Here is a 223,365-nt window from a genome sequence, read left to right as displayed (position 1 = left end):
TTCTCGCGTGGCTCGTCTGGATCACGGTCGACACCGCGATCCTCGAAGCGCTCAATCCGAGCGGTCCGCGCGCCAAGGGCCGCGCGCCCAGCACGCGCGCGCGCACCATGCTGCCGCTCGTGCGCAATGCGGTGCTCGTCACGATCCTGACCATCACCGGCATCGTCACCGCGGCGAACCTCGGCATCAACGTCACGCCGCTGCTCGCCGGCGCGGGCGTGATCGGTCTTGCCATCGGCTTTGGCGCCCAGTCGCTCGTGGCCGACCTCATCACGGGTCTTTTCATCATCATCGAGGAGACGATTTCGGTGGGCGACTGGATCGACATCGACAACGGCCATGCGGGCACGGTCGAGCATCTGTCGATCCGCACCGTGCGTCTGCGCGACGGGCAGGGCGCGATCCACGCCATTCCGTTCTCGCAAATCAAGATCGTGAAGAACCTCTCGCGCGACTTCGCGTTTGCGGTGTTCGAAGTGCGCGTGCCGTTCTCGGTCGATCTCGATACGGTTACGCGCATGATTCGCGAGACCGGCGCGGAACTCGTGGCCGACTTCCGCTATCGCCGCGAGATACTCGGGCCCGTGGAAGTGTGGGGGCTCGACCGGTTCGACCCGAACTGGATGGTCGTGAAAGGGCAGATCAAGACGCGGCCGCTGCAGCAGTGGAGCGTGGCGCGTGCGTTCAATGCGCGCCTGAAGCGCCACATGGACGAGGCCGGCATCGAGATGCCGGTGCCGCAGATGCAGGTGCACATGTCCTCGCGCGGCGGCGATGCCGAAGAGCCGCATGGCGCGGCGGACGGCCATCCGCATCCGTCTGGCGTGCACGCGGGCAGCGGCGTTGCGCGCGATGCCTCACACGAACCGCGGCCCGCGCCGCCGCCGACGGCGGGCCCCGAGGGCGCGCCGCCGCAGATTCCCACGGCGGGCAGCCGCGGCTGAAGGTCTGCGCCGGCGCAGATCCTTCCGGATCCGCTTTCAATTCACCCTGCTGGAGATCGTCCTCTGGCGCCCCGGTTGCGCGAAAGCTCTTTCCTGCACCAGCGGCAACACGTCGTTCACCCGCGTGGCGATGTGCCCGGCAGCGACGCCGTAGACATGCAGCGAGACTGCCCGCGCGTCGCTGCCGTTCGAAAGCCTGTGAATGCTGGCGCGCCCAGGCCCGCCGAACGACACCGCGCCGCTCGCGCGCGGATGCGAGCGGACCACTTCGGCGCCCTGTTGGGCGTCGTCCCACGCGTAGAGCGTTTCGGTCAGGGCGCCTTCGAGCACGGCGTAGCCGCACCAGGTGTGATGCGCATGGATCGGACTCGCGTGGCCCGGCTGCCAGACGAGCGCCGCGACCGTGTAGCGGCCGCGGCTGTCGGCCGCGATGACATGACGCCGGTACGTCTGGCCGCAGCCCTCGCGCTGCGCGCGCGTAACGAGCGCCGGGTCGGCGAGCGCGCGCGTGAGCGCCGCGCGCATGCCGCGCGCATGCCGCGCGCGAAGCGTGCGCAGCGCGACGGGTCGCCGGGCGTCGAGCAGACATCGAAGGCGGCGTCGAGCGCGGCGGTGAGGCGCGCGACGGCGGCAGCGTGCTGCTGCGCAGTGTGGAAGGCGCTCAGCAGGGCGAGTTCGGCAGGGGCATTCATGGCGTGTTCTTCTTCCGGTTTCTACAAGAAGATTTATAGCCGTCAACGCCTGGAAAAGGTTTTCCTATTTTTTCTCCGTTTGCCCGTCGTGTAGAATAAATTTCTACGCTTCGGGGAGTACGGAAATGGATCTCATCGACAGAAAGCTGGTTGAGCTGCTGCAGCAAGACGCGACCATGCCGGTGGCGGAATTGGCGCAGCGCGTCAATCTTTCGCAAACGCCATGCTGGAAGCGCGTCCAGCGCCTGAAGGAAACGGGCGTGATCCGCGCGCAGGTCGCGCTGTGCGACCCGCGCAAGCTCGGCGTGGGGACAACGGTGTTCGTCGCCGTGCGCACGAACCAGCACACCGAGGCATGGGCGCAGACCTTCACGCGCGCCGTGCAGGAGATTCCCGAGATCGTCGAGGCGTATCGCATGAGCGGCGAGACCGACTACCTGCTGCGCATCGTGGTCTCCGATATCGACGATTTCGACCGCGTCTACAAGCAGCTCATTCGCGCCGTGCCGCTGTTCGACGTCAGTTCGAGCTTCGCGATGGAGCAGCTCAAGTATTCGACGGCGCTGCCCGTGCGCAGCGGGACGTAGTGGCCCTCGTGACGCAAGCCGTCTGCAAGGCATGGCGGCGTAGAATGCCCGTTCCTGTCATCCAATTCCGATTCGAGGCTGGGCACGACCGATGAACGAACCGCGCAAGAAGGACCCCACGGTTGGCGTTGCCGTGCTCATCGTGGCGGTGGTGGTGTTCGTGATCGGCACCGTGCTGTTCAACGCGCTGAAAAGCAAGCGCGAGTACGACGAGACCGTGGGCGCCGGCGTGGCGCATGCATCCGCGAGCACGGCGGCCTCGCAGGCCAGCGGCTCGACGCAGTGACGCGCCGGGTCTTCGCCTTCCTATTCCTCCGGTAGCCGGATGATGCTCGCGTCCCGGCGAATCAGCCAGGAGGCCGTGATCATCTGCTTGCACTGGTGTGCGAGCAGCTTGAGTTCCTGGGGCAGTTCCGCGGCGGGGCCGAGCGCGCGCTCGGCTTGCACCACCATCGCATCGAGTTCGCGCGTGAGCTGCTTCGTGATGTCGGTCTGATCGGCGGGCGCAGGCGTGCCCGCTTCGGCGGCGACGAGGTTCTCGCGCACGCACGAAAGCGCGCGCTGGAGCGCATCGAGCTTGACTTCCGGCTGGTCGGGCCGCGCCGTGCTGCGCAGGAGCGGGGCCGTGGCCGTGATCTGCGAGGCGAGCACGTGGCTGCGCACGAGCAGGTCGTTGAGCTCGGGTACGAACTTCTGGGCAGCCTTCGGTTCGAGCATCATGCGCTGGAACGCCTGGCCGAGATTGGCAAACGCCACGTGCACGTTCTTGCGCGCGAGCCGGTAGCGGAAGTCGCGCGCGAGCGAGGGCGCTGCCGCGGCTGCGCCCGCCGCGGCCTGCGCGGTTTGCGCAGCGGCTTTCGTGCCCACGGCCGCCACGGGCGAGCCGGGAGCGCCGGCTGTGGGCGAGTCGTCGAGGGTCGCCGCCGCGGCGACTGGTTCGTCGATGATGCTCGCCGCGTTCGCCGAAGCACTCGCCATGGCGCTCACGCTGCCGGGCACCGGATTCGCCACGCCGCCCGCATCGGCTGCGAGCGTCGCCGCCGGCGCTGCATGGGCGGCCACGCGTGCGCCGGCCTCGCTCGCCGCGGCCCCCGCGAACGCCGGCTGCGGCGCGCTCGCGCGCCCGCTCCACCACCAGCTCGCCTCGAGATAGCTGCGCGTCGCGGCGATCATGTCGTGCACGAGCTTGCCCATCAGGCGGTATTCCCAGTACGGGAACAGATGGCTCGCGCCGATGGCGATCATGCAGCCCACCACCGTGTCGATCGCGCGCTCGCCGATGATGCGCATGCTGCCCGGCGCGAGCAGATGAAACATCAGGAGTACATAGGCCGACGTGAACACCACGCTTGCCGTGTAGTTGAAGAGCAGGAGGCTGTAGCTCATTACCATCGCCGCGAACATCGAGACGAGCAGCACGAGCGGCTGTTTCACGAGCAGGATCAACGCAATGCTCGCAAGACAGCCGATCAGCGTGCCGACGATACGCTGCGCGTTGCGCTGGCGCGTGAGCGAGTAGCCCGGCTTCAGGATGATGATGCTCGTCATCACGATCCAGTAGGCGTTGGTGAGCGGCAGAAGCCGCCCGAGCCAGAAGCCCACGGCCACGGCGATCGTCACGCGCAGCGCGTGACGAAAGCTCGGCGAGGCCATCGTGAGATTCGAGAAGATCTGCAGCCAGGACACGCGGCGGTTCGTGACGAACCGTGTGAGCGCCTCGTCGATGCGCAGCTCGGTTTCGGTGGTCGGCACTTCGCTCGCGAGGCTGCGGCGCATGCGGTCGATCAGGCGTGTCGCGCTCCAGATACGCCGGAACGACGCCGAGATCGCCGCGTAGGCCTCCGGGTCGGTCGAGGCCAGGTCGCGCTTTTTCAGCTGTTCGAGCTCGTATTCGATGGCGCGCAACTCGGCCTTCACGTTCACGCTCGCGCGCGGCGCCTCGTTTTGCAGCACCGCGAGGCCGATGTCTTCGAGATCGGCGGCGGCCTTGCGGATCAGGTCGCGGTAGAACACGAGCAGGTCGGAGCCGCCGAAGGTGTTGCGCACGAGCGGATAGTCGGTGTGTGCGCCCACGAACAGCTCATGCAGATCGACCGTGTTGATGAACAGGTTGAAGTGCATCGCGCGCCGCGCATCGATCTTGCCGGCCCTGAGCCTGGGCAGGTTGCGCAGCACGATGTCGCGCGCCGCGTCCTGGCGCTCGACGGCGGCGATCTGCTTCGCGACGAGGTTGCGATAGCACTCGTCGAGATCGTTGTCGAGATCGAAGAACTGGGCGCGCGCGAGCAGATAGTCGGCGCAGGCGAACACACTCTCGGCGAGCGCCTGCTGCTCGATGCGATCGAGCATGAGCTGGCTGATCGAGGTCGACCACGCCGTGTACCAGAGGCCGCCTAGCAGGATCCACAGCGCATTGACGAGGGCGAGGTGCGGCGTGAAATGCTCCTCGAGCGTCATCACCATCATGAAGAGGGTGGCGAAGCTGATCTGCGGCCAGCGGTTGCCGTAGACCACGATCAGCGAGAGCACGAAGGTGAGCGGCACCACGGTGGCCCATAGCGCGATGGGACTGAAGGTGGCGAGGCCCGTGGCGTAAGCGGAGAGAAAGCCGATCACGCTGCACGCGAGCATTTCGTTGCGCTTGTACTTGAGCGGCCCTGGCATGTCGACCACGCAGGCGCCGAGCGCGCCTGTCGAGATGGTGAAGCCCAGGTCGCTCTTGTCGAAGACGAACAGGCACAGGACAGCCGGAAGCGAGATGCCGATCGCGATGCGCAGGCCGCCGTAAAAGTACTGGCTATAGAGGAATTTCCTGATTTCTACTGAGTAGCGCATCGACTGCCGGGAAGTTCGAGAGCGGACGGAACGCCGCGGACTGTGGCGCTGAGTCTAACGTATTTCGGGCGCGATCTGACCGCCGATGCGTGCCGTAGCGTGCCGAATCGGGCCGAAGGCGGCGCCGGCGTCTCAGTCCACGCTGAGCGTGCTCGCATTCGTTGCGGCGGCCGCGTCGCCGAGCAGGCCGTGCGTGCCGTGAATGCGCCGCATGCGCGTGCGATACCAGAAGGTCCAGGCCATCAGGCCGCCGAACACGCCGTATCCGATGATCGGCGAGACGACGAGAAAGCGCTCGATCGGCCAGGTGGCGGCCAGATACGTGCGCAGCGCGGAATCGAGACACAGCCCGAAGCCCCAGATGAACGTGAGCAGCCGCATGGCCGCCGCGAAGCTCGCGTTTTCCTGCCAGAGCTGTTCGAGCCGCGTGACACCCTCGCGAGTCTCGCGCGCGACCGTCGCTCGCGTGAGATAGAACACGAGCGGGCGCTTCGCGAGAAGCGAGATCAGGAACGCGGCGCCGATCGCGCCGGAGGCAAGGCTTTCGCGCATCAACAGCACGCGCGGGCTGCCGCCGAACGCCACGGCGACGAGCGAGAGCACGATGCCGAGCAGAATGACGGCGGAGAGCGCATCCACGCGCCGAAAGCGCACCAGCTCGACGATGCTCCAGGCAAGCGGCGGCGCGGCCGAGGCAACGAGGCCGCCGACTTCGCCCCAGTGCGGCTCGGCGAGACGGTAGGCGACCCAGGGAAGCAGCAGGTTGACCGCCAGTTCGGCTACGAATGCAGGACGCAACTTCATGGGATGCGTGCTCCTGAGGGTTCGCCCAAGGGAATGTCGCCAGTATGGTTCATGCCCCGCGCGCCGGCAAACTGGCTGCGCAGCCGGCCGACGGCGTGGCGGCTTATTGCATGTCCGCGGCGGACCGGCTCATCGGTTGCGCCAGCCCTGTAGTGCGTGGCGCGCCTGTGTCAAGCGGGCTGCGCTGTGCGACACTGCCGCGTCCTCTCCTTCCATTTGCCCATGACCGCACGCGCGCCCATTCCGTTGCAGGAAATCGAACTCGTCGCCGTTCGCGCGCAGGGCGCGGGCGGCCAGAACGTGAACAAGGTGTCGAGCGCGATTCATCTGCGTTTCGACATCCGCGCCTCGTCGTTGCCCGAGGTGCTCAAGATGCGTCTGCTCGCGCTCGCCGACCGTCGGATTACGAACGAGGGCGTCGTGGTGATCAAGTCGCAGGAATACCGCACCCAGGAGCAGAACCGGGTGGCCGCGCTTGCGCGCCTCGAGGAACTGGTCGACAGCGTGAGCGTAACGCGCAAGGCGCGCGTGGCGACGCGGCCCACGCGCGCCTCGAAGCTGCGCCGGCTCGACAGCAAGGCGCGCACCGGTGCGCTGAAGGCGGGGCGGCGGCGCGTGTCCGAATAGCGAAAAGGACCGCGCGGCGCATTGCCAGTCTGCCGCGCGCATCAACCCGGTCCGCGCCGCGGGCGCTCGCGCGGCCCGTGCTCGGGCGGAAAGTCCGCGCAGAGCACGTGCGTCGCGCCGCCGTAGTCGAGCGCGATGGCCGCTGTGTAGCAGAGCTCGCCGTCGTTAAGCGAGTAGTGCGGGCCCATCACCGCGACCCGGCCGGGCGCGGCGAGCGCACGCCGGAAGTACTCGCGGCGCGACCAGTTGCTGTCGGTGTCGGGATAGAAAGGCGCGAGGCGCGCGGGCGGCCCGGCGCCGGGCATGGCAATCGAAGGCTCGTGCTGCGCGCCGTGCTCATCCGCGGTGAAGACGCGCTGCGCGTGGCTGGCGCCGTCGCGGAAAATCGCTTCGGCGGCTGCTTCGAGCGTTCCGCCGCCCGTGAGCACGCGCGCGCCGCACAGCATGGCGTGCGAGAGCGCGCCGAAATTGACCTGCTCGATGATCTCGGCGCTGCGCTGAAAGTCGGCGAAACGCCGCCACATCGACTGCGCGAGCGCGTTTGCGGCGGCACCGGCCTCACGTACCGAAGCTTGCGGCTCGCCGAACCAGAAGCCCTGCACGAGATCGACATCGGCATGCATCAGCACCATGAGCTGCGGCTCGGTCTCGACGCCTTCAGCGAGCACCATCGTGCCGGCGTGATGAAGGATCGAGACGAGTTCCGAGATGAAGCCCACATGACTTTCGCCGTTGGCCGCGCGCGTGACGAGCGAGCGGTCGAGCTTGACGATGTCGGGCCGGTAGCGCCAGACGCGATCGAAATTGGAGAAACCCGCGCCGAAGTCGTCGAGCGCGACAAGGAAGTCGCGCTCGCCGGCGGGCGGCCTTTCGTCGACGAACGAACTGTACTCGTCGCCGCCGCGCTGCTCGAGGACCTCGATCACCACGCGTTCGTGCGGGAAGTCGAAGTGGCCGCACAGACCGTCGATGGCGGCCTGCGCGAGGTCGGCGGCGCGCGCGCTGCGCGGCAGCGTGTTCAGGAAAATCCAGCCGGTCTCCACGCCTTGCTCGACGAAATTTGCGAGGTGCAGGCAGCGGGCCAGTTCATCGAGCTGCTGGGCCTCGGCGCCTTCCGCCGTTGCGAACAGATCCGCCGGGCCGATGGCGTGGCCCGACCCGTCGGTGACGCGCAGCAACGCCTCATAGCCGACCACGCGCTGATGCGTGATCGAGAGCACGGGCTGGAATGCGCTGTCGAGCGCGCAACCATGCCATTGCGCGCTCCAGCCGGCGGCGCGCGGCTGGAGTTGGGCGAGCGGGCTGGCGGCGGCAGTCGCCTTTGCGTTCGGCGGATCGTTCGGCATGGCTCGGGACGCGCGGCGGCGCACGGTTCATGGGCGTTTGAGTCCGCAGGCCCGCGCCCGACGGCGGTAGCCGGCGGCCTGTCACCCGGTGTAAGGACTGTCGGGAAATACCGCGCGCACGAGCCGTGCCTGGCGCGGCGACGCGCGATCCGGGCCGATGGGGGATGGCGCGAGTCGAAGCAGGGGGAGTGCGGGGGCGAGTGCGCCCGCGTGGGGTGCGAGCGCCTCGGGTGCCGCCTGCTGGCGGCCGGGTATGCCGCTCAGTGCGCGGTGTTGGGCACGTCGAGAATCAGGATGATGGTCCAGTCCGCGTCGCCTTCGTGATGATATTGACGCTCCGCCACGATGAACGGCTGCTGCTTGCCGGCCGGCCCGAGGAACAGTACGTCGCCCTCCATCGGCAGGCATTCGATGGGGGGCAGCGCGAGATACGCGTCCTGGTTGCCGCCGCGCGGCATCAGCTTTTCGATCTTGCGTGAGGCCGCTTCGGTCCATTCGATGTCGAGCTGGATGTTGCTCATTGTGTTTCTCCGCGCGTGGCGCGCACAAAAGGTTGGGTCTACGCCGACCGGGGCGTTTTCGAGGTGCGCGACTTTAGCATACCGCGCCCGCCTGCCCTCGCGCAGGCAGTGCGCACGAGGCCACGCGCGCGGCAGGGCGACGCGGCGAACAAAAAAGCCGATGACGGCAAGACCGGCATCGGCTTCATTCCCGGGAAGGCGCTGCCCGCGTGCGCTGGGCTGCGCGCAGCCAGGCCATCGCCCGCTCTTACTGGGCAGGGGCCTTCTTGTGATGGGGATGCCCCGCCTTGTGATGCATCATGGGCGCCGGCGCGGGCGCGGCTTCCTGTTGCTGCTGCAGGGCCTGCGCGCGTTGCAGGACGTCGTCGGCCTTGGCCGGGTCGGTGCTCATCGTGATGCCGTTATCCGACTGCGCATGCGCAGCGCCCGCCAATGCGGAAAGTGAAATCAGGACTGCGAGGGACACTTTTTTCATCTCTACCTCCGAAGGAGCGGTTTATGGACCCAGCCGGTACCTGTCCAAGCAGGATGGACACACCATTCTAACGATCAAATACTCGCGCCAGATGACATCATGTAAGCCGTTCGCACGGGAGTTACATCTCGTTACATCTGACGTCGCCTAACGGTCATCCTAGAACCAGCCGATCATCCGATACACATAAAACTGCGCAATCCCGATCGATTCGTGGAGCGCCGTTTCGGCTGACTTGAGATTTGCGATGCGCGGGAGCAGGCCGCGCTCGGCGCGGCGCACGCTGGAAACCGCAGGCAGCGGGTTCATGTCGAAGCGCCGGAAATCGAGCATCGCGCGGCGCATCTGGTACGAGGATGTCACGAGCAGGAGTGTTTCATCGTTTCCGGCCCGCACGATGGGCGCGACGTTGCGCGCGTTCTGATACGTCGTAAGGCTCTGGTTTTCCAGCACGAGGTCGGCGCTCGGCACACCGGCGCGCAGCAGGTAGGGCGCGTAGTTGTCTGCCTCGGCGCTCGCGTGGTGCTGCGGGTTGCCGCCGCTCACGATCACGCGGCACGTGCCGCCCGCGCGCGCGCATTGCGCGTACAGTTTGGCGGCAAGGGCAATGCGTGCGTAGACGTCGTGCTTGGGAACCAGTCGGCCATCGCGCATTTGCGTGCCGCCGCCGAGCATGATGATGGCGGTGCACGCACCGAAGCGCGCCGGGCCGATTTTCGCCTGATCGTAGGGAGTGCGATACAACTCCGGCTGGGCGATATCGAGCAGCACCCCGGTGAGCCAGCCGGTCGCGAGCAGCCAGAAGACCGCGGCCGCGCAGGCCGCGACACGCCAGCGCGCGTTGCGCCACATCAGGCCGAGCGCAACAAATAGCACAAACAAAACGAATAGAATCAATTTGGATGAGGTAACGTATTGTTTTCGGGAAAATGCGCGTCCAACCGACCTTTGCGCCGCGAGCGTGGCGCGGCGTTGGCCGTGCGGGAAGCGGTGAAGCCGCTTTCTTTCACGGGGGCCCGGATAACCTGCAGTCCCTGCCGCTGCACAGCGCACGGATAGGGCGCGTGGGCCCGCCAGGGCACCGTCTGCGCCGTTCTCAGGCCCGCATTGCGCCGGTAGCTGGCTCGCGCGAGGCTCAATGATCGCAGGACTGCATTTTAAGAAAGAAGTGAGATGACCACGTATTCCAACGAAGCAGTACTCGAAGCGCTGAGGCGGGTGCAGTATCGGCAGGTCCCGTGGGCGCGTCGTCCTGAAGTGTTCCAGTATTTGCGCGATCTCGGCATGATGGACATCGTCCGGCAGCGCACGGTTGCGCCGGCGCCGGGTTTCCATGCGCCGGTCGATATTGCGGTGCTGACCGATCGCGGCCGCGCCGAATTCGCCCGGCTCGCGCGCGACGAGCGCACGGTCCAGTGGAGCGCGCATCGCGTGGCCGACTACGTCGCCGAGCGCGTGCCCCAATCCGGCCTCGAAGCCAGCCAGTAGCACTCCACCTTCTTCGTCCCACCCCAAAAAAAAGCCCGCATCGAAAGATACGGGCTTACCGGAATTACTGCTGCCACGCTGTGCTTGATGGCGTAAGGGTAGACCGCATGCGACGCGCGGTGGTTCCCCGGGGCAGGGTATATGCTGAGCCGCGAGGTTTCGAAGGCGGTTTCGCAGCCCTGCGTCATCGCTGTTCATTCATCGGTTCCGGCAGTCCCTTCGCTCGCGTCTGGCTGGCAGGCTCACCGCCGCTGCGTCGGTTCCTGCCTCTGCGGCGCGCTGCGGCGGGCATTGTCCGTAATGTCGCCGCGCAAATCGCCGCGCGGCACCGGTGGGTGGCCCGCGTTCGGGCCGGGCGCTGCGGGCGGCAGCGCATGCGCGCCGGAGTGCGACATCGACCACGTCGGTGCGGAGGCATGCGGAGGCTGGGCTGTGGCGCTGAACGATACGAACGACGCCGTCGGCGCGAAGAGGGCGAGGGTGGACAGCGAAACCATGATGCCCCGGATGGGCAGGTTCATGGATTTCATGGTGGTTCCCCCGTCAATCCTGTTTCTTGACGTTAATCGACATGGTCCTAAGCTAACGTCGGACGCGAAAGCGCGCTGTAAATATTGGTAAAGAGTTGTATCGCGCGGTGCCGATCGCTTTGTTGCGGATGCAGCGATGGCAAAGGCAGTCTGGATGAGCCGGAGAAAGCGGCCGTATGGACGCAGGGCCGCAGCGCGGTCTGCAGCGCAACGACATGTGCAAGGAGTGGGAGGAAAACACGCCGGGTGCGCGGAACACCCGGCGGGAAAGCAAATGAAGCGCCCAATAAAGTGTGGTTCAGGCCATCTTGACCGGCGCGCGCCACGATTCCGGGTTGGTCCAGAATGCGCCGCGCAGGCGGTCACGGCTGGGCGGCGCGGGCGGCTTGGTCGCCGTGGCGCCGATACGGCCGCGCAGCGAAATTTCACGCCCGTTCGTGCTCAGCCGCTTGACGATCTCGGCAAGCGTGCCGTCTGCCTGCCACTCGTCGAAACGACGGCGGCAAGTCGGCGGCGAGGGGTAGCGCCCCGGCAGCTTGGACCAGCCTTCACCCGTCGAAAGCACCCAGAGCACCGCATTGACCACAGCACGCGCTTCGACGCGAGGCCGTCCGCGCCGTTCGCTCCGTGCCGGTTCAGCACAGAACAACGCCTCGACCAGCGCCCATTCGTTGTCTCTCAAATCGTCGAACAGCATCATGTTTCACCTCAGCGAAGCTATCTCCGGTGCGCTGCCCCGCGCTGCGCACTCTTCATGGACTCCCGGCCGGATGCCGGAGTACCAGGCGGGCCCGGCTGAATCGCCCCGGACTGCATGTTTCCGGTACGTCCATCGAACCTGTGCGTGCCTTAATGCGAAAACTGTGCCAGCACGTACGTTCCCGTCTTGAAGCCGCGTGGCGTCAAGCCCGCGCGGGAGATTGCCAGGGGCGTATAAGACTCGAAAACACTTGTCGAGAAAATCGGGAGAATCACCAATCTTGTGCAGACAAGCCCGTCCGACGTGCGCTTGCGCCGTATTGCTGCATTGCGGCGAATAATGGGCCGCGCGGTTCCTCTACCCGTAACGATGGGTGTCCGGCATAAAATTGCATGAAAACGGACAATTCATGAGGCGAGCGGATGAATGTGACGCTGCGGCAGTTGCGGGTCTTCATCGAGGTCGCCCGGCTGCAGAGCTTTAGCCGGGCAGGGGACGAAATCGGGCTTACGCAGTCTGCGGTGAGCCGCTGTGTGCGCGAGCTCGAAGCCGAGATTGGCGTGAAGCTCGTCGACCGGACCACGCGCGAGGTCCAGCTCACCGATGTCGGCGCAAACCTGATCGCGAGCATTCCACGCCTGCTGGGCGATCTCGATGACGCCTTGCGCGAAATTCGCGAGATCGGCGAGCAGCGGCGCGGCCGCGTCGTCGTGGCGGCCAGTCCGACGGTTGCGTGCCGTTTGATGCCCCAGGTCGTGGCCGCGTGCGGGCGGCAGTTTCCCTACATTACGCTTGGCTTGCGCGACGACGTGCAGAGCGATGTCGTACGCAAGATCCGCTCGGGCGAAGTGGACTTCGGCGTCATCATCGGGCCCTTTGCCGGTGAGGATCTCGAAACGCAATGCCTGACCACGGACTCGTTCTGCGTGGTCGTGCGCGGCGATCATGCGCTCGCGCTGAGCCAGGAAGTCTCGTGGAAGGAGCTGGACGGCGAGCGTCTCGTGATGCTCGACTATGCCTCTGGCAGCCGTCCGCTCATCGACGCTGTGATGAGCGAGCAGGGCGTGCGCGCACGGGTGGTGCAGGAGCTGGGTCATCCGGCCACGGTCTTCGGGCTCGTCGAGGCGGGCGTGGGCATCAGCGTGCTGCCCTGGCTCGCGCTGCCCGTGCCGGCGGGCGCGCCGTTGCTTGCGCGGCCACTTGTGCCGCGCGCGGAGCGCACCGTCGAACTCGTGCGGCGGCGCGACCGCTCGCTTTCCCCGGCCGCCGAAGCGGTCTGGTCGCTGATCCGTCAACTTGCCGGTCAGCCCGAAGCGCAGCACTGAAGCCGCCGCGCCGAAGCTTGCAGGCGTGGACCTCATTGCGCTGGGCCGCGCGCTACACTCCATGTTTTCCCACATTCTGTGCCACCCGAAACCCCGATGAGCGATTTCGAACCGTCGTCCTCCCTCTGCCTGCCGCGCGAAGCGGTGCGTGCGTTGCGCTCGTCGCAGATCCGCGAAGTGGCGAACGCCGGGTTCGGCGTTCCCGACGTGCTGCCGTTCTGGTTCGGCGAGTCCGACCGCGTGACGCCGCCCTTCATCCGCGAGGCGGCCGCTGAAGCGCTCGGCCGCGGCGACACGTTCTATACGCACAACCTCGGCATCGCGCCGCTGCGCGAATCGCTCGCGCGCTATGTGAGCGAACTGCACGGCGCGACGTCGGTGGACAATCTGGCGGTCACGAGCGCCGGCGTCAACGCGCTGATGCTGGCGGCGCAACTCGTCGTCGGCGCGGGCGACCGGGTGGTGGCGGTGACCCCGCTGTGGCCGAACCTCGTCGAAATCCCGAAGATCCTCGGCGCCACAGTCGAAACGGTCTCGCTCGGCTACGGAGAACACGGCTGGACGCTCGATCTCGACCGGCTGCTGGCGGCGCTCACGCCCGATACGCGTCTGCTCATGATCAACTCGCCGAACAATCCGACCGGCTGGGTGATGACGCGCGACCAGCAGCGCGCGGTGCTCGAGCATTGCCGGCGCCTCGGCATCTGGATCGTCGCCGACGAGGTCTACGAGCGCCTTTACTACGGCGACGCGGGTGAGCGCACCGCGCCCTCGTTCCTCGATCTTGCGTCGCGCGAAGAGCGCCTGATCTGCGTCAACTCGTTCTCGAAGGCCTGGCTCATGACCGGCTGGCGGCTCGGCTGGATGGTCGTGCCGCGCAGCTTGACCGACGATCTGGGCAAGCTGGTCGAGTACAACACCTCGTGCGCGCCCTCGTTCGTGCAGCAGGCCGGCATTGCCGCAGTCGAGCACGGCGAGTCGTTCACGCGCGCGCTGGTGGCCGATCTGCGCGCCTCGCGCGACCATCTCGCCGCGGCGCTGGCGAAGCTGCCCGGTGTCGACCTGAAAGTGCCGCGCGGCGCGATGTACCTCTTTTTCCGGCTGGCGGGCGCGCAGAACAGCCTCGAACTGTGCAAGGCGCTGGTGCGCGAGGCGGGCCTCGGCCTCGCGCCGGGCAGTGCGTTCGGCCCGCAAGGGGAAGGCTTCGTGCGCTGGTGCTATGCGTGCGATCCGGCGCGGCTCGACGCGGGTGTCGAGCGGCTCGCGCGCTACCTGGAGACGGTGGGAGCGCACTGAGCGCGCGTCGGCCGGCACGCACTCGCGCCATGCGCCGGCATGGCGCGAGCGGGCACAAAGCGTTGGCGGGGCCGGGGTTAAGATGAGGCCGCTCATGCGCAATAGCGTCTTTACGCACCCAGCGTTTTTGCGTAATATGACGCTCAGTCAAGCGATTCCCTGCGGGAACTTCGCGGCTCCCTCCGGCTGGGTCTGGCTCTTTGCCTGAATTTCGGCCCCCCGGTGCGTGCTCCCATCAATATGACCGATCAGAATCGGGCGAGCGCGTCTCCAGTTCCATATCGTCTTTCGTCTGTCTGATCCGGTTCCTTGAACCTGATTTACCTTACTTAGGGTCTGACCTGGCTGCATGAATACCCAAGAGGCGAAAATCGTCCTCGAGACTGCATTGATCTGCACGCAGGAGCCGTTGAAGATCGGCGAACTGCGCAAACTGTTTGCCGACGACATTTCGGCCGACACGGTTCGCAACCTGCTCGAAGACCTGCGGCATGAATGGTCCGGGCGCGGGGTCGAGCTGGTGGGGCTCGCGTCGGGCTGGCGCTTTCAGAGCAAGCCGGCCATGCGGACGTACCTTGACCGGTTGCACCCCGAAAAGCCGCCGCGCTATTCGCGCGCGGTCCTCGAAACGCTTGCGATCATCGCGTACCGGCAGCCGGTCACGCGCGGCGACATCGAGGAAATTCGCGGCGTCACGGTCAACACGCAGGTCGTCAAACAGCTCGAGGACCGTAACTGGATCGAAGTCATCGGTCATCGCGACGTGCCGGGCCGTCCGGCGCTCTATGCAACGACACGGGAGTTTCTGGACGATCTCGGCCTGAAGTCGCTCGACGAATTGCCGCCGCTCGACGACCCGTCGAGCCAGTTCGGCGAGCAACTGCTTGCCCAGCATGCGATCGAGTTTCCCGATAGCGCCGCGGCGCAGTTCGTCGGGGAAGGCCAGCCCGGAGTTGGCACCGATGCCGCGGGCGCGGAAGATGCGCTGACTCCGGTAGCCCACGGCGCAGCGTCGGGCGTCGAAACATCGGGCGATGAAACGCCTGCCCAGCCCGAGACGCACGCGACGGAAACAACGCACGAGGCGGCAGGGGCAAACGTTGCATATGCAGCCGATGCCCCGGGCGAAGCGGTACATGACGAAACACGTCTCGCGCAGCACGGGCCAGCCCCGGACGCTCATGCGCAGGATGCCGCGCACGCAGCCGATGCGGCTGGCGAAGAAGAACACGAAGACCGCCGCGACGCGGCGCAGGACGACCCCGTCTCGACGACGGACGACGAAGCCGCACGACGCGGCATCTGAAGCAACAAGCATTTTTGACGCGCCCCGCAAGCGGGCGCGCAACCTGACATTTTGAGGTTGTTTTGACTGATATCCACGACACCGATTCGACCGACGCGTCCGAATCCGCGCGCCGCGCGTCCTCCGCGCGCGACGACGACACGCGTGCTTCGCAGGTCGAAGGCGAAGCACAGGGCGGCGAGGGCGAAGAGCGTCCGCGCCGCGGCCTGCGCCGCGGGCCGCGCAGCCTGATCGCGCGCCGCCGCGCCGGCGCGAAGGCCAAGGCGGCTGAAGGCGCGGAGGGCGCCGACGTGTCCGCAGCGCCCGCTGCCGCATCGGAAGCGACGCCTGAGCGCGCTCCCGCCGGGCGCGCACCGCGCAAGGACGCAGGCGCAAAGAAGCCGGGCCGCCGCCAGAACGCGGGCGCCGCCGCTCAGGGCGAGCGTCAGGGCGAACGTCAGCAGGGCACGGGCAAGCGCCAGAAGGGCCAGGGCCGGGGCGAAGGCCAGCCGGCAGCCGCCGCGGGCGAGTCCACGCAGGATGACCTGTTCCTCTACGTGACGTCGCCGGCGTTCGACGCCGACAACGGCACCGGTCCGGGCGTGCGCGCACCGATGCTGCGCCGCGGCCGTGCCCAGCAGCCCAAGCGCGTGCTGAGCCCGGACGACGACGCGCCCAAGCTGCACAAGGTCCTGGCGGATGCCGGCATGGGCTCGCGCCGCGACATGGAAGAGCTGATCATCGCCGGGCGCGTCTCGGTGAACGGCGAGCCCGCGCACATCGGCCAGCGCATTCTGCCGACCGACCAGGTCCGCATCAATGGCAAGCCCATCAAGCGCAAGCTGCAGAACAAGCCGCCGCGCGTGCTGATCTATCACAAGCCGACCGGCGAAATCGTGAGCCACGCCGATCCGGAAGGCCGTCCCTCCGTGTTCGACCGTCTGCCGCCGATGAAGACGGCGAAGTGGCTGGCCGTCGGCCGTCTGGACTTCAACACCGAAGGTCTGCTGATGCTGACCACCTCGGGGGATCTGGCCAACCGTTTCATGCATCCGCGCTACAGCGTGGAGCGCGAATATGCCGTGCGCGTGGTGGGCGAGCTGACCGAAGGCAATCGCCAGAAGCTGCTCAAGGGCGTCGAGCTCGAGGACGGCCCCGCGAGTTTCCTGCGCATCCGCGACGGCGGCGGCGAAGGCACGAATCACTGGTATCACGTCGCGCTGGCCGAAGGCCGTAACCGCGAAGTGCGCCGCATGTTCGAGGCGGCGGGCCTGATGGTGAGCCGCCTGATCCGCACGCGCCACGGCCCGATCGCGCTGCCCAAGGGCCTCAAGCGCGGCCGCTGGGAAGAGCTCGAGGACAACCAGGTGCGCGCACTGATGGCAGCGGTCGGCCTGAAGGCGCCGAGCGAGGAGAAGGGCGGCCGCGGCGGCAAGGAACAGGAGCGCCGCCAGCCCGATCCGATGCAGACGTCGATGGGCTTCATCAACCGCGAGCCGGTGCTCAGCTCGCACGGCGCGATGGCTCAGCCTCGCCAGGGCCAGGGACGGCGCGGCGCTGCGGGCGGCTTCGGCGGAGCGGGCGCCGGACACGGCAACTTCGGCGCGGGCGGGTTCGGCGGCCGTGGCGGCAACCGTGCAGGCGGCCGCGATGTCGACGGCAACCGCGCGCCGGGCGCACAGGGCAAGCGTGCGGGCGGCAATGCCAACGGCAATCGCCGCAGCGGTCCCGGCAACGGCGGCAATGCCAATCCCAATGGCAACCGCGCGGGCGGGAACAGCCGTGGCGGCCAGCGTGGCACGCCGCGCAACCGCACGCGCGGGCATTGATCCCGCGAGGTGCGCGCCGCCCGGCTGCAGCATGCGGCGCGCAGCGCGGCCATGCAACGGCGGCGATGCGCGCGGTTAGCGCGCAAAACACCGGAAAAGCCCGCTTGCGAGCCTGTAAATAACGGCAAAAGGCGGCTCGGGCTTGACCGGTGATTTGCGTTAATGTGCAAAAAAGGCTAGAATCACAAAGTCGCTGGGCGTGCGGCTTTTTTCTGCGCTGTAATACGCGCCCCAGGTGCGACCACCTGGCTAAGTGAGAAGATGGGCGTTTCGCCCATTTTTTTTTGGTTCGCCCCAAATTGGATATCAACAGATGCCGACGTTCGCGTTCGGCATTGTCAATTTGGGAGTCGTCCAGACATTCCGGGTCGTTCGTCATCGTGGGGCAGGTAGGTGAGAAGCGCGCGCTCACCTGGCGCGCGGCCCGCGAATTCCTGGCGAAGCAAGAATCAAGGCGAAGGAAGTTGCTGGCCCGCTGCGCAGAACATCTGGAGTGGGCATTGTGCAACTGACGGAACTGATTGAAACCACGGTCACCGGGCTCGGTTACGAGCTGGTCGACCTCGAGCGCACCGGGCGCGGCATGCTGACCATCTTCATCGATCAGCCCGCGGGGATCGCGATCGAGGACTGCGAGAAGGTCACGCGTCAGCTGCAGCACGTTCTGACGGTCGAGAACATCGACTACGAGCGGCTCGAAGTTTCGTCGCCCGGTCTCGACCGTCCGCTGAAGAAACTGGCGGACTTCGAACGCTTCGCAGGCTGCGAAGCGGTAATCACGTTGAAAAAGCCATTGGACGGACGGAAATCGTACCGGGGCATCGTGCATGCTCCCGAAGGCGAGTCCATCGGTCTGGAATTCGAAGGGAAGGCGGGTCCCGCGATGCTCGATTTCACGCTCGCGGACATCGACAAGGCACGCCTTATCCCCAAAGTTGACTTTAGGAGCCGCAAACAATGAGTCGCGAAGTGTTGATGCTGGTGGATGCGCTGGCACGCGAGAAGAATGTCGACAAGGACGTGGTGTTCGCCGCCCTTGAAGCGGCGCTTGCGTCGGCCTCCAAGAAACTCTTCGACGAGGATGCGGATATCCGCGTGCATATCGACCGCGAAAGCGGCGAGCACGAAACGTTCCGCCGCTGGCGCGTCGTCCCGGACGAGGCAGGCTTGCAGGAGCCGGACCAGGAAATCCTGCTGTTCGAAGCCCGCGAGCAAGACCCGGAAGCGCAGATCGACGGCTTCGTCGAGCAGCCGGTGCCTTCGGTCGAGTTCGGCCGTATCGGCGCGCAGGCCGCCAAGCAGGTCATCCTGCAGAAGGTGCGCGACGCCGAGCGCGAGCAGATCCTGAACGACTTCCTCGAGCGCGGCGAAAGCATCATGACCGGTACGGTCAAGCGCATGGACAAGGGCAACTTCATCGTCGAATCCGGCCGTGTGGAAGCGCTGCTGCGCCGCGACCAGCTGATTCCGAAGGAAAACCTGCGCGTGGGCGACCGCGTGCGCGCCTGGATCGGCAAGGTCGACCGCACCGCGCGCGGCCCGCAGATCGAACTCTCGCGCACGGCGCCCGAGTTCCTGATGAAGCTGTTCGAAATGGAAGTGCCCGAAATCGAACAAGGCCTACTCGAGATCAAGGCGGCGGCGCGCGATCCAGGCGTGCGCGCCAAGATCGGCGTGGTGGCCTACGACAAGCGCATCGACCCGATCGGCACCTGCGTCGGCATCCGCGGCTCGCGCGTGCAGGCCGTGCGCAACGAGCTCGGTGGCGAAAACGTCGACATCGTGCTATGGTCGGAAGATCCTGCCCAGTTCGTGATCGGCGCGCTCGCGCCGGCTGCCGTGCAGTCGATCGTCGTCGACGAGGAAAAACACTCGATGGACGTCGTGGTCGACGAGAGCGAACTCGCGGTCGCGATCGGCCGTAGTGGCCAGAACGTGCGTCTCGCCAGCGAACTGACCGGCTGGCAAATCAATATCATGACGCCGGATGAATCCGCGCAAAAGCAGAATCAGGAGCGCACGGTGCTGCGCGACCTGTTCATGGCGCGTCTCGACGTGGATGAAGAAGTCGCCGACATCCTGATCGACGAAGGCTTCACGAGCCTCGAAGAGATCGCCTACGTGCCGCTCAACGAAATGCTGGAAATCGAGGCGTTCGACGAGGACACCGTGCACGAGCTGCGCAACCGCGCTCGCGACGCGCTGCTCACGCAGGCCATCGCGAACGAAGAGAAGGTGGAAAGCGCCGCGCTGGACCTGAAGAGTCTGGACGGAATCGACCCGGACCTGCTCGCGAAACTGGCGCAGCATGAAGTTCACACCCGCGACGAGCTCGCCGAGCTGGCCGTGGACGAGCTGGTCGAAATGACGGGAATGGAAGAGGACGCCGCCAAGGCGTTGATCATGAAGGCGCGTGAGCACTGGTTCCAGTGACCCGGCAACGGGAAACTGCAACAGGGCGCGACGAGCAGGAAGCGACCATGACCCACTGAACTGAACGCGGCGGAGCCTTGCAGGACGCGAGGCACCGAAGGCCGCATGACCCGATGTCAACCGCAAGGAATCGGTCCTTGCATTAAGAGGAATGAATGGCGAGTAACAACGTAGCCCAATTTGCCGCGGAACTGAAAATGCCTGCCGGCGTGCTGCTCGAGCAGCTGCAGGCGGCGGGTGTCACGAAAGCGAGCGAGAGCGATGCTTTGTCGGAGACCGACAAGGCACGTCTGCTCGATCACTTGCGCAAGTCTCACGGCTCGACTGATGCAGACAAGCGCAAGATCACGCTGACGAAACGGCATACGTCGGAGATCAAGCAGTCCGATTCGACGGGTAAGGCTCGCACCATTCAGGTCGAGGTGCGCAAGAAGCGCACGTTCGTCCGCCGCGACGAGTCCGCCGGTGAGGCGGAGGCATCGAATCATGCAGCCGAGGCAGCCGCTGCCGCCGAAGAGGCGGAGCTGCAGCGCCGCGAGGAAGAAGCGCGCCGCGAGGCAGAACTGCTCGAGCGTCAGGCTCAGGAGCTCAAGGAGCGCCAGGAACTGCTCGCGCGCGAAGAGTCGGAGCGCCGTGCGCGCGAAGAGGCCGCCGAGGCCGAGCGCCGCCGTGCCGAAGAAGAAGCGGCAAAGAAGAAGGCAGCGGCCGAAGCCGCCGCTCGCGAGCTGGCCGCTCAGGCCGTGGCCGCGCAGCGCAACGCCGAAGCGGAAGCGAAAGAAGTGAAGCAGCAGCAGGACCAGCAGGAAGAACAGCGCGCCGCCGCCGAGCGCGCCGCGCAGCGCGAAGCGGCCCAGAAGGCCGAAGCCGCCGCACGCGAAGCCGTCGAAAAGGCGCAGAAGGAACAGGACGAGATCGCCCGCCGCCGCGCGGCTGCCGAAGCCGAAGCGCGCGCGATCCGCGAAATGATGAACACGCCGCGCAAGGCGCAGGTGAAGGCGCCCGAGCCGCCCAAGCCCGTCGAGCCGGCGAAGCCCGCTGAAGCGAAGGGCACGCTGCACAAGCCGGCCCGTCCGGAAGGTGCGCCGGCGCGTCCGGCCGCCGGTGCAGGCGCCGCGGCGAAGAAGCCGGCCACGACGGCCGCGCCTTCGACGAGCGCGCCGGGTGCCGGCGCGGGCGACCGCAACAAGAAGCCGGGTGCGGGCAAGGGCGGCTGGCAGGACGACGCGGCCAAGCGCCGTGGCATCAAGACGCGCGGCGACTCGTCGGGCGGCGTGGACCGCGGCTGGCGCGGCGGCCCGAAGGGCCGTGGCCGTCACCAGGACGCTTCGACGTTCCAGGCGCCGACCGAGCCGATCGTGCGTGAAGTGCACGTGCCGGAAACCATCACGGTGGCCGACCTCGCGCACAAGATGTCCGTGAAGGCGTCGGAAGTCATCAAGGCGATGATGAAGATGGGCCAGATGGTCACCATCAACCAGATGCTCGACCAGGAAACGGCGATGATCATCGTCGAGGAACTCGGCCACCGTGCGGTTGCCGCCAAGCTCGACGATCCGGAAGCGCTGCTGGTCGAAGGGCAGGCGACGTCCACGGACGCCGAGCAACTGCCGCGTCCGCCGGTCGTCACGGTCATGGGTCACGTCGACCACGGCAAGACCTCGCTGCTCGACTACATCCGCCGCGCCAAGGTTGCGGCGGGCGAAGCGGGCGGCATTACGCAGCACATCGGCGCTTACCACGTCGAAACGCCGCGTGGCGTCATCACGTTCCTCGATACGCCGGGTCACGAGGCCTTTACGGCCATGCGTGCCCGCGGTGCGAAGGCGACCGACATCGTCATTCTGGTGGTCGCAGCCGACGACGGCGTGATGCCGCAAACGAAGGAGGCGATCTCGCACGCCAAGGCCGCGGGTGTGCCGCTCGTCGTGGCGATCAACAAGATCGACAAGCCCGATGCGAACCCCGAGCGCGTCAAGCAGGAGCTCGTGGCCGAAGGCGTCGTGCCGGAAGAGTACGGCGGCGACTCGCCGTTCGTGCCGGTGTCGGCGAAGACGGGCGCGGGCATCGACGACCTGCTCGAAAACGTGCTGCTGCAAGCCGAAGTGCTGGAACTGAAGGCGCCTGTGGAAGCACCGGCGAAGGGTCTCGTGATCGAAGCGAAGCTCGACAAGGGTAAGGGTCCGGTTGCAACGATCCTCGTCCAGTCGGGTACGCTCAATCGCGGCGACGTCGTGCTGGCGGGCAGCGCCTATGGCCGCGTTCGCGCGATGCTCGACGAGACGGGCAAGCCCACGAAGGAAGCGGGCCCGTCGATTCCGGTCGAGATCCAGGGTCTTTCGGAAGTGCCGGGCGCGGGCGAAGAAGTCATCGTCCTGCCGGACGAGCGCAAGGCGCGCGAAATCGCGATGTTCCGTCAAGGCAAGTTCCGCGACGTCAAGCTCGCGAAGCAGCAGGCCGCGAAGCTCGAAAACATGCTCGAGCAAATGGGCGAAGGCGAAGTGCAGAACCTCCCGCTCATCGTCAAGGCCGACGTGCAGGGCTCGCAGGAAGCGCTGGTTCACGCGCTCCTCAAGCTCTCGACGAGCGAAGTGCGTGTGCAGATCGTGCACGCCGCGGTGGGTGGCATCAGCGAAAGCGACGTCAATCTGGCAACGGCTTCGAAGGCGGTCATCATCGGCTTCAACACACGCGCCGACGCACTGGCGCGCAAGCTTGCCGAAACGAACGGCGTGGATATCCGCTACTACAACATCATCTATGACGCAGTGGATGAGGTGAAGGCGGCGATGTCGGGCATGCTGGCGCCGGAGAAGCGCGAAGTCATTACCGGCATGGTCGAAGTGCGCCAGGTCTTCAAGGTGCCGAAGGTCGGCACGGTGGCGGGCTGTATGGTCACGGACGGTATCGTCAAGCGTTCGTCGTCGGTGCGCGTGCTGCGCAACAACGTGGTCATCCACACCGGCGAACTCGACTCGCTCAAGCGCTTCAAGGACGACGTCAAGGAAGTCAAGCAAGGCTTCGAGTGCGGTATGTCGATCAAGAACTTCAACGACATCGTCGAAGGCGACCAGTTCGAAGTGTTCGAGATCACCGAAGTCGCGCGCACGCTGTAATGCAGCGGCGCCCGCGGGCTGGCCTCCGGGCCGCCCGCCTGGCCGCGAGTTTGACGCGGCTTTGCCGCGGGTTGCCGATAACGGGCGGGGGCAGGCGCTGGCCAGCCCCGCCCGTTTTGTTTTTTGCGCGGTGCGTATGCGCCTTCATGGACGCAACGCCGCCTGAATGCCTCGCAGATCAAGAGGTGGAACCATCATGCCGAAAAAACGTACTTCCCCGAATCGCAACGTGCAGATCGCGGATCAGATCCAGCGCGACCTGTCTGAGTTGATGCGCGAAGTGAAGGACCCGCGAATCGGGCTCGTGACGATCCAGAGCGTCGAACTGACTCCCGACTACGCGCACGCCAAGGTCTACTTCACGACCCTCACGGGCGACCCGAAGACCACGCAGGAAGCGCTCAATCACGCCGCAGGCCATCTGCACAACCAGCTCTTCAAGCGCCTGCACATTCACACGGTGCCGACGCTGCATTTCCACTATGACCAGTCGGTCGAGAAGGGTGTCGAGATGTCGCGCCTGATCGACGAGGCGAACGCGACGCGCGCGAAGGACGACTGACGCGGGCAATGACTGCATCATCGAAACAGAATCAGGGCGCGGGGCGACCCAGGGTCCCGCGCCGTCTGCTCGACGGCGTGCTGCTGCTCGACAAGCCCGTTGGCCTTTCCAGCAACGACGCGCTGATTCGTGCGAAGCGCCTGTACCGGGTGAAGAAGGCCGGCCACACTGGCACGCTCGATCCGCTCGCGTCGGGTCTGCTGCCGCTGTGCTTTGGCGAGGCGACCAAGTTTTCGCAGGATCTGCTCGAAGCCGACAAGACCTATGAGGCGACCATGCGCCTCGGCATTCGCACGGCCACCGGCGACGCCGAAGGCGAGGCGATCGAAACGCGCGAGGTCGCCTGCGACGAAGCCACTGTGCGCGAGGCGATGACGCGCTTTCTCGGCGACATTGTGCAGGTCCCGCCGATGTATTCGGCGCTCAAGCGCGACGGCAAGCCGCTTTATGAATATGCGCGTGCGGGCCAGACGGTCGAGCGCGAAGGGCGCGAGGTGAAGATCCTTGCGCTGGAGATGATCGCCTGCGCGCTTCCCGAGCTTCCTGAGGTGACGTTTCGCGTGACGTGCAGCAAGGGCACGTACGTCCGCACGCTTGCTGAAGATATCGGCGAGGCGCTGGGTTGCGGCGCGCATCTCGTGATGCTGCGGCGCACGGGGGTGGGTGCGCTCACGCTCGAGCATGCGGTGACGCTCGACGCGCTCACCGCCGCCGACGAGCCCGAGCGCGACGCCTGGCTGCGCCCCGTCGATGCGCTGCTCTCCACGTTCCCCGCCGTGACGCTCGACGCTGAAGCGGCGCGCCGCTTCGCGCATGGCCAGCGCTTGCCGCTCAACGAGCTGCTGCTCGATCGCGCGGTTTGCGAAGCGGCTGAACGCGTGCGCGTATACGCGCAAGACGGGCGCCTGCTCGGCGTCGCGAAGGCCGCCAATGGCGTACTGGCGCCTGAGCGGCTGGTCGTGAGCGGCGCAGCCTGAGCGGACGCAATTCGCGCTGCGGGCGCACAAACAAAAACGGCACGCCGGTGAACAACCGGACGTGCCGTTCTGCTATGGACAGCCGCAAGGGCTGGCGCATCGACCTCAATGCGCCGCCGAGGCTGCCGCACCCGCGTCCGCTCCACCGGCGCGCTCGGGGCGCGTGATCCAGATCAGCGCGATCAGCACGATGAAGATCACCGAGGAAATCCAGAACAGGTCGTTCACGCCGAGCTGCGCGGCCTGCTGCGAGAGCATCCGGTCGAACAGCCCATGCGCCTGCGAAGGATCGAGACCCACGCCCTGGAACTGCTGCATCGACTGGTTGAAGACCGGGTTGGTCGGCGTCGCCACTTCGGTCAGGCGCGCGTGGTGAAACGTCGTGCGGTGATCCCATGCTGTCTCGAAGATCGAGGTGCCGATGCCGCCGCACATGATCCGCACGAAGTTCGACAGGCCCGAAGCAGCGGGAATGCGGTGGCCCGGCAGACCCGAAAGCGTGATCGACACGAGCGGAATGAAGAGGCCCGCCATGCCAATGCCCTGAATGAGCGTCGGCAGCGTGAGCGCCCAGGTGTCCACCCCCGTGGTATAGCGCGAACGCATCCAGAAGCACAGCGCGAACACGATGAACGCCGTGGTCGCGATATAGCGCGGGTCGGTGCGCGGCAGGATCTTGCCCGTGATCGGCGAGAGCAGGACGGCGAAGAAGCCCACGGGCGCCATCACGAGGCCCGCGTCGGTGGCCGTGTAGCCGATCGAGGTCTGCAGCCAGAGCGGCAGCAGCACGAGGTTGCCGAAGTACAGTCCGTAGCCCACCGAAAGCGCGATCGTGCCGCCCGTGAAATTGCGCCGCGCGAACAGCGACAGGTCCACCACGGGGTGATCGGCGGTCAGTTCCCACACCACGAAGAACGCGAATGCGATCACGGCGGTGAGCGCGAGCACGACGATCGTGGTCGACGAGAACCAGTCGAGGTCCTTGCCTTTGTCGAGCATCACCTGCAGCGAGCCCACCCAGACGATGAGCAGCGCGAGGCCCACGCCGTCGATCGGCGCCTTCTTCACGACCGAATCGCGGTTGCGGAAGATGGCCCACGTGGCGAGCGCCGCGACGATGCCGACGGGGATGTTCACGTAGAAGATCCACGGCCACGAAATGTTGTCGGAGATCCAGCCGCCGAGAATCGGGCCGGCCACCGGCGCGATCAGTGTGGTCATCGACCACATCGAGAGCGCCATGGGCGCCTTCGCGCGCGGGTAGCTCGCGAGCAGCAGCGTTTGCGAAAGCGGGATCATCGGGCCGGCCACGGCGCCTTGCAGCACGCGCGAGGCGAGCAGGAAGGGCAGCGTGGGCGCGAGGCCGCACATCCACGACGAGATCACGAACAGGATGATCGACGCCATAAAAAGGCGCACCTGGCCGATACGGTCGGTGAGCCAGCCCGTGAGCGGCACCGAAATCGCGTTGGCCACCGCGAACGAGGTGATGACCCACGTGCCCTGGTCCGACGACACGCCGAGGTCGCCCGAGATCGATGGGATCGACACGTTCGCGATCGAGGTGTCGAGCACGTTCATGAACACCGCGAGCGACACCGCGATGGTGCCGATCACGAGTTGCGCGCCCTGTAGCGGCGGATGCGCGACGGGTTGTTGTGCTGCTGCCATTGCGTCCTTTCTTGTTGACCTGTTGGAGGCCGCGCGAAACAAAGCGGCGCGGGCTGAGGATCAGCCCGCGCCGGCGTTTGCGAGTGCTTTTATCAGGGCTTCGATCAGCCTCTTCAGCCTTTTGCGCCGGGCTTCGCTGCGTGAGCGGACGTCACCTGCGCCTTGGCGGCTGCACTGCCGGCCGCGCTGCCGCCAGCGTTTCCGGCTGCGCTACTGACCGCCTTGTGCGCATTCGGGCCGGCGTTTTCGGCGATGATGCGCGCGATCTCCGCGTCGGCTTCTGCGCCGTACTTGGCGAACACATCGGTCTCGTAGACGGTGTTCTGCGCATTGCCGAGCTGGGTGCCCGAATCGTTGCGGATGTTCACGTCCACCTGCATCGAGAGGCCGATACGCAGCGGGTGCTTCTGCAGGTCTTCCGGATCGAGCGAGATACGCACCGGCAGGCGCTGCACCACCTTGATCCAGTTACCCGTCGCGTTCTGCGCGGGCAGCAGCGAGAAGGCCGAGCCCGTGCCTGCCGAGAAGCCCACCACCTTGCCGTGATAGACGACCGACGAACCGTACACGTCGGCCGTCATTTCGACCGGCTGGCCGATGCGCATGTGCTTGAGCTGCACTTCCTTGAAGTTGGCGTCGACCCACAGCGAGTTCAGCGGCACCACCGACATGAGCGGATTGCCCGGCGAGACGCGCTGGCCGACCTGCACCGAGCGCTTGGCCACGTAGCCGGTCACCGGCGCGGGCAGCGTGTTGCGCGCGTTCGCCAGATAGGCGTCGCGCACCTTGGCGGCGGCGGCCTCCACGTTCGGGTGATTGGCGATGGTCGTGTTCGCGGTCAACGCGCGGTTCGCGGCGAGCTGCTGCTGGGCGGCTTCGAGCGCGGCTTCGGCGCTGCGCACGGCGTCGCGTGCGTGCGAGATCTCTTCCTGCGAGACGGCACCCGTCTGCGCGACCTGCATGCGGCGGCGCAGGTCGTCTTGCGCACGCGAGAGGTCGGACTGACGCTGGGCGACTTGCGCTTCGTACTGGCTGTCGTCGGCGAAGAGGCCGCGCACCTGGCGCACCGTCTGCGCGAGCTGCGCTTCAGTCTGCTCGAGCGTGACGCGCGCGTCGGCCGGGTCGAGCAGCACGAGCGGGTCGCCGACGTTCACCGTTTGCGTGTCGTCCGCTTTCAGTGCGATCACCGTGCCGGTGACCTGCGGCGTGATCTGCACGACGTTGCCGTTCACGTAGGCGTCGTCTGTGCTTTCGGTGAAGCGCGCGACAAGGAAGTAGTAGAGGCCGTAGGCAACGGCTGCAATCACGATCACGAGGACAAGCAGCGTCATCATGCGCTTGCGCTTGCCGCTGTTCGCGTTCGGCTGCGGATTGGCCGCCGGCTGCTGGGGGGTGCTCATGGAAGGATCTCCGGATGCTTGCGTGCTGTTCGTTCAGTTTTGATGTTCGCGTGGTGCTCGGCGCTCAGTTCGACACTCAGTTCGACGCAGGCGCAGCGTTGGCCGCGTTCGCCGCCGCCGCCGCGTTCTGCGGCGAGCGCGTACCGCGCCACGGCGCGCCGTTCACGTCGCTTTGGCCACGCGCTTCGCTGCCGACTTCGGCCGGCGGCGTGATACCGGCGCCTTGCGCTTCGAAGCCGCCGCCGAGCGACTTGATGAGCGCCATCTGCTGGTCGCGGCGCTGCGCCTTCAGGTTCGACACCGTCTGCTCGGCGGCGAGGCGGTTCTGGTCGGCCGTGAGCACCTGAAGCTGCTCGGAGAGCCCCGCCTTGTAGCGGATCACCGCGAGCTGCCAGGCCTTGGTCGAAGCGTCGAGCGCGCGCTCGGCGTCCACCAGCTGCCGGTCGGCCGAGCGGATCGTCGACACGTCGGTCGCCACGTCCTGGAACGCGCCGATGAGCGTCTGGTTGTAGTTCGCCACATCGAGCTCGAAGTCGGCGTAGCGGCCTTTCAGTTGCGCGCGCAACGCGCCCGCGTCGAAGAGCGGCAAATGCACGGCCGGGCCGATGTTCGCCTGGCGGCTCGTGAAGTTCAGGAATTTGCCCCATCCGAACGCGTCGAAGCCGAAGCCCGCCGCAAGGTTCACGTCGGGATAGAACTCGGCCTTGGCTTCCTTCACGTCGTGCATCGCGGCTTCCACCTGCCAGCGCGCGGCGACGATGTCGGGGCGGCGCGCGAGCAGGTCGGCGGGCAGATTGTCGGGCAGAGCGACGTTGGCGACCGGATTGAGCACCGGTTTTGCGATCTGCAGGCCACGGTCGGGGCCCTTGCCGAGCAGCGCGCCGAGCTGGTAGCGCACGGTTTCGATCTGGCCGTCGATCTGCGAGAGGTTCGCCTGGCTCGTCGCGATGTTGCCGTTCGCGGTCTGCTTCTCGACGTTGGTGTCGAGGCCCGCCGCGACGCGCCCGTTCGTGATCGTGCCGATCGTCTTGCGGTTGTCGATCTCGTGCACGGCGATGTCGCGCAGTTCGTAGAGCTGGGCGAGCTGGTTGTACGTGCGCGCAACCGAGGAGGCGAGCGTGATGCGCGCCTGCTGCATGTCGGCTTGCGCGGCACGCTGCGCGGAAACGGCTTGCGCGAGGCGCTGACGGTTCTTGCCCCAGAGGTCCAGATCCCACGAGGCGCTGGCGAGCACGTTGTTCTCGCTATACCAGGTGCCGCCGTACGGAGGCGGGAAGAGGGCGTTGGCCGAGTACAGCTCGCGGGTCCACGAATAGCTCAGGTCGGCCTTCGGGAAGAGCGCCGAGCGCGAGGTTTCGATATACGACGACGCCTTGGCGAGGCGCGCCTGCGCCTGGGCGATGGTGGGGCTGCCTTCGAGCGCCTCGTCGATCAGCCTCGGCAGCTGCGGGTCGCCGAACTGGTTCGCCCAGTCGAGCGTGGGCCACTGGCCGCCTTGCGCCGGAATGCTCTGCGAGCTTTCGAACTGCTGCGGCTGATCGATGGTCTTGTCGCTCTTGATGCCGATGTAGTTCGCGCAACCCGAAAGGGCGAGCGCCGCGACCGCGGCGGCGACCGCCGCCCGGCAGGACAGCGCCCGCACGGCCGGAACTGGCGCAAACTCGGATTGGGATTTCATTGCTCGTCTCGATGCATGAGAGTGTGTAGTGATACTGGACGATGCAGCTATTTTCTTGTTCTGCGATTTCAAATTTGCTTGCCCCGTCATCAATTTGCGGGCGGATTCGGATTCGAACTCTGGCTAGCGTCGCAGCTATTCGAAAGAATCCGCCGCAACATGCTCTTCAGGAAGCCGACTTCCTCAGGCGTGAATCCGGCGGAGAGATGCTCCGTGACGCTGCGGAAAATCGCCGGCATGCGCGCTGCGATGGCAAGCCCCTCGGGCGTGAGCGCGAGACGTACCGCGCGGCGGTCTTCGGAACTGCGCACGCGCTGCAGGAGCCCGCGCTTCTCCAGCCGGTCGACGAGCCGCGTGACGGCGCTCGCGTCGATGCCGTAGTCGCGCGCGAGTTCGGCCGCGAGCGTGCATTTGCCGCTCGCCACCATGAAGAGGATGCTGGCCTGCTGGCTCGTGACGCCGAGTTCGGCAACGGCGCGCTGGGTGACCATGTTCGACATGGTCGATTTCACCCGCGAGATCAGGTAGCCGACGCTCTCGCCGAGGTCGTAGTCGCGGACTTCGGGCGGGGGCGTGGGAGTCGGATCCGTCATGATTCTGCTGCGACTGCAATGGTTGACCAGGCAGGGATTATAGGGGCGGTTACTTGACGCGGCAAGGTTTATTCTGCCTTTGCCGAGAAACCTTTGCAGAGTAGGGGCTTAATCCGGCCCCGTGGGCATGGGAGAATGCGCCGTGAGCGCCGCGCCGCGGTGCTCGCCGCATTCGTTGCCCGCGTTGCCCGCGTTGCGCGGTTGCGACGCCGGCCAGCCCGATCCAGGGTGCTCCCTGATATGCGCAAGATCAATTCATCCGCGCATGCTATAATTTCAGGTTCCCAAAGTGCGTCATTGCAGCGATGCTGAATTGACCCGCCGGCAGTCGTTGCGGGGCGGATCGAAGCGGCGGCCGCGCGCCCTCGCCGGGCCTGCCAGCAGGGCATGCGCGGCGCACTCAACTGTACCCAGGTTCCTATGTCCCGCGCTCTTCGCAACATCGCCATCATTGCCCACGTCGACCACGGCAAGACCACGCTCGTCGACCAACTGCTGCGCCAGTCCGGCACCTTCCGCGACAACCAGCAGGTCGCCGAACGCGTCATGGACTCGAACGACATCGAAAAAGAGCGCGGGATCACGATTCTCGCGAAGAATTGCGCGGTCGAGTACGAAGGCACCCACATCAACATCGTCGACACCCCGGGCCACGCCGACTTCGGCGGCGAAGTGGAGCGCGTGCTCTCGATGGTCGACTCGGTGCTGCTGCTCGTCGACGCCGTGGAAGGCCCGATGCCGCAAACGCGCTTCGTCACGAAGAAGGCGCTCGCGCTCGGCCTGAAGCCGATCGTCGTCGTCAACAAGATCGACCGTCCGGGCGCTCGTATCGACTGGGTGATCAACCAGACCTTCGACCTGTTCGACAAGCTCGGCGCGACCGAAGAGCAGCTCGACTTCCCGGTGGTGTATGCCTCGGGCCTGAACGGCTATGCGTCGCTCTCCGCCGACGCGCGCGAAGGCGACATGCGTCCCCTGTTCGAGGCGATCCTCGAGCACGTGCCGGTGCGCGACGCCGATCCGGAAGGCCCGCTGCAGCTGCAGATCACCTCGCTCGACTACTCGACCTATGTCGGCCGTATCGGCGTGGGCCGCATCAAGCGCGGCCGCATCAAGCCGGGTCAGCAAGTGGCGCTGCGCTTCGGTCCGGAAGGCGAGGTGATGAGCCGCAAGATCAATCAGGTGCTGTCGTTCAGCGGTCTCGAGCGCGTGCAGGTCGAATCGGCCGAAGCCGGCGACATCGTGCTGATCAACGGCATCGAAGACATCGGCATCGGCGCGACGATCTGCGCAGTCGACACCCCCGAAGCCCTGCCGATGATCACGGTGGACGAGCCCACCCTGACGATGAACTTCCTCGTGAACTCGTCGCCGCTCGCAGGCCGCGAAGGCAAGTTCGTGACGAGCCGCCAGATCCGCGACCGTCTCACGAAGGAGCTGAACCACAACGTCGCGCTGCGCGTGAAGGACACCGGCGACGAAACGACCTTCGAAGTGTCGGGCCGTGGCGAACTGCACCTCACGATCCTGATCGAAAACATGCGCCGCGAAGGCTACGAGCTGGCCGTGTCGCGTCCGCGCGTGGTGCTGCACGAAGTCGACGGCGTGAAGCAGGAGCCGTACGAACTGCTGACCGTGGACGTCGAAGACGGCCACCAGGGCGGGGTCATGGAAGAGCTGGGCCGCCGCAAGGGCGAAATGCTCGACATGGCTTCGGACGGCCGCGGCCGCACGCGTCTCGAGTACCGCATTCCGGCCCGTGGCCTGATCGGCTTCCAGGGCGAGTTCATGACGCTTACGCGCGGCACGGGCCTCATGAGCCACGTGTTCGACGCCTACGGCCCGGTCAAGGAAGGCACGCTCGGCGAGCGCCGCAACGGCGTGCTGATCTCGCAGGACGACGGCGCCGCTGTCGCCTACGCACTGTGGAAGCTGCAGGACCGTGGCCGCATGTTCGTGAAGCCGGGCGACGCGCTGTACGAAGGCATGATCATCGGCATTCACAGCCGCGACAACGACCTCGTCGTGAATCCGATCAAGGGCAAGCAGCTCACCAACGTGCGCGCCTCGGGCACCGACGAAGCCGTGCGCCTCGTGCCGCCGATCCAGATGTCGCTCGAATACGCCGTGGAATTCATCGACGACGACGAACTCGTGGAAGTCACGCCGCAGTCGATCCGTTTGCGCAAGCGTCACCTCAAAGAGCACGAGCGTCGCCGCGCGAGCCGCGAAGGCGCTACCGAGTAATTTGCATTATTAGCGCTTTTTTCCGCACTGCAATGCACAAAGACTCACAGAAAAGCCGCCGCTTTACGGGCGGCTTTTTTGCGTCTGGCGGGGATTGCATTGCGGTGCGGGAAGAGTGCTTTGCGAATGCCGCAAGGGCCCATGTAAAAAGGCTTCCCGCGTGGTGTTCGGTCGCATTGCATCCTGTGGTGAGATGCGCATATGCGCTATACTCCGCGGATGCATGATTTAGGTCCTTCCAAGCAGACTTGATTCGCAATCCGCTAAACGGTCAGGCCGTGGCGCGGAAGGTTGAGTAACCCGCTATTTCTCGAGAAACTCGAAGAAAGGTGAGCGTAAATGTCGGAAACGATGAAGCAATTCCAGCTGAACTCCTATTTGTTCGGCGGCAATGCTCCGTATGTCGAAGAGCTATACGAAGCATATCTTGACAACCCTGCGTCCGTTCCGGACACCTGGCGCGAATACTTCGACGCACTGCAAAACGTGCCGTCGTCGAGTGGCACGGCCGACAACGACATCGCCCACGGGCCGATCGTCGAATCCTTCGCTCAACGCGCGAAGGCCAACGCATTTATTCCGCGCGGCGGCGGCGAAGACCTCGCCACGGCCCGCAAGCAAGTCTACGTTCAGTCCCTGATTGGCGCTTATCGATTCCTCGGCTCGCAATGGGCCAATCTCGATCCGCTCAAGCGCCGCGAACGTCCGAACATTCCCGAACTCGAGCCTGCGTTCTACGACTTCACCGAAGCCGACATGGACCAGACGTTCAGCGCCACGAACCTGTACTTCGGTTTCGAGCGCGCGTCGCTGCGCGAGATCGTCAAGGCGCTGCGCGATACGTACTGCGGCACGCTCGGCGCCGAGTACATGTACATCAGCGATCCTGAACAAAAGCGCTGGTGGAAGGAGCGTCTCGAGTCGATCCGCTCGACGCCCAACTTCACGGCTGATAAAAAGAAGCACATCCTGCAGCGCCTGACGGCCGCCGAAGGCCTCGAGCGCTTCCTGCACACCAAGTACGTCGGCCAGAAGCGCTTCTCGCTCGAAGGCGGCGAGTCCTTCATCGCCGCGATGGACGAAGTCGTTCGTCACGCCGGCGCGAAGGGCGTGCAGGAAATCGTCATCGGCATGGCTCACCGCGGCCGTCTGAACGTGCTCGTCAATACGCTCGGCAAGATGCCGGCTGACCTCTTCGCCGAATTCGAAGGCAAGCATGTCGACGACCTGCCGGCAGGCGACGTGAAGTACCACAAGGGCTTCTCGTCGGACGTCGCGACCGAAGGCGGCCCGGTCCATCTGTCGCTCGCGTTCAACCCGTCGCACCTCGAAATCGTCAACCCGGTGGTCGAAGGTTCGGCGAAGGCCCGGATGGATCGCCGCGGCGATGCAGACGGCCTGCAGGTGCTGCCGGTGCAGATCCACGGCGACGCGGCCTTCGCAGGCCAGGGCGTCGTGATGGAAACGCTGAACCTCGCGCAAACGCGCGGTTACGGCACGCACGGCACGCTGCACATCGTCATCAACAACCAGATCGGCTTCACGACCTCGGACCCGCGCGACGCGCGTTCGACGCTCTACTGTACCGACGTGGTCAAGATGATCGAAGCGCCGGTGCTGCACGTGAACGGCGACGATCCGGAAGCGGTCGTGCTGGCTATCCAGCTCGCGGTCGAATTCCGCATGCAGTACCACAAGGATGTCGTGGTCGACATCATCTGCTTCCGCAAGCTCGGCCACAACGAGCAGGACACGCCGGCGGTCACGCAGCCGCTGATGTACAAGACGATCGCGAAGCACCCGGGCACCCGCGCGCTGTACGCCGAGAAGCTCGTGCAGCAAGGCGTGATCACGGCTGAAGACGCGGACAACTACGTCAAGGCCTACCGCGCCGCGATGGACGAAGGCCACCACACGATCGACCCCGTGCTCTCGAACTACAAGAGCAAGTACGCGGTGGACTGGGTTCCGTTCCTGAACCGCAAGTGGACCGACGCCGCCGATACGGCAGTGCCGCTCGCCGAACTCAAGCGTCTGGCTGAGCGCATCACCACGATCCCCGAGAACTTCAAGGTTCACCCGCTGGTCGAGCGCGTCATCAACGACCGCCGCGCGATGGGCAAGGGCGAAGCGAAGCTCGACTGGGGCATGGGCGAGCACCTCGCGTTCGCATCGCTGGTCGCTTCGGGCTACGCCGTCCGCCTGACGGGCCAGGACTCGGGCCGCGGCACGTTCACGCACCGCCACGCCGTTCTCCACGACCAGAACCGCGAGCGCTGGGACGACGGCACGTACGTGCCGCTGCAGAATATCGGCGAGAACCAGGCGCAGTTCACAGTGATCGACTCGGTGCTCTCGGAAGAGGCCGTGCTGGGCTTCGAATACGGCTACTCGACCGCCGAGCCGAACACGCTCGTCGCGTGGGAAGGCCAGTTCGGCGACTTCGTCAACGGTGCGCAGGTCGTGATCGACCAGTTCATCTCGTCGGGCGAAGTGAAGTGGGGCCGCGTCTCGGGTCTCACGATGCTGCTGCCGCACGGCTACGAAGGCCAGGGCCCGGAGCACTCGTCGGCGCGTATCGAGCGTTTCCTGCAGCTGTGCGCCGAGCACAACATGCAGGTCGTTCAGCCGACCACGCCGGCCCAGATCTTCCACGTGCTGCGCCGTCAGATGATCCGCCTGTTCCGCAAGCCGCTCATCATCTTCACGCCGAAGTCGCTGCTGCGTCACAAGGAAGCCGTGTCGGATCTGTCCGAACTGGCGAAGGGCACGTTCCAGCCGGTCATCGGCGAAGTGGACGAAGCCATCGACGCGAAGAAGGTCAAGCGCGTGGTCGCCTGCTCGGGCCGCGTGTACTTCGACCTCGTGGCACACCGCCGCGAAGCGAAGGCGAACGACGTCGCGATCATCCGTATCGAACAGCTCTATCCGTTCGCGCACAAGCAGTTCGAAGCCGAGCTGAAGAAGTACGACAACGCGACCGAAGTGGTCTGGGTGCAGGACGAGCCGCAGAATCAGGGCCCGTGGTTCTACATCGAGCACCACCTGAAGGAAGGCATGAAGGAAGGCATGAAGCTCGCGTACAGCGGCCGTCCTGCTTCCGCATCGCCGGCTGTCGGCTACTACGCGAAGCACTACGAGCAGCAGAAGTCGCTGATCGAAGGCGCATTCGGCCGCCTGAAGGGCGCGCAGGTCGCGAAGTAAGCACTAGAGCAATCGAACCGGGAAAGCGTGCGGATTCAACGCGCGCTTTCCCGCGCTCACGTGCGCGACCCGGTTCGTCATACGGGGATGTCCCCGAAAAAGTATTCAGGAAAATCACATGGCTATCGTAGAAGTGAAGGTCCCGCAGTTTTCGGAGTCGGTGTCGGAAGGCACGATGCTGCAGTGGAAGAAGAAGCCGGGCGAAGCGATCGCCCAGGACGAAGTCGTCATCGAGATCGAAACCGATAAGGTCGTGCTCGAAGTGCCCGCGCCGGCTGCCGGCGTGCTGGCCGAGATCATCGTGGGCGACGGCGCAACCGTCACGAGCGAACAAGTGATCGCGAAGATCGACACGGAAGCCAAGGCCGGCGCCGTTGCGGCCCCCGCAGCCGCTGCGGCTGCCGCGCCCGCCGCAGCACCGGCTGCCGCTCCGGTCGCGGCCGCTGCCGCGTCGACGGCAAGCAGCACGATCGCCTCGCCTGCAGCGAACAAGCTGATGGCCGAGAAGGGCCTGTCGGGCGGCGACGTCGCCGGCACGGGCCGTGACGGCCGCATCACGAAGCAGGACGTGCTGGGCGCAGGCGCGCCGAAGGCCGCTCCCGCGGCCGCACCGGCTGCGAAGCCCGCTGCCGCCAAGCCGTCGCTGCCGCAAGTCAACGCACCGGCGTCGGCTGCGAGCTGGCTCAACGACCGTCCGGAACAGCGCGTGCCGATGTCGCGTCTGCGTGCGCGTATCGCCGAGCGTCTGCTCGAGTCGCAGCAAACCAACGCCATCCTCACGACGTTCAACGAAGTGAACATGGCGCCGGTCATGGAACTGCGCAACAAGTACAAGGACAAGTTCGAGAAGGAACACGGCGTGAAGCTCGGCTTCATGTCGTTCTTCGTGAAGGCTGCGGTTCACGCCCTCAAGAAGTTCCCGCTCGTCAACGCGTCGATCGACGGCAACGACATCGTCTACCACGGCTACTTCGACATCGGTATCGCGGTCGGTTCGCCGCGCGGCCTGGTGGTGCCCATCCTGCGTAATGCAGACCAGATGAGCCTCGCCGACATCGAGAAGAAGATCGCCGAATTCGGCCAGAAGGCCAAGGACGGCAAGCTTTCGATCGAAGAAATGACGGGTGGCACGTTCTCGATCTCGAACGGCGGCGTGTTCGGCTCGATGCTCTCGACCCCGATCATCAACCCGCCGCAGTCGGCGATCCTCGGCGTGCACGCCACGAAGGAACGCGCCGTGGTGGAGAACGGCCAGATCGTGATCCGCCCGATGAACTACCTCGCGATGTCGTACGACCACCGCATCATCGACGGCCGCGAAGCCGTCCTGTCGCTGGTCGCGATGAAGGACGCGCTGGAAGATCCGGCTCGCCTGCTGCTCGACCTGTAAAGATCGGCCTCATCAAGCATCAAGTCTCATACTGAGCGCCGTGCGCGCGGACTCCGGAAACCGGGCTCCGCGTGCCGCGCTCACGTCTCGAAAGGATGACCATGTCCAAAGAATTTGACGTCGTCGTGATCGGCGCCGGCCCCGGCGGCTATATCGCGGCGATCCGCGCCGCGCAGCTCGGCAAGTCGGTTGCGTGTATCGAAAAGTGGAAGAACCCGGCCGGCGCGCTGAAGCTCGGCGGCACCTGCCTGAACGTCGGCTGCATTCCGTCGAAGGCGCTGCTCGCCTCGTCGGAAGAGTTCGAGAACGCCCAGCATCACCTGGCCGATCACGGCATCAACGTCTCCGACGTGAAGATCGACGTCGCGAAGATGCTCGCCCGCAAGGAAGGCATCGTCGAGAAGATGACGAAGGGTATCGAGTTCCTGTTCCGCAAGAACAAGATCACGTGGCTCAAGGGCCATGGCAAGTTCACCGGCAAGAACGAAGCCGGCGTGCAGATCGAAGTGAGCGGCGAAGGCGAAACCGAAGTCGTCACGGCGAAGAACGTGATCATCGCGACGGGCTCGAAGGCCCGTCATCTGCCGGGCATTCCGGTCGACAACAAGATCGTCTCCGACAACGAAGGCGCGCTCACGTTCGACAGCGTGCCGAAGAAGCTGGCTGTGATCGGCGCAGGCGTGATCGGTCTGGAGCTGGGCTCGGTGTGGCGCCGTCTCGGTGCCGACGTCACGATCCTCGAAGCGCTGCCGGAATTCCTCGGCGCGACTGACCAGGCGCTCGCGAAGGAAGCGGCGAAGCTCTTCAAGAAGCAGGGTCTCGACATTCACGTCGGCGTGAAGGTGGGCGAAGTGAAGGCGACGGACAAGAACGTCACGATCCACTACACCGACAAGGACGGCAACGCGCAAGTGCTCGAAGCCGACCGCCTGATCGTGTCGGTTGGCCGCGTGCCGAACACCGACAACCTCGGTCTCGAAGCGATCGGCCTGAAGGCCAACGAGCGTGGCTTCATCGACGTGGACGACCACTGCGCAACGTCGGTGCCGAACGTGTACGCGATCGGCGACGTGGTGCGCGGCCCGATGCTCGCGCACAAGGCCGAAGACGAAGGCGTGCTGGTGGCCGAGATCATCGACGGCCAGAAGCCGCACATCGACTACAACTGCATTCCGTGGGTGATCTACACCGAGCCGGAAATCGCATGGGTCGGCAAGACGGAGCAGCAGCTCAAGGCAGAAGGCCGTGAAATCAGGACGGGCCAGTTCCCGTTCATGGCGAACGGCCGCGCACTGGGCATCAACAAGTCGGACGGCTTCGTGAAGATGATCGCCGATGCCAAAACCGACGAACTGCTCGGCGTGCACATCATCTCGGCCAACGCGTCGGACCTGATCGCGGAAGCCGTGGTGGCGATGGAATTCAAGGCTGCCGCCGAAGACATCGGCCGCATCTGCCATCCGCACCCGTCGCTGTCCGAAGTCATGCGCGAAGCTGCACTCGCCACTGACAAGCGCGCGCTCAACATGTAAGCGCCAGGGGCGGCCGGCTTTTTTGGCCGCTCCGCCTTGATGTACCAGCATCACGTACGGAGGCGGGTGGGCTTTTGCTCTCCCGCCTTTGCTCATTTGCGGCCCAGAAAATGAACGTCACCGAATACTACGAAAACGAACTGCAGAAGCGGGGATACAAGCCCGATACGGCGCAGCGCGCCGCGATCGACCGGCTGCAGCGGTGCTACGACGAGTGGGTCGCGTACAAGTCGCGGCGTTCGAACGCCTTCAAGAAGTTCCTCATTCACCCCGACCTGCCGCGCGGCGTGTACATGTGGGGCGGCGTGGGGCGCGGCAAGAGCTTCCTGATGGACAGCTTCTATGCGGTCGTGCCGCTGCAGCGCAAGACGCGTCTGCACTTTCACGAATTCATGCGCGAAGTGCACCGCGAGCTCGAAGAACTCAAGGGCCAGGCCGATCCGCTCGACGAACTTGCGCGCCGCATTGCGAAGCGTTATCGACTGATCTGCTTCGACGAATTCCACGTCTCGGATATCGCCGACGCAATGATCCTCTACCGTCTGCTCGACCGTCTCTTCGAGAACGGCGTGCAGTTCGTGATGACGTCCAACTACGATCCCGATCTGCTCTATCCCGATGGCCTGCATCGCGACCGCATGCTGCCTGCGATCGAGTTGATCAAGAGTAAGCTCGATGTCCTCAACGTCGATGCGGGCGTCGACTATCGACAGCGCACGCTTGCGCAGGTCGAGGTCTATCACACGCCGCTCGGCGCCGCCGCCGACAAGGCGTTGCGCCACTCGTTCGCGCAGCTCGCTGCTGTCCCCGACGAAAGCCCGCTGCTGCGCATCGAAAAGCGCGAACTGAAGGCGCTGCGCAAGGCGGATGGCGTGGTGTGGTTCGATTTCGCGACGCTGTGCGGCGGTCCGCGCTCGCAGAACGACTATCTGGAACTGGCGAGCCGCTTCCACGCCGTGATCCTCTCCGACGTGCCGCAGATGACGCCTCGTATGCAGTCCGAAGCACGCCGCTTCACCTGGCTCATCGACGTGTTCTACGACCACAAGGTCAAGCTGCTGATGTCGGCCGCGGTGCCGCCCGAAGAACTCTACGTGGAAGGCCCGATGGCCAACGAGTTCACGCGCACGGTGTCGCGTATCGTCGAAATGCAGTCGAAGGAATATCTCGAAACGCCGCGCCGCATCGTCGATACGGCCTTGACCTGACCGCCCGGCGCCCGCGCCGCAAGTGCGGTCCGTGGGCGCACCCGCGGCACGTTTTTCAAGATTCGGACTCGTCTGATATGGGCGGCGGGGGCGGGTGGATATCGTTTGTCGGCACACCCTCTGACAAAGGACCCGCCATGACTCCGCATCGCGATATTACCGACGAAGAATGGCAGCGCGTGATGCTGCTCCTGCCCGAACTGCGCCCGCGCACCGAGTTGCGCGGGCGGCCGCTCACCAATACGCGCGCGGTGCTCAACGGCGTGCTGTGGGTCATGTATAGCGGTGCGAACTGGTCGGCCATGCCGCGCCGCTACCCTTCGTATCAAACCTGCCATCGCCGCTTCAAGACCTGGCACTACAACGGCGCGCTCAAGCGCGTGATGGGCGAGTTGTTCGGCGAAGACGGCGTGAGGTTGTGCGACACCATCGAAGCGCGCATGCGCAAGCGTGCGAGCCGCGCGGAAAAGGCAGCGCGCAGGCACAAGGCGGTGCGCAATCCGGCGCGCAATTCGGCGCGCAATCCGGCGTTCGTATCGGTGGCGTCCGCGGCCGCGTCATCGGCGCCTTTCAGCTACCGCTGCGTGTATCGTCGCAGGGTGTAACACCGACGCTTGGGAAGTCCGGCCGAAGCGGCTCACGTGTGCGCCTCGGCCGGTTTCGTCTCTCAGGTCCCCTGCCGGTTTAGGCACCGGTCGTCAGGTCGATCCGCACACTCATGCACTCACTGCTGACGTACCCACGTCTGCGAGCGTCCAAGCAGCGAAATACCCATATAGCCGCGCACGACGAGTTTCTGGCCGCCGTCTTCCATATGCATCTTGCACCGGTACACCTTGCCGTTCTCGGGGTCGAGAATGTGTCCGCCGTCATAGCCCTCAGCGGTCTTCTTCATGCTGTCGATGATCGTCATGCCGAGGATCAACTGATCCTTGCGCGAGTCGGTGCAGGCCGTGCAGCGCCGGTCGGGCTGGTCATTCGCGCCGAGTCCCTTGATGACCTTGCCGCTCAGGTCGCCGTTGGCGTCGGCGCTGATCTGCACGAGCGCTTTCGGCTGGCCGGTGTGATCGTCGATGGTCTGCCAGACGCCGACTGGCGTGTCGGTTTGAGCGTGCGCGGCGAGGGCGCCGCACAGTAGTGCACTCGCAAGCGCAACATGGCGCGCCGCGCGTCCCATGACCCGGTTCATGTCTTCCTCCACTGATGTTGTTTGTCGTGTCGATGCTGACCGTGCTTCGCGCCTGGCACGCCGCAAGGTCAGGGCAGGATACTGGAAAGCGCCGCGTGCGTCTGAGAGAAGGAACTCTAGTCTGGTCGGCCTCCTCGTCGCGCTGGACCAAAACGGCTGGCGATGCAAGAACACCGCACGATTCCCCGAAAAAACGTGCCGGGTGTTGTGGGAAAAGAGACGCAATCGGCAAATTTTCTACGAGGGGCCCGAAACACGCGAAAGTGAGTAATAATTGTGCCGATTTGTAAAAATTAGAACTGTTCAAAACAGGTACTACATGGACTACAAGTGGAGAGTTCGTCGCACCGCCTTGGCGGCGCTGGTATTAATCGGGGGAATGGGTACGGGCTGCGCACAGACGCCGCCTGACAATTCAGCAGCAGCGAATGCAGCAGCAGCGGCGCCCGTAGCACAGACCAACGCCGCACCCGCAATGAAGGACGAGCAGGCCGCGACCCCTGCGCTGCCTTTGGCAGCGAGCCAGCCGGGCGTGCTCACGCCGGATGAAGCGAAGCAGAACGCTGCAGGCAACGTCGCCGAGCTGCAGCAGATGCTGCGGGGCCAGGAGCTCGCCGAGCTGCGTACGACCTACAACGGCTCGTACGGGGCAAGCTTGCTGTTTTACGGCAAGGAAATGACGTACTACGTCACGCTATTCCAGAACAAGACGTTCTGGCGCGTGATCAAGACGAGCGACGAGACGCGCGCTGAAGCCATCTATCACGACTTCGCGGTGAAGTCGGGACAGCTCGCCGAGGTGGAAATCCGCCGCACGCGCCTCGAAGCGCAGAAAGCGTTCACGGACCGCATGATCGCACTCACACAGGACCACGCGAACCGGCTCCAGGCGGATCTTGCCATCGCGCGCGAGCAGCAGGCGCTTGTCGCGGACCAGCAGAAGCAGGGCCGCGATCAGGCGAACGCATTGCAGGCGCAGAAGACGGCTGCCCAGGCGCAACTGCGCACGGTTCAGCGTCAGGTGCGCGAACTGCAGCAACAAGTGGAAGGCGGTTTGCCGATCCGCTGATCGCCGGTACGTGGCGCGGCCAGAGCGCTCGCCATGCGCCCCTCCGTGCGACGCGGTGGGCGACGGGTCGAGCGACGAGGTGAGCGAAACACGCGGATGCGGCACGCAAAAAGGCGGAACGTCATGGACGTTCCGCCTTTCTTCATGGTGCGATCGTTCAGGCCCGTGCTCAATGCTTGCCGTGGCGATGCGTGTCGCGGCCCTTGTGGGTTTCGTCTGCGGAATGGGGCTTCGGCTGAGCGCCGGTAGGCGAGGGGTCGACGGCGATCGGATCGCTCGCCGGGAAGGTTTCGTCGAGCGCTTCGTCGAGCTGGTCTTCCTGTGAGGGTTGCGGGGCTTTCGGCTTGGATGCGCTCATGGCGGTCTCCGTGGCGATATGCATGATGACCAGAATAACGCAAAGCCAGAATCGTGACCGCGAGCCACGGCTGTCAGATTGCTTCGGAAGACGGGGGAACGAAACTGAACGCGACGGCACCGCAGCTGCACAAGAATCGGCGCGCGCAAACAAGCGGCCGCGCCAAGGCGCGCCCATACTGTACAGAAGATCGACGTGACTGGCGCACCGTGCAGCGGGTGCGCCAGTCCGCAGCGGCTTAGCTGTTGCCCGAGCCTTCGCCGCCGTTGCCGCCGTTGCCGCCGTTGTTCACCGCGCCGTAGAGGCGGCGGCGGCGCGTGACGACGACTGGGCCGTCCTGGGCGCCACGGTCGTTGCCGGGGGCGCTCGATGCGCCAGATGGCGCGCCGGACGGCGCCGACCAGTTCTCACGCGGCTCGCGCGATTCGCGCGGTTCTCGTGGTTCGCGCGGGCCATGGCCGCCGTGACTGCCGTGCGGGCCGCGGCTCGTATGCTCGCCGTGCGAGCTGCGAGCGCCGCCCGGGCGCGGACCCGGACGGGTGCCGGTGTCGAGCTGGATGGTCGAAATGGCGCGCTTGTAGATGCCTTGCAAGCCGACGGGCGTGCGCAGCATCACCAGGTACTGATCGAACGACTCGATGCATCCGGTCAGGCGAATGCCGTTGACCAGATAGATTTCGACGCGCTTTCTTTCCTTACGCGCGGCATTCATGAAGTCGTTTTGCGGGTGCGATTCTGCGGAAGGCATGGACTAGGTTTGGCCAGGCGGCGCAATGCCGCAATCAGTTGGAAACGTTTGCTCGCCGCGATTCTACCTTGCGGTGAAGCGCGCGTGCGGGGAACTAAGCTTACTGCAGAACTATACCGGCTCGCGGCCGCGGCCGCAGATTGACGAAAAATGCATCGCTGCGTCCCTCGTCGTCGGCTGCCGGGAAGCGGCACGTCCGGATGACAGGTTGCGATGGCAGCGACAGCGGTTTTCGGAAAAGAAGCCTGCCGACGATGCGTCCGCGGATTGTCAGACCCCCGCGACCATTCGACGCGCATGCGCTCACTCACACAGCGTAGTCCATGACGGCGGGCCATGCTCGGCCGATTCGAGGCCGGATCACACGCTGACACGATGTATTTCGATCCGCTTGCGACGATTCTCGCGGTGCCCGAGGGCTTCGTTCCGTGCGGCGGCACACGAAAGGCGAAATCGCCGCTTGCGCGGAATAAGCGCACCGGCTGCAACGTTTAACGCGATATCGGCGATGAACTGTCAAAGGAGGTGATCATGGCGCGGTTTCGCAAAGCTCTCGCGTGTCTCGTTTGTGCGGCGCTGGCAGGCGTCGCGGGTGCAGGCCTCACGGCTTGCAGCGACATGAATTCAGGCGGGGGCTCGTCGAGCAGTTCGGGCGGCTCGTCGGGTGGCGGCTACTGAGCGGCGTGCGGCGTGTTGCGTCATCCGTCGCCGGAGTTCGAAGCACAGGTCGTGGCGCAGCTCGGGCCTATGCGCCGCTATGCGCGCGCCCTGACCGGCGACCCCGCCTGGGCTGACGACCTCGTGCAGGACGCCGCGGAGCGTGCGCTCTCGCGCTGGACTTCGTTTCGCCCGCAGACCAATCTGCGCGCGTGGCTGCTCACGATCCTGCGACATCTGTACATCGATCAGTTGCGCGGCCGGCGCGAGATTGCCGTCGACGATGAAGCCGCGCCGTGGCGCACGCTCGAGGCGCCGCACGGCGAGGTGGACGGTCTCGTGCTGCGCGATCTGCAGCGTGCGCTCTATGCGTTGCCGGCGGCGCAGCGCGAGGTGCTGCTGCTCGTGTGCGTGGAGGAGTTGAGCTACAGCGAGGCGTCGGCGGTGCTCGGGGTGCCGGCGGGCACGGTGATGTCGCGCCTGTCGCGGGCGCGCGAGCATCTGCGGGCGTTGCTCGACATGGGGCCGGTGCAGGATACGGGGCGCGATCCGGCGCAGCGCACCGTGCCGCTCAGGGTGGTGGGGACGCTACGATGAACGACAACGATCTCGGCCACGAACGCGATGGCGAAGGCGTGCCGCCTGTTTCGCCTGAAGAGGACCTGATGATGTTGGGCGCTTTCGTCGATGGCGAGCTGCCGGCGGGCGAGCGTGAGGCGCTGCAGGCGCGTCTCGCCGACGACCCGCGCGCGGCGGCGCGCGTCGCGGCCTGGCGCGCGCAGAAGGCCGCGCTGCAGGCGTTGTGCGAAGGCGCGCGCGTGTCCGGCGAGGACACACTGCCAGGCGCCGTCGAGGCAGCAGGCAACGCGCCCGCCGTGCTCGTCCTGCGTCCGGGCGTGCCGTGGTGGTGGCGCGCCGGCATCGCGGCGGCGTGGGTGGCGGTGGGTGCGGGGCTCGCGGTGGCGGCGACGGCGCTCGTGCCGCGGCTCGCGCCGGGCCTGGCTCCAGAACTGGCGGCCGTCCCGGCGCAGGCGGCCGCGCTCGGCGATACGCCCGAAGCGTTCGCGCGCCGCGCCGACATCGCCTACGCGGTGTATTCGCCGGAGCAGCGGCATCCCGTGGAAGTGGGCGCGGCCGACGAGGCGCATCTCGTCGCGTGGCTCTCCAGGCGGCTCGGCAAGCCGCTCTCGGTGCCGTCGCTGGACGAGTACGGTTATACGCTCGTGGGCGGGCGTCTCTTGCCCGGCAACACGGGGCCGGCCGCGCAATTCATGTATGAAAACGACGCGGGCGAGCGCCTCACGCTCTACGTCGGCAGTTCGGCTGCGCAGCGCGACCCCGTGCGCCTCTTGCGCGACGGCAGCCGCCGCACGTTCTACTGGAGCACCGAGCGCACGGGCTATGCGCTCTCCGGGCCACAGACAGAAGCCAAGCTGCGCGAGATCGCACTCGACGTATGCGGCGCGCTGGGCGGCAAGCCCGGGCAGTGGTGATGCGCGGCGCCGGCAGAGTGGGCCGATGAGCGATACCGCGCGCCATGCCGCGCCGACCTTGCCTCCCGGCATCGACGAGGCCCGTTTCGCGCGGGCGCTCGCTGCGTTCGAAGGCATCGTGGGCGCGCCGAACGTCTGCCGCGGCGGCGCGGCGCTCGATCCGTATTTCGATCCGTTCATGCCGCTCGCCGATGCGCATGCCTTCGCGCCTTCGGCGGCGATCCTCCCGGCGAGTGTCGAGGAGATCCGCGCGATCCTGCGCGTCGCGAACGAAACACGCGTGCCGCTGTGGACCGTGTCCACGGGGCGCAACTTCGCCTACGGCGGCGCGGCGCGGCGTCTGCCGGGCTCGGTCGTGCTCGACCTGCAGCGCCTGAACCGCATCCTCGAGGTGGACGAGCGCCTCGCATGGGCGCGCGTCGAGCCTGGCGTGAGCTACTTCGATTTGCACGCGCATCTGCGCGAGCAGCATCTGCGCCTGTGGGTCGATCCGCCTGCGGCGGGCTGGGGCAGCGTCGTCGGCAATACGCTCGAGCGCGGCTTCGGTACGACCGCGTATGGCGACCACGCCGCGTCGCAGTGCGGCATGGAGGTCGTGCTCGCCAACGGCGATGTGGTGCGCACGGGCATGGGCGCGATCGAAAACGGCACGGCGTGGCAACTCTACCGGCCGGGCTACGGGCCTTCGTTCGATGCGCTCTTTACGCAGTCGAACTACGGCGTCGTCACGAAGATGGGGCTCTGGCTCATGCCGGCGCCGCAGGCATTCGTGATCGGCGAAATCCAGTTCGCGCGCGAGGACGATCTCGGCGTGCTCGTCGATACGCTGCGCGCGCTGCAGCTTGGCGGCACGATACGCCAGCACGCGGTGATCGAAGGCGCGATCCGCCGCGCCGCGAGCCTCGCGCCGCGCAAGCGCTGGTACGAAGGCGAAGGCGCGATGCCCGAGGCCGCCGTCGCCGCGATGCAGCGCGATCTGGGCGTGGGCCGCTGGAATCTGCATTACGCGCTCTACGGCGCGCCCGAAGTGATCGACGTGGAGCGGCGCATCGTCGAGCGTGCGTTTGCCGGCGTGCCTGGCGTGCGTTTCTCGGCGCGGCGCTATGCGGAAGGCGACGAACCGCAGGGCGGCGCCGACCGCAACCTCGCCGGCATTCCCGCGATGAGCGCGTTTCGCATGCTCGACTGGCGCGGCGGCGAGGGTGCGCACGTGGACTTTTCGCCGCTCTGTCCCGCCGATGGCCGCGACGCGCTGCGCCAGTACGCGCTCGTCAAGGCGCGCGCGGCCGAGTACGGTTTCGATTACTACGGCGGCTTCACGGCGGCGGGACGCTATCTGCATCATGTATTCGCGGCGATCTTCGCGCGTGGTCGCCGTGATGATGCGGCACGCGCGGGAGACCTGCTGCGCGCGCTGATGAGCGACGCGGGCGCGGCCGGCTACGGCGTCTACCGCTCGCATCTGCTCTACATGGACTACGCCGCGGCGCAGTATGCCTTCAACGACGGCGCGCTGTTGCGTCTCGCGCAAACGGTGAAAGACGCACTCGATCCGCAGGGCTTGCTCTCGCCGGGCAAGCAGGGTATCTGGCCCGAGGCGTGGCGTGCGCAGCGCGGCTATACGTGATCGATTTAATCAAGACTGCGTAGTGATTGGCAGGCGATCGGCAGGCGATCGGCAGACGATTGATAGGCGCACGGAGGACTCGATGGACAGGCGGGCTTTTCTCTGCGATGCCGGTGCCGTGGCACTAGGCGCGGCATGGCAGGCGCATGCGCCCGGCGTTGCGTTTGGCGAACGCGTGTCTCGTGCGAACGCAGCACTTGCGCCTCGCGCGGCGGTGTACGACCCGGCGCTCGCCGAGGGCCGCGTGCTCGCACGCGCCGCGGCGAGCGCGGGATGGGTTGCGTGGGGCGTGGGCGACGGCCGCGACGACATGCCCGATAACGACATCGGCACGCTGTGGCACGCGCGCATCGCGCGCAGTCTCGAGTCAGGCGCGGCCTTGATTGGCGCGTTGCGTCCCTCGGACCGTTTCGTGCTCGCGCGGCTCGCATATGGGCGCGGGGTGACGCTTCGCGATTTCGCTTAGGTGCGCTTAGCGAAGCGCGCATCGACAGCTCACGTCTGAGATTGGTTCGCCGCTTTCGCGATTTCTTCGTCGCGCAGCTGGCGGCGCAGGATCTTGCCGATGGTCGACTGAGGTAGGGACGCACGGAACTCCACGATGCGCGGCACCTTGTAGCCCGTGAGCTGCTGGCGGCAGAACTGGATCAGCGCGGCTTCCGTGAGCGCGGGATCGCGTTTCACGATGAATACCTTCACGCGCTCGCCCAGCACCGGATCGGGCACGCCGATCGCCGCCACCTCGCGCACGCCGGGGTGCATCGCCACCACGTCTTCGATCTCGTTCGGATACACGTTGAATCCCGACATGAGAATCATGTCCTTCTTGCGGTCGACAAGGCGGATATAGCCGCGTGCATCCATCACGCCGATGTCGCCGGTCATGAGCCATCCATCGGCAAACACCTTTGCTGTTTCGTCCGGGCGATTCCAGTAGCCCTTCATCACCTGCGGGCCCTTGACGCAGAGTTCGCCGGCTTCGCCGATGCCGGCCCACGTGCCGTCGTCCTTGCGAAAGCGCACTTGTGTGGAAGGCGCGGGCAGCCCGATCGAGCCTTCCGGATGCGGCTGACCCGCGTCTGCACCCGCGATATCCACGGGATTCATCGAAACGATCGGCGAGCATTCGGTGAGACCGTAGCCTTCCACGACGGGCTTGCCCGTTACGGCCCGGAACCGGTCCGCGACGGCCTTCTGCATGGCCATGCCGCCCGCCATCGCGAGCTTGAGGCCCGAAAAGTCGCGCTGGCGGAATGCCGCGTGATCGAGCAGCGCGCTATAGAGCGTATTGACCGCGCTGATGCAACTGAACGTCTCGTGCTGCAGCACCTTCATCACGCGCTTCATGTCGCGCGGATTGGCGATCAGGATGTTGCGCCCGCCGAGTGCGAGGAAGATCAGCGCGTTGATGGTGAGCGAATAGATGTGATAGAGCGGCAACGGCGTGAGCACCGTCTCGGCGTTGGCGTCGAGCTGGTTGCCAACCCAGACCTTTGCCTGCTGCACGTTCGCGAGCACGTTGCCGTGCGTGAGCATCGCGCCCTTCGCGACACCCGTCGTGCCGCCCGTGTACTGGAGGAACGCGAGATCGTCGGCGCGGGGCGCCACCGGCGCGCGTGGCGCGCGCGCGCCTTGTGCGAGTGCATCGAGCAGGCGCACCGCACGCGGCAGACGGTAGGGCGGCACCCTCTTCTTCACGTGGCGCAGCATGAGGTTGACGAAGCGGCCCTTGAGGTTCAGTCCTTCGCCCAGTAAATCGCCGAGCGCCGTCACGAGGATGCGTTGCACCTGCGTGCCGTGCAGTCGTCGAAGAAATGGGTGAGCGAGGCGTACTGGCTAGCGGAGATTTCGCGCGGCACGCCGCGAGGGTACGAGGCGTACCAGATGCCGTCGGTATCGGGAGGGGCCGCCTGAGGTGCGGCCGGCTGAGGTGGGGCAGCCTGAGGTGCGGAAGCCGCCACGGGGCTCGCCGGACCGGGCTGGGGCGCTTCGCTCATGGTAGATCTCCGGACGATAGGGCAACCGAGTGCCTTTCATCATGCAACGCCGCGCGCCCCGCAGCCAGGAGGTCTTACCCGATGTGTGGGCGCTCGACCCTCGTCAAAACCAGCAAAAAAGGCCGTGCGGGCGAACCCGGCACGGCCTTTCATTGTGCGGTTGCGGTGCGGCGGCGTTTCGTTGCGGGGGCCGCCGCGTGCGGCATGTCAGACGCCCGACACCTCTTTCGCGGTCTGCGTCATGTCGATGCCTCGACGTTCCCGGCTGAACGGGATCAGCACCGCGATCACGATGGCGACCGTGCCGGCGACGATCGCCATGGCCATCGAGTAGTCCTGGTTGTGCGTTTCGGCGAGCGACGCCTGCAGCGTGGCGTTCACCGACGCGAACAGGTTGCCGAGCTGATAGACGAGGCCCGGGAAGGTCGCACGCACTTCGTCAGGCGAGATTTCGTTGAGGTGCACCGGGATCACGCCCCAGGCGCCCTGAACCGAAATCTGCATGAGGAACGCGCCGAGCGCGAGCAGCACCGGCCCTTGCGAGAATGCCCACAGCGGCAGCACCGGCAGCGCGATCAGTGCGGCGATGAAGATTGCCTTGCGGCGGCCGATACTTTCGGACACTCGACCGAAGAAGAGGCCACCCACGATCGCGCCGATATTGAGCACGATGGTGATGATCGAAACCGTGTGCGGATCGAAGTGATGCTGTTCGCGCAGAAAGGTCGGGTACAGGTCCTGCGTGCCATGCGAGAAGAAGTTGAACGCCGTCATCAGCACGATGGCGTACAGGGAAAGCTTCCAGTTGTGTTTGAGCGTGGTGATGAGGCTCGGACGCGCGCGCTTTTCCATTTCCTTGAAGGCCGGCGATTCGGGCACGTGCATACGCACATAGACCACGAGCAGCGCGGGCAGCACGCCGACGAAGAACATGCCACGCCAGCCGATGTATTGATACAGCACGCCGAACACGACCGAGGCGAGCAGATAGCCGCTCGGATAGCCCGCCTGCAGCAGCCCGGAAACGATGCCGCGCGACTTGGGCGGAATGGTTTCCATGGTGAGCGCCGAGCCCACGCCCCATTCGCCGCCCATCGCGACGCCGAAGAGCCCGCGCAGGACGATGAAGGTCGCGAGGTTGGGCGAGAAGCCGGTGAGCAGTTCGAGTAGCGAGTAACACGCGATGTTGATCATCAGCGTGGGACGGCGGCCGTATTTGTCGGCGAGGCGGCCGAATATCAGCGCACCGAGCGGGCGCATCGCCAGTGTCAGCGTAATGGCAAAAGCCACTGCCGGGATTTTGGTGTTGAATTCGGTGGCGATGTCTTTCAGAACGAAAACCATCAGAAAGAAATCGAATGCATCGAGCGTCCATCCCAGGTACGCCGCGATCGTGACGTTCTTCTGTTCACGCGTCCAGCTCATATTGATTGTTCTCCTGTGATACTGCAGGCAATGCCAGGTCTCCTGTTGGCCGCAGCTAGCGCTTCGGCGCTTGCTGCGCCCCCGCAACGGGTCACGCGCCAGCAGTGTACGCCCGGCATTAAACATTTGCATGCATCCCGGCTGGAACCCATAGTAATCCCTGGGGAATTCGAATCAACACGAAAGCTTTTTGTTTTATTGGTAAGTTAAATGTAATTAACGAGAAAGCAATTCAATGCCGAGTGATTCGATCAATACAGACGAACGAATGCAAACGAGCGGGCAAATGCCCGCTCGTTTGCATTGAAAAGTCGCGCGATGTCGATCGAGTGATCTAGTCGCGAAGCAACCTCCGATGGAATCAGACCTGGCGATGCAATCCGCGATTAGAAGATGTTGCGAAAGCCGACTGCGGCGCCGGTCTGGTTGTTGCGACCGGGGAAGTCGGCGGTTGCCGAGCCGGTGCCGCGCATGAAGTCGACCGTGCCATACACTTCGGTACGCTTGGACAGCGAGTACTCGGCCAGCAGCACAGCCGAGTAGCGTACGCCGGTGCTGAGCGTCACGCCGTCTGCGTTCAGGCCGTTCTTTGCGTGGTCGTAGTAGTACGCTGCGGTCAGCTGCAGCGGCGAGGTGACCTGCCACGTGGCGCCGGCATAGAGGCCGTTGTCGATGCGGTTGGTTTTCGTCACGGGCGTCACGAAGTTGATCGCCGCAGGCGAGTTCGCGGCCGCCATGTACTGGTCCACCACACCGGTATTGTCCTGGCCCCACAGCCAGCCGCCGTACAGATGGACCGGACCGAGCGCATAGACCGCGCCGAGGTTGGCCACCCGGTACTTGTTGTTGTGCGCGTCGCTGTTCTGCTGGTAGCCCGCGAGCAGCTGGACCGGGCCGGCGGCGTAAGTTGCCGTGAAGCCGTACATGTTGCTCGCGCCGACGCTGCCCGGCACCCCGCCGAAGCTGTACATGCCTTCGACTTCGAGGCCGCCGAACTTGCCGTCGTACTTGACCGAGTTGTTCTCACGCAGACCATAGCCGAGTGCGCCGGGCAGCCAGCCGTCCTGGTCGAAGTTGCCGACGGTCAGCGGGTCGAAGGTGTTGCCCAACTGGTCGAATAGCGGGGTGTTCTGACGGCCCATCGTGACCGTGCCGTACTTGTCGCTCGATACGCCAACGTATGCCATCCGGCTGAACAGCGTATTCGAGCTCGCCAGTTGGCCGTTCCAGAGGTTGAACCCGTTCTCGAGTCGGAACACGGCGGAGAGGCCGCCGCCCAGATCCTCGCTGCCCTTCAGGCCCCAGCGGCTGCCGGTGATCGGGCCTTGCGTCATCTGCAGCTCGTTGTCGTTGTGCGAATTGGCGTTCGTGAGATAGCGGATGCTGGTGTCGACGATGCCGTAGAGGGTGACCGAGCTTTGCGCGAAGCTGTGCTGGCAAGCCAGGGCGAGGGCGAGGCCGCCCACGGCCGATGCGATCTGGGTGTATCTCACGTTGAGTCCTTTTTCTTCTGCTGTGTGTTGTCAGTTCGTCGGACCGCTGGGGTACCAGGGTCCGCGTTTCTTGTATCAGCCAGTGGGTGCTGGCTCGGCGCCGATGATAGACGCTCGGTGAAGGGGTGAAAACGGGGTGAAAACGCTGGCTGTTGCGCGACTGCAACGGTTGCGCGCGCAATTAACTGCTCGCGTGGTTCTTCTTTTGGGGGATCCAGCACGCATACACCCAGCGGTAAAAGCACAAATGCCGTTTAATGAACGGTCGTGCTTTTCCCTATTTTTCTGACTGGCGGGCCTCGCTAGAATGGCTGGCATCCGTCGCGTTCCGCAACGCGGAACTTCGGCCGGTCGAAAGATATCAAGGAGACGAAAGCATGCGGGTCAGGGAAATGTTCGAGCTGGGTGGTCAGGTCGCACTCATCACCGGCGGCTCGCGCGGGCTGGGTCTGCAAATGGCGCAGGCGCTCGGCGAGATGGGCTGCCACGTGGTGATCACGGCGCGCAAGGCCGACGAGCTGGCCGAGGCCGCGGGCCAGCTGCGGGCGCTCGGCATCAAGGCGACCACGATCGTGAGCGACCTGCAGCGCGCCGAGGCCGTGAAGCCGCTCGTGGACGAGACGCTGGCGGCCTGCGGACAGATCGACATTCTCGTGAACAATGCGGGCGCCACGTGGGGCGCCCCCGCCGAGGATTATCCCGACGAGGCGTGGCACAAGGTCATGAACCTGAACGTGAACGCGCCGTTCTTCCTCGCGCGTGAAGTGGGCAAGCGCGGCATGATCCCGCGCCGGCGCGGCAAGATCATCAACGTGGCTTCGATTGCCGGCCTGAAGGGATCGCTCGGGCCCATGCAGACCATCGCGTACAACACCTCGAAGGCGGCGGCCATCCATTTCACGCGTGCGCTGGCTGCCGAATGGGGCAAGTACGACATCAACGTGAATGCGATCTGCCCGGGCTTTTTTCCCTCGAAGATGTCGGCGGGGCTGCTCGACAAGCTGGGCCAGGTCGTGATCGACTATACGCCGCTGCGCCGTCTCGGCGACGACGACGATCTCAAGGGCGCTGTGGTGTTTCTCGCGAGCCAGGCGTCGCGGCACATGACGGGCCAGTATCTCGCCGTGGATGGCGGCGCGAGCATCGTCTGATTACGCATGGTACGCGGCGCCGGCCGTCAGCGAGCGGCTGGCGCCCGCGTTGTTCACAAGTCTTGCCTGACGGAGCCCGCCATGTCCACGTCCGCCCCGACGCTTTCCGCACGTTCGCCGTCATCCCCGCAGCCGGCCTCGCCGCATTGGCCCGCGCATCTTTCGCCGCATCTGAGCATTCCGCAAACGAATCTCTTCTATAACGCGGAGGTCTCGGCGGCGCGTTATCCCGACAAGCCGTTCATCGTGTTCTACGACACGCCCGTTACGTTCGCGCAGTTCAAGGATGAGGCCGAGCGCGTAGCCGGCTATCTGCAGCAGGAATGCGGCGTGAAGGCCGGCGATCGCGTGCTGCTCTACATGCAGAACAGTCCGCAGTGGGTCATTGCCTACTACGGCATCCTGCGCGCCAACGCCGTGGTCGTGCCAGTCAACCCGATGAACCTCACCGAGGAACTCGCGCATTACGTGGAAGACAGCGGCGCGACGACGGCTTTCGTCGCGCAGGATCTCTACCCGCGGATTGCGCCGCTCGTGCAGGAAGGCGAGGGCCTGAAGCATCTGCTCGTCGCGACGTACAGCGATTACCTGAAGTGCGAGCCGTTCTCGCCGCCGCCCGAATTCGTGAGCGCGCCGCGCGCCGTGAGCGGCCCGGGCGTTGCGCACTGGGCCGACGTGCTCGAGGCGCGCTGCGTACCCGGCGCGCTCACCGCCGGCCCCGACGACCTCTGCGTGATGCCGTACACCTCGGGCACGACGGGCAAGCCCAAAGGCTGCATGCACACGCATCGCAGTGTGATGGCGACGGCCGTGGGCGGCTGCAACTGGTTCGGGAGTCATCAGGATGCCGTACAGCTTTCGGTGCTGCCGCTCTTTCACGTGACCGGCATGCAGGGCGGCATGAACAGCCCGATCTACAACGGCTCGACCGTGGTCTTGCTGCCGCGCTGGGATCGCGACGCCGCGGCGCGTGCGATCGAGCATTACCGCATCAACGGCTGGCAGGCGATCTCGACGATGGTGGTGGACTTCATCTCGAACCCGCGCATTCACGAGTACGATCTGTCCAGCCTCGCCTGGATGCGCGGCGGCGGCGCGACGATGCCCGACGCGGTGGTGAAGAAGCTCAAGGATCTCACCGGGCTCGACTTCGTCGAGGGCTACGGCATGTCGGAAACCATGGCGGGCACCCATATCAATCCGCCGCAGCGTCCCAAGCCGCAGTGTCTCGGCATTCCGGTATTCGACGTCGACTCGCGCGTGATCGATCCGATCACGCTGGAGGAGGTGCCGCCAGGCGATTCGGGCGAGCTGATCATGCATGCGCCGCAGGTGATGCTGGGCTACTGGCGCAACCCCAAGGCGACGAGCGAAGCGTTCATCGAACGCGACGGCAAGCGTTTCCTGCGTACGGGCGACCTCGTGCGGCGCGACGAAGAAGGCTATTACTTCATGACCGACCGCCTCAAACGCATGATCAACGCGTCGGGCTACAAGGTCTGGCCGGCCGAGGTCGAGGCGCTGATGTACCGGCATCCGGCGATCAACGAGGTGTGCATCATCGGTACCCAGGATGCGCGCCGCGGCGAGACCGTCAAGGCCGTCGTCGTACTCGATCCGAAGCAGGCCGGCAGCGTGAACGAAGACGACATCATCGCCTGGGCGCACGACAACATGGCCGCATACAAGGCGCCGCGCATCGTGCAGTTCGTGGACGCGCTGCCGAAGTCGGGCAGCGGCAAAATTCTGTGGCGCAGGCTGCAGGAAGAAGAAGCCGAGGCGCGCGGCAACGCCTGAGCGCGCTGGCTTGCGCAACACTCCTGCGTTCTCCTTCGAAATCTAACCCGTCTGGATGGTGCGCTAGATCGCGCCAATCCAGACGGGTTTTGTCTTTTCGGGGCCAGACGTCGCGCGCACGCATCAGGCGCCAGCAAGCGCGGGCAGTCCGCCTTCGCGCCAATCCGGCTCCGTGGCGGCTGCCATGCCCCATTCCTGTGAGCCGCGTTGCGCGGACGTGGTCAGCGGCCATTCACCGGGCGCCTGCGCGTTCTTGCGAGCCAGGATCGCCTCGCACAGGAATTCCATGCTGTACGCCTTCAGCAGATGCGGGTGATTCGTCTCGATATAGGCGGCGACGCGCGCATGTTCACCGGCGATCGATGCGAGGGAGCAGAGGGTGCGCGCATCCCAGCGAAAACGCAGGCCCAGTTCGGCAAATGCCGTATTGAATGCGCACAGCTGCGCGTCGAGTTGACGATCGTGGCGGGTGTCCAGGTGGCTCATGGCTGTCTCCTCATGTCGAGTGGCGTGAAACAAGAGTAGAAGCGCCAATGAATAAACGATAGTTAAAGTTTTTTTCGAAAAATATAAGTAAAGATGTATGGATTGCGGGTAAGCCCGCGAATCGAGCGAAACACGCGTCCGGTACGCGTAAACCCCGCTTAGCTATAAGCGTCCTACTGATATATTGTATTGTAAATATGAAATTCCCCAGCAGCGCCGGCTAAACAGAACGTTGGAGACAAACGACCGATGTCCGCCGAAAGAGAACTCGTTACCGGGATGCCCCCGGTCACCTTGACGCTGGAGCCGATCAACGCAACGGCTTCGCTGCGCGATCAGGCTTACGCGAAGCTCAAGCAGGCCATTGCCGAAACCGACATCTACCGCTCGCGAGACGAGATCCGGCTAGACGAGAAGGAATTGACCGAGAAGCTCGGCGTGAGCCGGACACCGGTTCGCGAAGCGATGACGCTGCTGGAACAGGAGGGCTTTCTGCGCACGGTGCCGCGACGCGGTGTTTACATCCTGCGCAAGACGCGCAAGGAGATCGTGGAGATGATCTATATGTGGGCCGCGCTCGAAAGCATTGCCGCGCGCCTCGCCACGCAGCGCGCCTCGGACGACGACATCGCGGACCTGCGGCGCATGTTTGCGACCTTCGGCGATTCGACGCCCTCGGACCATATAGAGGAATACTCGGAAGCGAACATCATGTTTCACCAGTCACTGGTGGAGCTTTCGAAGTCGCCCATCATCGTCGACACCATCAAGAACATCTTCATGCATGTGCGTGCGATCCGGCGCATGACGATCGCGCAGAGCGATCGCGCGTCGCGCTCGATCGTCGAGCACATGCGCATTATCGAGGCGCTCGAGGCCCGCGACACCGAGCGCGTCGAGCAACTCGTGCGGCAGCACTCGATCGAACTCGCGCTGTTCGTGGAAGCCAACTGCGATTTTCTGGACTGAAGCGTAGGGCGCGCCGCGTCGAGCCGCCGGTTCAGTTCGGCTTGACGCATGAGTAAGCGGCATCGATGCGCAGATCGTCTGAATGGGCGTCGCGATGCTGAAAGAAAAGTATGGACTCCGTAACAAGCTCGTCAGGACGTTTGGGCCGATCGATAGGGCTCGCCCATGATGTGCCGCGTCAAAGATTGCCGCTTTGTGAGCATTCGCACGAGGCGACAACAGTGCAGAGCGGCGCGACGCAGTGCAGCAAACGCAGCATGGGTAAAAAAACGTCTTGACTAATATTGTGTGTGGAATATTGTATATCACGAATCACACAACGCCCCGCCAAAGAGGAGACGTCATGGCAGAAGCAGGCATCAATGAGGCACAGCAGAACCCTGTGCCAGAAGCGCAGCAAACGACCGATGGTTTTCATCTCGTCATCGACGCGCTGAAACTCAACGATATCGACACGATCTTTGGTCTCGTCGGTATTCCGATTACCGATCTCGCGCGTCTCGCGCAGGCGGAGGGCATGCGCTTCATCGGCTTCCGGCATGAGCAGAACGCCGGCAATGCCGCGGCCGTGGCGGGCTACATGACGAAGAAGCCGGGCGTCTGTCTGACCGTCTCCGCGCCGGGTTTCCTGAACGGCCTCACGGCACTGGCCAACGCCACCACGAACTGCTTCCCGATGATCCTCATCAGCGGCTCGAGCGAGCGCGAGATCGTCGACCTGCAGCAGGGCGACTACGAAGAGATGGACCAGCTCAACGCGGCGAAGCCTTATGCCAAGGCGGCGTATCGCGTGCTGCATGCCGAGGACATCGGCGTCGGCGTGGCGCGCGCGATTCGCGCGGCCGTCTCGGGCCGCCCCGGCGGCGTGTATCTCGACCTGCCGGCCAAGCTGCTTGCGCAGACCATCGACGCGGTGAAGGGTCAGCAGTCGCTCATCAAGGTCGTCGACGCGGCGCCGCGCCAGCTTCCTGCGCCGGACGCGGTGCAACGCGCCATCGATGTGATCAGGAGCGCGAAGCGTCCGCTGATCCTGCTCGGCAAGGGCGCCGCCTATGCCCAGGCCGACGCGCAAATCCGCGAACTAGTCGAGAAAAGCGGCATTCCGTATCTGCCGATGTCGATGGCCAAGGGGCTTCTGCCCGACACGCACGAGCAGTCGGCGTCCGCCGCGCGCTCGTTCGTGCTGGCCGAGTCGGACGCCGTGGTGCTGATCGGCGCGCGCCTGAACTGGCTGCTCTCGCACGGCAAGGGCAAGACCTGGGGCGCGGCCGCCGGACCGAAGAAGTTCGTGCAGATCGACATTGCGCCGACGGAAATCGATAGCAACGTCGCCATCGAAGCGCCTGTGATCGGCGACATCGGTTCATGCGTGGAAGCGCTCGTGGCAGGGCTCGGCAACGATTTTCCGAAGCCGCCGGCAGAGTGGCTCGAAGCCGTGGCCGAACGCAAGAACAAGAACCTCGAGAAGATGGCCGCGACGCTCGCGAAGAACCCGTCGCCGATGAACTTCCACAGCGCGCTGCGCGCCATCCGCGACGTACTCAAGACGCGCCCCGACATCAACGTGGTCAACGAAGGCGCGAACACGCTCGATTACGCGCGCAGCATCATCGACATGTACCAGCCGCGCAAGCGCTTCGACTCGGGCACGTGGGGGATCATGGGCATCGGCATGGGCTTCGCGATCGGCGCAGCCGTCACGAGCGGCACGCAGGTCGTGGCGATCGAGGGTGACAGCGCGTTCGGCTTCTCGGGCATGGAACTCGAAACGATCTGCCGCTACAACCTGCCGGTCTGCACCATCGTGTTCAACAACAACGGCGTGTATCGCGGCACGGACGTCAACCCGAGCGGCGGCTGCGACGTCGCGCCGACGGTGTTCGTCAAGAACGCGCGCTACGACAAGATGATCGAGGCTTTCGGCGGCATCGGCCATCAGGCGACGACGCCCGAAGAACTCACGAGCGCGCTGCTCGAAGCGATAGCGTCGGGCAAGCCCACGTTGATCAACGCAGTCATCGACGAATCGGCCGGGACCGAAAGCGGCCGTCTCACGAATCTGAATCCGCAAAGCGCGGCGATGAAGAAATAAGCCCCCCATAGATCAGATAGATCAGATAGATCAGGTAGACCAGGAGATACGAGAAATGAGCAAACCCCTCGACGGTATCAAGATCATCGACTTCACGCACGTACAGGCCGGTCCCGCCTGCACGCAGTTGCTCGCGTGGTTCGGCGCGGACGTGATCAAGGTGGAGCGCCCGGGCGCCGGCGACGTGACGCGCTCGCAACTGCGCGACATCCCCGAAGCCGATGCGCTGTACTTCACCATGCTCAACAGCAACAAGCGCTCGCTCACGCTCGACACGAAGAAGCCCGAAGGCAAGGAAGTGCTGGAGAAGCTGATTCGCGAATCGGACGTGATGGTCGAAAACTTCGGCCCCGGTGCGCTGGACCGCATGGGCTTCACGTGGGAGCGCATCAAGGAACTGAACCCGAAGATGATCGTCGCTTCGGTGAAGGGCTTCAGCGAAGGCCACCACTACGACGACCTCAAGGTCTATGAGAACGTCGCGCAGTGCGCGGGCGGCGCGGCCTCGACCACGGGCTTCTGGGACGGTCCGCCCACGGTCAGCGCCGCGGCGCTCGGCGACAGCAATACGGGCATGCATCTCGCCATCGGCATTCTCACGGCGCTGATCGGCCGCGACAAAACCGGTAAGGGCCAGAAGGTGGCCGTGTCGATGCAGGACAGCGTGATCAACCTGTGCCGCGTGAAGCTGCGAGACCAGCAGCGTCTCGATCGCGTGGGCTACCTTGAGGAATATCCGCAGTACCCGCACGGCTCGTTCAGCGATGTCGTGCCGCGCGGCGGCAATGCAGGCGGCGGCGGCCAGCCGGGCTGGGTGCTCAAGTGCAAGGGCTGGGAGACGGACCCGAACGCGTACATCTACTTCACGGTGCAGGGCCACGCGTGGGAGCCGATCTGCCGCGCCCTGGGCAAACCCGAATGGATCGACGATCCGAACTACAACACGGCACAGGCGCGTCAGCCGCATATCTTCGATATCTTCGCGACAATCGAAGCGTGGCTCGCCGACAAGACCAAGTACGAAGCCGTCGACATCCTGCGCAAGTTCGACATTCCGTGCGCACCAGTGCTCAGCATGAAGGAAATTGCCAATGACCCGTCGCTGCGCGCTAGCGGTACTATCGTCGAAGTGCCGCACAAGGAGCGCGGCTCGTACCTCACGGTGGGCAGCCCGATCAAGTTCTCGGACCTGAAGCCGGAGATCACGGGTTCGCCGCTGCTCGGCGAACACACCGACGAGGTGCTGGCCGACCTCGGCTATACGCCGCAGCAGATCGCGGCGCTGCACGAGGTGCGCGCGGTTTGAGTTTCGCGTCGAGTTCCACAAGCTGAACGGAGCACGCAGCACGCTGCAAGCAGGAGGCGGGCGCGGCCAAAGCCGCGCCCGCGCAGCACCGTAACGACAGCCTGGCAGGCAGCGCGCCGCGCGGCATGTGCGTGCTGCGCGACGACGATAACCGACTCATCCCACATAGTCATCACCATGCAATCCGCCATCGATTTCGAGCAGCTCGCAAACGCCATCGGGGACGCCATCGTCATCTCGGACGCAGCCGGCGACATCACGTTCTGGAATCCCGCGGCGACGCGCATGTTCGGCTATACCCAGGAAGAAGCGCTCGGCAAGACGCTCGACCTGATCATTCCCGAGCGGCTGCGCGGCCGTCACTGGGAGGGCTATCACAAGACGATGGCGACAGGCCAGACGCGCTACGGCAACGATGTGCTGCGCGTGCCGGCCGTGGACAAGGCGGGCAAGGCGCTTTCCATCGCCTTCACCGTGGCGTTGCTGCATTCGCCGCAGGGTGAACTCAACGGCATCGTTGCCGTGATCCGCGATGAAACGGTGCGCTTCCAGGAGGAGCGCGCGCTCAAGAAACGCGTCACCGAACTCGAAGCACAGGCCCAGCAATCCTGAAACCTCGGGAGCTCTTCGATGCACACCGAAAGACTCGGACATTTCGAGGTCGAACTCTCGGCCCGGCAAATGATTCACAACGGCGGGTGGGCGGCGTTCGCCGCGATCCACGCGGTCGAGCCCGCTGACGACGCCTCGGCGGCCGAGGTCTTGCCCCGCCAATGGGTGGTCGACGAAACCGTATTCGAAAGCGAGGCGGCTGCCATAGCCGGTGCGCGCGAGGCGGCGCTTGCATTTCTGAAGCGCGGCAATTCGCCGACCTTGGGCGCGTCATAGGGCAAAGCCCTCATCGAGCCGCGGCATATAAAGTATTCCAACATGGGACCGGAGTCAGTGCTAAAGCACCAGATCCGGCCGACACAGGAGACGTTTCATGAAGTCGTGGCTACGCTCTCGGCGCGCCAGGTGCATTGGCGCGCCGCCGATTCCGTTTGTTCCCGCCGCAGCGCGCTCCCTTGTGAAGCACGGAGGCGCGGCATGGCGTTGACGATTGCGGTCCCCCGTGAGACATACGAAGGCGAACGTCGCGTCGCGGCGACGCCGGAAAGCGTGGCACAACTAATCAAGCTGGGCTATGTCGTCGAAGTCGAAACGACGGCAGGCGTCAGCGCTTCTTACCCGGACGACGCCTACCGTGCGGCGGGCGCGCGCGTCGTGAACGACGCGCATGCGCTCTTGAGCGGCGCGGATATCGTCATCAAGGTGCGTCCGCCTTCGAGCGAAGAAGTGCAGCGCCTCAAGCCTGGCGCAACGCTGATCGGCTTCATCTGGCCGGCACAAAACGCCGCGCTGCTCGAACAACTCGCGGCGCGCGAGGCAACGGTGCTCGCGATGGACTGCGTGCCGCGCATTTCGCGCGCGCAGAAGCTCGACGCGTTGAGTTCGATGGCGAACATGGCCGGTTATCGCGCGGTCGTCGAAGCGGCCCAGCACTTTGGCCGCGTTTTCACGGGGCAGATCACGGCGGCCGGCAAGATGCCGCCCGCCAAGGTGCTCGTGATCGGCGCGGGTGTGGCCGGGCTCGCGGCGATCGGCGCCGCGCGCGGTCTCGGCGCCATCGTGCGAGCGTTCGATACGCGCCCCGAAGTCGGCCAGCAGGTCGAAAGCATGGGCGCGGAGTTCCTGAGCATCGATATCGAGGAGGAGGGCGGCGGCACGGGCGGGTACGCCAAACAGATGAGCGCGAAGTTCATCGAAGCGGAGATGGCGCTTTTCGAGGCCCAGGCGCGCGAGGTCGACATCATCATCACGACGGCGCTGATTCCCGGCAAGCCTGCGCCGCGCCTCATCGACGCGAAGACGGTGGCGTGCATGCGCTCGGGCAGCGTGATCGTCGACATGGCGGCCGAGCAGGGTGGCAACTGCGAACTCACTCGCCCGGGTGAAGTCGTCAATGCCAACGGTGTGACCGTGATCGGTTACACGGATTTGCCAAGCCGCATGGCGAACCAGTCGAGCCAGCTGTACGCGACCAACATCCGCCATCTGCTGACCGATCTCACGCCCGCAAAAGACGGCGAACTCTCGCTCGACATGGACGACGTCGTGCAGCGCGGCACCACCGTCATGCAGCGTGGCCAGGTGTGCTGGCCGCCGCCGGTGCAGGTTTCGGCGACGCCGCAGGCGGCTGCACAGCCCAAGCCCGTTGCTGTCGCGATGGGCAACGCGAAAGAAGCCGCCGCACAGGCCACGCGCCGCAACGGCGTCGGGTCGCTCGCGGTACTCGTCGTCGCCGCGTTGCTGCTGCTCGCGCTCGGCGCTGTCGCGCCGGGCGCGTTCGTCGCGCACTTCACCGTGTTCGTGCTGGCCGTCTTCGTCGGCTATCAGGTGGTATGGAACGTCACGCCCTCGTTGCATACGCCGCTCATGAGCGTGACGAATGCGATCAGCGGGATCATCGTGATCGGCGCGTTGCTGCATCCGGGCAATGCCGGCACGATCGTGACCGTGCTGGCGGGCATTGCGCTCGTCGTCGCGACCATCAACATCGCGGGCGGCTTTCTCGTCACCCAGCGCATGCTGAAGATGTTCCAACGGACCTGAGGAGACGTCATGCTCAACGGAATCGGCAACATGGCGTGGCTCGGCGCGGCGACGCTCTTCATCCTCAGCCTGCGCGGGCTGAGTCATCCTGCGAGTGCGCGGCGCGGCAACCTGTATGGCGTGACGGGCATGGTGATCGCCGTGCTCGCCACGCTGCTCGTCACGGGCGGCGCGGGCCTGCAAGTCGCGCTCATCGCCGCGCTGGTGGGCGGCGGGCTCGGCGCGATGCTCGCGCGCCGCGTGGAGATGACGCAGATGCCGCAGCTCGTCGCGGTGCTGCACAGCTTCGTCGGCCTGGCGGCCACGCTCATCGCCTTTGCGAATTTTCTCTCGCCCAGGGCCGCGACGAGCGGTATCGAGCAAGCGATTCACGACACCGAGATCTATGTCGGCGCCTTCATCGGCACGGTCACGTTCAGCGGTTCGATTGTCGCGTTCCTGAAGCTGCAGGGCACGGTGAGCGGCAAGCCGCTCGTGCTGCCCGCGCGGCATCTGCTCAACGCGGTCGTGCTGGGTGCGTGCATCGCGCTCGGCTATCGCTTCGTCAGTGCTCCTGACGGCGGCGACGCACTCTACGCACTGATCGTGATGTGCGTGCTGGCGGCGGCGCTCGGGGTGCACCTCGTGATGGCGATCGGCGGCGCGGACATGCCCGTGGTGGTTTCGATGCTCAACAGCTATTCGGGCTGGGCGGCTGCGGCAACGGGCTTCATGCTCGATAACGATCTGCTCGTCACGACAGGGGCGCTGGTTGGATCGAGCGGCGCGATTCTCAGCTACATCATGTGCCGCGCGATGAATCGCAGCTTCGTGTCGGTGATCCTCGGCGGCTTCGGCGCGGTGAGCGCCACGGCAAGCGAGGCCCCGCAAGGCGAAGTCGTGGCGACGAGCGTGGACGAAGTCGGGTCGCTCTTGCGCGACGCGCAGGAAGTCGTGATCGTGCCGGGCTATGGCATGGCCGTCGCGCAGGCGCAGGGCACCATCAGCGAGATTACGCGGCGGCTGCGCGCGTTGGGCATTCGCGTGCGTTTCGGCATCCACCCCGTTGCGGGGCGCTTGCCTGGCCACATGAACGTGCTGCTCGCGGAAGCGAAGGTGCCCTACGACATCGTGCTCGAAATGGACGAAATCAACGAAGACTTCACGAGCACCGACGTCGTGCTCGTGATCGGCGCGAACGATATCGTCAATCCGGGCGCGCAGGAGGATGCGGGCAGCCCGATCGCCGGCATGCCGGTGCTGGAGGTGTGGAAGGCGCGCACCGTAGTCGTCTCCAAGCGCAGCATGGCGACGGGTTATGCCGGCGTGGACAATCCGCTCTTCTATAAGGAGAACACACGAATGCTGTTTGGCGATGCGAAGGGCAGCGTCGATGCGCTGCTGCGGCAACTCGAAGCGGTTTGACGTTTGAAGCAAGGCTGTAACGCGGGAAACGGCGCACGCACGGCGTCGAGGCGATGCGAAACGAGCCCGCGCGCAATGACAACGGACGGAGACAGACAACGTGGCATATATCGATCGTATCGAAGGCGGCTACACGGCCCGGCGGCACAACCGCTGGGTGCAGCTCGTCGCCGGCATTCTCTGCATGGGGCTCGTCGCGAACCTGCAGTACGCATGGACGCTCTTCGTCGTGCCGATGGACGCACGGCATCACTGGGGGCAGGCTGCGATCCAGCTCGCCTTTTCCCTTTTCATCGTCACGGAAACCTGGCTCGTGCCCGTTGAGGGCTGGCTGGTCGACCGTTTCGGCCCGCGCCCGGTGGTCATGGGCGGAGCGTGCTGCGTGGCGCTCGGCTGGGTGCTCGACGCGTGGGCGCCCGCGCTGCCGGTGCTCTACGTCGCGGCAGTGATCTCGGGCATCGGCGCGGGATGCGTGTACGGCACGTGTGTCGGCACCGCGCTCAAATGGTTTCCCGACCGGCGCGGTCTCGCCGCCGGCATGACTGCGGCAGGCTTCGGCGCAGGCGCGGCGCTCACGGTCATTCCGATCTCGAACATGATCCGGCAGTCTGGCTATGAGCGCGCGTTTGTGTTCTTCGGACTCCTTCAGGGTGCCTGCATCATGGCGCTCGCGCTGGTGATGGTTCGGCCGAAGCCTCCCGCACACGCGGCGGGCATGAAGCGTATCGTGGCGACAAAGACCGACTATACGACGAGGCAAATGGTTCGCGCGCCCGTATTCTGGGTGATGTATGCAATGTTCGTCTGCGTGGCGGCGGGCGGCATCATCGCAACGGCGCAGATCGGCCCGATCGCGAAGAGCTACGGTTTCGCGTCGAAGCCGGTCACCCTCGTCGCGGCGACGCTGCCGCTGCTCACGATGACGCTCTCGATCAACAATCTCTGCAACGGCTTTACGCGGCCGTTGTGCGGGTTGATTTCGGATCGCATCGGCCGCGAAAATACGATGTTCATCACGTTTCTCGGCGAGGGACTCGCGCTGCTGGGCTTGCGCGCGTTTGGCCACGACCCGTATCTCTTCATGCTGTTCTCGGGGCTCGTGTTCCTGTTCTACGGCGATATCTTTTCGAACTTTCCGGCGACCTGCGCCGATACGTTCGGAGCGAAATACGCGGCCGGCAACGCGGGCACGCTCTACACCGCGAAGGGGACCGCGGCGATGCTCGTGCCTGTCGCCACGCTGCTGGCGATTCACAGCGGCTGGAACATGGTCTTCGACATGGTTGCCTGCGTGGCAATGATGGCTGGCGTGAGCGCAAAGGTGATCTTGCAGCCGATGCGCCGGCGCTGGATCTTTCAGTCGGGTGAGGAGGCGAAGATTGCCGATTCGGCGTTCGTCCCTTCGCCGCTAGGGTCGCATGAGTGAGCGCGGTTGACGCAAAACGCGCAAAACGAAAAAGCCCGCAAATTTGCGGGCTTTTTCGATGAATCCTGTGTACTGCTAGTTCTGCTTGATAAGACGTGGTGCCCAGGAGAGGACTCGAACCTCCACAGTGTTGCCACCGCCAGGACCTGAACCTGGTGCGTCTACCAATTCCGCCACCTGGGCACGTCTTCAAGCTAGAAGGAAATTATGACGCGATTTCGTGTGTCTGTCAATCGATCTTTTCAAAAAAACTTCACCCCGGGAACGGGGCCGCTGCGTTTTGAGCGATAGCAGGGCAGTTGTACTCGCCGCTAACTGTCCGAAATGGACCGAAATGAAAAAGGCCGGCGTGAAGCCGGCCTTTTGAATCTGGTGCCCAAGAGAGGACTCGAACCTCCACAGTGTTGCCACCGCCAGGACCTGAACCTGGTGCGTCTACCAATTCCGCCACCTGGGCAAGGTGTCGTTTGCTGTTCAATGTGTTAGCAGCAAAGACCGAAATTATATCGGCCACAGAACGCCTGTCAAGCGTTTTGTGCGAGGCGCCGAGACGCGGCGGCCGAAGCGTTGCCGAGCGCGTCGGGTGGCCGTCTCATGGCGCCGCGAGGCCGTTCCCGCGGCTCGTAGGGTGCGATGCGGGTGTTAGAATGCCTCGCAGAAGTTCCGCCGGCAAAAGTCCGTGATTCGGGTGCTGCGTGCAGCGTGGCGCACGCAGTGCGAGCGGTCAGGCAATCCACGTACGGGCCGGCAGTGCAGTACTCGAAGACCGGGGCGCCGCCCGTATGGACTGCAAGTTCGGGCCGCGCACAATCCGACGTCCACGCAACGAGAACAACCATCGACAAGCCCTTGAGCAAATATCCGTATCCGATTCCCAGCCGCGAAGAGATTCTCGGCGTGCTGCGGACCAGCGACTCGCCTTGCACCGCGAACGATATCGCCGAGGCGCTCGCCATCAAGCGCCAGGAGCGCGAAGGGTTCTTCAGGCGGCTCGCCGCCATGGAGCGCGACGGCCAGATCCGGCTCGACCCGCGCGGCCACTACCAGCTCGCCCATCCTTCGAATTTCGTCGCGGGCCGCGTGCAGGGGCATCGCGACGGCTACGGCTTCCTCGTGCGCGACGACGGCCAGGACGACCTGTTCCTGCCGCAAGGCGAAATGCAGAAGGTCATGCACAACGACCGCGTGCTCGCGCGCATCGTCGGCTACGACCGGCGCGGGCGGCCGGAAGGGCATATCGTCGAAGTCACCGACCGTGCGAACCGCAGTGTCATCGGGCGCCTGCTCAACGAGAACGGCGCGCTGATCGTCGCGCCGGAAGACAAGCGCATCGGCCACGATATTCTCGTCACGCAGAATCCCAAGAAGGCCAAGGTCGGCCAGGTCGTGGTCGTCGAACTCACCGACTTCCCCAGCCGCCATTCGCAGCCGCTTGGCCGGGTGATGGAGGTGCTTGGCGACATCGACGATCCGGGCATGGAGATCGAGATCGCCGTGCGCAAGTACGGCGTGCCGCACGAGTTCAGCAAGCCCGCGCTCGACGAAGCCGCGAAGCTGCCCGACGCCGTGCGTCCCACCGACATTCGTTATCGCGTGGACCTGCGCGACGTGCCGCTCGTCACCATCGACGGCGAAGATGCGCGCGATTTCGACGACGCCGTGTATTGCGAGCCGATGCAGGTCGGCCGTGGCGAGGGCTTCCGCCTGATCGTCGCCATTGCCGACGTTTCGCATTACGTGCTGCCGGGCAGCGGACTCGATGTGGACGCGATCGAGCGCAGCACGTCGGTGTACTTCCCGCGCCGCGTGATTCCGATGCTGCCCGAGAAGCTCTCGAACGGGCTCTGTTCGCTCAATCCGCACGTCGACCGCTGTGTGCTCGTGTGCGACATGGTGATCACCGCACGCGGCGAGATCAAGGCGTACCAGTTCTATCCGGGTGTCATGCATTCGGCGGCGCGCCTCACGTATACCGAAGTCGCGGCCGTGCTGACCAACACCAAGGGCCCGGAGGCCACGCGCCGCGCGGCGCTGCTGCCGCAACTGCAGAATCTCTATGGCGTGTACAAGTCGCTCTTCGCCGCGCGCCAGAAGCGCGGCGCGATCGATTTCGACACGACCGAGACGTATATCGTCTGCAATGCGCAGGGCAAGATCGAGCAGATCGTGCCGCGCCAGCGCAACGACGCGCACAAGCTGATCGAAGAGTGCATGCTCGCGGCCAACGTGTGCGCCGCCGACTTCATGAAGCGCCACAAGCACCCGGGCCTGTATCGCGTGCATGCGGGGCCGACCGCAGAAAAGCTCGAAAACCTGCGCACCTTCCTGCGCGGCATGGGTCTTTCGCTCGGCGGCGGCGACACGCCGCACGCGAGCGATTACGCCGCGCTGATGGCGCACATCCGCGACCGGCCCGACGCGCAGATGCTGCAGACCATGCTGCTGCGCTCGATGCAGCAGGCGGTGTATAGCCCGGACAATATCGGTCACTTCGGTCTTGCCTACGAGGCTTACGCGCACTTCACGAGCCCGATTCGCCGCTATCCCGACCTGCTCACGCACCGCGCGATCTACGCAATCCTGCAGGGCAAGAAGTACCAGCCGCAGGCGCCCGAGGGCGTCGAGCTCAATACCGCGCTCTCGCCGCGCGCCCGCGCGCTGCAGGCCGAGGACGAGGAGAAGCGCGGCAAGCGCGCCCGGGGCGCCAACACGGCGATCTGGGAAGAACTGGGCCTGCACTGCTCGGCGAACGAGCGCCGCGCCGACGAAGCCTCGCGCGATGTCGAGGCCTGGCTCAAGTGCTACTTCATGCGCGACAAGCTCGGCGAAGAGTACGGCGGGATGGTGAGCGGCGTGACGTCGTTCGGCATTTTCGTGCAGCTCGACGCGCTCTTCATCGAAGGCCTCGTGCACGTGACGGAACTGGGTTCGGATTACTTCCAGTACGACGAGATCAAGAACGAACTGCGCGGCGAGCGCACGGGCATTCGCTATCGCCTGTCGGACCGCGTGCGCGTGCAGGTGAGCCGCGTCGATCTCGACGCGCGCAAGATCGACTTCCGGCTCGTGCGCGATACGCCCGTGAAGCCGGGCGGCAACCGGCCGATGCCGGTCGACAAGGGCGGCATGGAGGGTGGTCCGCGCGTGCGTGCGCTGCCGGGCGGCGACATGGCGCGCCAGAAGAAGGCGGCGCCGGCGCCGGGTGTCGCGGTGAAGGAGGCGCGCGCGGCACGCGGCGCTGCCAAGACCGCGAAGAAGCGCTCGGCCGTGAAGCCGACGCCCAAGAAGCAGGCGCCGCGCAAGAAGCGCTGAGCGCCGTGCATGCGCAGCGCCAGACACGCTGCGCAGCCGTTGCATATCCGGGCCGCGCCGCCGTGCGCGCGCCCGGTTTTTTCACTTGCATGCCGCGCCGGGTTTGGCCATATGAAGGCGCGGCTTGCCTACGCCGGACCGCACGACGCGGCCGGCTGACTATCGTTGCCGGCGGCGCTGTGTCTGCGCCGCAAAACGTTCATCAGGGGTTGTCTCAGTCATGTCACGTCTCAAGGTTCTTTACGGGTTTCATGCGGTGACCGCACGCTTGCGGCACGACGCGTCCACGGTCGAGGATGTCTACTACGATCCGACGCGCCGCGACCGCCGCATGCAGGACTTCCTGCACACCGCGAAGGAAGCCGGCGCGCGCGTGATCGCAGCCGACGAAACGCGCCTCTGGGGTCTCGCGCACACGGAGCGCCACCAGGGCGTGGTGGCCCGCGTGCACGATCTGCCGCTCGCGCAGAACCTCGCGGAGCTGCTCGACGGCATCCAGGGCTCGCCGCTCTTGCTCGTGCTCGACGGCGTGACCGATCCGCACAATCTCGGCGCGTGCCTGCGCGTGGCCGACGCGGCCGGCGCGCACGCGGTGATCGCCCCGCGCGACCGTGCCGTGGGTCTGAACGCCACGGCCGCGAAGGTGGCGAGCGGCGCGGCGGATACCGTGCCCTACATCACCGTGACGAATCTCGCGCGTGCGCTGCGCGAGCTCAAGGACGCGGGCGTCTGGGTCGTCGGCACAGCCGGCGACGCGAGCGCGAGCCTCTACGAGACGAAGCTCGACGGCCCGGTCGCGCTCGTGCTGGGCGCCGAAGGCGAGGGCATGCGCCGCCTCACGCGCGAAACCTGCGACGAAGTCATGCAGATTCCGATGGCGGGCACGGTCGAAAGCCTGAACGTCTCGGTGGCTTCGGGCGTGTGCCTGTTCGAAGCGGTGCGCCAGCGCTCGGCGGCGCGCTGATCGCTCAATCGTCCACCGATCGCCTGTTGCGCGATCCGGCGAGATGCGGGCAGCCCGTGCCCGCATCTCCGGTAAACTATGCGGATTCCGCGTTTTTCTCCTCCTCGGGCTGTACTCCCATGACTCAAGACGAACTCAAGCAACTGGTCGGTCGGGCCGCCGCCGACTATGTCAACGCGAACGTGCCGGAAGGCGCCGTGATCGGCGTCGGCACGGGCTCTACCGCGAACTGTTTCATCGACGCGCTCGCGGCGAGCAAGGGCCGCTACCGCGGCGCCGTGTCGAGCTCGGTGGCGACCACCGCGCGCCTCGAAGCGCACGGCTTCAAGATTTTCGACCTCAACGAGATCGAATCGCTGCCGGTGTACGTGGACGGCGCCGATGAAATCGACGGCGCCGGCGCCATGATCAAGGGCGGCGGCGGCGCGCTCACGCGCGAGAAGATCGTCGCGTCGGTGTCGGACGTATTCGTCTGCATCGCCGATGCGAGCAAACGCGTCGAGGTGCTCGGCCAGTTCCCTCTGCCCATCGAAGTCGTGCCGATGGCGCGCACGGCCATTGGCCGCCGCGTGACGGCGCTCGGCGGCGTGCCGGTGCTGCGCGTGCAAAAAGACGGCTCGCCCTTTATCACCGACAACGGCAACGAGATCCTCGACGTCAAGGGCCTGCGCATCAGCGATCCTCGCACGCTCGAGGCGCATGTCAACGCCTGGCCGGGCGTGGTGACTGTGGGTCTGTTCGCCGCACGCGGCGCGGACTTCTGCCTGCTCGGCGGTGAAACCGGCGTCGAGCGCATCGAATACCGCAAGGCCTGAGCGGCCTCGCGCGAGCGGCGCGTGCAACAGGCTTGCATCCGGATTTGCCTGTGCGCTGCCGCTCTCCATTCCGGCAGGCCTGCGTGGCCTGCCGAACCGAACGTCGCGATTAATCATTAAAAGAAAGCGATTTTTCCGCATCTGGTTGTGCGTGCATCCATCTGAAACTTCAATTCGCCTTTCGATTATTTTCGAAAGGAAATTCCCGAATTCAAGACCTTCACCATTCGCTACGTTGAGAACCGCACACAAAGCGCGTGAATGACGTAGCAATAGTCTGACTGTCTGGGATATAAATTCAACCGTCCGGCGACGGTATGCAAACGGTTCGCTAAAAGAGACGTCGAAGCGACCGGACAGGGTAGGGCGGCGCGCCAAAATGCGCAGCGGCTCGAGGGTTTCTGTCAGGCAGTGCGTGGAGTAGTTGGGCGTACGCCGTGCGGTATACGGGGAAACAATGACAACAGCAGGTGCTGGATGATTTGCATCGGACTACTATTCAATGGAGTCCGCGAAACGTACGGGGCTTTACGAAGCGTTCCTTTCTGTTATCCGGATTTAAATCCTGCGTGACCGCCTGATTTGCGCGAATGCGTAAAGCCTGATGGCGTTCTGTGCGCGAGTTCTATCTGGCAACTCCGTTAAACGGTCTCGCCGATATCGGGCTGGTCCGCGGGGATACTCGCGCGTTTTAAATGCAGTGATTTTATCGGCATTGCAATTGAAGTCGTGTTAAATGCGCCCGCGCTATCAGGGGGAGTGCGCGCGCATTCATCCAACGTTCCCCTGCTTTATCAGGAAGACCACAATCATGAAGAAGATTCAGGCCATTTCGCTCGCCGCCATGCTCTCTCTCGGTTCGGCTGCCGCATTTGCTGGCGGTGCGGGCGGTATGGGCGCGCCGTCGTCCTCCACCACGTCGGCGGTGGGCGCGGCTGGCGTCGGCTTTGGCGCAACGGCACTCACGTCGAACTCGACCTCGTCGGTCAACGGCAGCTTCACGTCGGCGCTTACGGTGCCGGGTCATATCGACGCCACCGTGTCGCAAGGCAACCAGTCGTTCTCGAACGCGAGCCTCACGTTCGGTTCGAGCTACACGACGCAAAGCGGCAACGCGCAGACCTACGGCCAGACGGCTAACGGCTACGTCGGCCAGACCGGCACGACGACCACGAACCAGAATACGTCGACGCTCGGCTTCACGAGCGCCACGCAGTCGGGTTCGCAGAACTTCAACTCGTCGGTGATCGACACGTCGTTCGCAGGTTCCGGCGGCAGCTATGGCGGCTCGGGCTTCACGTCGAACGCGGCCGCGAACGGCACCGGCACGGCCAATGCAGACGGCGGCGTCGGCATCGTTGCAGCGGGCGGTTCGGGTTCGCTCACGGGCGGCATGCACTGGTAATCGGAACGGGTCAGCCGTTCGCTAGCGCGTCGGATGGGGGGCGCAGCCCCCTTTCCGTTCACGGAGAGAAGAATGAGCAAGCTGAAACAAAAAATGGCCGTTGCCGGGGTGTTGCTGTATGCAGGCGCCGCGTGGGCGCAAACCACGCCGACGATGACATCGGGGACCACGTCCACGTCGAGCCAGACGAGCACCGTCTCCAATACCGTCGTGTTGCCGGGCGGCGGCACGTCGGACGTCACGTATCACGGCGGCTACGATGTGCGCACGACGCCCACGGTCTACGCGCCGGCCCTGACGGCCTCGGTGACCGAGACCTGCTGGGGCAGCATTTCCGCCGCGGTGTCGGTGGTGGGCGTGGGCGCGACGGCCGCGGGCACCATCAAGGATATGGATTGCAACAAGCGCCTGAATGCGGCCGTGGCATGGCGCATGGACCGCAAGGACATTGCGTTCAACATCATGTGTCAGGAAGACGACTTCCGCGAGGCCGCCGCGCTGACCGATCATCCTTGCGGCGACAATCGCAAGGTCGCGAAGAGCGACGGCGCGCCCGAGCAATTGCGCAATGCCGACACGAGCCCGGACCCGAAGCTGCAGGAGCCGACCGATCCGTTCGTGCGCGAACGCGAGAATTTGCCCGCTTTGCCGCTTGCGCAGGCGCTCGTGCCTGCGACCCATTGACATTGAGAGCCGCAAGGCCGAAGAGATAAAGGGTGTGCTCCCGTTCTCTCCAGCCGGCACGGCAAGACAGGATCGATTCGATCACGCGCTCACGCGAGCGTTTCCGCCTGATGCAGGCGCGGCAGCAGCCGGTCGAATTCGCGGCGCACGAGCCCGTAGCACTCGCAGGCGCGAGCTTCGAGACCCTCGCGATCGAGCACGCGGATATGGCCGCGGCTGTGATGGATCAGGCCTTCGTCGTGCAGCTTGCCGGCTGCTTCGGTAATACCTTCGCGGCGCACGCCGAGCATGTCGGCGATCAGCTGCTGTGTCACGCTGAGATCGTTGGAAGCCACGCGGTCCACTTCGATCAGAAGCCAGCGGCACAGCTGCTTGCTGAGCGAGTGGTGACGATTGCACGCAGCGGTCTGTGCGACCTGTGTGAGCAGCGCGTGCATGTAAAGCAGCATGAGGCGGCGCAGGAAGTCCGAGCGCGCGAATTGCTGCTTGAGGGCTTGCGCGCTCATGCGATAGGCGAAGCCCGCGCATTGTACCTGCACGCGATTCGGCATGGTTTCGCCGCCCGTGAGCACGGGCACGCCCGTCATGCCTTCGCGGCCGACCGCCGCGATCTCGACCGAGCTGCCGTCTTCCATCGTCGAGAGCAGCGAGACGATCGCGGTGGTCGGAAAGTAGACGTGGTGAATGCGCTGGCCGGAATCGCAAATCAACTGTTCCGTGCGCAGATGAACGAGTTCGAGGTGCGGGGCGAGAGCCTGCCATTCATGCGACGGAAGGGCGCCCAGCAAATGGTTGCCGTGAAGATCGGATTGAAGGGTTAACATGACTGGTCCTCGTGCGAAGCGGCGCGAGCCGCCTCCTGTTTTTTGATTCCGTTCGCCGAACTCGTTGTTGTCTGCCGTTTCCCGTGCGGCTTATGTGTTCGTCGTGCCGGCCCCATAGTCCCGCTTGTTTGTGCTCTTTCCTGCTTTCCCGCTCTGTCCTGCCTGGTCCCACTCGCTTGCGTTTGTGTGTGCGGTTTCGGTTGTCCGCGTCTGCGCTCGCGTGGCGATCCCTCTTTAGCAGGGTGTGTGCCAGTCGGTGCGAAAGCACGCATTCACGCGGCTGAGCGAGAGTCGGTCATGCGGCAGCGCGGCGTAACGCCGCATTTTTGTTTCACTTTTGTACGGCGACCTTGCGGGCCGCCGCGCTGCACATCACCTTTTTGAAAGCGGCAAGCCAATGATTCAATTGAATTATTTCTCCTGGCGACCGGGGGATTCAGAAATGGCTCCTCGTTGAAACATGCATCGGGGGTGACTCGTGCCGCGGCCCAAAAAACAAGCGGTTTTGATTCAGTTCTGTTGCAACGCGGACGAAGCCGGCGAAAAAACGTTCGGCGCTGAAACATCGCGCGCGAGTGACTTTGCGGCACGCCCGCCGGTGCGCATGCGGTCAGTGTGGGTATGCGTACAGATTGGCATGCCGAGGTTTGCTCCAATGAGGTCCGTAAAAAGCCTCGAGGCTTCGCCTGGCTCGAGAAGTCGGGGAAGCGCGTGACACATCGGGCGAGCCCGCCGGCAGGCTCGGCGTTCGTCGACGTGACCCGACGTATTTCAACGGGGAGTTCACTGCATGAATCAGCTCGTGACGCCTGGCGGCTTGATCGCGGCAGCCAATGAAGCCGACGTTGCGCTCATCGTTCAGCCCGTGGTGTTGGCCGGGGGCTCGGGCACGCGGCTTTGGCCGCTCTCGCGCGAGCATTGCCCGAAACAGCTGATCGATCTGCTCGACGGCGAGTCGCTGCTCGAAGCCACGGTGCGGCGGCTCGACGGGGTGTATGCCGGGGCAGGTGCGGCCATCCGCAAGGCCGCGCCCGTGGTCGTGAGCAGCGAGGAACTGCGGCTCATGACCGTCGACCGGCTCGGCCGCAGCGGCACGCCCGCTCGCGTCGTGCTCGAACCGGTTGCGCGCAACACGGCGCCTGCGCTCACTGTGGCGGCGCTGGCGGCGCGCGACGGGCACGAGGCGGCGCTAGCGCGCGATGGCGCGGGCGCGGCATGCGACAGCGATCCCGTGCTCATCGCCATGCCGGCGGACCACCTGATTGCGGATCGCGCGGCGTTTGCCGCCGCGCTCGAAGAAGCGGTGGGGTATGCGGCGCGCGGCGCGATTGTCACGCTGGGCGTGCCGCCGCAGCGCGCGGAGACCGGCTACGGGTACATCGGCGCGGGGGCGGCGCTCGGCGCGAGCGGCGCGCGGGTGATCGAGCGTTTCGTGGAAAAGCCGGGCGCCGAACTCGCGGCGAGTTACGTGGCCAGCGGCGATTACCTCTGGAATAGCGGCATTTTCGTAGTGCGCGCATCGGTCTGGCTCGCCGCGATTGCGCTTTGTCGGCCGGCTATCGCGGCGCAATGCGCGGCCTCGTTCGAGGCGGCCGCCATCGACGCCGACGGCACCGTGCATCTCGATGCCGCGGCGCTCGCCGCGTGCCCGTCCGACTCCATCGACTACGCGGTGATGGAGTCGCTCGGCGCCGACGCGCGGCTCACGGGTGTGGTCGTGCCGCTCGTGGCCGGCTGGTCCGACGTGGGCGCGTGGGATGCGGTGTGGCAGGTGTCGAACAAGGATGGGAGCGGCAACGTGGCCCGCGGGCGCGTGATGTTCGAAGACGTGACCGACACGTTCGCGCATTCGGACGGACGGCTCGTGGCCTGCGTGGGCGTGCACGGCGTGGTGGTCGTCGAAACGGCCGACGCGGTCCTCGTTGCGGCGAGGGATCGCGTGCAGGACGTCAAGGCGATCGTGGGCAAGCTCAGGCAGGAGCGCAGCGCGGTCGCGCAGCATCACCGGCGCGTGGAGCGGCCATGGGGCTGCTACGACTCGCTCGACCAGGGCGAACGCTTCCAGGTCAAGCGCATCGTCGTGAAGCCGGGCGGGCGGCTGTCGCTGCAGATGCATCATCACCGCGCGGAGCATTGGACCGTGGTGCGCGGCACGGCGCGCGTCACGCGCGGCGAAGAGGTTTTCCTGCTTTCGGAAAACGAATCGACCTACATTCCGCTGGGCGTCAAGCACCGGCTGGAGAACCCGGGCAAGACGCCGCTCGAGATCATCGAGGTGCAGTCGGGCGCCTATCTGGGCGAAGACGACATCGTTCGCTTCGACGATGAGTACGGCCGGATACAACGTTGAACAGATGCAACGTTGAACGGCACGACGTTGGGCCGCGCGCAAAAAAGCGTGCGTAGAAGAAACATGCACGCCGGCATCCCCGCATATGCACAGCCAGGGAGTGCCGATCGATTTGAAGCCGATTGAAAGCGTGTCGATTGAAGTAAGTGGGCGATTCATACGATCGCCTTACAAAAACAGCAGCGCAAGGGCCGACGCAACACGCGTAAATACGAACACGATGCGTGCGCGCAAGCATCATGTCAGGAGATATCCTGGCTGGCGAATTATGCGAAGCGCATGGCAACTTAACACCTAAGTTCGACGACGCACGAGGGCCCGCGCAGTATCCGGCAAACATGGGCGATAACGCCCACATCGGGGGGTAGGGTCATGGAACTGGGGAACAAGGAACGCTCGCTCGTCAGCAAGGTGATGGACGGGCTGATTGCAGGCATCGTCGAGGAGCGGTACGGCGCCGTGCTGCCGCCGCAGGACATCCTTTCGAAGGAGTTCGACGTGAGCCGCACGGTGATGCGCGAGGCGCTCTCCATGCTGCTTGCGCGTCACATGCTCGACGTGCGGCCGAAAATAGGCACGCGCATCCGGCCCATGCGCGACTGGCGCATGATCGACGAGGACGTCGTGAGCTGGCGTTTCCGCTCGAAACCGGACAAGACGTTTCTGCGCGACGTGATCGAGTTTCGCGGCCTGATCGAACCGGCGGCTTGCGCGCTCGCGGCCACGCGCGCAAGCGCGGCGGACATCGCCGGCATTCGCGAGGCGTTCGAGGCATTGCGCCGGACGAGCACCGACGATCCGGATTTCCAGACCGCCGACGCGCTTCTGCACACGCGCATCCTCGCGGCGAGCGGGAATCAGTTTTATCAGCAGATGGCGGCGATCATTCGCGGCGCGCTCTCGCTCGTGAATCCGATTCTCAGCACGCGTGACGGCGGCTGGAGCAACGTCGTGGCGGCGCATGGGCGCATCGTCGATGCGATCGAACGGCGTGCGCCGAAAGAGGCCGAAGCGGCCGCGCTCGCGATGATCGAATACACCGCCGACGAACTCACTCGCGCGCTCGCGCCCGAGGCGCTGGAGCAGCGCTAAGGCCGTTCGCGGCGTCGCTTTGCTCGCGTCCATGCGCTCGCTGCGCGTGGAGCGATGCGAGCGCATTGCGGCGCGCGGCGCGTGCCGGTATCGTGCGTGTCTTTGGGTGCGCCGTGCATGATGAACGTCGTGCGGCGGCCTTGGACCTCACAGCCGGAGCACGCAGCACATGAGCGAAATACAAACGATACGTTGGGGCATCGTCGGCGCGGGGCGCATTGCGCACCGCTTCGCGCAGGGCGTCGCGCACGTGCCGCATGCACGCGTCGAAGCGGTCTGGTCGCGGCGTGCGGCCACTGCGCAGGCGCTTGCCGCTACCTGCGGCGCACAGGCGTGCGAGAGCGTGGATGCGCTCTTCGCGAGCGGCATCGACGCCGTGTATATTGCCACGATGCAGGACAGTCACGCCCAGTACGCCGTTGCCGCGCTCGAAGCCGGCTTGCCCGTGCTGTGCGAAAAGCCCGCCACCGTCAACGGCGCACAGCTCGAACGCGTGCTCGATGCGGCGCGCCGCGCGCAGCGCCTCTTCATGGAGGCGATGAAGCCGCCGTTCTATCCCCTCTATCGAAAGTTGCGTGCGCAACTGGACGCCGATCCCATCGGGCCGGTGGGGCTCGTGCGCGCGGGGTGTTCGGTGGCCAGCGTACCGGCCGGCCATCCCTCGCTTTCGTTCGAACAGGCGGGCGGGGCGCTGCTCGACATCGGGGTGTACGAAATGTTTCTTGCCGTCGACTGGCTCGGCGCGCCGCGCGGGGTGCAGACCGTGGGGCGCCTCGGCTCGACGGGCGTGGATACCTTCGCGAGTCTCAATTGCCAGCATGAGCGCGGCATTGCGCAGTTGTTCTGCGGGCTCGATCTGCACGGCTATGGCGACGCGCTGCTGGCGGGGCCGCTCGGCAACGTGACGATACACGCGAACTGGTGGAATCCGGCGCGCGCGACGGTGCGCTATGTGGATGGCCGCGTCGTCGAACTCGACGAGCCGTTCGAGGGCGGTGGCCTCAACTATGAGACTGCTCACTTCTGCGAGCTGCTGCGCGCGGGCGCGCTCGAAAGCCCGGTGATGGCGCACGACACCTCGCGCCGCATGCTCGCCATGGCAGACGCTGCACGTGCGGCGCTCGGACTGCGTTTCCCGTGCGAGTGACAAGCTCATAGCGGCTTGAAAGCGACACGGCCCGCCTGTGCGGGCCGTGCATGAAAACGCGCGTGAGGTGAGGCACGCAGGCTCAGTGGCGCGCAGGCAGCGCAAGGCGCCTTTCGTACCAGTGCTGCACCCATTCGAGCACCTGGCAAAGCACCCAGTACACGGCGGCCGCCGCGAGATAGAGCGGCAGCGGCTGATACGTCGAAGCGATGATTTCCTGCGCGCTGCGCAGCAGTTCCGTCACGGTGATGACCGAAACGAGCGACGTGTCCTTGATGAGGCTGATGAGGCTGTTCGAGAGGCTCGGCACCGCGATGCGCAAGGCCTGCGGCGCGATCACGTAGCGCAGGGTCTGGCTGCGCGAGAGGCCGAGGCTATAGGCCGCGAGCCACTGTCCGCTATGAATGCCGAGAATCGCGCCGCGCATGCTCTCCGAGAGATACGCCGCCACGTTCGCGGAAAGCGCGATCACGCCTGCGGGCGTCGGGTCGAGCGAGACGCCGATGCTCGGCAATCCGTAATAAATGACGAAGATCTGCACGAGCAGCGGCGTGCCGCGCATCAGGCTCACATACACGCGTGCGATGAACACGAGCGCGCGCTTCGAGCTGATGCCCATGAGCGCGAGCACGGCACCGCCGATGAGCCCGAAGATCATCGAAAGCACGGCGAACTTGACCGTCAGCACCGCGCCCTGTGCGAGCACCGGCAGCGACTGGATGATGAGCGTATAGATGGGCATGGGCGTAGGTAACGAAATGTGGTGGCGCGTTTTTGCAATGGATGCAGATGTGCGAAGGGCGGCATCGTGCGATGCCGCCCTTCGTGTCAGCCGGACTGTGCGGCGCTCGCGATCATTGCCGGATCATTGCGAGATCGGCTTCGTCACGTCGATGCCGAACCATTTGTCCGAGATCTTCGTGAAGGTGCCGTCGGCTTCGAGTTGCGTCATCGCGTCGTCGATCGCCTTGGCGAACTTCGGATTGCCCTTCCTGAACGGGATGGCCGACGGGTTGCCCGCGCCGACCGTTGCGCCCGTGCGCAGCGGCAGCTGCGAGTTCTTGAGCAGGTAGGCGAGCATCAGGCGGTCGTTGAGCGCCGCGTCGAGGCGGCCCGCTGCGAGGTCGCGCAGATATTCCGGGGCGCCCGGATAGGTCTTCACGTCGATGCCCGGCACCGACTTGGCCATATCCATGTAGTTGGTGCCGAGGCCGACGCCGAGCTTTTTGCCCTTCAGGTCTTCGAGCGACTTGAACTGGCGCGTGTCGTCCTTGCGCTGGATGAGCTGTGCGGCCGAGTACGTGTATGCCGGCGAGAAGTCGAGCGCGGCCTTGCGCTGGTCGGTCACGCCGACCTGGTTTACGATCACGTCGAACTTGCCTGCCTGCAGGCCCGCGATGATGCCGCTCCATTCGGTCGTGACGAATTCGGGCTTGAGGCCCATTTTCGCGGCGACGGCCTTGGCGATGTCGACGTCATAGCCGACCAGCTCGCCGTTGGGCGCCTTCGAGTTGAACGGGGGAAACGTGCCTTCGAGACCGACGCGCAGCGTGCCGCGCGCCTTGACCTGGTCGAGCAGGTCATCGGCGTGGGCGCTGGCAGCGACGAACGATGCGCCAACGATTGCAAGTGCAAGGAGTTTTTTCAGCAAAGCGGATTTCATGTTTTCCTCTTGTTCTGCTGCTGCGATTCTGGTGCTAGTGCACAGCGCCTCCGATGCGCCGTGACTAGCCTGCCACTATAGCTTTACGCGCGGCCCGAGGCCAGCGCCCGCGCGCATTCGGCGACGAGCGCCGGGCCCCGGTAGATGAAGCCCGTGTAGACCTGCACGAGCGAGGCGCCGGCCGCGATCTTCGCACGCGCGTCGTCGCCCGAAAAAATGCCGCCTACGCCGATGATGGGCACGTCTGCGCCCAGCTCGGCGCGCAGCTTGCGGATCACGCTGTTCGAGGCTTCGAACACCGGGCGTCCCGAGAGGCCGCCCGTTTCGTTCGCATTCGGCATGCCTTCCACCGCCGCGCGCGAGAGCGTGGTGTTGGTCGCGATCACGCCTTCGATCTTGTGGCGCAGGAGCGTGTCGGCGATTTCCTTGATCTGCTCGTCGTCGAGATCGGGCGCGATCTTGAGCGCGAGCGGCACGAGCTTGCCGTGCATGTCGGCCAGACGTTGCTGCTTGTCCTTGAGCGCGGCGAGGAGGGCGTCGAGTTCGCCGCCGCCTTGCAGCTGGCGCAGATTCTTCGTGTTCGGCGACGAGATATTGATCGTCACGTAGCTCGCGAACGGATAGACGCGCTCGAGGCAGAAGAGATAGTCGTCGGCGGCGCGCTCGATCGGCGTATCGGCGTTCTTGCCGATGTTCAGGCCGAGAATGCCGCGATAGCGCGCGGCCTGCACGTTTTTCACGAACTGCTCGACGCCGTGGTTGTTGAACCCCATCCGGTTGATGATGCCGCCCGCCTGCGGCAGCCGGAAAATGCGCGGGCGCGGATTGCCCGGCTGCGGGCGCGGCGTCACGGTGCCCACCTCGATGAAGCCGAAGCCGAGCGCGGCGAAACCGTCGATCGCGGCACCTTCCTTGTCGAGGCCCGCGGCGAGGCCGACCGGGTTGCGGAAGGTCAGGCCCATGACGGTGCGCGGCGAATCGGGCACGCGCGGGGCGAGCAGACCCGCCATGCCGGTGCGGCCGGCGGCGCCGATCATGCGCAGCGAGAGGTGATGGGCGTCTTCGGCGTCCATGCGAAAGAGCTGGTCGCGGACGAACGGATAAAGGGTGCTGAACACGGGAAGAAGGCGCGGGCGCCGGAAAATGGGAACCCGCTATTTTAGCGGCAACGCGGGCCCAGGGCGACGCGCCGCGGGCTCAGGCTTCGGGCGTGAGTACGGCCCATGCGCCGTCGAAGAGGCCTTCGAGCGGCTGGAAGCGCGCCTTGTAGGCCATTTTCGGGCTCTCGCGGATCCAGTAGCCGAGATAGACGTAAGGCAACTGAAGGCTGCGGGCCTGCTCGATCTGCCAGAGGATGTTGTAGGTGCCGTAACTCGTGTGGAGTGTGTCCGGCTCGAAGAACGTGTAGACCGAAGAAAGCCCGTCGCCGAGGATGTCGATCATGCTCACCATGCGCAACGTGCCGGGCTGGTCCGGCTGCGCGGGGTCCGGCTCGCGGAATTCGACCAGCCGTGAGTTGATCCGGCTTTGCAGCAGGAACTGCTCGTACTGGTCGCGGCTGTCACGATCCATGCCGCCGCCGGCGTGGCGCGCCGACTGATAGCGCATGTAGAGCGCGTAGTGCGCCTCGTCGTAGTGCAGCGGCGCGACCGTGGCGACGAGCGCGCCGTGCCGCTTCCACGCGCGGCGCTGCGTGCGGCTCGGCGTGAAGCGCTCGACCGGCACGCGCACCGGCACGCATGCGCGGCAACCGTCGCAGTAGGGACGATAGGTGAACACGCCCGAGCGCCGGAAGCCGGCCTTCACGAGATCGGTATAGACGTCGGAGTTGATGAGATGACTGGGCGTTGCCACCTGCGAGCGCGCGATGCGCCCCTCCAGGTAGCTGCAGGGGTAGGGCGCCGTTGCATAGAATTGCAGCGCGGAAAGCGGTGAAAGCGGCAGCTCGTTTGGATGCGTCACGTTGGCAGCTCTCGTAGCAGTTCGGATCGTCGCGTGGCGCGCGCGCCGCGCACCCGGCCTCGCGCGCAAGCGTTGCCGGGCCACACGGCGTGCTGCACGTGGCGTGCCAGGCAAGGCCGGGCGGCGCCGGGTTCGCTATTCAGTCTAACATTGACGCCGAACATGTATCCATCGAATTGCGCGGGCTGTCGCTAGCGCGCACGCGGGCGGTCTTGCGTCGCTCATGCGCCACTCATTTGCCGCCCGCCGGCAGCGCGGACCGGTCATTCACGCAGCGGGCAAGAATTCGTCGGGTGCGCCGGACCCGCCTAGCAGATCGGCGAGCACGGCTTTGTCGAATGTCCAGGGAATGGGCGCGGCTCTCACGTGCGTGCGCACGTGCGCAATGAACGCCTTGCGCGAGATTTCGCGCCCGCCGAGCGAGGCGAGATGCGCGGTGTTCTGCTGGCAGTCGATCAACTCGACGCCGTGGCGGCGCAGATGCGCGACAAGCGCCGCGAGCGCGATCTTCGAGGCGTCGGTCATGGAGGCGAACATCGACTCGCCGAAGAACATCGTGCCGAGCGCCACGCCATAGAGGCCGCCCACGCGCTCGCCGCCGAACCAGGCCTCGACGCTGTGCGCATCGCCCACGCGGTGCAGGGCGGAGTAGGCGTCGATCACGTCGCCGGTGATCCAGGTGCCGCGCTGGCCGCGCCGCGGCGCGCACGCGCACGCGCGCATCACGGCGGCGAAATTATGGTCGACGCGAATTTCCCACGCGTTTTCACGCAGCACGCGCTTGAGCGTTTTCCTGAATGAGGGCGAGACCTTGAATTCGTCGGGGCGCAGGATCATGCGCGGGTCGGGGCTCCACCAGAGCACCGGCTGGCCATCGGAGTACCACGGGAAAATGCCGCGCCGGTAGGCGTCGATGAGGCGCGCGGGGAGCAGGTCCGCGCTCGCGGCGAGCAGGCCCGGCGCGCCGCTCGACGCGCCGAGTGCGCGCTCGACGGCAGGAAACGGTTCGTCGGGCGAAAGCCAGGGGACCATCGTTGCAGGCGCAGTCAGAAGGGGAGATCAGCCGTCGCGCAGCGAGCGCAGGACGTCGCCGGTGTGCAGCCCGAAGCTGCCCGACTGGCGATCGGCGAAGAAGCAGCGCAGGGTCTGCCCGACCGTTGGAAACGCAATGTCGTCCCAGGGAATCTCGTGCTCTTCGAAAAGCCGCACTTCGAGGCTTTCCTCACCGGCTGCGATATCGATGTCGAGCAGGCGCGCGAGATAGAACAGATGCACCTGGTGCACGCGTGGCACGTTCAGGAGCGAAAAGAGGTTCTGCACCTCGACGCGCGCGCCGGCTTCCTCGAGCGTCTCGCGCGCCGCGGCTTCGGCGGTCGTCTCACCCATCTCCATGAAGCCGGCGGGCAGCGTCCAGTAGCCGTAGCGCGGCTCGATCGCGCGGCGGCACAACAGCACCTTGTCTTCCCAGACCGGAACCGTGCCGACCACGTTGCGCGGATTCTGATAGTGGATGGTGCCGCAGTGTGAGCAGACGTAGCGTTCGCGATTGTCGCCGGGCGGAATGAGCAGGCTTACCGCCTGACCGCAAGTCGAGCAGAATTTCATGGGCACGATAGGGGGATGGGTGATGCGAGTTTATCACCGCTCAGTGGCTTCGCTGAGCGCCTTCGATCACGTGCGCAGCGCCATGAATGCCGTGCTTTTGAAACCGCGCTGTTAGGCCTGCCGTTATGCCTGCCGTTATGCCCGCTGTTATGCCCGCTGTTATGCCCGCTGTTATGCCCGCTGTTATGCCCGCTGTTATGCCCGCTGTTATGCCCGCTGTTATGCCCGCTGTTAGGCCGTTAGAACCGTAAACGGAAAAAGGGTTACAAGCCGATGACCTGTAACCCTTTCGAATTCTGCTGGTTGCGGGGGTAGGATTTGAACCTACGACCTTCGGGTTATGAGCCCGACGAGCTGCCAGACTGCTCCACCCCGCGTCCGTCGAAGAAAAGATTATACGACGGTTCGCGCCGCGTTGCAACAACAATGACGTGCGCCTTTCCATGCGTTTGCAAAATGTTTGCAGGGCGCGCGCATTGGTTTCCCGAATCGTCAGGATAGAATCGGGGCTCGTTCGGCGCCGTGCACGCTCGTTGCAACGTCCACGCTGCGCCTTTGCCTTCTACAGCGCACCGCGCTTCATTCGCCTCTTCCATGGACATTTCCCTCGATCTGCAATCGATAGCCGCTCAGGAGCACGCGCTGGTGTTTCCCCGTTTCGACGCCGATCGCGCCTGGCAGGTCGGCTCGTATCTGCATGAACTCGCGCGCGCTCGCGCGCTGCCCGTCGCCATCGATGTGCGCACCTTCGGCCAGCAGCTCTTCTTTTGCGCGCTGGACGGTGCCACGCCCGACAACGCCGACTGGGTGCGCCGCAAGTCGCGCGTGGTCGAGCACTTCCGGCGCAGTTCCTACGCGATCGGCTTGCGCATGCAGCAAACCGGCACGACGCTTGCCGACAAGCACGGTCTGCCGATCAGCGATTTCGCGCCGCATGGCGGTTCGTTTCCGCTCGCGGTGGCGGGGGCGGGCGTGATCGGCTCGATCACGGTCTCGGGCCTGCCGCAGCGCGCCGATCACGAACTGGTGGTCGAAGCGCTCTGCGCGCAGCTCGATGTCGACTACGCGAAGCTCGCGCTCGCGAAGGTCTGACACGATGCGCCTTCCTCCGTTCTCGGCCTGGACCTGGCTCGTCATCGCGATCGTCGCGGAAGTCATCGCCACTTCTGCGCTGCGCGCGTCAGATGGCTTCACGCGGCTCGTGCCGTCGGCGATCGTCGTGGTGGGGTATGGCATTGCGTTCTACGGGCTCTCGCTCACGTTGCGCAGTTTGCCGGTGGGCATCGTCTATGCGGTGTGGTCGGGCGTGGGCATCGTGCTCATCACGCTCGTGGCAATGGCGCTCTACCGGCAGGTGCCCGATCTGCCGGCCGTGCTCGGGCTCGGGCTCATTGTGGCCGGCGTGGTCGTGCTGAATCTGTTCTCGAAGATGCAGGCGCATTGAAAGAGGGCGGCCGAACCGGCCGGATCTCATCGCCCCATCGGCCACGTTCGCGCCGGACATTGCGCCTCGCGCGTAACATGGCCGATTAGCGCCGTGCGCCGGGTCGTCCTCCGGCGGCAGTGTGCTATTTGCTGATTTTTCCCACGGGGCTGGACATGATCATTCGTTTTCCCGCCGACGCGCCGCTCTACCGCGACGCCAATCTGACCGTGGTCTTTCCCGCACTCGTCGACGGCACACGCGTGCCGTGCGCGATTTCCGTCGAGGCGCTCGAGGACCATTTCGGCGCGCTGCCCGCGAACCGCGACGCGTGGATGCAGGCGTTCGACGCCGGCCGCCCGCGCATCGAGGCCGTGGCACGCGCCCATCTCGAACTCAGCAACGGCACGCCGGTGCTGCTCAAGAGCGGTCACTTCCCGCCCGGACGCCTCGACTCGTAAGCTTGTACGCGTAGCAAGGCTCGCCCCGCTCGGGCGTCACGGGAAATTTCGGTTGCCGCAACTGGCTAGCGTCGCCATGGGCATTGTCGAACGCAAGGACCGCGAACTCCACACGAAGCACGCCGCGCGCGCGCACGGCCAGCGCGAGCGCATCCTCGACGCCGCGCGCCGCATCGTCATGCGCGAAGGCCTCGCCGCGCTCTCCATGCGCAAGATCGCCGACGCGATCGGTTATTCGCCTGCGTCCCTCTATCTTTATTTCGCGGGCCGCGACGAGATTGCCGAGGCGCTCGGCCGCGAAGGTTACGCGCAACTCGCTGCGCAGCTCGAACCGCTTGCGCTGATCGACGACGCGCGCGAGCGGCTTCATGCGCTCGCACACGCGTACGTGGCGTACGGTTGCGATCATCCTCAGACCTACGAACTCATCTTCATGGCGCACAAGGCGCGCCCGGAGCACGAGGGACCGGCCGCCCGCCGTCGGCGCGGCGCGCTGGCCGATGTGGCTGGCGCGTCTGAAGCGGACGCCGCGCCGGCCTGCGGCGCGCGGCTCTTCGCCGCCACGCTGTCCGCGCTGACGCCCGCGAGCGGGGCGCCTGTCGACGGCTCTCTGCTTGCGCAGTCGCTTTGGGCCACGCTGCACGGCGTGGTGATGCTCACGTGCGCGCGGGCCGGCTTTCAGCACACGGCGCCCGGTCCGTTGATCGACGCCACGCTCGATGCCTGGTTCGGCGCACGCAGAGTCGCGGCGACGTTGCCGACCGTGCGAGCGCCCGGTGTGGCGTCGTGATAGCCTCAGAAAGTCCGTGATGGCGCCACGCCCGATTCAGGCGCCGCTCATCGTTCTGTCTTGCCAATCGCCATGTCACACGAAGCCAACGCAAGCCCGACCGCAGCCAATGCCGACTCGCATGTGATGACGCGCGTCGCGAACCGCATCGGCTATATCGAACTCGAGCGCCCGCAGGCGCTCAATGCCCTCACCACCGCCATGGTCCGCACGATGCACGCGGCGCTCGATCGCTGGCGCGACGACCCGCGCGTGCTCGCCGTGATCGTGCGTACGCGCCACGCGCGCGCGTTCTGCGCCGGCGGCGACATTCGCTTCCTGTACGAGTCGTACCGCGCGGGCGAGCAGGCGGCGCTCGATACGTTCTTCGCCGACGAATATCGCCTCAACCATGCCATCTTCACGTATCCGAAGCCGTACATCGCGATGCTCAACGGCGTGGTCATGGGCGGCGGCATGGGCATCTCGCAGGGCGCACATCGCACGGGAGGCCTGCGGCTCGTGGGTCCGACCACGCGTATGGCGATGCCGGAGACGCGTATCGGCCTCTTTCCCGATGTCGGCATGGGCTGGTTCCTTGCGCGCACCCCTGGTGCGATCGGCCGCTATCTCGCGGTGACCGGCGGGACGCTCGATCAGGCCGGCGCAGTCTATGCGGGCCTCGCCGATGCGTCGCTCGACGAGTCCGCGTGGCCGGCGCTCCTCGATGCGCTGGAGAGCGAGCCGTTTGCGAGCGGCGCGGAAGTGGTCGCGCGCATCCGCCGGGCGGCCGTGCCCGCGCCCGAGTTGCAGCGTCTCGCCGAAGGTTCGTTGCTGGCCACGATGCGCGGCTGGATCGACCGGCATTTCTCGCTCGCAGACGTGCCGGCCATGCTGGCTTCGCTCGAAGCCGCCCGCCATGCGGGCGCAGGCGAGCAAGCGCAATGGGCCGCGCAGACGGTGGACGTTCTGCGCGAGCGTTCGCCGCTTTCCATGGCGGTGTCGCTCGAGGTGGTGTCGCGCGCGGAAGGCACGATGGCCGACTGCCTGCGCCGCGACCTCGACCTCACGCGCTCGAGCTTCGCGATTGGCGACGTGATGGAGGGCATACGTGCGCGCATCATCGACAAGGACAATCATCCGCACTGGCGCTTCGCCAATATCGAAGACGTGCGCCGCGAAGACGTCGAGCGGATGTTCGAAAGTCCCTGGAGCCTGATGGAGCACCCGCTGCGCGAACTCGTCGGCTGAGCCGGCCGGCGCGAGCGAAGGACGAGGCAAGGGCGGGAGAAGCGTGGGGGAAAAGCGCCGCGGGAAAAAGCGGGCCGCGCATTGAGCACGGCCCGCAGACGGGGGTCAGTCTTCGACGGTTTCGCTCATGAACGCGCGCATGAAAACCAGCGCGCCCCAGCCCCACATCGCATTCGAAGCGAAGCCCGTCGCAAGCCGCGGCAGCATGTTGCCGGTCGGCCAGATGCCGCGCAGCGGATCGACGACGAACACCATCGCCGCGGTGAGCACGATGCCGCCGAACACGAAGGCCTGAACCCACGGTGCAGGACGCGATGGCGACACGCGCAGCAGCCACGCCATCAGCACGGCCCAGATGGCGCTCCAGATCGCATTCACGAGGAACTCGGGCAGCCCGAACGGCTGGAACGGCTCCGTCGAAAATCCGGCCGCGTCGATGACCTGCGCGGCATGCAGGAGCGCGAGCGTCGCCTCGCGAAAGAAGAGCGACGCCAGAAAGCCGGATACGAACGGCAGAATCAGTTTTTGCATGGAATCTTGCGAGAGCTTCTTGGCTTCACTGCGCAATGCGCCTCATGGAGCGGTGCGCGCGCGGCATGCCGGTGTTTTTGTGGGTGCGTGCGACATTATATCGGCGCGCGGTGCGCGCGAGGCGCACCGTATGCTAAAGCGTCGGGCAAAGCACGAAAGTGGAAAACCTAAGCTCAAAAAAATCGTTCTAAAGGGTGCGAGCGGTCCCTAGACTGGTTCCCCATGAAGACGGCGCCGCCGTCGCCGGGCGCGCTCGCGAGGCGCACGGGGAACGCGCCGGCGCATCCCGTCCGCTGTCGAATCCTTTCAATCGAGCCACGAGCGGCGCGTTCGTTTGCGCGGCGTACCCGTGCGCGTTCGCTGGCCGGCAGTCATCGGATTCGTATCTGGAAATTACAGGCAGGAGCAACGCATGAATGTGTTCTGGTTCATCCCGACCCACGGCGACAGCCGCTATCTGGGCACGACCCAAGGGGCGCGGGCGGCCGATCTCGCGTATTTCCAGCAGATCGCCGCCGCTGCCGATACGCTCGGCTACGAAGGCGTCCTGCTGCCCACGGGCCGCTCGTGCGAGGATGCGTGGGTCGTGGCGTCGAGCCTCATCGCCGCAACGCGGCGTCTCAAGTTTCTCGTGGCGATCCGCCCGGGCCTCTCGTCGCCGGCGCTTTCCGCGCGCATGGCTGCTACGTTCGACCGGCTCTCCAATGGCCGTCTGCTCATCAACGTCGTGACGGGCGGCGATACGGCCGAGCTGGAGGGCGATGGCCTCTTCGTCGATCACGACACGCGCTACGAAATCACCGACGAATTCCTGCATATCTGGCGCAAGCTGCTCACGGCATCGCACGCGAACGAGGCGATCGACTTCGAGGGGCGCCATCTGCGCTCAGTGGGCGGCAAGGTGCTGTATCCGCCCGTGCAGCACCCGCATCCGCCGTTGTGGTTCGGCGGCTCGTCGCCGGCCGCGCACGCCATGGCAGGCGAGCACATCGACACCTATCTGACGTGGGGCGAGCCGCCCGAGGCTGTCGCGCGCAAGATCGCCGACATTCGCGCGCGCGCCGCCGGGCACGGACGCACGATCCGCTTCGGCATTCGCCTGCACGTGATCGTACGCGAGACCGAGGACGAAGCGTGGGCCGCCGCCGACAAGCTCATCAGCCACCTCGACGACGAAACGGTTGCGCGCGCCCAGGCTGCGTTCGCAAAGATGGATTCGGAAGGCCAGCGCCGCATGGCCGCGCTGCACGGCGGCAAGCGCGGCACGCGCAAGGATCTCGAAGTGTATCCGCACCTGTGGGCGGGCGTTGGGCTCGTGCGCGGCGGCGCGGGCACGGCGCTCGTCGGCAATCCTGAGCAGGTGGCCGCGCTCATGAAAGAATATGCGCAACTCGGCATCGAGACGTTCATTCTGTCCGGATATCCCCATCTCGAGGAATCCTACCGGTTTGCAGAACTCGTGTTCCCGCTGCTGCCGGGGCGCGCGGCGAAGGGCGCGGGCGGCCCGCTTTCGGGACCGTTCGGCGAAGTGGTCGGCAATCACTACCTGCCGAAAATGAGCCAGAGCTGAGGCGCTGGAGACAGGCAGCAATCGTGGAGGACGCAACGATGACGCAATCGGCAGTCACGGCCGCACCCGCGCGCAATCGCGCGAGGCGAGGAGGCGGCACGCTTCGCGCCGCGCGGGCATTCGTACGGGCGAGCCGGCGGCGGCTCGCCCCCTGGCTCGTGCCGCTGGCGGTGCTGGCGATCTGGGAGCTCGCCGCACGCAGCGGCGCGCTTTCGACGCGCGTGCTGCCCGAGCCGCTCGCCGTGGTGCGCGCGGCCTGGTCGTTGATCGAGTCGGGCGAAATGTGGGCGGACGTGCGCGTGAGCACGTGGCGGGCGCTTTCGGGGTTCGCGATCGGCGGCGGCATCGGTCTCGTGCTCGGGCTGGCTACAGGGCTTTTCAAGCCCGTTGAAACCGCGCTCGATTCGACCGTGCAGATGGTCCGCAATATTCCCGCACTCGCCATGATTCCGCTCGTGATTCTCTGGTTCGGCATCGGCGAGGAGGCGAAAGTCTTTCTCGTGGCGCTGGGCGTGTTTTTTCCCGTGTACGTGAATACGTTTCACGGCATCCGGTCGGTGGACGCCAATCTCGTCGAAATGGCGCGCAGCTATGGGCTCAAGGGTTTCGCGCTCTATCGCGAGGTGATATTGCCGGGGGCGTTGCCTTCGATTCTCGTCGGCGTGCGCTTTGCGCTCGGCCTGATGTGGGTGACGCTGATCGTCGCCGAGACGATCTCCGCGCAGTCGGGAATCGGCTACATGACGATGAACGCGCGCGAATTCCTGCAAACCGATGTGGTGGTGGTCGGCATCCTGCTTTATGCGGCGCTCGGCAAGCTCGCCGACTGGCTTGCGAAGTCGCTCGAGCGTATGGCGCTGCGCTGGCATCCCGCTTACCAACAGGAGAACGAAGCATGAGCGCGAGTCAGCTGGCGCCGAACCATGGCGTGGGTTGGGATGCCGGGCGCGTGCGTGCGCGCGAACGGAACGACAGGACGCAAGCGGCGCGCGAGGGCGCGGTACCGCGCACGCATACGCCCGAAGTGGACGCCGCCGTTGCCCTGCGCGGTGTGGGCAAACGCTACGGCGAGCGCGCCGTGCTCGCCGGCTTCGATCTTGCGATCGAGCGCGGCAGTTTTGTCTCGATCGTCGGGCGCAGCGGTTGCGGCAAGTCCACGTTGCTGCGCCTGATCGCCGGCCTCGAAACGCCGGACGAGGGCGCAGTGGAGCGGCGCGGCGCAGAAGGATCGGCGCTCGATACGCGCATCATGTTTCAGGACGCGCGCCTCTTGCCATGGAAGACCGTTTTGCAGAACGTGATGCTAGGACTTGGGCGCGGCGCGCGCGACGATGCCCGCGCGGTGCTCGACGAAGTGGGCCTGCTTGCGCGCGCCGACGAGTGGCCCGCGCGTCTCTCAGGCGGCCAGCGCCAGCGCGTAGCGCTTGCCCGCGCGCTCGTGCATCGCCCGAGCCTGTTGCTGCTCGACGAGCCGCTCGGCGCGCTCGACGCGCTGACGCGCCTCGAGATGCATGCGCTGATCGAACGCCTGTGGCGCGAGCATCGCTTCACTGCGCTGCTGGTGACACACGACGTGCACGAAGCCGTCGCACTGGGCGACCGAATCTTGCTCGTCGAGGCGGGGCGCATCGCGCTCGATCAGCACGTGCCGCTCGAGCGCCCGCGTGCACGCGTCGACGCACGCTTTGCCGCGCTCGAGGAGGCCGTGCTGCAGCGCGTGCTTGGCCACGGCCCAGAGCAGGCCGACGGGCGGCCATCGGGCGCGGTGGCCTGAATTCACAGGAATCCTCTTGTTTATATTCGAACACACGGAGCCGAATCTATGAGCATTACCGCTATCAACGTGCGCAACCAGTTTCGCGGCAAGATCAAGGAAATCATTCGCGGGCCCGTCGTTTCGGAAGTCGATGTCGACACGGCATTCGGCATCGTCACGTCGGTCATCACCACGCGCTCGATCGACGAACTGGAGTTGAAGGTGGGCTCGGAAGTGGTCGCGCTGGTGAAGTCGACGGAGGTGTCGATCGCGCGACTGTGAAGCGCGCCCAGGCGTCGGTGCCGCCCGCGAGTCGCGGCGCGCGCAAGTGCTAGCATGAACCGTCAGCGAAAGGCGGAGAGGCGAGCATGGAGCCGAAGGGTATCGACATGGGCGACTACCAGGAGCGCTACAAGGACTACGATATCGAAGTCGCGGTCGAGCAGGTGCTCACGGGCGTGAAGGCGCACTATCGTGTGCTGAAGGGCGAAACGGTCGTGGAGGACTGGCAACTCGTGCATATCACGCGCCTCTGGTCCACCGAGCACGCGGCGGCGCAGGCGGGTTTCGAAGCCGCGCGCGCGTGGATCGATGCGCGCGCCGCGCAGGCACGCTAACGTTTGCCCTGTGAGCCCGCGCCGGGCGACTGACTTGCCCGGCGCTCTGCATCGGCGAACAGGTCGCGGAGCTGCTGGCGCTCCGCGCCGGTCAAATGTGCGGCGGCGGCCGGCATGGTGAGCACCAGCTGCAGCGTGAGGTTGCCGCGCACGCCGTTGCGGTCCGCAAGCCCAGCACCCGGCAGACGGATTGGCGTGCGCGCATTCGCGTTCGCCGGAATTTTCACTTCGAAGGTGCGGCCAAGGACCTTTGCCTGAACGCCGCCGCCCAATATGGCCGTCACGCACTCGATGGGAAGCTCGCAGGCGAGATCGAGCCCGTTGCGCGTGAAGCCCGGGCCGCAAACGATGGAGACGGAGAAAGTCGCGTCTCCCGGCGGGCCCCCGCCCACGCCGGGATGGCCGCCGCCGGCCACCACGAGACGCTGACCGTCCCATGCCCCGCGCGGAATCTCGACGACTTCCGACTTGCGCCACGTTTTCACGCCGGTTCCGTGACACTGTTCACAGAGCGCGCCGCGATCTTCCTGTTCGCACGCGGGACACGGACCTTTGACAGGGTAGTGGGCCTGGATGCCGCCGCCATTGATCGCGACTTCGAGCGGCACGAATAGCTCGACGAGGCAGTTGGCGCCGCGCATGGGCGGGCCCTCGCGGCGCTGGCGCGGTGGAGCTTCGCCGTTGCGCGTCTTGCTGGCCGGAGCCGCGGCGCCGGTTGTCCTGGCCGTTGGCGCAACGCGCCGGCCGCTCAGAATCTCGAAGGCTTCCTGAATGAGCTTGAACACGGGCTCGACTGCCGCCTCGCGACCCTTGTTGCGGTCGGGGTGGTACTCCGCGCGCAGTTGACGGTAGGCGCGCTTGATCTCTGCCGGCGACGCAGTCTCCGGCAGTTGCAGCCGCCTGTAGTATTCCTCGAAGCTCAAGGGCGTTCCCGGGTGTCTCTCGCACACAGACGCAAAAAAGCCCGCAACCAGTGCGGGCTCGTTTGTTCACTGCTGAATTCTTTGGGGTGGCTGATGGGACTCGAACCCACGACAACAGGAATCACAATCCTGGACTCTACCAACTGAGCTACAGCCACCGCTGTTTTCCTCAACTAGCGCCGCTTTGAAAGCGGCGTCAATCGAGAAGCAAGATTATATACATATCAAAGCCGGCTTGCCTAGCCCTTTATTCAAGAATTTCGTCCGGAACGCGCAGATATTCGCGTGCCTCGTCGAAGATCGCGAGATCTGCCTTCGCGAGCTTGCGGCTGTCCGAGAGGATGCGGCGCCATCCGCGTGCGCCGGCCACGCCGCGATAGAGGCCCAGCGCATGGCGCACGATCGCCCCCAGGTAAGTGCCGCGCGCGATTTCGCTCGCGCAGTACTCGATCAGCCTTGCTTCCACTTCCTCGCGCGTGAGCGCTGCACCGGTTGCGCCATAGAAGCGCGCATCGACGTCGGCGAGCACGTAGGGGTTGTGGTAAGCCTCGCGGCCGAGCATCACGCCATCGACATGCTGTAAATGCTGCTCGACTTCGTCGAGCGTCTTGATGCCGCCGTTGATGACGATTTCGAGCTGCGGGAAGTCGCGCTTGAGCTGGTACGCGTAGTCGTACTTGAGCGGCGGGATTTCGCGGTTTTCCTTCGGGCTCAAGCCCTTCAGGATCGCGTTGCGCGCGTGCACGATGAACACCTCGCAGCCCGCTTCGGCAATCGTGCCGACAAAGTCGCGTACGAACGCATAGTCCTCGACCGTATCCACGCCAATGCGGTGCTTGACTGTCACGGGCACGGATACGACGTCGCGCATCGCCTTCACGCAGTCCGCCACCAGTTGCGGTTCGTTCATCAGGCAGGCGCCGAACGCGCCGCGCTGCACACGCTCGGACGGGCAGCCGCAGTTCAGGTTGATCTCGTCGTAGCCCCACTGTTCGCCGAGCTTCGCGGCGCGCGCGAGGTCGTCGGGTTCGCTGCCGCCCAGTTGAAGCGCGACCGGCGCTTCGGCCGGCGTGAACGCGAGATGGCGCGGCACGTCGCCGTGGAGGAGGGCGCCCGTCGTCACCATCTCCGTGTACAGCCACGTGTGCCGGGAAATGAAGCGATGCAGCGAACGGCAGTGGCGATCGGTCCAGTCCATCATCGGCGCCACCGACACGCGACGAGGGGTTGATTTCATTGGATTTTGCTGAGAATTCATATAGATACGGGCGCTTTCAGGTTGCGTGATTTGCGTTGCAAATCCGTCGTTTTTGTTGGTTTTTTACCCAAAGTGCTACGATGTAGGCCTGAAAAATATCGTGTAGCACTGGGGAGCCCATGGGGACGATTACGCAGCGCGCGCGCAAGGATGGAAGTATAGGCTACACCGCCCAGATCCGCCTGAAGGAGGGTGGTCGCGTGGTGTTCACGGAGGCCCAGACCTTCGACCGGCGCCAGGCCGCGCAGTCGTGGCTGGACAAGCGCGAGCGCGAGCTGGCGCAGCCCGGCGCGCGCGAGTCAGCAAAGCAGGAGGACCCTCTGCTGGCGGACGTGATCGATCGCTATATTCGTGAATCGAAGCGGGCAATCGGTCGCACGAAGGAACAGGTGCTACGCACGATCAAGGAATCCGCGATCGGCGAAATGCGATGCAGCCAGCTGAGGAGCCAGTCCTACGTGTCGTTCGCACAGGGGCTGAAAGTGCTACCGCAGACAGCTGAGAACTATATGTCGCACCTCAGCGCCGTGGTGACGGTCGCGCGGCCCGCCTGGGGTTATCCGCTCGAGGAGAAGGAGCTCACGGATGCGCGGACCGTCCTGAAGAAGCTCGGTGCCACAGGGAAATCGGCGCAGCGCGACCGCCGGCCGACTCTGACGGAGCTCGACCGGATCCTGACCCACTTCACTGAGATCCGTCACCGGCGTCCGCGCAGCGCACCGATGTGCGCCCTCACCGCGTTCGCGATCTTTTCGACGCGCCGCCTCGAGGAAATGCTACGGATCGAGTGGAAGGACTTAGACGAGGCCGGGTCGCGGATTATGGTGCGCGATCTGAAGCACCCTGGACAGAAGATCGGAAATGACGTCTGGTGCGACCTTGTGCCCGAGGCACTCCGTATCATCAAGGCGCAGCCGCGCACCGACGACCGGATTTTTCCCTACGGAAATGACGCCGTCGGGATGGCGTTCACGCGCGCGTGCCAGTTCCTCACGATCGACGATCTGCATTTGCACGACATGCGGCATGAAGGCGCGAGCCGCCTATTCGAGATGGGCTGGAACATCCCGCACGTCGCCACCGTGACGGGGCATCGCAGCTGGGCGAGCCTGAAGCGCTACACGCACCTGCGCCAGACCGGCGACAAGTTCGCCGGCTGGAAGTGGCTCGACATCGTTGCGCCGCCTCAGGCGCAGAGTTGATCGCATTCCTTGACGGCCGCCGCACGGCGCTCGTCGATGTATTTCGCGAGGTCCTCGACATGTACGCCCTTCGCGCCCTTTTGCGAGGCCTCCATGCGCACGAGCGGAAGCTTGATCTCGCCGCCAGAGATCTTCCGCAGCAGCGTTGGCGGCGTGAGCGGTGCGAAATAGTCTCGGCAGACGATATCGAGCGGAATGATCGCCGTTGCGCCATATTGGGCGAGAAGTAGAAATTCAGTTCTCATCGTTCGTTTCCGTCGTGCTTTCCGGCTTGCCGTCGAGATCGCGTTGAGTGCGCGCGATCGCCTTGTTCACGCAGTCGCGCGCCTCGCCGGCGCGCCCATCGATCGTCATGACGCGAGCAATCTCATCGAGCGCCCACAGCAGGGCAGTCACGCCGCGCTTGTTGTTGCTGCCAGCGCGCGATGAATATCCGCTGGCGGTTTCTATAGCAACCATCGTGCTGGCCTTCGTGATTCGGTTCACGTTGCGGCTTCCCTTAAAGGCTTGATCAGGCTGGCGGCCTCCGCATGGAAAGCCGCCTTCTTTTCGTAGGTGCGTTTCAGCGACGCCTTATAGGGCATCGGCATGTTGGCCTTGTTGTGCTCGGCGAGATGCGCCCATCGCTCGTGCTGCTCGCGGTGCCACAGGAACAACTGATCAAGTGTCACGGGACGTCTCCTCGGCGCCAGCGGGCGGCATATCAAGCTCGTCACCGCACTCGATGCACACACGGTCCGAACGCAAGTAGTCGTGTGCACACGTATCGCTCGGCGCAGCCAATTTGCGGGCATCCGCAATATGGTCGGAGGGCTGATTGTTTTCGCTGCTCATTGCTTGTCTCCTTTCGGTGCGGTGTCCGCGCGCTTCATGAAGGTGATCCAGTGCGTATCTGCGCGCTTGCCCGACTTGTGGCCGAACAGCGGTTGCTGGTCGGTGAGCGCGAGGATTTCGCCTACCTTGATCTGCGTCTCGTTCCATTTGAAGATCAGCACACCCTCGTCGGCGAGCACGCGGAAGCACTCGGCAAAGCCCCGGCGCAGGTCATCACGCCAGTCGCTCGACAACTTCCCGTACTTGGCGGCGAGCCAGCTTCTCGGGCCGGCGCGCACGAGGTGCGGCGGATCGAACACGACGAGCTTGAACGAACCATTGGCGAACTCCATCGCGCGGAAGTCCATCGTCAGATCGGGCGACACGCTCAAGATGCGCTCGCCGTCCTCTCTGCCGTGCGACCTGTCGGTGACAGATACGGTCTCGTTGCGCACGTCGCAGAACTGTACGGCCGGGTTTTGCGGATCGAACCAGAACATGCGGGTGCCGCAGCACGGATCGAGGATCGTTTTCGATTCACTCATCGGTGGCCTCGCGCGTGATTGGCGCTGCCGCATCTGCGGCGACGGTAGGCGTAGGGGCGGCGAGCAAGGCGCGCAGCGTGGCTGCATGCTTGTTGGCGTGGTCGTGCCAATCTTTCCCGAAGTGGTGCAGCAGGTTCGCGCCGCTGTCGTGACCAGCGAAAATCTTCAGCATGAGCGCGGCCTTTTTGATCGCCTCGCGCTGCTCGTTTAGCGCGGGCACGCCATCAAACGGGAAAGAGGCGTCCGCTCCCTTCATGCCGTGATATTCGGCGTTCGTGCGCTTCAGAGCGCAGGACGCGATTGCACCGGTATCGAGAATGCGCGTGCGCCGGTTGACCACATCAAAGTGCTTTCCATCCGCATACCAGCGCAGCGCTTCTTCAGGTGTCCAGTCGGTGCGCTCCAGGTCGCGTTGGATAGATTCCGGGATCGGCGCTGCCGCAGCAGGATCGACAGTGGGCGTAGGGGCGGCGAGAAGTACTTCGCCGTCGAGCGGGACGGTTCCTTCCTCGAAGCCAAGAATGCCGCCGCAAAGCGCCGACCGCGCGATGCTGCCGTCTTCGATCATCGTGCAATCGTCGTCGCGCTCGCTGCACAGCCAATTCTGCGGCTCGCCGCTGACGGTATCGAACTGCTGATGATCTTCGTCGATGGTGTAGTGGTGGCCGTGGGCATAGAAGCGCAGCGCGTCGAGCACTGCTTGCGGCACGGTCGGCGCTGTCGCAGCAGGGGCGACGTTCTCGATGGCTTCGAGTGCCTCCTCCCACGGGTCATTGGCGTTGGAGTGCTCGCCAATATCAACGCCGAGATGCGCGGCAATCGCTGCGGCCAACTTGTCGGCCATTTCGTGATACTCGTCCCGCTCGCTCAGCGTCTGGTCCCACAACTCATCGTCGGTCGGTCGCGCAGCAGGGGCGACGGGAGCGGCGAGAAGCGCGCGCGTTGCTGCGATTACACGATTGATATTGCCGCGTCCTGGTAATAGTTCGACGCCGGCTTTATCGAAAGCATCGACGATCGTCTCATCCGGGACCGACGCTTGCGCCGAATCGGAAGGGAGAGCATCGAGCAGATCCCGGATGATATTCGCGCTCGCCGCGCCGTCATGCGTCAGGTCGTCAATCGAATCTCCACCATGTTCCGTGTCGAATGTGTGCGCAATGAACTGGCGAAGCTGTGCGATTGTGTAGCCACCGTAGGTTTTTGCATCCATGTCGGGTCATTCCTCGTAAGTTATGCGGCCGTGCCGGCAATCTGCTTCTCGTGCGCGAAGTTGGCAACGATCAGCGCCGTGGCAACATCGGGGCACACGCTGTTGCCGATCATGCGCACCTGTGAAGACTTTGAAAGTGGCTTGCCGTTGACTACCGGATTGATGACATAGCTGGCCGGGAAGCCCTGCGCGAGCTTGAGCTCGTGCGGCTGCAGCATCCGCATCCCGATGTCGACGATCACGTACTGCTCGCCGCTGATTGTGACGATGCCGAACGCGTCGGGCCCGTGGTACTTCTCTAGGAGCGCACGCACTTCGCCCACATGGCCGCCGCCAGCGGTGAGCGTCGGCATCGGCTCGCGCACGTCCTGGCCGAATTGGTTGTTGCGCAACTTCACGAGGTGAGAGGTCACGACAGACGTATCGGCTTTGCTGGTGACAGTGGCGAGCGGCTCACCCGCGTCGCGCGGCCGGGACTGTCCCGCGCGACCACCACAACCGACGAGCTGCGCGGTGACGAGGTGGTGATGGTCCTGCGTCGTGATCGTGCTCGTTGGCTTATCTAGCGCCGCGCCGGGAGACTCGTGACCGCCGTAGTGCTTCGCTAGGAAGGCTGACACGACCGCGTGCTTCACGCCGCCGGCGACCGCAGTGCCGAGCGGCTTTTCTAGGCCTGGTACGCGCGGTTCTTGGCCTTCGCGCTCTCCGTAGCCAGTTTGAATCAGCGTCGCGGAAACGATTCCCATGGCGTGCGCTGCGCCGGCCGGTCGCGCGCAATCACCGCCTGCGGTAACAGTGTGCAGAGGCTGATCTGCTGAGCTACCCGTGCTGTTAGCGCGAAACTTCGTGATGTGTGCAGCAATAAGCGCCTGCTCGCCGCGGTGCGCCCCGGTGATGGTCGCAATCGGCATATCGACAGATGCCGTGCGATCTGCGCCGTGGTGCGTGACGTGCATCAGGGTCGGCGAGATAAGGCCGAAGCGCGGCGCGCCGGCCATCACCGTGTGCAATGGTTCGTCCAGCGTCTGGCCGGTGCTGTTCTCCTGAAACTTCACGATGAAAGGATCCGCACTGTTCACCACGAACTTCATGATCCCTTTCGCCACGCGGCGCAGCGTTGCATCCTTCAGCGGCTTCGAGCGCTCGAAGATCGACGGACATGGCAGCGACCAATCGATGCAATCCGCAGCGGTGCGCCACGGCAGCAGTTTGCCCGTGCGGACGGCAGCGCTCTTCTGGTCGCCGTGCGTCGGCGTCGGCCAGACGATCGGCAGGTGGTCACGGCGCGCCACGAGAAAGAGGCGCTTTCTGATCGTCGGCGCGCCGTAGTCGCACGCGCGCAGCTCGCGCCAGTCGACGACATATCCTTGGGCACGCAGCGCGTTCACGAACGACCGGAACGTCCGGCCGCGATTCTTAGGGCACGGCGTGCCATCGGCCGTCAGCGGGCCCCACGTCTGAAATTCCTCGACGTTCTCCAGCATTATCACGCGCGGCTTGACCTTCGCGGCCCAGCGCAACGCGATCCAGGCGAGGCCGCGGATCTTCTTCGATACTGGCTTTCCGCCCTTCGCCTTGCTGAAGTGCTTGCAATCGGGCGACAGCCAGACTAGGGCGACAGGCTGATTGCCGGTGATGGCGATCGGATCGACGTCGAACACGCTCTCGCAATAGTGCTTCGTGTGCGGATGGTTCGCGGAGTGCATCGCAAGCGCTTCCGGGTCGTGGTTGATCGCGACATCGACCGGGCGCCCGAACGCGCGCTCGAGGCCCGTCGACGCACCGCCGCCGCCTGCGAAATTGTCGATGATCAGCTCGCTGCCGAGGTCGAGCGGCAAAGACATCGTGTCACGCTTCATGAGAGCGTCTCCGATAGGTTTTGGTGAAAGCGGCATTGACTGCGTGCCCGCGATCACGGACCACATTCGCCAGACGCGCGCGGTCCTGATGGCTGGCTGTCGCCTGTCGCATCAGCCCGAAGTAGGAGTTGGCGACGGGCATCAGATCGGCAGCCGGCGTGGCCGCAACGCGCCGCAGCGCTTCGTTGCGCGTGCGCTTGCGCGTCTCGCGGCGCCACGGCTTGATGACCTGCCCGACGAAATCGACGCCACGGTCAACCGGCTGCAGGATCGTCTTGCGCGGGTTCAGGCGCACGCCGAGGCGCGTGGGCAGAAACGCGTCGACATCGCGCAACGCCGCGTTGAGCCAGTCGGCCGATTCGTGCAGAAACAGGAAGTCATCCACGTATCGGATGTAGTGCCGCGCGCGCAGCACGTGTTTCGCGCGCTGGTCGAGCACGTCCAGATAGACGTTGGCGAAAAACTGCGACGACAGATTCCCGATCGGCAGGCCGAGGTGCTCTGGCTGATTCATCAGCCTCTTGTGCGGCGGCACTAGATCCATAAGGAGCGGATCGCCTCGCATCTCGAAATTGGTGCGAGGGTCGTGCATCAGCACCGCCTCGGCCAGAGCCATCCACCACGGCTCATCGATGCGGGCCGCGAGCAACTCGCGCAGGACCACCTTGTCGATGCTGACAAAGAAGTTCGCCAGATCACACTTCAGGTAGAAGGCCGGGCGGCTCCAGTTCTGCGTGATGCTGCGTACCTTCGCCTCGAGGCGTTGCGCAGCGTAGAGCGTGCCGCGTCCCTTGATGCAGGCGCAGCTGTCGGCGATGAAGGCGCGCTCGAAGCGCGGGCCGATGCGGTTGTACAGCAGGTGATGAACGATGCGATCGCGGAAGTCGGCTGCCCAGACCTCGCGAGGCTTCGGTCTGGTTATCACGAAGCAGATCGAACGGCCCGGGGTATAGCTGCCGTCGATCAATTCATCATAAAGCAGCCGCAGGTTGCGTTCGAGGCGCCCCTCGAACGCGAGTGCGCTGCGGCTATTGCGCTTCGTGCGCCGGCAGGCGAGGTAGGCCTCGACCAGTTCGGCGAACGAAAACGGGTTTCTATCTGCGGACGGCGCGGGCGCGGAACTCGTTGTTCTGGTTGTTGTAGTTCTGGTTGCCGTTGTTGAAGTTCTGATACCAGGCCCAGCCGGAAATATCGTGCTATCTACGTTGCCGCGCCGATCGCTCAGCGGGGAAACTGCGCCGGACCGGACAGCCTGCTGGCGGACGGTATCCGTGGTGCGCATGGCGGTGGCCTCGTGAGCCAGCGGCACGACCAGATTGAAAGTTCGCTCAGCCATGAAAGTCTTGACCTCCACGGAGCGGGCGATTACCTGCGGATTTCTTCCATGCCGTGGCCTGCTTCCCGATGCTCGTCGTCAGCTCAATCGCGCGCATACGAGTTCCCGTGCACCTTGCGCTTGTTGAAGCCGAGACGCAAAAGCAGATTGATCACCTGCAGCCGCTCGACGAGTTCCGTCAAATGAGGCGACTTGTCGGCCGCGACATTTGCGCGATACACGAGCACGATGATCTCGATGCATTCGAGATTGATCTTCTCCCCGATCGAGCGCTTGAAGTTCCGCTGCATATTCGTGACCACATCAGTCACGACGTCCAGGAGGTCTTCTGCAGCGCGATATATCGGCAGTTGGGTATGCAAGGCCACGGTGGTTTAGATCGTTAAATTACTGAAGGAATGAATCTGCGGACGGCGCGGGCGCGGAACTCGTAGTCCTGGTTGAAGTAGTACTGGTTGCCGTAGAGGAAGTACTGATACCAGGCCCAGCCGGAATTGCGATGGTGGACCTCGTTGCTCCAGTAGAGGTCCTGCTTAAACTGCTCGCGGAAATTGGCCCAAAGCATGGCCTGCTCGATGCGGCTCGGCAGATCTCCGCCGATGCTCTTTGCCCACTCCATCTGCGCCTTCCAGCTCGCGCCGTTGTTGTCGCCCGGCAGCAGAATGACGTGGTGGCCAGAGCCGTCTTTGTCGCCGACGGCGCCGACGTAGACCTCACCCTCGGCAAGGGGAGGAAGATGAAGCTGTTGCATGGCTCTACCTCAATGAATGAATGGATTAATTTTTGAATCTGCGGACGGCGCGGGCGCGGAACTCGTTGCCCTGGTCGTAGTAGTCCTGGATGCCGTAGTCGAAGTACTGATACCAGGCCCAGCCGGAGTAGCCGGGATCATCGTCCGGAGTGTTCGACCAGTAGGCGGTCTTCTGGAACTGGTCGCGGTGCTTTTCATATGCGATCACGAGCTCCGCGCGCGTGGGCAAATCGCCGCCGACGCTCTTGGCCCATTCCATTTGTGCTTGCCACGCGGCGTCATCGTTATCGCCCGGCAGAAGGACGGTGTGCTCGATATCGCCGTTTGCATCGACGAAGCCGCAGAGGTAGATCTCGCCGGCGGCAAGCTCGGGAATCTGGATTTGTTGCATGACATCTCCGGTTGTGGAAAAAGGCCGACTCGCGCCGGCACATTCAGTAGCGACGCGACGTGCAGTCGATGCGGACCTCTCCGCGCTCGCCTTCGGTCACGTCCTCGATATAGTGCTCATCGGTTCGCGGTGCGTCGTCGTCCCAATCACCATCAACTGCAACTGCGACCACGTAATGAGCGGGGTAACGCTCCAGCTCGCGCATGAGCTCAGCGACAGTCATGCTGCCCTCCATATTGTTGGCTTGTAGGCAACCCACGTAATGAGCTCGGCGCCAGTCGTCTTGCTCAGCTTCGGCGCCCCTTTCTTGTCGCGGGCCACGCCACGACACTTGATCGCGAACGCGTCGTAATGCCCCGTCTTGCGCGCCAGTTCGATCCATTCTTCGCAGAATTGCGGAGCATCGAGCGCCGGCGAGACTTGGACCGGCGTCATCTTTGCGTATATCACCTGGGCGGCCTCCTCGACCTTCTGGCGCCACTCTTCCTCGGAATAGGGTCGACGAGTGATAGGGTCGACGGTATCGACGCGCTTTGCGGCGCGCTCTCGCGCAACGGGAAGCGACAAGGCAAAGACACAAAATGCGCTCATGACCTACTCCGTATCGTTTGCGGCGCGGGACTTCGCGTCGCGGTGCACTGGCGTTTTCACGCATTCACGCGCTGCGCGCACCTTCGCGCCCAGTTCAAGCGCGCGCCGCACCGCAGGATTGCTGATCGCATCGACCGCTGAGCCTCGACACCTCTGAAGGCGGAATTCGCGGGCGATCTGCTCGGGCGAAACATGTGGCAGCGTTTCCACGTCACTTCCTCCGGGTGCGCTCGATCAGCAGGGCGACCGAGACGCCCGCAGCTGCTGCGGCGACGATTGCCCCGATGAGGAGAACGAAGGTTTCGATGCTGACCATGGGTGAGGATTTCCGGGATCACACGCAGCGAACGACGCTGCAACGATCAATGCGCGCGTCAATGCGATCGAGCAACGAATCGACTGCGCAGACTGCGAGCACGACGGCGATACCGATAAGCCAGGAGCGGATATACGCGTGCATGGTCAGATCTCCCGATCCGAATCGATGAACATGGCGGCGCTGGCCGCGGGCATGACCGACACTTCGAGGCGTGCGCGCTCGAGCAGATCAACCTCGTTGCCGAAGTCGTCGACGAGCGTGTGGAAGAGCCAGTACGGCGCCTGGCTGAAGTAATGACTGGCTTTCATCACCAGGCCCCCAGGAGACGACAGGCGAGTTCCATGAGGAACGGCGAGGCAGCGAGGAACGCGAAGCAGAGCAGGGGACGCTTCGTGGTGCGGCGCGCGTACTGTTCGAGCTGGGCGTCGGTCATACGCGGCGCGAAGTGCGCGACCTCGTCGAGCGTGCGGGATTCAGCGGTGAATTTGAATGTCGCGGATTTCTGGCTAGCAGCCTTCGCTGCCGCAATGCGCGTATTAGGTGTGATGAGCCACGGCTGTGACATTGGTCGCCTCGCAGATCAGGAGGCGCGGAAGGTGTGCGCCTCGCGTCACCGGACTGATGACGTGAGGCAAGTATCGGCTATCCGATATATCGTGTCAATCGGTTAGCCGATATTTTTATCGGGATACAGATTAACGGGAGATCTGGAGATCGTATTGCTGATTATTGTCGGTCAGGCAGATCCCCGTACCTGATTGAGTCCAGCCGCTAGCCGTAAAGATGCATCGCAGGTTATGACCATCGGCCGCGTGCGCGAGAATATTGCCGTTTCCGCTGGCGCTGACGCTATATGCGGAGCCTGTTGCTGTCTGGCCGCCGGCGAACGCATTGCCAAAGGTGAAACTGCCGCCCTGAACGAAGGCATAGCGTCCGGTATAGGTTTCGCCTTCGAGATTGATCGTCACGGACTTATCGAACTGCTTCGCGGTGCCATGTGCCATCGGTCCAGCCCCGCGAGGCATGAGATCTAGGTCGTATGTGGCGCATCCAGCGAGCAAACAAAATATAAGCGCTGCCCCGGATTTCTTCATTTATTTCTCCTGTATTTTCTTCGATGTTCGGTCATTGTGCCGATTACATGGAGCTGCATTTCATCGCTACGGAGGATTGGGTAGTCTTCGTTTAGAGGTACAAGCTCAAAGATTTCATTCCCGTCCTGATTTAATCCTCGCACGCGATACTTTTTGAACGTCGCTTCATCTTTAGTGTTGCGCGCTGCCACGAAATCACCTGGCTTCGGCACCACCTCAGGATCGATTCTTACGCGATCTCCCTCTTTGAAGTCAGGAAGCATCGAATCGCCCTTGATTTCGAGGAAGAACGCCCAGCGCGACGCATCATTGTCGCCGTATTCCACTGCAAATCCATCATCAGCTTTGTAAGGCACCAGCAATTCTGTGAGCTGGCCAGCCTGGATATGCGAGATGACGGGATACCGTCGTACCCCACCGTTTATCGCTTCGGCATTCTCAAACTGAGCGATCTCCACCGACACCATGCCGGGGTGCCCCGCGCCATCGGCAAGCCAGCCCGCATTCACCGTGTAAAGGCGTGCCAAGGCCGGTGTCCATGTTGATGATTCGTATTTGTCGTTTTCGAGTTCTGACAAAAGCGATTGAGGAATGCCGATGCGTTGATGGACAACGGATTGCGAGAGCTTCTTTTCCTTGCGAGCCCAGCGCAGTCGGTCGCCAAACGTTCTGATGATCGTAGCCATATCGGCATTCTGATATTTTTCCAATCGGCAATCCGATTGACTTGTTATCGGCATGCCGATATCCTCCTGTCTATGAACTGGAAACTTCTGTTAGCCCAGCTTGCTGAGCAGGGCGTTACCCAAGTGCAAATCGCAGCCGAGATAGGCGTGCGTCAATCGACTGTTTCCGGCTTAGCTTCGGGGGCGCAATCAAGCCTCCGATGGGAAGTTGGAGAGCGTTTGATTGCACTCCACGCTCGTCTGTGCTCGGCAGCTGCTGCTGGCGGCGCGAACTACGCAGCTGACGTTTCTGGTTCTGCCGAGTCGAGCGTGCACGAGATCGATGAAGACGGTGCGCCAGCGCCACAGTCGGAAAGCAGTACTGACGACGTGCAACCGCCTGCTGGTGCCGAAGCGCATCGCGACACATGAAGAAAGGTGTGGGGTTTTCATGCCTGCAACGTGCTGTGGTCTCGATGCCCCCACTGTAGTTTTGCCGGCATGCATTCGCATTCCCGGCGTTTTGAACGGATGAGAATACGAATGAACGGACCGTTTATTTCGGGGTCGCGCAAGCCGAGTCTTGAGCATGCCCTGCGCGATGCAATTCGCGACTCGGAGCGCCAGAATTTGATTCTTGAAGCAACGGGCTGGGATCGCTCAATGCTTTCCAAGATCACTTCCGGCCAGGCCGGTATCACTATCGACAAGCTTGACGCCGTCTTGGGCGTCCTCGGTCATTCTCTCGTCACTCGCCGCTATCTCGATGCAATCACCACGCTCTGCGAAGTTGGTGCGTCCTGCGAATGCGCCCGTCAGGGCCTTGGCAACTGTGGCCGTTGACGGGGGTAACTTGAATATCGTCGATCGAATCATTGCGCGCGCGAAGCGCACACCTTATTTCCACCTCACCGGCTACATGGAGCGCTTCTGGCTGTTCCGCGACGCCGCAGGCCCGGGCGAAGAGCATCACCAACGCATCGCCGCCCGCGCGCACCACATTCTGCGCTCGGACGATGACCGTCACTTCCATGATCATCCGTGGCCGTCGATCTCGATCGTGCTGCGCGGCGGCTACTGGGAGGTGATGCCCACGAAGCAGGATCAGCACGCATCGCTCGACTTCTGCTGCTGGCGGCGCGTCTGGCGCGGCCCGGGCGCCATCGTGATCCGCCGCGCGCATCACCGCCATCGTCTCGAAATCCCCGTAGGCAAAACCGCCTGGTCGCTGTTCATCATGGGCCGCTACACGAAGAAGTGGGGCTTCTACACGCCGCAGGGCTTCGTGTACTGGCGCGACTACCTCGGCATTCCGGAGGGCAACGGCGCATGAGCCTTTACCACGAAAACTTCGTCTGGCCGCTCGACATGCCCGGCTTGAAAAAGCTGGTGCTGTGCTACGTCGCGCGCGAGGCGCGCCTGAAGTCGAGCGAGGTGTCGCTGACGATCCGCGAGATTGCATTCCGCTGCGGCATGAGCGACAGCGCCGTGCGCACGTACCTGAAGGAACTGGAGCAGGCCAGCCTGCTGACGCGCCTGCCGGGCCCGGGCAAGACGGTTGTCTACCGCGTGAATCTCGGGGAGGCCGCATGTTCGGCGTAGTCATTTGCGGTGCGATCTTCGACACGATCGGCGATTTGATGTTCGGCACGAACGCGAAGCCGCACGCCGAGCACGACGAGCAACCCACCTCGCCGGCACCGACGAAATGCCTGTCGTGCGGCGCGGAGAAGGACGAGCGCGGCAATCTGCCGTGCGGCCATTAGCGAGTCATGGCCGAAAGCGACGAATCGGGCCGCCGGGGGACCGGACACCGCAAGGTGTACGTGGCGGGCCTGTACGAGGGATTCCGTATCGCCAACGAGAGAGAGATGACACCACGAAAGTTCAAATTGACCCTGGACAGCCAGAGCGCCGTTGCGCGCAAGGTGTTCGACTGCGTGCCGATCGCCGACAAGTGGACTGTCCACAAGATCATCGGCGAGCTGACGCGCACGAGCAGCGCGCGCGTCGACGTGAAGACGGCTGAAGGCATCCTGAACGGGCTGACCGACTGCGGGCTGGTTAAAGAGGTCGAGCGCGGCCTTTTCCAGCGCGTCACGCCGCGCGAGACGCTGTCGCTGCACGGCGACGCCACCGACGGCGCACCGAGCCAGCCTGAAGCCGATACGCCCGCTCCCGATCAGCCCGCGCCTGCGCCGGTCGCCGGTATCGAGCGTCTGGGCGATCTCGCCACGCAGCTGCGCACGATGGCCGTGGGCCTGATGGCGACGGCTGACGACCTCGACGCGCTCGCTCTGGGCTACGAGGAGCGTATTGAGGCGGTTGAAGCGCGCTACGCCAAGGTCCGCGAGTTCGCGGCGCTCGTGCGCAATCTCTGAGGCCACGCATGAAGCCCTGGACGTGGCGTCACGCCATCATCAACTCGTCATTGCGCGCTACGACGCGCCACGTGCTGCTCACGCTCTCCTGCCACGTCAATGATGCTGGCGAGCCCGCATACCCGTCTACGGCCCTTCTGGCGGTCGAGACGGGCCTGTCTGAGCGCGCGGTAATCACGCACCTGCACGAAGCCGCTGCGGCTGGCTGGCTGATCGTGCGCAAGCATGGTTACGGCGGCCAGAAGTGGGCGCGCAACCAGTACTACCCGCGTGTCCCGGTTGGATTCGAAATTGTCGAGCATGACGACCTAGGCACTGAATCTGGTTCAGTGCCCTCGAAAAAGGGCGGCAAGAAAAAGGCGCTGAAGGACGTTCAGCAGCCTGTGGATAACTCAACCCAAGAAGGCACTGAAGCACGTTCAGCGCCTGAGCAAAAGGCACTGAACGTCGTTCCAGAAGGCACTGAAGGACGTTCAGTGGAGGCACTGAACCACGTTCAGTCTAATACTGCAGTAAACCCTGCAGTTAACACTGCAGCAGCAGCAACGCGCGAGGCCGCCGAAAAAACCGCTGCTGCTGCTGCTCAAAAAATAAGCAGCGATGAAAAAGCGGACGCCGTCGATGCGTTGACGCCGGAAGCAAAATTGCTGGCGGTGCTGGCCATGTTCCCGTCGAGCTGCGCGATTGATCCGCAAGCCGACCGCGTGCATCTGCTGACGTGGGTTGGCAAGGGCGTGACGCCGGCACAGCTGGCTGACGCCGTGGACCGCGCCTTGGTGCGCCGCAAGTCGGCAGGCGACGATCGCCCGGTCTACGCCAAATTCCTCGACCGCTTCGTCTGCGACGTGCTGGCGGGCATCGCTGACGCGGCTGCGCCGGTCTCCAGCGGGCCGGTGGCGCAGTGGTGGCTCAGCGACTCGGGAATCGGCGCGCAGGGCCGTAGCGTGCGGGTAGAGCGTCGCGGTCCGCATGAGCCGACTGCGGACTACCTGATCCGCGTTGCAAAGGCGTCTGGCCGTGGCCCGTGGATCGACTATGTGCTGCATCGCGAGCGCTGCCATAGCCGCTTCCCTGAGGTCGTTGCGTTCATTGGCGACGAACTCCTTCCCGTGGACTTCTACGCATCATGAGCAAGAACACGCTGCGCTTCGCTGAAAGCGCCATCGTCGGCGGTCGCCTCGGTACCGCGCGCATTCGCGGCGAGATCGCGAGCGCTGCCGCGCACCTCGAATCGCCCGCGCTGCCGCCGCTCGCACCGGAACTGGCTTCGATGGTCGGCGACGCGCGCGCCGTGCATCGCCAATTGGGGCGCATGGGCGGCGGAAAAATGAACAAGTCCGAAGCGGCCTACGCGCAATACCTCGAAGCGCTCAAGAGCGTCGGCAAGGTGCTCTGGTTCCGCTTCGAGGGCATCAAGCTGCGTTTGGCCGACAACACGTTCTACACGCCAGACTTCGCGGTGATCGTCGCCAGCGGCGCGCTCGAACTGCACGAGTTCAAGGGCTTCATGGAGGAAGACGCCAACGTGAAGCTGAAGGCCGCCGCCGCGCAATACCCGTTTGCGTTCCGCCTGGTGCGCAAGGCGAAGGGTGGCGGCTTTGACGTGCGGGAGGTCTGATGGGCGGACGACGCTGGAGCCCAGAGGAAAAGGCCGTGCTCAAGGCGATCGCGGGCGAACGCCTCACGCTGATCTCGCAGATGCATCGGTTGCCGGGGCGGACATGGGAGGGTGCGAAGAATCAGGCAGCAAAGCTGGATATCAGCCTGTCCGAGGCGATGAAGTGGACGCCGCGAGAGCGCAAGCTGCTCGCGCAGATCTATCGGAGCAAGGAGTCGATCAAGCAGGGTGTGCGCCGCCTGCTCCCGCATCGCAACTATGTCGAGGCGAAGGGCGAAGCGCAGCGCATCGGCCTATCGGGCAAAAAAATGCGGCGCGGCCGGGAAGGCTATTCGTGGGTATGGGAAGCGATTGAGCGCGCTCTGGCGGATGGCCAGAGCATGACGTGCGCGCAGCTCATGGTCGCGACCGGCGCTTCGCGCAATTCGATCGACAAGCTGCTCGCGCGCTATCACGGCAAAAAGGTTCGCGTCGGCGACTGGGCTCGCTCGGGCCGCTGCGGAAACCTCAGTGCGAAGTGGGAGCTGGGTGTCGGTCCGGATGCACTGAAGCCGCCGCGCAAAACCGCGAGCATCGCGTGCCGCGAATACCGCGAGCGTCAAGCGGTGCGAGCGGGCCGCGTCGATCCATTCGCGTCGCTTGTCAGGCAGGTGTCGGCATGAGCCAGCGAGCGAACAAGCGCGAGAGCGCACACATGGGCCGCGTCGCTGCGATGGAGTGCATCTGCTGCTACCTGCTCGGCCGGAAGCAGGAGAGCAAGACCAGCGTCCATCACGTGCGCGTTGGCCACGGCGGCGCGCAGCGTGCCGGCCACTTTTGCACCGTTCCGCTTTGCGAGGACGACTGTCACCAGGGGCGCAACGGCGTGCACGGCGATCAGCACTACCTGCACATCCTGAAGATGACGCAAATCGACCTGCTCAACGCCACGCTCGAGCGGCTTTATGGAGATCAGCGATGAAGCTCGTTCTCACTGTTGAGGTGCCGAGCATCGTCGCCGTCGAGCTTGGTCGATATCGCCGAGTGACCTACGTGCCTGGAGATTGCGAGCTTAATTCGCGCGTTCGCGCGGTGCGGCGCATCGTGCGCGCCGATGGGACGCTCGAATCCGAGCGCGTCGAGGTGGAGGTTTTTGTGCCGGAGGAGCGGCGCCGCGCTGTCGAAGCGCCGCGCAGCGCTTGGATCACGCCGGAGTATCTCCGTTGCAAGGCGCTCGTCTCGAAGAACCGGAAGTCGCTGGCGGCGTTTCTCGACAGCGGCGATCGCGAACTGACGCTGGCGGAGGAATCTTGAGCGCGCACATGTGCATTCAGTGGGGCGATATCCCGCAGGCACTGATCGATTCGAGCCGTCAGCGCATCGATGAGGCCCAGAAGCTGCAGCTCATCGCGCTCGACGGTTGCCCGTTTTCGGGCGAACTCACGCGGCTTGCTGGCGGCCGTCTCCAGCTCGATTTTCCATTCCCGCGCAATCCCGCGCTGCGCGAGCAGCTGATCGAGTGGGCATTGCATTGGGGCATCTCATTCACTGTTGTCGTTTGACCTTTCGCCGGCGCGTTCCGGCTCACCCTGCAGTTCAACCTGAGGAAGCATCGTGATTAAACCTACCCGCGGCCGTGTCGTGCTTTTCACGCCATCGAAGGATGACCAGGTGCCGCACGGCGGCGAAGCGATCGCCGCAATCATCGCGCACGTGCATTCGGACAGCCTCGTGAACCTCACCGTGTTCGATGCCTTCGGCCGCGTGCACGCCCGGCCGAGCATCCAGCTGCTTGGCGACGATGCCGCTATTCGCCCGAAGGAGGGGCCGTACGCCGAATGGATGCCTTACCAGAAGGGGCAGGCGGCGAAGACGGAAGCTGCAGAAGGAAGGCTCGCGGCGTATACGTCGCTCGCATCGCAGCATGTTCCGCATCAGCAGCGTGTTATCGATGAGAAGACCGAGCTCGACGAGAAGCTCACGAAGCTCAGCGCTTTCGTCGGCACGCCGATCTTTAGCGGCCTCGCCGAAGAGGAGCGCGAGCGTCTGGCGGCACAAGCGCGTGCGATGGGAGAGTACTCCCGCATTCTCGGCGACCGTATCGCCGCTTTCGCATAACCCGTGGCCTGAGGACTAGGGGCAACGTCGCGGGCTAGCCTCTCCGAGGCTAGTTCGCACCTCGCAATAAAGCAACCGCTTCACATTAATCGGAGAGCAACGTGAGCGAAGAGCAACAAAACCATCAAAGCCTCGGCAGCGAGATCGCTGAAGGATTCCGCACCCTTGAACAGAAGATCGAGCATGCGCTCGGTCTCGACGGCGCACCCAGCAGCACTGAACTGGCGACGGGAAACGCTGTTGGTGGTGCCTTGTTGGGGCAGCAATCTCAGGACGCGACGTCTGCGCCCGTTGTGCCGGTCTCGAGCGCAGCTGATCAGGGAAACGGTGCACCCGCTGTCGAGCCTGCGCAAGTTATCGCGGCAGCTGCTGCGGGTGATTCGGGAAACGCGGGCGCGGCGTCCGATGGGTCGAATGCATCGGTGCCGTCGCTTGCATCTGCGAATCCGAATTCAACTGCGACGGTCGAGAGCACTGCTGGCTCCGCAGGTGAGCAGGGAAACGTGAGCGCTGCCCCGGATGCGGCGGCTTCGACACAAGAGAATGCGACGGTCAGCCCGGATGCCTCGCAGAACCAGATCTCACCGTCTATCAATACGGCCGCACCTACTGGTGAATCCCCAAACGTCGATGCGTCGGCTGCGGCCGCGTTCTCCGAAAACGCCTCGGCATCGTCTGCACTGCCTGCCTCGCAAGGCGACGACACGCTGGAAGCCAGCGTTTCCGTCGTCCCGAGTAGCACCATTCGCGGTCATGTGCACGCGATCAAGGGGCTGCTGCTCGGCTTCGAAGCGAGCACCGTCGCAAAGATCCACGCCGAGCTCGAAGCGATCGAGCGCGCGATCTGATGGACGCGCGCGCTGTGCGCGAGCAGGCGGAAGCCGAAGTTCGCCGTGAGGAGTTTCGTCGCGCTGTGGATGCCGAGAAGCTTCGGCTTCTGCAGCGCAAACCCTGGTGGCATTCGCTGCTGCCTTTCAAGATCACCATTACGAGGAGATGAATATGAATAACGTCACCGATATCAACGCAGAAGGGCGAGAGCTTTCGGTTCGTGAGCAAGCTGAACTGGAAGTGCGCCAGGAAAATGCCCGCAAGGGCAAGGATGCGCTGAAGGTGAAGTTGCGCGCGCTGGCCGCCGCGGAGAACGTGGTGGCCAACCTGAAGCGCGAGATCGACGACCTTGAGGCGAGCATCGCCGATGGCTCGTTCTGACCCTCGCGTTCTTTCGCTGCCCCACCGCGTGCATTTCTGCGGTTGGGTGGCGACATTGCCAGCCCTGCAGCAGGCCGGTTGGGAGTTATCGGCTGAGCAGGATTTCATGGATATGGGCGTGCGCATTGCGATGCGTCACAGCGATCTGCGTATGCGGGGTTTCACTAATTCGGTGGCCGTTGATTTTTTCGCGCGGACTCACTATGGCGCGGGTGGCCTTGATCGCCCGCTCGATTTCAGCATCGTTCATATGGCGAGCGACTTGCACGTGGTCGTCCATGACAACTTCGCTAGCTTTTCGCCTATCGATGCGATGCCGCAGTTTTCATCGGTTGAGCGAAAGTGCATTGATGACTTTGGCATTTTCGCTACGCCGCTCGCGCGCACCGAGGAAATCATCGTCGACCCGCACGATGTGATGGCTCTGCTCGAACGCATCAAGGATCTGCAGCGGCCCGAGCAGGCGGCCATTCGCGAGCGCAATCGCGGTCGCGAGCGGCGCGCTGATGATCCTCGCCAGCGCACAGCATTTCACGCTCAGATTCTCAGTTTGGCTGCATAACCCCGGGGGATAAATGGACCGCATCGACGAACTGCTGCTCGACTGGTACGAATGGAGCCAGGGCTACAACCCGGGCACCGACTACCAGGCATTCGACAGCACGTGCGCGCACTTTCGCAGTAGCCGCCAATGGCTTGAGCACGACGATATCGATGCCGAGATCGAATGGTCGCGCAAGAAGTCCGTGGGCAAGGTGATTGAGCCGATGATCCAGAAGCTCGATCTGCGCGCGCGCGTCGCGGTGAATACGGCGATGCGTAATTTTTCGGCGGGCGCGTCGGTATGGTCGAGCGTGCGCGTCGATGCCGTCGATGTGGAGTATTTGCGCGCGAAGCGTGTTCTCTGTCCAATGTTGGTCGCTGTGGGCTTGCTCGATAAAAAAGCTTGCCAGTCCGTATTGGTTGTGGCAGATTAGCGTCCAGTTGGGCAAGTTGCGCCCAGAGAAAAGCCCCGCACGGTGAGAGCCGCGCGGGGCTTTTTTATTTCCGTGTCTCCTCTCGGTGCCTCTCTCTCCCGGCATCGATTCCGCCCCAGCCCGTCCCCCGGCGCGCTGGGGCTTTTTCTTTTCTGGAGCTTGCATGCCGCTGCTGAAGTCGATGGCTGGCAAGAATGTCGCCAAAAACATCAAGACCGAGCTGGCCGCAGGCAAGCCCCAAAAGCAGGCCGTCGCTATTGCGCTGAACGTGCAGCGCGAGGCGAAGCGCAAGGAAGCCCGCAAATGATCCAGCCGACCGAAGATCGCATCGTGGTGCTGCCCGATGAGCTGCGTGATGACGTGACGAGCGCCGGCCTTGTCGTCAAGGTGAAAACCGATATCGAAAGCGCGCGCCACCTCGGCAACACCGGCACCATCGTGGCCGTCGGCCCGGGCAAGCGTTCGCGCAGCGGCGCGCGCATTCCGCTCGTCGTCGAGGCGGGCCAGCGCATCGTCTTCGGTGAATTTCAGCACCGCGAGCATCACGAAGACGGCAAGCGCTATCTGATCATGCAGGAAGCCGACGTCTGCGGGGTGCTGGAATGCCAGTGACCACGAAGGCATTCCGCGAAGCGGCGCTTCCCGCCGTTCGCGATACCCGCCATATGGCTCGCAAGGTTCTTGCGCTGAGCTATCGCGTGCCGCTCTTTGTCCGTTTCGGCGATCGAGGCTTCACCTACTCGATCAGCGGCTGGTACGGAGCCGTCTGACATGGGCCGCAAGTCCGCTCTCACCCCTGAGCAGTGGGCACAGATCGAGCGCCGTCACCTCGTCGACGGCGAATCGCTCAACTCTTTGGCCGCCGAATTCGGCGTCAACGAATCCTCCCTTCGGCGCAAGATAAAGCCGAATAAAGCCGAATTGCCGAACGGTGCAAAACCCTTACAGGCATTGGCTCAGGAGAAAGTTGAAGCCGATTTGGCCTCGCGCCGAATTGCCGAACAAATCGCCGAATTGCCGATGTCTCGCCAGACCATCGTCAACGACCTGGCGCAGAAGCTGACCGCGATCAGCGGCCACCTCGCATCAGCAGCTGAATACGGCGCTGCCACCGCGCATCGTTTGTCCGGCATCGCGCATGCCGAGGTGGCGAAGATCGACGACACCGACCCGATGAGCAAGCAGAGCGTCATGGCGCTAGCGGGCATTTCGGCGTTGACGAAGATGGCGAACGAGTCGAGCGAGATCGCACGCGACCTGTTGCGCGCCAACAAGGACCAGATTGAGCGCTTGAATGCGGGCGACCGCGGCAAGATCAGTTCGATCACGCGTCGCATCGTGGATGCCAAGGCATGACGGAACTCACGATCGAGACGCCGCGGGTGTTCCTCCCGATGCTGGAGCCTGCCCGCTACAAGGGCGTGCATGGCGGCCGGGGCAGCGGCAAGTCGCATTTCTTCGGCGAGGCGCTGATCGAGCGCTCGGTGATGGAGAAAACCGACATCGTCTGTGTGCGTGAGAACCAGAAGTCGCTCGACCAGTCGGTGAAAAAGCTGTTGGAGTCGAAGATCGAGAGCCTGAACGCTGGCTTTTACTTCGATGTGCAGGACGCCAAGATCAAGAGTTCGCTGGGCGGCTTGGTCATTTTCCAGGGCATGCAGAACCACACGGCGGAATCGATCAAGTCGCTTGAAGGCTTCGATATCGCATGGGTAGAAGAGGCGCAGACGCTGAGCCAGAAGTCGCTCGACATGCTGCGCCCGACGATCCGCAAGCCGAACAGTGAACTGTGGTTCTCGTGGAACCCGCGCTACAGCACCGACCCCGTCGACGTGCTTCTGCGCGGTGGCAATCCACCGCCGAACGCGACGGTCGTCGAGGCGAATTACAGCGACAACCCGTGGTTTCCGGACGTTTTGCGCCTGGAGATGGAGTACGACCGCAGCCGTGACCCGGACAAATACACGCACATCTGGCTAGGCCAGTACCAGCAGAACAGCGAGGCGCGCGTGTTCCGCAACTGGCGCGTCGAAGAGTTCGAGCGCCCGGCGGGCACGATCTTCCGCCTTGGTGCTGACTGGGGCTTCTCTATCGATCCGAGCGTGCTGGTGCGCTGCTCGATCGAGGGCAACGCGCTCTACGTCGACTACGAGGCCTATCAGGTCGGCTGCGAGATCGTGAACCTGCCCGAGCTGTTCATGGCCGTGCCTGACGCCGAGAAGTGGCCCATCACCGCAGATTCGGCGCGGCCCGAGACGATCAGCCACATGCGCAACAACGGCTTCCCGAAGATCAGCCCTGCAGTGAAGGGCGCGAAGAGTCTGGAGGAAGGCGTTGAGTTCCTGAAGAGCTTCGAAATCATCGTGCACCCGCGCTGCAAGCACACGATCGACGAGCTTTCGCTCTATCGCTACAAGACCGATCCGCTCACGGATCAGGTTCTCCCCATTCTGCAAGACAAGGACAATCACGTGATCGATGCGCTTCGCTATGCGTGCGAGGGTGCGCGCCGCACCGTCAAGCGCGTCGTGGCCGCCCAGAAGGTGCAGCCCGTGATGCCTGCCTTTCCTGGTAGCTGGATGGGCTGACCATGGCGAAATCACGAAGCGGTAGCATCCCGGCAGTTGTGCGGGAGGCCCAGGAGTGCCTGAAAACGGCGATCGAGGCCGAGACGCAGAACCGCGCCGAGGGCATCAAGGATCTGAAATTCGGTGCTGGTGAGCAGTGGCCTGAGATGATCCAGACGTCGCGCGAACTCGAACACCGCCCATGTCTGGTCGTCAACAAGACTGACAGCTTCGTGCGCCAGACCGTCAACAACATGCGTGAGCAGCGCCCGCGCATTCAGGTGCACGCTGTGGCGAGCGGCGCGGACAAGCAGAAGGCCGATGTGATCGCCGGCCTGATGCGCCATATCCAGACCAACAGCAATGCCGACGTGGCCTACGACACCGCGTCGGACTTCCAGGTGCGTATCGGTTGGGGATATTGGCGCATTGCGGCGCGCTACACCGCGCCCGACAGTTTCGACCAGGAACTGTATATCGACCGCGTGCGCAACCCGTTCACGGTCTATTTTGACCCGGCCAGCAGCCAGCCCGATGGATCGGACGCGAACTGGTGCGTCATCACCGATCTGATGAGCCGCGAGAAATTCCAGCGCAAGTGGCCGAAGGCAAAGCTGGTGGATCTGCGCGCGGTCGGCGCGGGCGACGAGCTGCACCAGTGGGCGACGAAGGACGAGATCCGCGTCGCTGAATACTGGAAGGTTGAGCACGTGCCCGACACGTTGCTGCTGTTTTCGAACGGCGACAAGCGCTATCGCAGCGAGGTCAAGCAGGAAGACCTCGACGCCGCTGCCGCGAACGGCCTGCGCGTCGTTAAAGAGCGCGACACCGTGCGCCGCGCGGTGAAGTGGTACAAGCTGACCGCGCTCGAAGTGCTCGAGGAACGCGAATGGCCTGGCAAGTGGATTCCGGTGGTGCCGGTGTATGGCGCTGAATACGAGCTCGACGGCAAGGTTGTGCGTTACGGCATGATCCGCATGCTTCAGGACCCGCAGCGCATGTACAACTTCTGGCGCACCGCCGAGGCTGAACTCGTTGCACTCGCACCGAAGGCCCCTTGGCTGGTTGCGGAAGGCCAGATTGAAGGGCAGGAGAACGTCTGGAACTCGGCGAACAACCGATCGTTTGCGTATCTTTCATACAAGCCGCAATCGCTTGACGGGCATCAGGTTCCCCCGCCGATTCGCCAGCAGCCGCAGCAACTGCCGTCGGCGCAGGTAAATGCCGCGATGGGCGCGAGCGAGGACATGAAGGCCGTGGCCGGCATGTTCGATCCGGCGCTCGGCGCGGAAGGGCAGGAAACCTCTGGCGTGATGGTGCAGCGACGCCAGGCGCAGTCTGACAAGTCGAATTTCCACTTCTACGACAACCTGTGCCGCTCGATCCGCCACACGGGCCACATCCTCCTCGACCTGATCCCGCATTACTACGACGTCGAGCGCACTATTCGCATCATCGGCGAGGACGGCGTCCCCGATAGCGTCACCATCAACCAGAAGCAGATGGACCCGCTCACTGGCGCGATTCAGGAAGTGCTGAACGACGTGACCGTGGGCGAATACGACGTCGTTATCGACACCGGTCCGGGCTATCAGACGAAGCGCGAGGAAGCTGCCGATCATATGCTGCAGCTGCTCGGCACGCCGCTCGGCCAGAAGGTGTCGATGATCGCCGACGACGTGATCCTGCGCCAGTTCGATTGGCCTGGTGCCGACCTGATCGCCGATCGCCTCGCTGCCGCCAACCCGATCGCGCAGGCTGAGCAGAATCTTCCCGAAAACATCCCTGACGAAGTGAGGGCTGTGATCGCCCAGCTTCAGGCCCAACTGAAACAATCCGGCGCGCTCGTACAGCAGCTGCAGACGGACCTCAAATACAAGCTGTCGGTCGAGCAGATGCGCCAGCAGGGCGATGCCCAGCGCACGTCGATGCAGGACAGCACGAAGCGTCACGATATCGAGAGCCGCGATCAGACGGCGCTCGAGCTCGAAGAGATCAAAGGCCATGTTGCCATTCTTCTGGCGCACATGAACGATCGTCGCGAGATCGCCGCGGTGGAAGCTGCCGCGAAGAACGACGCCACGCACTAAATCCGCATCACCGTTTCATTCGCCCGCCCGGCTACCCAGATGCCGCGCGGGCGTTTTCATATCTGGGTCTCGTGGAGCTATCCATGTCCGAAACACGCACTGTTGTCACCTCCGAAAACCTGATGCAGCACATCACTGGCGCGCAACCGGCGACCGAGGCAAAGACCGAAACCGCGGTCGAGTCGAAGGAAGCTGAAGCGGTAACCGCAGCCGGTGAGTCGTCGCAACAGCCGAAGAAGGTTTCGATCGTCAAGGAACTTGTTGAAACCCGTCACGAGCGCAATGCGCTGCGTGGCGAAGTCAGTGCAGCCCGTGGCGAAACCGATGCGGCGAATGCCCGCGTCGCACAGCTGGAATCGGAACTCTCTGAGATCCGCGCCAGCATGGCCGCCGCGCAGGCCCAGCCTGCACCCAAGGAACTCGATCCGAAGCCGCAGCGCGCCCAGTTTGTGTCCGATGAGGACTACCAGGAAGCGCTCACCGACTGGAAGGTTGACCAGAAGCTTGCGGAGCAGCAACAGGCAGAACAGCAGGCGCGCGCCGAGGCCGCCCAGCAGCAGCTGGCCGACAACTGGCAGAAGCGTCTCGCGGCAGCAAAGACCGAAATCCCTGATTACGACGACGTCGTTGGCAAGTCGGAAATCGACCTGCCGAACCATCTATATGTGGCGATCGTCGAGAGTGATATCGGCCCGCGCTTGGCGTATTACTTCGCGCAGAACCCGGACGAGGCGTTGTTGCTGAAGGGTATGAGCCCGACGGCCGCGCTGCGCACGCTCGGCAAGCTCGAGGATCGTCTGGCCGCCGAGAAGAAGCCCGCAGCCACGAAGACCGAGCCTGCTGCGAAGAAGAAGGAACCCGAAGTATCGAAGGCGCCCGCGCCGATCGAGCCGCTGAAGGATGCGTCGACGCCGGTCGAGAAACCGACCAGCCAGATGACGTATCAGGAATACAAGGCCCACCGACAGGCCCAGCAGGCATCGAAGCGACGCTGACGCTCAATTCAATCCGTGAAACCCGCTCAGGCGGGTTTTTGCATTTCTGGAGCCTGAAATGAGCAACACCTTGCTTACCATCAGCGACATCACGAACGAAGCGCTGATGGTGCTGGAAAACGAACTGACCTTCACCGACAAGGTCAATCGCGAGTACGACGACAAATTCGCCATCCCGGGCGCGAAGATCGGTTACACGGTCAACGTTCGCCGTCCGGCGCGCTTCAAGGGCACTGTCGGCCCGGCGCTGAACGTCGAAGACTTCGTCGAAGGCAGCGTGCCGGTCACGCTCACCACGCAGTTCCACGTCGACACGCAGTTCTCGACGGCGGATCTGCTGCTCTCGATGGACGATTTCAAGCGTCGTCTCATCAAGCCCGCCGTCGCGGCGATCGCCAACAAGATCGACTTCGACGGCACGACGTTCGCCTATCAGAACACGGCTAACGCCGTGGGCACGCCGGGCACGAAGCCGAACAGCCTGGCCACGTTCCTGAACGCTGGCGCGATTCTCGACTCCGAAGGTGTGCCGCGCGACGGCGAGCGCAACATCGTGCTCGATCCGTTCACGATGGCCGCTTCGGTGGGTGGCTTCTCGAACCTGTTCAACCCGCAGGCGCAGATTGGCGAGCAATACAAGAAGGGGCTCATCGGTCGCGAGACCGCTGGCTTCGACTGGTATCAGGACCAGAACGTCGTGGCCTACACGGTGGGCGCGCAGGGTGGCACGCCGGTGTTCTCGACGTCCGGCACGAGCTCGGCGTTGATCACGAGCGGCTGGCAGGACAACGGCACGCTCTATACGACGGGATGGACGGCATCGACCAACGTGCTGAATGTTGGCGACGTGATCCAGATCGCAGGCGTGTATGCGGTGAACCCGCAGAACCGTTCGGCATGGGGCACGCCGACGCTGCGCCAGTTCGTCGTGCGCCCGGCTGTCGGGACGCCGTCGAATGGCACGTTCACCCCGATCGTGAACAGCTACGGCCAGGTCGTCGGCGGTTCGTACACGTCGGATGGCTCGGGCATTCTGCAGCTCACTATCGCGCCGGCAATCATCAGCGGCGGCCAGTTCCAGAACGTGACTGCTGCTCCGGCGAATAACGCCGCGATCACGGTCTTCGGTGCTGCGAACACGGTGTCGCCGCAGTCGCTGGGCTTCCATCGCGATGCATTCACCATCGCCTCCGCCGACCTTGAACTGCCCGACGGCGTGCATTTCGCCGGCCGCGCGGCGGACAAGGAAACGGGTCTCTCGATCCGCGTGGTGCGCCAGTACACGATCAACAACGATGCCATCCCGACGCGTCTCGACGTGCTCTACGGCTGGGCGTCGCTGTATCGCGAACTGGCCTGCCGTATCGCCGGCTAACCCCGAATTGCCCCGCTCAGGCGGGGCTTTTCTCTTTCTAGGAGAAGGACATGTCCAGCACGAATCCGGGCCCGGCTATTACGAGCAACCCGGTGCCGCAGGAGCCGACCGGCAATATCCAGAAGGTCGCGATCCTGCAAACCATCAGCATCACGCCTGCATCCGTTGGCGCTGCCACGTCGGCGAAGCAGACCTTCAACAACTCCGGCCTCGGCCTCATCGCGGGCGACGTCTGCGAGGTGGTCAATGCGCCTGGTTCGTTCCAGGCAGGCCTCGTTGCCGAGCCGGCGGTATGCACGGTCACCGACCAGCTGCCGATCGTGTTCGTCAACGTGACGGCCGGTGCAATCACGCCGAATGCCGGGAACTACACCGTGCGCGTCACGCGTCCGCAGCCGAACGAGTCGATCCCGGCTGGTTCTGGCTACATGAACTCGTACTAACGCAATCCAGGGGCGCTTCGGCGCCCCGTTTTCGTTGAGGATCCGAAATGGAATTCCCGAAAATGCTGTACAAGGCCACCGCACCGATCGAGAGCGAGCACGCGCTGAAGGAAGCGCTGCATTCCGGCGTGGTGCAGACCGTTATCGTCAAATCCGCGCGCGAGCAAAACGCGGCGAAGGGCTTCACCGAAGATCTCGGTTCGCTGATCACGGAACCTGAAGCGAAGAGCGCCGGTAACGCCTGATGGCCACCGCTCTCGACATCATTCAGGGTGCGCTCAAGCGCATCAACGCCTATGCGGCCGGCGAGGTGCTGGATGATCAGGATGCGAATGACGCGTTGTGGGTGCTGAATGACCTGCTCGACAGCCTGTCGAATGAGCACCTTGCATGCTATCAGCGCGTCGAAAACATCCTCGAGCTGGTATCCGGCCAGAACATTTACACCATCGGCAATCCGGTGGGTGGCACGTTCCTCGGCACGACAGTGCAGGGTAGCGAAACGATCTCGGGCGTGACGGCCATGCCGTCGAATATCCAGATCGGCGGCACGCTGACGGGTGCGGGCATTGCCGTCGGCGCGACCGTAACGGCATTCAACGCAGCCGCATCGACTGTGACTATGTCGGCGCCCGCGACAGCGACGTTCGCGGTGCTCGCGCCGATCAAGTTCACGACGCCCGGCAATTTCGGCGTGCAGCGCCCGCTGCGCATCGTGAACGGTTTCACGCGCCTGACGACGAGCGGTATCTCGCAGGTCGACTACCCGCTGGAAATCATCTCGGTCGATCAGTGGTCGGCGATCGGGCTGAAGAACCAGCCGGGGCCGTGGCCGAAGGTCATTTACTACGACGCTGCTTTCCCGCTCGCGACGCTGTATATGTTCCCCACGCCGTCTCAGGCCGGTGAGCTTCATCTGTGGACCGATAACCTGTTCTCGGACCTGCTGACACTCAATACCGAAGTGAGCCTGCCGCAGGGCTATGTGCGATTCCTGAAGCTTGCGCTTGCGCTCGAGTTGGCGCCGGAATACGGCAAGCAGCCTTCGCAACTCGTCATGCAGCAATACGCGCAGGCGAAGGCGGCGGTGAAAGCGTTGAACATGCAGGCGCAGAGCACGGCGACGTATGACCGCGCGATCGCCGGGCGCGCGAAAGCAGATGCGGGCTGGATCCTCCATGGAGGCTTCCAGTAATGCCGCAATTCCCGTTCGTGGGCCAAGCGTATGAAGCGCCGATGCTGCTGCAGGATGCGGAAAAGTGCGTCAACTGGTACGTCGAGGTGTCGCAGAACGGCGATTCGAAGACGCCCAAGGCGCTGCTCGGCACGCCTGGGCTGCTCTCGCTGCTGACCGTAGGCACCGGCCCGATTCGCGGCTGCTGGGTGCTTCCCGGCGCGCAGACGGCGCTGGTTGTCTCCGGCAATGCCGTGTTCTGGCTGACGGCCAACATGACCGCATCTGGGCTTGCGACCGCCGTGCTTTCGGGCACGCAGATCGGCACGCTGCTCACGTCGACGGGGCCGGTGTGTATCCGCGATAACGGCGCGGGCGGCATCGCGGTGATCGTGGATGGCCCGAACGGCTATGTCGTGAACCTCACCGGCAAGACCGTCACGCAGATCACCGACGAGGCATGGCTGGGCTCTGACCGTGTTGCCTTCATCGACGGCTGGCTCGTGTTCAACCGCCCGGGCACGCAGACGTTTTACACGTCGCCGCTGTACTGGAATGGCACGACGGCGATGGATGCAACGTATTTCGCGCTGAAGGATTCGAGCACCGACGATCTCGTTACCCTGCACGAAAACATCCGCGAGTTGTGGCTGATTGGCGAGCGCACCACGGAAGTCTGGATCGACGCGGGCAATGCGACGTTCCCGTTCTCGCGTTTGCAAGGCGTGACGCCGCAACATGGCTGCGCGGCGAAGCAGAGCATCGCGCGCATCAGCGATACCGCGCACGGCGTCGATTCGCTGATCTGGCTCGGTCGTAACGAGCGTGGGCAGAACACCGTCAAGCGCACGGTCGGCTACCAGATCATCGATGTGTCGACGATCGCCGTGAACCACGCTATCGCCAGCTATCCGACGATCAGCGACGCGATTGCCTACACGTACCAGCAGGACAACCACGAATTTTATGTGCTCACGTTCCCGACTGCCGACGTGACATGGACATGGGACGTGACGACGAACATGTGGCACGAGCGCGCGAGCTATGACCCGGTCGCCGGTCTTTTCCATCGCCATATGTCGAATGCCTGCATGAACTTCGCGGGCATGACGATCGTTGGCGACTACCGCAGCGGCACGCTCTATCTGCTCTCGCGTCAGGTTTATTCGGACAACGGCGCGCCGCTCATCGGTTGGCGCCGCACGCCGCATGTCTGGGACCAGAGCAATCGCGAGCGCGTGTTTCATTCGCAACTGCAGGTCGAATTCACGCCCGGCGTAGGGCTTCAGACGGGACAGGGCAGCAATCCGCAGGCGGTGCTCAGCTGGTCGGATGACGGCGGCCAGACGTGGGGCAATGAGCACTGGCGTCCGGTCGGGCTTGTCGGCCAGACGCGCAATCGCTGCATCTGGCGCCGCATGGGGCAGGCGCGCGATCGCGTCTATGACCTGAAGTTTTCTGACCCGGTGCCGCGCGATATCGTCGGCGCGAGCCTGATCTACGTATGAGCGACGTCTATACCGACGCAAGCCTGCAGAATCAGGCTGTGCCGATCGTCGATTCCGCGGGCCGCGCGACGCGCCAGTTCTGGATGTTGATTGTCGCGCTGCTCAACCGTACGGGCGGCGATGGATCGCCGATCGATATCGGCACGCTCGAAAAGCAGGTGACTGCGCTCGAAGCGGTGTCGTATGTGCTCGCGACTGCTGCTACGAACCTGCCCAATGGGCTGCTTCTCACGCCCGGCAACGGCATGACCGTGACCGTCAACGAAGGCGAAATCATCATTGCCTTGCACGCGCCGGTTTCGGTGCCCAATGGCGGCACGGCGCTCACCACGATGCCCGATCACGAGGTGTTGATCGGCAACGGTGTGAATGCGCCGAACTTCACCGCGCCAGGCGCTGCTGGGCAGGCCCTCGTCAGCAATGGCACCACTGCTGATCCCACGTTCCAGTTGATCGTCAACGCGATTATGGCGGGCACTGGGATCAACGTGAGCGCGAATACGGGCAGCGTGACGATTTCGCTCGCCACGCCTGTTCCTGTGACCGAAGGGGGCACGGGTGTCTCGACGCTCAACCCGAGCGGCGTGCTGGTCGGTAATGGTGGCGGCCCGGTGGTTGCGCTCGCGACCGGGAGCGCTGGGCAGGTTTTGACGTCAGCCGGTGTCGGCGTGAATCCCTCCATGCAGCCGATTCCCAACCAGCCAGGAAGGCTGATCAATGTGCAGCGCCTCACGGCGACCACCACTTATACGAAGACTGCGGGCACTAACTCCCAGATCGTCGAACTGCAGGCCCCTGGTGGCAGCGGCGGCGGCGCATCTGGGACTGGCACTGCGCAGTCCGCAGCGGCGGCTGGCGGCGGTGCTGGTGCCTTCGCGCGCGTCTATTTCGCGACAGCAGTAACGGGTGTCACCGTGACGCTGCCGACTGGCCCATCTGGTGCGACGGCTGGCGGCAATAACGGCACCGCAGGCACGGCGGCCACATTCGGCGGTTACGTGAGCTGCCCGGGCGGGAATGCGGGCAGCGGCGGCGCGACCGCATCGACTGCCGCGATTACCGGCGCGAGTGGCCGCACGTCGCTTCCCACGGTTTCGACTGTAGGCGGCGTGACGCCCACGGCTATCAACCTTGTGCCAGGTTCTTCTGGTGGCGTCGGGCTGGTTGCGAGCCCGGGCGCGTATTCGATGGGTGGTCATGGCGGCCCGTCACCGATGTATCCCGCTCCCTTCCAGGACAAGGCTGGTTCAGGCGCAGGGGTTAACGCCGCGGTCTCTGGCGAGGGCGGCGGTGGCGGCAATCAGGCCGCCGCGAGCGGCGCGGCTGCAGCTGGCGGGAATGCTGGCGGCGCTGAATGCGTCGTTTATGAGTTTGCCTAAACATTTCGGAGTAACGATGCGCAATTTCCAGAAGATCGCTGAAGGCCTCCAGGTGCGGCCGCTGCTTAACGCGCTGTACCGCAAGGCTGACCTGTGGAAGGCAGACGATTTTCTTCGCAAGTTTCCGCAAGGGCCATTCGGCGAAACCGACACGATCTATCTGCGCTTTCAGGATCAGGTGAATGTCGACACCGAAGAGGAACTGGAGCTATACAAGCAGAACAAGCTCGCCGGTCACGATCTGCATGAATGCCCGTGGCGCGCCGAAGCCGACGCGCTGCCCGAGGCACGTCAGCACATCATGAGCCTGATGTCGGCGCTTGGCGCGACGCGTTTGGGCCGCTGCATGATCAACCGCATCAAACCGGGCGGCCGCATCTTCCCGCATGCGGATTCGAAATGGCACGCCGAGTATTGGGACCGCTATCACCTCGTGCTTCAGTCGGGGCCCGGAAACACCTTCCGCTGTGCTGATGAGCAGGTGTGGATGCGCGAGGGTGAAATCTGGTGGTTCCAGAATGCTCTGGAGCACGAAGTAATCAACAACAGCGATAACGATCGCATCCACCTCATCATGGACCTGAGGTTTTAATGATCACGTTCGCGATCGAGTCGTTCGAAGAGCGTTTACCCGAGTTGCGCACGCTGTTGCCCATGCACTACGAGGAGCTTGCGCTCGATCAGGAGCATGTCCCGCTTTCGCCGCAGTTCGACATCTATGTCAAGCGCGAACGCCTCGGTGAAGTGATGTTCGTAACGGTGCGCGAGCGCGGCGAGTTGATCGGATATTTCATCGGTTTCGTTGCGCCGGGTCTGCATTATTCGACGTGCCTGACCTGCATCATGGATATCTTCTACGTGCGCAAGGATCGCCGCACCGGATCGACTGGCGTGCGGCTTTTCCGCTTTGTCGAGCGCGAATTGCGCCGCCGCGGCGTGAAACGCTGGTTCATGGGTTCGAAGGTTCATGCCGATGCGAGTGCGCTGTTCGAGCGCATTGGCGCGCGGCGCGTCGAGGTCTACTACTCAAAATGGCTAGGAGATGGCGATGCTGATTGATTTCCGTCGCAAGACGCTCGGGTTTCACCCTTGCGTGGCCGCCGCCGTTCTCGGTGGCGCAGCCCTGACGGCTGGCGTCGGCGCATTGTCTTCGTCCAGCGCTGCGAACACGCAGGCCGACGCGGCGAACAACGCGACCGGCGCGCAGATGGCGATGTTCAACACGACGCAGCAAAACCTGCAGCCGTATATGAGCGCGGGGAGCAACGCGCTTTCTACGCTGAATGGCCAGCTGTCGACGCTAAACGCGCCGATCAACAATACGAACTGGCAGCAGTACATGTCGCCAGCGTATGACTTCCAGCTTCAACAGGGCGATCAGGCTATCCAGAACAGCGCAGCGGCCACAGACGGCGCGCTCTCCGGTGCCGCGCTGAAGGGGCTGATCAACTACAACCAGAACATGGCTGGTACCGCGTTCCAGAACGCGTTCAACGACTACCAGACGCAGAACTCCAACATCTATAGCCGTCTCTCGAACCTCGCGAATCTCGGCGAGAGCGCGGCGGCTGGCGTGGGGCAGGCAGCTACGACGACCGGTTCGAACGTCGCCAACACCATCACTGCAGCGGGCAATGCTCAGGCGGCCGGCACGGTTGGCACGGCGAACGCCGTCACTGGCGCGGTGAATAACGGCCTTGGTTACTACATGCTCAACAACCTCGCTGGTGCTGGTTCAACCGCAGATTACGGCGTCCCGGGTTGGACGCCGGCAGGGAGCTAAATATGCCGATCGATCCGAGCATTCCGCTACAGGTGCAGCAGTCGAGCCCGTTTGCGTCGATGAATCAGGCGACGCAAGCGCTGTCGTCGCTCGCGCAGATGAAGAACATCCAGCAGCAGGGGCAGATGTTCCAGGCTGAAACGCAAAACCTGAACAATCAGGCTCAGACGACCACTCAGGAAAATAACGAGTGGCAGAGCTACGCCAACCTGCTGAAGAACGATCCGCAGCATCAGATCCACGATCCGTCGACGGGGCTGCTCGACCCCAATAAGGCGCAATCGTGGATGCAGAACAATATGCCGCTGACGGGTGCGAAATTCGGCGATGACTTGATCAATCACGTGAACACCGTCAATACGTGGCGCTCAAATGTAGCCGCGACGAGTGATGCGGATCGTGCGCGCATCGCATCGACGGTCGGTTCGTTCATCGGACCGAACGGCCTTACTGGCACGCCGCAGCAGATCGGCACAGCGCTCAACACGCTGCGCGGGCAACTCGCTTCAGACGGTGGTCAGGCGACGATGGGTATGGTGATGCAGGGGCTGCGAAACACGCAGGGCGATCCTCAAACCATGTACAACGTGCTGAGTGAGGTATCGCGCATGGCTACGCCTGCCTCGACGCAAGCTGCCGCGCGCCAAGGTGCCACCTCTTTCGTCAACAACGGCGCGCAGACGCTGCCTGTCGCGAGCACTGGCGATTTCGGGCAACAGCCCGGCAGCGTCACCGGCCCCGGAATCAACAATCAGGTCGGCCCTGAAGGGCGTCAGACCATTGGCCAGAACCCGCTTACTGGCGGCCAAACGGTGGTCAACAAAGACGAGAGCGGCAATATCACGGGCGTCACTAATGCGCCCACTCAGGGCGTCTATATGCCGCAGCCCGGCGATAAGGAAGCGCTTCCCGTCCTGCAGGCAGAGCGCGACGCCGCGCGTCAGCAGTTCTCTGGTGCGGGTCTGCAGCACACCAACAACCAGATCGTCCTCGACAATATCGACAATATCGGCGCGACGGGACCGGCGGGGCAGGCCTTCCGCAACATCGCTAGCGCCTTTGGCTTCAATGCTGGTGATGCGAAGGATTCTGCGACCGCATACGACATGGTAGGCAAAGGTCTTGAACGTTCAGCGCTTCAGGCCGCGCAATCCATGGGGCCGCAGACCAATGCCGGCCTCGATGCACAGATCAAGGCCAACGGTTCGCTGAGCTATACGCCTACGGCCATCAAGCAGATCACGCGACTGAATGACGCCATCGTGTCGGGCACGCAGTCATATCAGCCTGGTCTTGAGCGCGCGATCTCTGCCAACCCATCGGCTGGGGTTTTCGCGAAGCGCCAGTTTGACGAAGCGTGGGGTGCGAACTTCGACCCTCGCATCTACGAGATGTACAACGCGGCTAAGGCTGGCGATACCACAACTGTCAATTCGATCGTCAGCGGGCTAGGTGGCAAGGATTCGACGCAGTTCAAGTCCCTCATGAAGAAGGCCGCTAACCTGCAGCAGCTTTCGAACACGGGCGGTATCCAGTAATGGACGATCTCCTCGCTACGCTTTCTCAGGCCACGGGCGCGAAGATCCAGCAGCCCGCGCAGTCGACGGGGCCTGGCGCGTTCGATCCCACGAAGAGCTACGGCACGCCGCCGCAGATGCTCGACAATCTGACGAATCAGGAGAGCAGCGGCGGCAAAAACCTCGTGAACCCGACGACGGGAGCAATGGGACCGTACCAATTCACGCCTGGCACTCTCGCGAGCTTGCGTCAGCAAGGCGTGAAATTCGATCCGTTCGATCCGCAGCAGTCGCGCGCCGCTGCAGACTGGTATATCCAGACTCTCAAACAGCAGCACGGCGGCAGCTACGACGGTGCGCTGAAGGCCTATGGCGGCTTCGTGCATGCCGACCCGACGACGTACATCGATCACGTCAAGAACGGCGTGCCGGGCTTCCAAAGCTCTCCTGCACCTACGACGCCCGGCCAATCCTATTCTGGCCAGCAACCTTCCGGCTACTCGGGGCCGACGTCCGATCTGATGGACACGCTGCAATCGGCGGTGAGCGCGCCCGCGCAGGCGCCGAAGGCGGCCGCGCAACCTCAGGCCGCGCCGCAGCAACAGGCTCAACCGGAAACCAGCTTTCTCGGTGGCTTGGGGCATGCCGCAGCAGGTCTCGCGGACACGGTTCTGGCGGTGCCTGGGCAGGCCGTGCAGGCCGTCGATTACGCCGCGCGCCGCGCGCTCCAGCAGAGCCCGCAGCAGGCTGAGCAGGCATCGCAGGCCGACTTCGGAGGTTCGCAGCACCTGATCGGTAACGCGCTCGGGATCACGAACACCGCTGGCTATCAAGGTGAGGCGTCGCAGAAGCTAGCGCAGCTGGCGGGCAACGTCATGGGGAAGGGTGCAGAAGCCGTGTCGAGCGCGACGGGCGGCGCGGTATCGCCGCAGGATGCCGGAAGCATGATGGGATCGCTCGCCATGCTGGCGCCAGGCGCAATCAAGGCTGCTGCGCCCGTCGCGCGCGATGCCGCGCTTGCGACGGCGGCCGAGGATGCCAACGTGCGCCCGGCTCCGGCCGCCGCGCCGAGCGGCCCTGCGATGCAGCCTCGCACGGTTGTCGGCGGCGGTGCGGCCTCGACCAACCTGAATCCGTATCCGGTGCTGAGCGGCGAAGATGCCACGCGCGGCCCGTTCCCGCAGGTCAAGCTATCGCGCATGGCCGAAGATGCAACGCCCGCCGAGCAGGCGGTGCGCGCTAGCATCGTCAATCAGGTCATGCCGGATGCTGGCAGCGTGCGAACCGGCGTCATTACGGGCAACGAGAACGCGTTGCGCGATGAGTACGGCGCGGCCAAATCGCCAGTCCAGACGCCTGCAACGCAGGCGATGAAGTCTCAGATCGCGAACGAGCAGCAGGCGCTGGCGGACTATGGCCAGCAGCGCGTCGACGCAACCGGCGCATCTTCCACACTGCTGAACGACGAGCAGCGCGGCCGCGCGATCAACGATGCGATTTATGGTCATGACGACAGCCTGATGTCGTACTTCCGCGACGCTAAAAACAGCGTGTATGAGCAGGCGCGCCAGACGGAGGGCGACAACCCGATTGGCACCGCCAATATCACCCGTCTGCTTAACGATCCGCAGTTCGCCGCGCGTGTCACCGGGCGCGGCAACCAGAACGTCGTGCGCGCAGCGAATCAATTCTTGGATCTGGCGCGCGATGGCGGCCTCGAAGACCCGGTCAGCGGCCAGATGTACCAGCCGAATAGCGTCGCGGCGCTGGACACTATCCGCAAGGCGCTCAACGGCATGTGGAACGAGAGCAACCAGCAGACCGTCGCGGAGCTGAATGCCGCGCTCGATCGCGATATGGCGTCTGGCGAAGGCAACGATCTCTATAAGCGTGGCGACCAGATCCATCAGGCGGAAAAGACGATTCTAGGCACCGCTGGCATCGGCACGATCCTCGGCGACTACGACGCCAACGGCGTGAAGATCGGCACGGCGCTGGAGAACATTCCAGACAAGCTGAACAGCATGCCGACGGACCGCTGGCAGCATCTGCGCAATGTTCTCGACGATCTTTCGCGCGGGCAGATTCACGGCGCGCCCGACGGCATGCCGCCCGTTCCCGATGAGGTCATGCAGGCGGCTGGGCAGGCCCGCAATGAGATGGACGGCGCGGCGGCGCGCGCAGTGCTCGAAGCGGGCACAACGAAGGCGGGCGTATGGAACCAGAACGCCGTCAACAAGGTGCTCAACTCGACGGTGGGGCAGAAGATCATCAGCAACTTCTCGCCCGAGGAAGTGCAGGCCTTCCATACGCTGAATTACGCCGGCCAGATCATGCCCGGTGTCCACCCTTATGAAGGCGCGGGAAATCAGCTCTCGCGCCTTACCAAGCCCGGCTTCGTCGAGCGGTTCGCGCCCAACGCGGGCGCGTCGACGGGCGCGGCCATCGGCTCACATATTCCCATCCCGGGCGCGGGGTGGTTCGGTGCCGCAGCGGGCGAGCGCGTCGGCAGCAAGATTTCCGACCTCGCTCAAGGGAAACGATCCGAAGCGCAATACCGCGCGATCACCGAAGAGATGCGCCGCAACTCGCAGCTCGGTAACCGATAGATAACTCGTTCTGAAGACATCGAACCCGCCCTTGTGGCGGGTTTTTTTATTTGAGGGTCAAAGATGAGCGTTCAGCTTGCACCTTTGCCGATGCAGCGCTTCTTCGACAACAACAATAACCCGCTCGTATCGGGCCAGCTTTGGACTTATGCCGCCGGCACGTCGACGCCTCAGGCGACCTATACCGACTCTACAGGCGGCACGTCGAATCCCAACCCCGTACCGCTGAACGCACGCGGCGAGGCCTCGGTATGGCTGACCTATGGGCAGGCCTATAAGTTCGTGTTGCAGGACTCGCGCGGCAACACGATCTGGACGCAGGACAACATCGGCAATGGCGTCACGTCTCTCCTGAGCGTCGTCGTGCCGAATATCGCGACGCTGCGCACGCTGCCGAAGTCCGGCGCGCAAACCGCGATCGTGCAGGGTTATTACGCCGCAGGCGATAGCGGCGGCGGCATCTACTGGCTCAACACGAACGACACGTCGAGCGCAGACAACGGCGTGACGATCATCGTGGCCGCCGACGGCGGTCGCTGGTATCTGAAATGGTCCGGCATCCTCTCTGTCGCTCAGGCAGGCGCAAAGGCCGACGGCACCACCGACAACACGACGTTCTTCCAGAACGTGATCAACGTGCTGCAGGCGGCTGGCGGCGGCGAATTGTTTGTGCCAGCGAGCTCGTCGGGCTACATGATCGGCGGCACGCTCAGCATTACCGCTGGCGGCATTTCGATCGTGGGCGTGAATCGCCAGGGCAGTCTGATCACGTTCAACAACGGCTCGGCTGACTGCATTACGTTCGAAGGTGCGAGCTTCGCCTCGCAGATTTATGGCTTCGAACTGCGCAACCTGCGACTCCAGTTCGGCACGAAGACTGGCGGCCGCACGGTCTATTGCTCGAACAGCAATCAGATCGTGCTGCAGAACCTCGAAATCAACGGTTGCTGGACGGGCATCGAGCTTTACCAAAACAACACCGTCAAGATCGCTGACGTGGTGATGCAGGGCGTCACGAGCAGCACCGGCTACGGCATCTATTGGCATGCCGCGGGCGATGGCTCGGGACGCTCCGATTGGCTGATTCTGGATAACTGGGCCGTCAACTGCATGTACTCGGGCGCGAACGGCCTGGTCATCGACGGCCTGGTCGCGACGCTGATCGCCACGCGCTGCAACATCCTCCAGTGCACGGTCAGCATCCTCGTCTACAACAGCGCCGAGTCGGCGAACAACTTCCCGAATTACCTGCAGTTCACGGACGTGCAGACCGAGGGAGCGAAGCTTAATACCGTCCAGATCAACGGCGGCGCGAACTTCAAGTTTGTGGACTGCGCGCTGATCCAGGCATCCGGCCAGACGGGCCAAGGTTCGTCAGATGGATATGTGGTCGCGATCTATCCGGACCTGTCCTATTCGTACACCCGCAACATCACCTTCATGGGCTGCTCGATCGGCCAGGGAAAGGGAAGCGCGGTCTTTAGCAACGCGCGCAATACGCGCTATATCGGTTGCGATTTCCAGGCAGGTACGACGATGACCGCCAATTCGCAGCCCGCGCTGCATCTCGGTGGCAATTCCGATAACACGCTGGTGCTCGCGAGCACGAACAACATCTACGGCACGCCGAACAACTGGCAATACGGGCTGCAACTCGACTCTGGCGCCACCGGCACGATCGAACTCGGTAACGACTGGCGCGGCTCGCAGACGAAGGAAGTGCAGTGGAACAGCACAGACTCGCAGAGCTACGCGGGCGCGGATCTGACCTCCACTTCGCTGCCGATCAGTTCGGCCACGCAGACGAACCCGCAGGGCTTCACCGGCACCCCTGGCGCGACGCTTACCCCCGCCCAGGTGCTCGGTGGCATCGCCTATATCGGTGGCACGCCGGGAAGCTTCACGAACACGACGCCGGCCGCCGCCGCGCTCGTTGCCGCGATGGCAAGCCCGAGCCTGAACAAGACGGTCGATCTCCTGATCATCAACTCGACGAATGGCTCGATGACGCTCTCGCCGGGCAGCGGCGTGACGATGGCGGGCCTTACCAGCAGCGGCAGCTTCGTGATTCCGTCGGGCACTCAGAAGCTGCTGAAGATCATCTTCACGAACACGGCAGCAGGTTCGGAAGCCGTCTCAATCTATGGGTAAGCCCATGCAAAAAGAACTCCAACAAATGACCAACTGGCTCGCAACGGGGTGGGGCGCGATCTGGAGCGGGTGGCTGTCTCTCGGGGACCATCCGCTCTCGTGGTGGGTATCGGTGCTCACGCTAATTACGTTACTGGGGACCATCAAAAACCAGTGGTTTCCGCGCAAGGGGAAGGCCGAATGAAAATCAAACTCGTCGAGGACTGGAAGCAAGCATGGAAGTGGTCGGAAATGCGCCTACTGGCCGCGGGCGCTTTCGTGCTCGCCGCCGCGCCGCACCTGGTCGGCATCCTCTCGGACAACTGGCCGAGCATCGCGCCGTGGGTGATGACGTTCTTCCCGAAGGCACCGGCCACGATCGTGCCGGTAGTGGGCATGATCATCACGATGATCGCGCGCGTGCTGGAGATCAGCGCGCATGGAGGCCACGATGGGGCTCAGTGACCTCTTTGCAGCGCTGCTCGCGCTGTTCCGCCGCGTACCCGCGCCGACGGTTTCGCCCAGTAGCGCGCCGAGCGCCGCGCCAAAGCCTGCAACCGCCGCGCCGCCGCCCGTCGTCGCCCCTGTGGTTCCGGTTCCTGTAGCGCCGTCGGTGCCAGTGGCCAAACCGGAAGTCGCGCCGGTGAGCGCCGCGCCCGCACTGGTGACGGACTTCAGCACGCCCGCGGCTTTCATCGCTGCGATCTCGACGGCCGCGCAGGTGTGTGCGCGCCGTACTGGCGTTCCCGCTAGCGTGACCGTCGCTCAGGCCGCGCTGGAATCAAGTTGGGGGCGCCGCGCGCCGGGCATGAACCTGTTCGGCATCAAGGCCGATTCGTCATGGCAGGGCGCGGTGACGGCGCAGGTGACGCACGAGGTGGTCGAGGGCAAGACGATCGAGATCACCGCACGCTTTCGCGCGTACCGCGATTGGCAGGGCAGTATCGACGATCACGCCACGTTCCTGACCAGCAATCCCAGATATAAGCCGGCGTTCGCGTTCAAGGACGGCCCCGGCTTCGCGCGCGCAATAGCGAAGGCTGGCTACGCCACCGATCCGCTCTACGCCGACAAGCTGATTGCCATCATGAGCACGCGAGGGCTGGGCGCGCTCGATCACCCGGAACCGCAAGCATGACCATCATCGCCACGTTTCTGGCCGCCCACCTTGCGGCCATCATCCCCTGGCTCATCGGTGCAGGCGGCGTGCTGTTCGGCGTATTGCGGCACCAGCAAGCCAAGACGGCCACGGCCAAGGCTGCTGCGACCGTTGCGCAGGCGCAGGCCAGCGTCGCGCAAGGTGATGCAGCTGCCGCGCTGGCGGGCCAGCAGGACGCGGCTAACAAGGCTGCTGCAGACCAACAGGCGGCCGCTATTCCCGACGCCAACCTCGACGCCCAGCTGAATCAACTGGGCGCGCTCCGCAAGGATTGATCATGCGCATCCTGATTCTGCTCATCGTCGCCATGCTCGCTGGTTGCGCGCACGATTGCCCGGCGCCCCCCGCGCCGCGTATCGTCGACACCTCCTGTTCGTGGCTTTCGCCGATGTCCGCGTCGAGCGCTGACACCCCGGAAACGAAGCGCGAGGTCATCGCGTACGAGATCGCGCGCCAGAAAAATTGCCCGCAGGTGGCGAAATGACGAAGGTCGGCCGCTACTTCCTGAATTTCGCGCTGCTGTTCGACCAGGCTGTGAATACGGTTTTCGGTGGCTCGCCGAACGAGACCATCAGCGAGCGCTCGGCAAAGGCGCGTGACGCCGGGCGGCAGTGGGGATGCGTTCTTTGCCGCCTCCTGGACTGGATCAATCCCGGGCACTGTGACAACGCGTTGACGTCGACCATCGGCGACGATGCCGTTATTCCCGACGGGAAATAAAAGGCTGCGTCCAGCCCGTTGGTCCTACATCGGTGCTACAGGACTTTATAGCATTCCCGCCTAAGCCTCATCCCACGGCCTTTTCAGCTTCGCAGTTGCTCCCATCCATCATCGGCGCGACAGAAACGCGGCGGGGGCTGGCTTGACGGTTGGCGGACATGGCGATGGGAAACCGGGGAGTGACGGCTGGCGTGGATCAACCTTGCATTTTAACGCATACGGGCCTGGCTCTTCGTACCCTTTGCGCACTGCGCCAATTCGCAGAATTCCCCAGCAGAAAGCACGCCAAAGGGCCATTTTGGGCCGAAAAACCCCACGCGCGTTATGTAATCCATGTGGATTTTGTTGCGTCGCGCAAATTTTTTTGAGGGTGCTTTTAGGGTCTGTTCGTCGCTCAGCCCCGTCAGAATTGCCTGAGCGGATTGTTGTTGAACGGAGAATAGTAAATTCGGATTATCGCGATTATTTTCCGATAGTAGGTGTATACACTGAGTTTCGTTGACGCAGCTCGTGGGCACTGACCTCCCAGGCGCGGCGCCTTCCCGATCCGCAATTGAACCTGATATTGGAGTCCACCATGAAGACCAAACTCATTGCAGCGCTGCTGGTTGCAGCCACCGCTTCTGTTGCCGCTCCGGCGTTCGCCAGCGGCTACGGCCCGGCACCGTTCTATCGCCCGGACATCGGCGCGCCGGCTTCGCAGCGTGGCCAGAGCGTTCAGACCGTGGCCGCCGAACGCGTCCAGGAACAAGGCGCGCAAACGGCTTACGGCGGTGTCGCCGGCACGGCTTCGCAGTCGGGCAGCCACGCGAAGGCCGCGGGCCCGCAATCGGTTTTCTTCGGCCAGTAAGTCGCGCCGAAGTTCCCGATTCGTTGCCGGAGCCGCCCGCCGGTCGGGCGGCATAAAAGCCGGACGTCATTGCGACGTCCGGCTTTTGCTTTTGTGCGTCCGTTCCGGTTTGTTGCCGGGGCGGTGCTCAGGAAGCGGCACGCAGGCGACTGTCGATGGCCTCGCGAATGCGGTCGAAGGCCGCGTCGAAGGCATTGTCCTGGGTCGGAAAGCGGCCGGCGGCGATGCCGTCGACCGGCACGTTGGCGTTTTCGGCATCCGTGAGGCTCTGGATGATTTGCGTCGAGACGAAAAAGCCGGCTTCGTGGCTGCCGTCCACGCCGGCTGTCATGTCGAAACCCATATATTCGTAGCTGCGTCGGTTTTCCATGCCGCTGTCTCCTCGTAGGCGCATGCGCGGATTCTGGCACGTCCGCCGCCGGGCGGCGCCGCGGCCGGCCGTGGCCGATACGCGGCCGCTTGCGGAGCAATACGGCCGTATTCTGCAACTCCTGAAAAAATTCTCGCGCCGTGGTAGTTTCGGCGCTCCCCTAACCGAACTGATGGACAACGTTTCCATGGAATACCGCACACTCGGCGATACCGACGTCAAGGTGAGCCTGATCGGGCTCGGCACGATGACGTGGGGCGAGCAGAACACGGAGCGCGAGGCGCACGAGCAGATCGACTACGCGCTCGACCAGGGCGTCACGCTCGTCGATGCCGCTGAAATGTACCCCGTGCCGCCGCGCCCGCAGACGCAGGGGCAGACCGAGCGCTTCATCGGGACGTGGCTCGCGCAGCATCGCGCGGCGCGCGAGCGCATCGTGCTCGCCACCAAAATCGCGGGCCCGGCGCGTCAGCCGCACAACCCGCAGCACATTCGCGGGCCGCAGAACCAGTTCGACCGCAAGAATCTGACCGAAGCGCTCGACGGCAGCCTGAAGCGCCTGCAGACCGATTACGTCGACCTGTATCAGCTGCACTGGCCCGACCGCAGCACGATGACCTTCGGCCGCAACATGTATCCGTATCTCGACGATGCGTACACGGTGCCGATCGAGGAAACACTGAGCGTGCTCGCCGACTTCGTGAAGGCCGGGAAGATTCGCCATATCGGCGTGTCGAACGAAACGCCGTGGGGTGTCGCGCAGTTCCTGCGCGCCGCAGAAAAGCTCGGGCTGCCGCGCATCGTCAGCATCCAGAATCCGTACAGCCTGCTCAACCGCACCTTCGAAAGCGGCCTGTCCGAATTCGCGCACCGCGAAGGCGTGGGCCTGCTTGCGTATTCGCCGCTCGCGTTCGGCTGGCTTTCGGGCAAGTACGAGGGCGGGGCGCGTCCGGAAGGCGCGCGCATCACCCGGTTCGAGCGCTTCAAGCGCTACAGCAAGCCGGAATCGGTGGCCGCGACGACGCGTTATGTGGAACTCGCCCGCGCACATGGCTACACGCCCGCGCAGTTCGCGCTCGCGTTCGTCAACAGCCGGCCGTTCCTCACCAGCAATCTGATCGGCGCGACCTCGCTCGAGCAGTTGAAGGAAAATATCGCCAGCGCCGACGTCAAGCTTACCCCCGAACTACTCACGCAGATCGACGCGCTGCACGAGCAGCAGCCTAATCCGGCCCCTTAAAGGGAGCGCGAGGGAACCGCGCTGCCCCTTGCCGGGCCGCGCGGCGCCGCGCGAGTCGCCAACGCAGCAAAGTCGTTGGCGATTCGCAAGGCATACACTACGATCCAGCATGCGCCGCCCGGGGCGCCATCACGCCTCGCGTGACGGCGTCCGGGCGGCCGTCCATACGCTCAATCCCGGAGAATTTTTACAATGACGAGCGCACGTCCAGCGCAATCGCCCCCGTCTTACGGCTGGCCCATTTTTATTTTGCTGGCGGTGGCCGGTCTCTTCTACGTGAAGTGGTTCCCGTACTATCACCGCGCATTCACCGCCGAGCAAACGCATTCGATCGGCAAATCGATCCTGATGGGCGGCTCGGCTACGGCTCCCGATCCCTCGTTCTCCGCCGCGCTCGATTACGCCTATGCCTACGGCAAGGCGATCTGGCAGGCCATGGTGCTCGGCCTGCTGCTCGGCTCCGGCGTGCAGGCGCTGCTGCCCGTGCAATGGGTCGCGCGCGTGCTCGGCCGGCGCGGCTTCGGCAGCGTGGCCGCCGGCGGCCTGCTCGCGGTGCCCGGCATGATGTGCACCTGCTGCGCTGCGCCCGTGGTCGTGGGCCTGCGCGCGCGCAATGCATCGGCGGGCGGCGCGATTGCGTTCTGGCTCGGCAACTCGGTGCTCAATCCCGCCACGCTCGTGTTCATGGGGTTCGTGCTCGGCTGGCAGTGGAGCGCGCTGCGTCTCACACTGGGCCTGCTGATGGTGTTCGGCCTCGGCTGGGTCTGCAACCGGCTCGTGACGCCCGAGGAATCGCGTGCCGCCGACGACCGCCTCGCGCAACTCGCCCAGCAGCAGGCCGAGGGCGGCAACGTCTTCGTGCGCTGGGCGCGTATCTTTGTGCGCATGGCCGTGCGGCTGGTGCCGGAATACATCGTGCTGGTGCTGTTGCTCGGCGCCGCGCGCGCGTGGCTCTTCCCGCACATCGGCCCGGAACTCACGAGCAGCCTGGGCTGGATCGTCACGTTCGCCGTGGTCGGCACGCTGTTCGTGATCCCCACGGCGGGCGAAGTCCCCATCATCCAGGCGATGCTCGCGCTCGGCATGGGCGTGGGTCCCGCGGGCGCGCTGCTGATGACGCTGCCGCCCGTGAGCGTGCCGTCGTTCGCGATGCTGGCGGGCTCGTTCCGGCCGCGCATGCTCGCCGTCGTGGGCACGACCGTGGTGTTCTTCGGCATCGCCGCCGGGCTCGCGGCGGTGGCGCTTGGCTTCTAGGGACGCCGGCACGGGCAGGCGCCATGCGTTCAGCGTTGGCATTCTTGTAAAACGCGGGCGGTTCGCCGTCCGCCACGGAGCGGGCCGCGGCCCGAAACCAGCATGGCAAAGCAAAAAACCAATCCGAAACTCGAGCAGGCGCTCACGCGCGGCGATCTCGCCATCCGCCAGGCCAATTCGGCCCGCGCCACGGCGGTGCTGCGCGCGCTCGGCAAGATGATCGTCGAGGCCTCGGCCACCATCGGCGTCGAGGCGGATACCTCGATTCCCGACGGCGATCGCATCTACGATCCGGCCGACGGTCTGTGGCCGCAGGCGCTGCTGGTATCGCTCGATGGCCCGGTGGAGGAGTCGGATCCCGAAGAGATCCGCACGGTGCGCTTGCTCGCCCAGACCCAATCGACGATGTTCCGCGTGGAATGGCATCGCGCCGACGGCAAGGTCGGCCGCCAGGAAGGCGGCCCGTTCGCGACGGTCGCGTTTATTTCGGACGTCGATATTCCCTGGGGAGACGACGAGGACTGAACGCCGCGCGGCGCGGTTTCAGCGCATCATGCGCCGGCGAAACAGCACGGATGCGATCGCGAACGGCACCACCACGTAGATCGCGAGCACGAGCAGGTGAAGGCCGGCGTCTTCGACCGGCCGGTCGAGCATGGCGGGGCGGATCAACGCAACGGCATGCGCGAGCGGCAGCATCAGCGTGATGTGCTGCGCGGCGGCGGGCAGTTGCGCGATCGGAAAGAACACGCCGGAGAGCAGCAGCATCGGCGTGAGCACGAGCGTCTGATAAAACATGAAGAAGTCGTAGGATGGCGCGAGCGCGGTGACGATCATCGCGCAGCTCGCGAACGCGAGGCCCGCGAGCGCGATCACGGGCAGCGCGAGCAGCATGGAAGGAAAGCTCGCGTAGCCGAGCAGGCCCGCCACCACCATGATCGCCACGCCCGAGAGCATCGACTTGCTGGCGGCCCACATCACTTCGCCGAGCACGACGTCGCCGAGCGTGAGCGGCGTGTGCATGATCGCTTCCCACGTACGCTGCACGTGCATGCGCGAGAAGCCCGAGTACATCGACTCGAAGCTCGCCGACATCATCACCGAAGACGACACCGTGCCCGCCGCGAGAAACGCGATGTACGAGACGCCGTCGACGTGTCCGACCATCAGCCCGAGCCCGAAGCCCAAACCGAACAGATAGATCATCGGATCGGCGAGATTGCCGAACATCGATGCGAGGGCGAGCTTGCGCCAGACCAGATAATTGCGCCGCCACACGGCCACCCAGTGCGTGGCGTTCGAGGGCAGCGCGGCGCGCGGCTCGCGCGTGCCCGCATGCACGGGGCGCGAGGGCGCCGGGTTGTTGGTGCGTGTCTGCATGGTGTCCTTGGCGATTCGTACGCCGCCGTTAGTCTTGCATCTCGCGGCCCGTGAGCCGCAGGAACACGTCTTCGAGATTCGCGGGCCGGTGCAGATAGCGCAAATCGGAACGATGGCGCAGCTTCGCATGCACGGGCGCGGGGTCGTCGACATAGCAGAACAGCGTTTCGCCGCTGATCTCCGTGCGCTTGGCGTCGGCCGCGAGTTCGTCGCGCAAGGCGACCGGGTCCGGCCCGTATACCTCGATCACATCGCAGCCGATTTCCGATTCGATCAGCGCCTTGGGTGCGCCCTCGGCGATCTTGCGGCCTTCCTCGATCACGCAGACGCGATTGCAGAGCCGTTCGGCCTCCTCCATGAAATGCGTGGTGAGGAGAATCGTCTTGCCGCGCGCGAGCAGCGAGCGCAGCCTCTCCCAGATCAAATGCCTCGCCTGCGGATCGAGGCCCGTGGTGGGCTCGTCCATCACGAGCACGTCGGGGTCGTTCACGAGCGCGCGCGCGAGCGTGAGACGACGGCGCATGCCGCCGGAGAGTTCGCCCACGCGCGCGTCGGCCTTGCTTTCGAGGCGCGCGAATTCGAGCAGCGGCGCGACGAGATCGCGCGTTTCGCGCGCGGACAAGCCGAAGTAGCGGCCGAACACGAGCAGGTTCTCGCGCACGGTGAAGTCGGGGTCGAGATTGTCGAACTGCGGCACCACCCCCACGCGCTGGCGGGCGTGGCGCGCGCGCGCCGGCACGGGCTCGCCGCACAGGCTGATGCGCCCGGCATCGGGCGAAACGATGCCGAGCAACATGCGCAGCGTCGTGGTTTTTCCCGCGCCGTTCGGACCGAGCAGTCCGAAGCATTCGCCGGGAACGACGTCGAACGACAGGCCGTTGACGACTGCCCTGTCTCCGTAACGTTTGATGACCTGCTCGAATTCGATGGCGGGTGCGGACATGGACCGATTGAACGTGAGTCGAACGGGGTCGCGCGGGTCGAACGCAAAGGGATCGAAAAATCGCACGAATCAAGGCGGCCCATTTTAGTGCATTGCCGCGTGGCGGGTCGGGCCTCGCTGCGTGGCGGGTTGACGATGCGGGGCAAATGCATGTCGCGGCAAGCATGCAGACGTGCACAAGATGCGTGCGCCGTTCGGGATGCGTCTGGCGGTTTTCGATGCACACCTGGCGTTTTCCAGCCCTTGCGTGTGGAATTGCGGCGCACCATCATGAGAATCGCACAGCCTGCAAATCACGCGGGCGGGGAGAAGCGATCATGGCGAGCTATAAAAAAATTCTGCTTTGTTACGACGGCTCGCGCGAAGGCCGCAAGGCATTGCGTTGCGGCGCCGACCTTGCGCTCGATCTGAAGGCCGAAACGCATTTGCTCTCGGTCGTCGACATGCGCTCGACGATCGCCCAGAGCGCCGGCCTGCTGACCGATGTGGCCTGTGGCCGCTTTGAGGAAACGGCGCGCGAGATTCTTCAGGAAGGCGTGGACTGGCTAACGGAGCGCGGTGTGCGCGCCCAGGGGCACTTCGCGTTCGGGCATCCGATCGACGAAATCGCGAATCTGGCCAACGAACTGAATGCCGACCTCGTGGTGGTGGGCCATCGCTGTCGCACGGGACTCTCGCGCTGGTGGATGGGCGCGGGCAATACGCCGCTGCTCGACCGCGTATCGTGCAGCATTCTCGTGGCGTGTTCGTCGGCGGCTGAGGAAAAGCAGCAGCAGGCCGCTGCGTAAGGGACCAAGCGGACCAAGCGGACCAAGCAGGATCAAGCAGGATCAAGCAGGCCGCCTCGCACAGGAGCGGCCCGTATCCGCTGTCGCTTCCGGCCTGTCTCAGTTCGAGACGTTTCCTTCGTTTAGCTCGACCGCCGAGAGCTTCCACGAGAAGAGACCGTGACGCTGCAGGATGGCGGCGTAGTGCTCGCCCGTACTGCCGCGGTCCCAGGTGAGCGCGAACTCATTGAGGCCGCGATAGCCGGCCGTGGTAACCGGCCGAGCCCCGGGTGCGGGGTTGCCGGATGCGGCCGGTGGCGCGGCGGAGGCGGGTGCCGGTTGCGGTGGTTGCGCCGGCTCTGCCGGTTCTGCGGATTGCGTGCCGGATTCCGCTGGCGGCGGCGCGTGCGGCCGGTCGCCGGGCTTGCCCGTCGGCGGCATGCCATCGAGCAGGGCGGCCACGCCCTCCGGCGTGGCGTAGGCATCCACGAGCGGACTGATCAGTGCTGCGCCAATCACGGCGCCGAGGATCAGCAAGGGGTTACTGCTGTGCTGCCCCTCGACGCGCCGCTGCAGCATTTCGCCCACCTGCTGTTTCAGGCTCACGCGCAACGCAGGGTAATCGACGTATTCGTCGAGCGCGACGGCGTCGCGCGCGTCGGCGGCGGCTTTCATGTGCTTCACCGCGATATAGGGCGACGCATAGGCGTAACCGATCGCGGCAACCACCATTGCGACAGCAACCGTGATCGCGACGGGCTTTTTCCAGCCGTGGGTCTTGCGCGGGATAGAGGGAGTTTCCGTCATCGGCATAGGGCAAATCGTTCAAACAGGGTGTTGACCGCAAACCAGGCCAAACGATCCCGCCCGTAACCTCTTCTCACATTTGCGCAGCGTTGCCGCTCACTTGGCGAGCGCCGCGGGCAGGTCGCTGTGCTGCTCGGCAATGCAGCGGTCGATCGCGCGGCAGACCGCGTCGACCGTGCCGACGAGGATGAGCCGCGACGGGCCCTGATAGACGCGCACGGGTGCACGGCGCATGGGTTGTTCGGTGTTGAGCGTGCTGTTGAGCGATACACGCGCAAACGCCGGCTGGGCCGAGGGCAGCACGGGCAGGTCGGCCGTGCTGGCCGCCACCATGTCTGGCGAGTCGTCGAAGAGCGAGCCGCTCAGTGCGGCAGCCGAATCGCGGACTTCGCGGACCGCGCACGACGCGATTCCACGGAGATGGCGAAGACGGCCGAATTGGCGGAAGGGCAGCAGGCGGGCAAGGCGTTCCATGACTCTCTCCAGGCGGTGCGCAGCCAATGCGCAAACAATGTGGAAACTGCGCTGGAAACTGCGCGCAGACGGATTGCTTAGAATTCGGTGGGTCGGATCAGGCCGACCGCGATGCCTTCGAGCGCGAATTCCGCGCTGCCGGCCTCGACAAAAATATTGTCGTAATCGGGGTTCTCGGCGATGAGCTCGAGCCCATTCGGACGGCGCTTCAGGCGCTTCACGGTGACGTCGTCGCCGAGGCGCGCCACGATGATCTGGCCGTCTTTTGCTTCAGCCTTCTTCTGCACGGCGAGCAGGTCGCCGTCGAGGATGCCGGCGTCGCGCATGGAAAGGCCGCGCACCTTCAGGAGATAGTCGGGGCGGCTCGAGAAGAGCGCCGGGTCGCACATGTAGTTCTGCGAGATGTGCTCCTGCGCGAGGATCGGGCTGCCTGCCGCGACGCGGCCGACGAGCGGCAGCGAAAGCTGCATGATGCTCGGGTGCGGGAGCGTGAACTGGTGCGGCAGGTCGTCGGGCCCCGGCACGAGGCGGATGCCGCGCGAGGCGCCCGCAGCCAGTTCGATCACGCCCTTGCGCGCCAGCGCGCGCAGATGCTCCTCCGCGGAGTTGGCCGAGCTGAAGCCGAGTTCCGCCGCAATCTCGGCGCGCGTGGGCGGGAAGCCCGTGCGCTCGATGGCCCGGCGAACCAGATCGAAAACCTGCTGCTGTCGTGCGGTGAGTTTGGTCATGGCGCCACTGTATGTTTGAACAGGTAACTGTATTTTTATACAGTACTCGCCACTTTTCAAGTGTTACTTGAAGTTCGTCGACCGAGCGTTGCCATCGGGCCGCTTTCCCGTGCTTGCGCGGATGAAACCGCGTTCCAGCAGCGACTTCCTCTGTCCTTACCACTTTTGCGTATTAAAAAATAAGAAAACATCATTTTTAATAATGTAAGTCGATCGCTAGACTGGCCTCCATCGTTAGCTGCAGTTCACCAATGAGCGCAAACGAGCACACACGAGAACGGAGAACAGATAGATGGGCACGACACAAACGGGGCGCGCGGGCTGGCTGAAAACACTGGCGGCAAAACTGGTCATCGGCGTTGCGCCGCTCGTCGGCGTCATGGCGACGGCGGCAATGGCGCCGGCGACCGCTCACGCGGATACGTCGCTGCTCAACGTTTCCTACGATCCGACGCGCGAGCTGTACCAGGACATCAACGAAGCCTTCATCAAGCAATGGAAGGCGAAGACGGGCGAAACGCTCACCATCAAGCAGTCGCATGGCGGCTCGGGCGCACAGGCGCGTTCGGTGCTCGACGGCCTGCAGGCCGACGTCGTGACGCTCGCGCTGGCATGGGACATCGACGCGCTCGCCAACAAGGGCATCGTCGCGAAGGACTGGCAAAAGCGCCTGCCTGACAACGCCTCGCCGTACACGTCGACCATCGTGTTCCTGGTGCGCAAGGGCAATCCGAAGCACATCAAGGACTGGGACGATCTGACGAAGCCCGGCGTCTCGATCGTCACGCCGAACCCGAAGACCTCGGGCGGCGCGCGCTGGAACTATCTCGCGGCGTGGGCGTATGCGCTGCACCAGCCGGGCGGCAACGAGCAGAAGGCGAAGGACTTCGTCTCGAAACTCTACAAGAACGCGGGCGTGCTCGACTCGGGCGCGCGGGGCGCGACGACAAGCTTCGTGCAGCGCGGCATCGGCGATGTGCTGATTGCATGGGAGAACGAAGCATTTCTCTCACTCAAGGAATTTGGCCCTGACAAGTTCGAGATCGTGGTGCCTTCCGTGAGCATTCTGGCTGAGCCGCCGGTTGCCGTGGTGGACAAGGTCGTCGACAAGAAGGGCACGCGCAAGGAGGCCGAGGCCTACCTGCAGTTTCTCTATAGCGAAGAGGGCCAGGAGATCGCCGCGAAGAACTTCTACCGTCCGCGTTCGGACAAGGTCCCGGCGGCGCTCACCGCGAAGTTTCCGAAGCTCAAGCTCTACACGGTCGACGACACGTTCGGCGGCTGGCCCAACGCGCAGAAGACGCACTTCGCGGATGGCGGCGTGTTCGACTCGATCTATCAGCCGCAATAACGAGCCGCAATAAAGCAGTCAAGCAGCAAGCGGTCCGCATGGCGATGCGGCCGCATAACAACGAAGCGCGCCCGCGGGCGCGCTTTTCGGCGCGAATCGGCAACGCACGAATCGCGCAACCCATGTCTGGACGACGAGCATGACAACGTTACGATTGCGCAAGCCCAGTGCGCTGCCCGGCTTCGGCTTGACGCTCGGCATCACGGTGGCTTACCTGAGCCTCGTGGTGCTCATTCCGCTTGCCGCCACCTTTGTCAAGACGGCGACACTCGACTGGAGCCAGTTCGTGCGCGCCGTGTGGTCGCCGCGCGTGATCGCCTCGTACCGGCTCACGTTCAGCGCCGCGCTCGGCGGGGCGCTGATCAATGCGGTATTCGGCTTCCTGCTCGCGTGGGTGCTGGTGCGTTATACGTTTCCGCTCAAGCGGGTGATCGATGCGCTCGTCGATCTTCCGTTCGCACTGCCGACTTCCGTGGCGGGCATTTCACTCGCCGCCGTGTATGCGGGCAATGGCTGGATCGGCCAGTTCCTGGAGCCGCTCGGTCTGAAGATCGCCTTTACGCCGCTCGGCGTGCTCGTGGCGCTGACCTTCATCGGCTTGCCGTTCGTCGTGCGCACCGTGCAGCCGGTGCTCGAGGACTTCGAGCGCGAACAGGAGGAGGCGGCCGCGTGCCTCGGCGCTTCCCGCTGGCTCACGTTCCGCCGCGTCGTGCTGCCCGCGGTGCTGCCGGCGCTGCTCACCGGATTCGCGCTCGCGTTCGCGCGCGCGCTGGGCGAGTACGGCTCGGTCATCTTCATCGCCGGCAACGTGCCGATGAAGTCGGAGATCACGTCGCTGCTCATCATCACGAAGCTCGAACAATACGACTATGCGGGCGCAACAGCGCTCGCCGTGATGATGCTCTGCGTGTCGTTCGTCATGCTGCTGCTCATCAATTCGCTGCAGTGGTATCTGCAACGCCGCACGAGCCGGGGCGTTTCGGCCGGCAGCGCACCGAATGGCGTGGCGGGCGCAGCCGTCGCGGGAGAGGCGCAATGAGCATGCCGCCGCAACAACGAAGCGCGCGCCGGCCGGACCCGGTCACAGAAGCCGCGTGGGTGCGCTGGCTGCTGACCGGCATCGCGCTCGCGTTTCTCGCGCTGTTTCTGGTGCTGCCGCTCGTCGCCGTGTTCTGGCAGGCGCTGTCGAAGGGCATCGGCTTCTATTTCACGTCGCTTGTCGACCCCGACGCGCTCTCCGCGATCAAGCTCACGCTCATCACCGCGGCGATCGCGGTGCCGCTGAATCTGGCCTTCGGCCTCGCGGCCTCGTGGACGATCGCCAAGTTCGAGTTTCGCGGCAAGGCGCTGCTCACCACGCTGATCGACCTGCCGTTTTCGGTTTCGCCCGTGATTTCGGGTCTCATCTACGTGCTGCTGTTCGGCGCGCAGGGCTGGCTCGGGCCGTGGCTCGAAGACCACAACGTTCAGATCATCTTCGCTGTGCCGGGCATCGTCCTCGCGACGATCTTCGTGACGTTCCCGTTCGTCGCGCGCGAACTGATTCCGCTGATGCAGGCGCAGGGCAACGACGAAGAAGAGGCTGCACACGTGCTGGGCGCGTCGGGCTGGCAGATGTTTCGCCGCGTGACGCTGCCCAATATCCGCTGGGGCTTGCTGTACGGCGTGATCCTTTGCAATGCACGCGCGATGGGCGAGTTCGGCGCGGTCTCGGTGGTGTCGGGCCATATTCGCGGCCAGACCGACACGATGCCGCTGCATGTCGAGATCCTTTACAACGAGTACAACTTCGCGGCGGCGTTTGCCGTGGCATCGCTGCTCGCGTTGCTCGCGCTCGTCACGCTTGGCCTGAAGCTGCTCGCGGAGCATCGTCTTTCGGGGGAGATGCGCGGCGCGGATGAGATTCCCGCCCACGCCGGCCCGAAACCCGTGGCCGTGCAACACGTTTCACAACGCGCGGCGCCTCGCGGCGTGCGCCAACCGATTCAAGCAGGGGAGCAGTAACCATGGGCATCACCGTCAGCAATCTGCAAAAGCGCTTCGGCGACTTCACCGCCCTCGACAACGTCTCGCTCGACTTTCCGCCGGGCGAACTGGTTGCGCTGCTCGGACCTTCCGGTTGTGGCAAGACCACGCTCCTGCGCGTGATCGCGGGCCTCGAATACGCCGACGCGGGTCAAGTCGTGCTGCAAGGCCAGGACGTGGGCGAGGTGGGCGCGCGCGAGCGCCAGGTGGGCTTCGTGTTCCAGCATTACGCGCTGTTCCGCCACATGACGGTGTTCGAGAACGTGGCGTTCGGCCTGCGCGTGAAGCCGCGCAGCGAGCGGCCTTCGGAGGCCGTGATCCGCGAGAAGGTGCATGAGCTGCTCAAGCTCGTGCAGCTCGACTGGCTCGCGCAGCGCTATCCGTCCGAGCTTTCGGGCGGCCAGCGTCAGCGCATCGCGCTGGCGCGCGCGCTCGCCGTGGAGCCGAAGGTGCTGCTGCTCGACGAACCGTTCGGCGCGCTCGACGCCAAGGTGCGCAAGGAGTTGCGCTCGTGGCTGCGCCGCCTGCACGACGACCTGCACATCTCGACGATCTTCGTCACGCACGACCAGGAGGAAGCGCTCGAGGTGGCCGATCGCATCGTCGTGATGAATCATGGGCACGTGGAGCAGGTGGGCAGCCCGCAGGACGTCTATGATCATCCGCAGACGGCCTTCGTCTACGAATTCCTGGGCGCCGCGAACCGGCTGCGCGGCAGCGTGGATGCGCGCGGTTTCGTCGCCGAGGGCGCTGCGCAGCCGATCTCGGTGCACGCGAGCTTCGCGGGCCCGGCGCTCGCCTACGTGCGGCCGCACGACCTCGTGCTGCACCGCGAAGCGAGCGATCACCGCGACGGCATCGTCGTCGACGTGCGCCGCGTGGTGACGCTGGGCGGCTCGGTGCGCGTGGAGCTGGAAAGCCGCACGGGCGGTGTGCTCGAAGCCGAGCTCGATCGCGAGTCGTGGCGCGCGCTGGGGCTTTCGGTCGGCGAGGGCGTGACGGCGGTGCCGCGCGGGCTGCGCGTATTTCCGGCCTGAATTCCCGGCTTGAATTCGCGGCTTGAATTCCCGGCTTAAATCGCGGCGCAATGAGCGTTACAGTGCTCGCATCGACAAAAAACGAATAATCGGTCAGCAGTCCCGGAGGAAAGACCATGAATTTTCAGCAGTTGCGTTTCGTGCGCGAAGCCGTGCGGCAGAACATGAACCTGACCGAAGTGGCGAATGTGCTGTATACGTCGCAGTCGGGCGTCTCCAAGCAGATCAAGGATCTCGAAGACGAACTCGGCGTGGACATTTTCATTCGCCGCGGCAAGCGCCTGACCGGCCTCACGGAGCCGGGCAAGGCCGTGCATCAGCTGATCGAGCGCATGCTGCTCGACGCCGAGAACCTGCGCCGCGTGGCGCGCCAGTTTGCTGACCAGGACAGCGGCCACCTCGTGGTCGCGACGACGCACACGCAGGCGCGCTACGCGCTGCCGAAGGTCGTGCACCGGTTCCGCGAAGTGTTTCCGAAAGTCCACCTCGCGCTGCGCCAGGGCAATCCGCAACAGATCGCGCAGATGATCATCAACGGCGAGGCGGACATCGGCATCTCGACCGAAGCGCTCGACCGCTTCCCCGACATCGTGACGTTTCCGTGCTACTCGTGGCATCACGTGGTGGTCGTGCCGAAGACGCATCCGCTCGTGGGCCGCGAAAATCTCACGCTCGAAGACGTGGCGGAGTATCCGGTCATCACCTACGACCAGGACTTCACGGGCCGCTCGCATATCGACCAGGCGTTCGCGAAAGCGGGCGTGGTGCCCGACGTGGTGCTGACCGCCATCGACGCGGACGTGATCAAGACCTACGTCGAACTCGGCATGGGCGTGGGCATCGTCGCGGCGATGGCCTACGACCCGAAACGCGACAGCGAACTCGTCGCGCTCGACACGAAGCATCTCTTCGATGCGAGCACGACCCGGGTGGGCCTGCGCAAGGGCGCATTCCTGCGCCAGTACGCGTACCGGCTCATCGAAATGTTCGCGCCGCAGCTTACCGAGCAGCAGATCGCGAGCCAGTTGCGCGAGGCGACCTGAAAAGCGCGCTGATTTTCCCGGTGGCGGCGGATCGCTTAAAATCGCCGCCATGAATACTTCCACTTCCACTTCCTTTGGCGCCGCGGCGCCAAAGGCGCTGCCGCGCATCGCCGTGCTCGCCACGGGCGGCACCATCGCGGGCTCCGCCGCCGACGCCGCGAACACCGCCGGCTACCAGGCCGGCGTGATCGGCGTCGCGCAGCTGCTGGCCGCCGTGCCGGGCCTCGACGCCATCGCCCACATCCAGGCCGAGCAGGTCGCGAGCATCGACAGCAAGGACATGTCGCTCGCGCTGTGGACCACGCTCGCGCAGCGCGTGAACGAACTGCTCGCAAGCGACGCAGTCGACGGCGTGGTGATCACGCACGGCACGGATACGCTCGAAGAAACAGCGTATCTGCTGCATCTCACGGTGAAGAGCACGAAGCCGTGCATCTTGACGGCGGCCATGCGTCCCGCCACGGCGCTTTCCGCCGACGGCCCGCTCAACCTGCTCAATGCCGTCACGCTCGCCGCGAGCGAGGCGGCGGCCGGGCAGGGCGTGCTGGTGGCGTTCAATAACCGGATTCATTGCGCACGCGACGTCGCGAAGGTCAGCACCTACGCGGTGGATGCATTCCAGTCGCCGGAGATCGGCGCGCTGGGCTGGGTGCAGGATGGCCGCGTCGAATTCCAGCGCCGCGCCCTGCGGGCGCATACGGTCGAAACGCCGTTCACGGCCTCGGCGCAATGGCCGCAGGTCGAGATCGTGACGAGCTATGCGGGCGTGTCGCGCGCGGCTGTCGAAGCACTCGTTGCCGCCGGCGTGGATGGGCTCGTCGTGGCCGGCACGGGCAACGGCTCGATTCACGGCGCGTTGCAGCAGTCGCTGGCCGAGGCGGCTGCCAAGGGCGTGGCCGTCGTGCGCGCCTCGCGCGTCGGCTCGGGTCACGTGATGCGCAACGGCGCGGCGAGAGACGATACGCTCGGCTTCGTCTCGTCGGGCACGCTCAGCCCGTACAAGGCGCGTGTGCTGCTGCTGCTCGCGCTGGCAGCGGGCACGGCCGACAAGGCGGGGCTGCAGGACGTGTTCGACACGTACTGAGTCCGGCCGCGCACAACGAAGAACGGGCCTGGCGGATCGCTCCGCCAGGCCCGTTTGTTTTCTGGCCGCGTTTGCGTGTTGCCGCGCTTACTGCAGCGGCGGAATCACGAGGACCTGACCCGGATAGATCTTGTCCGGGCTCTTGAGCATCGGCGTGTTCGCCTGGAAGATCGCGTCGTTCTTCGCGCCGCTGCCGTAGTACTTTTCGGCGATCTTCCAGAGGTTGTCGCCGGCGACGACCGTGTGATGCTGCGCTTCGGGCGCGGGGTTCGTCACGCTCATCTGGTCGTCGACCTTGTCGACGTTCTGCACGTTGCCGGCCGCGACGAGGATCTTCTCTTTCGTCGGCTGGTCGGCGGCGTTGCCGGTCACGGTCACGGTGTGCGAGACGCTGTCGTAGGCCACGCCGAGGTTGTCGGCGTCGAGGCCTTGCGAGCGGATATAGGCGGCGATCGCGTCGCTGGCCTTCTGGTTCAGTTCGGCGGGATTCGCAGCGGGGTCTGCCGGTGCGGCAGCGGGCTCCGCGGCGGCAGGCGCTGCCGCCGTGCCGAACAGCTTTTCGCCTGCTTCCTTGATGAAATTGATAATGCCCATCGATCACTCTCCTCACGTGCTGGAAATGACTCGGTGCTCACGCGTCGGGTCCACCTTGACCCGTCTGCGTGACAGCCGGATGAAAGCACAATTCTGCAAGCGTGGCCGCGAAGGTGTCCATCGGGGCAGCGTCAAAGAGTGTGAAACCGGGGGGAGAAAAAGGGAAGGCAACGAAAAACGGGCATCCGACACGCGGACACCCGATGACGACGTCTGACCGACCAAGGCTTCCCCGCCGTCACCGGGCGCCGCTTTCGGACCCCACTGGCCGCCCTCAGCCCAGGGCGGCACCGATTTGCCTCGCGGCGGTTGCCGCCGCCGCGAAGCGCCCCACGGGAGGCGCGTGCGCTTCAGTCTCAGCGCGCACGCCGATATGCGTGATCCGGTTCTGCGGGCGGTCCGCGCGTTGCGTCGCACGAACCGCCGTCCTGCCGCCGCTGAAACTCAAGCCACCTTCACCTGCGCTTGCGGCTCGGCGATCTCGAAGTTCGCCATGATCTCGAGCGCGCGGATCATGGCCGAGTGGTCCCACGCCTTGCCGCCGTGCGCGGCGCACACGCTGAAGAGCTGCTGCGCGCTCGCGGTGTGGGGCAGCGCGATGCCCAGCTTGCGCGCGCCGTCGATCGCGAGGTTCAGGTCCTTCTGGTGCAGCTCGATGCGAAAGCCCGGATTGAACGTGCGCTTCGTCATGCGCTCGCCGTGCACTTCGAGAATGCGCGACGAAGCGAAGCCGCCCATCAGCGCCTGGCGCACACGCTCCGGATCGGCGCCCGAACGGGCTGCGAAGAGCAGGGCTTCGGCCACGGCCTCGATGTTCAGCGCGACGATGATCTGGTTGGCGACCTTCGTGGTCTGGCCCGCGCCGTTGTCGCCGACGAGCGAGATGTTCTTGCCCATCAATTCGAACAGGGGCCTCGCGAAATCGAACGCCTTTTGCGGGCCTCCGACCATGATCGAGAGCGTGGCTTCGCGTGCGCCGACTTCGCCGCCCGAGACCGGCGCGTCGAGATAGTCGCAGCCGAGCGCGTTGATCTGTTTGGCGAACTGCTGGGTTTCGAGCGGCGAGATCGAGCTCATGTCGATCACGAGTTTGCCGGCCGAGAGACCCTTGGCGACGCCGTCGTCGGCGAACAGGACGTTGGCGACATCGGGGGTGTCCGGCACCATCACGATGACGATGTCCGACGCCTTCGCGACCGCCGTCGAATCGGCGACGACTTCGGTTTGCGTGCGCAGGTCGTCGGGTACCGGGTACTTGCCGTTCACGGCGAGCGTGTGGCCGCCCTTGATGAGATTGCGCGCCATGTGCGCGCCCATGATGCCGAGTCCGATAAAGCCAATCTTTGCCATCTTGTGTCTCCGTTAAAGCGAATGCGTCAATGTGCGTAGGGGCTCAGGCAAGTTCGGCGGTGCGCCTCCTGGCGCCGCGCAGCCAGCCGAGACCTTCGACGGTCGTCGTGCGCGGCTTGTACTCGCAGCCGATGTGGCCTTCGTAGCCGAGCGCGTCGAGCAGATCGAACAGGAACGGGTAGTGGATTTCGCCCGTGCCGGGTTCGTTGCGGCCAGGATTGTCGGCGAGCTGGATGTGGGCGATCTTCGCGAAGTGCTTCTTGATCGTCGCGGCGAGTTCGCCTTCCATACGCTGCATGTGATAGATGTCGTACTGCAGGAACAGGTTGTCCGAGCCAGTCTTTTCGATCACGTCGAGCGCCTCGGCCGAGCGGTTCAGCGCGAAGCCGGGAATGTCGTACGAATTGCACGGCTCGACCAGCAGGCGGATGCCTTCGCGCTTGAGTGCGCCAGCGGCAAAGCGAAGGTTATCGACGATCGTGGCGAGCGCCGTCTCGCGATCGACGCCTGCCGTCGGAATGCCGACGAGACAGTTCAGTTGCGGCACCTTCAGCGCCTTCGCATATTCGATCGCGCGGCCAACGCCTTCCTGGAACTCGCCGCGGCGCTCGGGCAGGCAGGCAATGCCGCGTTCGCCCGCTTCCCAGTTGCCCGCAGGCAGGTTGTGGAGGACGAGTTTCAACCCGTTGACCTCCAGACGCTCGGCCAGATCGGCGGCCTTGTACGGATACGGGAACAGGAACTCCACGGCGTCGAAGCCCGCTTGGGCGGCCGCTGCGAAGCGGTCGAGGAAGGGCGCTTCGTTGAACAGCATGGTGAGGTTCGCGGCGAATTTTGGCATGGTGCAGGGTCTCGCTGGTCGGTCAGTAAAAGAAGTCAGGCGGGAAGTCACGCGATAAATCGGCCAGGCTGCGCGCCGATGCCCTGCGCGCGGCCCGCGTTGCGGTGAGGCGGGCTTGCGTGCGCTCAGTCGACGGCATTCATCGCGCTGATGGCCGTCGGCGCGTGCTCGGGCTTTTCGGCCAGTTCTTCGAACTCGTTGATGGCGTCGATTTCGGTGCCCATCGAGATGTTGGTCACGCGCTCGAGAATCACTTCGACGACAACCGGCACGCTGTGCTCGGCGGCGAGCGCCTGGGCCTGCTTGAGCGCCGGGGCGATCTCTTCCGGCTTGAACACGCGCAGCGCCTTGCAGCCGAGGCCTTCGGCGACCGTGACGTGATCGACGCCATAGCCGTTCACTTCAGGCGCGTTGATGTTCTCGAATGCGAGCTGCACGCAGAAGTCCATGTCGAACGCGCGCTGCGCCTGGCGGATCAGGCCGAGATACGAGTTGTTGACGACCACGTGCACATACGGCAGCTTGAACTGCGCGCCCACGGCCAGTTCTTCGACCATGAACTGGAAGTCGTAGTCGCCCGACAGCGCCACGATGGGCCGCGTCGGATCGGCTGCGCGCACGCCGAGCGCCGCCGGAATCGTCCAGCCGAGCGGACCCGCCTGGCCGCAGTTGATCCAGTTGCGCGCCTTGTACACGTGCAGGAACTGGGCGCCGGCGATCTGCGAGAGGCCGATGGTGCTCACGTAGCAGGTGTCGCGGCCAAACGCCTTGTTCATCTCTTCGTACACGCGTTGCGGCTTGATCGGCGTGTTCTCGAAGTGCGTCTTGCGCAGCATCGTGCGCTTGCGTTGCTGGCAGTCGGCCACCCATGCGCTGCGGTCCTTCAGCTTGCCCGCGGCCTTCCATTCCTGCGCGACTTCGACGAACAGTTCGAGCGCGGCCTTTGCGTCCGAGACGATGCCGAGATCGGGGCCGAACACGCGGCCGATCTGCGTCGGCTCGATATCGACGTGCACGAACTTGCGGCCCTTCGTATAGACCTCGACGCTGCCCGTATGACGGTTCGCCCAGCGGTTGCCGATGCCGAGCACGAAGTCGGAGGCGAGCATGGTGGCGTTGCCGTAGCGGTGCGAGGTCTGCAGGCCGACCATGCCGGCCATGAGCGGATGGTCGTCGGCAATCGCGCCCCACGACATGAGCGTCGGGATCACGGGCACGCCGACCGTTTCGGCGAACTGCACGAGCAGGTCTTCGGCGGCTGCGTTGAGCACGCCGCCGCCCGAGACGATCAGCGGCTTGTCGCTCGCGTTGAGCAGGTCGAGCGCGGCTTCGATCTGCTTGCGCGTCGCCTTCGGCTTGTAGACCGGCAACGGCTCGTACGTGTCGATGTCGAATTCGATTTCGGCGAGCTGCACGTCGATCGGCAGGTCGACCAGCACCGGACCCGGACGGCCCGAGCGCATCAGATGGAACGCCTGCTGGAACACGCGCGGCACGAGCGCCGGCTCGCGCACGGTGACGGCCCACTTGGTGACGGGCTTGGCGATCGACTCGATGTCGACGGCCTGGAAGTCTTCCTTGTAGAGGCGGGCGCGCGGCGCCTGACCCGTGATCGCGAGGATCGGAATCGAATCGGCCTGGGCCGAGTAGAGGCCCGTGATCATGTCGGTGCCCGCGGGGCCCGAGGTGCCGATGCACACGCCGATGTTGCCCGGCGTGGCGCGCGTATAGCCTTCGGCCATGTGCGAGGCGCCTTCGACGTGGCGCGCCAGCACGTGCGTGATGCCGCCGGCCTTTTTCATCGCCGAATAGAACGGATTGATGGCTGCGCCCGGCACGCCGAAAGCGGTGTCGATGCCTTCTTTTTCCAGCACCAGAACGGCGGCGTCGACGGCTCTCATTTTGGCCATGATTGTCTCCTGAATGTCTCGTATGCGAGGAATGGCTATGCGTTGAGGCCCACTTTAGAGGCGCAGGAAAGGTTTGATAAGATCAGTTCAGGTCGCTTATTCCGAAACAAAAAGTATGGAATGCTCGCGGAGCGGCTTCCGGCGTGGGACACAGGAGACAGGCAATGGACCGCTTCAAGCAGATCGAAACCTTCGTGCGCGTCGCGGACGCGGGCAGCCTCGCGGCGGCGGCGCTCGAGGAAGGCGTCTCGCCGGTGATCCTCGGGCGGCGTATCGACGCGCTGGAAAAGCGCCTGGGCGTGAAGCTCATCTACCGTTCGACGCGGCGGCTCGTGGTAAGCGAGGAGGGCGCGGCCTTTCTCGAGCGCTGCCGCGGCCTGCTCGCCGACTGGGATCAGGCGGAAAACGAGCTGTCCGCGGGGCGCCAGGTGGTGAGCGGCCATCTGATCGTCTCGGCGCCCGCCGCGTTCGGGCGCAAGCACGTCGCGCCGCTCGCGCCCGAATTTCTCGCCGACAAGCCCGAACTCCAGGTGTCGTTCAATCTCACCGACCGCGTGGTCGATCTGGTGCGCGAGGGCTATGACCTGTCGATCCGCATTGGCGGCGCGGTGGATCCGAACTTCGTCGCCGTGAAGCTCGCCGCGAACCGGCGCGTGGTGTGCGGCACGCCCGAGTATTTCCGCAAGCACGGGCGCCCGAAAACGCTCGAAGACCTGCCGCACCACAATTGCCTCGCGTTCAACCTGCAGGGCGGCCAGAACCGCGGCTGGTACTTCAGCCGCGGCGGCAAGCTCGTCACCGTGCGCGTGGGCGGCACGCTCGACTGCAACGACGGGGAACTGCTGCACCGCTGGGTGACCGAGAGCCTCGGCCTCGGCTGGCGCTCGACCTGGGAGATCGACGCCCAGCTCGCGCGCGGCGAACTCGAAACGGTGCTCGACGAATACGCGCTGCCCGACTACGACATCCTCGCGGTGTATCCGCAGCAGCGCTACGTGCCGGCGCGCGTGCGCTACTTCATCGACTATCTCAAGGAGGTCTACGCGCGGCCGGGGTACTGGGCCGGCGCGTAATCGCGCGCTGCGAATTTATTTTTCGTTTTCGTGCGCGCGCAGCGGGAATAAACTGGCCCGAGCTTCGGTAGTGCCTGTATGCGGCCGCGGTCGCGCAAGCCAGACGAAGAAGCGAGGGGACGACGTGGGCGAATCCGCGTACGAGCAGGATGAGGCAGGGCGCAGCCGCCGCTTTCAGGCGCTGGCGCTGCCGCATCTCGATGCGGCCTACAACCTTGCGCGCTGGCTCTCGCGCAACCCGGGCGACGCGGAAGATATCGTCCAGGAGGCGTTTCTGCGCGCGTTCCGCTTCTTCGATGCATTTCGCGGCGACGAGGCCCGCCCCTGGCTGCTCGCGATCGTGCGGCGCGTCTGGTACGACGAATGGCGGCGGCGCGCGGGCGCGGAAGAGGTGGCGCCGTTCGACGAGTTGCGCGACGACGCGCCGCTCGAGGGCTGGGAAACGGGCGGCGTCGATCCCGAGACGCTCGCGATCCGCGCCGAAGACGCCCGCCACGTGCAGGATGCGCTCAGGCGTCTGCCGGTCGAGTATCGGGAAGTGCTGGTGCTGCGCGAGCTGGAGGAGCTGGGCTACCGCGAGATTGCGGCGATCGCCGATCTGCCGGTCGGCACGGTGATGTCGCGGCTCGCACGTGGCCGCAGGCGGTTGGCGACGCTGCTGGCGGCGTACCGCGGCGGCGAGCGCCAGCCGGCAGCGGCGCGTAGTGCAGTCAACGAGACGGCAAACGATCCGGTTGTCCCCGCCCGCGGCTGCGCGGACGACAGGGCAGGAGTCGGGGGAAGCAGTCAAGCCAGGAGACCATCCGGCCCGGGAAACGGCGGTCGGTTCCGCGAGGAGCCGGCCGCCGACGGCGGAGCGCCGTTGCGCCCTTGCTCCCGCACCGAAGGCCGAACGACGGAGGCGCCAGATGAACTGTAACGAAGCGCGCCCGCTGGTCGACGCGAGCGTCGACCGTGAACTCTCCGCCGCCGACGAATGGCGTGTGCGCGAGCATCTCGCAGGCTGCGAGACGTGCCGCCGTGTCGCCGACGATGCGCAGGCCATCTCTCGAATGATCCGATCCGCGCCATACCACCGTGCGCCGGCTGGGCTGGCCGCGCGTATTGTCGCGGCATTGCCGGCGACGGACGTGCCGCCTGCGAAAGCAACGCCTTCGCCAACACCCGCGCGCGACTCGGGCGGCTGGCGCGCGTGGCTGCGCAACGGGTGGCCAGGCCGCGTCGGCGGGGCGCGCGGCAATGCGGGCGGCCGTGGCTGGGGCGCTGCGTCCGTCGGCGCGGGCCCGCACGCGGCCACGCTCGCGTGGTTCGGTTGCGCGGTGTTGATCCTTTGTGCGCTGGCGGTGATCGCCACACTGCATCTGCGCCGCCCGGCCGCAGAGACGGCCTTCGTCGACGATCTCGTGTCGAGCCACGTGCGGGCCCAGATGTCGGGCCGCGATATCGACGTGATCTCGACGGACCGCCATACCGTGAAGCCGTGGTTCAACGGCCGCATCGACTACGCGCCGCCCGTCTTCGATCTGGCGCAGCAGGGCTTTGCGCTGGCGGGCGGACGTCTCGATTATGTGGGGCGCGAACGTGTTGCCGTGCTCGTCTATCACTATCGCAAGCATGTGATCGACGTCTACGTGTTCCCGCCGGGCGCGGGCGGACCGGCCGTCTCGGGCGCCGCGCCGCCGTCGTCGAGCGAAGGCTACGCGCTCCTGCGCTGGCAGGCGGCAGGCATGACCTGGTGGGCGGTGACCGACGCCGGCGCGGATGCGCTCGACGGCCTGCGCGCGGCGCTCGACGCCCGTCTCGCGGGCGGCGCGAGCGAGGCGGCAGGGGGCTAGGCCGTCGTCCCGGACGGGCACTCAGGCGTGCCTTCGGGAGTGCCTTCTGGCGTGCCTTCAGGGCGCTCCTCGCCGCGCAAGTCATTGAAAACACGCCCGATTCATCGCCCGCACACAGGATCTGTCTTGCGCGCGTGACCTATCCGCGCTACAATCTTCGGCTTCTCACTTGCCACACCGGTTCCGACGCCCGGGTGGCTTCTATCCAAAAGTCAGCACAAGGAGTGACACATGCGTCATTACGAAATCGTCTTCATCGTGCACCCCGATCAGAGCGAGCAAGTGCCCGCCATGATCGAGCGCTACAAGAGCACGATCACCTCGCACGGTGGCCAGATCCACCGCATCGAAGACTGGGGCCGTCGTCAACTGGCCTACATGATCGAGAAACTCGCGAAGGCTCACTACGTCTGCATGAACATCGAATGCGACCAGACCACGCTCGACGAACTGGAGCACGCGTTCAAGTTCAACGACGCCGTTCTGCGTCACCTCATCGTCAAGATGAAGAAGGCCGAAACCGGCCCGTCGCCGATGATGAAGGAAGTGCAGCGCGAAGAAGCCAAGAAGGCGGCTGCCCAGCCGACCGAAGCGCAGGCTTAATTAACGTAAGCCATCAGGATTCAAGCCACTCCGCGTGAACAGGCTTCAACTTACCGCGAGCGTCGTCGAACGCGAACCGGTGCGGTACACCCCCGCCGGCGTTCCGATCGCAAGCGTGACGTTGCAGCACCGCACGGAGGTCGTCGAAGCCGGCATTCCCCGCTTCGTCGAGCTCACGATGCCCGCGGTGGCGGCCGGCAAGGCCTGCGGTCTCGTGGAAAGCTGTGAGATGGGCGTGGAAGCGCTCTTCACCGGCTTTCTGGCGAAAAAGCACCGCAATGCGCGAACCCTGGTGTTTCACATCACCGAAATGCAAGGCACAGGAAAGGACTAATCATGCCCCGCCCGACTGGTAAGAAATTCGACAAGCGTCGTCAGCAACAAAACCCGCTCTTCAAGCGCAAGAAGTTCTGCCGCTTCACGGCTGCAGGCGTCGAGCAGATCGACTACAAGGACCTCGATACGCTGAAGGACTTCATCGGCGAAAACGGCAAGATCACGCCGGCTCGTCTGACGGGTACGAAGGCCCACTATCAGCGTCAGCTGGACACGGCTATCAAGCGCGCGCGTTTCCTCGCGCTGATGCCGTACACCGACCAGCACAAGGCCTAACAAGACGACGCGATAAGGAGCAATAGAATGCAGATCATTCTTCTGGAAAAAGTCGTCAACCTCGGTAACCTCGGCGACATCGTCAAGGTGAAGGACGGTTACGCACGTAACTTCCTGATCCCGAACAAGAAGGCACGCCGTGCTACGAAGGACGCAATCGCTGAATTCGAAGTCCGCCGCGCGGAACTCGAAAAGGTCGCCGCCGAAAAGCTGGCAGCAGCGCAAGCCGAAGGCGAAAAGCTGAACGGCCTGACCGTCCAGATCGGCCAGAAGGCCGGCGTGGACGGCCGCCTGTTCGGTTCGGTCACGAACGCGGACATCGCCGCCGCGCTCACGAAGCAAGGCTTCGCAGTGGAAAAGGCACAAGTGCGTCTGCCAGAAGGCCCGCTGAAGATGGTGGGCGACCACCCGGTGCAGGTTTCGCTGCACACCGACGTCCTCGTCGACGTCACGGTGTCGGTGCTGGGCGAGCACGCCTAAGTCCTCACGTGCGGTCCTTGCGGGCCGCGCGGTTTGACGCCGCATTTGACGCAAGACCTCAGGAAGGGCAGGAGCCGCAGGGCTTCTGCCTTTTTTGTTGTGCGCTGCCTCGCCGCGCGCTGCAAGTTTTCAAGCTTGTTCGAGGCATCCCCTTGTCCGATAATTGCCCTCCATGAACGCTCCGAAAGATCCCCAACTCGACTCGCTGAAAGTCCCGCCGCATTCGATCGAAGCCGAGCAATCGGTGCTTGGCGGCCTGCTGCTGGATAACGGCGCATGGGACCGGATTGCCGACTTCCTCTCGCAAAGCGACTTCTATCGCTACGATCACCGCATCATCTTCGAGCACATTGGCCGGCTGATCGCCGCCACGCGCCCGGCCGACGTGGTGACGGTGTATGAGGCGCTCGGCACCTCGGGCAAAGCGGATGACGTGGGCGGCCTCGCGTACCTGAACGCGCTCGCGCAGAATACGCCGAGCGCCGCGAACATTCGCCGCTACGCGGAAATCGTGCGTGACCGCGCGGTGTTGCGCCGCCTCGTTTCCGTCGCCGACGAGATTTCCGCCGACGCCTTCAACCCACAGGGCAAGGAAGTGCGTCAGCTGCTCGACGAGGCCGAGTCGAAGGTGTTCTCGATCGCCGAAGACGGCGCGCGCGGCACCCAGGGCTTCCTCGAGATCGGGCCGCTGCTCACGCAGGTCGTGGAGCGCATCGACACGCTCTATCACACGGCCAACCCGAGCGACGTCACGGGCACGCCCACGGGCTTCATGGACCTCGACCGCATGACGTCGGGCATGCACGGCGGCGAGCTGATCATCGTGGCAGGGCGCCCGTCGATGGGTAAGACCGCGTTCTCGATGAACATCGGCGAGTACGTGGCCGTTGAGTATGGCCTGCCGGTGGCGGTGTTCTCGATGGAAATGCCGGGCACGCAGCTCATCATGCGTATGCTCGGGTCGGTCGGCCGTCTGGATCAGCACCGCATGCGCACGGGCCGCCTGACCGACGAGGATTGGCCGAAGCTCACGCACGCCGTGCAGAAAATGAGCGAGGCGCAGATCTTCATCGACGAAACCGGCGGCCTGAATCCGATGGAATTGCGCTCGCGCGCGCGGCGTCTGTCGCGCCAGTGCGGCAAGCTCGGGCTCATCATCATCGATTACCTGCAGCTCATGAGCGGCTCGTCGTCGGGCGAGAACCGCGCGACCGAGATTTCGGAAATTTCGCGCTCGCTCAAGAGCCTGGCGAAGGAACTGGACGTACCGGTGATCGCGCTCTCGCAGCTGAACCGCGGTCTGGAACAGCGCCCGAACAAGCGGCCGGTGATGTCGGACCTGCGTGAATCGGGCGCAATCGAGCAGGACGCGGACGTCATCCTGTTCATCTATCGCGACGAAGTCTACAACCCGGACAGTCCCGACAAGGGCACGGCCGAAATCATCATCGGCAAGCAGCGTAACGGTCCGATCGGACCCGTTCGCCTCACGTTCCACGGCCAATACACGAAGTTCGATAATTTTGCCGGGGCGCAGACCTTCTACGGCGAATAACGCGAATCGTTGCGCGGCTTGCGCCAAAGTGGCGCAAATGCCGCGTTGGCGGCTGCCGATCCATGCGGCAGCTCTCGCCTGACGATACAATATTGCCGTTTTATGACAGCCAGCCCTGTCGCTTATTTTGCCGCTTAAATGCAGCGTAGTTGCCGCGAAGTTACCGCGAAGTTACCGCTTCGTGACGGCAATCCGAGACCAATTTCCGGGATACCAATGTTCGGTCGATTCATGCCCACCGAGGGCAAGTTCTTCGAAATCTTCAATGCGCATGCGAAATGCATCGTTTCCGCGAGCCGCGAACTCGAACTCCTGATCGATAACCTCGCTGACGCCGAGGTCCACAAGCAGAATGTGCAGGCCTCCGAAAAGGCCGCTGACAAGCTCACGCACGAGGCGATCGACCTGCTGCACAAGACCTTCATCACGCCGCTCGACCGCGACGAGATTCACAAGCTGATCACGACGATGGACGACTGCCTCGACCTCATGGAGGACGTCGCCACGGCCATTTCGCTCTACGACGTGCAAGCCGTGACCGCCGAGGCGAGCCAGCTGGCGCACGTGGTGACGGCCACGGCCGAGCGCGTGCAACTGGCCGTGGGGCTCCTCTCGGACATGAAGCAGGCGCGCGAAATCCTCAAGGCCTGTGAAGACATCGACCGCCTCGAGTCGGACGCCGACCGCCTGTTGCGCTCCGCCATCTCGAAGCTCTTCCGCGAGGAAGACAACGTCAAGACGCTGATCAAGCTGAAGGCGATCTACGAACTGCTCGAAGCGATCACGGACAAGTGCGAGGATGTCGCGAACATCATCGAAGGCATCGTGCTAGAGAACGCCTGAGCGAACTGCGATGCAATCGATACAACTCGCTCTCTGGGCGGTCGCGACGCTGGTCGCCATCGCGCTCGTCTTCGACTTCATGAACGGTTTTCATGACGCGGCGAATTCCATCGCCACGGTCGTGTCCACGGGTGTTCTGAAGCCGCAGCAGGCGGTGGCGTTCGCCGCCATGTTCAATGTGATCGCCTATTTCGTGTTCCACCTGAAGGTGGCGCAGACAGTCGGCAAGGGCACCATCGACCCCGATATCGTCGACCACTACGTGGTGTTCGGCGCCTTGATGGGCGCGATCGGCTGGAACGTGCTCACCTGGTACTACGGCATCCCGTCGAGTTCGTCGCATGCGCTGATCGGCGGTCTCGTGGGCGCGGCGCTCGCGAAGTCGGGCTGGGGCTCGCTCAATTTCGACGGCCTCATGAAGACCGTGGCGTTCATCTTCATCTCGCCGCTGCTCGGCTTCATCCTGGGTTCGCTGTTCATGCTCACGGTGTCGTGGCTGTACTTTCGCACGCCGCCAAGCAAGGTCGACCGGCGCTTCAGGCGCCTGCAGCTGCTTTCCGCGAGCCTCTACAGCCTCGGGCACGGCGGCAACGACGCGCAGAAGACCATCGGCATCATCTGGATGCTGCTGATCGCAACGGGCTACTCGGCGATCGGCGCGGACGCGCCGCCCATCTGGGTGATTGGCGGCTGCTATCTGTCGATGGGTCTCGGCACGCTGTTCGGCGGCTGGCGCATCGTGCGCACGATGGGTCAGAAGATCACCAGGCTCAAGCCGGTGGGAGGTTTCTGCGCGGAAGCGGGCGGGGCGCTCACGCTCTTCACGGCTTCGTGGATGGGCATTCCCGTTTCGACCACGCACACGATCACCGGCGCGATTGTCGGCGTTGGCGCGACGCAGAAACTCAGCGCGGTGCGCTGGGGCGTGGCGGGCAACATCGTCTGGGCCTGGGTGCTGACCATACCGGCCTCCGCCACGCTGGCCGCGGCCGCGTGGTGGCTCGGTCACCGCTTCATGTAAAACCTGCGGCGCCTTCGGGCGCCGCAGTGCTTTTGAGGCCTTGCTAGCGCGCCGACATGTGCCTCAGTTCAGATCAGCGGCGTGCTCGCTCCATCCATCGGGATGAGCGCGCCGGTGACGTAGCTCGCCCGGCGGCTCGCGAGGAAGAGCGCGACATCGGCAATTTCCTCCGGCTTCGCGTAGCGCCCGAGCGGCACCTTCGACTCGCCGCTCGCCAACGCCTCCTGCGCGCCGACGCCCGTACGTTGCGCCTCCAGCTGAACGGCCTCCTGCAGCCGCTCCGTAAGCGTGGCGCCGGGGTTGATCGCATTGATGCGGATGCCGTAGCGCGCATGGTAGTGCGCGAGGCCCACGGTCGCGAGCATCAACGCCGCGTTGGCCGCGCCGCCCGCGATATGGATGTCACTCGCGAACTTGCCGCCCATGCCGATGATGTTGACGATCGCCCCGGGCTCCATGCTCTCGCCCGACTTGATCCGCTGCACCATGCGGCGCAGCACTTCCTGCTGCGGGTAGATGTAGGGGAAATATTTCGCCTCCATCGTGGCCCTGAACGCGTCCGCATCGAGCGTTTCCGGGTCGTAGCGGCGTGCGGCGCCCGCGCTGTTGACGAGGATATCGATGGGGCCGACCGCGGTGGAAACCTCTTCGACCACGTCGGCAGCGCTGTGCGCTTCGTGCAGGTCCGCGCGCGTGAGGTGCACGTGCAGGCCAACGCTTGCCAGTTGCTCGCGGGCGCGCGCGAGATTGGCGGGGTCGCGCGAGACGATCGCCACACGGGCGCCTTCCTGCGCAAAGGCGCGCGCGCAGGCAAGGCCGATGCCCTTGCTGCCGCCCGTCACGAGTACCACCTTGTTGCTGAGTCCAAGATCCATCGTCGCCTCGCCTCGCTGCGCGAAAGTATGAAGAACGGTCCCAAGAAGATAGCAGAGGCGCGGGGCGTCGCAAACCGCTGGGAGCAAGACTCGCCGTCCGGCCAGGGGCAACGTGCCGCTCGGCGCCGCCGCGGGGCCGCTTCAGTCGCCGCTGTTGGCAAAGCGCGCGATGGGATCGTCGCTGGACTGGGTCGGGGCGGGGGTGGCTGAGCCGGCTGTCGAAGCGCGCATGATCTGCGCGCTTCCCGCAGCCGGCGGTGCCGCCTGGATCGGCGTCGAGCCCAGTTGGCCGGCCTGGCGCGCCGCTGCGCTTGCCGTGGGCGGCGGAGGCTCGAAGGCGTCGGCGGCGGCATCGATGGCGTCGCGCGGTGCGCTAGCTGCGGGATTGGCGGCATAGGCAGGCGCGTTGTTGCCGGGTGTAACCGCGGGCGCGAGCGCGTCGCGCGCCTGCATTTGCGCCGCACCGGGCGAGGCGGGGGGCGGCTCGAAGGCATCGGGCGGGGCGGCGGAAGCCGTCGTGGTGGCGGCCGGCGCTGCCGCATAGGCCGGCTGCGGTGCGGCGACCATGCGGTTCTGGCTTGCGGCCGCGGCTCGCGGCGCGGGCTGGGCCGCCGCAGCCGGCGCGACGCTTGCCATCGCGGCAGCCGGTGGCGCGGCGTTCGCGCCAGGCAAGCGTTCGGCCGGCGTAGACGCTTCCCAGGTCGGCGTCTCGAAAGGCGTGCGTTTGGGCGGCGCCATGCGGCGGATCCCGTCGAAGCGCTTCGCCCAGTAGGGGTTGGTCAGATAGTCGAGTCGCACCGTACCGCCGGTCGAAGGCGCGTTGACGAAGCGCAGGTTGCCGACGTATATCCCGACGTGAGAATGCGGCCGCCCGGTCGTATTGAAGAAGACGAGATCGCCGGCGGCGATCTCGTCGGGCTCGATCGTTTCGCCGCGCAGGCTCATTTCGGCCGTGGTGCGGGGCAAGTCCACCGAGGCCGAGCGCGCCAGCACGTATTTGACGAGACCGCTGCAATCGAAGCCGCTATCGGGCGTATTGCCGCCCCAGCGATACGGAATGCCCACGAGCCCCATCGCCTGGATCGAGATTTCCTCGCGGCCCACGCTATGATCGACGAAATTGGGAAAGCCCGGGGGCTTCGTGCGCCACGCGTTCTCGCCGGCAGACGAACCGCTGCGCGATACCTTTTGCGGCGCGCTGGAGCACGCGGCAAGCAGGACTGCGATCAAAAGCGCAAACCAGAGTCGACGCATGAAGCGGATGCGGCGCGCGCGACGCGTGCGCCATCGGGAAAACGGGACATGGGCGGATGGTAGCCCGCCTGTCAGGGCTTTCGCAAGAATTCTTCACAACTTACTTGAAGTTCGTGCGCCAACTGTTGTGCCTGGGGGACGCCCTCGGGACGCCCTCGCAATAAAAAAGGACCGTATCCGGTTGCCCGGATACGGTCCTCGCCCTGTGCATGGGCGCCCTCGAAAGGCGGCGCCCGGAGAATGGATTACAGGATATCGGAGGCGTAATCGGCGAGCCGCGAGCGTTCGCCGCGCGCAAGCGTCACGTGGCCGCTGTGCGCCCAGCCCTTGAAGCGATCCACCACGTAGGTGAGGCCGGAACTGCCTTCGGTCAGATACGGCGTGTCGATCTGCGCGATGTTGCCGAGACACACGATCTTCGTGCCCGGGCCCGCGCGCGTGACGAGCGTCTTCATCTGCTTGGGCGTGAGGTTCTGCGCCTCGTCGATGATCAGATACTTGTCCACGAACGTGCGGCCGCGCATGAAGTTCATGCTCTTGACCTTCAGGCGCGAGCGAATCAGCTCCTGGGTCGCGGCGCGGCCCCATTCGCCGGCGGCGTCGTCGGTCTTCTGGAGGACTTCGAGGTTGTCGTCGAAGGCGCCCATCCACGGCTGCATCTTTTCTTCTTCGGTACCCGGCAGGAAGCCGATGTCCTCGCCAACCGGCACGGTCGCGCGCGTGACGATGATCTCGTTGTAGCGCTTTTCGTCGAGCACTTGCGCGAGGCCCGCCGCGAGCGCGACGAGCGTCTTGCCCGTGCCGGCCTGGCCGAGCAGCGTGACGAAGTCGATCTCCGGGTTCATCAGCAGGTTCAGGGCGAAGTTCTGCTCGCGGTTGCGCGCCGTGATGCCCCACACGTTGTTCTTGTGGTGGCCATAGTCGCGCAGCGTCTGCAGGAGCGCCGTCTTGCCGTTGAGCTCGCGCACGATCGCATGGAACGCCGGTTCGCCGTTCTGCGGCTCGAGGTAGACGAACTCGTTCACGAGCATCGAGAGGCATTCGGGACCTGTCACGCGGTAATACGTCGTGCCGGTCTTGGTATCCTGCCAGGACTCCATGCCCTTGGCGTGCTTCGACCAGAAGTCCTGCTGGAGCGCGCGTACGCCCGAGTAGAGCAGGTCCTTGTCTTCGAGAACCTGGTCGTTGAAGTAGTCTTCCGCGGGCAGGCCGAGCGCATGGGCCTTGATGCGCATGTTGATGTCTTTCGACACCAGCACGACGAGGCGGTCCGGCCGGTCGCGCTGCAGCGCGCGCACCACGCCGAGGATCTGGTTATCGGCTTTGCCCTGGGGCAGGCCGTCGACCGGATCGATATGCGTGAGCGTGGTCTGGAAGTACAGGCGCCCAAGCGCCTCGCGGCTGCCGAGGCGGCCAAGCGAAATGCCTTCCGAGATCGGGCCGGCATTGGCGACCAGCTGGTCGAGCGTGCGGCTCACCTGGCGCGCGTTGCGCGCGACTTCCGACATGCCCTTCTTGTGGTTGTCGAGTTCTTCCAACGTCATCATCGGCAGATAGACGTCGTGTTCCTCGAAACGGAACAGGCAGGTCGGGTCGTGCATCAGCACGTTCGTGTCGAGCACGAAAAGCTTCTGGACTTCGGTGCTCTCTTCGGGATGCACGCGTTTTTTCGCGCCGGCGCGCGCGGCAGGCGCAGCGGCGCCGCCTGAGGCTTTTGCCGAGGCGGGTTTGCCGCCGCGCGCAACGGGTGTCTCGTCGCCGGTGCGGGCCTCGAGCGGCTGCAGCAGCGCGGCCGTGACCTGCCTGTTGTTGCGCTTGTTGCGCGCGGGTGCCGGTGCGACCGGTTCGAGCGCAGCCAGTTCGGCGCTGGCGCTCGAAAGCGGCACCGTGCGCAAGGTGGTGGCGGCGTTGGCGGCCTGCGTCATCGGCTCGGCAACGCTGCCGGGGCCGTATTCGGCAACGTCGGCAGCGTCGTTCTCGCTCGCGGCCTTGCGTGTGCTGCGCGTCGTGCGGGCACGCGCCTTGTATTCTTCGGGCGGCAGCAGGTTGCCGAGCTTGCTGGGGGGAGTAGGCAAAGGCATGGTGTCCCTCGAAAAAATCGGGTCGAGTGGTCGCGGGGTTACCCAGTAAGGCGCGCTTTCGGGCGGTGCGTGCGGGTGCCGGGTAGGCCCCCGTCGTTACTGCGCAAGGTGCGCGCTCAGGTCAGAAAATGCCGGTTCGCCTGGTTTTCGATCAGCTCCTTGACGTTTGCGCGCGCCGGGTCGCAAAGCCGGCGCGAACAGGGAGAAAAGCGGGAGAGAACAGCATGGAACAAACAAAAAAGCCGCCGCCCCGGATGACGAGGCAAGCGGCTTCACTTCGGTGTTGTCCCGTTGCCTCGGATACGCACTTCCGGTCATGCCATGACCGGCTGCGAAACCGCCGCAACGCGACGTAAAAAGGGTTGGACAGGCACTCATTGCAGCCCAATATAACGCTCCTCAAAGCGCTTGTACAGCCTCCAGAACGTCCTCGACATGGCCCGGGACCTTGATGCCGCGCCACTCCTGGCGCAGCACGCCGGCCGCGTCGATGAGAAAGGTCGAGCGTTCGATCCCGCGTACCTGTTTGCCATACATTTTCTTCAATTTGATGACGTCGAAGAGCGTGCACAGCGCTTCGTCGGCATCCGATACCAAGGTAAACGGCAGTTCCAGCTTGGCCTTGAAGTTATCGTGAGAGCGCACGCTGTCGCGCGACACGCCCACGATCTGCGCGCCGGCCTTTTTGAACTTCGGATAGAGGTCGCGGAATTGCAGGCCTTCGGTCGTGCAGCCCGGCGTGTTGTCTTTCGGATAGAAGTACAGCACCACCTTGCTGCCCTTCAGGCTCGAAAGCGTGAAGTCGCCGCCGGTAGCGGGGGCGGTGAAGTCCGGAACGGCGTGGTCGACTGCGATGGTCACGTCAGGCACGTGGCTCTCCCTTTGTTATTGGCTGGCATTGCCGCTGCGCGCGGCGCCGTTGCGCCGGGACGGCGTGCCGCCCGCGGCGAGGGGTGTTGCGTGGGCGCGGGTCCTGGCAGGCACCGAGCGGCGCGCGGGCGGCGATTTCAGTCGGGCTGCACGATCAGCTGGCCGGAGCGGCCGGCGATCTCGCCCCAGGTGACAGGGTACGATGGCAGCGAATCCGGGTCCAGCGTCGCATGGTAGTCGCCCATCGTGGCAAACGTATGGCCTTGCGCGCGCCAGCCGGCGAGCAGCTGCTCGAACACCGGTGCGAGCTTCTGGCCTTCGAGTTCGGCGTGCAGCGTGAAGACCTGGTCGTGCGGATTGTTTTCAGTCCGCTTGAGCATCCATGCCGCGACCGTATCGGTATCGACGCCGTCGACACCGAGCACCTCGTCGAGCGTGGGCAGCGTGGTGGGCATTTGCACGTGGTTCAGCGTGCGGCCCGCCACTACCGGACGGTAGGGCGAATGACCGCGCCCGTCGGAGGCGTAGCGCATGCCCCACGCGTCGATCTGCCCGAAGGCGGCCTCGTTCATCTGCCAGCCCGCCGCGCCATGCGTGACGGGCGGCGTGCCGAAGATCCGCGTGAAGCGGTCGTGGCTCTTCTGCATCTGGCGCGCGGTCCATTGCGCGTCGCGCTTGCGCACGTTGTCCTGCCAGTACACGTGATCCCACGTATGGATGCCGCACTCGAAGCCGGCTTCGTGAATCGCGCGCATTTCGGCCGCGGCCTCCACGCCGATGTCCGGGCCCGGCAGCAGCACGCCGTACATCAGCTGCTTCACGCCGTAGTGCTCGACCACCGACGTGCGCGAAACCTTCTTGAGGAAGCCCGGCCGCAACACGCGGCGCAGCGCCCAGCCCGTGTGATCCGGGCCGAGGCTGAACAGGAACGTGGCGCGCGCCTTGTAGCGGTCGAAAATGCGCGCGAGATTCGGCACGCCTTCGCGCGTGCCGCGCAGCGTGTCGACGTCGATTTTCAGGACGATGCGGGCCAAGTGGCGAAGACCTTTCTCTGACGCTTAATGTTGCTCGACGAGCGCACGCGCTTCGGCCACGTGGCCGCGGTACGCTTCGAAGATCTTGCGCAGCGCTTCGTCGAAGGTCGACTTCGGCGCCCAGCCGAGTTCCTGCTTCGTGTTGTCGATCTTCGGCACGCGGTTCTGCACGTCCTGATAGCCCGCGCCGTAGTATGCGCCCGACGACGTTTCGACGAGCTGCACCTGCTTCGCCGATTCCGCGTATTCGGGGAATTCGGCGGCGAGCGAGAGCATCTTGTGCGCGAGTTCGCGCACCGAGAAGTTGTTGGTCGGATTGCCGATGTTGTAGATCTTGCCGGTGGCGACGCCGTTCTTGTTCTCGATGATCTTCATGAGCGCTTCGATGCCGTCGTCGATGTCGGTGAACGCCCGCTTTTGCGCGCCGCCATCCACGAGGCTGATGTTCTCGCCGCGCACGATGTGGCCGAGGAACTGCGTCACGACGCGCGACGAACCTTCCTTCGGCGTGTAGATCGAGTCGAGGCCCGGGCCGATCCAGTTGAACGGACGGAACAGCGTGAAGTTCAGGCCTTCCATGCCGTAGCCCCAGATCACGCGGTCCATCAGCTGCTTCGAGCACGCGTAGATCCAGCGCGGCTTGTTGATCGGACCGTAGGTGAGGGCGGACGCGTCCGGGTCGAACTGCTCGTCCGCGCACATGCCATAGACTTCCGACGTCGACGGGAAGACGAGGTGCTTGCGGTACTTCACGGCCGAACGCACGATCGGCAGGTTCGCTTCGAAGTCGAGTTCGAACACGCGCAGCGGCTGCTGCACGTAGGTGGCGGGCGTCGCGATGGCGACGAGCGGCAGGATCACGTCGCACTTCTTGACGTGGTACTCGACCCACTCCTTGTTGATCGTGATGTCGCCTTCGAAGAAGTGCATCCGCTCATGCTTGACGAGGTCGCCGAGGCGATCCGTCTGCATGTCCATGCCGAACACTTCCCAGTTCGTGGTTTCGAGGATGCGTTTGGAGAGGTGGTGGCCGATAAAGCCGTTCACACCCAGGATCAGAACTTTTTTGGTCATGGACGGGGGACAGATGAAATGAGTTCGGAGAACGCGGCGGGGCTGACGACGGTCTCCTGACCGTCGTGCGCATGCCGCAGCTCGTGGATCGCGATGGCGCGTGCGTCGCCGCAGACGGCGAAAAGCGCATTATCGCTTACGTGGATGCCGACGGGCAATCCGGCGAGGGGGCGGACCCTTTCGGCGTCTTGCGAACCGGGGTGCACGAGACGCGCGCGGGCGATCACGAAACGCGCGTTGCCGATGTCGGTGAACGCGCCCGGATAGGGCGGCGCGACGGCGCGGATCAGGTTGTACACGTGCTGCGCGCTCTCGCCGAAATCGATGCGGCCGTCCTCCGGCTTGCGCCCGCCGTAATAGCTGCCGCGGGTGAGATCGTTCGGCAGATGCGGCGCCTCGCCCGCGATCAGCGCGGGCAACACGCGCCAGAGCGTCTGCTCGGCGGCGACCGTCACCTTGTCGAAGACCTGCGCAGCGGTGTCGTCGGGCAGGATCGGCACCGGGGTTTGCGCGACGATCGCGCCCGCGTCGGGCTTCGCGGCCATTTCGTGGAGCGTCGCGCCCGTTTCGGTTTCGCCGTTGAGGACGGCCCAGTTCGTCGGCACGCGGCCGCGGTATTTCGGCAGGAGCGAGCCGTGCACGTTGTAGGCGCCGCGCCCGGCGAGGGCGAGCAGGTCCACGGGCAGCATGTGCCGGTAGTAGAACGAGAAGATGAAATCCGGGCGCGCCGCGGAAACGGCCGCGCGCAGCCCGGCGCTCTTTGGGTCGGCGGGCGTGACGACCTCGATGCCATGTTCCTCGGCCACCGACTTCACGCTGCCGAACCAGATGTTCTCGGTCGGGCTGTCTTCATGCGTGACGACGAGCGCAACGTCGACGCCGCCCGCGAGCAACACCTGCAGACAGCGCACGCCCACGTTGTGATACGCGAAGACAACGGCGCGCGGCTTCATTGGCCAGCTCCTTCGTTGGCGGGGTTCGTGGCGGCGGGCCTTGCAGCCGCACCCGCCGCTCGCGCGGGTTCGGCCGGCTGCGCGAACGCGGCGGCCTGCATGAAGTCCTGGCGCGGCGAATCGGCGACGGAGCGGCCATTGCGCTCCTCGAGGATCGTCTGGATCAGGTAACGCGGACGCGCGCGCACCTGCTGATAGATGCGGCCGATATACTCGCCGAGCAGACCGAGCGCGAAGATGATCACGCCGAGCAGGAAGAACGTGATGGCGAAGAGCGTGAACACGCCTTGCACTTCCGCGCCGAGCACGAAGCGGCGAATCAGCAGCAGCAGGAAGAGGCCTGCCGAGCCGAGCGAGAGAATCACGCCGATGAACGAGAGCCACTGCAGCGGCACGACGGAGAAGCCCGTCACGAGGTCGAAATTCAGGCGAATGAGGCTATAGAGCGAGTACTTCGATTCGCCCGCGAAGCGCTCCTCGTGCGCCACCTCGACCTCGACCGGGTTCTGCGAGAACGTGTAGGCGAGCGCCGGAATGAACGTGTTGATTTCGCCGCAGCGGTTGATCGTGTCGATGATGCGGCGGTCGTACGCGCGCAGCATGCAGCCCTGGTCGGTCATCTTGATGCGCGTGATGCGCTCGCGCAGACGGTTCATCGCCTGCGAAGCCTTGCGCCGCCAGAGGCTGTCCTGGCGCTGCTTGCGGATGGTGCCGACGTAGTCGTAGCCCTCGCGCATCTTCTCGACGAGCTTGCCGATTTCCTCGGGCGGATTCTGCAGGTCGGCGTCGAGCGTGATGACGATCTCGCCGCGGGCCTGCTCGAAGCCCGCGAGAATCGCCATGTGCTGGCCGTAGTTGCCGTTGAGCAGAATCGCGCGCGTGGTATCGGGCCGCGCGCGGAACTGCTCCGCGAGCATCGCGGCCGAGCGGTCGCGGCTGCCGTCGTTGATGAAGATCACTTCGTACGAGGTGCCGAGCTTGTCGAGCGCCGGATACAGGCGCGCGAACAGCGCGGGAAGGCCAGCTTCCTCGTTGTAGACCGGAATGATGACCGAGACTTCCGGCGTGTCCGGGGTCAAGGTGCCTTGTTCCGTTTGACTCATGTGTGCGTCGATTCCGTTATTGGATGCTGCGGTTTGCTGCGTGCGCAAGTCGGCGGCGCGTGTGCTGCGCCGTCCGCCTGCGTTTGCCCTGTGTCGACCAGATTTGGCGCTTTAGCGCCGCTGGTCCCATGCCCGTCAGGGCGGCTCCATCCAGTCCCCGACTTGCGTTACTGCCTCTAGCCTTTATACCGACGGCTTCGCAAACTTTGCGCAGATCTCGTTCACCGCGCCGCATACGCGCACCACGTCGGCTTCGGTCATCTGCGTGAAGAGCGGCAGCGTGACCGTGCTCGCGCCGAAGCGCTCCGCGTGCGGGAACATGCCCGCCCTGAAACCACGCTCGCGGTAGAGCGTGAAGAGGTGGATGGCCGGGTAATGCACGCCCGAGCCGATGCCGCGCTCCTTGAGTTCGCCCATGAAACCGGCGCGGTCGATCGCGAGCTTCTCGAGCGGCAGCGTGATCTGGAACATGTGCCAGTTGCTGTTGGCGAAATCGGCGAGCGGCAGGCCGACGCCGAGCTTGACCGCCGCGCCGCCTTCGAAGCCCGCGAAGTAAGCCCGCGCAAGTTCGCGGCGCTGCTGGATGAAGCGCTCGATGTGCTTGAGCTGGCCGAGCCCGACGCGCGCCGCCACATCCGTGAGATTGTACTTGCCGCCGAGCACGTCGCAGTCCATGCCGTCGAAGCCCGTGCGCGTAATGCCCTGGAGGCGGTACTTCTGCGCGAGCACGGCTTCGGCCTCGTCATTGAGGACGAGCGCGCCGCCTTCGATCGACGTGAGGTTCTTGTTGGCGTGGAAGCTGAACGAGACGATGTCGCCGATCGCGCCGATTCGCTTGCCATTCCAGCTCGAGCCGAACGCCTGCGCGGCGTCCTCGATCACGCGCAGCCTGTGCTGGCGGGCGATCGCGTAGAGCCGGTCCATGTCGACGGGCAGGCCCGAGAGAAAGACCGGGATGATGGCTTTCGTCTTCGGCGTGATGGCGGCTTCGAGCTTGTCGAGGTCGATGTTGCGCGTGACGGGATCGATGTCGGCGAACACCGGTGTCGCGCCGACTTCGTAGACCACATTGCTGGTCGCGACCCATGAGGCGGGCGTGGTGATGACTTCGTCGCCGGGACCCACGCCGGCAAGGCGCAAACCGATCTCGAGCGTCGCCGTGCCCGAGTTGAAGGTGCGCACGGGACGGCCGCCGCAGTACTCGGAGAGCGCCGCTTCGAACGCCTGGTTCTGCGGGCCGGTCGTGATCCAGCCCGAGCGCAGCACCTCGGCGACGCCCTGGATGGTCTCCTCGTCGATTTCGGGGCGCACGAACGGCAGGAACGGAAGGGTCGACTGCGGGGTCGACTGCGGGGATGACTGGGTCATGGGTGCTTTGCTCTTTGCTCGTCAGAAAGTGGGGCCGGGCAACAAGGCTGCCGCGGCGCATCTTGCGAATTGCTTATGTGGGCGCAATGCGCCGCGCTGCAAGCGGCCTTGCCGCGCGCGCCAGAATCGCGTGCGCCGCGGCGCGTCAGCTGCGCGCCAGCACGAACACGCCGATCAGGATGATGCCGATGCCCACGAGCCGCTGCACGCTCAGCACCTCGCCGAACAGATACCACGCCGCGAACGCATTGACCACGTAGCCGAGCGAGAGCATCGGGTAGGCGATCGAGACGTCCACGCGCGAGAGCCCGACGATCCACACGACCACGCTGAACACGTAGCAGGTGAGCCCGCCGAGAATGGGCACTTGCGTCGCGAGCTTCAAGCCGATGGGCAAGATGTTCGCACGGCTGAATTCGAAGTGTCCAACGGCATTGACACCCGCTTTCAGCAACAGTTGCGCACACGCGTTGAGGCCGACGCCGGCGAGGATGCAGATGAGGGAAATCGGATTCATCGGAAAGGGCGGTTCAACAGGTTATCGGGTGGTGGCGGGGGCTGGCCCGGCCTGCGCGGGCCCGGCCTACGCGGCCCGGCCCAATTATCGCGCATGCGCCAATTGGGGCCAGGAAACGCTCAGGATTGCGGCTTTTCAACGATCACGCGCCGCGCGTCGCGGGCGATCACCTGCATCGGCAGGCCCTGCGCAGCCAGTTCTTCGTAGCGCTTCACCGGAATCAGCGCGAGCGCATAGCGGTCGGACTTCCAGCGTGCCTCCCAGTCGGCGATGGTCGGCACCCATTTTTGCGGCTCCTGGGAGATGCCGAAGGCCAGCTCGTCGGTGACCTCGACCATCGTCATCGTATGGCGCACGTAGAAGGGCAGGGTGTGGTCGAGTACGCCCACCGAGTAGAACGGCGTGTCGGGCGGCAGCTTCGCGATGGCGGCGCGCACCGCGGGCGCGAGCGGCGCGCCGGAACTCAGGGTGCCGAACACGTCGTGGCCTGTGCCCGCAATGGTCGCGAGAAGCAGCCACGCGGTGCCGAGCGCGAGCGCCGGCGCGCGCGCGCCGGTTTCGGGCGTGCGCTTCGCCCGGTTCAGGCGCAGGCCGACCATGGTGACGACGAAGGCCACCGCGGCCGCGGCGAACACCCAGACCTGAAACTCACGATAGAGCGCGTTCGGATTGCGCGCGTCGCCGAACCGCGTGAGCACGAACGAGCCTGCCATCAGCACGACGGCGAGGACCGCGTAGCCCGCGAGGTGCCGGTTCCACTGGGCGCGCGTCATGACCGGCAGATACATGCCGATGACGAGCGCAACGGGCGGCGCGATCGGCAGGACGTAGGAGACGAGCTTCGAGTGCGAGGCGCTGAAGAACAGGAAAATGAACACCGTCCACACGAGCATCAGCATGACGGGCGAGAACCCGTTGGGCTGACGCGGCGCGCGCAGCGCATGGCGCACGCTCTGCACGCTCACCGAGAGCCACGGCAGGAATCCCACCAGCATGACCGGCACGAAGTAGTAGAAGGGGCCGGGGCGGTTCTGCGCGGGCGTGAGGTAGCGCTGGAACTGCTGGACGATGAAGAAGAAGTTGAAGAACTCGGGGTTGCGCTGCTGCACGAGGATGAACCACGGCGAAACCATCGCGAAGAACAGGATCAGGCCGCTCACGAGATAGAGGCGCTTCCAGAGCGCCCAGTCGCGCGCAACCGCGGTATAGAGCACGAGCACGGCACCCGGCAGGATCAGGCCGACGAGGCCCTTGGACAGCACCGCCATCGCCATGGCCGCCCAGCACACCCACATCCACAGCCGCGCGTTCGCTTTGGGCAGGTTCGGACGCTGCGCGAGCAGCAGCGCGCACAGCGTGAGCTGCATCCAGAACGACAGGCCCATGTCGAGCGTGTTGAAGTGGCCCATCAGGTTCCAGTACGGCGCGCAGGCGAGCACGACCGCGGCGAAGAAGCCCGTGGCGGCATTGAACACGCGTGCGCCGGTGAAGCCGATCAGCAGCACGCCGGCGAAGCCGGTGAGCGCCGTGTAGAGGCGCGCCTGCCACTCGCCGATGCCGAACCACGCGAACGTGAGCGCGTTCATCCAGGTTTGCAGCGGGGGCTTTTCGAAATACTTGTAGCCGTTGTAGCGCGGCGTGATCCAGTCGCCGCTCGCGAGCATTTCGCGCGCCATTTCGGCGTAGCGGCCTTCGTCGCTCGGCAGCAGGTGGCGCCAGCCGAGCGGCAGGAACCAGATCACGGCGAGGGCGAGGATCAGGAGCAGGATCGCGCTGCGGTTGAGCGGTAGCCTGGATGGCGTATCGTTCATGGGTTTCAGCCTGTTCTTGTTGCTGTCGTTGCGGTCATTGCAGTCGGGGTGCGAAGCGCGCGCTGGCCGCGCGCGGCATGCGGGCCGCGTCCGGCGCGCGCTACGCACGCGGCGCGCAAGTGTACTACGCCGCCGTGCGGCGACCTGATGGCAAGCTTAAGGCGCGTCAGCTTTCGATCAGAAGCGCGGCCGCCACACGGCGGCCTTCGGCCATGAGGATGTTGTAGGTGCGGCAGGCGGCCTTGAAGTCCATCGCCTCGACGCCGATGCGCTTTGCGGCGAGCGCCGCGGTCAGGCGCGGGTGCGCAAAGCGCAGCCGCTCTCCGCTGCCGAATACGACGACTTCGGGGTTCAGCGGGAGAAGCATCTCGAAGAGTTCGGGCGTGAGGGCGTCGAACGATTGCACCGGCCAGGGGGTGACCGGCGATTCGGGCATCACGATAATGCTGCCCGTATGGCGTTCGAGGTTCACTTCGACGTAGTCGGCGCCGTAACCGGTCACGGTGTTCAGCGCGGCGCTGGAGTCCTGGTGTAGTTTCAAAACGGGGTTCCGGGGTAAGCGGGGTAAGGACAGGTCGGGTGCGCAAGCGAGGAGGCGCATATCCTGTGCCGACGCCGGCCGCGGCGCGAACCGCCTTGTCACCCGCTTCGCGACCCGCCTCCTGGCCGATTGCGCATTGCGGAAGTTGGTCAAAATCCGCTAAATTATAACTTTTTGGCCGCCGCTGCGGCGGCGCCCGCGGCTAGACTGCGCCGGTAGACGACCGGTGGGCCACCAGGCGCGCCATCCGCGCATCGGGCGAGGGCAGCCACAAGCTGCCGGACGGGCCTGGGTGCTCCGGCGGTCAGCGTGTTTTCCGTGGCATCGCGCGTGCGCCCGGCGCTCCCCTCGTAGTCGTGCACGGCTTTTGTCCCGCCGGGGGCGCCCCCCGGCTCTCTTGCCTGTCCCGTCCGCCAAGGCGCCATCCGCCGGCCCGGTCGACGGCATTCCAGCCTGTTCCAGCCCTTTTACCGCGTCTTATTTGCCTGTGGCCCTGACGATTCTCTGACCGCTTCTCTGACCGATAGCCCGCCGTGAAACCGATTCTCAAATCCAACAAGCTCCAGAACGTTTGCTACGACATCCGCGGGCCGGTGCTCGAGCACGCGAAGCGCCTCGAAGAAGAAGGCCATCGCATCATCAAGCTGAACATCGGCAATCTCGCGCCGTTCGGTTTCGACGCGCCCGATGAGGTCATTCAGGACATGATCCTGAACCTGCCGGGCTCCTCGGGGTATTCGGATTCGAAGGGCGTGTTCGCCGCGCGCAAGGCGATCATGCATTACGCGCAGCAAAAAGGCATCAAGGGTGTCGAGCTCGACGACATCTACATCGGCAACGGCGCGTCCGAACTGATCGTCATGGCCATGCAGGCGCTCCTGAACGACGGCGACGAAGTGCTGCTGCCCGCGCCCGACTATCCGCTCTGGACGGCGGCGGTGAGCCTCTCGGGCGGCACGCCGGTGCACTACATCTGCGACGAATCGAACGCGTGGATGCCCGACCTCGATGACATCCGCTCGAAGATCACGCCGAACACGCGCGCGATCGTCGTCATCAACCCGAACAACCCGACCGGCGCGCTCTATTCGGACGACCTGCTGCGCGGGCTCGTTGCGATCGCGCGCGAGCACGGCCTGATCCTGTTCGCCGACGAGGTCTACGACAAGATCATCTACGACGGCAAGACGCACACGGCGCTCGGCTCGCTCTCGGAAGACGTGATCACCGTCACGCTCAACAGCCTGTCGAAGAGCTATCGCGCGTGCGGCTACCGCGCAGGCTGGATGTTCCTCTCGGGCATGACGGGCGAGAACCGCCGCCGCTCGAAGGACTACACCGAGGGCCTCGGCATTCTCGCCTCGATGCGCCTGTGCGCGAACGTGCCGGGCCAGTACGCGATCCAGACGGCGCTGGGCGGCTACCAGAGCATCAACGAGCTGATCCAGCCGGGCGGGCGTCTCTATCGCCAGCGCGAACTGGCGTACAACATGCTCACGGCCATTCCGGGCGTGACCTGCGTGAAGCCCGAGGCGGCGCTCTACATGTTTCCGCGCCTCGACCCGAAGCTCTATCCGATCGAGAACGACCAGCAGTTCATCCTCGACCTGCTGCTGCAGGAGCGCGTGCTGCTCGTGCAGGGCACGGGCTTCAACTGGAAACAGCCGGACCACTTCCGCGTGGTGTTCCTGCCGAACGTCGACGACCTGACCGATTCGATCAACCGCATCGCGCGCTTTCTCGACGGTTATCGTCAGCGGTACGGTATCTGAGCCAGTCACACGCATTCCCTTTTCAAACACTTGGACGAACACACGCTGCATGGATCCGATCAAAGTAGGTCTGCTGGGCTTCGGCACGGTGGGCAGCGGCACCTTCACGGTACTGCGCCGCAACCAGGAAGAAATCAGACGCCGCGCGGGCCGCGGCATCGAGGTGGCGCGCATCGCTGTGCGCAACCCGGCGAAGGCCGCGGCGGCGCTCGGCAGTGAGGCCGGCAGCGTCGAGCTGACGACCGATTTCAACGCCCTGGTCGACGATCCCTCGATTTCGATCGTCGCCGAAATGATCGGCGGCACGACGCTCGCGAGGGATCTCGTGCTGCGCGCCATTGCCAACGGCAAGCATGTCGTCACGGCGAACAAGGCGCTGCTGGCGGTCCACGGCACCGAGATCTTCGAAGCGGCGCGCGCCCGGGGCGTGATGGTCGCGTTCGAGGCGGCGGTGGCCGGCGGCATCCCCATCATCAAGGCGCTGCGCGAAGGCCTCACGGCCAACCGCATCCAGTACATCGCCGGCATCATCAACGGCACGACGAACTACATCCTCTCGGAAATGCGCGAGCGCGGGCTCGACTTCGCGACCGCATTGAAGGGCGCGCAGGAACTGGGCTACGCGGAAGCCGATCCGACCTTCGACATCGAAGGCGTGGACGCCGCGCACAAGGCCACGATCATGAGCGCTATTGCGTTCGGCGTGCCGGTGCAGTTCGATAAGGCCTACGTGGAAGGCATCAGCAAGCTCGATGCCATCGACATCAGGTACGCGGAAGAACTGGGCTATCGCATCAAGCTGCTCGGCATCGCTCGCCGCACCGATCGCGGCATCGAACTGCGCACGCACCCCACGCTGATCCCGGCCAAGCGCCTGCTCGCGAACGTGGAAGGCGCGATGAACGCGGTGGTCGTGCATGGCGACGCCGTGGGCACGACCCTGTACTACGGCAAGGGCGCGGGCGCCGAGCCGACGGCGTCCGCCGTGGTGGCCGATCTCGTGGATGTGACGCGCCTGCACACGGCCGACCCTGAGCACCGCGTGCCGCATCTGGCATTCCAGCCGGACAGCCTTTCGAACACGCCGATCCTGCCGATCGACGAAGTCACGAGCGGCTATTACCTGCGCTTGCGCGTGGCGGACCAGACCGGCGTGATGGCGGCCATCACGCGCATCCTGGCGGACAGCGGCATCTCGATCGACGCGCTGCTGCAAAAGGAAGCCGAGCAGGTCGACGCGCAAGGCAAGGCGGAAACCGACATCATCCTGATCACGCACGAGACGATCGAGAAGAACGTCAACGCGGCGATCGCGCAGATCGAAAAGCTCGCGACGGTCAAGTCGCCGGTCACGAAGCTGCGCATGGAAGGACTGAACTAAGGCGAATCTGGAACTGCTGCCATGAATTACGTATCTACGCGCGGCGCGGGCGCCGGCGAGCATCATTCGTTTTCCGACATCCTGCTGGGCGGCCTCGCGCGCGACGGCGGCCTGTATCTGCCGGCCGCGTACCCGCAGATCGGCAAGGAAGAACTGGCGCGCTGGCGCGGCCTTTCGTACGCGGATCTCGCGTTCGAGATCCTCTCGAAGTTCGCCGGCGACATTCCGGCCGAGGATCTGCGCGACATCACGCACCGCACCTACACCGGCGAGACGTACCGCAACGTGCGCCACGGCGAAGACGCGAGCAAGATCACGCCGCTCACCACGCTTGGCGAGGAAAACGGCGCGCAGCTCTCGCTGCTCGAACTCTCGAACGGTCCGACGCTCGCGTTCAAGGACATGGCGATGCAGCTGCTCGGCAACCTGTTCGAGTACGCGCTCGCGAAGGCCGGCCAGGAGCTGAACATTCTCGGCGCGACGTCGGGGGACACCGGCAGCGCGGCTGAATACGCCATGCGCGGCAAGAAAGGCGTGCGCGTGTTCATGCTTTCGCCGCACAAGAAGATGAGCGCGTTCCAGACGGCGCAGATGTTCAGCCTGCAGGATCCGAACATCTTCAACCTCGCCGTGGAAGGCGTGTTCGACGATTGCCAGGACATCGTCAAGGCGGTGTCGAACGACCACGCGTTCAAGGCGCAGCAGAAGATCGGCACGGTCAACTCGATCAACTGGGCGCGCGTCGTGGCCCAGGTCGTGTACTACTTCGCCGGCTACTTCGCGGCGACGAAGTCGAACGGCGAGCGCGTCTCGTTCACGGTGCCCTCGGGCAACTTCGGCAACGTGTGCGCGGGCCACATCGCGCGCATGATGGGCCTGCCGATCGAGAAGCTCGTGGTCGCGACCAACGAGAACGACGTGCTCGACGAGTTCTTCCGCACCGGCATTTATCGCGTGCGCGGCTCGGCCGAGACGTATCACACGACGAGCCCGAGCATGGACATCTCGAAGGCGTCGAACTTCGAGCGCTTCGTCTACGACCTGCTCGGCCGCGATCCGGCGCGCGTGACGCAACTGTTCCGCGACGTCGAGGAAAAGGGCGGCTTCGATCTCGTGGCGAGCGGCGACTTCGCGCGCGTCAGGCAGTTCGGCTTCGTTTCGGGCCGCAGCAGCCACGACGACCGCATCGCCACGATTCGCGACATCTACGCGCGCTACAGGACGATGATCGACACCCACACGGCCGACGGCGTGAAGGTCGCCCGCGAACACCTGCAGCCGGGCGTACCGATGATCGTGCTCGAAACCGCGCAGCCGGTGAAGTTCGGCGAGACGATCCGCGAAGCGCTGGACCGTGAGCCGGAGCGTCCGGCGGCGTTCGAAGGCATCGAGGCGCTGCCGCAGCGTTTCGAAGTCGTGCCTGCCGACGCCCGGCGCGTGAAGGACTATATCGCCGCTCATACGGCGCACTGATCGGCGCAGCCGGGGCCGGATCGGCTTGCGGCCCCGGCGCGTCGACATCGCGTCGACATCGCATCGGCTTTCAGGCGGCGGGTTGGTCCGACTCGCCTGCTGCAGCGCTCCCGCCGATCCTGCGCACTCGCACGTAACGATTGCACGTCTTGCACGCCAGGGATATCCACGGCACACGGCACAGCGCGCCGATCGCGCCGCTACAATAACGGCAGACCAACCGCTGCCGGCGGCCCCACCGCCAAGTCCGAGACGACCTCGATGTCCACGCCTACGTCCCCGTCTTCCGCTGCGCCCGCGCCGCGCGCGCCGATGCTCTCCACCGCCGACGCCCTCGCCACGCTGCTTGCCGCGGCGCAGCCGCTCGCCGTCGCCGAAACGATTTCGACGTTCGATGCGCTGAACCGCGTGCTCGCCGAAGACGTCGTCTCGCCGCTCGACGTGCCGCCGATGCACACCAGCGCGATGGACGGCTACGCGGTGCGCGTGGCCGATCTCGCGCAGGGCAGCCGTCATCTGCCGGTCTCGCAGCGCATTCCCGCGGGCCACGCGCCACAGCCGCTCGCGGCGGGCACGGCGGCGCGCATCTTCACGGGCGCGACGGTGCCGCCGGGCGCGGACGCCGTGGTGATGCAGGAGCAGACCGAGGCCGCGCAAGGCGCCGTCACTTTTGTGCACACGCCCAAGGCGGGCGAATGGATCACGGCCCAGGGCGCGGATATCCGCAAGAACACGGTGATCCTGCCGGCGGGTACGCGTCTCACGCCGGCGGCGCTCGGGCTCGCGGCGTCGGTCGGCTGCGCCGCGCTCACCGTCGTGCGCCGCGTGAAGGTCGCGGTGTTCTTCACCGGCGACGAACTGACGATGCCGGGCGAGCCGCTCAGGCCCGGCGCGATCTACAACTCGAACCGCTTCACGCTCACGGGCCTCTTGCGTAACCTCGGCTGCGAAGTCACCGACTACGGCATCGTGCCGGACGAGCTCGACGTCACGCGCGCGACGCTGCGCGAGGCGGCCGCCGCCCACGACCTCATCCTCACCTCGGGCGGGGTCTCGGTCGGCGAAGAGGATCATGTGCGGCCCGCGGTCGAGGCCGAAGGCCGCATCAACCTGTGGCAGATCGCCATGAAACCGGGCAAGCCGCTCGCGTTCGGCGCGGTGAGCCGGGCGCAAGGGGCGACGGACGCGGCGGCCGGCGAGGCATTCTTCATCGGGCTGCCGGGCAACCCGGTGTCGAGCTTCGTCACCTTTCTGTTGTTCGTGCGGCCGTTTCTGCTGCGGCTCGCGGGCGCGACGCACGTGAGTCCGCGCGCGCTCTCGCTGCGCGCCGACTTCACCCAGGCGAAGAGCGACCGCCGCAACGAATTCCTGCGTGCGCGCGTGAACCCGGCTGGCGGTCTCGACCTGTTCCCGAACCAGAGTTCGGCGGTCCTGACCTCCACGGTCTGGGGCGACGGTCTCATCGATAATCCGCCCAATCACGCGATCAGCGCGGGCGAGACCGTGCGATTTATACCCTTCACCGAATTGCTGTACTGAAAAGCCCTGTTTGAAATACCGAGCGATGAAGATCCAGTTGAAATTTTTTGCGAGTGTGCGCGAGGCGCTTGGCGTCGCAGACGAAACGGTCACGCTGCCGGATGCCGTCGTGACGGTCGGCGACGTGCGCGGCTGGCTGCGTGCGCGCGGTGGTGTATGGGCCGAGACGCTGGCGGAAGGCCGCGCGCTGCGCATGGCCTGCAATCACGTGATGACGGATCCGCGCACGCGCATCACGGAGGGCTGCGAGGTGGCGTTTTTCCCGCCTGTGACGGGCGGCTGAGCGCAACAGGAGACTCACGATGCCCGTGCGCGTGCAAACGGAAGATTTCGACCTCACGACCGAGGTTGCGCAGCTGCGTGCGCGCAATCCGGCAATCGGCGCTGTGGCGTGCTTCGTCGGCACGGTGCGCGATCTGAACGACGGCAGCACGATCGCCTCGCTCGAGCTCGAGCACTACCCGGGCATGACCGAGAAGGCGCTGGAGGCGATCGTCGCAGAGGCGCAGCGGCGCTGGGCGGGCATCGAGGTGCTGATCGTGCACCGGGTGGGCAAGCTCGCGCCCCTCGACCAGATCGTGCTCGTCGCGACCACCTCGAAGCATCGCGGCGACGCCTTCGCGTCCTGCGAGTTCGTCATGGACTACCTCAAGACTGAGGCGCCGTTCTGGAAGAAGGAAGAGACGGAGCAGGGCGCACGCTGGGTCGACGCCCGCGAGAGCGACGATACGGCGCTGGCGCGCTGGGGCGTGGCTTCGGGGAATGCCTCGCGGGAATCCAGCTAGGCGTTCGTCCGCCGGGGCGAAGGGATGGATTCAGCTCACCCGTGCCCCTATCTAACGCAACTTCTAATCCAACCAATTAACGCAACTAACCGCCCATTCCGGCACCTCGCTCGAAGCAGATGCGCTCACTCTGCCGGCGTGCTCTCGTCCACATGCATCTGGCGGCCAACGAAACGGGCCGGAAACGGTTCTCCGGCCGGGCGCGTGGGCAGGTCGTGGCCGTGTCCGGGAGGGCGCCTGCGCGGCGCTACGCGATCGAGAAGCGCCTGTTGCTCGGGGGGAATCGTGTAGTCCCAGCCAAAGCGGCTGAGTTGCAGGCTTTGCGCAATCCGCAGCGCGGGTTCCATGAACTGCACCGCCGCCGCGGGCTCGTAGCGGGCCTGAACCGTATCGAGGAAAAGATAGAGCCAGCGGCTGAAATGCCGAGGCTCGACACCGGGCACCGGATCATGCGCCTGCTGCACATTGCCGCGGTAGCTTTTGGTGCCGAGCACGAGGCTCGACCAGAAGCGGCACATCTTGGGCAGATGTTCGTCCCACCGTCCGGCGAGCACGCCGTCGAATACCGGGCCGAGCATGGCGTCGTCGCGCACGCGGTCGTAGAACGCGTAGACGAGTTCGCGGACGTTCTCTTCGGTTGGCAGAGCGTGCAGTTCGGCAGCGGGGCGGATGTCGGGACGAGTCATTTGGGGCCTGGGCGATACCTGGAGTGCCTGGAGTAGGCGGCGGCGGGGCGCCGGCACGATGCGGCAGTGGGCCGCATGCAAGCTGCCAGGCACTGCGAAGTGACCATCGAAGCGACAATGATACCCAGTCCAGGCAAAACCTGCATGCTACCTGCATGTTATTGTATGGGATTCTGCCACCCGCATCCTCTGCGTCATCGCCATCGCCATGAGACTGACCGACTACACCGACTATTCGTTGCGCGTGATGTTGTATCTCGCGCTGCGTCGCGACAGCCTCGCCACGATCCAGGAGATTTCGGACGCCTACGGCGTTTCGAAGAATCATCTGATGAAAGTCGTGCAGCGCCTTGGCGAGCTTGGCTGGGTCGACACCGTACGCGGGCGCAATGGGGGCTTGCGGCTCGCGCCGGCTTCGCTCGATCTGAGCGTTGGCGCAGTCGTCCGTGAGACCGAGAGCGACTTCTCGCTCGTCGGCTGCTTTCCGGACGAACACGGCGACCGGCGTAGCTGCGTCATCGAGCCGCAGTGCCGGCTCAAGCACGCACTGGCGGCGGCGCGCGACGCGTTCCTCGCAGAACTCGACCGCCATACCATCGGCGAGCTGGCGCAGCCGGCAGGCGAACTGACCGGACTGCTCGGCCTCGCGCCGATCCAGTTCACGCCGCGCGCGCAGGCGGCTCGACCTGCGTCTTCGCGCGAGCATTGAAGCGCGCATCAGCGCGCCTCCCCATTTTTTCTTCTCTTTCGCGCCGCGGCACTCAACCGCGCGCGTCGGCTCGTGCCGCGGCGGCCGCCGCGCAGTCTTTCCCCTTTTTTTCACGCCTCGGCAGGCATTGCCGCTGGACGCTGTCCGCGCCCGAATCCCGCAAATCGGAAAAAATGACGCCAAAGCGCTTGAAACCGGCGCGTCCCCCCTCAAATTTGGTGACAGTCTAGAAATCTGGAGGCCTCGCATCAAATGAGAATCGACAAACTCACCACCAAGTTCCAGGAAGCCATCGCCGACGCGCAAAGCCTCGCGGTGGGCCACGATAACCAGTACATCGAGCCTGTTCACCTGCTGGCGGCGCTCGTCGCGCAGCAGGACGGCTCCGCGCGCTCGCTCATGTCGCGTGCGGGCGTGCAGGTCCAGGCGCTGCAGAACACGCTGAACGACGCCATCAACCGCTTGCCGCAGGTGCAGGGCACCGACGGCAACGTGCAGATCGGCCGCGAACTCACGGGTCTGCTCAATCAGGCCGACAAGGAAGCGCAGAAGCTCAACGACACGTACATCGCGAGCGAGATGTTCCTGCTCGCCGTTTCCGAGGACAAGGGCGAAGCGGGTCGTCTCGCGCGCCAGCACGGCTTGACGCGCAAGGCGCTCGAAGCCGCGATCGTCGCGGTGCGCGGCGGCGCTCAGGTGCACAGCCAGGACGCCGAGAGCCAGCGCGAAGCGCTCAAGAAGTACACCGTCGATCTGACCGAGCGCGCGCGTTCGGGCAAGCTCGACCCCGTGATCGGCCGCGACGACGAAATCCGCCGCTCGATCCAGATCCTGCAACGCCGCACCAAGAACAATCCGGTGCTGATCGGCGAGCCTGGCGTGGGCAAGACGGCCATCGTCGAAGGGCTCGCGCAGCGCATCGTCAACGGTGAAGTGCCCGAAACGCTCAAGGGCAAGCGCGTGCTCTCGCTCGATATGGCCGCGCTGCTCGCCGGCGCGAAATATCGCGGCGAGTTCGAGGAACGCCTGAAGGCCGTGCTCAACGACATCGCCAAGGACGAGGGGCAGACCATCGTCTTCATCGACGAAATTCACACGATGGTCGGCGCGGGCAAGGCCGAAGGCGCGATGGACGCGGGCAACATGCTCAAGCCGGCGCTGTCGCGCGGCGAACTGCATTGCATCGGCGCAACGACGCTCGACGAATATCGCAAGTACATCGAAAAGGACGCCGCGCTCGAACGCCGCTTCCAGAAGGTGCTCGTCGATGAACCGTCGGTCGAGGCGACCATCGCGATCCTGCGCGGCCTGAAGGAGAAGTACGAGCTGCACCACGGCGTGGAAATCACCGACCCGGCGATCGTCGCGGCGGCCGAACTCTCGCATCGCTATATCACCGACCGTTTCCTGCCGGACAAGGCCATCGACCTGATCGACGAAGCCGCTTCGAAGATCAAGATGGAAATCGACTCGAAGCCCGAAGCCATGGACAAGCTCGATCGCCGCCTGATCCAGCTGAAGATCGAGCGCGAGGCCGTCAAGAAGGAGAAGGACGAAGCGTCGCAAAAGCGTCTGCAGCTGATCGAGGAAGAGATCGACCGGCTGAGCCTCGAATATAAGGACCTCGAAGAGATCTGGACCACCGAGAAGGCCGCGGTGCAGGGCGGTGCGCAGATCAAGGAAGAGATCGACCGCGTGCGCGCGGAGATCAATCGCTTCCAGCGCGAAGGCAAGCTCGAGAAGGTGGCGGAACTGCAGTACGGCAAGCTGCCGGAACTCGAAGCGCAGCTCAAGCAGGTGGCGCTGGCCGAGGCGAACGAGCAGAACAACCCCACGCGGTTGCGCCTGCTGCGCACGCTCGTGGGCGCCGAGGAAATCGCGGAAGTCGTGTCGCGTTCGACCGGCATTCCGGTTTCGCGCATGATGCAGGGCGAGCGCGAAAAGCTGCTGCAAATCGAAGAGAAGCTGCACGAGCGCGTGGTGGGCCAGGACGAGGCCATTTCCGCCGTTGCCGACGCGATTCGCCGCTCGCGCGCCGGTCTCTCGGACCCGAACCGGCCGTACGGCTCGTTTCTGTTCCTCGGGCCGACGGGTGTGGGCAAGACCGAGTTGTGCAAGGCGCTGGCGGGCTTCCTGTTCGATTCGGAGGATCACCTCATCCGCATCGACATGAGCGAGTTCATGGAGAAGCACAGCGTGGCGCGCTTGATCGGCGCGCCGCCGGGATACGTGGGCTACGAAGAAGGCGGCTATCTGACCGAGGCCGTGCGCCGCAAGCCGTATAGCGTGATCCTGCTCGACGAAGTCGAAAAGGCGCACCCGGACGTGTTCAACGTGCTGCTGCAGGTGCTCGACGACGGCCGCATGACCGATGGCCAGGGCCGCACCGTCGACTTCAAGAACACCGTGATCGTGATGACGTCCAACCTCGGTTCGCACCTGATTCAGGCGATGGCGGGCGAGCCGCAGGAAGCCGTGAAGGACGCCGTATGGAACGAAGTGAAGCAGCAGTTCCGCCCCGAGTTCCTGAACCGGATCGACGAGGTCGTGGTGTTCCATGCGCTCGATCGCTCGAATATCGAGTCGATTGCGAAGATCCAGCTGCAGCGTCTGCGCGAGCGTCTGGAGAAGCTCGACATGGAGCTCATGGTGTCGGACGAGGCGCTGGGCCAGATCGCCAAGGTCGGCTACGACCCGCTGTTCGGCGCACGGCCGCTCAAGCGCGCGATTCAGCAGGAGATCGAGAACCCGGTCGCCAAGCTGATCCTCGCCGGCAAGTTCGGACCGAAGGATGTGATTCCCGTCGATGTGCACGACGGCAAGTTCGTGTTCGAGCGCGTGGTGCACTAAGGCGAGCAGCAAGCCTCGGGTGAGGCGCGTGCCGGCAGGCGCGCGCCGGGCCGAAAACGAAAAGGGCAGCGGAGCGATCCGCTGCCCTTTTTTCATGCAAAAAGGACGCTTACGCCTGCTTGTTGCCGCCGCCGAACAGCGACGCAAGCCCGCCAAGCGTGCCGAGCACGCTCTCGGTGTTGATCTGGCCGCCCTGCGGCACTTCGCCATTCGGCGTACCCGCGTTGACCACGTGCGGCAGCACCTGGGCGAGCAGCCCGCTTACCTGGTCGGGCTGCATGCCGACCTTCTGCGCGAGACCCGAGACGACGTCCGAGCCGAGGACGTTGTGCAGTTGATCTGCCGAAACAGGCTGGTTCTCGCCGTTGCCGACCCACGACTGCACTACGTCGCCGAGGCCGCCTTGCTGGAACTTCTCGATCAGGCCGTTCAGCCCGCCTGGCTGGTTGTTGACGAACTCCATCGCAGCGGCGAGGAGCTGGGCCTGGCCGCCGCCTTGCTGCTGCGACTGCGAACCGAGCAGGGAACCGAGGGTATCTAGCAGACTCATGACGATCTCTCTGGATGATGGCCGCGTCGGGGGACGCGGCCGGTAAGTCGGACGGCGCACGCGGCGCCGCGATTCGAGGCCCGGCGCGCGGCTTGCACGCGCCGGACGTTGGCGGCAATCAGGCGCCGGAAGCGGCCGCGGCGGAAGCTGCCTTGTCCTTCTTCGACTTCTTCGTTTTTTTCGCCTTCGTATCGGATGCCGAGGCCGGCGCCGCCGCAGCGGAGCCCGCTTCGGGCGCACTGGCGGCCGCGGCTGCCTTGTCCTTCTTGCTCTTGTGCTTCGACTTGCCCGCGGCCGTGTCCGAGGCGGCTTGCGCCGGGGTCGCGGCCGCCGGCGTCTGCGCCGTCATCGGATTGGCCGTGGTAGCGGCGGGGGCGGCGCTCGTGGCAGCGGCGCTCTTGCCGCCGCTTTTGCTGTTTTGCGCGCTAGCCGTCTTGCCCGCCGGCGGCGCCGAGGAGCCGTTGATCGTAAGCCCCGCCGCTTCGAGATTCTGCACCGACTTGGGGCCAATGCCCTTGACGCGGTTCACGAGGTCGTCGGCGTCCTTGAACGGGCCGTTCTTCGTGCGTTCGTCGATGATCGCCCTGGCGTGGACGGGGCCGATGCCCTTGACCGATTCGAGCGCGGTTTCGTCGGCGGTGTTCACTTCCACGGCTGCGGCGACCACGGCGGACAGCGACAGGCCGATTGCGAGGAACAGCATCAGCAGCTTCTTGAGCATGGCAATCACTCCATTGAGGGCATTTTTAGGTGAGCCGGGAACGGACGACGCGTCCAGCGCAGGGGGCTGCGGTACAAGAATAGGCCAGATGGCGTATTCGTGGATCGCGAGCGCTCGATTTATACCGGCCGACGTGTGGCAAGTAAATCGCGCCGCACAATATTTAATACTTTTGTGCAATCGCGCGACGCGAAACGCGCGGCTTTCGGCTCAAGCCGGCTCAAATGCGATGAGGCCCGACGATGGCGAGCTTCGCCATGCGCCGGTAGAGCGTCGCGCGCGAGATGCCTAGCGCCTGCGCGGCGGCGTTCGGACGCCAGCGGTGGGCCGTGAGCGCCGCGACGATGCGTGCGCGCTCGTCCTCGTCGGAGCGCAGCGACGCTGGCTGCGCTGGCGGGATAGCGGCTGGGGAGCAGGGCGTCACGGGCGGCGCGAGTTGCGGCAGGCTCGCCGCGAGATCCGAGCTCAGGTGCCGCGCTTCGACCAACACTGTGTCGCATACGGCGCATGCGTAGCGCATCGCATTGCGCAGCTGCCGCAGGTTGCCGGGCCACGCGAATTTCGCGAGCCGCGCAGCGAGCGTGGCGTCGAGCGCAAGCGGCCGGCCGGCGGCCTGTGCTTCTTCCGCGAAGACCGTGTCGATGAGCATCGCGATGTCGCGCCGCTCGCGCAGCGGCGCAAGCGTGAGCACGGCGCCGCTCAAGCGGTAGTAGAGATCGTCGCGGAATGCGCCTGCACTCGCCATCTGCGCGAGGTCCCGGTGCGTTGCGCAGACCACGTCGATGTCGACGCGCACCGGCGTTTCGCTCCCGAGCGGCAGGACTTCGCCTTCGGCCAGCACGCGCAACAGGCGGGTCTGCAGCGCGAGCGGCATATCGCCGATCTCGTCGAGAAAGAGCGTGCCGCCGTCGGCCATTGCGATCTTGCCGCGCGCGCCGTGTCTGCGCGCGCCCGTAAACGCGCCCGGCGCATAGCCGAACAGTTCGCTCTCGATCAGCGACTCGGGCAGCGCCCCGCAGTTCACCGCGATGAACGGGCGATTGCGTCGCGCACTGGCGTCGTGAATGGCGCGAGCGAACACTTCCTTGCCGGCGCCGGTTTCGCCGAGCAGCAGGATCGGCAGGCGCTTGCCCGCCACGCGCTGCGCGATGCGCGCGTTCTCGGCCACGCGCGCGTCGGCGCTGCGCAGGAAGGGGCCGAGCGCGCTGCGGTCGTATTCGTGCGCGTCGGCGGCGTCGCGCCGTAGCGGCATGGCGCCATGCGCCGCGCCGCCGCCGTGGCCGCTGCGTGCGCTGTGTCCGCCGTAACCGTTGGTTCCGAGCGGCGCGCGAATGCGCGCGTACAGCATCGAGCCGTTCGCGCGCAGGCGCAGCGCAGCGATGGTTTCGACGCGCCCGATGTCGCGCAAGTGCACGTGCGACGAATCGAAGATCTCGTCGATGTGACGCGGTCCGTCCAGACAAGGCATGCATTCGCGCGCGCGCCGGTTCGCGGCGACCACGTTGCCGTTCTCGTCGAAGGCAATCAGCAGCTCGGGCTGCGCTTCCACGTAATTGCGATTCTGGTGACCGAAGAGTATCCAGCACGACGCGAGGCGATGCAGGAAATAACCGTCTTCGATGAGCGTGGCGCTCTGGCGCACGAGCTGGTTGACGATGCGCTGGCTCTCGCGATTGTCGGGCGACTGCACGGCCGACGCATCGAGTACGCCGATCAGCTCGCCGCCCGGCGCGAAGATCGGCGCGGCGCTACACGTGAGCGTGGTAAACGCGGCGCGGAAATGGTCGGTCTTGTGCACCGTGATGGGCGCGAGATCGGTGAGCACGTTCGCGATGCCGCAGGTGCCTTCCTCGCTCTCGGACCAGCACGAGCCGATATAGAGCCCCGCGTGCTTGAAGTCGTTGCGGCGCTCGCGGTCGAGGCGGTAGTCGATGGTCACGCCGTGCGCATCGCTCAGCATCACGCAGTAATCGGCTTCGCGCACCATGTCGTGCAGCCGCGTGAGACATTGGCCCGAGGCGCGCAGAAAGGACTCTTCGCGATCGCGGATCTCGCGCAGCTCGGCGGCGCTCAGCACGCGCGGGCCGATCACGGAGCCGGGGTCCAGCTGATAGCGCTCGAACGAGCGCTGCCACGACGAGACGAGGCGTGGCGAATCGGACGGCGCGGGAAGCCGGCCTTCTACGGCGCCGCGCACGCGCTCGGCGTGCCGGGTAGACGCAAGGGCGTAAGGCATGAGCGGTTCCAGACGATGGCTCGCAAAGAGCGTCGGGGTAAAGTCGGATTACGTCGGACCGGAAAGCGTTCGGCGGGAGTCTTTTGTAGCACATCCTTTGCGCGCGATCACACCGCAGCGCAGCATGCGAGACGGCTGAGACGATCGTCTCAGCGTGTCGCGTCTCACATTCCGGCGTGGTGGACAGGGGTGCCCGGTCGCCGCTCAGGCACGCCACGCGGGACGATGTGGGCTCTGCGTCGCGCGGGCGGCCGGCGGCGCGAGACAGCGGCTGAGACGCCGCGCGCGACGCCAATCGTGCCGGCGCCATGGCGTGCGATTGCCGCAGAACCCCGCAGAACCCCGTCACGCGGCCTTCTGCGCGGATGCATCGCGTCGTCGACGTCATTGGCATGACGCTTGCAGAGTGTGCTGGCACAAGCGGCGCGCGGCAATGCAAAGTGCGACGCCATCAGGAGACAAGACCCGTGACGACGCCCGTGACCGTAGGCGTGATCGCGAACCCCGCATCGGGCCGCGATATCCGCCGTCTCACTTCGCATGCATCCGTCTTTCCCACGGCCGAGAAGGCGAACATGGTCGTGCGCCTGCTCGCGGGCCTGGGCGCGCTCGGCGTGGCGCGCGTGCTCACGCTGCGCGACAACACCGGCGTGGCCGCGCTGCTCCTGCGCGCGATCGGGACGCACGCGGCCATTGCCGCGCACGAGCCCTGGCCCGAGGTCGTGTTCGTCGATCTGCCCGTGAGCGAAAGCGTCGCCGATACGCACGCCGGCGTCGATTACATGGTGCGTGAGGAAGTCGCGCTGATCGCGGTGCTGGGCGGCGACGGCACCCATCGCGCCGTCGCCGCGCATTGCGGCGCGACGCCGCTGCTCGCGCTCTCCACCGGTACCAACAACGCCTTTCCCGAACTGCGCGAGGCTACCGTCGCGGGCCTCGCGGGCGCGCTCGTCGCGACCGGCGCGGTGCCCGCGGAGGCGGCGCTATCGCGCAACAAGCGGCTCGTCGCGCGCTGCGTGGAAGGGCCGTCGCGCGGGCGCGAGGAAATCGCGCTGGTCGACATTTGCGTGGCGCGTCAGCTGTTCATCGGTGCGCGCGCGATTTCAGAAAGTTCGGATATCGAATCGCTTTTTCTGGCCTTTGCGCCGCCCGACGGCATCGGTCTCTCGTCGATTGGCGGGGCATGGGCGCCGGTCGGGCGCGATGCGGCACACGGCCTGCACATGACGTTCGCCCAGCCGGGCGCGCCCGAGGGCAGCGGTGCGGGCGTACCGTTGCTCGCGCCGATTGCGCCGGGCCGCGTCGAGCGCCTGACGATGCGCACCTGCCAGCGCCTCGAAGTCGGCGTGGCGCTGCCGCTCGAAGCGGACCACGGCACGCTCGCGTTCGACGGCGAGCGTGAGATCGAACCGGCGCGCGGCGACCGCTATGAAGTGACGCTCGACTGGAACGGTCCGCTGACCGTCGATGTCGCGCGCACGCTGCGTTATGCGGCGTCGCACCAGTTGCTGCGCGAGGCCGCCGCGCGTGCCTAGCGATCTGGCTTGCTTCCTCCACTCGTAACCGAAAGAAGGAGACATCAGCATGGATACACCCCTGAAAGGCCAGGTCGCGATCGTGACTGGCGGCGCACGCGGCATCGGCCGCGGCATTGCGCTCACGCTCGCCCAGGCCGGCGCAGACGTGCTGCTCGCGGATCTGCTCGAAGAACCGCTTGCCGCGACTGCGGATGAAATACGGGCGTTAGGCAGACGCGCCGCCTTCGCCAAGGTCGACGTCACCCAGGCTGTTCAGCTCGAAGGGATGGTCTCGCAGGCGCTCTCCGAACTCGGCGGCCTCGATATTCTCGTGAACTGCGCCGGCGTGATTTCCATTAGTCCGGTCTCCGAATTAACGGAACGGGACTGGGACTTCGTCATGAACGTGAACGCAAAGGGCGTGTTCCTCGGCTGCAAGGCTGCGTTGCCGCATTTCCGTACCCGGAAGCGCGGGCGGATCATCAACGTCGCTTCGATCGCGGGCAAGGAAGGTTTCCCGAATCTCGCGCACTACAGTGCCTCGAAATTCGCAGTGGTCGGTTTCACCAACGCGCTCGCCAAGGAGGTCGCGCGCGAAGGCATCACCGTGAACGCGATTTGCCCCGGCATCGTGCGCACGTATATGTGGGACCGGCTCTCCGACGAATGGAAGACGCAAGGCGAGAGCATCGAAGAATCCTGGCAGCGCCATCAGCTCACGCTGATCCCGCAGGGCCGCGCGCAAACGCCGGAGGACATGGGACGGCTCGCCCTGTTCTTCGCGACCATGGACAACGTCACGGGCCAGTCGGTGAACGTCGACGGCGGTTTCACTTTTCACTAGGAGCAGTGGCATTTCCCGCAGCAGGCTAATCCAGAGCGGTACAGCGTCGTATATCCAGGAGACAACCATGTCACTTCAGTTGAACAAGGAGCAGTTGCTCACCGCGTATCGCTCGATGCGCACGATCCGCGAGTTCGAGGAACGGCTGCACGTCGAATTCGCAACTGGCGAGATTCCGGGATTCGTGCACCTGTACGCGGGCGAGGAGGCGTCCGCGGTCGGCACGATGAGCCACTTGAACGACACCGATTACGTCGCCACCACGCACCGGGGCCACGGCCACTGCATCGCCAAGGGCGTGGACGTGCGCGAGATGATGGCCGAGATCTATGGCCGGGCCACGGGTTCGTGCCGCGGCAAAGGCGGCTCGATGCATATCGCCGATCTGTCGAAGGGCATGCTCGGCGCGAACGGCATCGTGGGCGCGGGCGGTCCGCTCACCTGCGGCGCGGCGCTCGCCGCGAGGCAGAAGAAGACCGGCGGCGTGGGCGTGTGCTTCTTCGGCGATGGCGCGTCGAACCAGGGGGTGATCTTCGAGTCGATGAATCTCGCCTCCGTGTGGCGCCTGCCGGTGATCTTCGTCGCGGAGAACAACGGCTATGCCGAGGCGACGTCTTCCACATGGTCGGTCGCGGCCGACAACATCGCGGACCGCGCGAACGGCTTCGGCATGCCGGGCGTGATCGTCGACGGCTTCGACTTTTTCGCCGTGTACGAGGCCTTGGGCGAAGCCATTGCACGAGCGCGCAACGGCGGCGGTCCGACGCTCGTGGAGATGAAACTCTCGCGCTATTTCGGCCACTTCGAAGGCGATGCGCAAACCTACCGCGCCCCTGGCGAAGTGCAGAAACTGCGCGAAGAAAAGGACTGTCTCAAGCGCTTCGAAGAACGCGTGGTGCGCGCCGAACTCGCGAGCAGCGACGATCTGCGCAAGGTGGACGCCGAAGTGAAGCAACTGATCGACGATGCCGTGACGCAGGCCAAGGCCGCGCCATTGCCGCTCGCCGAAGCGCTGCTCACCGACGTGTACGTGTCGTACCCTTGAGCGCCGGTCGCTCAGGTCATCAGGATTCCAGATCAAGGAGACGAAAATGGCACGGAAAATCACCTATTCGCAGGCCATCAACGAAGCGCTGGCCCAGGAGATGGGCCGCGACGAGAGCGTGATCGTGATGGGCGAAGACAATGCGGGCGGCGCGGGCGCGCCCGGCGAGCAGGACGCATGGGGCGGCGTGCTCGGCGTGACGAAGGGCCTTTACGGCAAGTTCCCCGGACGCGTGCTCGATACGCCGCTCTCGGAAGGCGGCTTTATCGGCACGGCAGTGGGCGCAGCGGCATGCGGCATGCGGCCGGTCGCGGAGCTGATGTTCATCGATTTCATGGGCGTGTGCTTCGACCAGATCTTCAACCAGGCGGCGAAGTTCCGCTACATGTTTGGCGGCAAGGCGGTCACGCCGGTCGTGATTCGCACCATGTACGGCGCGGGCCTGCGTGCGGCTGCGCAGCACTCGCAGATGCTCACCTCGCTCTTCACGCATATTCCCGGGCTGAAGGTCGTGTGCCCGGCCACGCCCTATGACGCCAAGGGCCTCATGATCGAGGCGATTCGCGACAACGATCCCGTGATCTTCTGCGAGCACAAGCTGCTCTACACGATGGAAGGCGACGTTCCGGAGGAATCCTATTCGATTCCGTTCGGCGAGGCCAACATCGTGCGCGATGGCGACGACGTCACGATCGTCACGTATGGACGCATGGTCCACTACGCGCTCGATGCCGCGCAGAAGCTCGCGAAAGACGGCATCGAGGCGGACGTGATCGATCTGCGCACCACGTCGCCGCTCGACGAGGAAACGATCCTCGAAAGCGCACGCCGCACGGGCCGGGTCGTCGTCGTGGACGAAGCGAACCCGCGCTGCTCGATCGCAACCGAAATCGCCGCGCTCGTCGGCCAGAAAGCGTTCAAGGATCTGAAGGCGCCGGTCGGCATGGTCACGGCGCCGCATACGCCGGTGCCGTTCGCGGCATCGCTGGAAGACCTCTACATCCCCTCGGCAGACAAGATCGCCGAAGCCGCGCGCGCAGCAAGGAGCTGAAGTCATGCCGATTCACATGATCACGATGCCCAAATGGGGCCTGTCGATGGAGCAGGGCCAGGTGAACGGCTGGCTCAAGTCGCCGGGCGACAAGGTCAGCAAGGGCGATGAACTGCTCGACGTGGAATCCGACAAGATCGCGTCGGGCGTGGAATGTGCGTTCGAGGGCGTGTTGCGGCGGCAGATCGCGCAGGAGGGCGACACGCTGCCGGTGGGCGCGCTGCTGGGCGTGGTCGCCGATGCCGAAGCGGCCGACGCGGATATCGACGCCGCGGTGGCCGAGTTCCAGCGCGACTTCGTGCCTGCGCAGGCGGGCGACGCCGACGCGGGGCCACAGCCGGAGAAGTCGCAAATCGGCGGCAGGACCGTGCGCTACCTGAAGCAGGGGGAAGGCGAGGGCGTGCCTGTCGTGCTGATCCACGGCTTTGGCGGCGATCTCAACAACTGGCTCTTCAACCACACCGATCTCGCGGCGCAGCGCACCGTCTGGGCGCTCGATCTGCCGGGGCACGGCGAGTCGGGCAAGGCGCTCGAGAGCGGGAGCCTCGACGAGCTTGCGCAGAGCGTGATCGCGTTCCTCGACGCGCAGAAGATCGACCGGGCGCATCTCGTCGGGCACTCGCTGGGCGGTGCGGTGGCCATGGCGGTGGCCGGGCAGGCGCCCGGGCGCGTGGCGTCGCTGGCGCTGATTTCCAGCGCGGGTCTGGGCAGCGAGATCGACGGCGCGTATATCGAGGGCTTCGTCGCGGCGGCGAACCGCAATGCGCTCAGGCCGCACGTGACGAAGCTGTTCGCCGATCCCGCACTGGTCACGCGTCAGCTCGTCGAAGACCTCGTGAAGTACAAGCGGCTCGAAGGCGTGCAGGCCGCGCTCGGCCAGATCGCAGGGCAGGCGTTCGAAGGCGGCGCGCAGCGGCGCGTGTTCCGCGAGCGTATCGCCTCGCTCGCGCCGCGCGCGCTCGTGATCTGGGGCGAGTCCGACCAGATCATTCCGGCGCGCCATGCGCAGGGGTTGCCGTCGCAGGTGCGCGTGGAGGTGATCGCGGGCAAGGGGCACATGGTGCAGATGGAGGCGGCGCAGGAGGTCAATCGCCTGCTCAAGGCCTTTTTCGACGAAGGAGCCTGAGCATGGAGGCCGCCACGTCTCAAACGTCCCATGTGTCGAGCACGGCGCTCGGTCAGGAGGGGCTGCGCAGCCGCGAGAAGCTCGCGCGGATTCCGGTGAAGATCGTGCCGCCCGCCGGAAGCGACGCGGTCCTGCCGAAGCCGCCCTGGCTGCGCGCACGGCCGCTCATGAGCGAGACCGTAGCGGGCGTGGCGGCCGTATTGCGCGAGCACCGGCTTCATTCGGTATGCGAAGAAGCCATGTGCCCGAACATCGGCGAATGCTTTGCGCAGCGCACCGCGACTTTCATGATCATGGGCGGGCTTTGCACGCGGCGCTGCCCGTTCTGCGACGTCGCTCACGGACGGCCCGCGCCGCTCGACGAGGGTGAGCCCGCGCGCCTGGCGGCGGCCGTCGCGGCGCTGGGCTTGCGCCACGTCGTCATCACATCGGTCGATCGCGATGACTTGCGCGACGGCGGCGCGGCGCACTTCGCGCGCTGCATCGCACAGGTGCGCGAGCGTGTGCCGGGGATCGGCGTCGAGGTGCTGACGCCCGATTTTCGTGGGCGAATTGCGCGCGCGCTCGAGGCGCTCTCACACGCGTGGCCCGACGTGTTCAATCACAACCTCGAGACCGTGCCCGCGCTCTATCGCGCAGCGCGGCCGGGTGCGGACTATCGCGGCTCGCTCGACCTGCTGGCGCGCGCCAAAACGGCCAACGGCGCGCTCGTCACGAAGTCGGGGCTGATGGTGGGGCTGGGGGAAACCGACGAGGCGTTGCTCGCGACCATGCGCGACCTGCGCGAGCATCGCGTAGACGTGCTGACGATCGGGCAGTATCTCGCGCCATCGAAGTTTCATTTGCCGGTGAAGCGCTACATGCATCCCGACGAATTTGCCGGGTTGCGCGCGGCGGGTCTCGCGATGGGGTTCAGCGAAGTCGTGGCGGGGCCGCTCGTCCGTTCCTCGTATCATGCGGCCCAGACCGTGGAGGCGGCGCGGCAGGCCGAGGCGGGGTAAGTCGAGTTTGCAACTAACCGCCGAGTGCATCTCGCGGCAACGGGCTACGCGCGCTCGCGCAAAAATCGCGTACTCACCCGCGAGAGATAAAACAGGAGTCCAGCGCCGGCGATCAGGAGGCTCGCCATGTTGGCGAGCCAGAACCCGCGCGCGCCCGTCGCCCAGGCGGGCATCGTGCCGGTCACGTCGAAGCCCAGCGCGTAGCCGCCGCCGAGCCCCACGCCCCAGAGCGCGAGCGCATAGATGAGGGTCGGCACGACCGCGACCTTATAGGCTCGCAAAGCGAAGGCCGTGGTGATCTGCAGGGCGTCGAACACGTGATAGCAGGTGACGATGGCGACGAGCGGCATGGCCGCGACCGCCACGGCGGGGTCCGGCGTATAGCCGCCGATGATGAGCGGGCGCAGCACGAACACGATTGCGCCGTAGCAGCAGGCAATTGCCACGGCCGTCGCCACGCCGTGCCGCGCGAGCGTGCGCGCCTCGGCCGGGCGCTCGCCGCCCAGCGCCTGGGCGACGAGCGTCGAGGTCGCCACGCCGATCGAAAGCGGCGTCATGTAGAGCACCGCGCCGATGTTGCCGGCGATCTGATGTCCGGCGAGCGTGGTCGTGCCCATGCGCGCGATGAAGATCGCCATGAACGTGTACGACGTCACTTCGATGAGGTACGAAAGCCCCATCGGAATGCCGAGCTTGAGCAGCTCGGCCTGGCGTTTCCACTCGGGCCAGCAGAAGTGCTTGAAGATCTCGAACGGCTCGAACACGTCCACTCGCGTGAACGCGACAGCCGCGCACAACGCGAGCGCCCAGTTGATCGAGGTGCTCGCGAGCGCGCAGCCCGGGCCGCCGAGCGCCGGCACGCCGAGGCCGCCGAAGATGAGCCACGTGTTGAGCGGCACCTTGAGCACGAGCGCGCCGACCTGCAGGAACATGACGAGGCGCGGCCGGCCCACGGCATTGGCGAGCGAACTGTAGATGCGAAAGGCGAGCGCCGCGGGCAACCCGAACGAGAGCAGCCGCAGATAGCCGACGGTGCGCTCGCGCAGCGCCTCGGGCGCGTGCGCGAGGTCGAGCAGCGGGCCGGGAAAGTAGAGGATCGCGAAGCCGATCGCCATCAGCACGAGCGCGAGCCAGAACGCCTGGCGCACCTCGAGGCCGATCTCCGTGTCCTTGCGCGCGCCATAGAGCTGCGCCGCAACGGGCTGCAGCGCGCTGAGAATGCCCGTGAGGGCGATGTAGACCGAGACGTAGATCGACGACCCGAGGCCGAGCGCGGCGAGGTCGAGCGCCGAGTAGCGGCCGACCATCGCGGTGTCGATCACGCCGAACGCGATGATCGCGAGCTGGCCGACCAGCACCGGCCACGCCAGCGCGGCGATGCGCCGGACGTCGCCGGCGAGCGTCGTCGTCACCGCGGCCTCAGTCGGGACGCTTGCGCCAGACATGCTTCTTGATCGGCGGGGTCGGACGGTCGATGCGCACGTACAGGCGGAAGCGCTCGTCGCGGTCGGCGGCGCGGCGGCCTTCCCAGACGAGCTTCCACACGTAGTCCGGCATCGAGCTCGGCTCGCCGTAGTCCTGCGTATCCTGGCGCAGGATCACGTCGCAGTCCTCGTTGAACGCGAAGTGCATCTTGCCGAAGTACGCGAAGGTGGCGATCTGCGCGTCGCCGAGGCGTACGGGCGAGATGCACTGATAGTCGGCGGGCAGGTGCGCCGCGATCTGCTCGGCCACGTCCTTGTAGGTCCGGCTGTAGTTGACGACCGGCAGCCACAGCGTCATGAGCAGCACCCACATGAGCGTGGTGCCGCCGCTCGAGAGCACGACGCTGCGCCACAGCACCTTCGGATGACGCGCCACGCGCCAGCGCACGAGCACCATCCAGCACACGGTGACGGCCACCGCGCATACGAACGAGAGAATCTTGAACTGCGGCACGAAGCCGGGCGCGAGGCGCGCGAGATTGCGCGCGAGCGGTGCCGGGAAACCGGTCATGCCCGCGAGCCACACGAGCCACACGAAGGTGCTGAGAATCGTGAAAGTCAGCACCGCGAACCAGTCGATCGCGTTGATCGCGCCACGCTTGAGCGTGGGCAGCGCGAAGGTCGCGAGCACAGCCAGCGCGGGCAGCACGAGCATGAAGAGCCGGTTCGATTCGTGGCTTTGCACGACCACGAGGATGAGCAGCGGCACGATCACCGACAGCGGAATCGCGATGTGCGGCTTGCGGCGCAGTCCGGCCCAGCTCACGAAGGCCCAGATCGCGAGTGGCCATGCGGGCCAGGTGAAGAGCGGCAGGTTCTTGGCGGCGTAGCGCAGCACAAAGCCAGGCGGGCCGGCGAAGGCGTTGACGTTGGTGTGCGCCCACTGGTTGAGGAACCAGACGGCGTCGTCGGGATACAGGTGCAGCGCCAGCAGCGGCCATGAGGCCGAGACGACGAGTGCCACGGGCAGGCCCGCCACGAGCAGCCAGCGCGAGCGCGTTTCGGGCGCGATGGCCAGCATGGCGAGCGTGCCGACGAGGAGCGCGCCCACGAGCACCGGGCCGCTCGAGAGCATCACGACGCCGAGCGCGAGGCCCCACCAGAGGGCGCCCTGGACCGGCTTGTCGATCGCGCGCACGACGCCGTACAGCAGCATGGCGATGCCCACGAACTGCATGAGCTGCGGCGTGGTTTCGTGACCGCGCTCGGCGAGGCCGAAGCAGGCCAGCAGGACGAGCAGGGCGCCGTCGCCGAGGGTGCGGCCGTAGTCGCGCGGCTCGGGCTCGCCGCCGAACGCGTACTTGAACGGCTGCACTTCGGGGCGGCGGCCCAGCAGATACGCGCTGTACCAGATGAACGCGCAGGCCAGACAGAACAGCACGCCGGTGGCGATGCGCGACGCATTGCTGGCGTCCACCCACGGTGCGAAGAGACGGATGCAGGCGGCGCCCAGCCAGTAGCCGAGCGGACCGTTCTCGGTCACGTACTTGCCGACGAGATTGGGCAGCAGCCAGTCGTGCGAGGTGCCGCCCGCCATCGTCCACATCACGCCGAAGCCCGCCGCATCCTCGTTCTTCCATGGGTCGCGGCCAAAGAGGCCGAACGCCGCGAAGACGATACAGATGGTCAGCAACAGCCAGCGCGGCAGGGCGCTGGTGGCGGAGGCGGTCAGTCGAATGGCTGGCTTCATGCAGTACGAAGGGAGACAGATAAACCGGGCGTGTTCGAGCGGGCGGCTCGCACGCGCAGGTCAAGCAGGCATGCGCGGCAGACAGTACATCCGGCCGCGCGCCGCGGAGCAATCCGGCATTCTAGCCGGGCCGGCGACCGCGCGTCACGGCGTCAGCCGCGGGCTGATCCACGGAAACCTCTGAACAGGGGCGGTAAGTCGCACCCGCCGGGCCGCGCGGACGGCGCAACGGTGGCGCAGGCAACAAAAAAGGGCAGCGTATGCTGCCCTTTTTGTGCACGTTCAATGCGGGACCGGCCAGCAGCCGGTGCGGCGAAGTGCTTACTTGCCGGCCTTGCCCGAGGCGCGTGCGCCGAACTTCTTGTTGAACTTCTCGACACGGCCTGCCGTGTCCATGATCTTTTGCGTGCCCGTGTAGAACGGATGCGATTCCGACGACACTTCGATCTTGGCGAGCGGGTAGGTCTTGCCGTTGAATTCGGCGGTTTCGCGCGTCTGGATGGTCGAGCGGGTCACGAACCTGAAGTCGTTCGAAACGTCGATGAACAGGACTTCGCGGTAATCCGGGTGAATGCCTTCTTTCATGGTTATTCCTTAAATCTGGCGGTAGCCAACCCGCGTGCCTGCAACACCCTGTTGCCGACTTTGCTCGCGCGAGCCACTTACCCAAGGGTCGAAAAACGGCGATTATGCCAGATAATCAGCCGGTTGGCGAATTTTTAAGGCGCCCGCGCGGCAGGTTTTCAGGCTGGCTGGCCGGCCAGCGCGCCCACGCGCGCCGGGTCCTGGCGGTAATAGCGCGCAAGCAGCCGGTAAAGCTCGGGATATTCCGCCTCGAACGCCTTCGGTTTGACGAAAAGGGCCTCGCTGCACACCGCGAAGAACTCCGACGGGTGATCGGCCGCATAGGGATCGATCAGCGAATCGCGCTCGAAGCGCGCCCAGCGGCGCTCCGGCACGGCGTCCACCTTGTCGCAGAACTGGTCGTAGGCGTTGTCGAACACGTCGGCCCAGGCCTGCGCGTCGAGTGGGGCGTGCCAGCGCCGATAAAGGGGCGGATGACCGTCGGCCTCGCCGTTGAGCATGTCGATCTTGTGGGCGAACTCGTGGATCACGACGTTGTATGCGTCGCTGCCATCGGTCATCTGCGCGTCTTCCCACGAGAGGATCACGGGGCCGCCTTCCCACGCCTCGCCGCTCGCGTCGTGCTCCACCTCGTGGATCACGCCGTCTTCGTCCTCTACGGTCTTGCGGATCACGAATTCCCCTGGATAGACGACCACGCCCACCCAGCCCTTGTAGAGGTCGAGCGAAAGGTTGAGCACCGGCAGCGACGCTTGCGCGGCGATCGCCACGGTCATCGGGTCGGTCAGCTCGAGATCGTGCGCCGTGGAGAATTCCTTTTGCGCGATGAAAAGGCTCGTCAGCTCGCGCAGGCGCGCGAGGTCGGCGGCGTCGAGATGCTTGAGAAAAGGCAGGCCCGCGAGCGTGGCCTGCCAAAGCGCATCGTCGATCGCGTAGGCGCGCAGCGCTTTTTCGCGGCGGCGCGCGTCGAACCAGTGGGAGAGTTTCGAAAGCATCGCTGGATGGGTTTCCCGTGCCTCTGGATGTCGTTCAGTCGATCTGCTTTTGCCAGGCGGCGTAGGCGCTCTGCAACGCCGGGTCGAACGGATTCACGAACCGGGCGAGCCGCGTCTGGTGCAGTGCGAGCCGGTGCTGCTCGACGATGATAACCGTGGCCGTCGCGAACGATATCGTCAACTGCCGGAAAAGAAAAACGCCCGCGAATTCGCGGGCGTTTTGCGGTGAGTCCAGCGGGCGAGGGCCTTAGCCGCCGCGGCGCATCATGTCGAAGAACTCGGAGTTGTTCTTCGTCTGGCGAATCTTGTCGAGCAGGAATTCCATGGCCTCGACTTCGTCCATGTCGTGGATGAACTTGCGCAGCACCCAGATCTTCTGGAGGATGTCCGGCTTGATCAGCAGCTCTTCGCGGCGCGTGCCCGACTTGTTCAGGTTGATCGACGGGTAGACGCGCTTTTCCGCGAGACGGCGCTCGAGGTGCACTTCCATGTTGCCGGTACCCTTGAACTCTTCGTAGATCACGTCGTCCATGCGGCTGCCGGTTTCGATCAGCGCCGTGCCGATGATGGTGAGCGAGCCGCCTTCTTCGATGTTACGTGCCGCGCCGAAGAAGCGCTTCGGACGCTGGAGCGCGTTGGCGTCCACACCGCCCGTGAGCACCTTGCCCGATGCGGGCACAACGGTGTTGTAGGCGCGCGCGAGACGCGTGATCGAGTCGAGCAGAATCACGACGTCGTGCTTCATTTCGACGAGACGCTTGGCCTTCTCGATCACCATTTCGGCGACCTGCACGTGACGCGCAGCCGGTTCGTCGAAGGTCGAGGCGATCACTTCGCCCGCCACCGAGCGCTGCATTTCGGTCACTTCTTCCGGGCGCTCGTCGATCAGCAGCACGAACAGGACCACGTCGGGGTGGTTCTGCTTGATGGCGTGCGCGATGTGCTGGAGCATCACGGTCTTGCCGGACTTGGGCGAAGCGACCAGCAGGCCGCGCTGGCCCTTGCCGATGGGCGCAATCATGTCGATGATGCGGCCCGTCACGTTCTCCTCGCCGCGCATTTCGCGCTCGAGCAGCAGCACCTTGTTCGGGTGCAGCGGCGTGAGGTTCTCGAACATGATCTTGTGCTTCGAGGCCTCCGGCGGCTGGCCGTTGACCTTGTCCACTTTCACGAGCGCGAAGTAGCGTTCGCCGTCCTTCGGCGTGCGCACTTCGCCTTCGATCGTGTCGCCGGTGTGCAGGTTGAAGCGGCGGATCTGCGACGGGCTGATATAGATATCGTCCGTGCTGGCGAGATACGAGGTTTCCGGCGAGCGCAGGAAGCCGAAGCCGTCGGGGAGCACTTCGAGCGTGCCGTCACCGAAGATCGTTTCGCCCGTCTTGGCGCGCTTCTTGAGAATCGCGAACATGAGTTCCTGCTTGCGCAGGCGGTTCGCATTTTCGATCTCGAGGCCATTGGCCATCTCGATCAATTCGGACACGTGCAGAGACTTGAGCTCGGAAAGATGCATACGGAGAACCCGTCGGGGAGGAGTGCGACGAAAAGAATGGGGGAAAAGAAGCGAGCGGAACCGCTCAAGGACTTTTGCGCGAAACTTTGCTTGAAACTTTTTGCTTAAAACTTTTATAAGGGCGCCGGTAGACGCTTTATGGATTCTAGCATAGCACACGCCAGAAACCGTCAGTGAAGGCCGACAGCAAGTTTCGGCGTGTTTTTATGGTGCGTGTTGTCGCGCGACAACACGCACCTTTGCGTGGCTCATCCCCTTGCTGGCCGGGCGATGCGCCCGGAAAGGAAGAGGCGGCCCGCGACGAAGTTACAGGTGGCTGTCCAGGAACGCGGTGAGCTGCGACTTCGAAAGCGCGCCGACCTTCTGCGCCGCCACGGCGCCGTTCTTGAAGAGGATCAGCGTGGGGATGCCGCGCACGCCGAACTTCACCGGAGTCGACTGGTGCTCGTCGACGTTGATCTTCGCGACCTGAAGGCGGTCGCCATAATCCTTCGCGACTTCATCGAGAATCGGCGCGATCATCTTGCACGGGCCACACCACTCGGCCCAGAAGTCCAGCAGCACGGGCTTGTCGGATTTCACGACGTCCTGTTCGAACGATGCGTCGCTGATATGCTTGATTTGTTCGCTCATTGTATGAATACCTCTTTCGATTCGAGGCCGAGTAAATTGCTCGCCACGATACACCAAAACTGAAAATTCATCCGGGGCCGCCTGGGCGGCCAGCCCGAACCCCAGTCATACGTCCGAATTGCACGTCAGATCACACGCCATTCGCACGCAAACCACGTGGCCCAGCCGATTGCCGACGCCAGTGTAGCCTAAATCCCTATGCGTTGCCGACGGTGATAGTACTCATGCCGCAAGCAGGGTTTCCGTCCTGCAGGCCACATTCCGCGGGACATTCGGGCCAAGGCGCGAACCTTTTCGCGGGGCCTTTTCGTGCGATATCTTGTGCTCCTGCACGCTATCTGGAGGCGGCGCGAGCCGTTGCAAGAGGGGATCTGTCCAAGGCGCGCAAGGATGCCTGGAGCGGCTCGGCGCGTTTTTTCGCAGTGCAGCAGTCGCATTGGCGCGCGACCGATGTTAGAATGCGCCGTGACGGGCCTCCTCGCATGGAGGGGCGGTCAACCTGGTCAGGTCGGGAACGAAGCAGCCACAGCCGTTTTCCGCCAGTGCCGAGGGTCGGGCTCGTCACCTTCCTCTTTTTTCTTCCGCTTTATCCCCCGGATACGAGACTCACGCTTCGCAACTGGCGGCGCGGTTCTTCGTTCGTCGTGTTTGTCACGTCTGCATCGGCGCTGTTTTCGTCGTCCGTCATCGTCGGTTCGCGCCATTGCCCGGCGGCCGCGAACCGGGCATTGGCCGCCTTTCGATTCATCTGGACGCGTGGGCGTTGCTGATACAATTTCCGCATGACCTATCAAGTTCTCGCACGCAAATGGCGACCGAGGGATTTCGCTTCGCTCGTCGGACAGGAGCACGTGGTGCGCGCGCTCACGCATGCACTCGACGGCGGCCGCCTGCATCACGCGTACCTCTTCACAGGCACGCGCGGCGTAGGCAAGACGACGCTGTCGCGTATCTTCGCCAAGGCGCTCAACTGTGAGACCGGCGTGACGTCGACGCCCTGCGGCGTATGCCGTGCGTGCCGCGAAATCGACGAAGGGCGCTTCGTCGATTACGTCGAGATGGATGCGGCGAGCAATCGCGGCGTGGACGAAATGGCCGCGCTGCTCGAGCGTGCGGTCTACGCACCGGTCGACGCGCGCTTCAAGGTCTACATGATCGACGAAGTGCACATGCTCACGAACCACGCCTTCAACGCGATGCTGAAGACGCTGGAAGAGCCGCCGCCGCATGTGAAGTTCATCCTCGCGACGACGGACCCGCAGAAGATTCCGGTCACGGTGCTCTCGCGCTGCCTGCAGTTCAATTTGAAGCAGATGCCGGCGGGCAACATCGTCGAGCATCTCACGCACATTCTCGGTGAGGAGAAGGTCGAGTTCGAGCCGCAGGCGCTGCGCCTGCTCGCACGCGCCGCCGACGGCTCGATGCGCGACGCGCTTTCGCTCACCGACCAGGCCATCGCCTATTCGGCCAACCAGGTCACCGAAGAAGCGGTGCGCGGCATGCTCGGCGCGCTCGATCAAAGCTATCTGATCCGCCTGATCGACGCGCTTCTGGCCGGCGACGGGGCGAACGTGCTCGCCATCGCCGACGAAATGGCGCTGCGCAGCCTGTCGTTCTCCACGGCGCTGCAGGACCTCGCGAGTCTGTTCCATCGCATCGGCTGGGCGCAGTTCGCGCCGTCTTCGGTACTCGACGAATGGCCCGAAGCCGACGACATTCGCCGTTTCGCTGAAGCGGTGAGTCCGGAGCAGGTCCAGCTTTTCTATCAGATCGCGACCCTCGGACGTAGCGAACTCGGCCTCGCGCCCGACGAATATGCTGGCTTCACGATGACGCTCCTGCGCATGCTCGCGTTCGAGCCTTCCGTGAGCGCGGGCGGCATTGGCAGCGCGCCGGCGTCGAAGCCCGCTGCGGCGGGCGCGGGCGCGCGTACGGCGTCGCCGGTAGCGGCGTCGGCGCGTAGTGCGGCGCCCGCCGTTGCGCCGCCGGCCGCGTCGAGGCCGGCGGCCCCGGTGCCGCAGTCGACAGAAGCCGCACCGCCGAACGTGCCCGTTGCCGGGCCGCAAGCGAGCGCGCCTGCGCCGCTCGCCAAGCCCGCAACTGAAGCGTACGTCGTACCGCCCTGGGAAGACGAGGGCGAGTCCGCGCCGAACCCGGGCACGGCGCCACAAGCTGCGCCTGTGGCCCCGGTCGAGCCGGCTGCGGCCGCTCCCGCTCCGGCAGAAGAGACCCAGGCTGTGCAGAGCCCGGCCGCTGCAGCCGCGCCGCAATTCGAATCTCGTGAGGAACCCGCCGCTGCGGCGTCCGCACGCGGTGGTGCGAGCGCCGCGCTCGACGTGCTGCGCAGCAAGGGCATGCGCGTTGCCACGGGCCGCGGTCCCGTCGCTGCTGCCGGCACAGCGGCTACTGCGCCTGCTCCGAAGGCCGCACCGCGCGTGGAGGTGAAGGTGCCGACGCCCGATCCGGCTCGCCGCGCCGCCGCCGCGCAGGAAGCGCAGGCACGCCCTGCGCCGCGCAACGCAAACGCGCAGCAGGACGCTTCGGGCGCGCCGCCGTGGGACGATATCCCGCCCGACGACTACGTGCCGCTTGGCGCCGATGACGCGTACTTTGCGCCGCCCGACGACGGCTTCGTGCCCGCCTACGACAACGAACCGTCCGCGCCACGCACCGCCGCTTCGGTGCCGACGCCGTCGCCGGCCGTGGTCGACGTGAGCAAGCTGCCGCCGGGCATTGCGCTCGACCCGATCGGTTTCACGGGCGACTGGCCCGCGCTCGCCGCCACGCTAACGCTGAAGGGCATCTCGTACCAGCTCGCGTTCAACAGCGAGCTGACAGCGCTCGAAGGCACGCTGCTCAAATTGAGCGTGCCGGTGCCGCAGTACGCCGAAGCCTCTCAGGTTGCGAAGCTCAAGACGGCGCTCGCCGAGCGTCTTGGCAAAACCGTCGAGGTGAGCGTGGAAGTCGGCCCCGCACGCCGCACGGCGGCCGCGCTCGACGCGGCGGACCGCGCCCAGCGTCAACGCGAAGCCGAGCGCGAGATCGGCGCCGACCCCTTCGTGCAACAACTGATTCGCGACTTCGGCGCGAGCATCGTGCCGGGCTCGATCCGGCCGGTCGCGCCGCAAGCCGCATCGGGCGGCAGTCAGGCCGCCCACTGATTTGCGCGGCGCGGCGCGGCAAGCGTCGCGCGCTTTCGAGCGCATCGATTCGAACGACTACGATCCAGAAGGAGCAGTGACTATGTTGAAAGGCCAACTCGCGGGGCTCATGAAGCAAGCCCAGCAGATGCAGGAAAACATGAAGAAGATGCAGGAGCAGCTTGCCCAGATCGAAGTCGAGGGTCAGGCTGGCGCCGGTCTCGTCAAGGTCACGATGACCTGCCGCAACGACGTGCGCCGCGTGTCGATCGATCCGAGCCTGCTCGCGGACGACAAGGACATGCTCGAAGACCTCGTGGCCGCGGCGTTCAACGACGCGGTGCGCAAGGCCGAAGCCACCTCGCAGGAAAAGATGGGCGGCATGACCGCCGGCCTGCCGCTGCCGCCTGGCTTCAAGATGCCGTTCTAAGGAACGTGGCGCGCGCCGCGCCGGCTTCAGGCAGGCCGGCGCCCGCGCGTCCCGCGTGTCTTGCCGCGGCCGGTACGGCTGCGCAGGCGTCATGGCGTCGAAAGCCGCAAGCCGCAAGCCGCAAGAATCAGGAAGCACCCCGAAGTCGATTCCGCTTCACACTCCGTCGCGCATCTCGCGCTGAATCCGCATGAAACAACCTTCCGCTCTCGCTGCTCTTGTCGAGGCGCTGCGCGTGTTGCCAGGTGTCGGGCCGAAGTCGGCTCAACGCATGGCCTATCACTTGATGCAGCACGACCGCGACGGCGCCGAAAAGCTCGGCAACGCGCTGCTGTTCGCGACCGGGAATCTGAAGCACTGCGAGAAGTGCAATACCTTCACAGAAGCTCAGGTATGCGAAACGTGCCTGGACGAGGAGCGTGACCCGGCATTGCTGTGCGTCGTCGAAACGCCGGCCGACCAGATCATGCTCGAGCAGACCATGACGTACCGCGGTTTGTATTTCGTGCTGATGGGGCATCTGAGTCCGCTCGACGGCATCGGTCCGAAAGAGATCCATTTCGACCGGCTCGTGAAGCGCGCGTCGGACGGCGTCGTCAAGGAAGTGGTGCTCGCCACCAATTTCACCAACGAGGGCGAGGCGACGGCTCATTATCTGGGCCAGACGCTCAAGGCGCGCGGACTCGCCGTCACGCGCCTCGCACGCGGCGTGCCGGTGGGCGGCGAACTCGAATATGTCGACGCAGGCACCATCGCGCGGGCCATGCTCGACCGGCGCTCGATGTAGCGTTCCGCCATGCCTCGATCGCGGCGTACCCAATAGGGCGCCGCACGCCGAACAGAACGAAAGGAGATACCATGAGCGCAGCCGCCGCTGCCCCCGAATCCCAATCGAATGCATCCGCAGCGAAAGACACGGGCCCACTAGCGGGCGTCAAAGTGCTCGAACTCGGCACATTGATCGCCGGCCCGTTCGCCGCCCGCTTTCTCGGCGAGTTCGGCGCCGAGGTCATCAAGATCGAAGACCCCAAGGGCGGCGATCCGCTGCGCAAATGGCGCAAGCTCTACCCGGAAGCGGGCGGCACGTCGCTCTGGTGGGCCGTGCAGGCGCGCAACAAGAAGTCCGTCACGGTGAATCTCAAAGCCGGGGAGGGTCAGGAGATCGTGCGGCGGCTTGCGAAGGAAGCCGACATCGTCATCGAGAATTTCCGGCCAGGCCTGCTCGAAAAGCTCGGCCTCGGCTACGACGTGCTCTCGAAGGACAATCCCGGCCTCGTGATGGTGCGGCTCTCGGGCTACGGCCAGACCGGCCCGTATCGCGACCGTCCGGGCTTCGGCGCGATCGCCGAATCGATGGGCGGCCTGCGCCACATTACCGGCTATCCCGATCTGCCGCCGCCGCGCATCGGCATTTCGATCGGCGACTCGATTGCGGCGCTGCACGGCGTGATCGGCGCGATGATGGCGCTCCATCATCGCAACATGAACGGCGGCACCGGGCAGATCGTCGATGTCGCGCTCTATGAGGCCGTGTTCAACATGATGGAGAGCGTGGTGCCCGAGTACGGCGTGTACGGGATGGTGCGCGAGCGCACCGGCGCGTCGCTGCCGGGCATCGTGCCGTCGAATACGTATCCGTGCCGGGACGGCAGCATCGTGATCGGCGGCAACAGCGATCCGATCTTCAAGCGCCTGATGATGGCGATCGACCGCGCGGACCTCGCGAACGATCCGCAACTCGCCCACAACGACGGCCGCGTGCCGCGCACGGCGCAGATCGATGGCGCAATCGCTGCGTGGCTCTCCACGCGCACCATCGACGAAGCGCTCGACGTGCTCAATGCCGCCGACGTGCCCGTTGGCCGCATCTACAGCGTGGCCGACATGTTCGCCGATCCGCAGTTCGCGGCGCGCCAGATGATCCAGCAGTTCCGCTGGCAGGCGCCGGGTGCGAAAGAAGGTGAGGGCGTGGACGTCGCGCTGCCCGCGGTCACGCCCAAGCTCTCGGCGACGCCCGGCGAGACACGCTGGCTTGGCCCCGCGCTGGGCGAACATACCGACGAGGTCCTGCGGACGCTGGGTTATGACGCGGACCATATCGCACGGTTGCGCGAGCAACACATCGTCTGAGGCGGCTTGCATCATGCATGACGGCTCGCCGTGAACAGCAGCCGGCGAGCCGTTTGTTTTGCCTCCTGCGGAACAGGAAACTAACAGGAAGCGCTCAGGGCTCGATCACGATCTTGCCCGTCACCTTGCGCGAGGCCATGTCCTTGAGCGCCTGCGCGGTGTCGGCGAGCCTGTAGCGCTTCGAGACGTACGGCTTGAGCTTGCCTTCGCCGATCCAGCCCATCATCTGCGCGAACGCTGCCGCATTGCGCTGCGGCTCGCGACGCGCGAAATCGCCCCAGAACACGCCGACGAGGCTCGCGCCCTTGAGCAGCGCGAGATTGAGCGGCAGCCTGGGAATCTCGCCATTCGCGAAGCCGACCACGAGATAGCGCCCGCGCCAGCCGATGCTGCGGAATGCCGGTTCCGCATACTCGCCGCCCACCGGGTCGTAGATCACGTCGGGGCCGTTGCCGTCGGTGAGCGCCTTGATGCGCTCGCGCAAGTCCTCGGTGCTGTAGTTGATGGTGGCGTCCGCACCGAACCGGCGGCAGACTTCGAGCTTTTCCTCGCTCGATGCAGCCGCGATCACGCGCGCGCCGAGCACCTTGCCGATTTCGACAGCCGCGAGGCCCACGCCGCCCGCCGCGCCGAGCACGAGCATCGTTTCGCCTGCGCGTAGCGCGGCGCGGTCGACCACGGCGTGATGCGAGGTGCCATACGCGAGCGTGAAGGCGGCGGCTGTCGCGAAATCGGCGCCCTCGGGCAGCGCCACGCACGCCGATGCGTCCGCGAGCGCCTGCTCGGCGAAAGCGCCGGTGCCCACATACGCCACCACGCGCATGCCGGGTGCGAGCTTCACGCCTTCGCCCGCCGCGCGCACGACGCCGGCGAGTTCGGCGCCAGGCGTGAAGGGCAGCGGCGGCTTCATCTGATACTTGTTCTCGATGATGAGCACGTCGGGAAAGTTGACGGCCGCGGCCTTCACGTCGATCACGACCTGGCCCGGGCCCGGCACGAGGTCGGGCGAGTCTTCGAGCGTGAGCGAGTCGGGTGGCCCGTACTGGTTGCAGCGGATTGTGCGCATCGTGTCTCCTGTCTTTTCCGGTTCGGTCGCTTGCGGTTGCGACGGACATGCATTCGCTAGCGGGACAGTGTACGGCAATCCGCCGTATTGCGAACGGTCGTGCGATTTATTTCGCGTCGATGAGACGTGTCTTTCGAGACGTACCGCGGCTGCAAATACGTCCCGAACGGCGCGCGATATCGGCCTTGGCGCAATGCCAAACACGCGCCGGCATAGGGGCCGGGCTGTCGTTCGCGTGCCTTCTTTCCTCGGTTACAATCGCTCGATGCGAATACTACTCAGCAACGACGACGGTTATCTCGCCCCCGGCCTCGCGGCGCTTTATGAAGCGCTCAAGCCCCTCGGCGAAGTCACGGTCATGGCGCCCGAGCAGAACTGCAGCGCCGCATCGAACTCGCTTACGCTGTGGCGCCCGCTGTCGGTGTTGCGATCGGCGAGTACCGGCTTCTATTACGTGAACGGCACGCCCACCGACTCGGTGCACATCGCGCTCACGGGCATGCTCGACCAGCAGCCCGACCTCGTGGTCTCCGGCATCAACAACGGCCAGAACATGGGCGAGGACACGCTGTACTCGGGCACGGTGGCCGCGGCGACCGAAGGCATCATGTTCGGCGTGCCGGCCATCGCGTTCTCGCTCGTCGACAAGGACTGGGTGCATCTCGATTCCGCCGCGCGCGTCGCGGCCGAGATCGTTGCGCATTACCTCGCGAACCCGTTGCCGGGCCATCCGCTGCTGAACGTCAACATCCCGAACCTGCCGTACGACGCGCTTGGCGGCTGGCGCGTCACACGCCTCGGCAAGCGTCATCCTTCGCAGCCCGTGATCCGCGAGACCAATCCGCGCGGCGAGCCGATCTACTGGATCGGGCCGTCGGGCAGCGCACGCGACGCGAGCGAGGGCACGGACTTCCACGCGGTAGCGAACGGCCATGTGTCGATCACGCCGCTGCAACTCGATCTCACCCATACGCAGATGCTGTCCGCGACGCACGACTGGGCGCGCAAGGGCGGCAGCGCTTCATGACGGGCGAGCGCACGAAGCGTTTTCCGCTCGGGCTTGCGGATCTCGTACGCGAGCCGCGCCGGCGCGACACGCGCCCGGGCGAGGCACGCACGTCGCTCGCGGGCGCGGGCAACAGCGGTCCGTCGAAAGCGGGCGTCGGCGCACTCGCGAAACCTGGCGCGAAGGTGAGCGCGAACGCGGGTAATCCGGCCATTGCGAAGTCCAACGCGAGCGCGCCGTTCAAGGCGCCGCCTGCGAAGCCGGTCAATGCGAAGCCGGTAAGCGCAAAGCCGGTAAGCGCAAAGCCGGTGAGTTCGATCAAGCCTGCGCATCTTGCCGGCAATGCGGCCGCGCCGCGCGCCGCAATGCCGGGCGGCGCGAGTGTGCCGCGCGCCGCGGCAGCCGTCACGGGCGCGCCCGCTGTTGCGCTCAACGGCGCGCACGCGCTGACTTCGGAACGCGTACGCGAACGCATGGTCGAACGCCTGCGTGCGAACGGCATTGCCGACGCGCGCGTGCTCCAGGCGCTCGCGGCCGTGCCGCGCCACATGTTCATCGACCCGGGTCTCGCTACCCAGGCCTACGAAGATGCGGCGTTGCCGATCGGACATCACCAGACCATTTCGAAGCCTTCCGTGGTCGCGCGCATGCTCGAGCTCGCGGGCGCGGGCCGTGTGCTCGAGCGCGTGCTGGAAATCGGCACCGGCTGCGGCTATCAGGCAGCCGTGTTGAGCCAGATCGCACGCGACGTGTATTCCATTGAACGCATCAAGCCGTTATACGAGCGCGCGAAGACGAATCTTCGTCCGCTGCGTATCCCGAATATCCGCTTGCACTACGGCGACGGACGGCTCGGTTTGCCGTCGGCGGCGCCGTTCGACGCGATCGTGATTGCCGCTGCGGGCTTCGACGTGCCGCAGGCGCTGCTCGAGCAGCTCGCCATCGGCGGGCGGCTCGTGGCGCCCGTCGCGGTGTCCGGCACGCAGAGTGCCGCCGGCGAAGCGGCGCAGGTCCTCACGCTCGTCGAGCGTACCGGGCCGGCGCAGTGGCGGGAGTCACGCCTCGATCGCGTTTTCTTTGTCCCCTTAAAATCTGGAGTGATCTGAATCCGATGAGTATGTTGCGCGCGATCAAAAGAAACCGCCTGAATGTCGACCTGCCCGAAGCCACGCTGATCGCAGCCCAGCGCGGCGCCGCGGTCGCCGCGCTCTGTCTTCTGGCCGCCTGCGCCACGCGACTCGATCAGGCACCCGTGGTGGACCGCACCGCGCCGCTCGGCACGGCGGCTGCACAGCCTCCGGTGCCGCTTGGACCGCCGCCTCCGGGATATTACCGGGTGAAGCCGGGCGACACTCTCTATAGGATTGCGCTCGAAAACGGCCAGAATTATCGCGACATCGCGACGTGGAACAATCTCACCAATCCGAACCAGATTGAGGTGGACCAGTTGTTGCGCGTCGTGCCGCCGGGTGCGAATCCGTCGGCGTACACGCCGGGTGTCGTGACCGCGCCGGTGCCGGGTGTGGGCCCGGCGCCGGGCGCTCCGGCAGCGGGGACGCCGGCGCAGCCGCCGATCTACGGTTCGGGCGCGAACGCAGCGCCGCCGACGGCTGCCGTGCCGCCGCAGCCGGGTGCGAGCGGCAGCGACCTGGCCGCGGCGCCGGGCGGCAACATCGCGCTCGCGTGGCCGGTGCGTGGTCCGGTGCTCAACGGCTTCGACGATACGAAGAACAAGGGCATCAATATTGGTGGTGCGCCGGGCGATCCTGTCAAGGCAGCCGGCGATGGACGCGTGGTTTATGCCGGAAATGGGCTGCGCGGTTACGGCAATCTCATTATCATCAAGCATGACGCGACGTTTTTGACCGCGTATGCACACAACCGGACTTTGATGGTAAAAGAAGGGGATGCGGTCACCAAAGGTCAGAAGATCGCCGAAATGGGCAATACCGACTCGGACCGGGTGATGCTGCATTTCGAAGTACGCCGTCAGGGTAAGCCCGTCGACCCACTGAAGTACTTGCCGCCGCAATAAAAGCGAGCCGACCATGCCGAAATCGAAGCGCCGTCTGCAGCAATCCGAGTCTGACAGCCAAGCCGCCCAGGTTTCGGTGGAGGACGGCGCGCAGGCGGGCGACGACGACGCGTCGCCCGACCTCGACGGCGGCCGCGAGTACGACGAGCGCGACGAGCGTGAAGAGCGCGATTCCCCGGCAGAAGAAGGCGGCGCGGGCGAGGGCGCCGAAAGCGCCGATGCCGCGCCCGACGCCGACGATTTCCGCGCCATGCTGCAGGCCGAACTCACGGCCGACACCATCCAGCATTATCTGAACCGGATCAGCGTGAAGCCGCTCCTCACGGTCGAGGAGGAGCAGCGCTACTCGCGGCTCGCCAAGGCCGGCGAGTTCGAAGCGCGTCAGGTCATGATCGAGCGCAATCTGCGTCTCGTCGTCAGCATTGCCAAGGGTTACCTCAATCGCGGCGTGCCGCTGCTCGACTTGATCGAGGAGGGCAACCTCGGCCTCATGCACGCAATCGAAAAGTTCGATCCCACGCGCGGCTTCCGTTTCTCGACCTACGCGACGTGGTGGATCCGCCAGAGCATCGAGCGCGCGATCATGAACCAGGCGCGCACTGTGCGTTTGCCGGTGCACGTGATCCGCGAGCTCAACCAGGTGCTGCGCGCGAAGCGGCATCTGGAAAAGAATTCGCTCAACGCCGATTCGGCCTCCGAGCGGCGCGACGCGAGCATCGACGACATCGCCTATCTCACCGGCAAGACCACCGAGGAAGTCACCGACATTCTCGCGCTCAACGAACACACGGCCTCGCTCGACGCGCCGCTCGACCTCGACCCGGCCAGCAGCCTGCTCGACCTGCTCTCGGACGACCAGAGCCAGTCCCCCGACGCCGAAGTGCAGCATCGCGAACTGGAAACGCTGACGCGCGCGTGGCTCGGCCGGCTATCCGATAAGCATCGCCACGTCATCGAACGGCGCTTCGGCCTGAACCATATCGAGCCCGCGACGCTCGAAGAACTGGCCGACGAAATGGGCCTCACCCGCGAGCGCGTGCGGCAGATCCAGCAGGAAGCGCTGGTGCGCCTCAAACGCTTTTTCGCTTCGAACGGCGTGCGCAAGGACGCCGTTCTCTAAACCCTCGCAGTCCATCTGAATGACAGTTCCTGTACTCGTATTCGATATCGAGACGATTCCCGATGTCGACGGCATTCGCCGTCTCGAAGATCTGCCCGCCACGCTCACCGACACCGAAGTGGCAGAGCACGCCTTCGCCGCGCGCCGCGAGAAAACCGGCAGCGATTTCCTGCCGCACCACTTGCAGCGCATCGCCGCGATCTCCTGCGTGTTTCGCGACGGCCAGGGCTTTCGCGTGCGCTCGCTCGGCACGCCCGAAGACGGCGAGGCGCGCCTGATCGATTCGTTCTTCCGTACGATCGAGAAGTATTCGCCGCAGCTCGTTTCGTGGAACGGCGGCGGCTTCGACTTGCCGGTGCTGCACTATCGCGCGCTCGTGCACGGCATTCGCGCGCTGCGCTACTGGGAAATGGGCGATGCGGATCGCGAGTTCAAGTGGAACAACTACATCAGCCGCTACCACACGCGCCACACCGATCTGATGGACCTGCTGGCGATGTACCAGCCGCGCGCGAGCGCGCCGCTCGACGCGCTCGCGAAGCTCTGCGGCTTTCCGGGCAAGCTCGGCATGGACGGCGGCCAGGTATGGAGCGCGTTTCAGGAAGGCCGCATCGAGGAGATCCGCAACTACTGCGAAACCGACGTGGTCAACACGTATCTGCTTTATTGCCGGTTTCAGATGATGCGCGGCGGTTTCACGGAGCGCGAATATGCGGATGAGATCGAGTTCGTGAAGCAGTCGCTCGCCGCAGAAACCGCGCCGCATTGGGGCGAGTATCTCAAGGCGTTCGCGAGCTAGGCACGGCTTGGTCTCTCACCCCAGTTCGAGCACGATCGGCTGATGATCCGAAGCCTGGGTCGCGCCGTCAATCTCACAGCTTCGCAAGCGTGAGCGCAAATCCTCCGTAACGAAGACGAAGTCGCACGCGAGCGGACCGTCCGACCATTGTTGCGTGTCGTAGACGCCGGCCGTGGGCGGCGGCGTCGCGCCCGCATGCAGCGCGCTCCACGCGTCGATGAACGCGGGGCTGCCCGCGAGCGGTTCGAGCATCCGTGTGTACGCCTCACTGCCCCATGCGCTGTTGAAGTCGCCGCAGACGATCGCGGATAACGGGCGCGCGGTGCGGGCGAACGGACCCACATCGTTTTCGGCGGGCGCGGGATGCGCGGCGTGATCGGCGGCTTCCTGCTGCAGGCGCCGCAACTCGTCCACTTGCGCGAGCCGCTGGCGCAGCGAGTAGAACTCCAGATGCGTGACCAGCACGCGCAGCGCGCCGCCCGGCGTGTCGAGCACGGCTTCGAGTGCGACGCGTTGCATCGAGGGCGCGGTGGAGTCGGCGGGCCACGGCAGAGCGTGGCGAAAAACCTGCGCGAGGGGCAAGCGTGTGGCGAGCGCGTTGCCGAACTGGCGGCGCGGCATCTGCGCGGTGCCTTGACTGGAGGCTTGCGCGTCACGCGGCGCGGGCAAGTCGGCGCCGATGGCTTCGATGACCGTGTAGCCCGGCAGCAGTGAGCGCAGTTCGGCGAACTGGTCGTCGCCGGGTCCACCCGGCAGCGCCCGGAAGCCGCGCGTGATCTCCTGCAGGCACAGCACGTCGAAGTCGGCGAGGCGCCGGGCCTCGCGCACCGTGCGCGCGAGATCGACGACGCCGGAAGCGTCGCGCCCCCACTGCACATTCCAGCTCACCAGTTTCATCTGCACGCTCCTCGCATGGCGCGGCGGCGATTCGCGCACGCACGTTTAACCCTAGCCTGGTTTCTCCCGGCGCGTTGTCTGACGAATGCGATGGCAGCGGCGCATACGGGGCGCAGCGCGCACGATCGAACCAGTCTGAAAACGGCAGCGGCGAAGCGCGGGCGCCGACTTCGACTACAATCTCGCCTTCGCCCACCATTCACTCATCGTCAGTCAGGAATCCGCTGGTGTCTCAAGCTGCCCCCGACCCTCACGCCGAGCCTGTCCAGGCCGAGCCTATGCCGTTCACGCCCCCGAAAAAGCGCAGCAAGCGCGAGCGCCGCGCCGAAAAGCGCGCCGCCGTCGAAGCTTCGGTCGCTCATGCCCCCATTCTCGAGATCGAGTCGCTCGACATGGAGGCCCGCGGCGTCGGCCGCACCGTGACCGAGACGGGCGAGCCCGGCAAGGTGATCTTCGTCGAGGGTGCGTTGCCGGGCGAGCGCGTGACCTACCTCAGCTACCGCAAGAAGCCCACGTTCGAACAGGCGCAGGTGGTCGACGTGCTGCGCGAGAGTGCGATCCGCACGAAGCCGCAGTGCGCGTTCTTCGGCACCTGCGGCGGCTGCTCGATGCAGCACCTCGACGTGCGCGCGCAGATCGCCGTCAAGCAACGCGTGCTCGAGGATAATCTCATGCACCTCTCGAAGGTGCGTGCGGAGACGATGTTCCGGCCGATTCACGGGCCGTCGTGGGGCTACCGCTATCGTGCGCGCCTCACGGTGCGCAATGTGCCGAAGAAGGGAGGCGTGCTGGTCGGCTTCCACGAGAGGAAGAGCAGCTACGTGGCCGACATGACGAGCTGCGAAGTGCTGCCGCCGAACGTCTCGGCAATGCTCGTGCCGCTGCGCCATCTGGTGACCGCGCTGTCGATTCGCGATCGTATGCCGCAGATCGAGCTGGCCGTGGGCTCGAGCGTGACGGCGCTCGTGCTGCGTATTCTCGAGCCGCTCACGGCCGCCGACGAAGACCTGCTGCGCGCGTTCGCGCACGAGCACAACGTCCAGTTCTGGCTGCAGCCGAAGGGCCCGGACACGGTGTTCCCGTTCTATCCGCTCGACAAGGCGCTGGACTACACGCTGCCCGAATACGGCATTCGCATGCCGTTCAAGCCGACGGACTTCACCCAGGTCAATCACCAGATCAACCGCGTGCTGGTGGGCCGCGCGTTGCGCCTGCTCGCGCCGGAGCCGGGCGACCGCGTGCTCGATCTGTTCTGCGGCATCGGCAACTTCACGTTGCCGCTCGCGCGTCTCGCGCGTGAAGTGGTGGGGATCGAAGGCAGCGATACGCTGACGGCCCGCGCACTCGAAAATGCGCGTGCCAATGGCGTGGACGGCCACACGTCGTTTGCGTGCCGCAACCTGTTCGAGGTCACCGCAGACGACATCCGCGCGCTCGGCCACTTCGACAAGTTCCTGGTCGACCCGCCGCGCGAAGGTGCGTTCGCCGTTTCCCAGGCGCTCGCGAAAATTGCGCAGAGCGGCAATGGCCCGCTGCCCAGACGCATCGTCTACGTGTCGTGCAGTCCCGCGACGCTGGCGCGCGATGCGGGTGTCCTCGTCAACGAGGCCGGCTACCGCCTGAAGGGGGCGGGCGTGGTCAACATGTTCCCGCATACGTCGCACGTGGAATCGATTGCGCTGTTCGAGCGCGATTGATCAGGCCGGCGGCAGCACAGGCGCGTATAGCCTGCGCTGCTGCTGAAGCAAAAAAAACGCCACGGAGAACCGTGGCGTTTTGCGTTTCAGTGTGCCTCGCAGGGGAGGCGCGGCGATCACCAGATCTGCCACCAGGACTTGTTCTCCTTGCCGGGGCGCGCGTGACCGGTGATGTACGGGCTGTCCGGGAAGGTGCCGGCGAGCACGCGGCGCGTGTCTTCGGCGAGCTGCGGCTGATCGAGCTTCTGGTACGACAGGATCATGATGTGCAGCGCGTCTTCGATTGCGGGCGCGCTCTTGTAGTCCTGGATCGCGAGCTGCGCGCGGTTGATGGCCGCCACATAGGCGCCGCGGCGATAGTAGTAGTCCGCCGCGTGCACTTCGTGCGAAGCGAGTGCGTTCACGATGTAGCGCATGCGCTGGGCGGCGTCCGGCGCGTATTTGCTCTGCGGATACTTGTCGACGACCACCTTGAACGCGTCATACGACTCGCGCAGCGACTTCGGGTCGCGCTCGCTCATGTCCTGGCCCGAGAAGCGGCCGAACAGGCCCAGGTCGTCGTTGAAGTGGATCATGCCCTTGAGGTAGTACGCGTAGGCAATGTCCGGGTGATCCGGGTGCAGCTGGATGAAGCGGTTGATCGCCTGGTCGGCGGCGTCGTTCTCGTTGTCCTTCCAGTTGCAGTAGGCCACGTTGATCTGCGCCTGCTGGGCGAAGTGGCCGAACGGGTCGCGGCCCTGGAGCGCTTCGAAGTATTTCGCGCACTTGCCCCAGTCGCCGCCGGAGAGCGCGTCCTGGGCCTCCGTATATAATTTGTTGTTGTTCCACGCTGCTGTTTCGTCGGTCTTTTCCGGCAGGCCGTGGCAGGCCGCGACCACGGCGAGCGCCGCGCCGCAGGCAGCAAGTCGAATGATGTTGCCAATCTTGCCGAGCGTGTTGGCTCGCGTCGCGCGCATTGCGTTTCGGGCCATCGTGTGTTGGGCCAGTTTCGTAATCGTGTTCAAGGCTCGCATTTATCCAGTCCAGCTTCAGGTCCACAGGTGACCCAGACTCAATGACCCGTACAGTTATTCCGGGGGCCGGCGCTCCCGGCGCCCAAAACAGCATCAGAGATTATAGCCTGGGCGATGCACCCGATGACGCAGCCGCCGGTGAGGCGCTCGACGACGAACTCGCAGGCGAGCGCGGCGGCGAAGCGCCGCGCTCGGTTCAGGTGCCAGATGAGCTGGCAGGCGAGCGGCTCGACAAGGTGCTCGCCAGAGTATTTCCGGAATTCTCACGCAGCCGTTTGCAGGGCTGGATCGAGGAGCAGCGCGTGCGCGTGGACGGCAAGCCGGCCAAGGTGCGCCAGCCGGTGCCGCTCGGCGCGACCATCGAGCTCGTGCCGGACCTCCTGCCCGAGCAGCTCGCGTTCACGCCCGAGCCGGTGCCGCTCGACATCGTCTACGAGGACGACGCCATCGTCGTGATCAACAAGCCCGCCGGGCTCGTCGTGCATCCGGCCGCGGGCAACTGGAGCGGCACGCTCCTCAACGGTCTCCTGCATCGCTATGGCGAAGCCGCGGCGGGTCTGCCGCGCGCCGGGATCGTCCATCGGCTCGACAAGGAAACGTCCGGGCTGATGGTCGTCGCGCGCACACTCCAGGCGCAGACCGACCTCGTGCGCCAGCTGCAGGCGCGCACGGTCAAGCGCCGCTATCTCGCGCTCGTGTGGGGCAACATGGCCGACGAAGGCACCATCGACGCGCCCATCGGCCGCGACCCGCGCGAGCGTACGCGCATGGCGGTGGTGAAGGGCGCTTCGGGCAAGCCCGCGCGCACGCACTTCCGGCGCATCGACAAGACGCTCTGGCACAACCAGCCCGTGAGCGCCATTCATTGCGACCTCGAAACGGGGCGCACCCACCAGATTCGTGTGCACTGCGCGCACGTCGGCCATCCGTTGCTGGGCGATCCGGTGTACGGTCACGCGCGCGGCAAGCGCTCGGTCGCGGCCCTGCCCGACGGCTTCGCGCGCCAGGCGCTGCACGCGTGGCGCCTCGGCCTCGTTCATCCGGTCACGGGCCGCACGATGCAATGGCGCGCCGAAGTGCCCGACGATCTGGACGCGCTGATCGAGGCCCTCGGCTTCGGCGGCGAGGAAGACGAGGACGGAGCCGGCTTCGATGAAGACATGTTCGACAGCGCCTACACCGACGAAGGCTACGTGATCGGCAGCGACGAGGAAGATTACGAAGACGACGAAGACGAAGTCGGCGATGAGCAAGACGAGCAAGACGAGCAAGACGAGCAAGACGAGGACAAGCACGCATGACGACCTGCCCGGCACTGACATCCGACGATTTGCTGCATCCCGACTGGCAGGTTTCGCCGCGCGTGCGCGCCCTGGTGACGACGCGCGACGGCGGTGTGAGCGAGCCGCCGTTCGGGCGTTGGCAGGCCGCGCAGGGCGGTGAGGGCGTGGATTTCCCCGGCGGCCTGAATCTCGGCCGCGGCTCCGGCGACGATCTCGCGCACGTCGAGGCGAACCGCGAGCGGCTGCTCGCGCATGCGGGCGTGCCGGCCGCGTGGCTCAAGCAGATCCACGGTCCCGTCGTGGTCGACGCCGCGCAGGCGCTTGCCGCTGCGCGCGCGGGCGCCCCGCTCGAAGCCGATGCGAGCGTGACCGCCGAGCCCGGCATCGCCTGCACGGTGATGGTGGCCGACTGCATGCCCGTCTTGCTGTGCGACGGCGAGGGACGCGCCGTAGGCGCCGCGCACGCGGGCTGGCGCGGCCTGGCCGCCGGCGTCATCGAGCGCACGGCCGAGCGCGTCGCGGCGCTCGCGGGCTGTGCGACGGCCGACCTGCATGCGTACCTCGGCCCCGCGATCGGGCCCACGGCCTTCGAGGTCGGCACCGACGTGCGCGACGCGTTCATGACCCATGTGGAGCACGTCGACGCGGCACGGCGCGATGCGCATCGCGCCGCCACCGCGGCGGCCTTCGTGGCGCGCCCCGAAGCGAGCGGCAAGTACCTTGCCGATCTTCCCGCGCTCGCGCGGCTGCGGCTCGATACGCTCGGCGTGCGCCACGTGAGCGGCGGCGACCTGTGCACGGTCACACAGCGCGAGCGCTTCTACTCGTACCGGCGCGATCGCGTCACCGGCCGCATGGCCGCGCTGATCTGGCTCAATCCCTGATTTGCCATGCCCTGCCGCCGCCGTGATGCAGCGGGGCGGCGAGTTGGGATCGGGACGATTTTATGTTGCAGCGCAGCTATTCCCGCAACGCGCTGCGCGCCACTCGCGGCGCACTGGTTCCCCGATTCCCGTTTTGCACTGCAAGCGCTTGCCGCCACGGCAGATTTTCGTGCTCCAGACTGCACAGCAATGTGTCGCGGCAGTTAAACAATTGATTACATCGGGAAAACGATAATTAAAAAAATATCGCAGCGCGGCAAAATCGGGCACAAGCATTGACACGCTTTGCAATGGGGAGCAAGAATGTCCTTCACCCACGGGACAGGTCGTGACGAGCGCCGCAACGGCGACCGTATGCGTACCACCTGCCTCTCAACCAGTCCCTCGGGACACATCGGTCAAAAGCAGGCATGACGGCATCTCAACGTTCCAAGACTGCCCCGGGCACGGGCGCTTCAACTGATGGTGCAACGCGCGGCAATCCGCCTTTTGCTGCCGACGCAGCCGGCATGCAGCAGTATCTCGACGCGTGGACGAACGCCTGGAAGAGCGCCCTGAATGCTGCGCAGCAAACGGGCGGCGCGGCGCAGCAAGCGCCCTTCGCGGGACTCGCGGCCAACTGGTGGCCGCCGGCGGCCAACGGTGCGCCGGGTAATCCTCTTGCCGCGGGTAATCCTTTTGCCGCAGGCAATCCTTTCGCCGCGGGCAATCCGTTCTCTGCCGGCAGTCCGTTCGGAGCAGCCAATCCGTTCGGAGCAGCCAATCCGTTCGGCGGCGCGAACCCGTTCGAAGGTTTCAAGCTTCCCACGGCATCGATCGAACCTGCCCGGCTGCAGCATCTGCAGGCGGAGTACTCGCGCGACGCGCTCGACTTGCTGCGCCAGGCCACCGACACCACGCCCAAGGCGCCCGAGCTCAAGGACCGGCGCTTCAGTTCCGACGCCTGGAAAGCCACGCCCGCCTACGCGTTCACGGCGGCGTGGTATCTGCTCAACGCGCGCTACCTGCATGAACTGGTCGACGCGATCGATACCGATCCGAAAACACGCGAGCGCATTCGCTTCGCCGTGCAGCAGTGGACCGCGGCGGCCTCGCCGAGCAACTTCCTCGCGCTCAATCCCGATGCGCAGAGCGCCTTGCTCGAAACCCAGGGCGAGAGCTTGCGCCAGGGCGTGATGAACCTGCTCGGCGACCTGTCGCGCGGCAAGATTTCGCAGACCGACGAATCACGCTTCGTGGTAGGCCGCAATCTCGCGACCACCGAAGGTTCGGTCGTGTTCGAGAACGCGCTGTTCCAGCTGATCCAGTACAAGCCGCGCACGGCTACCGTGCGCGAGCGGCCGCTTCTGATCGTGCCGCCGTGCATCAACAAGTACTACATCCTCGACCTGCAGCCCGAGAACTCGCTCGTCGCCTATGCGCTGGAGCAGGGGCAGCAGGTGTTCCTCGTCTCGTGGCACAACGGCGACGCGTCGATCGCGGACCGCTCCTGGGACGACTACATCGAGGAGGGCGTGCTCACGGCCATCGAGACGACGCGCAGCATCAGCGAGCGCGAGCAGATCAACACGCTCGGCTTTTGCGTGGGCGGCACGCTCCTCGCCACGGCGCTGGCCGTCGCGGCGGCGCGCGGCGAACATCCCGCGGCGTCGATGACGCTGCTCACCGCGATGCTCGACTTCAGCGACACGGGCGTGCTCGATGTGTTCGTCGATGAAGCGCACGTGCAGATGCGCGAGCAGACCATCGGCGGCAAGAACGGCGGTACGCCGGGGCTCATGCGCGGCGTCGAGTTTGCGAACACGTTCTCGTTCCTGCGGCCCAACGATCTGGTCTGGAACTACGTCGTCGATAATTACCTGAAGGGCCGCACGCCCGCGCCGTTCGACCTGCTGTTCTGGAACAGCGACTCGACGAGCCTGCCGGGGCCGATGTACGCGTGGTACCTGCGCAATACGTATCTGGAAAACAAGCTGCGTGAGCCGGGCGCGCTCACGGTGTGCGGCGAGGAAGTGGATCTTTCGCGCATCGACGTGCCGACTTTCATCTACGGCTCGCGCGAGGATCACATCGTGCCCTGGCGCACGGCGTATGCGTCGGTGCCGCTGTTGTCCGGGCCGCTGAAGTTCGTGCTTGGCGCGTCGGGGCATATCGCGGGCGTGATCAACCCGGCGTCGAAGAACAAGCGCAGCTTCTGGAGCATCGAGGCCGACGCGAAGCATCTGCCGGAAGAGGCCGACGACTGGTTCGCTGCGGCCGAGGAGAAGCCCGGCAGCTGGTGGCCGACCTGGGCCGAATGGCTCGATCAGTATGGCGGCAAGAAGGTGAAGCCGCGTGCGCAAGCCGGCTCGGCGGAATTCCCCGAGATCGAGCCGGCGCCGGGGCGTTACGTGCAGCAGCGCGATTGAGGCGATTCGGGCGCTCGATACGCTTGCTGCGGAATTCGGATTAACAACTTGACGGGCGGGGCGCATGGCGCGCCACCAAGCCGCCCGGAGGATCTGGAAATGACTGACATTGTGATCGTTTCGGCCGCACGTACGGCGGTAGGCAAATTCGGCGGCTCGCTCGCGAAGGTGGCGGCGCCAGATCTCGGCGCGAT

The 223,365-nt window shown here is 65.0% G+C and carries 227 protein-coding genes, 4 tRNA genes, 1 other RNA gene and 2 pseudogenes (1 of these 234 only partly in view); 147 read left to right on the top strand and 87 right to left on the bottom strand.

The features are described from left to right. A protein-coding gene (locus C7411_RS12525; protein ID WP_110384602.1) for a mechanosensitive ion channel family protein crosses the window boundary here: on the top strand, nt 1–944 show its final stretch. The gene continues 1,591 nt to the left of window position 1, outside the view; the window shows 944 of its 2,535 coding nt (coding positions 1,592–2,535); its start codon lies off the left edge, out of view; it ends in the stop codon at nt 942–944. A 36-nt stretch (nt 945–980) separates the two neighbouring features. Here C7411_RS12525 and C7411_RS12520 read toward each other — a convergent pair whose 3' ends face one another. After that, the gene (locus C7411_RS12520; protein WP_110384601.1) at nt 981–1,469 is read right to left on the bottom strand and encodes a cysteine dioxygenase family protein; all 489 of its coding nucleotides are present in this window, start codon (nt 1,467–1,469) and stop codon (nt 981–983) included. A gap of 292 nt (nt 1,470–1,761) precedes the next feature. Between C7411_RS12520 and C7411_RS12510 the strand changes: the two genes are divergently transcribed. Next, nucleotides 1,762–2,223 carry an Lrp/AsnC family transcriptional regulator gene (locus C7411_RS12510; RefSeq protein ID WP_028204798.1) on the top strand — a complete coding sequence of 154 codons (462 nt, stop codon included), beginning with the start codon at nt 1,762–1,764 and terminating at the stop codon, nt 2,221–2,223. A gap of 91 nt (nt 2,224–2,314) precedes the next feature. Continuing rightward, complete coding sequence (locus tag C7411_RS12505; RefSeq protein ID WP_110384599.1) at nt 2,315–2,509, top strand: hypothetical protein; 195 nt, start codon at nt 2,315–2,317, stop codon at nt 2,507–2,509. 20 nt (nt 2,510–2,529) lie between these two features. Here C7411_RS12505 and C7411_RS12500 read toward each other — a convergent pair whose 3' ends face one another. Together C7411_RS12500 and C7411_RS12495 are read right to left on the bottom strand one after the other, a co-directional pair. After that, nucleotides 2,530–5,058: an FUSC family protein gene (locus C7411_RS12500; protein ID WP_110384598.1), complete on the bottom strand. Its 2,529-nt coding sequence runs from the start codon at nt 5,056–5,058 to the stop codon at nt 2,530–2,532. Between the two features lie 132 nt (nt 5,059–5,190). Further along, nucleotides 5,191–5,862, bottom strand: coding sequence for a VC0807 family protein (locus tag C7411_RS12495; RefSeq protein WP_243413131.1), 672 nt, complete (start codon nt 5,860–5,862; stop codon nt 5,191–5,193). A gap of 222 nt (nt 5,863–6,084) precedes the next feature. On the opposite strand from C7411_RS12495, the gene arfB reads away from it, so the two are divergent. Beyond that, a complete protein-coding gene (gene arfB, locus C7411_RS12490) occupies nt 6,085–6,489 on the top strand; it encodes an alternative ribosome rescue aminoacyl-tRNA hydrolase ArfB (protein WP_110384597.1) in 405 nt (134 codons plus the stop codon). Nucleotides 6,490–6,530: 41 nt separating this feature from the next. Here the strand turns inward: arfB and C7411_RS12485 are convergent, their stop codons facing one another. From C7411_RS12485 to C7411_RS12470, 4 genes are all read right to left on the bottom strand, one after another. Continuing rightward, a complete protein-coding gene (locus C7411_RS12485) occupies nt 6,531–7,835 on the bottom strand; it encodes an EAL domain-containing protein (RefSeq protein ID WP_110384596.1) in 1,305 nt (434 codons plus the stop codon). Nucleotides 7,836–8,095: 260 nt separating this feature from the next. Further along, a complete protein-coding gene (locus C7411_RS12480; RefSeq protein ID WP_028212153.1) occupies nt 8,096–8,356 on the bottom strand; it encodes a hypothetical protein in 261 nt (86 codons plus the stop codon). Nucleotides 8,357–8,603: 247 nt separating this feature from the next. Then, on the bottom strand, nt 8,604–8,831 hold the full coding sequence (locus tag C7411_RS12475; RefSeq protein WP_110384595.1) for a hypothetical protein: 228 nt from the start codon (nt 8,829–8,831) through the stop codon (nt 8,604–8,606). Between the two features lie 159 nt (nt 8,832–8,990). After that, complete coding sequence (locus tag C7411_RS12470; RefSeq protein ID WP_373682584.1) at nt 8,991–9,686, bottom strand: YdcF family protein; 696 nt, start codon at nt 9,684–9,686, stop codon at nt 8,991–8,993. A gap of 318 nt (nt 9,687–10,004) precedes the next feature. On the opposite strand from C7411_RS12470, the gene C7411_RS12465 reads away from it, so the two are divergent. Further along, the gene (locus tag C7411_RS12465) at nt 10,005–10,319 is read left to right on the top strand and encodes a hypothetical protein (protein ID WP_069267881.1); all 315 of its coding nucleotides are present in this window, start codon (nt 10,005–10,007) and stop codon (nt 10,317–10,319) included. A gap of 242 nt (nt 10,320–10,561) precedes the next feature. On the opposite strand, the gene C7411_RS12460 is transcribed toward C7411_RS12465, so the two are convergent. Both C7411_RS12460 and C7411_RS12455 read right to left on the bottom strand, forming a co-directional pair. After that, complete coding sequence (locus tag C7411_RS12460; RefSeq protein ID WP_110384594.1) at nt 10,562–10,849, bottom strand: hypothetical protein; 288 nt, start codon at nt 10,847–10,849, stop codon at nt 10,562–10,564. Nucleotides 10,850–11,150: 301 nt separating this feature from the next. After that, nucleotides 11,151–11,546: pseudogene (locus tag C7411_RS12455) on the bottom strand (transposase); the annotation flags it as partial. Between the two features lie 425 nt (nt 11,547–11,971). Here C7411_RS12455 and C7411_RS12450 point away from each other — a divergent pair. The 9 genes from C7411_RS12450 to truB all read left to right on the top strand — a co-directional run bounded on the left by C7411_RS12450 (nt 11,972) and on the right by truB (nt 24,369). Continuing rightward, nucleotides 11,972–12,874 (top strand): LysR family transcriptional regulator, encoded by a 903-nt coding sequence (locus C7411_RS12450; protein ID WP_110384593.1) that lies wholly within the window; start codon nt 11,972–11,974, stop codon nt 12,872–12,874. Between the two features lie 96 nt (nt 12,875–12,970). Continuing rightward, nucleotides 12,971–14,170 carry a pyridoxal phosphate-dependent aminotransferase gene (locus C7411_RS12445; protein ID WP_110384592.1) on the top strand — a complete coding sequence of 400 codons (1,200 nt, stop codon included), beginning with the start codon at nt 12,971–12,973 and terminating at the stop codon, nt 14,168–14,170. A 349-nt stretch (nt 14,171–14,519) separates the two neighbouring features. Beyond that, complete coding sequence (gene scpB / locus C7411_RS12440) at nt 14,520–15,476, top strand: SMC-Scp complex subunit ScpB (RefSeq protein ID WP_110384591.1); 957 nt, start codon at nt 14,520–14,522, stop codon at nt 15,474–15,476. Nucleotides 15,477–15,538: 62 nt separating this feature from the next. Beyond that, nucleotides 15,539–17,284 (top strand): 23S rRNA pseudouridine(2605) synthase RluB, encoded by a 1,746-nt coding sequence (gene rluB, locus C7411_RS12435; protein ID WP_110384590.1) that lies wholly within the window; start codon nt 15,539–15,541, stop codon nt 17,282–17,284. A 502-nt stretch (nt 17,285–17,786) separates the two neighbouring features. Further along, complete coding sequence (gene rimP, locus C7411_RS12430; RefSeq protein WP_110384653.1) at nt 17,787–18,245, top strand: ribosome maturation factor RimP; 459 nt, start codon at nt 17,787–17,789, stop codon at nt 18,243–18,245. Next, nucleotides 18,242–19,717 carry a transcription termination factor NusA gene (gene nusA, locus C7411_RS12425; protein ID WP_069267875.1) on the top strand — a complete coding sequence of 492 codons (1,476 nt, stop codon included), beginning with the start codon at nt 18,242–18,244 and terminating at the stop codon, nt 19,715–19,717. Before rimP ends, nusA begins: the two co-directional genes overlap by 4 nt. 155 nt (nt 19,718–19,872) lie before the next feature. Further along, the gene (gene infB, locus C7411_RS12420) at nt 19,873–22,830 is read left to right on the top strand and encodes a translation initiation factor IF-2 (RefSeq protein ID WP_110384589.1); all 2,958 of its coding nucleotides are present in this window, start codon (nt 19,873–19,875) and stop codon (nt 22,828–22,830) included. A 196-nt stretch (nt 22,831–23,026) separates the two neighbouring features. After that, nucleotides 23,027–23,392 carry a 30S ribosome-binding factor RbfA gene (rbfA, locus tag C7411_RS12415; protein WP_042272510.1) on the top strand — a complete coding sequence of 122 codons (366 nt, stop codon included), beginning with the start codon at nt 23,027–23,029 and terminating at the stop codon, nt 23,390–23,392. Between the two features lie 8 nt (nt 23,393–23,400). Further along, nucleotides 23,401–24,369: a tRNA pseudouridine(55) synthase TruB gene (truB, locus tag C7411_RS12410; protein ID WP_110384588.1), complete on the top strand. Its 969-nt coding sequence runs from the start codon at nt 23,401–23,403 to the stop codon at nt 24,367–24,369. Between the two features lie 105 nt (nt 24,370–24,474). Here the strand turns inward: truB and C7411_RS12405 are convergent, their stop codons facing one another. From C7411_RS12405 to C7411_RS12390, 4 genes are all read right to left on the bottom strand, one after another. After that, nucleotides 24,475–26,040: a DHA2 family efflux MFS transporter permease subunit gene (locus C7411_RS12405; RefSeq protein ID WP_110384587.1), complete on the bottom strand. Its 1,566-nt coding sequence runs from the start codon at nt 26,038–26,040 to the stop codon at nt 24,475–24,477. A gap of 113 nt (nt 26,041–26,153) precedes the next feature. Then, nucleotides 26,154–27,440: an EmrA/EmrK family multidrug efflux transporter periplasmic adaptor subunit gene (locus tag C7411_RS12400; RefSeq protein WP_110384586.1), complete on the bottom strand. Its 1,287-nt coding sequence runs from the start codon at nt 27,438–27,440 to the stop codon at nt 26,154–26,156. 76 nt (nt 27,441–27,516) lie between these two features. Continuing rightward, on the bottom strand, nt 27,517–29,118 hold the full coding sequence (locus C7411_RS12395; protein ID WP_110384585.1) for an efflux transporter outer membrane subunit: 1,602 nt from the start codon (nt 29,116–29,118) through the stop codon (nt 27,517–27,519). A gap of 89 nt (nt 29,119–29,207) precedes the next feature. Further along, on the bottom strand, nt 29,208–29,711 hold the full coding sequence (locus C7411_RS12390) for a MarR family winged helix-turn-helix transcriptional regulator (protein ID WP_110384584.1): 504 nt from the start codon (nt 29,709–29,711) through the stop codon (nt 29,208–29,210). A 420-nt stretch (nt 29,712–30,131) separates the two neighbouring features. On the opposite strand from C7411_RS12390, the gene typA reads away from it, so the two are divergent. From typA to C7411_RS12360, 6 genes are all read left to right on the top strand, one after another. Further along, nucleotides 30,132–31,958 (top strand): translational GTPase TypA, encoded by a 1,827-nt coding sequence (typA, locus tag C7411_RS12385; protein ID WP_110384583.1) that lies wholly within the window; start codon nt 30,132–30,134, stop codon nt 31,956–31,958. A 339-nt stretch (nt 31,959–32,297) separates the two neighbouring features. After that, a complete protein-coding gene (locus C7411_RS12380) occupies nt 32,298–35,162 on the top strand; it encodes a 2-oxoglutarate dehydrogenase E1 component (protein ID WP_110384582.1) in 2,865 nt (954 codons plus the stop codon). Between the two features lie 118 nt (nt 35,163–35,280). After that, nucleotides 35,281–36,552, top strand: coding sequence for a 2-oxoglutarate dehydrogenase complex dihydrolipoyllysine-residue succinyltransferase (odhB, locus tag C7411_RS12375; RefSeq protein WP_110384581.1), 1,272 nt, complete (start codon nt 35,281–35,283; stop codon nt 36,550–36,552). A 101-nt stretch (nt 36,553–36,653) separates the two neighbouring features. Beyond that, nucleotides 36,654–38,084 carry a dihydrolipoyl dehydrogenase gene (gene lpdA / locus C7411_RS12370; protein WP_110384580.1) on the top strand — a complete coding sequence of 477 codons (1,431 nt, stop codon included), beginning with the start codon at nt 36,654–36,656 and terminating at the stop codon, nt 38,082–38,084. Nucleotides 38,085–38,194: 110 nt separating this feature from the next. After that, nucleotides 38,195–39,292: a cell division protein ZapE gene (gene zapE / locus C7411_RS12365; protein ID WP_110384579.1), complete on the top strand. Its 1,098-nt coding sequence runs from the start codon at nt 38,195–38,197 to the stop codon at nt 39,290–39,292. Nucleotides 39,293–39,429: 137 nt separating this feature from the next. Continuing rightward, the gene (locus C7411_RS12360) at nt 39,430–39,897 is read left to right on the top strand and encodes a transposase (protein ID WP_165822792.1); all 468 of its coding nucleotides are present in this window, start codon (nt 39,430–39,432) and stop codon (nt 39,895–39,897) included. Nucleotides 39,898–40,016: 119 nt separating this feature from the next. Here the strand turns inward: C7411_RS12360 and C7411_RS12355 are convergent, their stop codons facing one another. Beyond that, nucleotides 40,017–40,481 carry a DUF2147 domain-containing protein gene (locus C7411_RS12355; protein WP_165822791.1) on the bottom strand — a complete coding sequence of 155 codons (465 nt, stop codon included), beginning with the start codon at nt 40,479–40,481 and terminating at the stop codon, nt 40,017–40,019. Between the two features lie 319 nt (nt 40,482–40,800). Here C7411_RS12355 and C7411_RS12350 point away from each other — a divergent pair, with 319 nt between their 5' ends. Further along, complete coding sequence (locus C7411_RS12350) at nt 40,801–41,550, top strand: DUF2968 domain-containing protein (protein WP_110384576.1); 750 nt, start codon at nt 40,801–40,803, stop codon at nt 41,548–41,550. A 169-nt stretch (nt 41,551–41,719) separates the two neighbouring features. On the opposite strand, the gene C7411_RS12345 is transcribed toward C7411_RS12350, so the two are convergent. Further along, on the bottom strand, nt 41,720–41,908 hold the full coding sequence (locus C7411_RS12345) for a hypothetical protein (protein ID WP_133253650.1): 189 nt from the start codon (nt 41,906–41,908) through the stop codon (nt 41,720–41,722). A 238-nt stretch (nt 41,909–42,146) separates the two neighbouring features. Next, nucleotides 42,147–42,656 (bottom strand): RNA chaperone Hfq, encoded by a 510-nt coding sequence (gene hfq, locus C7411_RS12340; protein WP_110384574.1) that lies wholly within the window; start codon nt 42,654–42,656, stop codon nt 42,147–42,149. A gap of 531 nt (nt 42,657–43,187) precedes the next feature. Here hfq and C7411_RS37460 point away from each other — a divergent pair. The 5 genes from C7411_RS37460 (at nt 43,188) to C7411_RS12320 (ending at nt 46,899) form a co-directional block, all read left to right on the top strand. After that, complete coding sequence (locus tag C7411_RS37460; protein ID WP_165822790.1) at nt 43,188–43,334, top strand: hypothetical protein; 147 nt, start codon at nt 43,188–43,190, stop codon at nt 43,332–43,334. Between the two features lie 12 nt (nt 43,335–43,346). Next, nucleotides 43,347–43,910, top strand: a complete 564-nt coding sequence (locus C7411_RS12335; RefSeq protein ID WP_373682583.1) for a sigma-70 family RNA polymerase sigma factor — start codon at nt 43,347–43,349, stop codon at nt 43,908–43,910. 68 nt (nt 43,911–43,978) lie between these two features. Next, nucleotides 43,979–44,806 (top strand): anti-sigma factor family protein, encoded by an 828-nt coding sequence (locus C7411_RS12330; protein ID WP_110384651.1) that lies wholly within the window; start codon nt 43,979–43,981, stop codon nt 44,804–44,806. Between the two features lie 25 nt (nt 44,807–44,831). Continuing rightward, nucleotides 44,832–46,433 carry an FAD-binding oxidoreductase gene (locus C7411_RS12325; protein ID WP_110384573.1) on the top strand — a complete coding sequence of 534 codons (1,602 nt, stop codon included), beginning with the start codon at nt 44,832–44,834 and terminating at the stop codon, nt 46,431–46,433. An 82-nt stretch (nt 46,434–46,515) separates the two neighbouring features. Beyond that, nucleotides 46,516–46,899 carry a hypothetical protein gene (locus C7411_RS12320; RefSeq protein ID WP_110384572.1) on the top strand — a complete coding sequence of 128 codons (384 nt, stop codon included), beginning with the start codon at nt 46,516–46,518 and terminating at the stop codon, nt 46,897–46,899. A gap of 29 nt (nt 46,900–46,928) precedes the next feature. On the opposite strand, the pseudogene C7411_RS12315 reads toward C7411_RS12320, so the two are convergent. The 3 genes and pseudogenes from C7411_RS12315 to C7411_RS12305 form a co-directional block, all read right to left on the bottom strand. Next, a pseudogene (locus C7411_RS12315) lies at nt 46,929–48,430 on the bottom strand (AMP-binding protein). A gap of 207 nt (nt 48,431–48,637) precedes the next feature. Further along, nucleotides 48,638–49,855 (bottom strand): MFS transporter, encoded by a 1,218-nt coding sequence (locus C7411_RS12310; protein ID WP_110384571.1) that lies wholly within the window; start codon nt 49,853–49,855, stop codon nt 48,638–48,640. 386 nt (nt 49,856–50,241) lie between these two features. Further along, complete coding sequence (locus tag C7411_RS12305) at nt 50,242–51,348, bottom strand: porin (protein WP_110384570.1); 1,107 nt, start codon at nt 51,346–51,348, stop codon at nt 50,242–50,244. A gap of 377 nt (nt 51,349–51,725) precedes the next feature. Between C7411_RS12305 and C7411_RS12300 the strand changes: the two genes are divergently transcribed. Together C7411_RS12300 and C7411_RS12295 are read left to right on the top strand one after the other, a co-directional pair. Continuing rightward, on the top strand, nt 51,726–52,499 hold the full coding sequence (locus tag C7411_RS12300) for an SDR family oxidoreductase (protein WP_110384569.1): 774 nt from the start codon (nt 51,726–51,728) through the stop codon (nt 52,497–52,499). Nucleotides 52,500–52,580: 81 nt separating this feature from the next. Beyond that, nucleotides 52,581–54,296, top strand: coding sequence for a long-chain fatty acid--CoA ligase (locus C7411_RS12295; protein ID WP_110384568.1), 1,716 nt, complete (start codon nt 52,581–52,583; stop codon nt 54,294–54,296). Between the two features lie 123 nt (nt 54,297–54,419). On the opposite strand, the gene C7411_RS12290 is transcribed toward C7411_RS12295, so the two are convergent. Continuing rightward, nucleotides 54,420–54,782 (bottom strand): hypothetical protein, encoded by a 363-nt coding sequence (locus C7411_RS12290; protein ID WP_110384567.1) that lies wholly within the window; start codon nt 54,780–54,782, stop codon nt 54,420–54,422. Nucleotides 54,783–55,031: 249 nt separating this feature from the next. Between C7411_RS12290 and C7411_RS12285 the strand changes: the two genes are divergently transcribed. The 8 genes from C7411_RS12285 to oxlT all read left to right on the top strand — a co-directional run bounded on the left by C7411_RS12285 (nt 55,032) and on the right by oxlT (nt 64,634). Next, nucleotides 55,032–55,751, top strand: a complete 720-nt coding sequence (locus tag C7411_RS12285; protein ID WP_042268580.1) for a GntR family transcriptional regulator — start codon at nt 55,032–55,034, stop codon at nt 55,749–55,751. A gap of 343 nt (nt 55,752–56,094) precedes the next feature. Next, the gene (gene oxc / locus C7411_RS12280; protein WP_110384566.1) at nt 56,095–57,843 is read left to right on the top strand and encodes an oxalyl-CoA decarboxylase; all 1,749 of its coding nucleotides are present in this window, start codon (nt 56,095–56,097) and stop codon (nt 57,841–57,843) included. Between the two features lie 55 nt (nt 57,844–57,898). Continuing rightward, the gene (gene frc, locus C7411_RS12275; protein ID WP_110384565.1) at nt 57,899–59,149 is read left to right on the top strand and encodes a formyl-CoA transferase; all 1,251 of its coding nucleotides are present in this window, start codon (nt 57,899–57,901) and stop codon (nt 59,147–59,149) included. 177 nt (nt 59,150–59,326) lie between these two features. Next, the gene (locus tag C7411_RS12270) at nt 59,327–59,761 is read left to right on the top strand and encodes a PAS domain-containing protein (protein ID WP_110384564.1); all 435 of its coding nucleotides are present in this window, start codon (nt 59,327–59,329) and stop codon (nt 59,759–59,761) included. Nucleotides 59,762–59,779: 18 nt separating this feature from the next. Next, complete coding sequence (locus C7411_RS12265; protein WP_110384563.1) at nt 59,780–60,037, top strand: hypothetical protein; 258 nt, start codon at nt 59,780–59,782, stop codon at nt 60,035–60,037. A 201-nt stretch (nt 60,038–60,238) separates the two neighbouring features. Then, nucleotides 60,239–61,804 (top strand): Re/Si-specific NAD(P)(+) transhydrogenase subunit alpha, encoded by a 1,566-nt coding sequence (locus C7411_RS12260; RefSeq protein ID WP_110384562.1) that lies wholly within the window; start codon nt 60,239–60,241, stop codon nt 61,802–61,804. Between the two features lie 9 nt (nt 61,805–61,813). Continuing rightward, entirely contained in the window at nt 61,814–63,208 is a 1,395-nt protein-coding gene (locus tag C7411_RS12255) for an NAD(P)(+) transhydrogenase (Re/Si-specific) subunit beta (protein ID WP_110384561.1), read from the top strand. A 100-nt stretch (nt 63,209–63,308) separates the two neighbouring features. Further along, nucleotides 63,309–64,634 (top strand): oxalate/formate MFS antiporter, encoded by a 1,326-nt coding sequence (gene oxlT / locus C7411_RS12250; protein WP_243413130.1) that lies wholly within the window; start codon nt 63,309–63,311, stop codon nt 64,632–64,634. A 96-nt stretch (nt 64,635–64,730) separates the two neighbouring features. On the opposite strand, the gene C7411_RS12245 is transcribed toward oxlT, so the two are convergent. Together C7411_RS12245 and C7411_RS12240 are read right to left on the bottom strand one after the other, a co-directional pair. Then, nucleotides 64,731–64,817, bottom strand: a tRNA-Leu gene (locus C7411_RS12245). A gap of 187 nt (nt 64,818–65,004) precedes the next feature. Beyond that, nucleotides 65,005–65,091: transfer RNA gene (locus C7411_RS12240), tRNA-Leu, on the bottom strand. Between the two features lie 392 nt (nt 65,092–65,483). Between C7411_RS12240 and rnr the strand changes: the two genes are divergently transcribed. The 5 genes from rnr (at nt 65,484) to C7411_RS12215 (ending at nt 71,814) form a co-directional block, all read left to right on the top strand. Beyond that, nucleotides 65,484–67,946 (top strand): ribonuclease R, encoded by a 2,463-nt coding sequence (gene rnr / locus C7411_RS12235; RefSeq protein WP_110384560.1) that lies wholly within the window; start codon nt 65,484–65,486, stop codon nt 67,944–67,946. 220 nt (nt 67,947–68,166) lie between these two features. After that, the gene (gene rlmB, locus C7411_RS12230; RefSeq protein ID WP_110384559.1) at nt 68,167–68,910 is read left to right on the top strand and encodes a 23S rRNA (guanosine(2251)-2'-O)-methyltransferase RlmB; all 744 of its coding nucleotides are present in this window, start codon (nt 68,167–68,169) and stop codon (nt 68,908–68,910) included. A gap of 119 nt (nt 68,911–69,029) precedes the next feature. Further along, nucleotides 69,030–69,725, top strand: coding sequence for a ribose-5-phosphate isomerase RpiA (gene rpiA / locus C7411_RS12225; RefSeq protein WP_110384558.1), 696 nt, complete (start codon nt 69,030–69,032; stop codon nt 69,723–69,725). Nucleotides 69,726–70,536: 811 nt separating this feature from the next. Next, nucleotides 70,537–71,130 carry a hypothetical protein gene (locus C7411_RS12220; protein ID WP_110384557.1) on the top strand — a complete coding sequence of 198 codons (594 nt, stop codon included), beginning with the start codon at nt 70,537–70,539 and terminating at the stop codon, nt 71,128–71,130. A 72-nt stretch (nt 71,131–71,202) separates the two neighbouring features. Then, on the top strand, nt 71,203–71,814 hold the full coding sequence (locus C7411_RS12215; protein WP_110384556.1) for a hypothetical protein: 612 nt from the start codon (nt 71,203–71,205) through the stop codon (nt 71,812–71,814). Nucleotides 71,815–71,903: 89 nt separating this feature from the next. Here the strand turns inward: C7411_RS12215 and C7411_RS12210 are convergent, their stop codons facing one another. Continuing rightward, nucleotides 71,904–72,638, bottom strand: a complete 735-nt coding sequence (locus C7411_RS12210) for a Crp/Fnr family transcriptional regulator (protein WP_110384555.1) — start codon at nt 72,636–72,638, stop codon at nt 71,904–71,906. 790 nt (nt 72,639–73,428) lie between these two features. Here C7411_RS12210 and C7411_RS12205 point away from each other — a divergent pair. The 3 genes from C7411_RS12205 (at nt 73,429) to C7411_RS12195 (ending at nt 77,227) form a co-directional block, all read left to right on the top strand. Beyond that, on the top strand, nt 73,429–74,988 hold the full coding sequence (locus C7411_RS12205) for a mannose-1-phosphate guanylyltransferase/mannose-6-phosphate isomerase (RefSeq protein WP_110384554.1): 1,560 nt from the start codon (nt 73,429–73,431) through the stop codon (nt 74,986–74,988). A gap of 372 nt (nt 74,989–75,360) precedes the next feature. Further along, complete coding sequence (locus C7411_RS12200) at nt 75,361–76,080, top strand: FadR/GntR family transcriptional regulator (protein WP_110384553.1); 720 nt, start codon at nt 75,361–75,363, stop codon at nt 76,078–76,080. Nucleotides 76,081–76,249: 169 nt separating this feature from the next. Then, entirely contained in the window at nt 76,250–77,227 is a 978-nt protein-coding gene (locus C7411_RS12195) for a Gfo/Idh/MocA family protein (RefSeq protein WP_110384552.1), read from the top strand. A gap of 82 nt (nt 77,228–77,309) precedes the next feature. On the opposite strand, the gene C7411_RS12190 is transcribed toward C7411_RS12195, so the two are convergent. From C7411_RS12190 to C7411_RS12160, 7 genes are all read right to left on the bottom strand, one after another. Continuing rightward, nucleotides 77,310–77,969: an amino acid ABC transporter permease gene (locus C7411_RS12190; protein ID WP_110384551.1), complete on the bottom strand. Its 660-nt coding sequence runs from the start codon at nt 77,967–77,969 to the stop codon at nt 77,310–77,312. Between the two features lie 123 nt (nt 77,970–78,092). Next, a complete protein-coding gene (locus C7411_RS12185; RefSeq protein ID WP_110384550.1) occupies nt 78,093–78,890 on the bottom strand; it encodes a cystine ABC transporter substrate-binding protein in 798 nt (265 codons plus the stop codon). Between the two features lie 83 nt (nt 78,891–78,973). Further along, on the bottom strand, nt 78,974–80,008 hold the full coding sequence (locus tag C7411_RS12180; protein ID WP_110384549.1) for a quinone-dependent dihydroorotate dehydrogenase: 1,035 nt from the start codon (nt 80,006–80,008) through the stop codon (nt 78,974–78,976). Between the two features lie 79 nt (nt 80,009–80,087). Next, complete coding sequence (locus tag C7411_RS12175; protein WP_110384548.1) at nt 80,088–80,852, bottom strand: arginyltransferase; 765 nt, start codon at nt 80,850–80,852, stop codon at nt 80,088–80,090. Between the two features lie 267 nt (nt 80,853–81,119). After that, entirely contained in the window at nt 81,120–81,884 is a 765-nt protein-coding gene (aat, locus tag C7411_RS12170; RefSeq protein ID WP_110384547.1) for a leucyl/phenylalanyl-tRNA--protein transferase, read from the bottom strand. Nucleotides 81,885–81,911: 27 nt separating this feature from the next. Beyond that, nucleotides 81,912–82,457, bottom strand: coding sequence for an NUDIX hydrolase (locus C7411_RS12165; RefSeq protein WP_110384546.1), 546 nt, complete (start codon nt 82,455–82,457; stop codon nt 81,912–81,914). A 300-nt stretch (nt 82,458–82,757) separates the two neighbouring features. Beyond that, a tRNA-Met gene (locus C7411_RS12160) sits at nt 82,758–82,834 on the bottom strand. Between the two features lie 217 nt (nt 82,835–83,051). Between C7411_RS12160 and C7411_RS12155 the strand changes: the two genes are divergently transcribed. From C7411_RS12155 to C7411_RS12135, 5 genes are all read left to right on the top strand, one after another. Further along, on the top strand, nt 83,052–83,549 hold the full coding sequence (locus C7411_RS12155; protein ID WP_110384545.1) for a heme-degrading domain-containing protein: 498 nt from the start codon (nt 83,052–83,054) through the stop codon (nt 83,547–83,549). A 4-nt stretch (nt 83,550–83,553) separates the two neighbouring features. After that, nucleotides 83,554–83,901: a DMT family transporter gene (locus C7411_RS12150; protein ID WP_110384544.1), complete on the top strand. Its 348-nt coding sequence runs from the start codon at nt 83,554–83,556 to the stop codon at nt 83,899–83,901. A gap of 155 nt (nt 83,902–84,056) precedes the next feature. Next, the gene (locus C7411_RS12145; protein ID WP_042268605.1) at nt 84,057–84,341 is read left to right on the top strand and encodes a DUF1488 family protein; all 285 of its coding nucleotides are present in this window, start codon (nt 84,057–84,059) and stop codon (nt 84,339–84,341) included. A gap of 76 nt (nt 84,342–84,417) precedes the next feature. Then, entirely contained in the window at nt 84,418–85,131 is a 714-nt protein-coding gene (locus tag C7411_RS12140) for a TetR/AcrR family transcriptional regulator (RefSeq protein WP_110384543.1), read from the top strand. A 72-nt stretch (nt 85,132–85,203) separates the two neighbouring features. Further along, nucleotides 85,204–86,361: an enoyl-CoA hydratase/isomerase family protein gene (locus C7411_RS12135; protein ID WP_110384542.1), complete on the top strand. Its 1,158-nt coding sequence runs from the start codon at nt 85,204–85,206 to the stop codon at nt 86,359–86,361. A 105-nt stretch (nt 86,362–86,466) separates the two neighbouring features. Here C7411_RS12135 and C7411_RS12130 read toward each other — a convergent pair whose 3' ends face one another. Further along, the gene (locus tag C7411_RS12130; RefSeq protein WP_110384649.1) at nt 86,467–86,892 is read right to left on the bottom strand and encodes a hypothetical protein; all 426 of its coding nucleotides are present in this window, start codon (nt 86,890–86,892) and stop codon (nt 86,467–86,469) included. Nucleotides 86,893–87,304: 412 nt separating this feature from the next. On the opposite strand from C7411_RS12130, the gene ssuD reads away from it, so the two are divergent. The 5 genes from ssuD to C7411_RS12105 all read left to right on the top strand — a co-directional run bounded on the left by ssuD (nt 87,305) and on the right by C7411_RS12105 (nt 90,835). Continuing rightward, nucleotides 87,305–88,462 (top strand): FMNH2-dependent alkanesulfonate monooxygenase, encoded by a 1,158-nt coding sequence (gene ssuD / locus C7411_RS12125; protein ID WP_110384541.1) that lies wholly within the window; start codon nt 87,305–87,307, stop codon nt 88,460–88,462. Between the two features lie 38 nt (nt 88,463–88,500). Next, nucleotides 88,501–89,361, top strand: coding sequence for an aliphatic sulfonate ABC transporter permease SsuC (gene ssuC / locus C7411_RS12120; protein ID WP_110384540.1), 861 nt, complete (start codon nt 88,501–88,503; stop codon nt 89,359–89,361). Next, complete coding sequence (locus tag C7411_RS12115; RefSeq protein ID WP_110384539.1) at nt 89,358–90,236, top strand: ATP-binding cassette domain-containing protein; 879 nt, start codon at nt 89,358–89,360, stop codon at nt 90,234–90,236. The genes ssuC and C7411_RS12115 overlap by 4 nt, the downstream gene beginning before the upstream one ends. Before the next feature lie 48 nt (nt 90,237–90,284). Continuing rightward, on the top strand, nt 90,285–90,500 hold the full coding sequence (locus C7411_RS12110; RefSeq protein WP_028204871.1) for a TOBE domain-containing protein: 216 nt from the start codon (nt 90,285–90,287) through the stop codon (nt 90,498–90,500). Nucleotides 90,501–90,586: 86 nt separating this feature from the next. Next, a complete protein-coding gene (locus tag C7411_RS12105; RefSeq protein WP_110384538.1) occupies nt 90,587–90,835 on the top strand; it encodes a DUF6566 family protein in 249 nt (82 codons plus the stop codon). Here C7411_RS12105 and C7411_RS12100 read toward each other — a convergent pair. The 3 genes from C7411_RS12100 to dusA all read right to left on the bottom strand — a co-directional run bounded on the left by C7411_RS12100 (nt 90,832) and on the right by dusA (nt 93,016). Further along, on the bottom strand, nt 90,832–91,758 hold the full coding sequence (locus tag C7411_RS12100; RefSeq protein WP_133253649.1) for a DnaJ C-terminal domain-containing protein: 927 nt from the start codon (nt 91,756–91,758) through the stop codon (nt 90,832–90,834). The genes C7411_RS12105 and C7411_RS12100 overlap by 4 nt on opposite strands. 82 nt (nt 91,759–91,840) lie before the next feature. Then, nucleotides 91,841–91,916: transfer RNA gene (locus tag C7411_RS12095), tRNA-His, on the bottom strand. Nucleotides 91,917–92,005: 89 nt separating this feature from the next. Next, nucleotides 92,006–93,016, bottom strand: coding sequence for a tRNA dihydrouridine(20/20a) synthase DusA (gene dusA, locus C7411_RS12090; RefSeq protein WP_181431334.1), 1,011 nt, complete (start codon nt 93,014–93,016; stop codon nt 92,006–92,008). Between the two features lie 119 nt (nt 93,017–93,135). Between dusA and C7411_RS12085 the strand changes: the two genes are divergently transcribed. Further along, entirely contained in the window at nt 93,136–94,218 is a 1,083-nt protein-coding gene (locus C7411_RS12085) for a tyrosine-type recombinase/integrase (protein WP_110384535.1), read from the top strand. Here C7411_RS12085 and C7411_RS12080 read toward each other — a convergent pair. From C7411_RS12080 to C7411_RS12010, 17 genes are all read right to left on the bottom strand, one after another. Then, complete coding sequence (locus C7411_RS12080) at nt 94,203–94,463, bottom strand: pyocin activator PrtN family protein (protein ID WP_110384534.1); 261 nt, start codon at nt 94,461–94,463, stop codon at nt 94,203–94,205. The two genes, C7411_RS12085 and C7411_RS12080, sit on opposite strands and share 16 nt — an antisense overlap. After that, nucleotides 94,453–94,704, bottom strand: coding sequence for a hypothetical protein (locus tag C7411_RS12075; RefSeq protein WP_110384533.1), 252 nt, complete (start codon nt 94,702–94,704; stop codon nt 94,453–94,455). The genes C7411_RS12080 and C7411_RS12075 overlap by 11 nt, the downstream gene beginning before the upstream one ends. Next, nucleotides 94,701–94,889 carry a hypothetical protein gene (locus tag C7411_RS37020; RefSeq protein WP_133253648.1) on the bottom strand — a complete coding sequence of 63 codons (189 nt, stop codon included), beginning with the start codon at nt 94,887–94,889 and terminating at the stop codon, nt 94,701–94,703. Before C7411_RS37020 ends, C7411_RS12075 begins: the two co-directional genes overlap by 4 nt. Continuing rightward, on the bottom strand, nt 94,879–95,052 hold the full coding sequence (locus tag C7411_RS37455) for a hypothetical protein (RefSeq protein ID WP_165822789.1): 174 nt from the start codon (nt 95,050–95,052) through the stop codon (nt 94,879–94,881). Before C7411_RS37455 ends, C7411_RS37020 begins: the two co-directional genes overlap by 11 nt. Continuing rightward, on the bottom strand, nt 95,049–95,576 hold the full coding sequence (locus C7411_RS12070) for a class I SAM-dependent methyltransferase (RefSeq protein ID WP_110384532.1): 528 nt from the start codon (nt 95,574–95,576) through the stop codon (nt 95,049–95,051). Before C7411_RS12070 ends, C7411_RS37455 begins: the two co-directional genes overlap by 4 nt. After that, nucleotides 95,569–96,789: a hypothetical protein gene (locus C7411_RS37820; RefSeq protein WP_181431333.1), complete on the bottom strand. Its 1,221-nt coding sequence runs from the start codon at nt 96,787–96,789 to the stop codon at nt 95,569–95,571. Before C7411_RS37820 ends, C7411_RS12070 begins: the two co-directional genes overlap by 8 nt. A gap of 20 nt (nt 96,790–96,809) precedes the next feature. Continuing rightward, entirely contained in the window at nt 96,810–98,648 is a 1,839-nt protein-coding gene (locus C7411_RS12060; RefSeq protein ID WP_110384531.1) for a DNA cytosine methyltransferase, read from the bottom strand. Further along, the gene (locus C7411_RS12055) at nt 98,638–100,002 is read right to left on the bottom strand and encodes an RNA-directed DNA polymerase (RefSeq protein WP_446430422.1); all 1,365 of its coding nucleotides are present in this window, start codon (nt 100,000–100,002) and stop codon (nt 98,638–98,640) included. The genes C7411_RS12060 and C7411_RS12055 overlap by 11 nt, the downstream gene beginning before the upstream one ends. 65 nt (nt 100,003–100,067) lie before the next feature. Continuing rightward, nucleotides 100,068–100,352 carry a four helix bundle protein gene (locus C7411_RS12050; RefSeq protein ID WP_309147579.1) on the bottom strand — a complete coding sequence of 95 codons (285 nt, stop codon included), beginning with the start codon at nt 100,350–100,352 and terminating at the stop codon, nt 100,068–100,070. A gap of 14 nt (nt 100,353–100,366) precedes the next feature. Next, nucleotides 100,367–100,735 carry an Lcl C-terminal domain-containing protein gene (locus tag C7411_RS12045; protein WP_110384530.1) on the bottom strand — a complete coding sequence of 123 codons (369 nt, stop codon included), beginning with the start codon at nt 100,733–100,735 and terminating at the stop codon, nt 100,367–100,369. 25 nt (nt 100,736–100,760) lie between these two features. Continuing rightward, a complete protein-coding gene (locus C7411_RS12040; protein WP_110384529.1) occupies nt 100,761–101,126 on the bottom strand; it encodes an Lcl C-terminal domain-containing protein in 366 nt (121 codons plus the stop codon). Nucleotides 101,127–101,169: 43 nt separating this feature from the next. Continuing rightward, nucleotides 101,170–101,349 (bottom strand): hypothetical protein, encoded by a 180-nt coding sequence (locus C7411_RS12035; protein WP_110384528.1) that lies wholly within the window; start codon nt 101,347–101,349, stop codon nt 101,170–101,172. Then, a complete protein-coding gene (locus tag C7411_RS12030; RefSeq protein WP_110384527.1) occupies nt 101,346–101,717 on the bottom strand; it encodes a hypothetical protein in 372 nt (123 codons plus the stop codon). Before C7411_RS12030 ends, C7411_RS12035 begins: the two co-directional genes overlap by 4 nt. Before the next feature lie 462 nt (nt 101,718–102,179). After that, nucleotides 102,180–102,344: a hypothetical protein gene (locus tag C7411_RS37450; RefSeq protein ID WP_165822788.1), complete on the bottom strand. Its 165-nt coding sequence runs from the start codon at nt 102,342–102,344 to the stop codon at nt 102,180–102,182. After that, nucleotides 102,344–102,601: a hypothetical protein gene (locus C7411_RS12020; RefSeq protein ID WP_110384525.1), complete on the bottom strand. Its 258-nt coding sequence runs from the start codon at nt 102,599–102,601 to the stop codon at nt 102,344–102,346. The genes C7411_RS37450 and C7411_RS12020 overlap by 1 nt, the downstream gene beginning before the upstream one ends. Nucleotides 102,602–102,731: 130 nt before the next feature. After that, the gene (locus C7411_RS12015; protein WP_243413129.1) at nt 102,732–103,130 is read right to left on the bottom strand and encodes a hypothetical protein; all 399 of its coding nucleotides are present in this window, start codon (nt 103,128–103,130) and stop codon (nt 102,732–102,734) included. Next, complete coding sequence (locus tag C7411_RS12010; RefSeq protein ID WP_165822787.1) at nt 103,127–103,840, bottom strand: S24 family peptidase; 714 nt, start codon at nt 103,838–103,840, stop codon at nt 103,127–103,129. Before C7411_RS12010 ends, C7411_RS12015 begins: the two co-directional genes overlap by 4 nt. Before the next feature lie 48 nt (nt 103,841–103,888). On the opposite strand from C7411_RS12010, the gene C7411_RS37015 reads away from it, so the two are divergent. The 44 genes from C7411_RS37015 (at nt 103,889) to C7411_RS11810 (ending at nt 134,379) form a co-directional block, all read left to right on the top strand. Beyond that, nucleotides 103,889–104,227: a helix-turn-helix domain-containing protein gene (locus C7411_RS37015; RefSeq protein ID WP_133253647.1), complete on the top strand. Its 339-nt coding sequence runs from the start codon at nt 103,889–103,891 to the stop codon at nt 104,225–104,227. Nucleotides 104,228–104,338: 111 nt separating this feature from the next. Further along, nucleotides 104,339–104,638 carry a helix-turn-helix domain-containing protein gene (locus C7411_RS12005; RefSeq protein ID WP_110384522.1) on the top strand — a complete coding sequence of 100 codons (300 nt, stop codon included), beginning with the start codon at nt 104,339–104,341 and terminating at the stop codon, nt 104,636–104,638. A gap of 10 nt (nt 104,639–104,648) precedes the next feature. After that, nucleotides 104,649–105,128 carry a hypothetical protein gene (locus C7411_RS12000; RefSeq protein WP_110384521.1) on the top strand — a complete coding sequence of 160 codons (480 nt, stop codon included), beginning with the start codon at nt 104,649–104,651 and terminating at the stop codon, nt 105,126–105,128. Then, nucleotides 105,125–105,397, top strand: coding sequence for a MarR family transcriptional regulator (locus C7411_RS11995; RefSeq protein ID WP_110384520.1), 273 nt, complete (start codon nt 105,125–105,127; stop codon nt 105,395–105,397). The genes C7411_RS12000 and C7411_RS11995 overlap by 4 nt, the downstream gene beginning before the upstream one ends. After that, on the top strand, nt 105,385–105,561 hold the full coding sequence (locus C7411_RS37445) for a hypothetical protein (RefSeq protein ID WP_165822786.1): 177 nt from the start codon (nt 105,385–105,387) through the stop codon (nt 105,559–105,561). The genes C7411_RS11995 and C7411_RS37445 overlap by 13 nt, the downstream gene beginning before the upstream one ends. Before the next feature lie 6 nt (nt 105,562–105,567). Beyond that, nucleotides 105,568–106,176 (top strand): hypothetical protein, encoded by a 609-nt coding sequence (locus C7411_RS11990; protein ID WP_110384519.1) that lies wholly within the window; start codon nt 105,568–105,570, stop codon nt 106,174–106,176. Nucleotides 106,177–106,184: 8 nt separating this feature from the next. Further along, nucleotides 106,185–107,306: a helix-turn-helix domain-containing protein gene (locus tag C7411_RS37010; protein ID WP_133253646.1), complete on the top strand. Its 1,122-nt coding sequence runs from the start codon at nt 106,185–106,187 to the stop codon at nt 107,304–107,306. After that, complete coding sequence (locus C7411_RS11975; RefSeq protein WP_243413128.1) at nt 107,303–107,794, top strand: DUF1064 domain-containing protein; 492 nt, start codon at nt 107,303–107,305, stop codon at nt 107,792–107,794. The genes C7411_RS37010 and C7411_RS11975 overlap by 4 nt, the downstream gene beginning before the upstream one ends. Continuing rightward, a complete protein-coding gene (locus C7411_RS11970) occupies nt 107,794–108,456 on the top strand; it encodes a hypothetical protein (protein ID WP_110384516.1) in 663 nt (220 codons plus the stop codon). Before C7411_RS11975 ends, C7411_RS11970 begins: the two co-directional genes overlap by 1 nt. After that, nucleotides 108,453–108,755, top strand: coding sequence for a Ref family recombination enhancement nuclease (locus C7411_RS11965; RefSeq protein WP_165822785.1), 303 nt, complete (start codon nt 108,453–108,455; stop codon nt 108,753–108,755). Before C7411_RS11970 ends, C7411_RS11965 begins: the two co-directional genes overlap by 4 nt. After that, nucleotides 108,752–109,087, top strand: coding sequence for a hypothetical protein (locus tag C7411_RS11960; protein ID WP_110384515.1), 336 nt, complete (start codon nt 108,752–108,754; stop codon nt 109,085–109,087). The genes C7411_RS11965 and C7411_RS11960 overlap by 4 nt, the downstream gene beginning before the upstream one ends. Beyond that, the gene (locus C7411_RS11955; RefSeq protein WP_133253645.1) at nt 109,084–109,335 is read left to right on the top strand and encodes a phage portal protein; all 252 of its coding nucleotides are present in this window, start codon (nt 109,084–109,086) and stop codon (nt 109,333–109,335) included. The genes C7411_RS11960 and C7411_RS11955 overlap by 4 nt, the downstream gene beginning before the upstream one ends. 52 nt (nt 109,336–109,387) lie before the next feature. Then, nucleotides 109,388–109,891 carry a crAss001_48 related protein gene (locus C7411_RS11950; protein ID WP_133253644.1) on the top strand — a complete coding sequence of 168 codons (504 nt, stop codon included), beginning with the start codon at nt 109,388–109,390 and terminating at the stop codon, nt 109,889–109,891. 101 nt (nt 109,892–109,992) lie between these two features. Beyond that, on the top strand, nt 109,993–110,739 hold the full coding sequence (locus C7411_RS37005) for a hypothetical protein (RefSeq protein WP_133253643.1): 747 nt from the start codon (nt 109,993–109,995) through the stop codon (nt 110,737–110,739). Beyond that, complete coding sequence (locus tag C7411_RS37440; RefSeq protein ID WP_165822784.1) at nt 110,739–110,891, top strand: hypothetical protein; 153 nt, start codon at nt 110,739–110,741, stop codon at nt 110,889–110,891. The genes C7411_RS37005 and C7411_RS37440 overlap by 1 nt, the downstream gene beginning before the upstream one ends. Nucleotides 110,892–110,893: 2 nt before the next feature. Beyond that, nucleotides 110,894–111,103 (top strand): hypothetical protein, encoded by a 210-nt coding sequence (locus C7411_RS11940; protein WP_110384511.1) that lies wholly within the window; start codon nt 110,894–110,896, stop codon nt 111,101–111,103. Then, entirely contained in the window at nt 111,090–111,665 is a 576-nt protein-coding gene (locus C7411_RS11935) for a hypothetical protein (protein ID WP_133253642.1), read from the top strand. The genes C7411_RS11940 and C7411_RS11935 overlap by 14 nt, the downstream gene beginning before the upstream one ends. A 13-nt stretch (nt 111,666–111,678) precedes the next feature. Continuing rightward, nucleotides 111,679–112,080 carry a hypothetical protein gene (locus tag C7411_RS11930; protein WP_110384509.1) on the top strand — a complete coding sequence of 134 codons (402 nt, stop codon included), beginning with the start codon at nt 111,679–111,681 and terminating at the stop codon, nt 112,078–112,080. Nucleotides 112,081–112,243: 163 nt separating this feature from the next. Further along, nucleotides 112,244–112,387 carry a hypothetical protein gene (locus tag C7411_RS37435; RefSeq protein WP_165822783.1) on the top strand — a complete coding sequence of 48 codons (144 nt, stop codon included), beginning with the start codon at nt 112,244–112,246 and terminating at the stop codon, nt 112,385–112,387. Further along, nucleotides 112,384–112,692 (top strand): co-chaperone GroES, encoded by a 309-nt coding sequence (locus C7411_RS11925; RefSeq protein ID WP_110384508.1) that lies wholly within the window; start codon nt 112,384–112,386, stop codon nt 112,690–112,692. Before C7411_RS37435 ends, C7411_RS11925 begins: the two co-directional genes overlap by 4 nt. After that, complete coding sequence (locus C7411_RS37430; protein ID WP_165822782.1) at nt 112,689–112,850, top strand: hypothetical protein; 162 nt, start codon at nt 112,689–112,691, stop codon at nt 112,848–112,850. Before C7411_RS11925 ends, C7411_RS37430 begins: the two co-directional genes overlap by 4 nt. Nucleotide 112,851: 1 nt before the next feature. Next, complete coding sequence (locus C7411_RS11920; RefSeq protein WP_110384507.1) at nt 112,852–113,436, top strand: helix-turn-helix domain-containing protein; 585 nt, start codon at nt 112,852–112,854, stop codon at nt 113,434–113,436. After that, nucleotides 113,433–114,668, top strand: a complete 1,236-nt coding sequence (locus C7411_RS11915; RefSeq protein ID WP_110384506.1) for a PBSX family phage terminase large subunit — start codon at nt 113,433–113,435, stop codon at nt 114,666–114,668. The genes C7411_RS11920 and C7411_RS11915 overlap by 4 nt, the downstream gene beginning before the upstream one ends. Before the next feature lie 2 nt (nt 114,669–114,670). Next, nucleotides 114,671–116,737, top strand: coding sequence for a portal protein (locus tag C7411_RS11910; protein WP_110384505.1), 2,067 nt, complete (start codon nt 114,671–114,673; stop codon nt 116,735–116,737). Between the two features lie 83 nt (nt 116,738–116,820). After that, nucleotides 116,821–117,732, top strand: a complete 912-nt coding sequence (locus C7411_RS11905; RefSeq protein ID WP_110384504.1) for a hypothetical protein — start codon at nt 116,821–116,823, stop codon at nt 117,730–117,732. Between the two features lie 58 nt (nt 117,733–117,790). Beyond that, entirely contained in the window at nt 117,791–119,107 is a 1,317-nt protein-coding gene (locus C7411_RS11900; protein WP_110384503.1) for a P22 phage major capsid protein family protein, read from the top strand. Between the two features lie 50 nt (nt 119,108–119,157). After that, nucleotides 119,158–119,550, top strand: a complete 393-nt coding sequence (locus tag C7411_RS11895; RefSeq protein WP_110384502.1) for a hypothetical protein — start codon at nt 119,158–119,160, stop codon at nt 119,548–119,550. 47 nt (nt 119,551–119,597) lie between these two features. Further along, nucleotides 119,598–119,795: a hypothetical protein gene (locus C7411_RS11890; RefSeq protein ID WP_116603285.1), complete on the top strand. Its 198-nt coding sequence runs from the start codon at nt 119,598–119,600 to the stop codon at nt 119,793–119,795. Continuing rightward, a complete protein-coding gene (locus C7411_RS11885; RefSeq protein WP_110384500.1) occupies nt 119,795–120,745 on the top strand; it encodes a phage adaptor protein in 951 nt (316 codons plus the stop codon). Before C7411_RS11890 ends, C7411_RS11885 begins: the two co-directional genes overlap by 1 nt. Next, nucleotides 120,745–122,232 carry a hypothetical protein gene (locus C7411_RS11880; RefSeq protein ID WP_110384499.1) on the top strand — a complete coding sequence of 496 codons (1,488 nt, stop codon included), beginning with the start codon at nt 120,745–120,747 and terminating at the stop codon, nt 122,230–122,232. The genes C7411_RS11885 and C7411_RS11880 overlap by 1 nt, the downstream gene beginning before the upstream one ends. Next, entirely contained in the window at nt 122,229–123,611 is a 1,383-nt protein-coding gene (locus C7411_RS11875) for a hypothetical protein (RefSeq protein WP_110384498.1), read from the top strand. Before C7411_RS11880 ends, C7411_RS11875 begins: the two co-directional genes overlap by 4 nt. Then, nucleotides 123,571–124,203 carry an aspartyl/asparaginyl beta-hydroxylase domain-containing protein gene (locus C7411_RS11870; protein WP_243413127.1) on the top strand — a complete coding sequence of 211 codons (633 nt, stop codon included), beginning with the start codon at nt 123,571–123,573 and terminating at the stop codon, nt 124,201–124,203. The genes C7411_RS11875 and C7411_RS11870 overlap by 41 nt, the downstream gene beginning before the upstream one ends. After that, a complete protein-coding gene (locus C7411_RS11865; protein ID WP_110384496.1) occupies nt 124,203–124,670 on the top strand; it encodes a GNAT family N-acetyltransferase in 468 nt (155 codons plus the stop codon). Before C7411_RS11870 ends, C7411_RS11865 begins: the two co-directional genes overlap by 1 nt. Further along, on the top strand, nt 124,660–125,394 hold the full coding sequence (locus C7411_RS11860; protein ID WP_133253641.1) for a DNA transfer protein p32: 735 nt from the start codon (nt 124,660–124,662) through the stop codon (nt 125,392–125,394). Before C7411_RS11865 ends, C7411_RS11860 begins: the two co-directional genes overlap by 11 nt. Nucleotides 125,395–125,396: 2 nt before the next feature. Then, nucleotides 125,397–126,932, top strand: a complete 1,536-nt coding sequence (locus C7411_RS11855; protein ID WP_110384494.1) for a hypothetical protein — start codon at nt 125,397–125,399, stop codon at nt 126,930–126,932. Continuing rightward, nucleotides 126,932–129,520 carry a lytic transglycosylase domain-containing protein gene (locus C7411_RS11850; RefSeq protein WP_110384493.1) on the top strand — a complete coding sequence of 863 codons (2,589 nt, stop codon included), beginning with the start codon at nt 126,932–126,934 and terminating at the stop codon, nt 129,518–129,520. The genes C7411_RS11855 and C7411_RS11850 overlap by 1 nt, the downstream gene beginning before the upstream one ends. A gap of 63 nt (nt 129,521–129,583) precedes the next feature. Beyond that, on the top strand, nt 129,584–131,671 hold the full coding sequence (locus C7411_RS11845) for a hypothetical protein (protein ID WP_110384492.1): 2,088 nt from the start codon (nt 129,584–129,586) through the stop codon (nt 131,669–131,671). A gap of 4 nt (nt 131,672–131,675) precedes the next feature. Beyond that, entirely contained in the window at nt 131,676–131,855 is a 180-nt protein-coding gene (locus C7411_RS11840; protein ID WP_133253640.1) for a hypothetical protein, read from the top strand. Beyond that, nucleotides 131,852–132,115 carry a DUF7940 domain-containing protein gene (locus C7411_RS11835; protein ID WP_110384490.1) on the top strand — a complete coding sequence of 88 codons (264 nt, stop codon included), beginning with the start codon at nt 131,852–131,854 and terminating at the stop codon, nt 132,113–132,115. Before C7411_RS11840 ends, C7411_RS11835 begins: the two co-directional genes overlap by 4 nt. Then, complete coding sequence (locus tag C7411_RS11830) at nt 132,102–132,788, top strand: glycoside hydrolase family 73 protein (protein ID WP_181431332.1); 687 nt, start codon at nt 132,102–132,104, stop codon at nt 132,786–132,788. Before C7411_RS11835 ends, C7411_RS11830 begins: the two co-directional genes overlap by 14 nt. Further along, a complete protein-coding gene (locus tag C7411_RS11825; protein WP_110384489.1) occupies nt 132,785–133,084 on the top strand; it encodes a hypothetical protein in 300 nt (99 codons plus the stop codon). Before C7411_RS11830 ends, C7411_RS11825 begins: the two co-directional genes overlap by 4 nt. Before the next feature lie 2 nt (nt 133,085–133,086). Further along, entirely contained in the window at nt 133,087–133,293 is a 207-nt protein-coding gene (locus C7411_RS11820; protein ID WP_110384488.1) for a hypothetical protein, read from the top strand. Further along, the gene (locus tag C7411_RS11815) at nt 133,290–133,529 is read left to right on the top strand and encodes a hypothetical protein (RefSeq protein WP_110384487.1); all 240 of its coding nucleotides are present in this window, start codon (nt 133,290–133,292) and stop codon (nt 133,527–133,529) included. Before C7411_RS11820 ends, C7411_RS11815 begins: the two co-directional genes overlap by 4 nt. A gap of 577 nt (nt 133,530–134,106) precedes the next feature. Further along, nucleotides 134,107–134,379: a hypothetical protein gene (locus C7411_RS11810; RefSeq protein WP_110384486.1), complete on the top strand. Its 273-nt coding sequence runs from the start codon at nt 134,107–134,109 to the stop codon at nt 134,377–134,379. A 127-nt stretch (nt 134,380–134,506) separates the two neighbouring features. On the opposite strand, the gene C7411_RS11805 is transcribed toward C7411_RS11810, so the two are convergent. Further along, on the bottom strand, nt 134,507–134,749 hold the full coding sequence (locus C7411_RS11805; protein WP_110384485.1) for a hypothetical protein: 243 nt from the start codon (nt 134,747–134,749) through the stop codon (nt 134,507–134,509). A gap of 187 nt (nt 134,750–134,936) precedes the next feature. Here C7411_RS11805 and C7411_RS11800 point away from each other — a divergent pair, with 187 nt between their 5' ends. The 3 genes from C7411_RS11800 (at nt 134,937) to C7411_RS11790 (ending at nt 137,768) form a co-directional block, all read left to right on the top strand. After that, nucleotides 134,937–135,989 carry an NADP(H)-dependent aldo-keto reductase gene (locus tag C7411_RS11800; protein ID WP_110384644.1) on the top strand — a complete coding sequence of 351 codons (1,053 nt, stop codon included), beginning with the start codon at nt 134,937–134,939 and terminating at the stop codon, nt 135,987–135,989. A gap of 192 nt (nt 135,990–136,181) precedes the next feature. Continuing rightward, on the top strand, nt 136,182–137,243 hold the full coding sequence (locus tag C7411_RS11795) for a permease (RefSeq protein WP_110384484.1): 1,062 nt from the start codon (nt 136,182–136,184) through the stop codon (nt 137,241–137,243). Between the two features lie 102 nt (nt 137,244–137,345). Further along, nucleotides 137,346–137,768, top strand: a complete 423-nt coding sequence (locus C7411_RS11790; RefSeq protein WP_110384483.1) for a hypothetical protein — start codon at nt 137,346–137,348, stop codon at nt 137,766–137,768. A gap of 18 nt (nt 137,769–137,786) precedes the next feature. On the opposite strand, the gene C7411_RS11785 is transcribed toward C7411_RS11790, so the two are convergent. After that, nucleotides 137,787–138,623 (bottom strand): ABC transporter permease, encoded by an 837-nt coding sequence (locus tag C7411_RS11785; RefSeq protein ID WP_110384482.1) that lies wholly within the window; start codon nt 138,621–138,623, stop codon nt 137,787–137,789. A gap of 28 nt (nt 138,624–138,651) precedes the next feature. Then, nucleotides 138,652–139,566, bottom strand: a complete 915-nt coding sequence (gene nodI / locus C7411_RS11780; RefSeq protein WP_110384643.1) for a nodulation factor ABC transporter ATP-binding protein NodI — start codon at nt 139,564–139,566, stop codon at nt 138,652–138,654. A gap of 317 nt (nt 139,567–139,883) precedes the next feature. On the opposite strand from nodI, the gene C7411_RS11775 reads away from it, so the two are divergent. Further along, entirely contained in the window at nt 139,884–140,354 is a 471-nt protein-coding gene (locus tag C7411_RS11775; RefSeq protein WP_042268619.1) for a universal stress protein, read from the top strand. Nucleotides 140,355–140,453: 99 nt separating this feature from the next. Here C7411_RS11775 and C7411_RS11770 read toward each other — a convergent pair whose 3' ends face one another. The 3 genes from C7411_RS11770 to lexA form a co-directional block, all read right to left on the bottom strand. Then, nucleotides 140,454–141,146, bottom strand: coding sequence for a DUF2939 domain-containing protein (locus C7411_RS11770; RefSeq protein ID WP_243413126.1), 693 nt, complete (start codon nt 141,144–141,146; stop codon nt 140,454–140,456). Between the two features lie 90 nt (nt 141,147–141,236). Then, complete coding sequence (locus tag C7411_RS11765; protein WP_110384481.1) at nt 141,237–141,614, bottom strand: hypothetical protein; 378 nt, start codon at nt 141,612–141,614, stop codon at nt 141,237–141,239. Nucleotides 141,615–141,691: 77 nt separating this feature from the next. Continuing rightward, nucleotides 141,692–142,342, bottom strand: coding sequence for a transcriptional repressor LexA (gene lexA, locus C7411_RS11760; RefSeq protein WP_042268621.1), 651 nt, complete (start codon nt 142,340–142,342; stop codon nt 141,692–141,694). Between the two features lie 292 nt (nt 142,343–142,634). Between lexA and C7411_RS11755 the strand changes: the two genes are divergently transcribed. The 6 genes from C7411_RS11755 (at nt 142,635) to C7411_RS11730 (ending at nt 148,882) form a co-directional block, all read left to right on the top strand. Further along, nucleotides 142,635–143,693, top strand: coding sequence for a sulfate ABC transporter substrate-binding protein (locus C7411_RS11755; RefSeq protein ID WP_110384480.1), 1,059 nt, complete (start codon nt 142,635–142,637; stop codon nt 143,691–143,693). 139 nt (nt 143,694–143,832) lie between these two features. Beyond that, nucleotides 143,833–144,732, top strand: coding sequence for a sulfate ABC transporter permease subunit CysT (gene cysT / locus C7411_RS11750; protein WP_110384479.1), 900 nt, complete (start codon nt 143,833–143,835; stop codon nt 144,730–144,732). Continuing rightward, nucleotides 144,729–145,697, top strand: a complete 969-nt coding sequence (gene cysW, locus C7411_RS11745) for a sulfate ABC transporter permease subunit CysW (protein WP_110384478.1) — start codon at nt 144,729–144,731, stop codon at nt 145,695–145,697. The genes cysT and cysW overlap by 4 nt, the downstream gene beginning before the upstream one ends. 2 nt (nt 145,698–145,699) lie before the next feature. After that, nucleotides 145,700–146,755, top strand: coding sequence for a sulfate/molybdate ABC transporter ATP-binding protein (locus tag C7411_RS11740; RefSeq protein WP_110384477.1), 1,056 nt, complete (start codon nt 145,700–145,702; stop codon nt 146,753–146,755). A 116-nt stretch (nt 146,756–146,871) separates the two neighbouring features. Next, nucleotides 146,872–147,798, top strand: a complete 927-nt coding sequence (locus C7411_RS11735; RefSeq protein WP_110384476.1) for a CysB family HTH-type transcriptional regulator — start codon at nt 146,872–146,874, stop codon at nt 147,796–147,798. Nucleotides 147,799–147,847: 49 nt separating this feature from the next. Then, nucleotides 147,848–148,882, top strand: a complete 1,035-nt coding sequence (locus tag C7411_RS11730; protein WP_110384475.1) for an asparaginase — start codon at nt 147,848–147,850, stop codon at nt 148,880–148,882. Between the two features lie 87 nt (nt 148,883–148,969). Here C7411_RS11730 and lysM read toward each other — a convergent pair whose 3' ends face one another. The 4 genes from lysM to gcl all read right to left on the bottom strand — a co-directional run bounded on the left by lysM (nt 148,970) and on the right by gcl (nt 153,577). Beyond that, nucleotides 148,970–149,476 carry a peptidoglycan-binding protein LysM gene (gene lysM / locus C7411_RS11725; protein ID WP_110384474.1) on the bottom strand — a complete coding sequence of 169 codons (507 nt, stop codon included), beginning with the start codon at nt 149,474–149,476 and terminating at the stop codon, nt 148,970–148,972. A 444-nt stretch (nt 149,477–149,920) separates the two neighbouring features. Then, a complete protein-coding gene (locus C7411_RS11715; RefSeq protein ID WP_110384472.1) occupies nt 149,921–150,826 on the bottom strand; it encodes a 2-hydroxy-3-oxopropionate reductase in 906 nt (301 codons plus the stop codon). Between the two features lie 43 nt (nt 150,827–150,869). Next, nucleotides 150,870–151,667 (bottom strand): hydroxypyruvate isomerase, encoded by a 798-nt coding sequence (gene hyi / locus C7411_RS11710; RefSeq protein WP_110384471.1) that lies wholly within the window; start codon nt 151,665–151,667, stop codon nt 150,870–150,872. A gap of 125 nt (nt 151,668–151,792) precedes the next feature. Further along, complete coding sequence (gene gcl, locus C7411_RS11705; protein WP_110384470.1) at nt 151,793–153,577, bottom strand: glyoxylate carboligase; 1,785 nt, start codon at nt 153,575–153,577, stop codon at nt 151,793–151,795. Between the two features lie 164 nt (nt 153,578–153,741). On the opposite strand from gcl, the gene C7411_RS11700 reads away from it, so the two are divergent. The 10 genes from C7411_RS11700 (at nt 153,742) to C7411_RS11655 (ending at nt 161,599) form a co-directional block, all read left to right on the top strand. Next, entirely contained in the window at nt 153,742–154,650 is a 909-nt protein-coding gene (locus C7411_RS11700; protein ID WP_110384469.1) for a LysR family transcriptional regulator, read from the top strand. A gap of 124 nt (nt 154,651–154,774) precedes the next feature. Continuing rightward, nucleotides 154,775–155,569, top strand: coding sequence for an RNA polymerase sigma factor (locus tag C7411_RS11695; RefSeq protein ID WP_110384468.1), 795 nt, complete (start codon nt 154,775–154,777; stop codon nt 155,567–155,569). After that, nucleotides 155,559–156,485: an anti-sigma factor family protein gene (locus tag C7411_RS11690; protein WP_110384467.1), complete on the top strand. Its 927-nt coding sequence runs from the start codon at nt 155,559–155,561 to the stop codon at nt 156,483–156,485. Before C7411_RS11695 ends, C7411_RS11690 begins: the two co-directional genes overlap by 11 nt. Before the next feature lie 231 nt (nt 156,486–156,716). After that, nucleotides 156,717–157,088, top strand: a complete 372-nt coding sequence (rpsF, locus tag C7411_RS11685) for a 30S ribosomal protein S6 (protein ID WP_027818337.1) — start codon at nt 156,717–156,719, stop codon at nt 157,086–157,088. Between the two features lie 34 nt (nt 157,089–157,122). Continuing rightward, nucleotides 157,123–157,422 (top strand): primosomal replication protein N, encoded by a 300-nt coding sequence (gene priB / locus C7411_RS11680; protein ID WP_028204898.1) that lies wholly within the window; start codon nt 157,123–157,125, stop codon nt 157,420–157,422. A 2-nt stretch (nt 157,423–157,424) separates the two neighbouring features. After that, a complete protein-coding gene (gene rpsR / locus C7411_RS11675; RefSeq protein WP_110384466.1) occupies nt 157,425–157,700 on the top strand; it encodes a 30S ribosomal protein S18 in 276 nt (91 codons plus the stop codon). A gap of 27 nt (nt 157,701–157,727) precedes the next feature. Beyond that, nucleotides 157,728–158,180: a 50S ribosomal protein L9 gene (gene rplI / locus C7411_RS11670; protein WP_110384465.1), complete on the top strand. Its 453-nt coding sequence runs from the start codon at nt 157,728–157,730 to the stop codon at nt 158,178–158,180. 172 nt (nt 158,181–158,352) lie between these two features. After that, nucleotides 158,353–159,735: a replicative DNA helicase gene (locus C7411_RS11665; RefSeq protein ID WP_042268636.1), complete on the top strand. Its 1,383-nt coding sequence runs from the start codon at nt 158,353–158,355 to the stop codon at nt 159,733–159,735. 216 nt (nt 159,736–159,951) lie between these two features. Continuing rightward, nucleotides 159,952–160,578 (top strand): DUF47 domain-containing protein, encoded by a 627-nt coding sequence (locus tag C7411_RS11660; RefSeq protein WP_042268637.1) that lies wholly within the window; start codon nt 159,952–159,954, stop codon nt 160,576–160,578. A gap of 10 nt (nt 160,579–160,588) precedes the next feature. After that, nucleotides 160,589–161,599, top strand: a complete 1,011-nt coding sequence (locus C7411_RS11655; protein WP_042268638.1) for an inorganic phosphate transporter — start codon at nt 160,589–160,591, stop codon at nt 161,597–161,599. Nucleotides 161,600–161,667: 68 nt separating this feature from the next. Here the strand turns inward: C7411_RS11655 and C7411_RS11650 are convergent, their stop codons facing one another. The 12 genes from C7411_RS11650 to C7411_RS11595 form a co-directional block, all read right to left on the bottom strand. Continuing rightward, a complete protein-coding gene (locus tag C7411_RS11650; RefSeq protein WP_110384464.1) occupies nt 161,668–162,474 on the bottom strand; it encodes an SDR family oxidoreductase in 807 nt (268 codons plus the stop codon). Between the two features lie 141 nt (nt 162,475–162,615). Further along, the gene (locus tag C7411_RS11645) at nt 162,616–163,728 is read right to left on the bottom strand and encodes a C40 family peptidase (RefSeq protein WP_110384463.1); all 1,113 of its coding nucleotides are present in this window, start codon (nt 163,726–163,728) and stop codon (nt 162,616–162,618) included. Between the two features lie 245 nt (nt 163,729–163,973). Beyond that, on the bottom strand, nt 163,974–165,809 hold the full coding sequence (locus C7411_RS11640; protein WP_110384462.1) for a PhoH family protein: 1,836 nt from the start codon (nt 165,807–165,809) through the stop codon (nt 163,974–163,976). Between the two features lie 399 nt (nt 165,810–166,208). Then, nucleotides 166,209–166,670, bottom strand: a complete 462-nt coding sequence (locus C7411_RS11635; RefSeq protein WP_110384641.1) for a peroxiredoxin — start codon at nt 166,668–166,670, stop codon at nt 166,209–166,211. 146 nt (nt 166,671–166,816) lie between these two features. Beyond that, complete coding sequence (locus tag C7411_RS11630; protein WP_110384461.1) at nt 166,817–167,713, bottom strand: polysaccharide deacetylase family protein; 897 nt, start codon at nt 167,711–167,713, stop codon at nt 166,817–166,819. Between the two features lie 24 nt (nt 167,714–167,737). Then, entirely contained in the window at nt 167,738–168,787 is a 1,050-nt protein-coding gene (locus C7411_RS11625) for a bifunctional UDP-4-keto-pentose/UDP-xylose synthase (protein ID WP_110384460.1), read from the bottom strand. Next, entirely contained in the window at nt 168,784–169,740 is a 957-nt protein-coding gene (locus C7411_RS11620; RefSeq protein WP_110384459.1) for a formyltransferase, read from the bottom strand. Before C7411_RS11620 ends, C7411_RS11625 begins: the two co-directional genes overlap by 4 nt. Beyond that, complete coding sequence (locus C7411_RS11615; protein ID WP_243413125.1) at nt 169,737–170,843, bottom strand: glycosyltransferase; 1,107 nt, start codon at nt 170,841–170,843, stop codon at nt 169,737–169,739. Before C7411_RS11615 ends, C7411_RS11620 begins: the two co-directional genes overlap by 4 nt. 183 nt (nt 170,844–171,026) lie before the next feature. Beyond that, nucleotides 171,027–172,211: a DegT/DnrJ/EryC1/StrS family aminotransferase gene (locus C7411_RS11610; protein WP_110384458.1), complete on the bottom strand. Its 1,185-nt coding sequence runs from the start codon at nt 172,209–172,211 to the stop codon at nt 171,027–171,029. A 145-nt stretch (nt 172,212–172,356) separates the two neighbouring features. Beyond that, entirely contained in the window at nt 172,357–172,728 is a 372-nt protein-coding gene (locus C7411_RS11605) for an SMR family transporter (protein ID WP_028204911.1), read from the bottom strand. A gap of 119 nt (nt 172,729–172,847) precedes the next feature. Then, nucleotides 172,848–174,539, bottom strand: coding sequence for a glycosyltransferase family 39 protein (locus C7411_RS11600; RefSeq protein WP_110384457.1), 1,692 nt, complete (start codon nt 174,537–174,539; stop codon nt 172,848–172,850). 166 nt (nt 174,540–174,705) lie between these two features. Continuing rightward, nucleotides 174,706–175,080: an Mth938-like domain-containing protein gene (locus C7411_RS11595; RefSeq protein ID WP_042268647.1), complete on the bottom strand. Its 375-nt coding sequence runs from the start codon at nt 175,078–175,080 to the stop codon at nt 174,706–174,708. 533 nt (nt 175,081–175,613) lie between these two features. Here C7411_RS11595 and C7411_RS11590 point away from each other — a divergent pair. The 6 genes from C7411_RS11590 (at nt 175,614) to C7411_RS11565 (ending at nt 182,030) form a co-directional block, all read left to right on the top strand. Continuing rightward, entirely contained in the window at nt 175,614–176,852 is a 1,239-nt protein-coding gene (locus tag C7411_RS11590; RefSeq protein ID WP_110384456.1) for a pyridoxal phosphate-dependent aminotransferase, read from the top strand. Nucleotides 176,853–176,901: 49 nt separating this feature from the next. Next, the gene (locus C7411_RS11585; protein ID WP_110384455.1) at nt 176,902–178,233 is read left to right on the top strand and encodes a homoserine dehydrogenase; all 1,332 of its coding nucleotides are present in this window, start codon (nt 176,902–176,904) and stop codon (nt 178,231–178,233) included. A 21-nt stretch (nt 178,234–178,254) separates the two neighbouring features. Then, entirely contained in the window at nt 178,255–179,706 is a 1,452-nt protein-coding gene (gene thrC / locus C7411_RS11580) for a threonine synthase (protein ID WP_110384454.1), read from the top strand. Nucleotides 179,707–180,018: 312 nt separating this feature from the next. Continuing rightward, nucleotides 180,019–181,245 carry a molybdopterin molybdotransferase MoeA gene (locus C7411_RS11575; protein ID WP_110384453.1) on the top strand — a complete coding sequence of 409 codons (1,227 nt, stop codon included), beginning with the start codon at nt 180,019–180,021 and terminating at the stop codon, nt 181,243–181,245. A 25-nt stretch (nt 181,246–181,270) separates the two neighbouring features. Beyond that, nucleotides 181,271–181,528: a molybdopterin converting factor subunit 1 gene (moaD, locus tag C7411_RS11570; RefSeq protein ID WP_042268652.1), complete on the top strand. Its 258-nt coding sequence runs from the start codon at nt 181,271–181,273 to the stop codon at nt 181,526–181,528. A gap of 19 nt (nt 181,529–181,547) precedes the next feature. Next, complete coding sequence (locus tag C7411_RS11565) at nt 181,548–182,030, top strand: molybdenum cofactor biosynthesis protein MoaE (RefSeq protein ID WP_110384452.1); 483 nt, start codon at nt 181,548–181,550, stop codon at nt 182,028–182,030. Nucleotides 182,031–182,155: 125 nt separating this feature from the next. Here the strand turns inward: C7411_RS11565 and C7411_RS11560 are convergent, their stop codons facing one another. Continuing rightward, on the bottom strand, nt 182,156–182,716 hold the full coding sequence (locus C7411_RS11560; protein WP_110384451.1) for a group III truncated hemoglobin: 561 nt from the start codon (nt 182,714–182,716) through the stop codon (nt 182,156–182,158). A 208-nt stretch (nt 182,717–182,924) separates the two neighbouring features. Here C7411_RS11560 and C7411_RS11555 point away from each other — a divergent pair, with 208 nt between their 5' ends. Together C7411_RS11555 and clpB are read left to right on the top strand one after the other, a co-directional pair. Continuing rightward, a complete protein-coding gene (locus C7411_RS11555; protein WP_110384450.1) occupies nt 182,925–183,425 on the top strand; it encodes an Rrf2 family transcriptional regulator in 501 nt (166 codons plus the stop codon). A gap of 252 nt (nt 183,426–183,677) precedes the next feature. Continuing rightward, complete coding sequence (gene clpB, locus C7411_RS11550) at nt 183,678–186,275, top strand: ATP-dependent chaperone ClpB (protein ID WP_110384449.1); 2,598 nt, start codon at nt 183,678–183,680, stop codon at nt 186,273–186,275. Between the two features lie 109 nt (nt 186,276–186,384). On the opposite strand, the gene C7411_RS11545 is transcribed toward clpB, so the two are convergent. The 3 genes from C7411_RS11545 to C7411_RS11535 all read right to left on the bottom strand — a co-directional run bounded on the left by C7411_RS11545 (nt 186,385) and on the right by C7411_RS11535 (nt 189,782). After that, nucleotides 186,385–186,885 carry a YidB family protein gene (locus C7411_RS11545; RefSeq protein ID WP_480285499.1) on the bottom strand — a complete coding sequence of 167 codons (501 nt, stop codon included), beginning with the start codon at nt 186,883–186,885 and terminating at the stop codon, nt 186,385–186,387. 58 nt (nt 186,886–186,943) lie between these two features. After that, on the bottom strand, nt 186,944–187,546 hold the full coding sequence (locus C7411_RS11540) for a ComEA family DNA-binding protein (RefSeq protein ID WP_110384447.1): 603 nt from the start codon (nt 187,544–187,546) through the stop codon (nt 186,944–186,946). Between the two features lie 220 nt (nt 187,547–187,766). Beyond that, on the bottom strand, nt 187,767–189,782 hold the full coding sequence (locus C7411_RS11535; RefSeq protein ID WP_110384446.1) for a sigma-54-dependent Fis family transcriptional regulator: 2,016 nt from the start codon (nt 189,780–189,782) through the stop codon (nt 187,767–187,769). A gap of 467 nt (nt 189,783–190,249) precedes the next feature. Here C7411_RS11535 and C7411_RS11530 point away from each other — a divergent pair, with 467 nt between their 5' ends. The 6 genes from C7411_RS11530 (at nt 190,250) to lipA (ending at nt 196,366) form a co-directional block, all read left to right on the top strand. Further along, entirely contained in the window at nt 190,250–191,317 is a 1,068-nt protein-coding gene (locus C7411_RS11530; RefSeq protein ID WP_110384445.1) for an ATP-NAD kinase family protein, read from the top strand. A gap of 49 nt (nt 191,318–191,366) precedes the next feature. Then, nucleotides 191,367–192,143, top strand: a complete 777-nt coding sequence (locus C7411_RS11525) for an SDR family NAD(P)-dependent oxidoreductase (RefSeq protein ID WP_110384444.1) — start codon at nt 191,367–191,369, stop codon at nt 192,141–192,143. A gap of 67 nt (nt 192,144–192,210) precedes the next feature. Further along, complete coding sequence (locus C7411_RS11520) at nt 192,211–193,188, top strand: thiamine pyrophosphate-dependent dehydrogenase E1 component subunit alpha (RefSeq protein WP_110384443.1); 978 nt, start codon at nt 192,211–192,213, stop codon at nt 193,186–193,188. Between the two features lie 46 nt (nt 193,189–193,234). Continuing rightward, a complete protein-coding gene (locus C7411_RS11515; RefSeq protein WP_110384442.1) occupies nt 193,235–194,239 on the top strand; it encodes an alpha-ketoacid dehydrogenase subunit beta in 1,005 nt (334 codons plus the stop codon). Between the two features lie 4 nt (nt 194,240–194,243). Next, nucleotides 194,244–195,365: an acetoin dehydrogenase dihydrolipoyllysine-residue acetyltransferase subunit gene (locus C7411_RS11510; RefSeq protein ID WP_110384441.1), complete on the top strand. Its 1,122-nt coding sequence runs from the start codon at nt 194,244–194,246 to the stop codon at nt 195,363–195,365. A 2-nt stretch (nt 195,366–195,367) separates the two neighbouring features. Continuing rightward, entirely contained in the window at nt 195,368–196,366 is a 999-nt protein-coding gene (gene lipA / locus C7411_RS11505; protein ID WP_110384440.1) for a lipoyl synthase, read from the top strand. 44 nt (nt 196,367–196,410) lie between these two features. Here lipA and C7411_RS11500 read toward each other — a convergent pair whose 3' ends face one another. The 7 genes from C7411_RS11500 to trxA form a co-directional block, all read right to left on the bottom strand. Further along, nucleotides 196,411–197,778 (bottom strand): MATE family efflux transporter, encoded by a 1,368-nt coding sequence (locus tag C7411_RS11500; protein WP_243413124.1) that lies wholly within the window; start codon nt 197,776–197,778, stop codon nt 196,411–196,413. 7 nt (nt 197,779–197,785) lie between these two features. Then, entirely contained in the window at nt 197,786–199,540 is a 1,755-nt protein-coding gene (locus C7411_RS11495) for an ArnT family glycosyltransferase (RefSeq protein ID WP_110384438.1), read from the bottom strand. 321 nt (nt 199,541–199,861) lie between these two features. Next, on the bottom strand, nt 199,862–200,125 hold the full coding sequence (locus C7411_RS11490) for a type B 50S ribosomal protein L31 (protein WP_042268668.1): 264 nt from the start codon (nt 200,123–200,125) through the stop codon (nt 199,862–199,864). A gap of 158 nt (nt 200,126–200,283) precedes the next feature. Further along, the gene (locus C7411_RS11485; protein WP_042268669.1) at nt 200,284–201,120 is read right to left on the bottom strand and encodes a M90 family metallopeptidase; all 837 of its coding nucleotides are present in this window, start codon (nt 201,118–201,120) and stop codon (nt 200,284–200,286) included. A 34-nt stretch (nt 201,121–201,154) separates the two neighbouring features. After that, entirely contained in the window at nt 201,155–201,301 is a 147-nt protein-coding gene (locus tag C7411_RS37425; protein WP_165822781.1) for a hypothetical protein, read from the bottom strand. Between the two features lie 66 nt (nt 201,302–201,367). Then, nucleotides 201,368–202,630: a transcription termination factor Rho gene (rho, locus tag C7411_RS11480; RefSeq protein ID WP_027818379.1), complete on the bottom strand. Its 1,263-nt coding sequence runs from the start codon at nt 202,628–202,630 to the stop codon at nt 201,368–201,370. A 306-nt stretch (nt 202,631–202,936) separates the two neighbouring features. Continuing rightward, nucleotides 202,937–203,263, bottom strand: coding sequence for a thioredoxin TrxA (gene trxA, locus C7411_RS11475; RefSeq protein ID WP_027818380.1), 327 nt, complete (start codon nt 203,261–203,263; stop codon nt 202,937–202,939). A gap of 467 nt (nt 203,264–203,730) precedes the next feature. Here trxA and ffs point away from each other — a divergent pair. From ffs to C7411_RS11450, 5 genes are all read left to right on the top strand, one after another. After that, nucleotides 203,731–203,829: signal recognition particle sRNA small type (ffs, locus tag C7411_RS11470), an RNA gene on the top strand. A 216-nt stretch (nt 203,830–204,045) separates the two neighbouring features. Continuing rightward, nucleotides 204,046–206,424 carry a DNA polymerase III subunit gamma/tau gene (gene dnaX, locus C7411_RS11465; protein WP_110384437.1) on the top strand — a complete coding sequence of 793 codons (2,379 nt, stop codon included), beginning with the start codon at nt 204,046–204,048 and terminating at the stop codon, nt 206,422–206,424. A gap of 82 nt (nt 206,425–206,506) precedes the next feature. Beyond that, nucleotides 206,507–206,833: a YbaB/EbfC family nucleoid-associated protein gene (locus C7411_RS11460; protein ID WP_028204938.1), complete on the top strand. Its 327-nt coding sequence runs from the start codon at nt 206,507–206,509 to the stop codon at nt 206,831–206,833. Between the two features lie 190 nt (nt 206,834–207,023). After that, nucleotides 207,024–207,620, top strand: a complete 597-nt coding sequence (gene recR / locus C7411_RS11455; RefSeq protein ID WP_110384436.1) for a recombination mediator RecR — start codon at nt 207,024–207,026, stop codon at nt 207,618–207,620. 71 nt (nt 207,621–207,691) lie between these two features. Next, the gene (locus C7411_RS11450) at nt 207,692–208,963 is read left to right on the top strand and encodes a CaiB/BaiF CoA transferase family protein (protein ID WP_110384435.1); all 1,272 of its coding nucleotides are present in this window, start codon (nt 207,692–207,694) and stop codon (nt 208,961–208,963) included. A gap of 94 nt (nt 208,964–209,057) precedes the next feature. Here the strand turns inward: C7411_RS11450 and C7411_RS11445 are convergent, their stop codons facing one another. After that, nucleotides 209,058–210,029, bottom strand: a complete 972-nt coding sequence (locus C7411_RS11445; protein WP_110384434.1) for an NADPH:quinone oxidoreductase family protein — start codon at nt 210,027–210,029, stop codon at nt 209,058–209,060. A gap of 265 nt (nt 210,030–210,294) precedes the next feature. On the opposite strand from C7411_RS11445, the gene surE reads away from it, so the two are divergent. The 5 genes from surE to C7411_RS11420 are packed head-to-tail and all read left to right on the top strand — an operon-like array spanning nt 210,295 to nt 214,989. Further along, on the top strand, nt 210,295–211,056 hold the full coding sequence (gene surE / locus C7411_RS11440) for a 5'/3'-nucleotidase SurE (RefSeq protein WP_110384433.1): 762 nt from the start codon (nt 210,295–210,297) through the stop codon (nt 211,054–211,056). Beyond that, nucleotides 211,053–212,141 (top strand): protein-L-isoaspartate(D-aspartate) O-methyltransferase, encoded by a 1,089-nt coding sequence (locus tag C7411_RS11435; RefSeq protein WP_110384432.1) that lies wholly within the window; start codon nt 211,053–211,055, stop codon nt 212,139–212,141. The genes surE and C7411_RS11435 overlap by 4 nt, the downstream gene beginning before the upstream one ends. A gap of 5 nt (nt 212,142–212,146) precedes the next feature. Further along, a complete protein-coding gene (locus C7411_RS11430) occupies nt 212,147–213,070 on the top strand; it encodes a peptidoglycan DD-metalloendopeptidase family protein (protein ID WP_110384431.1) in 924 nt (307 codons plus the stop codon). Nucleotides 213,071–213,083: 13 nt separating this feature from the next. Continuing rightward, the gene (gene rpoS, locus C7411_RS11425; RefSeq protein ID WP_110384430.1) at nt 213,084–214,190 is read left to right on the top strand and encodes an RNA polymerase sigma factor RpoS; all 1,107 of its coding nucleotides are present in this window, start codon (nt 213,084–213,086) and stop codon (nt 214,188–214,190) included. A gap of 19 nt (nt 214,191–214,209) precedes the next feature. Further along, nucleotides 214,210–214,989: a 3'-5' exonuclease gene (locus C7411_RS11420; RefSeq protein WP_110384429.1), complete on the top strand. Its 780-nt coding sequence runs from the start codon at nt 214,210–214,212 to the stop codon at nt 214,987–214,989. A 15-nt stretch (nt 214,990–215,004) separates the two neighbouring features. Here C7411_RS11420 and C7411_RS11415 read toward each other — a convergent pair whose 3' ends face one another. Beyond that, the gene (locus C7411_RS11415) at nt 215,005–215,886 is read right to left on the bottom strand and encodes an endonuclease/exonuclease/phosphatase family protein (protein ID WP_110384428.1); all 882 of its coding nucleotides are present in this window, start codon (nt 215,884–215,886) and stop codon (nt 215,005–215,007) included. A gap of 392 nt (nt 215,887–216,278) precedes the next feature. On the opposite strand from C7411_RS11415, the gene rlmD reads away from it, so the two are divergent. After that, nucleotides 216,279–217,583 carry a 23S rRNA (uracil(1939)-C(5))-methyltransferase RlmD gene (rlmD, locus tag C7411_RS11410; protein WP_243413132.1) on the top strand — a complete coding sequence of 435 codons (1,305 nt, stop codon included), beginning with the start codon at nt 216,279–216,281 and terminating at the stop codon, nt 217,581–217,583. Nucleotides 217,584–217,699: 116 nt separating this feature from the next. On the opposite strand, the gene C7411_RS11405 is transcribed toward rlmD, so the two are convergent. After that, a complete protein-coding gene (locus C7411_RS11405; RefSeq protein WP_042268681.1) occupies nt 217,700–218,539 on the bottom strand; it encodes an outer membrane protein assembly factor BamD in 840 nt (279 codons plus the stop codon). A 98-nt stretch (nt 218,540–218,637) separates the two neighbouring features. Between C7411_RS11405 and C7411_RS11400 the strand changes: the two genes are divergently transcribed. The 3 genes from C7411_RS11400 (at nt 218,638) to phaC (ending at nt 223,171) form a co-directional block, all read left to right on the top strand. Beyond that, nucleotides 218,638–219,897 carry an RluA family pseudouridine synthase gene (locus C7411_RS11400; protein ID WP_110384426.1) on the top strand — a complete coding sequence of 420 codons (1,260 nt, stop codon included), beginning with the start codon at nt 218,638–218,640 and terminating at the stop codon, nt 219,895–219,897. Continuing rightward, nucleotides 219,894–220,763, top strand: coding sequence for a peptidoglycan editing factor PgeF (gene pgeF, locus C7411_RS11395; protein WP_110384425.1), 870 nt, complete (start codon nt 219,894–219,896; stop codon nt 220,761–220,763). The genes C7411_RS11400 and pgeF overlap by 4 nt, the downstream gene beginning before the upstream one ends. Nucleotides 220,764–221,173: 410 nt before the next feature. Next, nucleotides 221,174–223,171: a class I poly(R)-hydroxyalkanoic acid synthase gene (phaC, locus tag C7411_RS11390; protein WP_373682582.1), complete on the top strand. Its 1,998-nt coding sequence runs from the start codon at nt 221,174–221,176 to the stop codon at nt 223,169–223,171. Nucleotides 223,172–223,365 lie beyond the last annotated feature (194 nt).

The organism is Paraburkholderia silvatlantica, from assembly GCF_003096715.1.
In the GTDB taxonomy this organism is placed as follows: Bacteria; Pseudomonadota; Gammaproteobacteria; order Burkholderiales; family Burkholderiaceae; genus Paraburkholderia; species Paraburkholderia silvatlantica.
This window is presented reverse-complemented; position numbering and strand designations above follow the sequence as displayed.

What these genes read in the sequence shown, in the direction of transcription:
- C7411_RS12480 (WP_028212153.1), bottom strand. Translation starts at nt 8,356, where the DNA reads ATGAGCAACATCCAGCTCGACATCGAATGGACCGAAGCGGCCTCACGC.
- C7411_RS12060 (WP_110384531.1), bottom strand. Translation starts at nt 98,648, where the DNA reads ATGAAGCGTGACACGATGTCTTTGCCGCTCGACCTCGGCAGCGAGCTG.
- C7411_RS11700 (WP_110384469.1), top strand. Translation starts at nt 153,742, where the DNA reads ATGGACCGCTTCAAGCAGATCGAAACCTTCGTGCGCGTCGCGGACGCG.
- typA (WP_110384583.1), top strand. Translation starts at nt 30,132, where the DNA reads ATGTCCCGCGCTCTTCGCAACATCGCCATCATTGCCCACGTCGACCAC.
- lpdA (WP_110384580.1), top strand. Translation starts at nt 36,654, where the DNA reads ATGTCCAAAGAATTTGACGTCGTCGTGATCGGCGCCGGCCCCGGCGGC.
- C7411_RS12285 (WP_042268580.1), top strand. Translation starts at nt 55,032, where the DNA reads ATGTCCGCCGAAAGAGAACTCGTTACCGGGATGCCCCCGGTCACCTTG.
- C7411_RS12485 (WP_110384596.1), bottom strand. Translation starts at nt 7,835, where the DNA reads ATGCCGAACGATCCGCCGAACGCAAAGGCGACTGCCGCCGCCAGCCCG.
- C7411_RS12255 (WP_110384561.1), top strand. Translation starts at nt 61,814, where the DNA reads ATGCTCAACGGAATCGGCAACATGGCGTGGCTCGGCGCGGCGACGCTC.
- C7411_RS11690 (WP_110384467.1), top strand. Translation starts at nt 155,559, where the DNA reads ATGAACTGTAACGAAGCGCGCCCGCTGGTCGACGCGAGCGTCGACCGT.
- C7411_RS12295 (WP_110384568.1), top strand. Translation starts at nt 52,581, where the DNA reads ATGTCCACGTCCGCCCCGACGCTTTCCGCACGTTCGCCGTCATCCCCG.
- C7411_RS12205 (WP_110384554.1), top strand. Translation starts at nt 73,429, where the DNA reads ATGAATCAGCTCGTGACGCCTGGCGGCTTGATCGCGGCAGCCAATGAA.
- C7411_RS11565 (WP_110384452.1), top strand. Translation starts at nt 181,548, where the DNA reads ATGCCCGTGCGCGTGCAAACGGAAGATTTCGACCTCACGACCGAGGTT.
- infB (WP_110384589.1), top strand. Translation starts at nt 19,873, where the DNA reads ATGGCGAGTAACAACGTAGCCCAATTTGCCGCGGAACTGAAAATGCCT.
- C7411_RS37450 (WP_165822788.1), bottom strand. Translation starts at nt 102,344, where the DNA reads ATGAAAGCCAGTCATTACTTCAGCCAGGCGCCGTACTGGCTCTTCCAC.
- C7411_RS11925 (WP_110384508.1), top strand. Translation starts at nt 112,384, where the DNA reads ATGATCCAGCCGACCGAAGATCGCATCGTGGTGCTGCCCGATGAGCTG.
- C7411_RS11560 (WP_110384451.1), bottom strand. Translation starts at nt 182,716, where the DNA reads ATGACTCGTCCCGACATCCGCCCCGCTGCCGAACTGCACGCTCTGCCA.
- C7411_RS11805 (WP_110384485.1), bottom strand. Translation starts at nt 134,749, where the DNA reads ATGGAAAACCGACGCAGCTACGAATATATGGGTTTCGACATGACAGCC.
- C7411_RS11870 (WP_243413127.1), top strand. Translation starts at nt 123,571, where the DNA reads ATGCTGGCGGCGCTGAATGCGTCGTTTATGAGTTTGCCTAAACATTTC.
- nodI (WP_110384643.1), bottom strand. Translation starts at nt 139,566, where the DNA reads ATGTCCGCACCCGCCATCGAATTCGAGCAGGTCATCAAACGTTACGGA.
- C7411_RS12270 (WP_110384564.1), top strand. Translation starts at nt 59,327, where the DNA reads ATGCAATCCGCCATCGATTTCGAGCAGCTCGCAAACGCCATCGGGGAC.
- C7411_RS12450 (WP_110384593.1), top strand. Translation starts at nt 11,972, where the DNA reads ATGAATGTGACGCTGCGGCAGTTGCGGGTCTTCATCGAGGTCGCCCGG.
- C7411_RS12080 (WP_110384534.1), bottom strand. Translation starts at nt 94,463, where the DNA reads ATGAGAACTGAATTTCTACTTCTCGCCCAATATGGCGCAACGGCGATC.
- C7411_RS11790 (WP_110384483.1), top strand. Translation starts at nt 137,346, where the DNA reads ATGGCAAAGCAAAAAACCAATCCGAAACTCGAGCAGGCGCTCACGCGC.
- C7411_RS12200 (WP_110384553.1), top strand. Translation starts at nt 75,361, where the DNA reads ATGGAACTGGGGAACAAGGAACGCTCGCTCGTCAGCAAGGTGATGGAC.
- recR (WP_110384436.1), top strand. Translation starts at nt 207,024, where the DNA reads ATGAAACAACCTTCCGCTCTCGCTGCTCTTGTCGAGGCGCTGCGCGTG.
- lysM (WP_110384474.1), bottom strand. Translation starts at nt 149,476, where the DNA reads ATGGGCATTATCAATTTCATCAAGGAAGCAGGCGAAAAGCTGTTCGGC.
- C7411_RS11810 (WP_110384486.1), top strand. Translation starts at nt 134,107, where the DNA reads ATGAAGACCAAACTCATTGCAGCGCTGCTGGTTGCAGCCACCGCTTCT.
- C7411_RS11895 (WP_110384502.1), top strand. Translation starts at nt 119,158, where the DNA reads ATGTCCAGCACGAATCCGGGCCCGGCTATTACGAGCAACCCGGTGCCG.
- C7411_RS12150 (WP_110384544.1), top strand. Translation starts at nt 83,554, where the DNA reads ATGCGCCTTCCTCCGTTCTCGGCCTGGACCTGGCTCGTCATCGCGATC.
- C7411_RS11830 (WP_181431332.1), top strand. Translation starts at nt 132,102, where the DNA reads ATGGGGCTCAGTGACCTCTTTGCAGCGCTGCTCGCGCTGTTCCGCCGC.
- aat (WP_110384547.1), bottom strand. Translation starts at nt 81,884, where the DNA reads ATGGTCCCCTGGCTTTCGCCCGACGAACCGTTTCCTGCCGTCGAGCGC.
- C7411_RS12140 (WP_110384543.1), top strand. Translation starts at nt 84,418, where the DNA reads ATGGGCATTGTCGAACGCAAGGACCGCGAACTCCACACGAAGCACGCC.
- C7411_RS12510 (WP_028204798.1), top strand. Translation starts at nt 1,762, where the DNA reads ATGGATCTCATCGACAGAAAGCTGGTTGAGCTGCTGCAGCAAGACGCG.
- C7411_RS11835 (WP_110384490.1), top strand. Translation starts at nt 131,852, where the DNA reads ATGAAAATCAAACTCGTCGAGGACTGGAAGCAAGCATGGAAGTGGTCG.
- C7411_RS11765 (WP_110384481.1), bottom strand. Translation starts at nt 141,614, where the DNA reads ATGGAACGCCTTGCCCGCCTGCTGCCCTTCCGCCAATTCGGCCGTCTT.
- C7411_RS11910 (WP_110384505.1), top strand. Translation starts at nt 114,671, where the DNA reads ATGGCGAAATCACGAAGCGGTAGCATCCCGGCAGTTGTGCGGGAGGCC.
- C7411_RS11665 (WP_042268636.1), top strand. Translation starts at nt 158,353, where the DNA reads ATGAACGCTCCGAAAGATCCCCAACTCGACTCGCTGAAAGTCCCGCCG.
- C7411_RS37460 (WP_165822790.1), top strand. Translation starts at nt 43,188, where the DNA reads ATGGCGCGGTTTCGCAAAGCTCTCGCGTGTCTCGTTTGTGCGGCGCTG.
- C7411_RS11885 (WP_110384500.1), top strand. Translation starts at nt 119,795, where the DNA reads ATGGCCACCGCTCTCGACATCATTCAGGGTGCGCTCAAGCGCATCAAC.
- C7411_RS12165 (WP_110384546.1), bottom strand. Translation starts at nt 82,457, where the DNA reads ATGAAATTCTGCTCGACTTGCGGTCAGGCGGTAAGCCTGCTCATTCCG.
- C7411_RS12325 (WP_110384573.1), top strand. Translation starts at nt 44,832, where the DNA reads ATGAGCGATACCGCGCGCCATGCCGCGCCGACCTTGCCTCCCGGCATC.
- nusA (WP_069267875.1), top strand. Translation starts at nt 18,242, where the DNA reads ATGAGTCGCGAAGTGTTGATGCTGGTGGATGCGCTGGCACGCGAGAAG.
- C7411_RS11850 (WP_110384493.1), top strand. Translation starts at nt 126,932, where the DNA reads ATGGACGATCTCCTCGCTACGCTTTCTCAGGCCACGGGCGCGAAGATC.
- C7411_RS12195 (WP_110384552.1), top strand. Translation starts at nt 76,250, where the DNA reads ATGAGCGAAATACAAACGATACGTTGGGGCATCGTCGGCGCGGGGCGC.
- C7411_RS11450 (WP_110384435.1), top strand. Translation starts at nt 207,692, where the DNA reads ATGAGCGCAGCCGCCGCTGCCCCCGAATCCCAATCGAATGCATCCGCA.
- C7411_RS11585 (WP_110384455.1), top strand. Translation starts at nt 176,902, where the DNA reads ATGGATCCGATCAAAGTAGGTCTGCTGGGCTTCGGCACGGTGGGCAGC.
- C7411_RS11785 (WP_110384482.1), bottom strand. Translation starts at nt 138,623, where the DNA reads ATGCAGACACGCACCAACAACCCGGCGCCCTCGCGCCCCGTGCATGCG.
- C7411_RS12520 (WP_110384601.1), bottom strand. Translation starts at nt 1,469, where the DNA reads ATGCGCGCGGCGCTCACGCGCGCGCTCGCCGACCCGGCGCTCGTTACG.
- C7411_RS11845 (WP_110384492.1), top strand. Translation starts at nt 129,584, where the DNA reads ATGAGCGTTCAGCTTGCACCTTTGCCGATGCAGCGCTTCTTCGACAAC.
- C7411_RS12155 (WP_110384545.1), top strand. Translation starts at nt 83,052, where the DNA reads ATGGACATTTCCCTCGATCTGCAATCGATAGCCGCTCAGGAGCACGCG.
- C7411_RS11865 (WP_110384496.1), top strand. Translation starts at nt 124,203, where the DNA reads ATGATCACGTTCGCGATCGAGTCGTTCGAAGAGCGTTTACCCGAGTTG.
- C7411_RS12220 (WP_110384557.1), top strand. Translation starts at nt 70,537, where the DNA reads ATGAAGAAGATTCAGGCCATTTCGCTCGCCGCCATGCTCTCTCTCGGT.
- thrC (WP_110384454.1), top strand. Translation starts at nt 178,255, where the DNA reads ATGAATTACGTATCTACGCGCGGCGCGGGCGCCGGCGAGCATCATTCG.
- C7411_RS11535 (WP_110384446.1), bottom strand. Translation starts at nt 189,782, where the DNA reads ATGCCTTACGCCCTTGCGTCTACCCGGCACGCCGAGCGCGTGCGCGGC.
- C7411_RS12190 (WP_110384551.1), bottom strand. Translation starts at nt 77,969, where the DNA reads ATGCCCATCTATACGCTCATCATCCAGTCGCTGCCGGTGCTCGCACAG.
- C7411_RS11405 (WP_042268681.1), bottom strand. Translation starts at nt 218,539, where the DNA reads ATGCGCGCGACGCGAGCCAACACGCTCGGCAAGATTGGCAACATCATT.
- rpiA (WP_110384558.1), top strand. Translation starts at nt 69,030, where the DNA reads ATGACTCAAGACGAACTCAAGCAACTGGTCGGTCGGGCCGCCGCCGAC.
- C7411_RS11525 (WP_110384444.1), top strand. Translation starts at nt 191,367, where the DNA reads ATGGATACACCCCTGAAAGGCCAGGTCGCGATCGTGACTGGCGGCGCA.
- C7411_RS12185 (WP_110384550.1), bottom strand. Translation starts at nt 78,890, where the DNA reads ATGAAATCCGCTTTGCTGAAAAAACTCCTTGCACTTGCAATCGTTGGC.
- clpB (WP_110384449.1), top strand. Translation starts at nt 183,678, where the DNA reads ATGAGAATCGACAAACTCACCACCAAGTTCCAGGAAGCCATCGCCGAC.
- hfq (WP_110384574.1), bottom strand. Translation starts at nt 42,656, where the DNA reads ATGCCTTCCGCAGAATCGCACCCGCAAAACGACTTCATGAATGCCGCG.
- C7411_RS12320 (WP_110384572.1), top strand. Translation starts at nt 46,516, where the DNA reads ATGGACAGGCGGGCTTTTCTCTGCGATGCCGGTGCCGTGGCACTAGGC.
- C7411_RS11890 (WP_116603285.1), top strand. Translation starts at nt 119,598, where the DNA reads ATGGAATTCCCGAAAATGCTGTACAAGGCCACCGCACCGATCGAGAGC.
- C7411_RS12110 (WP_028204871.1), top strand. Translation starts at nt 90,285, where the DNA reads ATGAGCATTACCGCTATCAACGTGCGCAACCAGTTTCGCGGCAAGATC.
- C7411_RS11875 (WP_110384498.1), top strand. Translation starts at nt 122,229, where the DNA reads ATGAGCGACGTCTATACCGACGCAAGCCTGCAGAATCAGGCTGTGCCG.
- C7411_RS11415 (WP_110384428.1), bottom strand. Translation starts at nt 215,886, where the DNA reads ATGAAACTGGTGAGCTGGAATGTGCAGTGGGGGCGCGACGCTTCCGGC.
- trxA (WP_027818380.1), bottom strand. Translation starts at nt 203,263, where the DNA reads ATGAGCGAACAAATCAAGCATATCAGCGACGCATCGTTCGAACAGGAC.
- C7411_RS11990 (WP_110384519.1), top strand. Translation starts at nt 105,568, where the DNA reads ATGGCCGAAAGCGACGAATCGGGCCGCCGGGGGACCGGACACCGCAAG.
- C7411_RS12085 (WP_110384535.1), top strand. Translation starts at nt 93,136, where the DNA reads ATGGGGACGATTACGCAGCGCGCGCGCAAGGATGGAAGTATAGGCTAC.
- C7411_RS12350 (WP_110384576.1), top strand. Translation starts at nt 40,801, where the DNA reads ATGGACTACAAGTGGAGAGTTCGTCGCACCGCCTTGGCGGCGCTGGTA.
- C7411_RS12215 (WP_110384556.1), top strand. Translation starts at nt 71,203, where the DNA reads ATGAGCAAGCTGAAACAAAAAATGGCCGTTGCCGGGGTGTTGCTGTAT.
- cysW (WP_110384478.1), top strand. Translation starts at nt 144,729, where the DNA reads ATGAGCATGCCGCCGCAACAACGAAGCGCGCGCCGGCCGGACCCGGTC.
- C7411_RS11905 (WP_110384504.1), top strand. Translation starts at nt 116,821, where the DNA reads ATGTCCGAAACACGCACTGTTGTCACCTCCGAAAACCTGATGCAGCAC.
- scpB (WP_110384591.1), top strand. Translation starts at nt 14,520, where the DNA reads ATGAATACCCAAGAGGCGAAAATCGTCCTCGAGACTGCATTGATCTGC.
- C7411_RS12405 (WP_110384587.1), bottom strand. Translation starts at nt 26,040, where the DNA reads ATGGCAGCAGCACAACAACCCGTCGCGCATCCGCCGCTACAGGGCGCG.
- C7411_RS11620 (WP_110384459.1), bottom strand. Translation starts at nt 169,740, where the DNA reads ATGAAGCCGCGCGCCGTTGTCTTCGCGTATCACAACGTGGGCGTGCGC.
- C7411_RS12265 (WP_110384563.1), top strand. Translation starts at nt 59,780, where the DNA reads ATGCACACCGAAAGACTCGGACATTTCGAGGTCGAACTCTCGGCCCGG.
- C7411_RS12390 (WP_110384584.1), bottom strand. Translation starts at nt 29,711, where the DNA reads ATGACGGATCCGACTCCCACGCCCCCGCCCGAAGTCCGCGACTACGAC.
- C7411_RS11740 (WP_110384477.1), top strand. Translation starts at nt 145,700, where the DNA reads ATGGGCATCACCGTCAGCAATCTGCAAAAGCGCTTCGGCGACTTCACC.
- moaD (WP_042268652.1), top strand. Translation starts at nt 181,271, where the DNA reads ATGAAGATCCAGTTGAAATTTTTTGCGAGTGTGCGCGAGGCGCTTGGC.
- C7411_RS12290 (WP_110384567.1), bottom strand. Translation starts at nt 54,782, where the DNA reads ATGAGCCACCTGGACACCCGCCACGATCGTCAACTCGACGCGCAGCTG.
- rplI (WP_110384465.1), top strand. Translation starts at nt 157,728, where the DNA reads ATGCAGATCATTCTTCTGGAAAAAGTCGTCAACCTCGGTAACCTCGGC.
- C7411_RS11920 (WP_110384507.1), top strand. Translation starts at nt 112,852, where the DNA reads ATGGGCCGCAAGTCCGCTCTCACCCCTGAGCAGTGGGCACAGATCGAG.
- C7411_RS12260 (WP_110384562.1), top strand. Translation starts at nt 60,239, where the DNA reads ATGGCGTTGACGATTGCGGTCCCCCGTGAGACATACGAAGGCGAACGT.
- C7411_RS12395 (WP_110384585.1), bottom strand. Translation starts at nt 29,118, where the DNA reads ATGAAATCCCAATCCGAGTTTGCGCCAGTTCCGGCCGTGCGGGCGCTG.
- C7411_RS12040 (WP_110384529.1), bottom strand. Translation starts at nt 101,126, where the DNA reads ATGCAACAAATCCAGATTCCCGAGCTTGCCGCCGGCGAGATCTACCTC.
- C7411_RS11445 (WP_110384434.1), bottom strand. Translation starts at nt 210,029, where the DNA reads ATGCGCACAATCCGCTGCAACCAGTACGGGCCACCCGACTCGCTCACG.
- C7411_RS11485 (WP_042268669.1), bottom strand. Translation starts at nt 201,120, where the DNA reads ATGCTTTCGAAACTCTCCCACTGGTTCGACGCGCGCCGCCGCGAAAAA.
- C7411_RS37435 (WP_165822783.1), top strand. Translation starts at nt 112,244, where the DNA reads ATGCCGCTGCTGAAGTCGATGGCTGGCAAGAATGTCGCCAAAAACATC.
- C7411_RS11935 (WP_133253642.1), top strand. Translation starts at nt 111,090, where the DNA reads ATGGCTCGTTCTGACCCTCGCGTTCTTTCGCTGCCCCACCGCGTGCAT.
- C7411_RS11420 (WP_110384429.1), top strand. Translation starts at nt 214,210, where the DNA reads ATGACAGTTCCTGTACTCGTATTCGATATCGAGACGATTCCCGATGTC.
- C7411_RS11900 (WP_110384503.1), top strand. Translation starts at nt 117,791, where the DNA reads ATGAGCAACACCTTGCTTACCATCAGCGACATCACGAACGAAGCGCTG.
- ssuD (WP_110384541.1), top strand. Translation starts at nt 87,305, where the DNA reads ATGAATGTGTTCTGGTTCATCCCGACCCACGGCGACAGCCGCTATCTG.
- C7411_RS11840 (WP_133253640.1), top strand. Translation starts at nt 131,676, where the DNA reads ATGCAAAAAGAACTCCAACAAATGACCAACTGGCTCGCAACGGGGTGG.
- C7411_RS11825 (WP_110384489.1), top strand. Translation starts at nt 132,785, where the DNA reads ATGACCATCATCGCCACGTTTCTGGCCGCCCACCTTGCGGCCATCATC.
- C7411_RS11515 (WP_110384442.1), top strand. Translation starts at nt 193,235, where the DNA reads ATGGCACGGAAAATCACCTATTCGCAGGCCATCAACGAAGCGCTGGCC.
- C7411_RS11770 (WP_243413126.1), bottom strand. Translation starts at nt 141,146, where the DNA reads ATGCCGATGACGGAAACTCCCTCTATCCCGCGCAAGACCCACGGCTGG.
- C7411_RS11645 (WP_110384463.1), bottom strand. Translation starts at nt 163,728, where the DNA reads ATGCGTCGACTCTGGTTTGCGCTTTTGATCGCAGTCCTGCTTGCCGCG.
- C7411_RS37010 (WP_133253646.1), top strand. Translation starts at nt 106,185, where the DNA reads ATGAAGCCCTGGACGTGGCGTCACGCCATCATCAACTCGTCATTGCGC.
- C7411_RS12465 (WP_069267881.1), top strand. Translation starts at nt 10,005, where the DNA reads ATGACCACGTATTCCAACGAAGCAGTACTCGAAGCGCTGAGGCGGGTG.
- odhB (WP_110384581.1), top strand. Translation starts at nt 35,281, where the DNA reads ATGGCTATCGTAGAAGTGAAGGTCCCGCAGTTTTCGGAGTCGGTGTCG.
- C7411_RS11625 (WP_110384460.1), bottom strand. Translation starts at nt 168,787, where the DNA reads ATGACCAAAAAAGTTCTGATCCTGGGTGTGAACGGCTTTATCGGCCAC.
- C7411_RS11495 (WP_110384438.1), bottom strand. Translation starts at nt 199,540, where the DNA reads ATGAAGCCAGCCATTCGACTGACCGCCTCCGCCACCAGCGCCCTGCCG.
- rbfA (WP_042272510.1), top strand. Translation starts at nt 23,027, where the DNA reads ATGCCGAAAAAACGTACTTCCCCGAATCGCAACGTGCAGATCGCGGAT.
- C7411_RS12005 (WP_110384522.1), top strand. Translation starts at nt 104,339, where the DNA reads ATGAACGGACCGTTTATTTCGGGGTCGCGCAAGCCGAGTCTTGAGCAT.
- C7411_RS12460 (WP_110384594.1), bottom strand. Translation starts at nt 10,849, where the DNA reads ATGAAATCCATGAACCTGCCCATCCGGGGCATCATGGTTTCGCTGTCC.
- C7411_RS37440 (WP_165822784.1), top strand. Translation starts at nt 110,739, where the DNA reads ATGGACGCGCGCGCTGTGCGCGAGCAGGCGGAAGCCGAAGTTCGCCGT.
- rho (WP_027818379.1), bottom strand. Translation starts at nt 202,630, where the DNA reads ATGCATCTTTCCGAGCTCAAGTCTCTGCACGTGTCCGAATTGATCGAG.
- C7411_RS12145 (WP_042268605.1), top strand. Translation starts at nt 84,057, where the DNA reads ATGATCATTCGTTTTCCCGCCGACGCGCCGCTCTACCGCGACGCCAAT.
- C7411_RS12475 (WP_110384595.1), bottom strand. Translation starts at nt 8,831, where the DNA reads ATGAAAAAAGTGTCCCTCGCAGTCCTGATTTCACTTTCCGCATTGGCG.
- C7411_RS11930 (WP_110384509.1), top strand. Translation starts at nt 111,679, where the DNA reads ATGGACCGCATCGACGAACTGCTGCTCGACTGGTACGAATGGAGCCAG.
- phaC (WP_373682582.1), top strand. Translation starts at nt 221,174, where the DNA reads ATGACGGCATCTCAACGTTCCAAGACTGCCCCGGGCACGGGCGCTTCA.
- C7411_RS11970 (WP_110384516.1), top strand. Translation starts at nt 107,794, where the DNA reads ATGGGCGGACGACGCTGGAGCCCAGAGGAAAAGGCCGTGCTCAAGGCG.
- C7411_RS11540 (WP_110384447.1), bottom strand. Translation starts at nt 187,546, where the DNA reads ATGCTCAAGAAGCTGCTGATGCTGTTCCTCGCAATCGGCCTGTCGCTG.
- C7411_RS37820 (WP_181431333.1), bottom strand. Translation starts at nt 96,789, where the DNA reads ATGGATGCAAAAACCTACGGTGGCTACACAATCGCACAGCTTCGCCAG.
- C7411_RS12045 (WP_110384530.1), bottom strand. Translation starts at nt 100,735, where the DNA reads ATGCAACAGCTTCATCTTCCTCCCCTTGCCGAGGGTGAGGTCTACGTC.
- C7411_RS12105 (WP_110384538.1), top strand. Translation starts at nt 90,587, where the DNA reads ATGGAGCCGAAGGGTATCGACATGGGCGACTACCAGGAGCGCTACAAG.
- C7411_RS11490 (WP_042268668.1), bottom strand. Translation starts at nt 200,125, where the DNA reads ATGAAAGAAGGCATTCACCCGGATTACCGCGAAGTCCTGTTCATCGAC.
- C7411_RS11510 (WP_110384441.1), top strand. Translation starts at nt 194,244, where the DNA reads ATGCCGATTCACATGATCACGATGCCCAAATGGGGCCTGTCGATGGAG.
- rpsF (WP_027818337.1), top strand. Translation starts at nt 156,717, where the DNA reads ATGCGTCATTACGAAATCGTCTTCATCGTGCACCCCGATCAGAGCGAG.
- C7411_RS11435 (WP_110384432.1), top strand. Translation starts at nt 211,053, where the DNA reads ATGACGGGCGAGCGCACGAAGCGTTTTCCGCTCGGGCTTGCGGATCTC.
- C7411_RS11715 (WP_110384472.1), bottom strand. Translation starts at nt 150,826, where the DNA reads ATGGCAAAGATTGGCTTTATCGGACTCGGCATCATGGGCGCGCACATG.
- C7411_RS11940 (WP_110384511.1), top strand. Translation starts at nt 110,894, where the DNA reads ATGAATAACGTCACCGATATCAACGCAGAAGGGCGAGAGCTTTCGGTT.
- oxc (WP_110384566.1), top strand. Translation starts at nt 56,095, where the DNA reads ATGGCAGAAGCAGGCATCAATGAGGCACAGCAGAACCCTGTGCCAGAA.
- C7411_RS12345 (WP_133253650.1), bottom strand. Translation starts at nt 41,908, where the DNA reads ATGAGCGCATCCAAGCCGAAAGCCCCGCAACCCTCACAGGAAGACCAG.
- C7411_RS11855 (WP_110384494.1), top strand. Translation starts at nt 125,397, where the DNA reads ATGCCGATCGATCCGAGCATTCCGCTACAGGTGCAGCAGTCGAGCCCG.
- C7411_RS12360 (WP_165822792.1), top strand. Translation starts at nt 39,430, where the DNA reads ATGACTCCGCATCGCGATATTACCGACGAAGAATGGCAGCGCGTGATG.
- gcl (WP_110384470.1), bottom strand. Translation starts at nt 153,577, where the DNA reads ATGGCCAAAATGAGAGCCGTCGACGCCGCCGTTCTGGTGCTGGAAAAA.
- C7411_RS12135 (WP_110384542.1), top strand. Translation starts at nt 85,204, where the DNA reads ATGTCACACGAAGCCAACGCAAGCCCGACCGCAGCCAATGCCGACTCG.
- C7411_RS11735 (WP_110384476.1), top strand. Translation starts at nt 146,872, where the DNA reads ATGAATTTTCAGCAGTTGCGTTTCGTGCGCGAAGCCGTGCGGCAGAAC.
- C7411_RS11775 (WP_042268619.1), top strand. Translation starts at nt 139,884, where the DNA reads ATGGCGAGCTATAAAAAAATTCTGCTTTGTTACGACGGCTCGCGCGAA.
- C7411_RS11555 (WP_110384450.1), top strand. Translation starts at nt 182,925, where the DNA reads ATGAGACTGACCGACTACACCGACTATTCGTTGCGCGTGATGTTGTAT.
- dusA (WP_181431334.1), bottom strand. Translation starts at nt 93,016, where the DNA reads ATGAATTCTCAGCAAAATCCAATGAAATCAACCCCTCGTCGCGTGTCG.
- C7411_RS11995 (WP_110384520.1), top strand. Translation starts at nt 105,125, where the DNA reads ATGAGCCTTTACCACGAAAACTTCGTCTGGCCGCTCGACATGCCCGGC.
- truB (WP_110384588.1), top strand. Translation starts at nt 23,401, where the DNA reads ATGACTGCATCATCGAAACAGAATCAGGGCGCGGGGCGACCCAGGGTC.
- dnaX (WP_110384437.1), top strand. Translation starts at nt 204,046, where the DNA reads ATGACCTATCAAGTTCTCGCACGCAAATGGCGACCGAGGGATTTCGCT.
- C7411_RS11795 (WP_110384484.1), top strand. Translation starts at nt 136,182, where the DNA reads ATGACGAGCGCACGTCCAGCGCAATCGCCCCCGTCTTACGGCTGGCCC.
- C7411_RS12445 (WP_110384592.1), top strand. Translation starts at nt 12,971, where the DNA reads ATGAGCGATTTCGAACCGTCGTCCTCCCTCTGCCTGCCGCGCGAAGCG.
- C7411_RS11880 (WP_110384499.1), top strand. Translation starts at nt 120,745, where the DNA reads ATGCCGCAATTCCCGTTCGTGGGCCAAGCGTATGAAGCGCCGATGCTG.
- C7411_RS11430 (WP_110384431.1), top strand. Translation starts at nt 212,147, where the DNA reads ATGAGTATGTTGCGCGCGATCAAAAGAAACCGCCTGAATGTCGACCTG.
- C7411_RS11520 (WP_110384443.1), top strand. Translation starts at nt 192,211, where the DNA reads ATGTCACTTCAGTTGAACAAGGAGCAGTTGCTCACCGCGTATCGCTCG.
- frc (WP_110384565.1), top strand. Translation starts at nt 57,899, where the DNA reads ATGAGCAAACCCCTCGACGGTATCAAGATCATCGACTTCACGCACGTA.
- hyi (WP_110384471.1), bottom strand. Translation starts at nt 151,667, where the DNA reads ATGCCAAAATTCGCCGCGAACCTCACCATGCTGTTCAACGAAGCGCCC.
- C7411_RS12210 (WP_110384555.1), bottom strand. Translation starts at nt 72,638, where the DNA reads ATGTTAACCCTTCAATCCGATCTTCACGGCAACCATTTGCTGGGCGCC.
- C7411_RS11460 (WP_028204938.1), top strand. Translation starts at nt 206,507, where the DNA reads ATGTTGAAAGGCCAACTCGCGGGGCTCATGAAGCAAGCCCAGCAGATG.
- C7411_RS11820 (WP_110384488.1), top strand. Translation starts at nt 133,087, where the DNA reads ATGCGCATCCTGATTCTGCTCATCGTCGCCATGCTCGCTGGTTGCGCG.
- C7411_RS11815 (WP_110384487.1), top strand. Translation starts at nt 133,290, where the DNA reads ATGACGAAGGTCGGCCGCTACTTCCTGAATTTCGCGCTGCTGTTCGAC.
- C7411_RS11650 (WP_110384464.1), bottom strand. Translation starts at nt 162,474, where the DNA reads ATGGATCTTGGACTCAGCAACAAGGTGGTACTCGTGACGGGCGGCAGC.
- C7411_RS11755 (WP_110384480.1), top strand. Translation starts at nt 142,635, where the DNA reads ATGGGCACGACACAAACGGGGCGCGCGGGCTGGCTGAAAACACTGGCG.
- C7411_RS12030 (WP_110384527.1), bottom strand. Translation starts at nt 101,717, where the DNA reads ATGAGCGCATTTTGTGTCTTTGCCTTGTCGCTTCCCGTTGCGCGAGAG.
- C7411_RS11600 (WP_110384457.1), bottom strand. Translation starts at nt 174,539, where the DNA reads ATGAACGATACGCCATCCAGGCTACCGCTCAACCGCAGCGCGATCCTG.
- rlmD (WP_243413132.1), top strand. Translation starts at nt 216,279, where the DNA reads ATGGAGGCCCGCGGCGTCGGCCGCACCGTGACCGAGACGGGCGAGCCC.
- C7411_RS12300 (WP_110384569.1), top strand. Translation starts at nt 51,726, where the DNA reads ATGCGGGTCAGGGAAATGTTCGAGCTGGGTGGTCAGGTCGCACTCATC.
- C7411_RS11660 (WP_042268637.1), top strand. Translation starts at nt 159,952, where the DNA reads ATGTTCGGTCGATTCATGCCCACCGAGGGCAAGTTCTTCGAAATCTTC.
- C7411_RS11915 (WP_110384506.1), top strand. Translation starts at nt 113,433, where the DNA reads ATGACGGAACTCACGATCGAGACGCCGCGGGTGTTCCTCCCGATGCTG.
- C7411_RS37015 (WP_133253647.1), top strand. Translation starts at nt 103,889, where the DNA reads ATGAACTGGAAACTTCTGTTAGCCCAGCTTGCTGAGCAGGGCGTTACC.
- C7411_RS11860 (WP_133253641.1), top strand. Translation starts at nt 124,660, where the DNA reads ATGCTGATTGATTTCCGTCGCAAGACGCTCGGGTTTCACCCTTGCGTG.
- C7411_RS37455 (WP_165822789.1), bottom strand. Translation starts at nt 95,052, where the DNA reads ATGAGCAGCGAAAACAATCAGCCCTCCGACCATATTGCGGATGCCCGC.
- C7411_RS11400 (WP_110384426.1), top strand. Translation starts at nt 218,638, where the DNA reads ATGACCCGTACAGTTATTCCGGGGGCCGGCGCTCCCGGCGCCCAAAAC.
- C7411_RS12495 (WP_243413131.1), bottom strand. Translation starts at nt 5,862, where the DNA reads ATGAAGTTGCGTCCTGCATTCGTAGCCGAACTGGCGGTCAACCTGCTG.
- arfB (WP_110384597.1), top strand. Translation starts at nt 6,085, where the DNA reads ATGACCGCACGCGCGCCCATTCCGTTGCAGGAAATCGAACTCGTCGCC.
- pgeF (WP_110384425.1), top strand. Translation starts at nt 219,894, where the DNA reads ATGACGACCTGCCCGGCACTGACATCCGACGATTTGCTGCATCCCGAC.
- C7411_RS12505 (WP_110384599.1), top strand. Translation starts at nt 2,315, where the DNA reads ATGAACGAACCGCGCAAGAAGGACCCCACGGTTGGCGTTGCCGTGCTC.
- C7411_RS12015 (WP_243413129.1), bottom strand. Translation starts at nt 103,130, where the DNA reads ATGAAGAAATCCGGGGCAGCGCTTATATTTTGTTTGCTCGCTGGATGC.
- C7411_RS12310 (WP_110384571.1), bottom strand. Translation starts at nt 49,855, where the DNA reads ATGAGCTGGACGCGTGAACAGAAGAACGTCACGATCGCGGCGTACCTG.
- C7411_RS11960 (WP_110384515.1), top strand. Translation starts at nt 108,752, where the DNA reads ATGAAGCTCGTTCTCACTGTTGAGGTGCCGAGCATCGTCGCCGTCGAG.
- C7411_RS11975 (WP_243413128.1), top strand. Translation starts at nt 107,303, where the DNA reads ATGAGCAAGAACACGCTGCGCTTCGCTGAAAGCGCCATCGTCGGCGGT.
- lexA (WP_042268621.1), bottom strand. Translation starts at nt 142,342, where the DNA reads ATGACCAAACTCACCGCACGACAGCAGCAGGTTTTCGATCTGGTTCGC.
- C7411_RS12070 (WP_110384532.1), bottom strand. Translation starts at nt 95,576, where the DNA reads ATGAGTGAATCGAAAACGATCCTCGATCCGTGCTGCGGCACCCGCATG.
- C7411_RS11730 (WP_110384475.1), top strand. Translation starts at nt 147,848, where the DNA reads ATGAATACTTCCACTTCCACTTCCTTTGGCGCCGCGGCGCCAAAGGCG.
- C7411_RS11800 (WP_110384644.1), top strand. Translation starts at nt 134,937, where the DNA reads ATGGAATACCGCACACTCGGCGATACCGACGTCAAGGTGAGCCTGATC.
- C7411_RS11610 (WP_110384458.1), bottom strand. Translation starts at nt 172,211, where the DNA reads ATGACCCAGTCATCCCCGCAGTCGACCCCGCAGTCGACCCTTCCGTTC.
- C7411_RS37445 (WP_165822786.1), top strand. Translation starts at nt 105,385, where the DNA reads ATGTTCGGCGTAGTCATTTGCGGTGCGATCTTCGACACGATCGGCGAT.
- C7411_RS11640 (WP_110384462.1), bottom strand. Translation starts at nt 165,809, where the DNA reads ATGCCTTTGCCTACTCCCCCCAGCAAGCTCGGCAACCTGCTGCCGCCC.
- zapE (WP_110384579.1), top strand. Translation starts at nt 38,195, where the DNA reads ATGAACGTCACCGAATACTACGAAAACGAACTGCAGAAGCGGGGATAC.
- C7411_RS12380 (WP_110384582.1), top strand. Translation starts at nt 32,298, where the DNA reads ATGTCGGAAACGATGAAGCAATTCCAGCTGAACTCCTATTTGTTCGGC.
- surE (WP_110384433.1), top strand. Translation starts at nt 210,295, where the DNA reads ATGCGAATACTACTCAGCAACGACGACGGTTATCTCGCCCCCGGCCTC.
- cysT (WP_110384479.1), top strand. Translation starts at nt 143,833, where the DNA reads ATGACAACGTTACGATTGCGCAAGCCCAGTGCGCTGCCCGGCTTCGGC.
- C7411_RS12400 (WP_110384586.1), bottom strand. Translation starts at nt 27,440, where the DNA reads ATGAGCACCCCCCAGCAGCCGGCGGCCAATCCGCAGCCGAACGCGAAC.
- rlmB (WP_110384559.1), top strand. Translation starts at nt 68,167, where the DNA reads ATGTCACGTCTCAAGGTTCTTTACGGGTTTCATGCGGTGACCGCACGC.
- rpoS (WP_110384430.1), top strand. Translation starts at nt 213,084, where the DNA reads ATGCCGAAATCGAAGCGCCGTCTGCAGCAATCCGAGTCTGACAGCCAA.
- C7411_RS12035 (WP_110384528.1), bottom strand. Translation starts at nt 101,349, where the DNA reads ATGACTGTCGCTGAGCTCATGCGCGAGCTGGAGCGTTACCCCGCTCAT.
- C7411_RS12500 (WP_110384598.1), bottom strand. Translation starts at nt 5,058, where the DNA reads ATGCGCTACTCAGTAGAAATCAGGAAATTCCTCTATAGCCAGTACTTT.
- C7411_RS11615 (WP_243413125.1), bottom strand. Translation starts at nt 170,843, where the DNA reads ATGAGTCAAACGGAACAAGGCACCTTGACCCCGGACACGCCGGAAGTC.
- lipA (WP_110384440.1), top strand. Translation starts at nt 195,368, where the DNA reads ATGGAGGCCGCCACGTCTCAAACGTCCCATGTGTCGAGCACGGCGCTC.
- C7411_RS12330 (WP_110384651.1), top strand. Translation starts at nt 43,979, where the DNA reads ATGATGTTGGGCGCTTTCGTCGATGGCGAGCTGCCGGCGGGCGAGCGT.
- C7411_RS12020 (WP_110384525.1), bottom strand. Translation starts at nt 102,601, where the DNA reads ATGTCACAGCCGTGGCTCATCACACCTAATACGCGCATTGCGGCAGCG.
- C7411_RS12115 (WP_110384539.1), top strand. Translation starts at nt 89,358, where the DNA reads ATGAGCGCGAGTCAGCTGGCGCCGAACCATGGCGTGGGTTGGGATGCC.
- C7411_RS11575 (WP_110384453.1), top strand. Translation starts at nt 180,019, where the DNA reads ATGCTCTCCACCGCCGACGCCCTCGCCACGCTGCTTGCCGCGGCGCAG.
- C7411_RS11605 (WP_028204911.1), bottom strand. Translation starts at nt 172,728, where the DNA reads ATGAATCCGATTTCCCTCATCTGCATCCTCGCCGGCGTCGGCCTCAAC.
- C7411_RS11965 (WP_165822785.1), top strand. Translation starts at nt 108,453, where the DNA reads ATGAGCCAGCGAGCGAACAAGCGCGAGAGCGCACACATGGGCCGCGTC.
- C7411_RS12130 (WP_110384649.1), bottom strand. Translation starts at nt 86,892, where the DNA reads ATGCAAAAACTGATTCTGCCGTTCGTATCCGGCTTTCTGGCGTCGCTC.
- C7411_RS12355 (WP_165822791.1), bottom strand. Translation starts at nt 40,481, where the DNA reads ATGAACCGGGTCATGGGACGCGCGGCGCGCCATGTTGCGCTTGCGAGT.
- rpsR (WP_110384466.1), top strand. Translation starts at nt 157,425, where the DNA reads ATGCCCCGCCCGACTGGTAAGAAATTCGACAAGCGTCGTCAGCAACAA.
- ssuC (WP_110384540.1), top strand. Translation starts at nt 88,501, where the DNA reads ATGACGCAATCGGCAGTCACGGCCGCACCCGCGCGCAATCGCGCGAGG.
- C7411_RS11655 (WP_042268638.1), top strand. Translation starts at nt 160,589, where the DNA reads ATGCAATCGATACAACTCGCTCTCTGGGCGGTCGCGACGCTGGTCGCC.